Source organism: Marinobacter salsuginis (genome assembly GCF_009617755.1).
GTDB lineage: Bacteria > Pseudomonadota > Gammaproteobacteria > Pseudomonadales > Oleiphilaceae > Marinobacter > Marinobacter salsuginis.
This window is the reverse complement of the sequence record NZ_BGZH01000004.1, coordinates 1-192,073: the sequence shown is the minus strand read 5'-3', so window position 1 is coordinate 192,073 and position 192,073 is coordinate 1. Positions and strand designations below refer to the sequence as shown.

Here is a 192,073-nt window from a genome sequence, read left to right as displayed (position 1 = left end):
TAAAACCCCAGCATCTTCGATGCTGGGGTTTTTTATTGCCTGAAATCTGAGAAATCCCAAAATCATGACGCCGCGCACAGTGACAACGTGTAACCAGCGTTAAACTTCTGTAAAAGAACTGGCGAAAACAACACCAAAAACCGAAGCCAGCCTCAGAGACGCTCATCAGTCATCTTTTAATCAGCCGCCAACAATAAGAAGCGGCAGCGGTGAGATGTGACTATGAGTAAAACAATTTCCTCGCTTCTCCTCCTGCCTTTACTGGCCTCGGGGGTCAATGCCGATTTGCGCCCGATTTCGGACCAACAGATGTCTGAAGTTACAGGGCAGGCTTTTATATCGGTTGATCGCCAGTACCATCCTGATGCCAACGACAATACCGCCTATACCCGGGTCAATCTTGGAATGGATATTGAAATCCAGACCAACGTAGATGTCCTGGAAATGGGTCGTTACGACCGGGAAGGTGAAAAGCCGGGCACCTCGGACGTCTATATTGAAGATTTTGCCCTTGGTTATATCAATAATCAGGCCTATTTTGACGCGAATCCCGAAGCCCCCAGGCAGCGAAAGGCTAACGGCAGTGCTTATGGCGAGGGTGAGATAGTCCCTTTCCACATCCAGAATCCCTTCCTGGAATTCGCCTTTGATGAAGACACCGATGAAGTGGTCGGCTTTCGGCTTGGTTTCGGAGAATCCATGGGCGTTCTCTCAGGGAAGATCGAAACCCTGACCGGCAATGTGAATGTGGATATCATTGATCGAGGTGAGGGGCTCTCAGAGGCAAATTCCTCCGGGAATCTGTTTGATCAACTGATTGTTCTCCTGACGCCACTCCTTGAGGGTGGTAGTCCGCTCTCCACCAAAGCCGAGCTGGTTTATGGTGCGGAGGGTGATCCAAACATTGGCGAGCTGGATCCCATAAGAGCCGAATACATTGGCATTCCGAACGGTGAGCGATTCGTGCTTGAAGGCGCCAGTGGATTTACCCGTTGGTCGGTACAGAACCTGATCGGCTGGGGATCGAGCTCCCGGATTGAAGTTCCTGACTGTTCCTTTTTCAGCTGTTCCGGCGGTGACATTTATGTCTATGCCCAGGATTGCCTTGTCCTGGGGATCGACTCCTGCTTCGACCTGGATATCTATAACAGCTTCCCCGTAGGCGAAGTCGGTGAGGTGAACGGCGAGAGGCGAATCACTGGCCCGGCTGATGGCGCCTTCATTTCCTTCCAGACCAAGGATCTGGACTGGTTGAAAGATGTAAAGAAAACAGACTTCACGCCCGAGGATTTCATCAGGGCAACCTCGGGTGCATTCTTCAATATCCCAAACGGAGCGACTGAGGTGAATCTCAACGAGGCGCTCTATGGCACCCAGCGTTACCGTACCGAGTACATCGACCGCGGCAAAGGCCTGTTCTGAGGAGCGCTTTATGACATGGTTCAGTTCCAGACAGCTTCTTGTTTCCGTATTTCCTCTTCTTACAGTTTGGAGCGTACTGGTCATGCCTGGTTATGCCGAGGCAGAGCTTCAGGGCCTCTCGGAAACGGAAATGGCTGGAATTGACGGTGCTGGTATCGGCCTGGTCTTGGAGAATTTTAAATTTTCCCACGGAACAGACGAGCCGGATGCATCGGGTGAGCAGGCACGCATTTTTCGGATCGGAGGCATCAAGAGCACTGATGGTCGTGATGTCGATATAACGGTGAACCACCTCTATATCTCCGGCGCCAATAGCAACTATGGCCAGGCCTTGGGTCCGGTGAACCTTGGGCGGCTTCTTAATCCCTGGCGAATCGATGTTGTAGATGGCAACGAAATCGGCATCGCCAACAAGGCGGTTCTGGAGTTTGCGGCCAGTTCCAGGGTTTCTGCCGGCCAGGGCTACGATTGCATGGATTCCAGTGCCGGTTTAGGCAGCGGCACCTGTTCCAGTCGCCCGGCCACTGTGGATTACATTGGGGAACGTGCGGATATTGGTATGCAGATGAACGTCGCGGTGGGTGACGACCGGTCTGCCAACATCAATATTCACGCCAAGAGCGCTGTTATCGACGGCAGTTATCTGCGTCTCTGGGGGGACGATGATCGGCGCCAAATGGTTGGACAGTTCAAGCTCAATTTTTATTCTCCGGAATTGTCGATAAACGCCTGCGCACAGGATGGCTCCAGCTGTGGCTCACGAATTCTGATGAGTAATTTTGCGCTTGAGCTTGCGATTGGTAATCAGCTTCAGCCGGTGTTCTTCGATGTTGATGGTAGTGGAAACTTTGTGGTGGAGGTGGCCGCGATTCGGCGTCCTCAACCGGGCGAGATCGGTGCGGACGGCCTGAGAAGTAGCAGCGATGCTGAAGCCTGGGATTTCTACGAGTCCTATTACACCAATCCGGAATTCCGCAGCAATCTGAAGATCGGGAATTTCAGTGTTGGCGACCGTGATTTTGGCTCAGCCCGAGTCCAGGGCATGCTCATACAGCATCTGAATATAAAAACGAGGGATCTGAGCCAATGAAAGCCATCCTGTGCAGAACGTCTCTAGCCCTCGCTATTTTGCTGCTTGCTCCGCCGACCCTCGCGGAGCTCTCCCGACTTGGTGATGAAGCCCTTTCAGACATCTCGGGCCAGGGCGGGATCTATCTGTCCGGCGACATCAGTATCAACGAGATGGGTGGTCCCGTTGAGAACAGCTATTTCGGACGCTGTGACGATGCCGACAAAAAGTGCGGTGCCCGCTTTGCCTACCGCCTTAAAGAAAATGGCGGTTGGATGGTCCTTGATGATATTCGCGGTAATTTCGCGTTTGAGGGGCTGACACTGCGGGTCCGCACCGTTGATTCCGGGTTCGGGGGTGATGGAGAGCAGTTCAACCGGGATGTTCTGGAACTGGGTTTGCCAAACACCGTCCGGTTCAATGACGTCCAATTCAAGATCTCCGCCAGCAGTACAGCGCGGCCAACCGACCCGGGGTTTCAACAGACCGACATATTCTCAGTGGATATGCGAGGAGAAGTTGTCATGGAAGGCAACCTGCTCGTGTTTCCTGCCGGTAATCCGTAATGGGCAAGAGGTTGATGATTATGTGGGCTCCGGACAGTAGCAGGCCATTTACCTCGACGGCTATCGGGCTGGCGTGCCTGATCAACGCCTCCTGGGTGTTTGCCGATATGAAAAGCCTCGACGACACCGCGTTGGCGAATATCAGCGGTCAGAGTGGCTTGACCATGGAGCTGGACCTTGCCTTGACAGCAGATCGTTTGTCCTACTATGACGATGACAAAGGCATCCATCTGGAAGGCTTCCGGGTTGGTTCAGCCATCGATTCGGCAGGTCAGGCGTTTCATCTGGTTCGGATCGACATCGAGGACGACGCGTCCCTGAATCTTGATTACCTGGTCGAGGATCGGAGAGTGGAGTTTGGAGATATCCGCCTCGCCGGGGCGCCGGGAGTCAGTATGGGTGGCGTCTTTTTCGACCATACCCTGGAGGGATATCTGAACATCAGCCAGGGTGGTTCCGTTGGCGGGGCCGGCTACACGTTCGACTCGGCCTACACCATGACCGGCGGCCGCCTGGGTTATCGCACCAACGGTAATGAAGTGTTCCTCGATGATATCACCATGAACGTGGAGGCCCTGGGGGTAACGCTGGACGTCGTCGGCGACACCCTGGCCCTGGATGCGCCGAGGATTGTTGGTAACTGGGAGGTTGGCGCAATCCGTTACAGCAATAACCCCCTGAATCATGGCGTATCCGTGGATTCTGGCTCGGGTCAACTGCTACCCAGTTTCGGTAGCCTGAGCGGTAGCTACGATCTTTCGTCCAGCACCGGCATTACCGCCGGCGGGCGCTCCGGGGAAGGCCTCCGCATCGATAACGAGACGGTTATTCACTTGGCGACCTTCCTCTATATGGATGACGGTAAGGCTCTGGCCCTCAGGGACATCACCGGAAGCTATCGAATCAACGACCTCAGGCTTGATGTGACAACCGACTGGAGGAATCGTCCGGCCCTTGCCCTGACCCTTGGCTCCCTGGACGGGCAGTTTAATATCGGTGCCATTGAGGTTGGCGGCAGTGGGAGAAGCATCGGAGAGGTGAACGTCAGCTTTCTGCTTGAGGACCAGGTGTTCAATGGACGCAACTATTCCAATGCGGTCTATCTCCAGGGCGGTGGTCATCCGGATGCCGGCCCCCAGGGCTTGCGGCTCGCCACGGAATGGAGCTTGCGGCTTGCCGATTTCAGCTACACGGAAGACGGGAACAGGGTGATCTTCAGCGGCCTTCAGTCGTGGGGGCAGGGTGATGTTACGGTTAACGTGACTCGCAATGAGATGATCAATGGCACCCAGTTTTTCGATGGCCTGCGCATTGGGTTTGAGAATGTCCGGGCTGGGTACCGGATCAACGGTCTGCGGGTGGGCAGTGAGGATGCGCCCTTGCAGGGTGGCACGGAGCTGCTGCTGGCGCTGGGCTTTTATCCGGCCTATGAGTTTGAATTGGATGGCCATATGACGCTTGGCGCCGGTGGTGCCTCGGGTGAGGGTATTACCATCAACTCGGATGTCCGGATTCGTGATGGCAAGGCCGCCATTATCGCGGTGCCCTACGATCAGGGTAACGGCGAGGTTCCGCAGAAGGGGCTCTGGATCACCGAGCTGGATTATGACTCCCACGTTCGGGGCATGACAGTAGACGTCACGCAGGAGGGGCTTGCGATTGTCAAAGGCGAAGCCTGGAGCACCATGGACATCGGTAACCTGAGGATTGGTGACAAGGAATCAGGCCGGAGTTTTGGGCGATTCGTGGTCCAGAAACATGAAACCGGGAGCAGTATGACGATCATGCCGGGAGGCGCCGGTGATGTCTGCGCCGGTGGCGTTGGTGACAGTCCATCGTCCTGTGCCAGCTCTGGAGGTGTCTGGGAAGCCCGGGGTGAGGAAGGGCTGACTGTGCGCCTGAAGCAGGTGTTTGCAAAGGCCGCCGGTGAGGACCGAAAAAACGCGCTGACCTGGGAAACCAACCGGGAAACCAATGGCGTTGGCGAAGCGGTGAATGGAACGGGCACGCGTCTGGTTCTGAACGATATCCATACCAGCGATGGCGGTGACTTCGATGGTGACGGCGTGGAAGACAATTCGTTTGGCCTGCGCACCGACCTTTCCGTGGATGTCTACCAGACCCGGGTCGTCAAAAAGACGGACGGTCCTGACGCTCTGGGCGTGGTTGGCAACCGGGCTGACGAGAAAATCATGGATGGCGCATCAGCTTCGGGTTATCGCTATGTGGCCAATCCGACCCTGCAGGAAGCCGAAAATCGCCCGCTGGGTTTTGCCGTGAAAGCGAGAAGTCAGTTCAAGGAGCTCTCCATCAATAATATTGATCTGGTCCACCCCGTTGGCGGCGCACAAACCGCGGTATACGGTGTGAAAATGCAGAACTTCGATATCAAGGCGAACCTCACCGCGACACCGATTCCCTGATCTGTCGGCAGCCAATTCGCAAAGGCAGGCTGCCGACTTTGTCTTTTTCCTTCCCCTGGTGTTTAATCCGGCCTTACCCACTCTCATGGCTGGATGCGTGTAATGAAATCCAAGGCACTTATAGAGCTGCTCAGTGACGGACAGGTCCATTCGGGAGCTGCGTTGGCCGAAAAACTCGGGGTCAGTCGCACGGCAATCTGGAAACAGATCCGTCGCGCAATGGACGAAGGTGCGGATATTGCCACGATCCGTGGGCGCGGCTACCAACTGGTGTCCCGGGTCGACTTGCTCGACCCTGCGGCAGTGCTTGATGGAATTGCCTCGGGCCGGGAAGAGGAACTGGCGCTGACCGTGCTTGATGAAGTGGATTCGACCAATGCCGAAGTGATCCGACAGATCACGGCCGGTACCCGGGGTATTCCGGTGGTCATGGCCGACTGCCAGACCTCCGGGCGCGGGCGACGTGGACGTGTGTGGCAGAGCCCTCGGGGTGAAAACCTGTATCTGAGCATGGGCCTGACGTTTCACGGTGGTTTCGGGGTACTGGACGGATTGAGTCTCGTACTGGGGGTTGCGGTGGCCAATGCCCTGGAGCGACTGGGAGTGCCCGAGGTGGGGCTCAAATGGCCGAACGATATTTTTCTGCCCGACGGAAAGCTTGGCGGCATTCTCGTGGAGCTGCAGGGCGAACTCGAAGAGGGCGTTGTGCAAGTGATTGCCGGCATTGGTCTGAACGTTCACATGTCCCGGGCCGAGGGTGTCGATCAGCCCTGGAGCAGTCTTGCCAGGGTATGCCCGAACGTCGACTGGTCGCGGAATCAGATTGCCGGCGCCATTATCGATGCGGTTCTGGATGCGGTGCCCCTGTTTTCGGATGTCGGTTTCGCGGATTTCCGCGAGCCCTGGCAGCGAAGGGATATCTTTATGGGGAAGCCGCTTCAGGCTCGGGGTGGTGATGTTGAAGGCGTCGGCTGTGGTATCGATGACGCCGGAAACTACCAGATACGGACCCAAACCGGGACTGTTCCGGTACGCGCAGGGGAAATCAGTCTGCGAGTGGTGTCATGAAGCTTTTTATTGATGCAGGCAATACCCGGTTGAAGTGGTGTCTGGATGACCGGGATTGCATTCTGGCAACAGGCACCGGATCACTGGAAGATGAGAACCCTTTGAGCTCAGCAGGAGAGCTCATAAGGCAGGTAAGGGGTGTTGCCATATCCACCGTTGCTTCCGAAGAAAGGCGCACTCATCTGATGGATTCACTTGCAAAGCTCTGTTCGGCGCCGGTGAAGTTCTACTGGTCCGAGCAGTCCCGTAACGGACTTGTAAACGCCTACCAGGATGTATCGAGAATGGGGGCAGATCGTTGGCACGCAATGTATGGCGCCTGGCTCGATCACAAGCAGGGCTTCGTGGTGGTGGATGCCGGCAGTGCGGTTACCATCGACTATGTGGATACGAGTGGCCAGCATCTCGGTGGGTATATCCTTCCGGGGTTGCAAATGATGCTGCGGAGTCTCAGGACGGACGCGGCGCGAATCTGGTTCGACCCTGATCAGGGATTGGCGACAGACCCGGGACGGAATACCGGGGAATGCGTGAACCATGGTCTTGCCTGGCTTTCCGGTGCCATGATCGAGCGTGTTATCACTGACGCCCAAAAGCACGGGCTGTCTGATCTGTTGGTGACTGGCGGTGATGCGAATCGCCTGCTTGGCCTTGGGCTGCCTGGTACCCATCGGCCCGACCTGGTGTTGAGCGGCCTGCGTGCGATTCATGCCGAGGACTCGTCAGAATGAGGTGGTTGGCACTGGTGCTGGTGCTGGTCAGTATTGGCATCTATTACCTGCCAGACTTCGTCGGTCCATCCGGCGGAATGGCCAAAGTTGCCAGTGGTAGCTTGCCGCGGGTGGCCAGCCTGAAGTCTCCGGATCCTCGTAATGATGCGGTGGCGATACCGTCAGGGCGCTATGACTCGTCTTGTGTGCGCCTTGGATGGATCGAAACCGCGGAGCGTGCGCGAAGGCTAGTGGCCAAGCAGCCCCTTGCCGAGGAAGCCGGCTTCAAGGTCGAGGAAGTCGAGCGAGAGTTGCCGCCCTTGCACTGGGTCCTCATCCCGCCCCAACCTGAAGCCGTGGCGTTGCGCCAATTCCGTGACATTCAGCGCCAGGGGATTGATTCCTATCTGGTCACCGAGGGCGAGAACCGCAATGCGATCTCCCTGGGGCTATTCGAGTCCAGGGAATCTGCAATATCCGTGCTGGAAGAAAAAAAACGTCAGAATCTTAATGCGGTACTGGTCAACTTCCCCCGAAATCAGATAAGCTACGCGCTCTCTTTTGAGGCGGAACCGGAACTCGCTGAAGAACTGGTTCAGGCGGTGAAAGCGGATTACGGCAGCAATTTCGATTTCGTTGAAATCAGGCCTTGTGAAGGTGTTGCAACGCCAGAAAAAAATCCGTAGTATACCGCCCTCGCTGACGAGGCGAATGTGAGCTGGCGTAGCTCAGTTGGTAGAGCAGCTGACTTGTAATCAGCAGGTCGGGGGTTCGATTCCGTCCGCCAGCTCCACTTTAAGTTTTGACGGATTTGCGTAAGCAGGTCCGACTCGGAGGGGTTCCCGAGTGGCCAAAGGGATCAGACTGTAAATCTGACGGCATCGCCTTCGCAGGTTCGAATCCTGCCCCCTCCACCACTAAATTGCTCGCGGGCATCGTATAGTGGCTATTACCTCAGCCTTCCAAGCTGATGACGCGGGTTCGATTCCCGCTGCCCGCTCCAATTTGTTTTGTAATGCTCATGTAGCTCAGTTGGTAGAGCACACCCTTGGTAAGGGTGAGGTCGGCGGTTCAAATCCGCCCATGAGCTCCATTATTTATCCGGTCAACGTCACGATCCTGGTTGATTAGGGAGATTGGTCAAATGTCTAAGTCTAAGTTTGAACGTAATAAGCCGCACTTGAACGTGGGCACCATTGGTCACGTTGACCATGGTAAGACCACTCTGACCGCAGCGCTGACTCGTGTATGTCACGAAGTGTTCGGTACCGGTGAGAGTCGTGCCTTTGACCAGATCGATAACGCACCGGAAGAGCGTGCGCGTGGTATCACCATCGCCACCTCCCACGTTGAGTACGATTCACCGACCCGTCACTACGCTCACGTAGACTGCCCGGGCCACGCTGACTATGTTAAGAACATGATCACTGGTGCGGCTCAGATGGACGGCGCGATCCTGGTTTGCTCCGCAGCTGACGGCCCCATGCCGCAGACTCGTGAGCACATCCTGCTGTCTCGTCAGGTTGGCGTACCTTACATCGTTGTGTTCCTGAACAAAGCGGACATGGTAGACGATGAAGAACTGCTCGAGCTGGTCGAAATGGAAGTTCGTGATCTGCTGAGCCAGTACGACTTCCCGGGCGACGACACTCCGATCATCACTGGTTCCGCGCTGATGGCGCTGGAAGGCAAGGATGACAACGAGATGGGTACTACCGCTGTCAAGAAGCTGGTAGAAGCTCTGGATGACTACATCCCTGAGCCGGAGCGTGCGATTGATCAGCCGTTCCTGATGCCAATCGAGGACGTCTTCTCCATCTCCGGTCGTGGTACTGTTGTAACAGGCCGTGTTGAGCGTGGCATCCTGAAGACCGGTGATGAAGTTGAGATCGTTGGTATTCGTGATACCCAGAAGACCACCTGCACCGGTGTTGAGATGTTCCGCAAGCTGCTGGACGAAGGCCGTGCTGGTGAGAACATTGGTGCGCTGCTGCGTGGTACCAAGCGTGACGACGTTGAGCGTGGTCAGGTTCTGGCGGTTCCGGGTTCCATCACTCCGCACACCAAGTTCGAGTGCGAAGTGTATGTACTGTCCAAAGAAGAAGGTGGTCGTCATACCCCGTTCTTCAAGGGCTACCGTCCGCAGTTCTACTTCCGTACTACCGACGTAACCGGTTCTTGCGAACTGCCGGAAGGTGTGGAAATGGTTATGCCGGGTGACAACGTCAAGATGAGTGTTACCCTGATTGCTCCGATCGCCATGGAAGATGGCCTGCGCTTCGCGATTCGTGAAGGCGGCCGTACCGTTGGTGCCGGTGTAGTCTCCAAGATCATCGAGTAATTGACTCGAGAGTAAGTGCGCTGAGTTGTTTCGGTGCAGGCCAGTAGCTCAATTGGCAGAGCAGCGGTCTCCAAAACCGCAGGTTGGGGGTTCGATTCCCTCCTGGCCTGCCATTTTTTAACATCCGGATACATAAGTTGATTCCTATGGAGTCAAAAGCCGTTCAGTCAGCCAGCCGTTTCGATTTCCTGAAGTGGCTGGTTGTTTTCGTTCTGATCGCCATCGGTGTGGTGGGGAATCAGTATTTTAGTGCCGAGTCTCTGCTGTATCGGGTTCTGGCTCTTGTAGGTCTCGCCATTGTGGCGGCGCTTGTTGCCCTCCAGACCGACCGCGGTCGTCGTTTCGCGACGCTGCTGAAGGAAGCGAGAGTAGAGATCCGGAAAGTGGTATGGCCCACCAGGCCCGAGCTCGTGCAGACGACAGCGATTGTTGTGGTGTTTGTGCTGGTTGTGGCGCTTTTGTTGTGGGGTATGGACTCGCTGATCAGCTGGCTGGTCGCCGGGTTTATCGGTTAACAGGAGTGGGCAATGGCTAAGCGCTGGTACGTCGTTCATGCGTATTCTGGCTTCGAAAAGCAGGTAATGCGCACTCTCAAGGAGCGCGTTGCGCTGCACGAGATGGAAGACCGTTTCGGCGAAATCCTGGTTCCGACCGAGGAAGTCGTTGAGATGCGAGAGGGAAAGAAGCGCAAGAGTGAGCGCAAGTTCTATCCCGGGTACGTACTGGTCCAGATGGAAATGGACGACGCGACGTGGCACCTTGTAAAGAATACTCCGCGCGTCCTTGGCTTCATTGGTGGTACCAAGGATAAGCCTGCGCCAATCACCGAAAAGGAAGCGGAAGCAATCCTGCGTCGGGTAGAGAGTGGCGCTGACAAGCCCAAGCCGAAGACTCTATTCGAGCCGGGTGAGATTGTTCGTGTTATTGAAGGGCCGTTTGCGGACTTCAATGGCGTGGTTGAAGAAGTTGACTACGACAAGAGTCGAGTCAAAGTTGCTGTTCTGATTTTCGGGCGTTCAACTCCGGTAGAGTTGGAGTTTGGGCAGGTCGAGAAGGACTGACCGGCAACGAGGAATCTGAAAGCTCGCGCGCTCAAGCGACGCGGGCTTTTTGTGTCTGCTCTTGGCAGTTGTAATAACCGGGGAGCCGAAAGGCGTTTGAACCCATAGGAGATCTATCATGGCAAAGAAAATTGAAGCGTACATCAAGCTTCAGGTTGCTGCCGGTAAGGCCAACCCGAGTCCCCCCGTTGGTCCTGCACTGGGTCAGCGCGGCGTAAACATCATGGAATTCTGTAAGGCGTTCAACGCCCAGACCCAGGACATGGAGCCTGGTCTGCCGATTCCAACTGTGATCACCGTCTACAGTGATCGTAGCTTTACCTTTATTACCAAGACCCCGCCTGCACCGGTTCTTCTTTTGAAGGCTGCTGGTATCAAGAGCGGCTCTGGTCGTCCGAACACCGAGAAAGTCGGTACCGTGACCCGCGAGCAGCTTGAAGAGATCGCCAAGACCAAAGAGCCGGATCTGACTGCTGCCGATATGGACGCAGCGGTGCGTACCATTGCAGGAACCGCCCGCAGCATGGGCCTGAACGTGGAGGGCCTGTAACATGGCAAAGCTGAGCAAGCGTCAGAAGCTTATTCGTGAAAAGGTAGACTCTACTCGCTCTTACTCGGTTGACGAGGCAGTTGCACTGCTGGTCGAACTGGGCCAGAACGTGAAATTCAAAGAGTCTGTCGACGTGGCCGTCAACCTGGGCGTTGACGCGCGTAAATCCGATCAGGTTGTCCGTAGCAGCACCGTGCTGCCGCACGGTACCGGCAAAACCGTTCGTGTTGCTGTGTTCACCCAGGGCGCCAATGCCGAAAAAGCAACCGCTGCTGGTGCAGACGTTGTCGGTATGGACGATCTGGCGGATGAAGTGAAAAAAGGCAACATGGATTTCGACGTGGTTATCGCCACTCCGGATGCCATGCGTGTTGTTGGTCAGCTGGGCCAGATCCTTGGTCCCCGTGGCCTGATGCCGAACCCGAAGGTCGGCACCGTGACCCCTGACGTTGAGACCGCGGTCAAAAACGCCAAGGCTGGTCAGGTTCGTTACCGTACCGACAAAAACGGCATTATCCACGCTCCGCTGGGTAACGTTGAATTCTCTGCCCAGAACATCAAGGAAAACCTTGAGGCTCTGGTGGCAGATCTGAAAAAGGCCAAGCCCTCGTCGGCGAAAGGTGTGTATCTCAAGAAGATCACCATGTCCTCGACTATGGGTCCTGGCCTGACTATCGATCAGAGCGGTCTCGCTATTTGATTCTTTGATCGATGGTTGCTTTGTAGTCTGGGCGGAAGCCAAGGCTGTCAAAGACCGCAGGCCCCCGAGACCCTCTGCATGCAGAGGGTCACAAGGGTTAAAGCAACGCCTGCGCAGACGGTGTGAAGACGTTCTCTCTGAACCCAAACACCGTTAGGAGCCCCGCGAGGGGTATATGTGGGTTTGCCGGGAAGACCCGGCGAAATCGAGGAGAAATCCAGTGGCAATTAGACTCGAAGACAAGAAAGCGATCGTCGCTGAAGTCAACGAGACTGCCGGTGGTGCTCTGTCTGTGGTTATGGCTGACTACCGTGGTGTTACCTCTGGTGACATGACGGCGCTTCGTGCCAAGGCTCGTGCCGAAAACGTGCGTCTGAAGGTTGTTCGTAACAACCTCGCCAAGATCGCGATTCGTGGTACCGAGTTCGAGTGCATCGACGAAGCCCTGGTTGGTCCGACCATTCTGGCATTCTCTATGGAAGATCCGGGCGCGGCAGCGCGTCTGCTGAAGGATTTTGCCAAAGAGAAAGAAGCGTTCGAGATTAAAGGCCTGGCCGTCGGCGGAGAGCTGATGGGTGCAGACCAGATCGACCGTCTTGCCAAGCTGCCAACACGTCACGAAGCGCTGACAATGCTGGCCGCTGTAACACAGGCACCGATCACCAAGCTGGCACGGACACTGAACGAAGTTCCTTCGAAAGTGACTCGTGCTGTAGCGGCAGTTCGCGACCAGAAGCAAGAAGCTGCTTGATTCTGTTGAACACCATTTTTTATATTTTTGGGAGAAAGTCATGGCTCTGTCTAACGAAGACATTTTGAACGCAATTGCTGAAATGAGCGTAATGGACGTTGTTGCGCTGGTTGAAGCAATGGAAGAAAAATTCGGTGTATCCGCCGCTGCAGCCGTTGCCGCTGCTCCGGCCGCTGCTGGTGGTGGCGAAGCCGCTGCTGAAGAGCAGACCGAGTTTGACGTTGTACTTACCGGTCCTGGTGAGAAGAAAGTAAACGTAATCAAGGCCGTTCGTGAACTGACCGGCCTGGGTCTGAAAGAAGCTAAGGAAATGGTCGACAGCGCTCCTTCCGTTATCAAGGAAGGCGCTAGCAAAGACGACGCTGAAGAAGCCAAGAAGAAGCTTGAGGAAGCAGGCGCTTCTGTTGAGCTCAAGTAAGAGTCGGCTGTTGATCGAAACCGTGCAATAAGCATGGACAGGCTGGTGGCTTTGGGCCACCGGCCTTTTTCTGTTGTATATGCTATAGAGTCTGGTGAGCAATTGCAGGTTGATGTCAGATCTATAACCTACAGCCAGAGTCTTGTTCAAGACGGCGCGACAAGCCGAGCAATTCGGCCCCGAAGCAGAACATTGGTTGCTTCTTGATACCAGGTATCAGGTCTAAAGCTGGGGAATGCAGATGACTTACTCCTACACTGAGAAAAAGCGGATTCGCAAAGATTTTAGTAAATTGCCTTCCGTGATGGACGTCCCCTATTTGCTGTCTATTCAGCTGGATTCGTTCCGGGACTTCCTCCAAATGGAAGCCGCTCCTGAAGACCGCCGGGAAACCGGTCTTCACGCAGCATTCAAATCCGTATTCCCGATTGTCAGTTACTCTGGCAATGCCGCGCTCGAATACGTCAGTTATCGTATTGGCGAGCCGGTTTTTGATGTCAAGGAATGCCAGCTTAGGGGCGTAACCTATGCAGCGCCGCTGCGGGTGAAGGTCCGCCTTATCATTTACGATAAGGAATCGTCCAACAAGGCGATCAAGGACATTAAAGAGCAGGAAGTCTACATGGGCGAAATGCCCCTGATGACCGAGAACGGTACCTTCGTTATCAATGGTACCGAGCGTGTTATTGTTTCCCAGCTCCACCGTTCACCGGGTGTGTTCTTCGATCACGACAAGGGCAAGACCCATTCCTCAGGCAAGCTTCTGTACTCGGCTCGGGTGATTCCTTACCGTGGTTCCTGGCTGGACTTCGAGTTCGACCCGAAGGACTCCGTGTTCGTTCGTATCGACCGTCGCCGTAAGCTGCCGGCGTCGATACTGCTTCGTGCCCTGGGCTATACCTCCGAGCAGATGCTCGATATGTTCTTCGAAACCAGTAAGTTCAGCCTGGGCGCGGAAGTGTGCAAGCTGGAGCTGGTGCCGAGCCGTCTGCGTGGTGACATTGCGACCTTCGATATCAAAGACAATGACGGCAACGTGATTGTTGAGGAAGGCCGCCGGATTACTGCTCGCCACATCAAGCAGTTGGAAAAAGCCGGTATCAACGAGCTCGAGGTGCCAACCGAGTACCTGTACGGCCGCGTACTGGCCAAAGACATGATCGATCAGGCTTCTGGGGAAGTGCTGGTTGAGTGTAACTCCGAGCTGACCGAAGAGCTGGTTACCAAGATCCTCGACGCTGGCGTGAAGGAAATCGAAACCCTTTACACCAACGACCTGGACTGCGGACCGTTCATGTCCGATACCCTGCGTATCGATCCGACCCGTACGCCGCTGGAAGCGCTGGTTGAGATCTACCGTATGATGCGCCCCGGTGAGCCGCCCACCAAGGAGTCGGCTGAGAACCTGTTCAACAACCTGTTCTTCTCCGAAGAGCGCTACGATCTGTCTGCGGTTGGCCGGATGAAGCTCAACCGTCGTCTGCGCCGTGAAGAGAGTACAGGTGAAGGTACGCTGACCCACGAAGACATCATCGATGTTCTGAAGACTCTGATCGATATCCGTAACGGCCAAGGCAATGTCGACGACATCGACAACCTGGGTAACCGTCGTGTTCGCTGTGTTGGCGAAATGGCCGAAAACCAGTTCCGTGTCGGGCTGGTGCGCGTTGAGCGCGCGGTTCGTGAGCGCCTGAGCCTTGCTGAAAGTGAAGGCCTGATGCCGCAGGATCTGATTAACGCCAAGCCGGTGGCTGCCGCGGTTAAAGAATTCTTCGGTTCAAGCCAGCTGTCCCAGTTCATGGACCAGAACAACCCGCTCTCCGAGGTCACGCACAAGCGTCGTATCTCTGCGTTGGGCCCTGGCGGTCTGACTCGTGAGCGTGCAGGCTTTGAGGTTCGTGACGTACACCCGACCCACTACGGTCGCGTATGCCCGATCGAGACACCGGAAGGTCCGAACATCGGTCTGATCAACTCGCTGGCGACTTATGCGCGGTCCAACTCCTACGGTTTCCTCGAGAGCCCGTATCGGAAGGTCGAAAACGGCGTGGTCACCGATGAAGTGGTTTACCTGTCCGCTATCGAGGAGAGCAACTACGTCATCGCCCAGGCCAGTGCTGCCATGGACGAGAAGACCAAGCGACTGACCGACGAGCTGGTTACTGTTCGCCATCAGAACGAATTTACCGTTACTCCGCCGGAGAGCGTTAACTTCATGGATGTATCTCCGCGCCAGGTAGTATCCGTCGCGGCATCCCTGATCCCGTTCCTGGAGCATGACGACGCCAACCGGGCACTGATGGGTGCGAACATGCAGCGCCAGGCAGTTCCGACCCTGCGTTCCCAGGTGCCTCTGGTAGGTACCGGTGTAGAGCGTACGGTAGCGCAGGACTCCGGTGTCTGTGTCACGGCCCGTCGTGGCGGTGTGATTGAGAGTGTCGACGCGGCCCGTATCGTGGTTCGTGTCAACAATGAGGAAACCGAAGCGGGTGACGCAGGTGTGGATATCTACAACCTGACCAAGTACACCCGTTCAAACCAGAACACCTGTATCAACCAGCGTTCCATCGTGCGTCAGGGTGACGTGATTGCCCGTGGTGACGTGCTGGCCGACGGTCCATCCGTGGATCTGGGTGAACTGGCCCTGGGGCAGAACATGCGTATCGCGTTCATGCCCTGGAACGGTTACAACTTTGAGGACTCCATCCTCATCTCCGAGAAAGTGGTGCAGGAAGATCGCTTGACCACCATCCACATTCAGGAGCTGACCTGTGTGGCTCGAGACACCAAGCTGGGTAGCGAAGAAATCACCGCGGATATTCCGAACGTCGGTGAAAGTGCGCTGTCCAAGCTCGATGAGTCCGGGATTGTTTACATTGGTGCTGAAGTGGGCCCCGGTGACATTCTGGTAGGTAAGGTAACACCGAAAGGTGAAACCCAGCTGACACCGGAAGAGAAACTGCTGCGTGCCATCTTCGGTGAGAAGGCGTCTGATGTGAAGGACACCTCCTCCCGTGTGCCGACAGGTACCCGCGGCACCGTTATCGACGTGCAGGTCTTTACCCGCGACGGTATCGAGAAGGATCAGCGTGCCCAGTCCATCGAGAAAGAGCAGTTGGACCAGTACCGCAAGGATCTGAAGGACGAGTACCGGATTGTCGAAGGTGCCACATTCGAGCGTCTGATGAGTGCTCTGAAAGGGCAGGAAGTGATCAGTGGGCCGGGCCTGAAAAAGGGCGCCACCCTGGAAGAGAGCTACCTGGCCGAGCTGCCGCGTTCCGACTGGTTCAAGCTCCGGATGAAAGACGAGGGTTTGAACGAACTGCTGGAGAAATCCGAGCAGGGTCTGGAAGACCGCAAGAAGGAGCACGAAGCGCGCTTTGACGACAAGAAAGGCAAGCTTCAGCAGGGCGATGATCTCGCACCGGGCGTACTGAAAATCGTCAAGGTATACCTGGCTATCAAGCGTCGTATCCAGCCGGGTGACAAGATGGCCGGCCGTCACGGTAACAAGGGTGTTATTTCCTCGGTTATGCCGATCGAAGATATGCCTTATGACGAGCACGGCAACACGGTTGACGTGGTTCTGAACCCGCTGGGTGTACCCTCGCGGATGAACGTAGGTCAGGTGCTTGAGACTCACCTGGGCGCGGCAGCGAAGGGTCTGGGTGAGCGAATTAGCCAGATGCTGGACGAGCAGCGCAAGGTAGCTGAATTACGCAAGCTGCTGGATGAGATCTACAATCACTCAGACGAAGTGTTCAAGGTGGATCTGGATTCCCTGTCCGACAAGGAAATCCTGGAGATGTGCCACAACCTTCGGGGCGGCGTGCCCATGGCAACGCCGGTATTTGACGGCGCCAAGGAAGCCGAGGTCAAGCGTATGCTTGAGCTGGCGGGTATGAGCACAACGGGGCAGACCAAGCTTTATGATGGTCGCACCGGTGATGCGTTCGACCGCCCGGTGACGGTTGGCTACATGTACATCCTGAAGCTGAACCACCTGATCGACGACAAGATGCACGCTCGTTCCACCGGTTCTTACAGCCTGGTTACCCAGCAGCCGCTGGGTGGTAAGGCGCAGTTCGGTGGCCAGCGCTTCGGTGAGATGGAAGTGTGGGCCCTTGAGGCCTACGGCGCAGCTTACACGCTGCAGGAAATGCTCACCGTCAAGTCTGATGACGTGAACGGTCGGACCAAGATGTACAAGAACATTGTCGATGGCGATCATCGGATGGAGCCGGGCATGCCCGAATCCTTCAACGTTCTTGTCAAGGAAATCCGCTCGCTGGGTATCGACATCGAGCTGGAATCCGAGTGAGCCGAATTGTTTTTGGCAGCGTGAGCGGGCACGCGAAGTGCCCGCCCGAGATTAACGCCATCCGGAGCTTTTACTGATGAAAGATTTGCTGAATCTTCTCAAGAGCCAGAACCAAAGCAAGGAATTCGACGCCATCCGCATTGGCCTGGCGTCGCCTGACATGATTCGTTCCTGGTCCTTTGGCGAAGTGAAGAAGCCTGAGACCATTAACTACCGTACCTTCAAGCCGGAGCGCGACGGTCTTTTCTGTGCCAAGATCTTCGGCCCGATCAAGGACTACGAGTGCCTGTGCGGTAAGTACAAGCGCCTCAAGCACCGCGGCGTCATCTGCGAGAAGTGTGGTGTTGAGGTTGCACTGGCCAGCGTGCGTCGTGAGCGCATGGGTCATATCGAGTTGGCCAGCCCGGTCGCCCACATCTGGTTCCTGAAGTCACTGCCGTCCCGCATTGGCCTGATGCTGGACATGACCCTGCGTGATATCGAGCGGGTCCTGTACTTCGAATCCTTTATCGTGATCGATCCGGGGATGACCACCCTGGAGAAAGGGCAGTTGCTGAACGACGAGCAGTATTACGAAGCCCTGGAAGAATTCGGTGACGAGTTCGACGCCCGCATGGGTGCCGAAGCGGTCAAGGAACTCCTCGAAGGTATCGACCTGCAGGAAGAGGTTGATGCCCTGCGTGAGGAAATCCCGCAGACCAACTCCGAAACCAAGATCAAGAAGTTCAGCAAGCGTCTGAAGATTCTTGAGGCGTTCCTGTACTCCGGTAACAAGCCCGGCGACATGGTTATGACCGTGCTGCCGGTTCTGCCGCCGGATCTGCGTCCGCTGGTACCGCTGGACGGTGGCCGCTTCGCGACCTCTGATCTGAACGATCTTTACCGTCGGGTGATCAACCGGAACAACCGTCTCAAGCGCCTGCTGGAACTGAACGCGCCGGACATCATCGTGCGCAACGAGAAGCGGATGCTTCAGGAAGCGGTTGATGCGCTGCTGGACAACGGTCGTCGTGGCCGCGCCATCACCGGCACTAACAAGCGCCCGCTGAAGTCCCTGGCCGACATGATCAAGGGTAAGCAGGGTCGTTTCCGTCAGAACCTGCTGGGTAAACGTGTGGACTACTCCGGTCGTTCGGTGATCGTGGTAGGTCCCTACCTGCGCCTGCACCAGTGTGGTCTGCCCAAGAAGATGGCTCTGGAACTGTTCAAGCCGTTTATCTTCTCCAAGCTCGAGCACCGTGGCCTGGCGACCACCATCAAGGCCGCCAAGAAGATGGTTGAGCGTGAGGAAGGCGTGGTCTGGGATATCCTGGACGAAGTCATCCGTGAGCACCCCATCATGCTGAACCGTGCGCCGACCCTGCACCGTCTGGGTATCCAGGCGTTCGAGCCGGTTCTGATCGAAGGTAAGGCCATCCAGTTGCACCCGCTGGTGTGTGCTGCCTACAACGCCGACTTTGACGGTGACCAGATGGCGGTGCACGTACCGCTGACCCTGGAAGCCCAGCTCGAAGCCCGTGCGTTGATGATGTCCACCAACAACGTACTGTCGCCGGCTAACGGCGAGCCGATCATCGTGCCGTCCCAGGACGTGGTACTCGGGCTGTACTACATGACCCGTGAGCGCAAGAGCGCCCTGGGCGAGGGTATGGTGTTTGCCGACGTCAAAGAGGCGCATCGTGCCTACGGCGCTGGCAAGGTCGACCTTCAGGCGATCGTCAAGGTTCGTGTGAAGGAAGTGGCGATTGCTGAAGATGGCTCTCGCACCGAAGAATACAAGATTGTTGATACCACGGTTGGTCGGGCGCTGTTGTTCGATATCGTGCCGGATGGCCTGTCCTACGAGCTGATCAACAAGCCGATGGTCAAGAAGGCGATCTCCAACCTGATCAACACCTGCTATCGCGATGCGGGTCTGAAAGACACCGTCATTTTCGCGGATCAGCTGATGTACATGGGTTATCACTACGCCACCGTTTCCGGCATCTCGATCGGTTTCAACGATTTCGAGATTCCGCCGGAGAAGTACGAGCTGGTAGACGCCGCCTCTGCAGAGGTGAAGGACATCGAGACCCAGTACGCGTCCGGTCTTCTGACCCAGGGCGAGAAGTACAACAAGGTGATCGATATCTGGTCCCGGGCCAACGACAAGGTCTCCAAGGCCATGATGGAGCGTTTGTCCAAGGAGCAGGTGATTGGTCCGGACGGCCAGCCGGTGAAAGGTGAGGACGGCGAGGATCTCATGCAGGAGTCGTTCAACTCCGTGTACATGATGGCGGACTCCGGTGCCCGGGGTTCCGCTGCCCAGATCCGTCAGCTTTCTGGTATGCGTGGCCTGATGGCCAAGCCGGACGGCTCCATCATTGAGACGCCGATTACCGCGAACTTCCGTGAAGGTCTGAACGTACTGCAGTACTTCATTTCCACGCACGGTGCCCGTAAGGGTCTGGCGGATACCGCCCTGAAGACCGCCAACTCCGGTTACCTGACCCGTCGTCTGGTCGACGTGTCCCAGGATCTGGTGGTTACCGAGCCTGACTGTGGCACCGATGAAGGTCTGCTGATGACGCCGCACATCGAGGGTGGCGACGTTGTTGTGCCCCTGGGTGACCGGGTTCTGGGTCGAGTGACCGCGCGTGACGTGTTTACACCGACCGACAAGGACAATGCTGTTGTGCCTGCCGGTACCCTGCTCGACGAGAAAACCGTCGAGATGGTGGAGCGCGCTGGTGTTGACGAAATCTGGGTTCGCTCTGCTATTACCTGTGAGACCCGCCACGGCATCTGTTCCAAGTGCTATGGCCGCGATCTGGCCCGTGGCCATGAGGTCAACGTGGGTGAGGCCGTTGGTGTTATCGCAGCTCAGTCCATCGGTGAGCCGGGTACCCAGCTGACCATGCGGACCTTCCACATCGGTGGTGCCGCGAGCCGGGCTTCCGCTGTAGATAACATCCAGGTCAAGCACGGCGGTACCGTGCGCCTGCACAACCTGAAGTCCATCGAGAAGATCGATGGCTCCCTGGTGGTGGTTTCCCGTTCTTCTGCCCTGGCCATTGCGGACGAGCAGGGTCGTGAGCGCGAGTGGTATAAGCTGCCGTACGGCGCTGTGCTCTCCGTGAAGAATGGCGATCAGGTAGAGGCCGGTGTTGTAGTTGCCAAGTGGGACCCGCATACGCACCCGATCATCGCGGAAGCCAAGGGTACAGCCAAGTTCGTCAACATGGAGGAGGGCATCACTGTCCGTACCCAGGCGGACGAGCTCACCGGTCTGTCCACTATGGAGGTTATTGACTCCAAAGAACGTCCAGCCGCTGGTAAGGACATTCGTCCGGCCATCCAACTGGTGGACGACAAGGGCGAAGAGGTTGAGCTGCCGGGCGGCGGCACGGCGATCTTCTTCCTGCCGGCGAACGCCTTGGTCACCATGGCCAACGGCGCCAATGTCGAGCTGGGTGATGTGGTAGCCCGGATCCCGCAGGAAAGCTCCAAGACCCGGGATATCACCGGTGGTCTTCCGCGGGTTGCCGACCTGTTCGAAGCCCGTCGTCCGAAGGAATCGTCCATTCTTGCTGAAATCAGCGGCGTGGTGTCCTTCGGCAAGGAAACCAAGGGCAAGAAGCGCCTGGTGATCACGCCGAAAGACGGCGACGCTTACGAAGTGCTGATTCCGAAGCACCGTCAGCTCAACGTCTTCGAAGGTGAAACGGTTGAGAAGGGCGAGGTGATTTCTGACGGCCCGTCCAACCCGCACGACATTCTGCGTCTGCTGGGTGTGGTCGAGCTGGCCAAGTACATCACCAACGAGATCCAGGACGTTTACCGTCTGCAGGGCGTTGTCATCAACGATAAACACATCGAGGTTATCGTTCGACAGATGCTGCGCAAGGTCGAAATCACCGATCCGGGTGATACGACCCTGCTTTCCGGTGATCAGGTGGAAATCACCCAGGTGCTGGAAGAGAACGAGAAGGCCGATGCAGCCGACAAAGAACCGGCACGGTTCGAGCGTCTGTTGCTGGGTATCACCAAGGCTTCCCTGGCCACCGAGTCGTTCATTTCTGCGGCTTCGTTCCAGGAAACCACCCGGGTGCTCACCGAAGGTGCGGTTACCGGTAAGCGTGATTACCTGCGCGGCCTGAAGGAAAACGTTGTGGTTGGTCGACTGATTCCGGCCGGTACCGGTCTGGCATACCACAACGAGCGTCGTCGCAAGCGCGATCTGGAAGAGCAGGGCGTGACTGCGGCCGACGTGGAAGAAGCTCTGAGTGCCGAGCTCAACCGCGAAAGCTGAGTTGGGCCGGCGCACTGCCTCCGGGTAGTTACCTACCCGGGAGGTGGTCAAAAAGAGACCAGTCATCTTGACTGTCCGGGGGCGCAGGCTTACACTTGCGTCCCTTAAATTTTACCCCCTGCACAGGGGGTAAGTTTCATTGATATGGTTTTTTGGAGTTTGCTTACATGGCAACGATTAATCAGTTGGTGCGTAAGCCTCGTAAGCGCAAGGTAGCCAAGAGCGACGTTCCTGCTCTCCAGGCCTGCCCTCAGCGCCGTGGTGTGTGCACTCGTGTATACACCACAACGCCGAAGAAGCCGAACTCAGCACTGCGTAAAGTGTGCCGTGTTCGTCTGACCAACGGCTACGAGGTTTCCTCATACATTGGTGGTGAAGGTCACAACCTTCAGGAGCACAGTGTTGTGCTGATCCGTGGTGGTCGAGTAAAAGACCTTCCGGGTGTGCGCTATCACACTGTTCGCGGAACGCTGGACACCCAGGGTGTGCAGAACCGTAAGCAGGGCCGCTCCAAGTACGGTGCAAAACGACCCAAGTCCTGATGTCCCGAGCGGGTGTCTTTTATCGTTGCTTGTCAGAACGGTAAGAGTAAGGCTGAGTAGCATTTGCTATCTCAGGGGTTCCTGAAGACCTTTTAGATATATAAGGGCTTATCGATGCCTAGAAGAAGAGTTGCAGCTAAACGGGAAATTATCCCGGATCCGAAATTCGGCAGTGCACGTCTTGCCAAGTTCATCAACCACGTGATGGAAAGTGGCAAGAAGTCTACCGCAGAGCGCATTGTTTACGGCGCTCTGGATATTGTTGCCGAGAAATCCAAGGAAGAGCCGATCGACATGTTCGAGAAGGCCCTGGAGAACATCCAGCCGATGGTTGAGGTTAAGTCCCGTCGTGTGGGTGGTGCTACTTACCAGGTGCCTGTCGAAGTACGGCCTTCCCGTCAGAACGCGCTGGCCATGCGCTGGCTCGTCGAATATTCACGGAAGCGCGGTGAGAAGTCCATGGCTCAGCGTCTGGCTGGTGAAATCCTGGACGCCGCTGACAGCAAAGGCTCCGCTGTTAAGAAGCGTGAAGATGTTCACCGCATGGCAGAAGCCAACAAGGCGTTCTCTCACTTCCGTTTCTAATCAGCCGAGGTTTATACAGTGGCACGCAAGACTCCTATCAAGCGTTACAGAAACATTGGTATTTGTGCGCACGTTGATGCGGGCAAAACCACAACCACCGAGCGGGTCCTGTTCTATACAGGTATTTCCCACAAGATCGGTGAGGTCCATGATGGTGCAGCTACCATGGACTGGATGGAGCAGGAGCAGGAGCGTGGTATTACCATCACCTCTGCTGCGACTACGACATTCTGGCAGGGTATGGACAAGCAGTACCCTGAGCACCGGATCAACATCATCGACACCCCGGGGCACGTTGACTTCACTATCGAAGTAGAGCGCTCCCTGCGTGTGCTTGATGGTGCGGTTGTTGTGTTCTGTGGTTCCTCCGGTGTTGAGCCTCAGTCCGAGACCGTATGGCGCCAGGCCAACAAATACGAAGTTCCCCGCATGGTGTTCGTCAACAAGATGGACCGTGCCGGTGCCAACTTCCTGCGCGTTGTTGAGCAGATCAAGAAGCGTCTGGGCGCAAACTGTGTTCCCATTCAGCTGCCGATCGGTGCTGAGGACAACTTTGCCGGTATCGTGGACCTGATCCGTAACAAGGCCATCTACTGGAACGAAGCTGACTCCGGTGCGACCTACGAGCAGAAAGATGTTCCCGCGGAAATGGCAGACGAAGTCGCCATGTACCGCGAGCAGATGGTTGAAGCCGCCGCAGAAGCCAACGAAGAGCTGATGGAGAAGTACCTCGAAGAAGGTGAGCTGTCCATCGACGATATCAAGAAGGGTCTGCGCATGCGCACCCTGGCCAACGAAATCGTTGTTGCTACCTGTGGTTCTGCGTTCAAGAACAAGGGTGTTCAGGCGGTTCTGGACTCTGTTATCGAGTTCCTGCCTGCGCCGGACGAAGTCAAGGCCATTCGTGGTGAAGTTGACGACGAAGGCACCGAGGAAACCCGTCCGGTTGACGACGATGCACCGTTCGCCGCTCTGGCGTTCAAGATTGCTACCGACCCGTTCGTAGGTACTCTGACCTTCTTCCGGGTTTACTCCGGTAAGCTTGAGTCCGGTAATGCCGTCTACAACTCGGTGAAGGGCAAGAAAGAGCGCGTCGGCCGTATGGTTCAGATGCACTCGAAGGATCGTCAGGAAATCAAAGAAGTTCTGGCGGGCGACATTGCCGCAGCTATCGGTCTGAAGAGTGTGACCACTGGTGACACCCTGTGCGACGAGAATCACAAGATCATTCTCGAGCGCATGGAGTTCCCGGAGCCGGTAATTTCCGTTGCGGTTGAGCCGAAGTCCAAGGCCGACCAGGAAAAGATGGGCGTTGCTCTCGGTAAGCTGGCTCAGGAAGATCCGTCTTTCCGTGTCCGTACCGACGAGGAGTCCGGTCAGACCATCATCTCCGGTATGGGTGAGCTTCACCTGGACATCATCGTTGACCGTATGCGTCGCGAGTTCAAGGTAGAGGCCAACATCGGTAAGCCGCAGGTTGCCTACCGTGAGTGCATCCGCAAGCCGGTAGACGTCGAAGGCAAATTCGTGCGTCAGTCCGGTGGTCGTGGTCAGTACGGTCACGTCAAGCTGAAGCTTGAGCCGCTGCCGCTGGATGATGAAGATGGCGAAAACTTTATCTTCGTGAATGAGATTGTTGGTGGTGTTGTTCCCAAGGAATACATCCCGGCAGTTCAACAGGGTATTGAAGAGCAGATGCAGAACGGCTGTCTGGCCGGGTATCCGCTGCTGCGTATCAAGGCAACCCTGTATGACGGTTCCTATCACGACGTCGACTCCAACGAGATGGCCTTTAAGGTCGCCGGTTCCATGGCAATGAAGAAGGGTGCCCTTGAGGCGAACCCGGCACTGCTCGAGCCGATCATGCGTGTTGAAGTTGTGACGCCGGAAGACTACATGGGTGATGTTGTTGGCGACCTGAACCGTCGTCGTGGTGTCATCCAGGGCATGGACGAAGGTCCTGCCGGTAAGGTCATCCGTGCAGAGGTTCCGTTGTCGGAAATGTTCGGTTACGCCACCGACCTGCGTTCTGCAACGCAAGGCCGGGCGTCCTACGCGATGGAGTTCTCTGGTTATTCAGAGGCGCCTTCGAACATTGCCGAAGCGATCATTAAAAAGGGTTGATCCCCAGGACTTAAGAAACAGGAAGAGGTGTAACCGTGTCTAAAGAAAAATTTGAGCGTAGTAAACCGCACTTGAACGTAGGCACCATCGGTCACGTTGACCATGGTAAGACCACCCTGACCGCAGCGCTGACCCGCGTATGTCACGAAGTTTGGGGTACAGGTACCGCCAGCGCATTCGATCAGATCGATAATGCGCCGGAAGAGAAGGCGCGTGGTATCACCATCGCCACTTCCCACGTTGAGTACGATTCTCCGACCCGTCACTACGCTCACGTAGACTGCCCGGGCCACGCTGACTATGTTAAGAACATGATCACTGGTGCGGCACAGATGGACGGCGCGATCCTGGTTTGCTCCGCAGCTGACGGCCCCATGCCGCAGACCCGTGAGCACATCCTGCTGTCCCGTCAGGTTGGTGTACCTTACATCGTTGTGTTCCTGAACAAAGCGGACATGGTAGACGATGAAGAGCTGCTCGAGCTTGTCGAGATGGAAGTTCGTGATCTGCTGAGCCAGTACGACTTCCCGGGCGACGACACTCCGATCATCACTGGTTCCGCGCTGATGGCGCTGGAAGGCAAGGATGACAACGAGATGGGTACTACCGCTGTCAAGAAGCTGGTAGAAGCTCTGGATGACTACATCCCTGAGCCGGAGCGTGCGATCGATCAGCCTTTCCTGATGCCGATCGAGGACGTCTTCTCCATCTCTGGTCGTGGTACTGTTGTGACCGGCCGTGTTGAGCGTGGCGTTATCAAGACTGGTGACGAAGTCGAGATTGTTGGTATTCGTGATACCGTCAAGACCACCTGTACCGGTGTTGAAATGTTCCGCAAGCTGCTGGACGAAGGCCGTGCCGGTGAGAACATTGGTGCACTGCTGCGTGGTACCAAGCGTGACGACGTTGAGCGTGGTCAGGTTCTGGCGGTTCCGGGTTCCATCACTCCGCACACCAAGTTCGAGTGCGAAGTGTACGTTCTGTCCAAAGAAGAAGGTGGTCGTCACACTCCGTTCTTCAAGGGCTACCGTCCGCAGTTCTACTTCCGTACTACCGACGTAACCGGTTCTTGCGAACTGCCGGAAGGTGTGGAAATGGTTATGCCGGGTGACAACGTCAAGATGAGTGTTACCCTGATTGCTCCGATCGCCATGGAAGATGGTCTGCGCTTCGCGATTCGTGAAGGCGGCCGTACCGTTGGTGCCGGCGTAGTCTCCAAGATCATCGAGTAATCTCCTCGTTTGATCAGGAAAAAGGGGCTGATTCTTCAGCCCCTTTTTCTGTTTCAGTCGCAAAGCCTGCCTGACCTGGTCAACCAGCATTGTTGTTGACAGGGTTGGGTATTATGCATACAATGCGGCTCCTTTTTTTGAAGGTCGGCTAACAAGTAGCTGCTACGAGTGGAGTTTGGTGCATCATGCAAAGCCAAAAAATTCGAATCCGGTTGAAGGCGTTTGATTATCGCCTGATCGACCAGTCCACGCAGGAGATCGTCGATACCGCCAAGCGGACCGGCGCTCAGGTGCGTGGCCCTATCCCTCTGCCGACGCGGAAGGAAAAGTACACCGTATTGATCTCTCCGCACGTCAACAAGGACGCGCGCGATCAGTATGAAATTCGTACGCATAAGCGTTTGCTCGACATCGTTGAGCCGACGGAAAAGACAGTAGATGCTCTGATGAAACTGGACCTGGCAGCAGGTGTAGACGTTCAGATCAGCCTCGGCTAATACCGCCCGGTATTAGTCTGTGTAACTGTCATAAGGCCATAGAGGGTGAGAGCCCCGTACACTTAAGAGGTGAAACATGGCAATTGGTGTTGTCGGTCGTAAGGCCGGTATGACCCGTATTTTTACGGAAGATGGGCAGGCGCTGCCCGTAACGGTAATCGAGGTTGAGCCCAACCGCATTACCCAACTGAAAACTCTTGAAAGCGATGGCTACCGCGCCGTACAGGTGACAGTCGGTACTCGTCGTTCCTCTCGTGTTACCAAGAGCGAAGCGGGCCATTTTGCCAAGGCTGGCGTTGAAGCCGGTCGTGGTATGTGGGAATTCCGTCTTGCTGATGGCGAAGGTGAAGACCTGGCCGCCGGTGGCGAAATTACAGCTTCTGTATTTGAGGACGGTCAGGTGGTTGATGCCATCGGTCAGTCCAAGGGTAAAGGCTTCCAGGGCGGCGTAAAGCGCTGGAACTTCTCAATGCAGGACGCCACTCACGGTAACTCTCTGTCTCACCGTGCTCCGGGTTCCATTGGTCAGAACCAGACTCCGGGCAAGGTATTCAAGGGCAAAAAGATGGCGGGCCAGATGGGTAACGCTCAGGTAACTGTGCAGAACCTGAAGATCGTCCGTGTCGACGCCGAGCGCAACCTGCTGCTGGTAAGTGGTGCCGTTCCCGGCGCAACTGGCGGCGATGTTGTCATCAAGCCTGCAGTTAAAGCCTGAGGAGCGGTGCGATGGAATTGACTATTACAGGTAGCGGCAAAGGAATTTCTGTTTCCGACGCCGCATTCGCCAAAGATTTTAACGAGTCGCTGGTTCACCAGGTTGTGACTGCCTACATGGCAGGCGCCCGCCAGGGTACCAAGGCTCAGAAGACGCGTTCCGAAGTAAGCGGCGGCGGTAAGAAGCCATGGCGTCAGAAGGGCACCGGTCGTGCCCGAGCTGGTACCATCCGCAGCCCGATCTGGCGCTCCGGTGGCGTTACCTTTGCTGCCAAGCCCCGTGGCTTCGAGCAGAAGGTTAACCGCAAAATGTACCGCGCAGCGATGCGCTCCATTTTTTCCGAGCTGGTTCGCCAGGAGCGTCTGGTTGTTGTTGACGACATGAACGTTGACAGCCCGAAGACCAAGGCATTCAACGCCAAGCTGAAGGACATCGGTGTGACCAATGCGCTGATTCTGTCCGACAACGTCGAGCAGAACCTGCACCTGGCCTCACGCAACATCCCGCACGTTGATGTGCGTGATATTGCTGGTCTGGATCCGGTTAGCCTGGTTGCCTTCGAGAAGGTCGTTGTGACCGTTCCCGCTCTGAAGAAGATCGAGGAGATGCTGGGATGAATCAGGAACGTATTTACAAGGTCCTGCTTGGACCGCACGTATCGGAAAAAGCGTCTCTGGCAGCAGAGCGTGGTCAGGTTGTGTTTCGTGTAGCACCAGATGCCACCAAGCCCGAGATCAAGAAAGCCGTTGAGCAGCTGTTCAACGTCACCGTAGAAGGTGTTCAGGTTCTGAACCGTAAGGGTAAGCTCAAGCGCACTATCCGCGGGTTCGGCAAGCGTAATGACATTCGTAAGGCTTACGTCAAGCTGGCAGAAGGTCAGGACATCGATTTTCTGGATGTGGAATAAGGTAAAGGGGTCGTAATATGCCGATCGTCAAAACCAAACCAACATCTGCCGGACGCCGTCACGTTGTAAAGCTTTACAACCCGGATCTCCATACTGGGCGCCCCTACGAGCCGTTGGTAGAAAGAAAGAACAAGACGGGTGGTCGTAACAATGTAGGCCGCATCACAACCCGTCACACGGGTGGTGGCCACAAGAAGCACTACCGTGTCATCGATTTCAAGCGGACCAAAGATGGTATCCCGGCGGTCATTGAGCGCCTGGAATACGATCCGAACCGCTCTGCGCACATTGCACTGCTGAAGTATGCCGATGGCGAGCGTCGCTACATTATCGCTCCCAAGGGTATGCAGATCGGTGATCCTGTGCGCTCTGGTATCGACGCGCCAATCAAGGTGGGTAGCACTCTGCCGCTCCGGAACATTCCGGTCGGTTCTGTGATCCACTGCGTCGAACTCAAGCCTGGCAAAGGTGCACAGCTGGCTCGCTCTGCGGGCGCATCCGTACAGCTGGTTGCCCGGGAAGGTGCATATGCCACCATCCGCCTGCGCTCAGGTGAAATGCGTAAGGTGCTTGTAGATTGCCGTGCAACGCTGGGTGAAGTATCCAACAGCGAGCACAGCCTCAAGCAGCTTGGTAAAGCGGGTGCATCACGTTGGCGCGGCAAACGGCCAACAGTACGTGGTGTTGCTATGAACCCAGTTGACCACCCGCATGGTGGTGGTGAAGGGCGTACCTCTGGCGGGCGTCACCCGGTTACTCCGTGGGGTGTTCCGACCAAAGGGCATAAGACTCGTAAGAACAAGCGTACTGACAAGATGATAGTACGTCGTCGTTCGGCCAAGTAAACGACTACATAGAGGTAATTGCTGTGCCACGTTCTTTGAAGAAAGGTCCTTTTATAGACCTGCATCTGTTGAAGAAGGTCGAGGCAGCTCTGGAAGCTAACGACAAGCGGCCGATCAAAACCTGGTCCCGCCGGTCAACAGTCTTTCCAGAGATGGTAGGCCTGACCATTGCAGTCCACAACGGCAAGCAGCACGTGCCGGTTTATGTCACCGAAGATATGGTTGGACATAAGCTGGGTGAGTTCGCGGCAACGCGTACTTATCGTGGTCATGCGGCCGACAAGAAAGCTAAACGCTGATTCTGAGGTAATCGAAATGGAAGTAGCAGCCAAGTACAAGGGCGCTCGCCTCTCAGCTCAGAAAGCACGTCTTGTCGCTGACCAAGTACGCGGCAAGGCTGTTGAGGACGCCCTGAACATTCTGACTTTCAGCCCGAAGAAGGCGGCGGTCGTGATCAAGAAAGCTCTTGAGTCCGCCATCGCCAACGCTGAGCACAACGAAGGTCTGGACGTTGACGAACTGCGGGTTTCCACCGTCATGGTGGATGAGGGTCCGACGCTCAAGCGAATCAAAGCTCGAGCCAAGGGGCGCGCTGACCGTATTTTCAAGCGCACCTGCCATATCACCGTCAAGGTCGCCGACAAGTAGGAGATGCTCAGATGGGTCATAAAGTAAATCCAACCGGCATTCGCCTGGGTGTGATCAAAGAGCACAACTCAGTCTGGTATGCCGACAAAAAGGAATACTCCAAGAACCTGCTGAATGACATTCAGGTTCGTGAGTTCCTCGACAAGCGTCTGGTTAAGGCGTCTGTCAGCAAGATTGTGATCGAGCGCCCTGCTCAGAACGCCCGTATCACGATCCATACTGCCCGTCCCGGTATTGTTATCGGTAAGAAGGGTGAAGATGTTGATCGTCTGCGTCGCGAAGTCAGCGACATGATGGGTGTGCCTGTGCACATCAACATCGAAGAAGTCCGCAAGCCGGACCTCGATGCCCGCCTGGTAGCGCAAAACGTTGCCGGCCAGCTGGAGCGTCGTGTGATGTTCCGTCGCGCTATGAAGCGTGCGGTACAGAACGCCATGCGCCAGGGTGCCAAGGGTATCAAGATCCAGGTAGGCGGTCGTCTCGGGGGTGCTGAAATCGCGCGTTCCGAGTGGTATCGCGAAGGTCGTGTTCCTCTGCACACTCTGCGTGCAGATATTGATTACGCAACCTACGAAGCGCATACCACTTACGGCGTAATCGGCGTCAAGGTATGGATCTTCAAAGGTGAGATTCTTGGTGGTATGGAGCAGGTCCGTGCTGACAAGAAAGCCTCTGGGAAGAAAGGTTCTAAGTAAAGGGGCACTCTTATGCTGCAACCAAAACGCACCAAATTCCGCAAGGTAATGAAAGGCCGTAACACCGGTCTTGCTCACCGCGCCAACAAGGTGAGCTTCGGTGAATACGGATTGAAGGCGACCAGTCGTGGGCGTATAACTGCGCGCCAGATTGAGGCGGCACGTCGTACCATGACTCGCCGCATCAAGCGGGGCGGAAAGATCTGGATCCGGATTTTCCCGGACAAGCCGATCTCCAGCAAGCCGCTTGAAGTTCGAATGGGTAAAGGTAAAGGTTCTGTCGAGTATTGGGTGGCTGAAATCCAGCCAGGCCGCATGCTCTACGAGATGGAAGGCGTTGCTGAAGACGTAGCACGCGATGCGTTCACTCTCGCCGCGGCCAAACTGCCGGTACAGACCACCTTTGTAACGAGGACGGTGATGTGATGAAAGCAACAGAGCTGCGTGAAAAGTCAGTCGAGGAGCTGAACAAAGAGCTGATCGACCTCCTGAAGGAGCAGTTCAACCTGCGCATGCGTAAGGCGACAGGTCAGCTGAATCAGTCTCACCTTCTCGGCAAGGTGAAGCGCGACATCGCTCGCGTGAAAACAGTATTGAACGAAAAGGCAGGACAGTGACATGACCGAAGCTACCCAAACTGCCAGAACTCTGAGCGGCAAGGTCGTGAGCAACAAGATGGAGAAATCCATCGTGGTGCTGGTCGAGCGTCAGGTGAAACACCCGCTGTACGGTAAGTACATGAAGCGTTCAACCAAGATCCACGCTCACGATGAGAGCAATCAGTGCAACATCGGTGACACTGTGACCATTCAGGAAACCCGTCCGGTCTCCAAGACCAAGAGCTGGGCCCTGGTGGAAGTCACTGAACGTGCATCCAAGGTGTAATTCGCCCGGAGAACAACCATGATTCAGACTCAAACAATGCTTGAAGTCGCGGATAACAGCGGTGCGCGTCAGGTGATGTGCATCAAGGTCCTGGGCGGTTCACACCGGCGTTATGCCAGCGTTGGGGATATCATCAAGGTGACCGTCAAGGAAGCCATTCCCCGCGGTAAGGTGAAGAAAGGCCAGGTCCTGAAAGCTGTCGTGGTGCGCACTCGTAAGGGTGTTCGCCGTCCCGACGGTTCGCTGATCCGTTTCGACGGAAACGCGGCAGTACTTCTGAACAATCAGGACGCTCCTATCGGTACCCGTATCTTCGGACCGGTTACCCGTGAACTGCGTAATGAGAAGTTCATGAAAATTATCTCACTGGCACCCGAAGTACTTTAAAGGACCAGAGGCCGGTTATGAAAAAGATCAAACGAGATGACGAAGTAATCGTCACCACGGGGAAAGACAAAGGCAAACGTGGTAAAGTCCTGAAGGTTCAGGACGATGGCCGCATGGTTGTTTCAGGGATCAATATGATCAAGAAGCACACCAAGCCGAACCCGATGCTGGGCACCCCAGGTGGCATCGTCGAAAAAGAAGCACCTATCCAGGCTTCCAACGTGGCTATTTTTAATCCGCAGACCGGCAAAGCCGATCGCGTAGGCTTCCAGATCAAGGAAGACGGCGCGAAAGTGCGGATCTTCAAGTCCACGAATGAAGCTGTCGATAACCAGTAAGCGGTGGTGGTTACGATGCTTAACATGAAAGAGCAGTACAGTAAGGAAGTGGTACCCGCCCTGCAGAAAGAGTTCAGCTACAAGAACATCATGCAGGTGCCGCGTATCGAAAAGATCACCCTTAACATGGGTGTCGGCGAAGCGGTTGGTGACAAGAAGCTGATTGAAAATGCCGTGGCGGATCTTGAGCGCCTGGCAGGTCAGAAAGCCGTTGTTACCAAGGCACGTAAATCCGTTGCGGGTTTCAAGATCCGTGAAGGTTGGCCTATCGGCTGTAAGGTTACCCTGCGCGGCGAGCGTATGTGGGACTTCTTTGATCGCCTGGTTCACATTGCGGTTCCCCGCATTCGTGACTTCCGGGGTCTGAATCCCAAGTCGTTCGACGGTCGTGGTAACTACAGCATGGGTGTGCGTGAGCAGATCATTTTCCCAGAGATCGAGTACGACAAAGTCGACAAGATCCGTGGTCTGGACATCACCATTACCACCACTGCCGGTACCGACGATGAAGGTCGCGAACTGTTGAAAGCCTTCGGCTTTCCGTTCAAGAAATAAGGAACGAGTGTAATGGCTAAGGTTTCCATGAAAAACCGTGAGCTCAAGCGCGAAAAGACCGTTGCAAAGTTTGCAGCGAAGCGTGCCGAGCTCAAGGCGATTATCAAGAACCCGAATACCAGCGATGAAGAGCGTTGGGATGCACAGATGAAGCTTCAGCAGCTTCCTCGCGATGCTTCCCCCTCACGTCTTCGTAATCGTTGCCAGGTGACTGGTCGTCCCCACGGCGTTCTGCGCAAGTTCGAGCTGTCACGGATCAAGCTCCGTGAATACGGCATGCGCGGTGACGTTCCGGGCCTGACCAAGGCAAGCTGGTAAGATAGGCATCCTGACTTCGGTCAGGTGCCTGTTGGTAAGCGGTGCGGCAAGCCGCTGCACAACTAAAAAGATCAGGAGCCTCATACCAATGAGTATGCAAGACACGCTTGCGGATATGTTTACCCGTATCCGTAATGCACAGATGGCATCAAAAGCAGACGTTACGATGCCGTCTTCAAAGATGAAGATCTCCGTAGCCCAGGTCCTCAAGGACGAAGGTTACGTTGACGATTTCTCCGTTTCAGCCGACGCGAAGCCCGAGCTGACGATTACTCTGAAATACTTCGGCGGCAAGCCGGTCATTGAAGAGATCAAGCGGGTCAGCCGTCCGAGTCTGCGCCAGTACAAAGGCGCTGGGGAACTGCCGAAAGTATCCGGTGGTCTGGGAGTCGCGATTGTCTCAACGTCCAAGGGCGTTATGACAGACCGCGCCGCACGAGCTGCTGGCGTGGGTGGCGAAGTCATCTGCACCGTATTCTAGGAGATACACATGTCCAGGGTTGCCAATAATCCTGTCGTGCTGCCTTCCGGTGTTGAGGTTAAGCTGAACGGACAGGAAATTAGTGTGAAGGGTTCCAAGGGAGCGCTTCAAATCACCATTCACCAGGCGGTTGAAGTAAAGCAGGAAGAGAATGTTCTGCGCTTTGCGGCCCGCGATGGTGCTACAAAGTCCCGCGCTCTTGCTGGTACTACTCGTGCACTGGTCAACAACATGGTGACCGGTGTTTCAACAGGCTGGGAACGTAAACTCCAGCTGACGGGCGTAGGTTACCGTGCCCAGGCGCAAGGTAAGAAGCTCAATCTGACACTGGGTTTTTCTCACCCGGTCGAGTACGAGCTGCCCGAGGGGATTACCGCAGAAACTCCGTCCAATACGGAAGTTGTGATTCGCGGTATCGACAAGCAACAGGTTGGCCAGGTCGCTGCGGAAGTCCGCGCGTTCCGTCCGCCCGAGCCTTATAAGGGTAAGGGTGTTCGTTATGCGGATGAGCAGGTCAGACGCAAAGAAGCCAAGAAGAAATAAGGCGGGACTATGAGCGCGAATAACGAAAGATTGCGTCGCGCACGCAAAGTGCGCATGAAGATCCGTGAACTGGGTACCAATCGTCTGTGCGTTCACCGCACACCGCGTCACATGTACGCCCAGGTCACGACTGCAGACGGCAGCAAAGTGCTGGCTTCTGCCTCCACGTTGGATAAGGAACTGCGCCAGGGTGCAACCGGTAACGTGGACGCTGCCAAGAAGGTTGGTCAGCTGATTGCTGAGCGTGCCAAGGCAGCAGGTGTTGAGCAGGTTGCTTTTGACCGCTCCGGTTACCGTTATCACGGCCGTATTCAGGCTCTGGCCGACGCAGCCCGTGAAGCTGGCTTGCAATTCTAAGAGGTGGAGAAGATGAGCGTTAACGAACAGAAGGCGCCTGAGCTCCAGGAGAAGCTGGTCCAGGTCAATCGTGTCGCCAAGGTTGTTAAAGGTGGCCGTATTTTCGCCTTCACCGCACTGACAGTAGTGGGTGATGGTAAAGGTCGCGTTGGTTTCGGTCGTGGCAAGGCGCGTGAAGTGCCGGTCGCCATCCAGAAGGCCATGGAAGCTGCACGCAAGAACATGGTAGAAGTTCCGCTTGACGGCACTACCCTGCAATACCCGGTTAAGGCTCAGCATGGCGGCTCTAAGGTCTACATGCAGCCAGCTTCCGAAGGTACTGGTATCATCGCCGGCGGTGCGATGCGTGCGGTACTGGAAGTGGCGGGTGTTCAGAACGTACTGTCCAAGTGTTACGGGTCTACCAACCCGGTGAACGTGGTACGTTCCACCATCAAGGGTCTCCAGGCAACTCAAGCGCCTGAAGATATTGCAGCCAAGCGCGGTAAGACCGTGGAAGAGATTCTGGGTTGAAGTCATGGCGAACGCAAAAACGATCAAAGTAACTCTGACCCGCAGCCCCATCGGCTGCCAGCCCAAGCACAAGCTGTGCGTCAAGGGCCTGGGTCTTCGTAAAATCGGTCACACCGTGGAAGTGGAAGATACTCCGTCTATCCGCGGCATGATCAACCGGGTTGATTACCTGGTTCGGGTTGAGGAGAACTAAGATGCGTCTGAACGAACTTAGTCCGGAACCCGGTTCACGCCAGGCACCCAAGCGTGTCGGTCGTGGTATCGGTAGCGGTCTCGGTAAAACCGGCGGTCGTGGTCACAAAGGTCTGAAATCCCGTTCCGGCGGCAGCGTAGCGCCCGGTTTCGAGGGTGGTCAGCAGCCGTTGGCCCGTCGTCTGCCGAAGTTTGGTTTCACCTCCCGTCAGCAGCGTTACGTTGCAGAAATTCGCCTGAACGAACTGGCGAAGGTTGAAGGCGATGTGGTGGATCTGGAAGCCCTGAAGAAGGCGGACATCATTCGCGGGGAAATTCGCGAAGCCAAGGTTATCTTGTCTGGTGAATTGAGCCGGCCGGTAACCGTGAAGGGACTTCGGGTAACCAAAGGCGCGCGCGAGGCAATTTCTGCCGCGGGTGGTAAAGTCGAAGACTAAGGCGAGTCGAGGACTAAATGGCCAAGAACGCATCATTGCCTGCGGGCGCGGGTAAAGGACTGGCAGAGCTGCGATCGCGGCTCTGGTTTGTCTTCCTGGCATTGCTGGTGTACCGGATTGGTGCCCACATCCCGGTGCCGGGTATCAACCCCGACCGTCTGGCGGCACTGTTTGAACAGAACCAGGGCACAATCCTGAGCATGTTCAACATGTTTTCCGGTGGTGCGCTTGAGCGCATGAGTATCTTCGCTCTCGGTATCATGCCGTATATTTCGGCCTCTATTATCATGCAGCTCATGACTGCGGTCAGCCCGCAGCTTGAGCAGCTGAAAAAAGAAGGCGAAGCTGGTCGTCGAAAGATCAGCCAGTACACGCGGTATGGTACGGTTATCCTTGCCCTGGTTCAGGGTTTTGGTATTTCTGTCGGCCTGGCATCACAAGGTGTCACCTTCAATGACAGCTTCAGCTTCCACTTCGTGGCGGTTGTGTCGTTCGTAAGTGGCGCCGTGTTCATGATGTGGCTTGGCGAGCAGATCACCGAGCGGGGTGTCGGTAACGGCATTTCTCTCTTGATCTTCGCCGGTATTGTTGCCGGGTTGCCCGGCGCTATCGGTCAGACGCTCGAGCAGGCCCGTAATGGTGAGATGAGCCTGCTGGTCGTCCTGGGTATTGGCGTTCTTGCGGTCGCTGTCATTGGCTTCGTGGTGTTCATGGAGCGCGGTCAGCGCCGGTTGACGATCAACTACGCCAAGCGGCAACAGGGGCGCCGGGTGTTTGCTCAGCAGTCCAGCCATTTGCCTTTGAAGGTGAACATGGCGGGTGTCATTCCGCCGATCTTCGCCTCATCCATTCTGCTGTTCCCTGCATCTCTGGGTCAGTGGTTCGGCCAGGGCGAGGGTATGGAATGGTTGAGTGATATCTCCCAGGCCCTGGCGCCAAGCCAGCCGTTGTACATTATCCTGTTTGCGGCAGCAGTGGTTTTCTTCTGCTTCTTCTACACAGCGCTGATGTACAACCCGAAAGAAGTTGCGGATAACCTCAAGCGCTCTGGAGCGTTTATTCCGGGCATTCGTCCTGGTGATCAGACTGCCAAGTATATCGATGGTGTTCTGACCCGTCTGACGCTGTTCGGTGCAATGTACATTGCAGCAGTTTCCCTGTTCCCTCAGTTCCTGATGGTGGCCGGGAATGTTCCGTTCTATCTGGGCGGTACCTCACTGCTGATTGTTGTAGTCGTGGTGATGGATTTCATGGCGCAGGTTCAGTCGCACCTGATGTCCCATCAGTATGAATCACTGATGAAGAAGTCCAATCTCAAGGGCTATGGTCGGAACGGTTAACCCCGTTCCCCTTGAAAACTGGAGTCGACAATGAAAGTACGCGCTTCGGTAAAGAAAATTTGCCGTAACTGCAAAGTAATTCGTCGCAATGGCTCGGTACGAGTCATTTGCTCGGAGCCTCGTCACAAGCAACGCCAGGGCTGATTCCTGAAGGGATCCTTCCTGACATTGTAGGGTTTCGAAATGATGGCGCTTGACTCCATGCGGGGTCAGGCGCTATTATTTCGCGCCCTTTTTGTGGCGGAAAATTCACACAGCAAAGCTTTGAACGCGGAGTAATTTGGATGGCACGTATAGCCGGTGTCAATATACCCGATCACAAACATGCTGTTGTCTCGCTGACCTACATCTTTGGTGTTGGCAAGACCACAGCCCAGAAGCTTTGCGATGCAACCGGCGTCAAGCCGGACGTCAAGGTCAAAGACCTTAGCGATGAGCAGCTTGAAGCACTTCGTACCGAAGTGGGCAAGGTGTCTGTCGAAGGCGATCTGCGTCGTGAAGTACAGATGAACATCAAGCGTTTGAAGGATCTCGGATGCCACCGTGGTCTGCGTCATCGTCATGGCCTTCCGGTCCGTGGCCAGCGCACCAAGACCAACGCACGCACCCGTAAAGGTCCACGCAAACCTATTCGTAAGTAACAGGTAGGCAAACATGGCAAAGCCAGGTACACGTACCCGTAAAAAGGTGAAAAAGACGGTTGTTGATGGCGTCGCGCACATTCACGCGTCCTTCAACAACACTATCGTGACCATTTCTGACCGTCAGGGCAACGTCCTGTCCTGGGCCACCTCCGGTGGTTCCGGTTTCCGTGGGTCACGCAAGAGTACACCTTTTGCTGCGCAGGTAGCAGCTGAAAGAGCCGGTAATGCGGCTGCTGAATACGGCCTTAAAAACCTGGACGTAGAGGTTAAGGGTCCTGGGCCCGGACGTGAATCTGCAGTTCGCGCGCTGAACGCGTGTGGCTACAAGATCACCAACATCACAGATGTGACGCCGATTCCCCACAACGGCTGTCGTCCGCCCAAGAAGCGCCGCGTCTAACACAGGAGACAGTGAATTATGGCTCGTTATATAGGCCCGAAGTGCAAGCTGTCTCGTCGTGAAGGGACAGATCTTTTTCTGAAGAGCGGTGTTCGCGCGCTCGATTCAAAGTGCAACATCGAGACTCCGCCGGGTATGCACGGCGCGCGTCGCGGTCGTCTGTCCGAGTACGGCGTACAGCTTCGTGAAAAACAGAAAGTTCGTCGTATCTACGGCGTTCTCGAGAAGCAGTTCCGCAACTATTACAAAGAGGCCGCCCGAGGCAAGGGTGCAACTGGTGAAAACCTGCTGCAACTTTTGGAAGGCCGTCTTGATAACGTTGTATACCGCATGGGCTTTGGTTCCACCCGTGCAGAAGCCCGTCAGCTCGTCTCTCACAAGGCGATCCTGGTTAACGACAAGTCGGTGAACATCCCGTCTTACCAGGTCCGTCCGGGTGATGTTGTGAGCGTGCGTGAGAAGGCGAAGAACCAGCTGCGTGTTAAAGGCGCACTGGATCTGTCTGCAAGCCGTGCACCGGTGAGCTGGGTAGAGGTCGACGCCAACAAGATGTCCGGCGTTTACAAGTCAGTACCTGAGCGTACTGAACTGCCGGCCGACATCAACGAGAACCTCATCGTCGAGCTTTACTCCAAGTAAAGCCCAGTTAGCAACGATAGCAGATAGGGGCGTCTATGCAGCGTTCAGTACATGAGTTATTGACACCTCGTACCATTGACGTGAAGGAATCAAGCGCCACGCGTGCCAAGGTTACGCTTGAGCCTCTGGAAAGAGGCTTTGGTCATACCCTGGGCAGTGCACTGCGCCGGATTCTCTTGTCTTCGATGCCGGGCTGCGCCGTGACTGAAGCGCAGATCGACGGTGTCCTGCACGAGTACAGCGCCATTGAGGGTGTCCAGGAAGACGTCATCGAGATTCTTCTGAATCTCAAAGGCGTAGCCGTAAAAATGAACGGTCGGGACGATGCCGAGCTTACGCTCAGCAAGAAAGGCCCGGGCGTTGTGACAGCAGGTGATATCAAGCTGGATCATGACGTCGAGATTGCCAACCCGGAGCACGTGATCTGTCACCTTAGCGAGAATGGTGAAGTGAACATGCGTCTCCGTGTGGCTCGCGGTCGCGGCTATGAGCCGGCAGACCAGCGTGGTCTCGACGAGGACGAAACTCGCGCCATCGGACGTCTGCAGCTGGATGCAACATTCAGCCCGGTTCGTCGCGTGGCTTACGCCGTGGAAAGCGCACGGGTAGAGCAGCGGACCGATCTGGACAAGCTGGTTATCGACCTGGAGACCAATGGCACCATCGACCCGGAAGAAGCGATTCGCCGGGCGGCCACCATCCTCCAGCAGCAACTGGCGGTGTTTGTTGATTTCGATCATGAGAAAGAGCCTGAGCGCGTTGAGGAAGAGGAAGAAATCGATCCTATCCTGCTGCGCCCGGTTGATGATCTGGAATTGACAGTGCGTTCAGCTAACTGCTTGAAGGCTGAGAACATTTACTACATCGGCGATCTTATCCAGCGCACAGAAGTTGAGCTGTTGAAGACGCCTAACCTTGGTAAAAAGTCGCTGACCGAGATCAAGGACGTTTTGGCGTCCCGTGGTCTGTCACTGGGTATGCGTCTTGATAACTGGCCGCCGGCTAGCCTTCGTGGCGACGACCGGGTTCTGGGCGGTTAATCGCCGATTAGTTTAAGGTAAGGAATAAGAGCAATGCGTCATCGTAAGAGTGGTCGTAAGTTCAGCAGGACCAGTGCGCATCGCAAGGCCATGTTCCGTAACATGACTGCGTCACTGGTTGAACACGAGCTGATCAAAACAACGCTGCCGAAAGCCAAAGAGCTTCGTCGGGTAGCTGAGCCTTTGATCACGCTTTCCAAGAATGATTCGGTCGCGAATCGTCGTCTGGCGTTCTCACGCCTGCGTGACGATGCAGCGGTTGCCAAGCTGTTTGATGAGCTGGGCCCCCGTTACAGCGAGCGTCCGGGTGGATACCTTCGTATCCTGAAGTGTGGCTTCCGTGCCGGCGACAATGCCCCGATGGCATTTGTTGAGCTGGTTGGTCGTCCGCTGGATATTGAAGCGGAAGAGGTGGACGAAGACGAGGATTAATTTCTTCGGCTTTGGCCAACCACAGAAAAACCGGGTTCCGTGAGGGCCCGGTTTTTTTGTGTCTGGGTTTTAGGAAATTGGTAGCCTTCGCGGTTGGGTGGCTGGCAAGGGGGTGGGGGTTTATTTTCTTTGGAAAAATAACTCGCTTCGCTCAGACATCTTTTTCCGGCATAAAATAAACCCCCACCCCCTTGCCGACAGAGCTATTCATTGCCCGCCAATTACTTTGTCAGCATGGGCTTGAGGTAACGTCCTGTGTGGGAAGCGGCGTTCTCTGCTACTTCCTCCGGGGTTCCCTCTGCAATGATCTGGCCGCCACCAGAGCCGCCTTCTGGGCCCAGATCGACGATCCAGTCTGCGGTCTTGATGACGTCCAGGTTGTGCTCGATCACCACGATGGTGTTGCCGTGGTCGCGGAGCCTCTCCAGGACATTCAGAAGCTGCTGGATGTCGTAGAAGTGCAGGCCGGTGGTGGGCTCGTCAAGAATGTAGAGCGTTTTGCCGGTGTCCCGTTTGGACAGTTCTTTGGCAAGTTTGACCCGCTGTGCTTCGCCACCGGAGAGGGTCACGGCGCTCTGGCCGAGGCGGATGTAGGACAGGCCGACGTCGATCAGGGTTTGGAGTTTGCGGGCGATGAAGGGGACCGCATCGAAGAACTCACGTCCCTCTTCCACGGTCATTTCCAGCACTTCGTTGATGTTCTTGCCCTTGTACCGGACTTCCAGGGTTTCGCGGTTGTAGCGTTTGCCCTTGCAAACATCGCAGGGTACGTAGACGTCTGGCAGGAAGTGCATTTCTACCTTGATCACGCCGTCGCCCTGGCAGGCTTCGCAGCGGCCGCCCTTGACGTTGAAGGAGAATCGGCCGGGCTTGTAACCCCGTGAGCGGGCTTCCTGGGTTCCGGCGAACAGTTCCCTGATCGGCGTGAACAGTCCTGTGTAGGTCGCGGGGTTGGAACGCGGTGTGCGGCCGATGGGGCTCTGGTCGATATCGATGACCTTGTCCAGATGGTCGAGCCCCTTGAGTGACTGGTAGGGCGCGTGGTTCAGACTGGTGGCCTTGTTGAGTTTCGCGGCGGCGACCGGATACAGGGTGCTGTTGATCAGCGTGGACTTGCCGGACCCGGACACGCCGGTGATGCAGGTCATGATGCCCAGAGGCAGGTTCAGGGTTACATCTTTCAGGTTGTTACCGGTAGCACCAGCAAGGGTCACTGATTTTCCGCCGCCTTTGTTCCGCGTACTGGGTACGGCTATCTCCCGGCTGCCTTTGAGGTATTGGCCAGTCAGAGAATCCGGGTTGTCGATAATCTGTTGAGGCGTGCCCTGGCCGATGATGTGGCCGCCGTGGACGCCGGCGCCCGGGCCGATATCAATCACATGGTCGGCGGCTCGAATGGCGTCTTCATCGTGCTCGACGACAATTACCGTATTGCCCAGATCACGCAGGTGGGTGAGGGTGGCCAGCAGGCGGTCATTGTCCCGCTGGTGGAGCCCGATGGAGGGTTCGTCGAGGATGTACATGACGCCTACCAGTCCGGCGCCGATCTGGCTCGCCAGGCGAATACGCTGGGCTTCGCCCCCGGAGAGGGTGTCGGCGCTTCGCTCCAGGGTGAGGTACTCCAACCCCACGTTCACCAGGAACTGGAGCCTTTGACGGACTTCTTTCAGAATTTTCTCGGCAATTTCGCCCTTCCGGCCCGGTAGGGCGAGGGTTTCGAAGTAATCATGGGCCTCGCCAACCGGCAGATGGGTAACGTCCGAAATATTGTGTTCTTCAATAAACACATGGCGGGCGCTACGGCGCAGACGGGAACCCCCGCACTCCTTGCAGGGCTGTGTGCTGAGGTTGCGAGCCAGTTCCTCTCGCATGCTTTGAGAGTCAGTTTCACGGTAGCGCCGCTCAAGGTTGGGAAGAATGCCCTCGAATGGGTGGGCCTTTTCCATGATATGGCCACGGGAGTTCACATAGCGAAAAGGAATGTCTTCTTTCCCCGAGCCGAACAGCAGTACATTTCGGAAATCCTCGGGAAGGTCCGCCCAGGCCGTTTCCAGGTCAATACCGTAGTGATCTGCCACGCTGCCCAGCATCTGGAAGTAGTAGACGGCCCGGCGATCCCAGCCCTTGATGGCGCCCGATGCCAGAGTGGCCTCTGGGTGCTGGACGATTTTCTCCGGATCGAAGAATTGTTTGACGCCAAGCCCGTCGCAGGTAGGGCAGGCGCCTGCGGGATTGTTAAACGAAAACAGTTTTGGCTCGAGTTCGCTCAGGGCGTAGCCGCATTGGGTGCAAGCGTAACGGGCGGAGAATGTGTGTTCTTCGCCTTCACCGGTCATCGGCGCTACCAGGGCGATTCCGTCCGCGAGGTGCAGCGCCGTTTCAAAGCTTTCTGCCAGGCGCTGTTCAAGGCCCGGCTTTACCTTGAATCGATCAACGACCACATCAATCTGGTGCTTGCGTTTCTTGTCCAGGGCCGGCACATCGTCAATATCGTAAACCGTGCCATCCACCCTCAGGCGGATGAAGCCCTGGCTGCGCATGGTTTCGATAACCTGCAGGTGTTCGCCCTTCCGGTCCCGTATCACCGGCGCGAGGATCATCAATTTGCTGTCCTCCGGCATGGCCACCACCTGATCCACCATCTGGCTGATGGTCTGAGCTTCCAGGGGCTGGCCATGGTCTGGGCATCTAGGCTCACCGGCACGGGCAAAGAGCAGGCGCAGGTAATCGTATATTTCGGTGATGGTACCAACGGTCGAGCGCGGGTTGTGGGAGGTGGATTTCTGCTCAATGGAGATGGCGGGCGACAGACCTTCGATGTGGTCTACGTCCGGCTTTTCCATCATCGAAAGAAACTGGCGGGCATAGGTGGAAAGCGATTCTACATAGCGGCGCTGTCCTTCCGCATAAAGCGTATCGAACGCAAGGGACGATTTCCCGGAGCCGGAAAGGCCGGTGATCACTATCAGCTTGTCCCGTGGCATATCCAGGTCGATGTTTTTCAGGTTGTGGGTACGTGCCCCTTTGATCTGGATATGGTCCATAACACCTCGCTCGGATAAAAAACGAAAATTATACCGCGTTGGGTCGGCTGCGGCGAAAATGATCCCCGGATCAGCATCACGCGACCTGTCCCCCGTCAGCGCCCCTTCTGCTACAATGCGCCGCCTGCGAAGGGTATCTGCCCTCAATCTGACCGCTTTCAACCCCGGCTGAGGTACGTAATTGCCATGAACGCGCTGGAAAAACGCTCCGTACTCGCACTGGCGTCCGTCTACGCCATGCGCATGCTCGGACTGTTCATGGTGCTGCCGGTGTTCATGCTGCTTGGTGAAGATCTCAAAGATGCGACGCCGGCCCTGCTCGGTTTTGCCATAGGGGCATACGGCCTCAGCCAGGCCCTGTTGCAGATTCCCTTTGGCATGCTGTCTGATCGGGTCGGTCGTAAGCGCATGATCTACATCGGGCTCGTACTGTTTGCCGCGGGCAGTTTGCTGGCCGGGGCCACGGACTCCATATACGTTGTGATTGCCGGTCGGATTCTTCAGGGTGCCGGCGCTATCGCCAGTGTTCTGATGGCGTTGCTCAGTGACCTGACCCGTGAAGAGGAGCGGACCAAGGCCATGGCGACCGTTGGAGTCACGATTGGTCTGTCGTTCTCGGTCTCCCTGGTGCTCGGCCCCCTTCTTGGGGCCTGGTGGGGGCTGTCCGGAATCTTCTACGCGACCGCAGCGCTGGCAATAGTGGCGCTGGTGATCGTCAACCGCCTGGTCCCGACGCCGCATCAGCACAAGACGAGCCCCGATACCCATCCTGCCAGGGACATGCTGGGCCGTGTGCTTTCAGACGGTCGTCTTCTCCGGTTGGATTTCGGCATCTTTGCCCTGCACCTGGTGCTCACCGCCCTGTTCCTGGTCTTTCCCTCCATGCTGCAGGAGCAGTTTGGTCTTGCCAGCAGGTCACACTGGTGGTTCTACCTGAGCGTGATGATTACGTCTTTCTTTGCCATGGTGCCGTTCATCATCATCGGCGAGAAAAAGCGTCGGATGAAGCCGGTGCTGTGCGGGGCGATTGCGTTACTGACGTTGGCTACTGCCGGGTTTACTGGTGTGTCCGGCAGCCTGGTTGCAGCCTGGGCCGTGCTGTTTTTCTTCTTCATGGCCTTCAATCTGCTTGAAGCCAGCCTGCCATCACTAATCAGCAAAGAGGCACCGGCGGCAAGCAAAGGGACAGCGATGGGGGTCTATTCCACGTCCCAATTCATGGGTGCGTTTCTGGGCGGCGCCCTGGGCGGCTATCTGCTGGAGAGTGGCGGAATCCAGGGTGTACTCTGGTTCATGGTGGTGGTGCTTGGTCTCTGGTTACTGGTGGCGCTTACTATGCCAGCGCCCGGCCACACCACCAGTTTCGTGGTACAGTTGCAGCAGGTAATGAGCAACCAGTACGACGATATTGATGACAATCTCCGTCGCCTTCCCGGCGTTCAGGATGTGGTGATTGTTGAAGAGGCTGCCACTGCCTATCTTAAGGTGGATCGTCAGCAATTTGATGAGGCGTTACTTGCGGACTTTTCCTTTGTCCGGCAGGCTAAACATTCTTGAAATCCGGAGGCCCGCACGGAACGCGGGAGTCCCTGAAAAAAGAGTCAGGAGCAGAGCATGGCACGAGGCGTAAACAAAGTAATTCTGATCGGTAACCTGGGACAGGACCCGGATACCCGCTACACCCCTAACGGTAATGCCGTTGTGAACCTGAATCTGGCAACAGACGAAAGCTACAAGGATCGTCAGACCGGGCAATTGGTGCCGAAAACCGAATGGCACCGGGTTGTCATGTTCGGCAAGATCGCCGAAGTGGCGGGCCAGTATCTGCGCAAGGGCTCGAAGGTCTACATTGAGGGCAAGCTGCAGACGCGCAAATGGCAGAACAAGGAAGGTCAGGATGTCTACACCACCGAGGTTGTGGTGGATATCAACGGCCAGATGCAGATGCTCGACAGCCGTGGCGGCGAAGGCGGTATGAACCAGGGCGCCCCGGCAGGGCGGCCTCAGCAGTCCGGCTATAATGCCCCGGCGGGCCAACAGAACAACCCGCCACCGCAGTCTGGTGGTTACAGCAATCAGCCGTCGCAGGGCAGCATGCCCGAGCCGGTAGACGACTTTGACGATGACATTCCGTTCTAAATTTCCCGTGAACAGAAACGGAATCTGAGCATCCAAAGTGACTTAAGCCCCCGCCTCGCGGGGGCTTTTTGTTACTGGTTTGCAAAAACGGTGTGAAATTGGCCAAAAAAACGTGGAGTTACGTTCGCTTTCTCATCTATCATGTCATTCGATGTAAAAAGCGCCTGTTTTTTAGGCAGCATAATAATAGCTTGATGCTGGCGAGTTGGCTTCGGATCCTTTTTTAACGGACTCCATGACAAAGATACCAATCTTCAAAAGACTGACGGGTCTGTTCGGACGTTCCGGGGCTCGCCTGCGGGTAAGTCTTGAAATTCGTCCCGACGGTATTGCCTGGGCGGAATCGGGGCGGCCGGATGCCGGTAGGTGGGGGTTCATTGATTGCCTCCCTGCGAGGCGTCAGGCGGCACTGGTTGAACTAGTCGACAAGCACGGCTGGTCGGGTGCAGCGACAACGCTCGTGCTGCCTCTGGACCAGTATCAGGTTTTCCAGATGGATCGCCCGGAAGGCGTCGAGGAATCGGAGCTGGGGGATGCCCTCAAGTGGAAACTTAAGGATTTTCTCGATTTCAGCCCGTCCGACGCGGTTTCTGATGTTTTCCCGTTTCCGAAAGACGCATCCCGGGGCCGTGGCGAACTGGTCAACGTGGTCGCCGCCAGAAAAGTTCTGGTCTCTGAACTGGTTCGGCTGGTTCAGGAAGCCGGCCTGGAACTGGAGCGCATTGATATCGCCGAGCTCGCGTTGCGAAATCTGGTATGCAGGCTGGATGAAAACCGGCGTGGTGCAGCGCTGGTCCACCTGAAAGAAAACTACGGCCAAATGGTGATCTGCAAGGACAACACGCTGTACTTGTCCCGCCGGCTTGATGTGACTTCCGAAGATCTTCGAGATGCCGCCCGGCAGGAGTCGGCGGTGCAATCACTGGCGCTGGAGATGCAGCGTTCACTGGACTATTACGAAAGCCAGTTGGGCCAGGTGCCGCCGGCAATGATCCACCTCGTTGCCCGTGACAGCGTGCTTCCTCTTGCCTCGATGCTTTCTTCCTATGTGGCCGCCGGCCTTGAAACCCTCGATTGGCGTGCCCTGGGCTTTGAGTCCGATCTGGACAGTCGTTGCCTGCCGGCCTGGAGTGCGGGCTTGCCGTTGCCGGAGGGCGGGCGTCCATGATCCAGCAGGTCAATCTCTACACTGACGAGCTGCGTCCGAGAAAGGAAAGACTCCAGGCTGGAATGGCGGTTGGTATTCTGGTTGTCGGAGTGGTGCTGGTTGCGTTCGTGGCTGGTTTCCTGACTTACAAGAATTCGGTGATGGCAAACAAGGCCTCACGCCTTGATCAGCAGAACCAGCAGCTTGAACAGGCTGTGGCGCAGCTTTCTGCCGCGGTTCAAGCCCGTCAGCCGGATGCCGAAGTGAAGGAGGCTCTGGAGCGCGTCACCCAGACCCTCGCGCGCCGCCAGCGATTACTGGAACGGGTGGAAAGCCTGGTGCTTTCCGAGGACCGCAATTTCTCGCCACAGCTGGCAGCATTGGCCCGACAGATCCCGGAAGATGTCTGGCTGACAGGCGTTATCCTGGAGTCAGGCCCGGACAGAGTCACTATCGAAGGGCGTAGCCGCGAAGGCGCTCTGGTGCCTCTGTACCTTGAAAATCTGGGCGAGGAACCAGCGTTTACGGGACGAACCTTTGGTGTGTTCCGATTGTCACGCCCGGAGGAAGGCCGCTGGATTGACTTTCATGTTTCAAGCGAGCGTGACGGGGAGGGTAACTGATGGCGGACGCACCCAACACCTCTCTTGCCCGGGCTGCGCAGTGGTATAACCTGCGACCGATTCGTGAGCGGGCCCTGATTCTGCTGACTGCACTCGTGCTGGTTGTGGTGCTGGTCTGGGAGCTTGGGGTTACGCCATTACAGCAACGACACCAGAGTCTGGAGAATCGGATCCAGACGCTTTCCGCTAGCCGGGACGACCTGCTGGCGCAGCAGCAGACGCTCAATCAGCAACTTGCCACCGATCCCTCCAGGGAAATGCGGGATCAGTTAAATGCCCGGCAGCAGAGACTGGAGCGGCTCAATCAGCAGATCGCGGAGACCACCGGGCAACTGATCGCGCCCAGGGCGATGGTGGCGCTGTTGCGGGATATTCTGGCCGCCCAGGATGCACTGGAGCTGAAGGCTCTGGAGCTACAGACTCCGACCCCGGTTTTCGCTCCGGATGACCCCGATCAATCCTCACAGGAGCAGGCAGAGGCGGCGCAACCACTGCTTTATGCCCATGATGTCGAGCTCCGCATCATGGGAAGCTATCTTGATGTGCTGAACTATCTCGAGCGGCTCGAGGCATTGGATGAGCGTCTCGGTTGGATAGAGCTGGAGTACAGTGCGGGCGACTGGCCCTCCGGCGAAGCGATCATCAGGGTGCAAACACTGAGCCTGGATCAGGCGTGGCTGGGGGTGTGAAGTGAGCAGGAACTTGGGTGCCTCAATAAGCCGGTGGTTTTGTGTGGCTATCGGTTCGCTGTTGCTGGTGGTGGGAAAAACCCATGCATTGCAGGACCCGACCCGGCCACCGGGCCCGCAGACAACTGTGGCCAAGCCTGCCCCAGAGCGGGCTCTTGCTCTGGATTCCATACTTTTCAGCAAGGACAGGCGTGTCGCCGTCATCGAAGGTGAGGCCCTCAGGGAAGGCCAGGGTTTTGACAACGTGCGGGTTATCCGGATTTTTGCCAACCGGGTTCTGGTAACGGATAACGGCCGCGAACGGGTGTTGTACCTGGAGAGACTTCCGCAGGTTCGGGGAACTCAATGACAGATAATCGGATACTCATGACAACGATCAAAACAACCAGTGCGCTGATTCTGAGCCTGGTACTGGCGGCCTGCAGCAACAATCCGTTGATGCGCTCGGCAACCGCCACCTCAACCGATGCTGCCGATGCCATTGATCGAAGCCTTGAAGAGGCTTCGCAGGCACAACCGCCAGCGCCGACCCCGAGTCAGGCAGCTGCAACTCTGCCGGCTGACGTGAGCGCAGCACTGCTGCCGCCACTCTCCAGCGAGGCGGATCTGGACGAACGTTTTGACGTCAATGCCCGGGGCGTGCCGGCAGCAAGCTTCTTCGAATCTCTGGTGGAAGGAACCCGCTATAACGTGGTGGTTCATCCTGATGTAAATACCAGTATCGACCTTCGGCTGGGGGACGTCACTGTACCGGAAGTGATGGATATCGCAGGCGACCTGTACGGGCTGGATATTCGACGCAGTGGCCGACTGTTCCGCGTTCAGTCGGACCAGATCCAGACCCGGCTGTTCCCGATTGATTACTTGCACTTCAAGCGTAAGGGCGGCTCGGAGACCAGGGTGAGCTCCGGTCAGGTTACCGGTGCTCGCAGTGGCGGCTCAGGCAGCGCTGACAATAGTGGTGACAGTGCCGGTTCCGGCGAAATCCGCAACCTGGTTGGAACAACCATTTCCACAGAAACAGCCTCGGATTTCTGGCAGGACATCCAGAGCGCACTGAGCATGATTGTCGGTGGCAGTGATGGCCAGCAGGTGATCGTGAATCCGGGCGCAGGGCTGGTAATGGTCCGTGCCGGTTCCGAGGATTTGCGGTTGGTTGAGGAGTATCTTCGCCGCACCGAGCTGATCATGCAGCGTCAGGTCATTCTGGAAGCCAAGATCCTGGAGATCGCGCTCAACGAGGGCTACCAGCAGGGCATCAGCTGGTCGGATATCCAGAGTGCGTCCAGCATCACGGCCTCGGATGGTCTGCCCGAAGATTTCACCGCGCAGGCGTTGGCCGGCCAGGCCATTCAGACCTCCGATATCGGAGGCCTGTTCTCCGCCAGCGTGCGGGCCGGCGACTTTACCGGCCTGATTCAGCTGCTTGGGGAACAGGGCAATGTGCAGATTCTTTCCAGCCCACGTATTTCGACCGTGAATAATCAGAAAGCCGTGATCAAGGTCGGTACCGATGAGTTCTTTGTGACCGACATTGATTTCGACGACAACAACTCGGCCGTGACGGCCACGGACTCAACCTCTACCTCCGTGGAACTGACCCCGTTTTTCTCTGGCATTTCACTGGATGTGACGCCTCAAATTTCCGAAAACGGCGTCATCACCCTGCACGTGCATCCGTCGGTCAGTGAGGTTAACGATCAGGAGAAGGTGATCACCATTGGCGAGCGTGACGTCACGCTGCCTCTGGCCAGCAGCACCGTTCGTGAAACCGACAGCGTTATCCGTGCCGAAAGCGGGCAGATCGTGGTTATCGGTGGTCTGATCCAGAACTCCAGCGAAGACAACAATTCCGCGGTTCCCTTCTTCAGCGAGATTCCGCTGGTGGGTGAACTGTTCAAGCAGCGGCGGTTCCAGTCCCGTAAGAGCGAGCTGGTTATCCTCCTGCGCCCGGTTGTCGCCGGAATGCCGGAGATGAACGCGGATGTTTCTGCCAGCCGTGAACGCATGAATGTGCTGCGTGAGTTACTGCAATCGTCTGAATCCGTCACCCCGGAACCGGAGAAAGCCGTTCGATAGCATGTACGAAGCCCATTTCGGACTGCAGGAAGCACCGTTCGCATTGACGCCCAACACCCGCTATTTCCTGCGGGCGCCCAGCCATGGTGATGCGCTGGAACTGTTGCTGGTGGCGTTGAAAGAGCGGGAGGGCTTTATCAAGATCTCCGGAGAGGTGGGCACGGGCAAAACCCTGCTGTGCCGGCTCCTGCTGAACGAACTTGAGCCGATTGCCCACACTGCCTATATTCCGAACCCGCACCTGACCCCGGATACGCTCTACGAAGCCGTGGCTGAAGAGCTGGGCGTGGAACTGTCCGGATGCACCAACGCGCATCAGGTGCTCAAGGCCATCAACGAAAAATTGATCGCCCATGCCATGGAGCAAAAGCCGGTTGTCCTCGTGATTGATGAGGCCCAGGCGATGCCGGAAGAGACCATTGAGGCGTTGCGACTGCTCACCAATCTGGAAACCGAGAGCGTCCGGCTGCTGCAGGTGGTCCTGTTTGGCCAGCCAGAGCTGGATGTGCTGCTTCAAAAGCAGAGCCTGCGCCAACTCAACCAGCGCATAACGTTCCACTATCGCCTCGCCCCCCTGGACCGCCATTCGGTTGCCCAGTATCTGCGCCATCGCCTGGCCCAGGCCGGCTACAACGGCGCCGATCTTTTTGCACCGGGCGCGCTTCGGCTGATTACCCGGGCCTCCGGTGGCATTCCGAGGCTGGTTAATATTCTGGCTCACAAGTCCATGTTGGCCGCCTGGGGCAGGGGTGACCGTCTTATTGAGCGAGGCCATGCCATGCAGGCCATTCGCGACACCGAGAGCGTTCGCTTGCCGGGACTGATCGGGAGGTGGTTATGAGCCTGCTGAACGATGCCCTGCGTGCTGCAGAGCAGCGACAGAACCGGCCGGAAGTGGCCGCGGCCTATGCGGGACAGTCGCAATCGCGACGCGGTTCGCGTTACGGGTCTTGGGTCGTCATCGTTTTCCTGGTCGCAGGCGCAGTGGGCGCATCTGCCTTCTGGTTGATGACTCGAACCGGTAATGAAGACATACCTGTCCACGTGAGTGCCCCTCCGGCGCAAGAGGCCGGAACAGAACTGCAACTCGAGAGCGTTGCCGAAAACGACAACACCGCAGAGGCCTCGCAGCCCGCCCCTGAACCCCAGGTTGTGGTTCAGTCGGAACCGGAAGCCAGGGAAGTAGCCGAGGCGGTTGAGCCACAGAAACCGGAGCCTGAACCTGAACCGGTGAGAGTCGAAGCCCCGGAGCCTGAACCCGCCGTCACTACACCGGTGGTGGCCGAAGCCGAGACTGCCCAGGAATCCGAAGCGCCAACGCCACCCATAAAACAGGTTCGTGAGACGCCCGAAGCCATCGATCGTCGAGTCAGCCGGGAGTTGGCCTCGCTGCTGAGGAGTGGTGAACCCCGTCAAGCTGAGCAGATGTTGCAGGAACTGGCGAATGTTCAGGTGGCGACTGCCAGCCGCGAAGTTTTCGCGCGTCAGATGCTGGTGCAGGAAATGCCTGACAGGGCTCTGGCCTGGCTTCCGGAATCGGTGACGAGCGGCGATGCCGCTCTGCGACTTCTCAGGGCCCGGGCACTCCACGCCAAGGGCAGTCTGCCCGAAGCACTCGCCACCCTTGAGAGTAGCGTGCCTGCAGTGCGCCAGGCCGTTGAGTATCGGGTAACCCTGGCGACCTTGCTGCAGCAGGCAGGCCGCACCACCGACGCGGCCCGACACTGGTCGGCCCTTATTGCCGAGGACGACAGCCGCGCGGCGTGGTGGGTGGGCCTTGCGATTGCCCTGGAGACAGGCGGCGAGACCAACAGCGCGGTCCGGGCCTACAGCCAGGCCGCACAGTTACCCGGGCTTTCGCCGTCCCTGGCGAATTACGTTCGCGAACGACTGAAAGCTTTGCAGGCGGGATGATGACGACAGAGCCGAAAAAGAAAGTCCGGTTAGGCGACCTGCTGGTCCAGAATGATGTCATCACTGAGCAGCAGCTGATGACGGCCCTGCGCGAGCAGAAAAGCACCGGTCGTAAGCTTGGTAAAACGCTCACAGACCTTGGTTATGTGGACGAGGACAGTCTGCTCAATATCCTGTCCCGCCAGCTGGATGTTCCCTTTGTGCAGCTGCGTCACTACCAGTTCAACAACGAACTGGTGAAAAAGCTACCGGAGGCCATGGCCCGACGGTTCCGCAGTATCGTGCTGGCGGAGCATAGTGGCGAGCTGCTGGTGGGGATGGCCGATCCTCTGGATATCTTTGCCTACGATGAGTTGGTTCGAATTCTGAAGCAGCCCATCAAACAGGCGGTGGTGCGTGAGAGCGAGCTGCTGAGCACCCTGGACCTGGTCTACCGGCGTACCGATGAAATTGCCTCACTGGCGGAAGAGCTGGAGGACGAGCTGGGCGAGGATGCCTTCGACCTCGCGGACCTCTCGGCCGAATCCGAAAGCGCCGAAGCGCCGGTGGTCAAGCTTCTGCAAACGCTGTTCGAGGATGCGGTTCAGGCCCGCAGCTCGGACATCCACATCGAGCCGGACGAGACCGTTGTTCGTATCCGGCAGCGGGTGGATGGGGTGCTTCAGGAGCAGGTGATGAAGGAGAAGCGTGTCAATTCCGCGCTGGTCCTGCGCCTGAAGCTGATGGCCGGCCTGAACATCTCCGAGAAGCGGATGCCCCAGGACGGGCGCTTCAACGTCCGGGTGAAGGGCCGCAGTATCGATGTGCGGGTATCCACCATGCCCGTTCAGTATGGTGAATCCGTTGTGATGCGTCTGCTGGACCAGAGCCAGGGCATGTTGAACCTGGATGGCACCGGGATGCCGGCGCAGCTGTTGGAACGATTCCGCCGGATGATCAAGAAACCCCACGGGATGATTCTGGTGACCGGCCCCACGGGTAGCGGTAAAACCACCACGCTTTATGGCGCCCTCACGGAACTGAACCGCCCTGAGGTGAAGATAATCACCGCGGAGGATCCGGTGGAATACCGCCTGCCCCGGATTACCCAGGTGCAGGTGAACCCTAAAATCGGTCTGGAATTCGCCAATGTACTTCGGGCCGCCCTGCGTCAGGATCCCGACGTGATCCTGGTGGGCGAGATGCGGGATCGCGAGACCGTGGAAATCGGTCTGCGGGCGGCGATGACTGGTCACCTCGTGCTTTCCACCCTGCACACCAACGACTCCATCAGCAGCGCCATGCGACTGATCGATATGGGTGCCGAACCCTTTCTCGTGGCCAGCTCGCTGCTCGGCGTGGTTGCCCAGCGTCTGGTCAGGCGGGTCTGTGATAACTGTGCCGAGGCCTACACACCGACGGAACAGGAAATGGTGTGGCTGCGCAGCTTTGATCTGGATCCGCTGGATATGGAAGCCGGGTTCGTGCATGGCCGAGGTTGCTACCAGTGCAGCAACACGGGCTACAAGGGCCGGGTTGGCGTTTACGAGATGCTTGAAATGAACGAGGCCATGCTGGACGCTTTGCGGCGCCAGGATGTCTCAGAGTTCACCAAAGCGGCTCGCCTGAGCGCCCTGTACCGACCGCTCGGACAGTGCGCCATGGATTTTGCGTTACAGGGCACCACCACGCTGGAGGAAGTGGCCCGGGTGGCGGCGACCTCCGAGGGTGATTTCTCGCCCGATGACGAGATTCCCTTGCCGGATGAGCCTGTTGGTGGAGGTGCCTGATGCAGTTCAGCTACCGGGGCAAGGATAATCGTGGCAGTGTCCAGCAGGGTTTGCTGGGCGCTCCCAATGCCGATGCCGCTGCTACTGAGCTGATGCGCCGGGGGATAACCCCGCTCTCCATCCGGGAGGTGGAGGATACGGATTCGGTTGTTGATCGATTGAACCGGCTGCCGATATTCCGGAAGAAGGTCACCCTCGATGAGCTGATTGTTTTCTGTCGCCAGATGCATGCCCTGACCAAGGCGGGTATCCCCCTGATCCGCACCATGCGCGGCCTGGCGGAAACCACCCGTTCACCGGTGCTGGCGGAAGTACTGGAGGATGTGACCACCCGGCTCGAAGGCGGCACAACCATGGCGACGGCCATGCAGGCGCATCCGAAGGTTTTCTCGGAGTTATTTATTGCCATGATCCATGTGGGCGAGAACACCGGGATGCTGGACGACGCCTTCCGACGCCTGTCAGAAATTCTCGAGCTTGAGCGGGACACCAAGCGTCGCCTCAAACAGGCCATGCGCTATCCGATGTTCGTCATTATCGCCCTGTTATCGGCGCTGATGGTCGTGAACTTTCTGGTTATCCCGAAATTCGCTTCGGTGTTCGACAAGCTGGGGGCGGACCTGCCGTTCCTGACCCAGGTATTGGTCGGAACCTCCAATTTCCTTCTGGCCTACTGGTACGTGATGCTCTTTGCGATCGCTGCAGGCGGCCTCCTGCTGCGGCAATGGAAGCAGACGGAACAGGGCCGGCTGACCTGGGATCGTTACAAACTCAGGTTGCCAATTATCGGACCATTGCTGGAATTGATCACGCTCAGTCGGTTCGCGAGGAATTTTGCTACCATGCTGTCCGCCGGCATGCCGGTAACAACGGCGTTAACCGTGGTGGCGGACACCACAGACAATGCCTGGATCTCGACCCACATCAAGGGTATGCGAGGCGGTATCGAGAGAGGCGAGACTCTGCTCAGAACAGCCAGACAAAGCGAAATGTTCACCCCGTTGATTTTGCAGATGATTGCGGTGGGCGAGGAAACCGGTTCCGTGGACGACATGCTCAACAATGTCGCGGATTTTTACGATGAGGATGTGGACTACGGACTCAAGCGACTGGCGGAGTCGATTGAACCGATACTGATTGTGGCCATGGGCATTCTCGTGTTGATTCTGGCACTGGGCGTGTTCCTCCCGATCTGGGACCTGGGGGCCGCCGCCATGGGGCGGGGCTGAGTGCCAGCGGCACGGGTTTCAGAGGCCAGCGGACTGGCGATGTCGCGCAGGTTCCGCTTCGCGGTGGTGTTGGCCGTACTGGGAGTGCTCTGGTGGTTCCTGCTCGGCGTGTTGGAACGAGAAAGCCGAAATGCCGAAGAACGGGCCGCCAACATGGTGATCGGCCAGCTCAGATCGGCCCTGGTGATCAAGGGTGCAGAGGTAATGCTGAGCCGTGACGGCCGTCTTGCTGAGCACAGGGGCATCAACCCGTTTGAGCTGGTGGAGCACCAGTGGGGTAATTACGCTGGGCGATGCCAGGGCGAGGAACTGGCGCCGGCAACCTGGTGTTTCCGGGTTGGCGAACAAAAAGAAACAGAATACGGGCCTAAAGGCTGGTTAATTTATAAACCGGGGCAGCCGATAACCATAGACAGTCGGCAAGCCAACCAGGAGCAGCCTCTGGCCTGGGCAGTGACAACGGAATTTGCAGACCGCAACGGGAATGGCACGCGGGAGCAGGAAGAACGGCTGACGGGGTTGAAACTGGCCCCGGTGTCGTTGACAGAAGACGCAGCGCAAACGCAGGATGCGCAACGCTGACCAGACGGACGAATGAAACCGTAAAGAGGTCGACGCTATGAAGCGGGATACGAGAACGAAAAAACAGCAGGGTTTCACCCTGATTGAGCTGGTGGTCGTCATTGCCATCCTGGCAATTCTTGCCGCCTTCGCTCTGCCACGATTTGCCCAGCTGTCAGAGCAGGCGCATCAATCGAGTATTCGTGCGACTGCCGGGGCACTGGCCGCGGGTGTGGCGTTGGCTAAAACACAGTGGGTATCCAACGGCTTCACCGCAGCTGAAACGGATGTTGTTGGCTTTGGCAACGACAATGTCGATGTCAGTGATGACGGCTGGCCGACTTCCGTTGCTTCAAACGACACGGGTACTACGATGGATGCCACCAAGTGCGAGGAAGTCTGGCTGGGTGTTCTGCAATCCAACGCACCCACCGTGAACGGCTCCAATCCTGAATACGCGATATCGATCAGCAGCGGAGACTGCGTATTCACCTATCAAGCAGACAGCCAGGGCAGCACCATTGCGTATGATGCTGATACTGGCGAAATAACCACAACCATTAACTGATAAACCTCGAAGCCAACTGGCGATAAAAACGGAGTAATACCATGAAAGCGATGACAGCCATTGCGGCAAGAAAAGAAAAAGGCTTCACCCTGATCGAACTGGTTATGGTGATTGTAATTCTGGGGATTCTGGCGGCGTTTGCTTTGCCGCGGTTTGCGGATTTGAGTGGAGAGGCTGAGAGTGCTTCAGTGCAGGGCGCTCAGGGAGCAGTGAGGTCCGCGTCTTCAATTGTGCGATCAGCCTTTCTCGCGGGACAGGGCGTGGATGACGGAAGTGGAAATATTTCTGTGACTTTGGAAGGCGAGGCAATTGCGATAACTAATGGTTATGCAGATGCTTCAGATATTGCAGATGCTGCGCAGATATCGAATGAGTTTAATCCGACGGAGAGCGGAGGAGTAACAACCTTCACACAAGGTGGTTGCACGTTTACTTATACTGAAGCTGGTGCTGCGACTCCGTCTAACGCTGCGCCTATAATCTCAGATGTAACGTGTTCTTAATCAGTCCAGGGGACACCACAGTCTGAAGGCCTAAATCTTCTGAACAGTTAATAAACGGGGCTGAAGGCCAGATGGTAGTGAAACCTCTCGGATTCACATTGGTGGAGTTGGTAATGGTCCTTGTTCTGATCGGAGTCCTCTCCGCTCTGGGCATTGGCCTGTTCGCCAGCCGCTCGGCCTTCTCCCCCTTGCTGGCTACCCAGCAACTTGCCTCCGCCACGCTGCTTGCTCAACAGGCAGCGTTGGCGGGGAATCCCGCCAACACCCTCACTATAGAGCAGGGTGGAGATAATTTCCGGTTTATCGTGGGTGCCGGTTCCGGCAATCCGCGTACCTTCGAAATAGCCCGGGAAGGCACCAGCCTTTCAGCACCGGGCGGGCTGCCATTGACGCTGACCTTTGACAGCAAAGGAGCGCCTTCAACCGGCACCAATCTGCAGTTCACTTTTTCGGGCGACAGTACCTTCCAGACGTGTCTCAGTTCATTGGGCGCGGTATACGCCGGGAGCTGCCAGTCATGAGGCCTACTCAAACCGGCGCAACCCTGGTGGAGCTGGTGATCACAATCGTGATTATCAGTGTGGCCATTGCCGGTGTGGTTGGTGCGTTCGCGCTTATCACTGGGCGCAGCGCGGATCCGCTGAATCAGACCCGCGCGGTTAAGCTGGCCCAGCTCTACATGGATGAAATTCTGACCCAGAAATACGATGATCAGACGCCCCAGGGCGGATTTCCCAAGTTTTCGGGGGCCTGTTCCATTGGTCCGGAAGGTTCCGAGGGCCGGGCCACTTTTGACGATGTTGACGACTACGACGGTCTTACCGGGGCGCCATCGACAGCCACAGGCTCTGCCCTGAGTGGCTATTCCGGTTTTTCCATCTCGATCACTGTCACCTGCGCAGGAACGGAAGTTGGCTTGCCCGCGGAAGAAGCCAAACGGGTTGATCTCGATATCACGGCCCCCGGCAATCAGACCTTTTCATTCACCGCATACCGGGCCAACTTCTGATGCACCGGTGTCGCGGCTTTACCCTCGTTGAACTGGTCATTGTGATCGTATTGCTGGCGATTGTGGCCACCATCTCGGTGCGCTTTGTCAGTCTGTCCACGCAGGGCGCGTTGGACGTAAGCTCCCGGCAGCAGCGTTCCCTGGCGGGCGTGGTGATCAGTGAACAGATCAGTCGCGAGGTTCGCGAGGCGCTTCCCACATCCATCAGAACCAATGCCAGTGGAACCTGTCTTGAGTGGATGCCAATCCTGGCGGCGTCCAACTATCTCGACCTTCCTCGGGGCGCAACCCCGAATTCATTTCGCGCTGTCCCTCTTCCAGGAGGCGCATCCGCTTCGGGACGGGTGGTGGTCTATGGCTACGGTTCCGACGTCTACAGCCTGGGAAGTCCGGGGCCGATCTCGCCACCGGCGACGATGCCCACCGGTGCTTCGCCAGTAACCGTCACATTTGATTCGGGGGCCACACATCGATTCTCGGCACAGTCGCCGGAGCGCCGGTTCTATATTGTTGGCGAGCCGGTGGCTGTCTGTCAGGTAGGTCGGTACCTGTATCGTTACAGGAACTACGGAATCAACGCCACACCCGCATCGGGCCTGCCATCGAGTTATCCGGATCGGGAAGTCATGGCCGCGACACTGGTGAACAACTCGCTGGATTTCCAGGTGACACCGCCCAGCCTTCAGCGTGGTGCGGTGGTGTCGTTCGGATTTGTACTGGAGGATTTTGATTCCGGTGAGACTACGGATATGAGCCAGGAGGTGCAGATCCGCAATGTACCGTGAACCTCATAATATGGCTAATCAGAGCGGCGCTGGTTTACCTGTCGCCTTGTTCATCATTACTGTTCTGGCTCTTCTGGTCATCGGAATGGCTCAACTGCAGCAGGCCAGTGGTGAATCTGTCAGTCTGCAGATTCAGTCCCAGAGAGCGTTCTATGCAGCCGAGAGCGGCGCGCAGGTGGCCGTGAGGGATGTGCTTGAGTCCAGCGACTGTAGTGCCTTGACAACCCCCCTATCTTTTTCGGCAACAGGGCTCAACGGCTGTAGCGCTGCGCTCAGTTGTGAATCCGTCACGGAGAACATCAGTGGCCCGGGTGGCAACACGGTTTTTTCGATTTCCAGCACGGGACAGTGTGGCAGTGGACCCGATCGGGCTGTGCGGATAATTGAGGTGCGTGTCAGATGAAGTGGATCCGAACCAACCGTCCGATATCCGGTTTTCTCGCTCTTCTGGTTTTAATGGCCTGGACCGCAGTTTCTGAGGCCGCCTGGTTCAATCCTGACTGGAATTACCGAAAGGCGATCCAGATCCAGGCCAGCCAGGTGGTGGGTGACCTGGCAGATTTTGCGGTCATGTTCAGGGCGACAGATGCCGATCTGGCCAATTCCGCCCAAGCGGATGGAGACGATATCGTTTTTGCGCTTGAGGATGGGACCCAACTTGACCATGAGCTGGAACGCTATAACGGTTCTACCGGTGAGCTTGTCGCCTGGATCCGGATACCAAACCTGTCAGCATCCGCCAATACCAACCTGTATCTGTATTACGGCAATCCCTCAGCGGCAAACCAGTCGAATCCAGTTGGTGCCTGGGATAATGACTTTCAGATGGTTCACCACCTGGAAGAGTCAGGAGGTCGGCAGACCACTTTGGAGGATTCGACAGCCAACCTGAACGGTGGCGATCTGCTGGGACAGGGCAACAACTACCCGACGTATCTCAATAACGGGATCGTCGCCGGCGCAAGAGCGCACCCGGGGCAGTTCGCCAATGGGCAATCTGAAGACCCGGCGGTACGTTTTTTCGATTTCGGCGACCCCGGCTTATCGACAAGCTTCACGGCCGAAGCTTGGGCAAGGGTTTCCGGCAATCAGTCCGGAAACGATCATCATCCGATTCTCTGGAAAGGTAATGTCATTGGTTGGGGCGCCAACTACTTGTTCCGCATTGCCGTAAGGCAGAACAACGGTGTTACGTGGGGGGTGACCTGCGGTAACACCGAGGCGTGGTTCGATGGCGGTAGCGCCACTACCGGGTGGGCTCATTACGCCATCAGTTTCGACGGGACCACGACCCGCGCTTACATCAACGGGCAACAGGTTGCAGCCGATAACGACTGTTCCGGCAGAACCCTCAACGTAACCTCTCAGCCTTACAGATCCGGGTATGGCATCGTTCAGGGCAACGGTGAAACCATTCTGAATGGCGACGTTGATGAGATCCGGATCTCAACAGGGGCCCGGTCTGGCGGCTGGCTGAGAACCCACTACAACAACCTCTCTGATCCGGGGGCCTTTTTTGTTGTCGGTAATGAAGAGACGGGCGGCTTCTGCAGCACATTAACGGCCCTGTTTTGTGATGATTTCGAGCGCAGTTCTCTCGGACCGGATTGGTCTGTCGTGACATCGTCCGGCGGTGATGCGGGGATCAGTGCGCAAACCAGCAAGAGCCCCGTGCGTTCCCTGTTTACCTCCAGCGGTTTAGTCGAGGTCACGCTTGACCCTCTCGATCTTTCCGGTCTGACAACGGGCACCGTCGCCTATTGGTGGAGGCGGGGCGATGATAGCTTCAGTGAGGATCCCGATGGCGGCGAAGACCTTCGAGTCGAGTACCTTGATGATGCCGGCAACTGGGATCTGATTGATCGATACCCCGGCAACGGGACCAACGGTGAATCCGGCGACGTCGTCTTCACACTGCCGCCCGATGCTTTTCACAGTGATTTCCAGATACGTTTCGTTCAGGAATCAGGCAATAGTGGAAACTTTGATTTCTGGCACATTGATGATGTCGTTATTGACGGCAGCGCCTCCCCACTGACGTGTGCTGGCGATACCTTCGGTACTGCCAGCCTGTCGCCGGATGACTGGATCACGAATGTATCCAGCGGCAGCTTTACACCCGGTATTGTCAACGGTCGCCTGCGTATGACAGAAGCTTCAGGCAATCAGGCAACAGCGGCAACGTTCCAGAATCTGATTCCCGGAGCGGACAACTATGTGAGACTGGAGTTCGACTATTTTGCTTACGGCGGCAATGGTGCTGATGGTCTGACGATTGTGCTGTCGGATGCCGCGGTTACCCCTCAGCCGGGGAGCTTCGGAGGGTCGCTTGGATACGCTCAGCGCAACAACGGCGATCCCGGATTCGCGGGTGGTTGGCTCGGGATTGGTCTGGACGAATTCGGCAACTTTTCCAACGCCACGGAAGGGCGCGTCGGTGGTATCGGCTTTGTTCGGGACGCAGTGGCAATCCGTGGTGCCGCCCAGAGCAACTACCAATACCTCGGAGGGACCGGCTCGCTGAGCCCGGGGATCGACCAGCCCGGTAATAATCCGACACCCCACCGCTATCGGATTATTGTTGATTCGAGAGGCGGTGTCGGTCCGATTGTCTCCGTCGAGCGGGATGTTTCGGGAACAGGCAATAGCTTTCAACAGCTTGTTCAATTGGACCTGAGCAGTTTTCCGAATCAACCGGCGACCCCTCAGAATTTTTACCTTTCGTTGACTGGCTCAACCGGTGGCTCCACCAATATACATGAGCTCGATAACCTGCAGCTGTGCGCGGAAAAGCTGAATCCGGTCGGTCAGTTGGTTGATCACTTCGAGTTTTTACATGATGGCACAGCGTTAACCTGTCAGCCGGAAACTGTGACTGTCAGAGCCTGCGAAAATTCAGATTGCAGTGTGCTTTTCACGGACCCGGTGAATGTAACACTGAGCCCTTCGGGATGGGTTGGCGGTGACACTTTTTCATTCACTGGCGGCCAGGCTACCCGTCAGCTTCAGATCACAACTGCGGGAACGGCGAGCTTGGCCATTGCATCCTCAAATCCTTCAACGAAGGCCTTTACTCAGACCCTTTGTGACAATGGAAGCGGCAGCGTTTCCGCCGTCGCGTGCGAGCTAACCTTCCTTGATGCTGGTCTGGCCTTCGATATACCAGACCTGACTTCTCATCAACCAGCGACCTCAGTCCAGATAAGCGCGGTGCGTCGAGATAACCAGACTGGCGCGTGCGTTCCGGCTTTTGAAAATGTGCAGCGGGAGGTAAGTTTCTGGTCGACCTATGTTGATCCGGGGCCGACCGGTCGCCCCGAGAGCCGTCAGGTGTTCGTTGACAATACGGCGGTTGGCTCTGGCCAGTCGAATGCCACGCCGATCAGCCTTCAGTTCGGTACGGGCGGTATTGCAGAGGTGGATGTTCTTTACCCTGACGCAGGCCTGATAAACCTCGACGCTATCTACCTCGGCTCGGCAGCAACCGGCGACGACGGTTTACAAATGCCAGGCGCAGACAGTTTTGTCAGTATTCCGGCTGGTTTTTGTGTGACATCCGCGGGTGATTGCCCGGCCGGAAACGCGACCTGTCCTGCATTCCGGAAAGCGGGACAGACGTTTGATCTTTCGATCACCGCTGTGGGTTGGGAGCAGAACGGCGATGGTGATCTGTGTCAGGGCAATCCGATTACGCCCAATTTCCGGTTACTGGATATACCCTTGTCTTCCAGCCTGGTTCAACCTGCTGGTGGGGCACCCGGTTCAGTATCACCCGTCAGCTACTCCCACACCAGATCCTCATCGGCAGAAGAGATTGTGGCAGCCGAGGTCTCAGAGGTCGGTGTTTTTCGCTTTGAAGCTTCGCCCGTGCCAGGAAGCTACCTCGGGCGAGACGTTCCCGGTGGGCAAAGTGTTCCAATCGGACGCTTTTACCCGGACCGTTTTCAGGTATCGGTCGATCCCGGCGAGTTTGAGGCCCAGTGTACGACGGGTTCAGCTTTTGTTTACACCGGACAGGCGTTCGAATGGCTGGTTACACCCTCTCTGACCATAGAGCCTTTGTCGGTGCAGGGAACCCGAACACGGAATTACACATTCACTGGATTCCAAAGGCTCGTCGCCTCCGATGTCAATCGCTCGTATCCAACGTCCGATACTGCCGCTGTAGACACGGCTGGCGCGTTTATGGCGCTTTCGCCAACCGAGGTCGGCGGCAACCTCACGGCTCCGGTGTCTTCGCTGGGTTCAGGGGTGATGCTTTATGATTTCTCGGCTTCGGACCGCTTCGTTTATAACAAGACCTCCGATTCCCGGATAGCGCCGTTTGTGCCACAGCTTGAGTTTTCGGTGACCAGCCTGACTGACTCTGATGGTGTGGCGGCCGCCGCTGCGCCATACCTGTTTACACCCGCGGCCGCTTTTGATGTCCGGTTTGGCCGATTCACTCTGGAGAACGTTTATGGCCCGGAAAATATCGGGTCGCTCGCAATGCCGTTCAGGCTTGAGTACTGGGATGGGTCACGTTTCATGACCCACACAGATGATAGCTGCACAATCTGGAATACAGCTGATTTGACCAATTCGGCAAATCACCATTCGCTCAGTACCAGTGCGCCTTCAAGCGGCAACTTCTCCATGGGCGAGGCCACGCCGCTGGAACTCGTGCCCAACGGAACCCGTGGGACCGATTCTTTGGTCTGGAATGTCGACGCCTGGCTCGAGTTTGACTGGAATGATGATGGCGTTCTTGAGGATCCGCTTGGGCTGGCAACGTTCGGCGTCTATCGCGGCCACGACCGCGTGATCTACTGGCAGGAACGATAAAAAAGGGCAGGACGCGAGTCCTGCCCCAAAACATCAACGAACCCCGGCGGTTCGTCAATCGTCAGTCTTCCTCGTGTTCCGGATGATCCATCCCCAGCTCGTTGATTTTCCGGGTGAGCGTGTTCCGGCCCCATCCCAGCAGGATGGAGGCATCCCGTCGACGGCCACCGGTGTGCTTCAGGGCTGTTTCAATCATGATTTTCTCGAACTCGGGCACGGCTGTATCGAGAATTCCCTTCTTGCCACGCTTCAGTTCCTGTTCGGCCCAGTTTTTCAGGCCTTCCTGCCAGGTTGCTCCGGTGGTTGGTGTCTCGGCCTGGTGTAATAACTCGGGTGGCAAGTCATCAATGTGGATCTCGCGGCCGCTGGCCATCACTGTCAGCCATCGGCAGGTGTTCTCCAGCTGGCGGACGTTGCCGGGCCAGGGCAGGGTGGTCAGGTATTCTTCGGCCTCTTCGCGCAGGATCTTGGGCTCGACGGCCAGCTCTTTGGCCGCCCGTTTCAGGAAGTGCTGCATCAGGCGGGGGATGTCTTCCCGGCGCTCGGCGAGCTTGGGCAAGTGCACGCGAATGACGTTCAGGCGGTGGAACAGGTCTTCTCGGAAGGTGCCTGCCTGCACCAGTTTCTCCAGGTCCTGGTGGGTTGCCGCGATGATGCGCACATCCACCTTGATCGGGGTTGTGCCGCCTACCCGGTAGAATTCGCCATCGGCCAGAACCCGCAGGAGGCGGGTCTGAGTGTCAGCGGGCATATCCCCGATTTCGTCCAGGAACAGGGTGCCACCGTTGGCCTGTTCGAACCGGCCCTGGCGAGCGGCGCCAGCGCCGGTGAAGGCACCCTTTTCGTGGCCGAAGAGTTCGGATTCAATCAGGTCTTTGGGAATTGCAGCCATGTTCAGGGCAATGAAGGGATGGTTCGCCCGGGGGCTGTGGTTGTGCAGCGCCTGGGCCACCAGTTCCTTACCCGTGCCGCTTTCGCCGTTGATGAGAACCGTGATGTTGGAGTGCGAAAGCCGGCCAATAGCCCGGAAGACTTCCTGCATGGCCGGCGCTTCACCGATGATTTCGGCGTTGCGCTGGGACATTTCGGCCTGGGGTTCACCACTGGCACGCTTCTCATGGCTGTGGGCCACGGCGCGCTTGACCAGCGCGACCGCGTCATCCACATCGAACGGCTTGGGAAGGTATTCGAAGGCACCGGTCTGGTAGCTGGTTACGGCGCTCTCCAGATCCGAGTGCGCGGTCATGATGATGACAGGCACGTCCGGGTGAACGTCCACAATCTGGGACAACAGGGTGATGCCGTCGACGCCGGGCATCCGGATATCGCTCACGATGGCGTCCGGCTGTTCGTGTTCCAGCCGCATCATGATGCTTTCACCACTGTCAAAAACTCGGGGCTGCATACCGGCCTGGTTAAGGGCGCGCTCCAGCACCCAGCGAATACTGCGGTCGTCGTCTATGATCCAGACGTTCGCCGGTTGGCTCATGGGGTGTCCTCCAGAGGCAGGAAGATGATGAAGTCGGTTCGGCCTGGTTCGCTTTCGCATTCGACCAGTCCACGGTGTTGGCCGATGATGCTCTGGGTAATGGAAAGGCCCAGGCCGGTGCCACTGGCACGGCCACTGATCATCGGATAGAAAATGTTCTGCACCAGCTCCGGCGGAATGCCGGGGCCGTTGTCGATCACGTCGACCCGGCACACGAGCCTGTGGCGTCGGTTGCCAATGGTGAACTGGCGCAGGGTGCGGGTACGGAACGTAATGGTCGGCGGCTCATCGGAACTGTGGCTCGCTTGGTTTTCGAAGGCTGCTTCCATGGCGTTCCGTGCGATGTTCAGGAACGCCTGAATCAGTTGTTCCTTGTCACCCTTGAACTCGGGAATGCTGGGGTCGTAATCCCGTTCGAAATTCAGTCGTCCCTTGCTTTCGGCCTCAAGCAAGGTGCCTACCCGTTCGAGGATTTCATGAATATTGGTCGGCGCCAGCTTCAATGCCTTGTTCGGGCCCAGCATCCGGTCCACAAGGCTCCGGAGCCGATCCGCCTCGTCGATGATGACCCGGGTGTATTCCCGTTGATCCTCACTGTTGAGTTCCCGATCAAGAAGCTGAGCCGCACCACGGATGCCGCCAAGCGGGTTCTTGATCTCGTGGGCCATGCCCCGGACCAGAATTCGGGTGGTCTCCTGCTGGGAGATGATGTCTTCCTCACGACTGATCCGCATCAGCCTGTCTCTCGGCTGGATCTCGATCAGGAGTTCCGTCGGTTCCAGGCTGATGGGGGTGACGGAATAATCGACCGTAAGCCGGGAACCGCTGGTGAGGAGAAATTCGGCCTCGCGGCGAGTATAGGATTGTCCGTTCCGTACAGCGGCAAAAAGCGTTTTCAGGGCGTCTTCGGATTCCACCAGAATGTCCTGGAAGGGTTGGCCCTGACTGCGGGTCATGCTGGTTTCGAACAGGCTTTCGGCGGCGGGGTTGAGATACCGGATGCTGAGATTGTCCTCGAGCACCAGGACAGCGGTAGTGAGGCTGTCGAGAATGCTCTTGTATCCGGTTTGATGGGCCGAAGGCAGTGCCATGCGTGAATCCCGTTGGTTCGACATAGTGTGACCTCCGGAGTTTTGCAAAAAGCGAACCACTTTGAACCCGGTTCACGAATGAGTGGGCAAAGTGCGGGCAGAGGGGCTTATTGGCGCTGAAAAGTGCCGTAAGCTGGTGCAAATGGGAGAAATCCCTCTGACCAGTCCGGAAAATGCGCCCCGTTGCTGATCAGAGTATGGCTGTTTTCTGGTGCGTCCGCACCAAAATAGTGCGAATTGTTAGGCAGGTTTGGTTAGTTCAATGCGGAAGGGCGGTGAACGGTGAAGGTGATCGGTGAGCCGGTTTTCACCTGAACTCCGTTTTCATCCACGATGTGGACGCGGGCTTCATGGGTTCCACGGAAGACGTTGTTGACGGTGATCGAGCCAGAAGTACTCTGGCCGACTGGCTGCCCGTCCAGCGTGACTTCGTATTTGTGACCAGGCTGGAGCCCGGGTGTGCTACGGACCTCGAACTGTACGTCGCCGCTGCCACTATGGAACGCCTGATTGTTGTCCGGATAGGCGAACGAGACGCTGTCGTAAGCTGCGCCTTCCCGCTGCACCTCTTCGCGCAGCTTTTCGGTTTCCTGAACAACTTCTGGCTTGGGCAATGTGATGGTCGTGACTGGCTTGACCTGGACCGCTTCAGAGCCCTCGCTCGGCTCGTCAGAGTAGGTGACGTTGCCGTAGGCATCGACATTTCGGTAAACCTCGGCAGAGACGGGAACCGCCAGCAAAAAGAAAAGGCCGGCAACCAATCCAGACTTTGGATTCATAAGCTCACCTGTTATTGGGTTTCCTCGATTATCGGCGGCGCCCGGAGTCTTTTCAACGCCTGCAGAGCCTGATGTTGGTTACATATCGTTAAGGGCTCCAGGCACTGTGCGGCTGCTCACAAAAAAGCCCCGCACGAAGGCGGGGCTTGTCTGCTTTCCTCTAAAGCGAGGTGTTAGCAGGAGTAGTACAGGTCGAACTCGATCGGGTGAGTGGTCATGTTCAGTTTCTCGACTTCACCGCGCTTCAGATCAACGTAGCCTGCGATCATGTCTTCGGTGAATACGCCACCACGAGTCAGGAACTCGTGATCTGCTTCCAGGCAGTCCAGGGCTTCGGACAGAGTCTCGGCCACGGTCGGAATGCTCAGGGCTTCTTCTTTCGGCAGGTCGTACAGATCCTTGTCCATGGCATCGCCAGGGTGGATCTTGTTCTGGATACCGTCGAGGCCAGCCATCATCAGCGCCGCAAACGCCAGGTACGGGTTGGCAGACGGATCAGGGAAGCGAACTTCGATACGACGCGCTTTCGGGCTGTTCACATACGGGATACGGATAGAGGCTGAACGGTTACGGGCAGAGTAGGCCAGCATAACCGGAGCTTCAAAGCCCGGAACCAGACGCTTGTACGAGTTGGTGGAGCTGTTGGTGAAGGCGTTGATGGCCTTGGCGTGCTTGATCACACCACCGATGTAGTACAGAGCGGTTTCGCTCAGGCCAGCGTAGCTGTCACCGGCAAACAGGTTCTTGCCGTCTTTGCTCAGGGACATGTGAACGTGCATGCCGGAACCGTTATCGCCGACAACCGGCTTGGGCATAAAAGTGGCGGTCTTGCCGTAGGCGTGGGCCACGTTGTGCACGCAGTACTTCAGGATCTGAACTTCGTCTGCTTTGCGGGTCAGAGTGTTGGCGCCAACGCCGATTTCACACTGGCCAGCGGTGCCCACTTCGTGGTGGTGCACTTCGATTTCCAGTCCCATGGACTCCATGGCCGCACACATGGCGCCACGCAGGTCGTGGAGGCTGTCAACCGGCGGAACCGGGAAGTAACCGCCTTTTACGCCCGGGCGGTGACCGATGTTGTTGCGATCGAAATCTTCGCCGGAAACCCAGGCGGCTTCTTCAGAGTGGATGTGGTACATCGCACCCTGCATGTCGACGTTCCATTTTACGGAGTCAAACACGAAGAACTCGGGCTCGGGGCCGAACAGGGCGCCGTCTGCGATGCCGGTAGACTTGAGGTATTCCTCTGCGCGACGGGCAACGGAGCGTGGGTCACGCTCGTAACCCTGCATAGTAGAAGGCTCTACGATGTTGCAGGTGATGTTTACGGTGGTCTCTTCGGTGAACGGATCGAGTACGGAAGTCTCGTCGTCCGGCATCAGGATCATGTCGGATTCGTTGATGCCTTTCCAGCCCGCGATGGAGGAGCCGTCAAACATCTTGCCGTCTGCGAAAAAGTCTTCATCTACTTCGGTGGCAGGCAGTGTAACGTGCTGCTCTTTACCGCGGCTGTCAGTGAAGCGCAGGTCAACCCATTTGACTTCGTGTTCTTTGATCAAATCAACTGTCTTGGACATTGTGCATGCTCCGTAAGTTATACCGCACAGGCGGCTGTATTCATGTTCGTGGCGCCGGATCGCCCGGGTTATCGGGTTCCGATCTGTTTCTCAGGTTTGCGCAGCTTAGCAAATGCCGTTGCGTCTTACCTGTAAATTTCGGCTGATTTCGATAAAGCAAGGCGCTTGCCAATTTTTAGGGCATGCTCCAGAACGGCGCAACTGCAAGGGTTTGGGGCATATTAGAAGGAAATGATGCGCCCTCCACCGAAAACCTGCACCCAAATGGTGCACCTTGTTGGTGCATTTATGAGGTGGTCGCCCCAATGAGGTGCGCGCCCGCTGTATGAAGAATAGGCGTTTTTCTTCATATTAACGACACAGACTTTTCGCTATACTGCGCGCCGCTTCATTTTTTACCCTGTCATTTTCAGGTCCATGATCGGAAAGCACCGTGCAGGGTGCCGGGCAGCCAGCTCCGGTGAATGAGTTCATTTTACGGATTTGAGACGGCATGTGCTGGGATTCCCCCTGCGAACGACCTTCTCAGGTCATTGAGTGCATGCCGCAGGAATATTTTTGTGATTGAGAAACTTCGTAATATCGCCATTATCGCCCACGTTGACCATGGTAAAACCACGCTCGTAGACCAGCTTTTGCGCCAGTCAGGCACTTTGGAGCGCAAAGAGCTCGATAGCGAGCGGGTCATGGATTCCAATGATCAGGAAAAAGAGCGGGGCATTACCATCCTGGCGAAAAACACCGCTCTGAAATGGAATGGCTACGACATCAATATTGTCGACACACCGGGCCACGCAGATTTCGGCGGTGAAGTTGAGCGGGTCATGAGCATGGTGGATTGCGTGCTGCTGGTTGTTGATTCCATCGACGGCCCCATGCCCCAGACCCGCTTCGTTACCCAGAAGGCGTTTGCCGCGGGGCTGCGTCCGATCGTTGTGGTTAACAAGATCGATCGTCCTGGCGCCCGTCCGGATTGGGTTGTGGATCAGGTATTCGACCTTTTTGACAACCTGGGCGCGACCGATGAGCAGTTGGACTTCCCGATTGTGTACGCCAGCGCCCTGAACGGCATTGCCGGGCTGGATCACGAAAAGCTGGATGACAACATGGATGCCGTGTTCCAGGCGATTGTTGACCATGTCCCGGCACCCAATGTCGACCCGGACGGCCCGTTCCAGATGCAGATTTCCCAGCTGGATTACAACAGCTTCCTCGGCGTGATCGGCATCGGCCGTATCATGCGCGGCAAGATCAAAACCAATTCGCCGGTAACCGCTATTGGCGCCAACGGCAAGAAGCGTAATGGTCGTATCCTGAAGATCATGGGGCATTCCGGCCTCCAACGCGTTGAAGTCGACGAAGCCCAGGCTGGCGACATCGTCTGTGTCAGCGGTATGGATGAGCTGTTCATCTCCGACACCCTTTGTGACCAGGCCAACGTTGAAGCGCTGCCAGCACTGACGGTGGATGAGCCGACCGTATCCATGACCTTCCAGGTCAACGATTCGCCGTTTGCCGGCAAGGAAGGCAAGTACGTTACCAGCCGGAACATCAAGGAGCGTCTGGAAAAAGAACTGCTGCATAACGTTGCGCTGCGTGTTGAGGAAGGCGACTCTGCCGACAAGTTCAAGGTGTCCGGTCGTGGCGAATTGCACCTCTCAGTTCTGATCGAGAACATGCGACGCGAAAACTTTGAGTTGGCCGTTGGCCGCCCCGAAGTGGTTATCAAGGAAGTGGATGGCGAAAAGCAGGAGCCGTACGAGAACGTCATCGTGGATATCGAAGAGCAGCACCAGGGTGCCGTCATGGAGCAAATGGGGCTGCGCAAGGGCGACCTGACCAACATGGTGCCGGATGGCAAGGGCCGCATGCGTCTGGATTACACCATTCCCGCTCGCGGCCTGATTGGTTTCCGGAATACCTTCCTGACCATGACCTCAGGTACCGGCATCCTTACGTCCACGTTCAGCCACTATGGCCCGATCAAGGTTGGGGACGTTACCAGCCGCCAGAACGGCGTCATTGTGTCGATGGCTACGGGTACCGCGCTGACCTACTCCCTGGAAACCCTGCAGAGCCGCGGCAAGCTGTTCCTGGATCCGGGGCAGGAGATCTATGAAGGGCAACTGTGTGGTATTCATAGCCGGGACAATGACCTGGTGGTGAACCCCACCAAAGCCAAAAAGCTCGACAACATGCGTGCCTCCGGCAAGGATGAAGTCATCGGTCTGGTGCCCCCCATCAAGTTCACGCTTGAGCAGGCGTTGGAGTTTATTGACGACGATGAGCTGGTGGAAGTGACGCCGAAGTCCATCCGGCTGCGCAAGAAGCTTCTGACCGAGAACGAGCGTAAGCGCGCCAGCAAGAAGTAATGTCTTTATGGGGTCAGATGAAAGTCTTCATCTGACCCCATTTCCTTTTGTACTCCCCTCTACGGAATGCCTCTTTCTTTTCGCTTAAGCTAAACTCCGGGTAAATCCTTTAAACGGAGCGCTTCATGCTCAGCCTGTACCCGGAAATCAAGCCCAACGCCCAGCACCGTATTGCCGTTGATCCACCTCATGAACTCTACGTTGAAGAAAGTGGAAACCCCGACGGGATGCCGGTTCTCGTTGTTCATGGTGGCCCGGGGGGTGGGTGCGAGGACTATCACCGGCGGTTTTTCGATGCCGAGCGGTTCCGGATTATTCTTATGGATCAGCGCGGTGCCGGCCGTTCCACGCCGCTTGCCGAACTCGAGGGTAACAGCACCGACAAGCTGGTTGAGGATATGGAGGCGGTACGCTCGTTCCTCGGTATCGATAAGTGGCTTCTGTTTGGCGGCAGTTGGGGGTCGACCCTGAGCCTTGTTTACGCCCAGTCACATCCAGAACGAGTGTCCGGGCTGGTTCTGCGTGGCATATTTCTCTGTCGTCCCCGCGATATTCAGTGGTTCTACCAGGAAGGGGCCAGCCGTGTGTTTCCGGACTACTGGTCTGACTTCGAGGCGCAAATTCCGGAAGTCGAGCGCGATAACATGGTGGCAGCCTATTACCGAAAATTGACCAGTACCAACGAGCTGGAGCAGATCCAGGCGGCCAAGGCATGGTCAATCTGGGAGGGTAGGTGTGCAACTCTGCATCCGAACCCCAGGGTAGTTGAGCATTTCGGCCATCCCCATGTAGCCATCGCGCTGGCCCGTATCGAATGCCACTATTTCATGAACGCCGCCTTTCTTGAGCCCGACCAGATCCTTCGCAATGCGCACCGTCTGGCGGACATTCCCGGGATTATCGTACACGGACGCTACGATATGGTTTGTCCTCTGGATAATGCCCAGGCGCTCAGTAAGGCCTGGCCCGAGGCAGAATTCCAGATCATTCGGGATGCGGGCCACTCTGCATCGGAGCCAGCTATTGTCGATGCACTCATTCGCGGTGTTGAGTCCGTTGTCGCGAAAACTGAAAAAAGTGCTGGCTGAATTGCGTTTTGAGGGTTGCGGCCGGTAATTGGCATGGATACACTCTTGCCCGATCTTAATTTTTGCCTGTTCAATCGTCCTCAAGGCAGTTGATGAAAGGATTGATCCAGCGAGTTTCGCAAGCCAGTGTTACCGTGGGCGGTGAGCAGATAGCCTCGATCGACAAAGGCCTTTTGCTGTTGCTGGGCGTCGAGAAAGGAGATAGCGAGCGCGAGGCAAGGGAACTTTGCCGAAAAATCCTCACTTACCGTGTGTTTCCCGATGACGCAGGGCGGATGAATCGCAGCCTGCTGGATGTCGGTGGTTCCCTCCTTGTTGTTCCACAGTTCACTTTGGCGGCCGATACGTCTTCCGGAACCAGGCCCGGTTTTTCCCTGGCTGCGGGGCCGGATGACGCCAACAAGCTTTATGAATCGTTTGTGGCAGACGCAATTTCACGCCTGGGGCCGGATAGAGTAGGGGAAGGAAGGTTTGGCGCGGATATGAAGGTTGGGTTAACGAATGATGGGCCTGTCACCTTCATGCTTGAGAATAGACAAAGGTGTGAATAGGTCGTTGCACTAGTATTGTGCGCAGGCCGCCATGCTGGCCTGCAATGGTGCGAAATTACCATCAGAGACTTTGTGTGTGCGCAGTTTTAAGGGGGCAAGCTGCTGTTAATAAAGAGTTAATGGTAATCTGGCCTCGGATTTGAAATATAACTGCAACGGAGCTCCTGAGCGCCAAATCGCATAAATAATTGCGTTTCTGGTGCCAAAAGAGCTAAAAATGCAGCGCAGTTAATTTGCAAAATGAGAATGATTGTATTAAAACAGTTTCATCATTCAGGACTTTAAGAAGATCCTGTAAGTGGTTGAGCTGTATAGATCTGGAATCTTTCAGATTTATCCGAAGAAGAAGAAAAGTTACTTGTGTGTCATCAAACTGACACAAGGGTAATGCAGAATCGGCCTCATCCAGCCTGACTGGTGAAGCCTTACAAAATCGGGATAAGAACCCGTCGCTAAAACCTGAGTTAACTCAAAAAGGAAGACGCAACATGAAAAAAACGCTCATCGCATCTGCTATTGCAGCCGCTACCTTCTCTGGCAGTGTTTTCGCACAGGCTGAAATGTCAGCTTCCGAACTGGCGGCCAAGATGGACTCCATGCCGTCTGTATACGGCAACATCCAGTACGTGCTGAAGCACACCAACGTTGACGGCGGTGGCTCCGAGGTTGAGCACGCTGACAACGGTTCCACTCTGGGCGTTAAGCACGATCACGAAATCGCTCCGGGCATCACTGGCTTCTTCAAGCTGGAGCTTGAAGGCATCAACGCTGACGACAAGTCCAGCAGCAACGGTATCGACGCTCTTGACGAAGCCTACGTAGGTGTTAAGGGTGATAGCTTCGGTCAGATCTGGGTCGGCTCTGACGATTCTGTCTACGAAAGTGCCATCGTAAAGATTGGTAACTTCCACGAAGTGGGTTCCGACATTTTCGGTAACTACTCCACTGGTGAAGGTGACCTGGTCCAGTACATGTCTCCGTCTTTCGGCGGTCTGACTGTTGCTGCAGCTGTTCAGGTTAACGGCGATAGCGACACCAAGGGCGGCGCGGACAAATCTTACCCGTACCAGCTGGTTGCGACCTACGCTGTAGACGCTCTTGAAGTGTCTGTTGGTATGGACTCCAACGACGGCGGCGCTGCAGCCGACAACAACGAAAACAGCTACGGTCTGACAGCGACCTACAGCGCTGGCGACTTCAGCGTGATTGGTGAATACCAGACCCGCAAAGACGTAAACGACATCGTTGGCGTAATGGGTGTGTACACCATGGGCGCGAACCAGTTCGCTCTGTCTTACCAGATGCTGGACGACGATGCTTCTGGCGACAAGAAAGACACCGTAATCCTGCAGGCTCTGCACAACGTGTCTGATCACATGTACGTTTACTTCGAAGGCTACCTGTCTGGTTCAGACGCAGCTAACGAGTACAGCCTGGAAGGCGCCTCTGGCGACGAGCAGTCCATCGCTTCAGTTGGTGCTGTTTACTACTTCTGATCAGCCAACCGGCTAATCCTGTAGTATGAAAACCGGCGACCCTTGGGTCGCCGGTTTTTGCGTTTATGAACATGAGAAAAGGTCGTGGAAATGGCAACCGAACTGGAAATCAAGCTCAGTGTATCTGAAGCTGCCCAGGCGCAGGCTTTGCAGTGGCTCTCAGCCCGCCCCGAGGTTCTACCTGGAAAAACCAAATCCCTGGTCAATCGCTATTTCGACACGCCAAAAGCTGACTTGAATCGCGCCAAAGCCGCTTTGAGAATCCGCAAAGCCGGTGATGACTACATCCAGACTCTGAAAACCCGGGGTGAATTTGTCGATGGCGCCCACCGGCGCGAAGAGTGGGAGTGGCCGGTATCAGGTCCGGATCTGGATTTGTCGCTTCTGGAAGACACACCGCTGAATACCGATCTGGATCTCGGCAGTCTGCGGGTGGTGTTTGAAACCAACTTCCAGCGTAACGTGCTCTGGTTGGAAGAGGGGCAGAGTGTCATCGAGATCGCCCTCGATTCTGGCAGTGTGGCTGGCAATGAAGCCAGGTGGCCACTGCACGAGGTGGAGTTTGAGCTGAAAAGCGGTGACGGCAGGCACTTGGTCGCTTGGGCACTTGAGCTGGCCCGAGAAGTTCCCGTTTTTCTGAATCTTATCAGCAAGGCCGAGCTGGGGTATTTTCTTGCGGGCCTCTACCGCCCGGAGATTGTTTGCAATACTGAGCCGCTAACCGTAACCGAGTTCCTTCAGGCGTTGGGCAGCTGTTGGCTGCTTGACGAGCCTTTCCCTGCAGACCAATTGGATCTTTCGAAAGTAGCAAATGTAGCTGCTGCCGCGGGGTGCGGGGAGCTTTGGGAGCATGTGGTCGCTGAGCTGGCTCGCGGATCGACGGTTCGTAGTCTTTCCGAAAACGCTACAGAGCCGGGTGTTCTCCAGTTGCAGCTGGCCAGTTCAGGGCAGTAGCTGGCGGATTGTGGAGTCCGGTGGTTTCTAGTCGGGAGACTTGTTTTTTTCTGGCTCTGCTTCGCCCGTTTCCTGCGCGGCGGAGTGGGCTCGCCACTGCTTCAGGAAAACCCGGTATCGCTCCAGGGCTTCCTCCACTACTGACACCTCTGGTGTGTCAGCGGACTTAACAAGCACAATCAATCCCTTGCCTTCAATTTCCTCGTTGGTCGGCGGATGACATATGACTTCATTGTCGTCATCAATGTAAGCGAGCGCAGTCCCTATGCCATGACGGACCAGGGCGCTGACTATGTCCGCCCAGTTCAGGTCGTCCAGCTTCAGCTCGTACCGATGGGGATGATCGTGCTCGTAGTTGAACAGGTCCTCCAGAACCTTTTCCGAGCCGGGGGCAACCACTGAACGCACCATGATTTCCGGATAAGTTCGAACAGGGCGGATGATGGTCCTCACACCTAGCGCCTTGAAGCGTCCCCGGTTCTGGTCGTTGACGCATTCGACGATGGTGTGACTGCCGAGATTCAGCTCTGTCAATCGATGAGCGATGTCGAAAGTCAGGCTATCTGAATAGGGATCGGCTTCGTCTGCCGCGAGCACGATGATATGTCTGGCACTGCCGGCGTGAACTGCTTTTAGCGCCTCGGGGTCGAACCCTGCACCGTGATGGTGCACGACTCCGATGTCGGAAAGTTCTGTGGGCAGTCCCATCGGAAACTGGCGAGTCAGTATCATGATAGGAATGGTTTCATAGCCCGGGATTTCCCGAATCTGGGAAGCAAACCTCATGAAATACTGCTCGCCCCCGTGCTGGGGCGTGTTAACAATAATGATGTGGTCATTCATTTTATAGATCCACCTTCCTGTGAGAATCCGTTCCCGTCGATAGAACCGGTACTCGATATAGTCGCTGACGATCAGTGTCAGCAAGGTAATTGAGGTAATAAACATCAGCACAATGGTGCTGAACCGACCGATCATGGTCTGGGGCGCATAGTCGCCATAGCCAACGGTGACCAGTGTGGTCATTGTCAGCCAGGCAGCTTCGAATAATGAAAGGTCTTCGGCTGCCCAGATGATCAGAACCTGTACCGAAAGCAGCGCGCCCAGTATTGCGAACAGGCGCTTCATCCGGCTTCGAATCAGACCACCCATGGGCAGATGGGTTTCCTGATGCTCCGGATTCAGTGGGCGGCGGTTTCGTTGCATCCGTGTCGGCGGCCTGTTCAGTTGCGGGGAAGTTCGTTATACAGTACCGGAAATATAACAGAGAGACAGGGGTTTGCATTATGTCCGAGCCGTGGCACAGCCTTCCGAAACCGCTGGCGGATGATGTCGCAGGGTGCTGGAAATCGGTGTTTCCGGATGGAATTCCGGCCTGGTTAACCTCATCGGAAGGCATGGATGACGCAGTGGTAGCTACGGCAATTTCCCGCAGCCTGTTCCTGCGCCAGACCCTGGAGCGCCATGCCGGGCAGATTCAGGCCCTGGTGGTTTCCCGTTCGCTGGCGGAGCCGACCACCCCTGAATACCTGCAAGATCGTTGGCAGGATTATCTCTCCGAGGTCGATAGCGAATCGGAGCTGCATTCGGCCCTCAGGCAGTTCCGCATGGAGTCCCAGTTCCGGATTATCTGGCGGGATCTGATGCGCTGGGCGGATCTGGCAGAAACCATGGCAGCGACCAGTGCCTTCGCCGATATTTGTATTGATGGCGCTCTCAGCTGGCTATACAGCGACGCTTGCGAGCAATATGGCACACCTCGCGGGGCTGATCCGGTGACCGGCAAGGAAGCAGACCAGAAAATGGTGGTCCTTGGCATGGGCAAGCTGGGTGGTCGGGAGTTGAACGTCTCCTCGGACATCGACCTCATTTTCGCCTTTCCAAGCAAGGGGGAGACTGTTGGCGGGCGTCGCTCGCTGGATAATCAGCAGTTTTTTGTGCGGTTGGGGCAGCGACTGATCCAGGCACTGGATCAGATAACGGCGGACGGCTTTGTCTTCCGTGTAGACATGCGGCTTCGGCCCTATGGCCAGAGCGGTGCCCTGGCTCTGAGTTTCGCGGCACTGGAGACCTATTACCAGGACCAGGGCCGTGACTGGGAGCGCTATGCCATGGTCAAGGCCCGTGTGGTGGCTGGCGACCAGAGGGCCGGCCAGGTTCTGATGGAGAGCCTGCGTCCTTTTGTCTATCGCAAGTACATCGATTTCAGCGCCTTCGAGTCCCTCCGTAGCATGAAAGCCATGATCGGTCGGGAGGTGCGCCGAAAGGGACTCGAAAATAACATCAAGCTTGGTAGCGGCGGTATCCGCGAAATTGAGTTTGTGGTACAGGCATTCCAGCTCATTCGTGGTGGGCGGGATCGGGAGCTTCAGCAGCGGGAACTGCTGGTCATCCTGAAGGAACTCGAGGAATTGGAGCTCTTGCCTTCATCGGTGGTGCGTGAGCTGCGCGAAGCCTATGTGTTCCTGAGGAACCTGGAGCATGCGCTTCAGGGTATGGAAGACAAGCAGACCCAGCTGCTGCCGGAGGATGAGCTGTCCAGGGCACGGGTTGCCACAATCATGGGGTTCGAGACCTGGCAGGCGTGTGAGCAAAGTCTCACCGAGCACAGGGCACGCGTGGCCACCCATTTTGCCAATATCATCGCCACCGAGGATGAAGAGGATGACGGTGAGAAGTCGCTTGAAGAAGGCTGGTTCGAACTCTGGCTCGCTGAAATGGAAGAGGGCGTAGCCGCCGACTGGCTGAAATCCTGTGGCTATGAAGCCCCCGAGAATACGTTGGCGGAACTGGCGGATCTACGTGACAACCGGACCGTACAGAACCTTCAGACCCAAGGGCGAAGACGGCTCAATCAGTTTATGCCCATGCTGCTTGAGGCGCTTACCCAGGTCGATAACCCCTCTGAAACCCTGTCGAGGGTGTTGCAGCTGGTCGAGGCCATCCTCCGTCGAACCGCCTATATGGTGTTGCTGATTGAGAACCCGGGCGCCTGTACCCAGTTGGTCCGGTTGTGCAGTGAGAGCCCCTGGATCGCCCGGCAACTGGCAGAAACGCCGCTGTTGCTGGATGAACTCCTTAACGCCGAGAGCCTTTACAGTCCACCTGCAAAGGCAGAGTTGCAGGATGATTTGCGCCAGCAGATGTTGCGGATTCCGTTTGAGGATCTGGAAGAGCAGATGGAGTCGCTGCGGCATTTCAAGAAGGCCCACATTCTGCGGGTAGCGGCATCGGAGCTAAAAGGCACGTTGCCGTTGATGAAGGTTAGTGATTATCTGACCTGGATCGCAGAGGTTGTTCTGGACCACGTCGTGGACGTGGCCTTCGCCAATCTGGTCAGCCGCCATGGCTACCCAAGAAGGAAAGATGGTTCTGCCTGTGAGACCGATTTCGCCATCATTGGTTATGGCAAGTTGGGCGGTATCGAGCTTGGCTACACCTCCGATCTTGATCTGGTATTTGTGCATCAAGCCGACCCGGAACTGGCGACCGATGGCGAAAAGCCCATCGATAACGCGGTCTTCTACACCCGGTTGGGGCAACGGATTGTTCACATTCTCAATGCTCAGACGCCGTCAGGCCAACTCTACGAGGTTGATATGCGCTTGCGGCCATCTGGAAACTCGGGGCTTCTGGTAAGCACATTACAGGCGTTTGAAAAATATCAGCGGGAAGATGCCTGGACCTGGGAGCACCAGGCGTTGGCTCGTGCCCGGGGCGTTGCCGGATGCAGTGAAACTCTCGAAGCCTTTGAATCCATCCGCCACGATATTCTTTGCCAATCCCGCGACCGTGAAAAGCTTCGCAAAGAGGTGGTCGACATGCGTGAAAAAATGCGCGCCAGCCTCGCCACACCCGAAAACCGGCAGGCCGAGGTATTCCATATCAAGCATGATACTGGTGGTATCGTCGATATCGAGTTCATGGTCCAGTACCTGATGCTGGCCTGGTGTGCGGAGCATCCGGAGCTGACCCAGTGGTCCGACAATATTCGCCAGATGGAAGAGCTCGGCCGTGCGGGTGTGATGGCTGTGGAAGATGCCGAGAAGCTTCGGGAAACCTTCATCGCGCTTCGCTCGACCATCCATCGACGGGCGCTTCAGAATCTTAATAGCCAGGTGGAAGGCGATGCCTTTACCGAGGAGCGTGACTACATCCGCGCCATGTGGAAAAAAGTGATGATTGATACCTGAGGCAAATTCAATTCCGGCAGATTTTCCTGCTAGAATGCCGGTTCCCCGAAAAAACGCTTTTTAGGAGCAATGAAGAATGTCGATGGCTGATCGCGATGGCGTTATCTGGCTGGATGGTGAAATGGTTCCCTGGCGGGAAGCCAAGACGCACGTCCTGACTCACACCCTGCATTACGGCCTTGGCTGTTTTGAAGGTGTGCGGGCCTACAATACCGCGAACGGCCCGGCCATTTTCCGCCTGAAGGAGCACACCGATCGTCTTTTCCGGTCTGCCCACATCCTGAACATGAAAATGCCGTTCAGCAAGGACGAGATCAACGAGGCGCAACGCGCCGCTGTCCGTGAAAACAACCTCGACGAGGCTTACCTTCGCCCGATGGTGTTTCTCGGCTCTGAAGGCATGGGACTGCGAGCAGATAACCTGAAAGTGCACGTGATGGTTGCAGCCTGGAGCTGGCCCTCCTACATGTCCCCGGAAGCAAAAGAAATGGGCATCAAGGTGCGCACATCGTCTTACACGCGCCACCATGTGAATATCACCATGTGTAAGGCCAAGGCCAACGGCAACTACATCAATTCCATGCTGGCGCTGAATGAGGCCATTTCCGGCGGGGCCGAGGAAGCGCTGCTGCTGGACAACGAAGGCTACGTTGCCGAGGGCTCCGGGGAAAACATCTTTATCATGCGTGATGGTGTGCTGCACACGCCTGAACTCACCTCTTGCCTGGAAGGTATCACCCGCGCCACCATCCTGGACTTCGCCCGCGAGCTGAACATTCCGGTCAAGGAGCGCAGGATCACCCGTGATGAGGTCTATATCGCAGACGAAGCCTTCTTTACGGGCACCGCGGCCGAGGTATTGCCGATCCGCGAGCTGGATGGCCGAGTGATCGGCGCCGGCAAACGTGGCCCGGTGACCGAGAAGCTGCAGGGCATGTACTTTGATGCGGTCAAGGGCAAGCTGGCTGAGCACAGTGGCTGGCTGACTCACGTAAAAGGCTGATTCCAGAAAAAGTCGCAAGCCGCCGTTGACTGTTTCAGCCCGGCGGCTTTGTTATTTAACACACCCTGTTTACTGGCGGGACGAGCACATGGCAGACGTTATCAAGGTACCGGTGTCTTTCGGCGAGGTGCTGGACAAAATCACCATCCTCGAAATCAAATCCGAGCGCATCAAGGATGAAGCGAAGGTCAAGAACGTTCGTCTCGAACTGGACGAACTGAGCGCCACCTGGGACGAGGCGGTAAAGGACAAGGCTGCTGAAATTTCCGATCTTCGCAAGCAGCTGAAGGCGGTGAACGAAGAGCTGTGGGTGATTGAAGACGACATTCGTGATCAGGAGGCCGCCCAGGATTTTGGCCCGAAATTTATTGAACTGGCCCGCGCAGTGTACGTCACCAACGACAAGCGTGCTGCCATAAAGAAAGAGGTCAACCTGGCCCTGGGATCACGTTTCGTGGAAGAGAAGTCCTACCAGGACTACACCGCCCGTAAGTGAAGCCCGGGGCAGATTAGCGCTCAAAAACGGGGCCCGCGTCAGGTAGACTCGGGCCCCGTTTCTGGATCGGGCGTTACCTGTGCTTCAACCCACCGATCCAGCATCTCCGTTGCATCCGCCACCGTAATCAGTTCCATTGCCCCCTCGAACTCTGCTTTGGCCCCCCATCGAGCCTGTTCCACCGTTTTACCAGTGAACTTTTCAAGTGCTTCTGGATACCGGTTCACACACCACTCAAGAGAATTGTAGGGGCCTGACCGGTACGGATTGCTGGCGGCAAACAACCCAAGCACATCGGTACCCACTGCACTGGCGATATGTGCCGGTCCGGTATCGGGGGCCACCACCAGGTCGGCGTGAGTCATCAGCGCTGTGAGCTGTTTGAGGGTGTCCTTGCCGCAGATGTTGTGGGCTTTCTCCTTCATCGCGGCTTCAATAGCAGCGCAATACTCGGCCTCGAACGGGGCAGGGCTTCCGACCAGGATCACCTTCATACCGTGCTTTTGAACTGCGTGATCGGCCAGCTGCGCGTAACGCTCGGCAGGCCAGTTACGAAGGGTGTGGCTGGCGCAGGGGCTGATCACAAGGTTTCTGCGATCAGGCGCCAGTTGATCGCTGGCAAACTGGTGGTCTGATTCACTCAAGGGAATCTGCCAGCGCGGTGGTGCCGGGTCTAGCCCCAAAGGCTCCAGGAAGCTGGCCAGGCAGTCGCGAACATGCTGTTGCGGAGCCGGTTTGATTCGGCGGTTTATAAACAGACTGTGAAGATCCTTGCTGCGGGCCTTGTCATAACCAATTCTGGTGCGGGCGGGAATGCACGCGGCAGCGAGGTTGGCTCTGAATGCTACCTGCATATGCAGCAGTGCATCGAATTTGCGCCCCTGCATCTGTCTGCGAAGCTCCGCGTACCCTTTGCGCCCGGCCTTCTTGTCGAAAACAATGAACTCAACGCCGGGCAGATCGCCAATCAGCTTGGCTTCGATCTTGCCGATAACCCAGGTGATCTTTACCCCGGGAAGCTGCTCCTGAAGGCTCAGCACAACAGGTATCACGTGGGTTACGTCACCGATGGCGGACAGGCGAAGAATGCAGATGGAGTTCATCAGATATTGATCCGGTTCAGGTTGTGGCCTGGGGCTGTGGAGCTTAGTCGGCAATCATTGGTAAACTGGCCGCCATTCTAACGCACTCGCGCGTGTCCGTCCTGGCGTGAGCGCGTAAGGTGTGTTCTTTCTGTTTCGGTGGCCGGGGACCCAGCATGGTGGAGTCTGAAATCTGTATTCGGGAAAGGGCTTCGGCAATGCTGATTCATCCCGATTATGAGGGCAGGGTTACCCAGGACTGGTTCAATGCCGCCACCTGGGGCGATCAGGCGAGGCCGGTGAGTAGCGGCGGTCGCGGCGGCGCCTGGTTCTTGCAGGCCGGAGAAGACAAGCTGGTGCTTCGCGAATATCGCAGGGGTGGTTTGGTGGCGAAATTTGCCCGATATGCCTATGCCTTCACTCGTGAGGCCGATGTGCGATCCTTTGCTGAATTCCGCCTGCTGAATGCAATGCTCAGCAAGGGGCTTCCCGTACCCCGTCCGGTGGCAGCCTGGTATCGGAAACTGTCACCGATTCAATACCGGGCCGCCATCATCATTGAGCGACTGGAGAACACTTCACCATTAGCTGATCTTATTGCCGAACTGGACGGTGATGCCTGGGAGTCCATCGGAGAAACGATTCGTCGATTTCACGACGCGGGTGTCATGCATGCTGACCTTAACTGCTTCAATGTACTGGTTCGGGGCGACGAATACTTTCTGATTGATTTCGACAAGAGCCGACTTACTGCAGACAGTGCGCCAGCCCGCTGGAAAGAGGCGAATCTTGATCGCTTCTCGCGGTCGCTGGTGAAAGTGGCCGGAGAACACACCCGGGCAAAGGTCTGGAGTTATTTCATGAACGGATATAACAGGGGAATGGCCGCTTGACCAATCCACGACAGGGCGGATCGCTTCCGTCAATACTTTGCCTTACGGATGCCTGCGATCGTCCGGAAACTGAACTTTTTATCGGACTCAGAAAAGCCGGATTTGACCTCGACGTCATGTGTAACCCCAAGGGCAGGAATTATCAGCGTCTTGTCGACGAGGGCATGGTTGCCAGTCCCATGGCCCTGAAGAGTCGCTTCGACAAAGAAGGCACCGAGGCCATCCGCCAACAACTGGCCAAGAAAAATTACGAGGTCATTCATGCCTATAATCCCCGGGCCCTGGCCTGCGGATTACGGGCTTCCCGGGGCACCGATATCAAGATCGTCGCCTATCGCGGTGTGATCGGTAATATCAGCTTTCTCAATCCGGAGTCCTGGATTACCTTCTTGCACCCACGCGTCAGCAAGATTGTCTGTGTCGCCGATGCCATCAAGGATTATCTGGCGAGCCTCCGGCTTTTGTGGATGCACATCCCTGAGCGCAAGCTTCAAAGAATCTACAAGGGGCACGATCTGGACTGGTATCAGTCGCCCAAGGCCGATCTCACCCAGTTTGGTGTTCCCGAAGGTGCCTTCGTGGTGTGCTGCACCGGACGGAATACCCCACGAAAAGGCTTCGATGACCTGATAGAAGCAGTCGACAAGCTGCCTGCGGATGTGAACGTACATTTGCTGCTGGTCGGAGACGTCATTGATAACGAAGAGATTCAGGCGCAGGCCGCTGCTACCTCTCACCCCGAGCGGATCCACTTTACAGGCTACCGCACCGATGCCCCGGCCATCGCCGCCGCCAGTGACGTCTTTGTGCTTCCCTCCAAAGAAAGAGAAGGGCTGCCCCGGGCCGTTATTGAGGCCATGGTCTATGGTGTGACGCCGGTGGTGACCAGTGTCGGCGGCATGCCGGAACTGGTGGAAGACGGTGTCAGCGGTATTGTGGTTCCACCGAAAAATGCCACCGAGCTGTCGGAAGCTATCGAGCGGCTTTACCGCGACAGAGAGCTGTCGGCCAAGCTTGGGCAGGCAGCGCGGCAAAGGATCGCCCGGGATTTTCACACCTCACAGACCGTCAGCGAGACGGGTGAGCTATACAAAACACTCACGGGCAGGGCTTGAATGCGGCGGTATCTGTTTTTTGTCAATCAACCCTATTCCTATTCGATTCTGCGACCGCTGCAGGAAGAGATACTGCGCCGGGGTGACGAAGCGGCCTGGTTTGTCGCGGGTTGCTCAACGGCGCCGCTTCGATCCGATGAGCGTCGTCTTGGCAGCGTAAAAGAGGTTATGGAATACAACGCCGATGCTACCTTTGTCCCCGGGGACTGGGTGCCCTATTTCTTCCCGGGGATCAAGGTCGAGGTATTCCATGGCATGGCTCGCAACAAGCGCGGCCATAGCAGCGAGGACGAAAGTGATCATTATCGCATTCGCGGATGGTTTGATCTCTACTGCACCCATGCCATGAAAGATACGGAAAAGTTCCGTGAGCTGGCGGCCCAATACCAGCATTTCGGGGTTGCCCACACTGGCTGGCCAAAGCTGGATCCTCTGCTATCGCAGCCTGGTGAGGGGAAGAGAAAGCGCTCGGAAAATGAGCTGCCTGTCGTATTTTACGCCTCCACGTTCAGCCGCTCCGTTACGTCCGCTCCGGATCTGGTGGAGAAAATTGGTGAGCTTTCCAGGAATGGTCGCTGGAAATTCATTGTTACCCTGCACCCAAAGATGGATCCTGCGGTAGTGGATCAGTATCGCAGGCTGAGCGGCGATAACCTCCGTTTTGTCGAAAGCGATGAGGATCTGTTACCCCTGCTTCCGCAGGCAGATGTGATGCTGTGCGATACCTCGTCCATCATGTTCGAATTCATGTTCCTGGATCGCCCGGTGGTTACCTTCCGGACGAAAATGCCGGGCCCTTATCTGATCGACGTCCACGAAGTTGAGGATGTTGAGTCAGCCCTGGAAGAGGCAGTGCAGTATCCCGACACCCTGATGCAAGAAACACGAGCCCTTTGCGACCAGTTGCACAGCTTCAGGGATGGTCGCTCCAGCGGCCGGGTACTGGATGCGGTTGAGGATTTCCTGATCAACAAGCGAGGCGAACTGAAACGCAAGCCGCTGAATCTGCTGCGCAAACTGAAAGTCAGACGCCGTTTGCGCAAGGAACTTGCACGCATGGCACCGGAAAGCTCAGGATAGATTCTTCGAAGGTCCAAACCGGGAAACGAATGATTTGAGCAGCGCCGCCAGTCCTATTAACGTCTTTGTTGCGAGCACGCCCCTCCAACTGATCAGTTGCTCCGAGGCTCGCTACCATTATGGCTGCAGCGCTGAAACCACGCTTCTTGTCATTGCCAGGCCTGATAACCGGGAGACCGAGGGGCAAATGGCTTTTCTCGCCGAGGCCCTGGGCTGGCAGGGCATCGAAACCATCTATCTTAAGAAAAGTTCGTTTTATCTGCGTCTGGGGGCGGTCGCCAAGAGCCTTTCGCGACGCAAAATCGAAAGGTTGTTCATCGGGAACAAATCCAGCTGGATCCACGAAGTGTTCTATCGGGGATTCGACAGCGAGCAGCTGATTTTTGTGGATGATGGCCTGGCGACAGTAACCTACTACCATGCCATTCATGATGAGGGGATCGCCTCCCGGATCTCACCGGCCAAGAAACGGCTCCTCAGAACCATGGGTATCCGGATTCACCGCGTTGTTCCGGATGTGATCGCCTTCTTTACCTTCTTTCCGTTACCGAGCTCCGGGCTTGTTCAGGTGCAGGTTCACGATTTCCCGGTCTTTCGTAGAACCTTTAAAACATCAGCCCGTGACAGCAGCCAGACGCCCATGGTGGGGTTCCTTGGCCAGCCTTTTGGTGGTGAGGATCGGCTTGCGCAACTGAAACTGCAGATTCAGCATGTGGTGGAACGTCATCCTGATAGCCGCGTCGTGTACTTTATGCACCGAAAGGAAAGCCGGGAAGAGTTGGAGGCCTTGCTGGCGGAATTTCCGCTCGAGATACGGCAGGCCGGTCGTCCGATAGAGGTGGAGGTAGCCCTGTCCGGAGAAACTTATCTGGCGTTCTACAGCTTTGCTTCAACCGCTCTGTTTACCCTGAAAAAGATTTTTCCGGAGATCCGGGTGTTCCAGATTGATGACGCCGCACTGGGCGCACGGCTACCCTATTACGAGGAAATACGGTGTATGTTCAGTAGCATCGGTGTGGAAACGACGCTCCTCCGGGGATCACGAGTCTTCAAAGCGGGCCGGCCGGTCCAGAGTCCATAACCCCGCATACTTATTGAAGGTTACCTGCGCATAGGTCACGGCCGTCAGATAACCCACAGCGCCATCCAGAAAACCGAACCGAATAAAGTACACCTGCACAAACGTCATCAGGCCCCGCAGAGTCGGGTAGATCATGGTTCGGGTTTTCTTGCCTTTACGATGCTTCTCCAGAGAGCCAAGCCAGGCGTATTTCGCGCTTTTCTCCAGCGAATGGCCGAAATCCCGGTGCGTGTAGTGCGTCAGGCGGCCTCTAAGGGTTTTGGTCTTGCGCCCCGATGGAATCAGTATCCGCTCATGTACCAGAGCGTCTGAAAAGCTGACGCCTTCCCTACGGAACAGCCGGAGCGGGGCTCGACCGCTGCGGCCGAAATCCAGACGGCTGCCGTAAATCGTTACCGCCCAGGGAAGCTTGTAGGCGTCCGCGTCAGGATCTGCCAGGTGATCGTTGATCTCCCGTGCCAGCTCCGGTGTGACACGTTCATCGGCATCCAGTGACAGCACCCACTCTCCGGTCGCTTTCTCAAGAGCGCGCTGTTTCTGGATGCCAAACCCCGGCCAGTCAGTCACTTCAACCACATCGGCCAACTCTCTGGCCAGTTCCACCGTCCGGTCAGTACTGCCGCTGTCCAGAACAATAATTTCGTCGGCAACCAGCCTTGCGGATTTCAGACAGTCGGTAATATGGTCTTCTTCGTTTTTCGTGATGATGGTCGCTGAAACCTTGCGGGCCCTGTTTCGAACGTATGAGGCGCTTAATTCTGTGAACATGGCCGAGGCGATGGAAGCGATCGCAAGCAGGTAGAAGGTCAGGAACAGGGTTCGATTGAACGTGGCTTCTGTAAGCCCGAACAGGAAGTAGCCGATGGAGATCATGCAACCAGCCGCCGCAAGGTGGGCTGTGGCTGAGTGTCGGCTAGTCAGGTTACGGGCAAAGATGGCCAAAGGAATGAAAATCAGCAGGGCCCAGCTGAGAATGCCCGGAATACCGCTGGTGGCAGCATTATTGAGCAGGTCGTTGTGAGCGTGCCCGGTGCAACAGTCGAGGAAGTGCGCTGGCAGATTGCCGGCTGCCACTTCTGCCTCAATACGGTGGGTATACCCCCCCAGACCTGCCCCGGACCAGGGGCTTTCTCCAAGCATGCTCAGTGCCTGTTCCCAGACCTCCAGACGGATTTCCATTCCTGAGTCCAGGTGGCCGTCATGGAGCAAGCCATTGAGCGAATTCGACATGCGGTCGCTGGTAATAATGGCGCCGGCGACGAGAACTGGCACAACGATCAGTCCGGCAACGCGAAGCCTTTTTCTGAGTAGTGGTACTAGAGCAACCAGAAGAAATGGTAAGGCAACCAGGTTGCTGCGGGTCTCCGACAGCATCGAAATCAGGACGGCAGCCGTTCCACCGATAAAAAACAGTATCGCCAGGCCCAGCCGTTTTTCGCGGACAAAAAACATGGCGCCAACGATGGTTAACATCCCCCCCAGAAGAGCAAGATTTCCAAAGCTGATGGGGTTAATTCCGCCACCAAAACGGGAGTTCATCACCTGACCAAGGGCACCCTGGCGGGCAGCGATGGTCACGAGAAATATCCCGATGACAGACACGGAAACCAGTCCTATGGCCGCAAACGTCGTGCGTGCGCCGACCCTCGCATAGCTGATGGCAATGATCAGAGGCCAGAACAGGATAAACCGGGCGTGCGTTCCAAACGTTTTTCCGCCCTCGTAGTCAAAGCCTTCCAGGGCCCAGGACAGAAAGCTCACCAGTACGAAGAACCAGAAGGAAAAGTGCAGCAACCTGAGCTCTTTGGGCTTGTCCCAACCGGTTTTGTAAAGAGATTTCCTGGCACTGAGCACCATTCCGGCAATGGCGAGCAACAGAGTGGCGCCGGCCAGGATGCTCGACGACAGGAGCACGCCGCCAAGCCCGATGATCAGCAGTGCATGGAGGGCCAGTGTCGGGTTCAACATACGCGATCCGGGTTATAGGGATTGATTTCGCCGGGTGGTCGATGGCGCATGCGTTTGTATTCCCACTGATATTGCTCCGGGATTTCCCGCACGCATTGCTCGATGGCGTGATTCATGGCTGTGGTTGCGGCAACAGGGTCTTTGTCTCCGAGGCCCGGGCCAGTCTCCCGAACAACAATCCGGAACCCGGAGGCATCGGGCAGGCGCTCGGCGTAGGTGATCAGCACGTTGGCGCCGGTACGCTGGATCAGCTTGGACACCAGCGTCATGGTTTTCACTTCCATGCCGAAGAAAGGCGCGAAGGCATTGCCTTTGCCCCGGGGTGACTGATCCGGCAGGATCCCTGCGACACCGCCTTCCCGCAGAATTGAGGCGAGCCGGGCCAGACCCCGACGGTCGCCCCTGACCAGTTCCGAGCCAAGGCGTCCGCGGACCTTGATCATGTAATCTTCGAACTCGGGCATATTCGGCGGGCTATAAAGGGCTGCCATTTTGTAACGGGATGAGAAAAACAAACCCGCCAGTTCCCAGTTGCCGAGGTGCGGCGCAAGGAGAATCAGGCCCTTGTCTCCAGCCATGGCGTCGTCGATCAGTTCAAGCCCCTCGGTTTCACGGATCAGGCCAAGGCATTTCTCCACTGGCCACTCCCACATCAAAGGGACCTCGAGCATGGTCATGCCGGTCTGGGCCAGCGAATTTTTCGACATAGCCGCCCGCTCGGTGTCTGAAAGCTCTGGGAGGCAGATGGACAGGTTAATATCGGTGACCTGACGCGACTTGGTGGGCAGTCGCCATACCAGATAACCCACGAACCGACCCACCCGCTGGGCGCCGGCAAGAGATAACCAGCCGGCAATCCTGAGCAGCCCGGCAATGACGAAATATTTGAGCTTGCTCATTTGCGGCCGTACCGATCCTCGTAGCGGACGATGTCATCCTCACCAAGGTAGGAACCCGACTGTACTTCGATCAGTTCCAGATCGATGACCCCCGGATTCTCCAGCGAATGCACCTGGCCAACCGGAATGTAGGTGGACTGGTTTTCGGTGACCAGATAGGTTTTCTCACCGTTGGTGACCCGGGCGGTGCCACTGACCACGATCCAGTGCTCGGCGCGATGATGATGCATCTGCACGGAGAGCTTGGCGCCGGGTTTTACCGTGATGCGTTTGACCTGATAGCGGGCGCCGTTGTCGATGGAATCGTAAACACCCCAGGGCCGGTAGACTTCCCGATGGTTCATGTGTTCATGGCGGCCATCGGTTTTGATTCGTTCCACTACGGTTTTGACGTCCTGGACACTGTCTTTGTGGGCAACCAGCAGGGCATCCTTGGTTTCGATAACTACCAGATTGTCCACACCAACCGTTGCCACCAGACGGCTATCGGCACGGACCAGCGTGTTCGCGGTGTTGTGGGTAATTACGTCGCCGTTGAGGCTGTTGCCGTCGGCATCCTTGTCACTGACTTCCCAGAGCGCGGACCAGGAGCCGATATCGCTCCAGCCGGCATCCAGTGATACCACCGCGGCCTTGTTCGTCTTCTCCATGACAGCGTAGTCCACCGAGTCCGACGGGCATTCCGCGAAGCGCTCGGCATTGATCCGGGTGAAGTGAAGGTCATCGGCGGTATCTGCGATGGCAGCACGGCATGCGGCCAGGATATCCGGGCGATGGGTTTCCAGTTCCTCAAGGTACTGGCGGGCACCGAACAGGAACATCCCGCTGTTCCAGAGGTACTCGCCGGAATCGAGGTAGCCATTGGCGGTCGCCTGGTCCGGCTTTTCGACAAATTTGTCCACCAGGTAGCTGTCAGGGCCCAGTTCGGCGCCCCGGTGGATATAGCCGTAGCCGGTTTCCGGATGGTTCGGGACAATGCCGAAGGTGACCAGTTTTCCTTCCCGCGCCAGCGGAATGGCTTTCTTCACCCCTTCCTGAAAGGCGGTCACGTCCTTGATCAGGTGGTCGGCTGCCAGGACCAGCATGAGTGGATCTTCGGCGTTGTTCTCCGCGGCCTCGGTCAGCTGCAGTGCTGCCAATGCAATGGCCGGCGCCGTGTTCCGGCCATAGGGCTCCAGAATGATCCGCGTATCCTCATGGCCAGATTGCCGCATTTGTTCAGCAGCCAGGAACCGGTGTTCCTCGTTGCAAATCAGAAGAGGGTTTGCTGCATCCATGCCCTCAAGCCGCGCAACGGTGGCCTGCAGCATCGACAGGGGGCCGTTGGTCAGTTTCAGGAACTGTTTCGGATTCAGCTGGCGCGACATTGGCCAAAGGCGCGAGCCGGTACCGCCAGCCATAATGACGGGGTGAATCATCTGCACACTCCGGGCTTGAGTTAAAGAATGCCAAGAAAAACATCAAAATCAGGCGCGTCATCTTATCATAAGGCAACCATGATATTGTTCTGACCAGTCCGTAAACCGATTGCCTCGACACCAGGAACTTTGATGAAGCTACCGTTATCCGTTTATTACATCACCCAGGATGAAGAGCTGCGATTGCCGGAATCCCTCGCAAAGGTTTCCGGCTGGGTTGATGAAATTATCGTAGTCGATTCCGGGAGCACTGACCGAACCCGCGAAATCGCAGAAGCGGCCGGTGCAAGGTTCGTGCATAACGACTGGCAGGGGTTTGCTTGCCAGAAGGCGTTTGCTGCCAGTCTTTGCCGGAATGACTGGGTGTTGGATCTGGATGCAGATGAGGTGTTGTCAGACGAACTTGTCGCCAACATCCAGGCCCTTTTTTCAAAGCCGGTTGACCCGGACATTGCGGGATTCCGTATGCGCTGGGTTCTGTCGCAGCCGGACCCACGGCATCCATTCCGCCATGATAAATCGAAGAAGATCCTCAGGCTCTACAATCGCAAAAAGGCGGAGATCGAGCCGGAAAAAGACAGCAACAATGACCGGCCGCAGGTGAAAGCTGGACGGGTTGTTGAGCTCAAGGGCGATGTGTTGCATCGCACGCTGATTTCCCTGGAGCAGATGGAGCGAAAGTACTGCCAGTTGTCGACGGAGCAGGCCCGCTTTCTGGCCGCAAAGGGGCGACGAATTTCCAGTGCCCGCCTGTTCGCCGAGTTTCCCGTGAAGTTCCTGAAATATTATCTGCTTCATCGCCAGATCCTGAACGGCTGGTTCGGGCTTAGCGTTTCCATTACTGCAGCCAACAGGAACTTCATGCGCCTGGCCAAGGCTCGGGAGATGCAGATGCTGTCTGAATTCGAGAAGGAAAATACCCGCTAGGTCGCCACCGGGCATAGCCGCCATCAGTTCGCCCGGCGCTCGCCCATAGCCCTCAGGTAGAGCGCTTCCGTTTGCTCTGCCATGGCAGTGATCGTGAGTTTTTCGCGGGCAAATGCCATGGCCGGTTGCTGGCTCCGCTTCAGTGCCTCCAGATCAGCGAGCGCTTGTGCCATTAAATCGGCGAGGTCCCGATCTCGATAACCTGCGCTGAGAGCCGTTTCCGGAAGAATATCCCGTGGTCCAGATACCGGAGTTGAGACAACAGGGCAACCACCAAGAAGGGACTCCGCCAGCACATAGGGAAAACCTTCCCGCTCGGAACTGATTACCGTCAATTGGGCCTCTTCGTAGATCGGTGCCAGATTTTCCCGGAAACCTGCCAGAGTGATCGAGCGTTCCAGTTTCAACTGGCGAATCAACTGTTCAAGCTGTGACTGCTGGCTGCCCTCGCCAAAAATGGTCAGATGACAGTGATCTGCGGTGCTGCCGAGCATGGCCCAGGCTCTGATCAGCGCATCAAAGCCTTTGACGGTTTCGAGTCGTCCCACGGCGATGATATTGGTGACTCCCGAGGGGAGCTTTGGGCCAGCGACGGTTGCCATTCGTTGGTCCCCGGGCGCCACACCGTTGTAGATCAGGTGTTTTCTGGGGTGTCGCAGGGACGCCAGAATCCGGGGGCTTACGGCAATGACTTCGTCGAGTCGATCAAATGCCTTGTGACTGGACTTGGTGCCGTGCACCGTACCCACCCGTGCGCTGGCAAGTTTTCCGGTTTTGGCTACCAGTTGCGCAGCCTTGTTGCCCTGGGCGTGAACAATATCGGGTGACAGTTCGCGAAGGCGCCTTCGGAGGGCAAGCTGAAGCCAGAGATTCCGTCGCCCGAGTTGAACCGGCAGTGGATGAAACTGGACGCCGGCAGGGAATCTGTCCCGATAGGTTTTATGGCCGATCACATGGACGCTATGCCCACGGTCGGCCAGCGCTTTCGCCAGATCGGCAGTGTGCTTCTCCATACCGCCCCAGGTTGTGCCGGGCGTGGCAATCAGCAGGGCAATCGTTAATCGGCGTGGTAACGTCATGATCGGCTGGCGGCGCTCTTCAAAACCATCTCATAAACTTTCAGGCTCGCTTCGGTCTGTGCTTCCAGACGGAACCGGTAGGGGATCTCGATGGCCGGTGGCTCGGTATCCAGCATACGCAAAACGGCCTGAGCGAATTCTTCGACGTTGTCCGGCGTCACCAGCCCATCCCTGAAGCACGCCTGCAGGGTTTCCGCCGCGCCGCCCCGGTTGTAGGCCACAACTGGTGTTCCTGAGGCCAGGGCTTCGGTCACTGTCCGGCCAAAGGGCTCGGGCTTGGTGCTCATATGGCAGACTACGTCGGAGAGCAGGTACAGGTTGGTCATGTCATTGCGCTGGCCCAGAAAGCTGACATTTTCGGTCAGGCCCAATCGCGACCGTTCCTTCTCCAGTTCATCCAGGAAATGCTCTTTGCCGGGTTCTGCGCCACCCACAATAATGCCGTGGCAATCAGGCCGCGCCTTCACCAGCTTCGCCATCATGGCCAGGAAGTCCAGCTGGCCTTTCCAGCGGGAAATCCGCCCCGGCATCATGATGATTTTTTTGCCGGCAAGCTGCGGATACTGACGGAACCAGCGGTCGAGCCATTGTTGTGGAAGCTCCCGCTGATGAAAGGCATCCACATCCACACCCCTCTGGATGACCGTCAGTTTTTCCTCGGGGACCGGGTAATTGTTCATCACGTAATCCCGCACGCACTGGGAGACTGCGATTATGTGATCGGCGCGGGTCATGATGGCGCTATAGGGTGTTACCGAGTACATGCCGTGGAAGGTTGAGACAACCGCCGGTCGCTCGTGCCTCGGGATGCTTTTCAGGGCCAGGAAGATAATCCAGGCGGGCATGCGCGAACGCACATGAATGATGTCGGGCTTCAGTTCGAGGAGCAGTTTTCGCATCGGCAGGATTTGCCCGAAGGAGGCGGGACTCTTCCTGTGTATCGGCATGAAAATATGCTTCGAACCTTGCCCCCGCAGTTGCTCGGCCATGGGGCCACCCTTGGAGACAACAAAGGATTCGTGGCCACGTTTGACGAGATCGGCGGCAAACTCAACGGTGCCTCGCTCCACCCCGCCACTGTACAGTGCCGGAAGTGCCTGAAGAATTCTCAAGGTTGGTTCCCCTTGTGCAGGCGTTGACTGGTTTTCTGGTTCTTTGCGAGCAATCCGTTTTCGATGACCCAACGCGCCGCGCGGTTGGCTTCCCAGAGCGACCGGTCGTGGTCGGCCCGGCCTGCCATAACGCTGGCGTGGTCGGTCCACTGGGCAACATACCCGCTCCGTACCAACCGTTCCACACCTTCCACAACGCGGCTCCCGGATCTGGCAGGCAACTCGAAAAGGCCCGTTGGCACCCCGGAGGTTGCCGCCTCACAAACCATGGACATGCTGTCCGGGGTGACCCAGACCGCTCGCGAGGCCGACAATTGATGGCTCAGCCAGTCCTCGTGGGTCTCGTCCGGATGAACAACGGTAATCCGCAGCCCGGCCATTTCGTCAAGGCGTTCCTGCATGGGCTCTGGTGTTCTCCGGGAGGTACTGATGGTCCACCGCCAGTCGGGGTAATGACCGATCAGGTGGGATATCTGGCCGAGGACAACATCGTCGTCCCAATCGAAATGGGGGGAAGGCCCGCCAATCAGGAGTAGTGCTTCCCGTTTCTCGGTGATTCTGGCCAGGGGGGTGATGGTATTCAGAACGCCCTCGGTTAGCAGTACCCGCGGGCCTGGATGGACGCGATCATGGGCCGGAATCAGTGCGCCGCTGACCAGAGACAGCGGGAATGCGGGCTTCATGATGACCAGTGACCGGCTTCCACGAAGTTTTCGCAGCGCAAGCAATAGTCGATGCGTGCCGGATCCTGCCGCGACGACAAGATCGGGGCGCGGCAATGACTCCTGCATGTGCGGTGGCGATCCCAGGACGGCCCGCCACAGCGGAATTTTCATGGCGGAGGCGTCGACCCAGTAGGTGCTTGCGCCGGTCAGGACGCGAAGGCGGTTACCGAGCCCCTTTAGTTGGTTCCGGTGGCCAGGTTTGCTGTCTGTCAGAAGCCACACCACCGGTGTGGATGCATCCTGCGTTCTGGACTCTGATTTGGCCATGGTGTTCCGGCATGCACTGCCGGCCTCCGTATTGCCAGGGTTCTGTGTTACCGGCGTTTGTAGAAGCCAGGGTCGTTCTCGTCCGGACGGGTCTTGAATCGTCGATGCATCCAGAGATACTGATCAGGCGCTCGCCGCACCTCTCGCTCGATAGTCTGGTTGATCAGTGTTGCATCCTGAAGATCATCCCCACTGGGGAAGTTCTCAAGGGCCGGGTGGAAATATATGTCGTAACCCGGTCCATCGTCGCGCCGGAAATGACTGAACGGAACCACCTTGCATCCGCTGCGCTCCGCAATTCTGGATGTGGCGGTAATAGTGCCCGCCGGTATGCCGAAGAATGGAGCAAAAACAATATCCTTACGGCCATAATCCTGATCGGTGGCATACCAGACCGCACGGTTCTTCTTGAGGCTGCGGAACAACCCTCGGAGGTCTCTCGCGCCCAGCACAGTTCCGTATCGGCGTTCCCGGGCCCTCGTCATGACCGCGTTCATCAACGGATTGTTGTGATCCCGTTGCATAACGTCTGCTTCAATGAATTCGGTTACCAGGCTGCCGCCGAGATCCAGGGTGCTGTAATGCCCCCCCAGTAACAAAACGCCTTTGCCATGGGCCAGGGCTTCCTCGAAGTGTTCAAGGCCATGGACTCGGGTGATGCCCGTGAGTTTCGCCGGATCACGAAACCAGGCAATGCCAAGTTCCAGCAGGCCGATACCATTGGCGATAAAGGCATTGCGAACCAGCGCTGATTGCTGGGCGGCTGTAAGTTCCGGGAAGCACAGACGGATGTTCACCTGGGCGATGTGCCGACGACTGCCGGCAAGGCGGAGCGCCAACAGCCCAGCCAGTTTGCCCAGCCACCACTGAACGCGGATCGGGAGCCGTGACACACACCACATGAGGGATATGGCTATCCACGTGGGCCACCATCGGGGATGACGGTAGGCGGAGTAATCTGTGTTTCGCGGCAATTTGCGGTATTTCTTTTTCACGTAAAGAGGGTCCTGCCAGGTCTCAGTCGATCAACGGTGACACAATGGCCCAAGCGATCAATCGGAAGCAAATCAATAGGTTTTGCGCTATGATAGCGCACTGTTTTGCCCGGAGTCCTGTGTGCTGCAATTTATCTATTCCCAGCTTATTCGGCTGATTCTGCCGTTCATCCTGCTACGCCTGTGGTGGAACGGACGTCGAGCTCCGGATCTCAGGCGCAACTGGTACCAGCGCCTTGGCATTGTGCCCAGGGCAAGCGGCACGGTGGTGTGGGTTCATGCCGTTTCGGTAGGTGAAACCATCGCGGCTGCGCCAATGGTCCGACGTTTGCTGGTCCGGAACCCGGGGATCACCATCCTGATGACAGCCATGACTGACACAGGCCTGGCGCAGGCGCGCAAGATGTTCGGTGATCAGGTGCAGTACGCCTACGCACCCTATGACACGCCCGGTGCCATCCGACGCTTCCTCGACCGTGCCAATCCCCGAATTCTGGTGATCATGGAGACCGAAATCTGGCCGAACATGATTCGCCAGTGCCGAGCACGTCGGGTTCCCGTGTTTTTGATCAATGCCCGCCTGTCAGAGCGATCCGCGCGGGGGTACGAGCGTATTCGCGGCCTTGCCGCTCCTATCATGCGCAGTATCAGTTGGGTGGCGGCCCAGGCGGAGAAAGACGCTGAGAGGTTCCGGCGAATCGGCGTTGCACCGGCCAAAGTCGCCGTCACCGGTAGCGTGAAATTTGACGTTGATATTCCGGAGGACGTGCGGGCAGCTGCCAGGACGCTCCGGCAGAAGCTGGCGGGTAGACCGGTCTGGATTGCCGGCAGCACCCATGGCAACGAAAATGATCAACTGATTGCCGCCCATGTGAAAGTGTTGGAAAAGCATCCGGACGCGCTGCTTATCCTGGTCCCCAGGCATCCCGATCGTTTTGAGCCGGTGGCGGAAAAGACCTTGAAGGAAGGACTGATGCTGGCCCGACGGTCGATGGGAGAAGACCCGGCCGGGGCTCAGGTCTACCTCGGTGATACCATGGGGGAGTTGATGATGCTTTACGGCGCCAGCGACCTGGCGTTTGTTGGCGGCTCGCTGATCGAGCGCGGTGGCCATAATCCACTGGAACCCGCCGGTTGGGGAATTCCCGTGTTTTCAGGTCCTCACTTCTTCAATTTCGAGACAATCTACCAGCGTCTGCTGGATGACCGGGGCGTAAAACTGGTTTCCGATGCAGACGATCTGGCCGCTCATGTGTCGTCGCTGTTTAGTGATCACCGGGAGCGCGAGGCGATTGGTCTTCGGGCATTGGAGGTTGTGAACAAGAACCGCGGGGCGCTCGACAAAGTGGTGGACGGGATTATTGAGCGGGTTTGACCCATTACCCATTGCTCAGATAGGAAGTTGGCGGGCCGGAGGGCCCGCCCTTAGTGTCACTGGGTCGGGTCGTTCAGGGTTTCTTCCTCATTTGCCAGGGCTTCGATCCCGGGTGCGGCCGCGCTCAGCCAGTTGTTCAGCTCAATCAGGTCTTGAGGGCTAAGGGTTCCTGCAGCCTGCTTCAACTGAAGCGAGTTGATCACATAGTCGTAGCGGGCGTTCGCATAGTCTCGCAGGGCAACGTAATAGGCCCGTTCGGCGTCAAGCACTTCCACGATGTTCCGTGTTCCCACTTCATAGCCTGCGCGGGTGGCATCAAGGGCGCTGCGCCGTGAAACGATGGTCTGCTCAAGTGCAGACGCGGTTTCAACGTTGTTGTTGACTGTCAGGAAAAGGCTTCGGGTGTTCACTCGGACATCGCGGCGAACGGTATTCAGCGACTGTTCCGCAACCGTTACCAATGAACGTTGCTGGCGAACGCCCGCCTGTGTGCCACCGCCACTGTACAGAGGAACGTTCAGGGTCAGCCCGATGGTCGCTTGCGTGCCTTCGAATTGGGTTGGTGAGCCACCGTCGATGTTGGTGTCCCCATAGGAGGCATTCAAATCCACAGTGGGATAATGCCCGGCCTTGGCTTCCCGCAGGCCCGCCTCACTGGCATTGAGCTCGAAGAGTGCAGACTGGATCGACCAGTTCTGCTCAAGGGCAGTTGCTTCCCAGGCTGACGGATCCATGGGATCCGGGCGGCCCAAGGGGAAGTTCTGGCGTAGATTGTCCAGCTCTTCAGCGTACTCGCCAGTCAGCCGGGCCAGTTGTTCCCGGGCAACATTCAGCTGGTTTTCGGCTGCGATGCGCTGGCTTTTGCTGTCGTCGTAGCTGGCGCGGGCCTCATAGACCTCTGTAATTGCAATCAGGCCGACATCAAAGCGTTCCTGTGCTTGCTCGTACTGGCGCTGAATGGCAGCTTCTGTTGCCCGGGCCGTGGTGACGGTGTCCCTGGCCCTCAACACATTGAAGTACGCTGTGGCAACATCCAGGATCAGCTGTTGTTGGGCGAGATTGTATTCGGCCCGCGCCGATTCCGTCTGGAACTTGCTGGCGTCGTAGCGGAACCAGGCATCGGCCCGGAAAAGTGGCTGGGTGAGCTGAACGCCATAATTCAGTTCCCGGTAGCTGTTGTCCTGGTTGGGGCCGTCCACATCGATATAGTTGCCCTCACCGAAGGCGCCGATCTGCGGGAGTAATGCGCTCTGGCTGACATCGCTGGCCGCCTGCTGAGCTTCAAAGCTTGCCCTGGCAGCGGCAATGCCGGAGTCGTATGAAAGTGCTTTCTCATAGGTCTCGACCAGATCCATGGAAAGGACGGGCTGGGCCGCCATGAGGCCAATAAGTCCGGAAAGCAGTCGCTTCTTCATTGTATCTCCTGAATACAGTTACGCATCTTTGCCCGGTAACCGGGGCGCGTGTCGGGCTGGTAGACACGCTGCTTCGCACCGTTTGTTTCGTGGGCCGACGGGTCTGGTCGGCCATTATGGACAATAAATGCCCGCAGCTCTACACTTGCAAATGACACCCATTCTGGGTGTCATGCTTTACAGATTCGCGTCTTGACGGGGTGCTGGTCTGCTTTCCGAAGAATTGGAAGCAACCGGCTGAGATTGCATCGCAGAACCCGCGACCTGATCCGGATAATACCGGCGTAGGGATTTAAGACCACAGTGCTGACCGACCATAATTCCTCTGGTGAGGAAGAGTGTCCACGGCTCCGTCATACGCGACCCGAAATCCAAAAATTGTTCCGGGAGCGAATGATGAACGACTTGCCTGATTACCTCAGCGATTCCGCCCAGGTGGATTCCGCCGCGATCAAACCCCTGCCAAGTTCACGTAAAATTTACGTACAGGGTAGCCGACCCGATCTACGGGTGCCCATGCGGGAAATTACCGTGCAGGACACGCCCACTGAAATGGGCGGTGAAAAGAATCCGCCGGTGGTGGTGTACGACACCTCGGGCCCCTACACCGATCCGGAAGCCACCATTGACCTGCGCAAGGGCCTCAAGCCTCTGAGGGCCGAGTGGATTGCCGAGCGCGGTGATGTGGAGCAACTGCCCGGCTATTCTTCGGAATTCACCCGCCGTCGGATGAAAGATCCGCAGCTCGATCCGCTGCGGTTCATGGATGAGCGCAAACCGCTGCGTGCCAAACCCGGGCAGAACGTTTCCCAGATGCATTATGCCCGTCAAGGTATTATTACCCCGGAGATGGAGTACATCGCCATCCGGGAGAACATGAAACTGCAGGAGGCCCGGGAACAGGGGTTGCTGAAAGACCAGCATCCCGGTCAGTCCTTCGGCGCCAATCTGCCGCCGGAAATTACCCCAGAGTTTGTCCGCGACGAAGTGGCCAGAGGGCGCGCGATTATCCCCGCCAATATCAACCACCCGGAAATCGAACCGATGATCATCGGCCGCAATTTCCTGGTGAAGATCAACGGTAATATCGGCAACTCCGCCGTCAGTTCTTCCATCGAAGAGGAAGTGGAGAAGCTGACCTGGGGCATCCGCTGGGGCGCCGACACCATCATGGATCTGTCCACCGGCAAGAATATCCACGAAACCCGGGAATGGATCATCCGCAACTCCCCGGTGCCCATCGGCACCGTGCCGATTTACCAGGCTCTGGAAAAAGTTGGCGGCGTGGCCGAAGACCTGACCTGGGAAATCTTCCGCGATACGCTGATTGAACAAGCGGAGCAGGGGGTGGATTACTTCACCATCCACGCGGGCGTCCGCCTTCACCATGTGCCCATGACTGCAAAACGCACGACTGGCATCGTCTCCCGGGGCGGCTCTATCATGGCCAAGTGGTGCCTGGCTCACCACAGGGAAAGCTTCCTCTACGAGCACTTCGAAGACATCTGCGAAATTATGAAGGCCTACGATGTGTCATTCAGCCTTGGCGACGGTCTGCGGCCCGGCTCCATTGCCGATGCTAACGATGCGGCCCAGTTCGGCGAACTGGAAACCCTGGGTGAACTCACTAAAATCGCCTGGAAAAACGATGTGCAGTGCATGATTGAAGGGCCGGGGCACGTGCCGATGCATCTGGTGAAGGAGAACATGGACAAGCAGCTCGAATGCTGCGACGAAGCGCCTTTCTACACCCTGGGGCCGCTGATCACTGACATCGCCCCCGGATACGACCACATCACCTCCGGCATCGGCGCCGCCATGATCGGTTGGTACGGCTGTGCCATGCTCTGCTATGTCACACCCAAGGAGCACCTGGGCCTGCCGAACAAGGACGACGTGAAAACCGGCATCATTACCTACAAGATCGCCGCCCACGCAGCCGACCTGGCCAAAGGGCATCCAGGCGCCCAGATTCGCGACAATGCCCTGTCCAAGGCCCGCTTCGAGTTCCGCTGGGAAGACCAGTTCAATCTGGGGCTGGATCCGGACACCGCCCGCGCCTACCACGACGAAACCTTGCCGAAGGAATCCGCGAAGGTGGCGCATTTCTGTTCCATGTGTGGTCCGAAGTTCTGCTCCATGCAGATTTCCCAGGAAGTCCGGGATTATGCGAGGGAACATGGACTGGATGAAGTGTCCGCGGTGGATGCCGGTATGCAGGAGAAATCCCGCGAGTTCGTGGAGTCCGGGAGCAAACTGTACGATAAGGTTTGAACTTGAAGTAATACCCAACTAAAGGCTATCGTTCCAAGTCGATTCAACGACCGGACGAAAAATGACCAAACCGTTCCAGTTCACCGCCAATGACGTCAACGTCGAGAAACGTGAAACTGTCTTCCAGGGCTTCTTCCGCATGGATAAGCTCTGGTTGACCCATCCGCGTTTCGATGGCCGGGACATGCCCGTATTCACGCGCGAGCTCTTTATTCGTGGCGATGCCACCTGCGTGCTTCCCTACGATCCGGAGCGGGATGAAGTGGTTCTGCTGGAACAGTTTCGTCTGGGTGCCCTGGGCCGCGACCAGTCGCCATGGCTTCTGGAGCTCGTAGCCGGGATGAACGAAGATGGTGAGAGTCCGGAAGAAGTGGCGCAGAGGGAAGGTCAGGAAGAGGCCGGGCTTACCTTTGAACCGCTGGAAAAAATCTGCGATTACCTGGTGTCCCCGGGCGGCAGCACCGAGATGATTCACCTTTACTGTGGCCGAGTGAGCACAGAAGACGCTGGCGGGCTCTATGGTATGGAGCATGAGCACGAGGACATACGCGCCCATGTGGTATCTTCGGACGAAGCTATAGCGATGATCCACGATGGCCGTATCAACAACGCGGCCGCCATTATTGCTCTCCAGTGGCTCGAACTGAATCGGGCCCGTTTGAGGAAAGGGTGGCAGTAATGGGTGAATGGACCATGAAGCCCAAGCGGTACGTTCCGGATCTGAGGCAGCTTGGCGCCCTGTGTGACGGGAACTATCAGCGGCTCCAGAAATTGCGGCAGCTGGAGGTAGACGGTAAGCCTGTCTGCGAGTTCGAGCTGCATCGGGAAAACCACTATCTGGGACGAGTCCGGATTCAGGTGCTCCAGACTGCAAGATTTACGGAAACTCTGTTGCTTGAGCAGGTTCACAATTCCGGGCGCTGGCTCAATAATCCTCAAATGACCGTGCGGGTCTACCACGATGCCAACATGGCCGAAGTGATCAGCTGTTACCGTGATCGCCAGATTGCCCCCGTCAATGACTACCCCAACCGCTTCATGCACCATCCCGACGAGAAGGTGCAGGTCAACGGTTTCCTGGCCGATTGGCTGGATTACTGTCTTCGGTTTGGACACCTGCCCATGGAACACGCGGCCTGGTCCGCCGGTGAAGGCGTCGACTGAGACGGTCTAAGTGCCTTATCCCGTACTAAAGTGGTGTGGCTATGGCGCGCCGATGTGCCATAGTTGTCAAAAATTGCAATATTTCGCCAAAGTCTGGCCAGAATGTGACTCCGGTTCGATTCCAATGTGATAAATCCGCCAACCGGCGTCGTACACTTGGGTGAATCCCACGCATTGCCAGTGAGTAGATCCAGAAAGCCATGACCACGAAGGAAGAAGCCCGCCCACTGCGGGTGCTGCAGCTGACTGATCCACACCTTATGGCGCGTGCCGATGGAGATCTGTTGGGCGTCAGAACCCGTGAAAGCCTGCAGGCGGTTATCGCGGAAGTGCTGAAGGTACACGGCCAGCCGGATCTGATTCTGGCTACCGGGGATCTTGCCCAGGATGGGTCCGTGGAGGCGTACCGCGTATTTGGCGAGAGCCTGAAGGTGTTTTCCTGTCCGTCAGTCTGGATCGCCGGTAATCATGATCACGCGGACAACCTGGCTAAAGTCGCCGGAAAATATGATGCCTGCGACCGGCATGTGATACGGGGAGGGTGGCAGTTTGTCATGCTGGATTCCTCAGTGCCCGGCAAGGTTTTCGGGGCCCTGGCCGACTCAGAGCTTGACTTCCTGGCCGGAACCCTGGAACAGCATCCGGATCTTCCGGCAGTCGTTGCCTTGCATCACCACCCGGTAGATATCGGTTCTGACTGGATGGAAAAAATAGGGCTTACCAACCGGGATGCCTTTTGGCAGGTGGTTGATCGTTTTCCTCAGGTTCGGATCGTGCTGTGGGGACATATTCATCAGGAACATGAGCGCGAACGCAATGGCGTGCAACTGATGGCCACGCCGTCTACATGTATTCAGTTTACCTCCGGTTCCAGCAAGTTCTCGGTAGAGGATGTTCCCCCCGGGTACCGTTGGTTTGAATTCCACGAATCAGGGAACTTCTCTTCGGAAGTTCGCCGGGCGAAGGGTTTCCAGTTCGAGCTGGATCAGAACAGTACCGGCTACTGAGTACCTTCATCCAATTCCCAGTCGGCAGCGACCGTGCCTTTCAAGGCAGAAAAGCCTCTTCCTGTTGGCCATATATGGAGTGTCTATGATCGAGCGGAGCCACCTTGAGATTCTCAGGGCGGTCAATCAGCAGGGTTCGCTGACTGCGGCGGCGGAGAGTCTGCATCTTACCCAGTCTGCACTCAGCCATTCCATTCGTAAGCTGGAGCAGCAGCTGGGTACCGATATCTGGGTGCGGGAAGGGCGGCAGTTACGACTGACCCAGTCTGGACAATACTTGCTGTCACTTGCCAACAGGCTGTTGCCGCAGATGGAACATGCGGAGATGCTGATTGGTCAGTTTGCCAAGGGACAAAGGGGTACGCTGCGTATCGGGATGGAATGCCACCCTTGCTACCAATGGCTGCTGAAAGTGGTCGGGCCCTATCTTGAGAGCTGGCCGGGCGTGGATGTGGACGTCAAACAGAAATTCCAGTTCGGTGGCATTGGAGCACTGTTTGGTCACGACATCGATATGCTGGTAACTCCGGACCCCCTGCATCGTCCGGGTCTGGTCTTCGAACCGGTGTTCGACTATGAGCAGGTGCTGGTAGTGGCTGAAGACCATGCTCTGGCGGGCAAGGCATGGGCGGAGCCTGAGGATCTGGAGAAAGAAACCCTGATTACCTACCCGGTTGAGATCGAGCGTCTGGATATCTACACCCGGTTCCTGTTGCCGGCGCATGCCAGTCCGGCGCGGCACAAAACCATTGAGACCACCGACATCATGCTGCAGATGGTCGCCGCAGGCCGCGGTGTAGCGGCGCTTCCGCGGTGGCTGGTTGAAGATTACGGTGCCCGGATCCCGGTTCGAGCGGTACAACTGGGCGAGGCTGGAATTCCCAAGCAGATTTTCCTTGGGCTTCGGGAGCGTGATCGGGAGGTGGATTACCTGAATTCGTTCATGAAGCTGGCACGTGAGGTTCGCTGGAGTTAACGTCTTCAGTTAAACTGCGCAAAAAATTCGTTCAGGAAACCAGATTATGAGTGAGATACCCGCAGACCTGAAATACATTGAGACTCATCAATGGGTTCGCGTGTCTGATGACGGCACGGCGACGGTTGGCATTACCGATTTTGCCCAGGAGCAACTGGGTGATGTGGTCTATATCGGTGTTCCGGATGTGGGCGTCACCGTTAACGGTGGAGAGGAAGCTGGCGTAGCGGAGTCTGTGAAGTCAGCTTCGGACGTGTTCAGCCCGGTGACCGGAGAGGTGATCGAAGTGAATGAGAGCCTGGAAGATGAGCCGGAGAAGGTCAATGAGGATCCTTATGGCGACGGGTGGTTGTACAAGGTGAAGCTGGCGGATGCGGGCGAGCTGGATGGTCTGATGGACTCCGCCGCTTACGCGGAGCATGTGGCTGCCGAGGAATAACCCCTCGTTAATTCTTTCCCAGGTCATCTCTATGAATTTTCCGGTTCTGTATCTTCGAAAAGGCGCGGAGCGCCGTCTGCGTGCTGGCCATCTCTGGGTATACAGTAATGAAGTGGACACCCGTCGCAGCCCGCTGACGGATTTCGAGGCTGGTGTCCAGGCGGAGCTTCGGGCCTCCAATGACAAGCCTTTGGGGACGGTGTTCGTGAATCCCCATGCGCTGATTTGCGGCCGGCTGATCAGTCGGGACCCGGGCCATGGTATGACGCCACAGCGTTTAACCCAGCGGATGGAAGCTGCGCTTGAGCTGCGGGAGCGGCTTTTCGACAAGCCATACTATCGCTGGGTGTTTGGCGACAGTGATGGTCTTTCAGGGCTGGTGGTCGACCGTTTTGATTCCACGGTGGTAGTTCAGATCTCCACGGCTGGTATGGAGGCGATGAAAGACGCGGTTGTTCGGGCTATTCAGCGCCTGGCGCATCCGGAGGCGATCATCCTCAAAAACGACGGCAAGATGCGCAAGGTCGAGGGGCTGGATACCTACGTGGAGCAGGCCCATGGTGCTGAAGTCAGTCTTCTGGAAGTGGAGGAGAACGGTGTCCGGTTCGAGGTTCCTTTGGAAGGTGGCCAGAAAACGGGGTGGTTCTATGACCACCGGATGAATCGCGCCCGTCTGCAGGCCTACGCGCCGGGTAAGCGGGTTCTGGATGTGTTCAGCTATGTCGGTGGCTGGGGCATCCAGGCAGCCTGTGCCGGGGCCGCCCAGGTGACCTGTGTGGACAGCTCCGCCGGTGCCATTGATTCGGTGCACCACAACGCCAGGCTCAATGGCCTGGACAATGTGGAAACCATTGAGGGCGATGCCTTCGAGGCGCTGAAGGCGCTGGCTGATGAGAAGGAAAAGTTTGATGTGGTGGTTCTTGATCCGCCGGCACTGATCCCCCGGCGCAGGGACCAGAAGGCCGGGGAAGAGGCTTATGCCCGCCTGAACCAGTTGGGGCTGCGTTTGCTGGAGCGCGATGGAATTCTGGTAAGTGCCTCCTGCTCGATGCACCTGTCACAGGAAAAACTGATCGATATCATCCGGGGTAGCGGCCGGAAGATCGACCGCTTCGTCCAGTTGCTGGAGCAGGGGCATCAGGCGCCGGATCATCCCATGATTCCGGGCATTCCCGAAACCGATTACATCAAATCCTGCTTTGTACGCTCCCTGACCGGATTTTTCTGATCAGTTGAAGTCGGGCTCAGATGAACGCTTTCATCTGAGCCTCTATGTACGTCTTAGCCCCGCAGAGACATCACTTTCCAGCCGGCATCCCGGGCATATTGCTCCAGGGTCGGGTCCGGATCGACGGCTACCGGGTTGTCCACTTTTTTCAGCAGCGGCAAGTCATTGTGGGAGTCGCTGTAGAACCAGGCCCCCTCAAGTGTCCTGTTATGGGCATTCAGCCAGTCATCCAGTCGCGTGACCTTGCCATCCTGAAAGCTCGGGGTGCCGGCCACTTCGCCTGTATAACGGCCGTTGACAAGCTCGGGCTCGGTGGCGATCAGATGTTCGATGCCGAGGGCCTCGGCAATGGGTTCAGTCACAAAACGGTTGGTGGCAGTAATGATCATCAGGGTGTGACCCTGCTCCCGGTGGCTGTCCAGCAGCGTATCTGCAGTGGCCTGCATCATGGGGCGCACTTTTTTCTCCATAAAGGCTTCCCGCCACGCCAGTAGCTCTTCCATGTTGTGACTGGCCAACGGCTGAAGGGCAAACCCCAGGTAGTGGAGGATGTCCAGCTCGCCGTTCAGGTATTCCTGATAAAACCGGTCGTTCGCCCGGCGGTATTCCTCGGCATCAACAATGCCTTCCTCTACCAGAAATTCGCCCCAGGCGTGGTCGCTGTCGCCGGCCAGAAGGGTGTTGTCCAGATCAAAAATTGCGAGCGTCAAGCGGTTACCTCCGGTGATCACAGGGCTTGCAGTAAAGGGCCAAGTCTATCATGACCTGTCCCCAACGGCTCCGTTTGCCGAACCCTTGGGATTCTGTAAGAATGAGAGCAACTTGGACAATTCCGACCGGTGAATTTTTGACCGGTCCACCGACTTTTGAGAGGACTGTGCCGTGATCGATTCAGACGGTTTCAGACCCAACGTCGGAATCATTCTGGCCAATAACAGAGGAGAAGTTCTCTGGGCAAGGCGAATAGGGCAGGACTCCTGGCAGTTCCCCCAGGGCGGCATCAAACATGATGAATCCCCCGAGGACGCACTGTACCGGGAGCTTGGAGAGGAAATCGGCCTGTGTGCAAACGATGTGGAAATCATCAGTTGCACCCGAGGCTGGCTGAGGTATCGACTCCCGAGGAGGATGGTACGCCAAAACTCCCACCCCGTCTGTGTGGGCCAAAAACAGAAATGGTTCCTGCTGAGGATGTTATCGCCGGACGCGCAGGTTTGCGTGGACGGTACGGATTCACCGGAGTTTGATGGCTGGCAATGGGTAAGTTACTGGTATCCATTGGGCCAGGTGGTCTCATTCAAGCGAGAAGTGTATCGACGCGCGCTGAGAGAGCTTGCCCCACGGCTGTTCTATAACATGGAGCAGTGGCACAGGGCGGAGCAGAGCCAGCGTTTACAGGAACACCAGAAATGACGGACTGACACCGCCATGCTGAGCATTCTGCGAAGTCTAGTACAAGAGGTAAACAGCGCCCGCGATCTGCAGGAGGCGCTGGATATCATTGTATCGAGGGTGCAGAAGGCCATGGGCACCGAGGTGTGTTCCGTTTACCTGTTGGATCCAGCCACCAACCGCTACATTCTGATGGCCACCGAAGGCCTGTACCGCAAGGCGGTTGGCCAGGTGAGCCTGGCCTATTCCGAGGGCCTCGTTGGCCTGGTTGGTTCCCGTGAGGAGCCGATCAATCTGGAAGACGCACCGTCTCATCCACGCTATCGCTATTTCCCGGAGACAGGGGAGGAGCGGTTTCGTTCTTTCCTCGGTGTTCCGATCATTCACCATCGCCGGGTATTGGGCGTTCTCGTTGTTCAGCAGCGGGAGAGTTCCCGGTGTTTTGATGAGGGTGAAGAGGCGTTCCTGGTAACCGTTTCCGCGCAGCTGGCAGGAGTTATCGCCCACAGTGAAGCCACCGGTGCCATCAGCGGTCTCTCCCTGACCGGTGAGGAGGCTCATGATGTCAGCTTCAATGGCGTTCCGGGTGCACCGGGGGTAGCCATCGGCAGTGGTGTTGTCGTTTATCCATCCGCGGACCTTGATGTGGTGCCTGAAAAGCCCACCGACGATATTGATCAGGAGCTGGCGCTTTTTGAAGCTTCGGTCAAAGCGGTCAGGGGGGATATTGAGCGGGTGGCAAAGCGTCTGGCTTCACAGCTACGTCCGGAAGAGCAGGCCCTGTTCGATGTCTACCTGAGAATGCTGGGTGACGATGCAATGCCCGGTGAGGTGGCAAACAAGATTCGGGAAGGTATCTGGGCCCAGGGTGCCCTGAAGCAGGTGGTTCAGCAATATATCCGTCACTTCGAGATGATGGATGATCATTATCTCCAGGAACGTGCTGTTGATATCCGGGATCTCGGCCGTCGCCTTCTGTCTCACCTGCAAGAAGGTGAACAGAAACACCTGAATTATCCTGAGCGCACAGTGCTGGTCAGCGAGGAGCTGACGCCTGCCATGCTTGGCGAGGTTCCGAAAGGGCAACTCGTCGGTCTGGTGTCGGTCAAAGGCTCCAGTAACTCCCATGTGGCTATCCTTGCCAGGGCCATGGGCGTTCCTACGGTTATGGGGCTGGTGGACATTCCGGTAAACCAGCTCGACGGCAAGGAACTGGTTGTCGACGGCTTTGAGGGCCAGATATTTGCCTCACCGTCTGCTGATCTCCGCTCCTATTATCAGGCGATCTGCGATGAAGAAGACGAGCTGATTCGGGGGCTTGAGGTACTCAAGGACAAGCCCTGTGAAACGACCGATCACCATCGGGTTTCACTTCTGGTGAACACCGGGCTGATGACCGACGTTGTCCGCTCACTTTCCCACGGCGCTGAGGGTATCGGTCTGTATCGGACTGAAGTGCCTTTCATGATCAAGGATCGGTTTCCCTCCGAGCAGGAGCAGCGGGAGTATTACCGTGAGCAGCTCGAGGCCTTCGCTCCCAGCCCGGTGACCATGCGCACGCTGGATATTGGCGGCGACAAGGCGCTGACTTATTTCCCCATCCAGGAGGAGAACCCGTTCCTCGGCTGGCGCGGGATACGGGTTACCCTGGACCATCCGGAAATCTTCCTGGTGCAGGTCCGGGCCATGCTCAAGGCCAGCGAGGGGCTGAACAATCTACAGATCATGCTGCCGATGATCTCGAATATCTCGGAAGTGGAGGAGTCCCTGCACCTTATATATCGGGTGTACCACGAGGTTCGCGAAGAAGGCTACGACATTCATATGCCCAAAGTGGGTGTGATGGTTGAGATCCCAGCTGCCGTTTACCAGATTCGGGAGCTGGCGGACCGGGTGGACTTCCTCTCGGTTGGCTCCAACGACCTGACCCAATATTTGCTCGCGGTGGATCGTAACAATCCGCGGGTAGCTCAGCTCTATCACTCGTATCACCCGGCGGTGCTTCAGGCGTTGGTCCGTATTGCCCAGGATGCGCATTCGGTCGGTAAACCAGTTGGCATCTGTGGCGAGTTGGCGGGTGATCCCGGTGGCGCGCTGCTGCTGATGGCCATGGGCTACGATTCCCTGTCCATGAACGCGGCCAGTCTGCCCAAGGTCAAGTCGGTGATTCGCAGTGTCAGTCGGGAGTGGGCCATCCAGTTGTTGGAAGATGTGCTATTGCTGGATTCGCCTCACGTTATCAAGAGCTGCGTTGATCTGGCGTTGAGGAATGCCGGTTTCGGCCGCTATCTGCGACCGGGGAAGTCGACGGCCATGGCGGTGTCGGAGGCCGCCGTCTCCTGATAAAGGGGCAGGCTTCAGCAATATAGGGTGTGTACTCTAAATACCGTTGTTATCTTGAGTACTGAAGTATCCGGCGGTCCACATAACGGGCCCGCATTCTTTATCCGTAAAAGGGAAGTCTATGAGCTCGCCAGCTGATCATAAACCCGCTCCCCGCATAGGGCTTGCCCTTGGTGGCGGTGGTCCTCTGGGCGGCATTTATGAAATCGGAGCGCTCCGGGCGCTGGATGAGGCGCTCGATGGTCTCGATTTCAACAACATCGATGTCTATGTCGGCGTTAACGGCGGCTCTTTTGTGGCGGCGAATCTCGCCAACCAGATGACCACGGCGCAACTTTGCCGGATTTTCGTGCGCAACGAGGCGGAAGTACACCCGTTCCATCCGGAAGTATTCTATCGCCCGGCTTTCCGGGAGATTGGCAGTCGATTGCTGGCAATTCCCGGGCTGGTTTCGACCGCAGTGAGTCGCTTCGTCAACAACCCCTACGATCAGAGTCTGCTGGAAGCCATGACCATCCTGGCCCAGGTAGCGCCGGCTGGATTGTTCGATAACGAAGGCCTGCATGAGTATCTCAAGCGGGCTTTCACCATGCTCGGGCGCACCAATGATTTCCGTCAGCTCAAGCGCAGCCTCTACATCGTGGCTGCCGATGTTGAGAGTACCGAAGCGGTCTGCTTTGGCGCTCCCGGTTTTGATCATGTGCCCATTTCCAAGGCTATTCAGGCCAGCACTGCCTCGCCGGGGTTATATGTGCCAGTGGAAATCGATGGGCGGTATTATGTGGACGGTACACTGCGCAAGGGTTTGCACGCCTCCGTGGCTTTTGAAGACGGTGCCGACCTGGTTTTCGCCGTGAATCCCCAGGTGCCGATCGATGCCAGTGCGGCGGTCCGGGCCGGTTCCATGAAGCCGGGCGAACTGACTCGCTCAGGTATGCCAAACCTCCTGTCTCAGACCTTCAGGACCATGGTGTACTCAAGGATGCAGTCCGGCATTGCCCAGTATGCCCGGGATTATCCCGACAAGGATATTCTGCTGTTTGAACCCACCCGAGACGACGCCAAGCTGTTCTTCTCCAACGTATTCAGCTTCCAGTCCCGCAGGATGGTGTGTGAGCACGCTTATCAGATGACACGAAGGGATCTTTTGAGTCGCGCAGACCAGTTGGAGCCCAAGCTGGCGAAATATGGCATCAAGCTTCGCCGGGATCGCCTTGAAGACGAGCAGAGGACCATCAGTACCAGTCTGTACGGCGAAATGCTGCCGCTGTATGTGGCCAAGGGCAGAAAGAAAAAATCGGAGAAGGGCCGGCTGGCAGCCGGTCTGGACAACGTGTCGCACCTCTTTTCGAAGGCGCAGTAATATTGAGGGGCTGCATAGGGGGCAGATGATCGTTTCATCTGACCCCGTATTCACACTTACAGGATATACCGGCTCAGATCCTCGTCTTCGGACAACTCTCCAAGCTTTTCATCCACGTATTCGGCGGTTACCTCGAAGCCATCGGTCACCTTGTCGCCGGCATCGAAGGACAATGTCTCCAGCAACCGCTCAAGGACGGTATGCAGCCGACGGGCACCGATGTTTTCTGTGCTCTCGTTTACCTTCCAGGCAACCTCGGCAATTCGGGCAATGGCATCTTCCCGGAAGGTCAGTTTCACACCTTCAGTCAGCATCAGCGCTTCGTACTGCTGCACCAGGGAGGCATCCGGTTCGGTCAGGATGCGCTTGAAGTCCTCGGGTGTCAGTGCCTGAAGTTCAACACGGATCGGCAAGCGGCCCTGCAGCTCCGGAATCAGATCCGAGGGCTTGGACAGATGGAACGCGCCGGAGGCGATAAACAGAATATGATCGGTGCGCACAGATCCATATTTCGTGCTCACGGTGCTGCCTTCGATCAGCGGTAGCAGATCGCGCTGAACGCCCTCGCGGGAGACATCTGACGAGGTGTTTTCGGACCGTTTGGCCACCTTGTCGATCTCATCCACGAACACGATGCCATTCTGTTCCACCGCCTGGATCGCTTTCTGTTTGATTTCTTCTTCGTTGACCAGCTTGGCAGCCTCTTCTTCTTTGGCCCGCTTCAGCGCGTCCGCAACCTTCATCTTTCGGGTCTTGCGCTTGTCGGAGGACAGGTTTGAGAACATGCTCTGCAGCTGATTAGTCATCTCCTCCATGCCTGGAGGTGCCATGATTTCCACCCCGGCGCTGGAGTTGCGCAGGTCGATCTCGATTTCCTTGTCATCCAGCTCGCCCTCGCGGAGTTTCTTACGGAATAGCTGGCGAGTGGAGGAATCAGAGGTGCGCTGGCTGTCTTCGCCGAAATCCCGGGGCGGCGGGATCAATGCGTCCAGAATACGCTCTTCCGCGGCATCCAGTGCCCGCTCCTCGTGGCGTTTCATCTCTGCTTCGCGCAGCATTTTGACAGCCATATCCGCTAGATCGCGGATAATGGATTCCACGTCGCGGCCGACGTAGCCGACTTCGGTGAATTTGGTGGCCTCCACTTTCAGAAACGGGGCATCGGCCAGTTTGGCGAGGCGCCGTGCAATCTCGGTTTTACCCACACCCGTGGGACCGATCATCAGGATGTTCTTGGGAGTGATCTCATCGCGCAGGCTGCTGTCCAGCTGCATCCGGCGCCAGCGATTTCTAAGGGCGATGGCCACCGCCCGCTTGGCTTCTTCCTGGCCCACGATGTGTTTGTTGAGCTCGTGGACAATCTCACGGGGAGTCATTGCAGACATGGTCGCTCCGGATCAGTCGTTTTTGGAGAGCACTTCAAGGGTGCGATTGTGGTTGGTGTAGATACAGATGTCGGCGGCGATATCCAGACCTTTTTCAACAATCTCGTGTGCTGACAGGTCGGTGTTTTCCAGCAGGGCCCGGGCTGAGGCCTGGGCAAAGGGACCGCCCGAACCGATGGCAATCAGTCCCTGCTCCGGCTCGATCACATCGCCGTTGCCGGTTATGATCAGTGAGGCGGTTTTGTCCGCAACGGCCAGCAGGGCCTCGAGCCTTCGCAACGCCCGGTCTGTTCGCCAGTCTTTCGCCAACTCCACAGCGGCTCGGGTCAGGTTGCCCTGATGCTTCTCAAGCTGGGCTTCAAAACGCTCAAAAAGGGTAAACGCATCGGCGGTGCCGCCCGCAAAACCGGCGATCACCTTGCCGTTGTATAGACGGCGTACCTTCCGGGCATTGCCTTTCATTACGGTGTTGCCCAGGGAAACCTGGCCGTCGCCACCCATGGCAACTTCGTCATCGCGCCTGACGGAAAGAATGGTAGTCATTTGGGCTCCAATTGCCTGATTGAAATTGGTATCCCGTTGTTATGGTGGCTTCTGGTGCGAATTCAAGGTGTTCGCACCAGGCCCGGACAGATCAGCCTTCCTTGGGAATCTTCCGGACCAGTGGCTGGATATTCAGAGAAACCAGTTTGTCGATAGCAGAATTCATCTGGCTTCGGGAGGTGAAGGGGCCAACATTGACGCGGTACCAGACGGAGCCATTGTCCAGGTCAATCCTCTGGGTGCTTGCCCGCAAACCCTGGAAAGCGATCTGCGCCCGCTGTCGTTCCGCGTCTTCCTTGCTGCGGAAGGAGCCGGATTGAAGCAGATAATTGAAATCTGTTTGCGTTGGTCCGGGCGTGTATTCTTCGACTTTGGGCGGCACAACCTCGGATTCCGGCAGCATTTCGTAGAAGCGGAACCCGGGTTTATCTTCTGCTTTCGCGGTCTCTGCAGGCGTTTTCGCCGGTTTCTGGGCCGGCTTTTCGATGACTGCCGGCTGCTGGGAATGCGGGCTCGTTGGCAAAGAGTTCAGGTAGACGATAAACCCGATAAAGCCGCCCACGGCTGCGAGGGAGAGTATCCACTTGAGTGACAGACCGCCGTGCTGGGAGCGGGCACTGGCCGCTGGCTTTGGCCGGGCGGCCTTCGGCTTTGCCTGTCTCGCGGGCTTTTTGCGCGAAGTGGCCGAGGCCTTGGAAGGTCTGTCCTTGCGGGCGTAATCTCGGGACATTCGTTTTACATCTCTTCCGGTGCGCTGACGCCCAGCAGGTCCAGACCGTTGGCGATGACCTGCCGGATGGCAAGGTAGAGGCTGACCCTGGCATCACGAACGGCGGTATCTTCAATCAATACCTTATGGGCGTTGTAATACGTGTGGAACTGGCCTGCCAGATCCCGCAGGTAGTGCGTCAGGTGGTGCGGCTCACGCTGCGCGGCGGAGTTGGCAATGAGTTCCGGATACTTGGCCAACTGGTTGGCCAGGTCCTTTTCCTCATCAAGGGTTAACAGTGAAAGGTCACCGATGCATTCGTTGCGGTCACGCTCCACGCCCTCCTCAGCCAGTTTTCGAAGCACGCTACAGATGCGCGCGTGGGCATACTGCACGTAATAAACCGGGTTCTCATTGGTCTGGGAGCGAGCCAGATCGATATCGAAGGTCAACTGGGAATCCACCCGACGCGCGGCCAGGAAGAACCGGGTTGCATCGCGGCCAACTTCATCAATCAGGTCCCGGACGGTCACGTAACTGCCAGCGCGTTTGGAGATTTTTACCTCCTGGCCTGAGCGGGTCACCATGACCATCTGGTGCAGTACGTAGTCCGGCCAGCCTTCCGGAATGCCGGCATTCAGCGCCTGCAAGCCGGCGCGAACGCGGGTAACGGTAGAGTGGTGGTCGGCACCTTGTTCGTTGATAACGGTGGTAAAACCCCGTTGCCACTTGTCCAGGTGATAGGCAACATCCGGCAGGAAGTAGGTGTAGCCACCGTCCTTCTTGCGCATGACCCGGTCTTTGTCATCGCCAAACTCGGTGGTTTTCAGCCACATGGCACCATCCTGCTCATAGGTGTAGCCGTTTTCCTGCAGCCGCTTGACCGTGGCTTCAACCTTGCCGTCCTCATACAGGGAGGACTCCAGGAAATAGACATCAAACTGAACGCCAAAGGCTTTCAGATCCAAATCCTGCTCCCGGCGCAGGTAGGCGACGGCGAATTCGCGGATGGCATCGCGGTCTTCCGGGTCTGCCTTGGCGGTTACTTCCCGGTCGTCCGCGGTAACGGTGTCGCCCGCAAGGTAGGCCTTGGCAACATCAACGATATAATCGCCCCGGTAGCCATCCGCCGGCCAGCTCTCGTCGTCCGGCGTCAGACCTTTTGCCCGCGACTGAACAGAGAGCGCCAGGTTATCAATCTGGGCGCCAGCGTCGTTGTAATAGAACTCCCGGGTTACATCGTACCCGTTGGCTTCCAGCAGCCGGCAGAGGCAGTCGCCAATCGCCGCGCCACGGCCGTGACCAACGTGGAGGGGGCCGGTGGGATTGGCGGAAACAAACTCCACCTGAACTTTTTCGCCCTGGCCCTGATTGTTGCGGCCGAAGCGTTCGCCCTCATCCAGTATGGTGTTGACCACTTCAAAAGCACTGGCAGTGCTCATAAAGAAGTTGATGAAACCGGGCCCGGCAATTTCCACTTTCTCCACCGCTTTGCTCTGCGGCAGTTTCCCGACAAGCGCCTCCGCAAGTTTGCGAGGCGGGCAACCGGCGGCTTTTGAAGCAACCAGGGCAATGTTACAGGCATAGTCGCCATGGGACTTGTCCTTGGTATTGCCAACCTGTGGAGTGAAGGAGTGGTCCGCAGGCAGGGTGCCATCGGCTTGGAGTGCTGCCAGCGCGGACTGGAGCAGATTGGAAACGGTCTCTTTCATGCTGTCAGATGACTCGGTCTACAGAAGAATTGGGTTCGGGGCAGGAGGCCCTTTGAAAACAGAAGGCGGCTATTATCGCGGAAAGGTAGCCTATTCTCAAACCAAAGAGCCCGGGGTTTTTGGTCCCCGGGCTCTTTTCTCTAGGTCTTGGCTTTTAATTCGGATCTGAGCAAATGGCTGCAGAGCCGTATTTGCTTTCGATTCCTCCGGGAGGCGAAGCTTCAATGTTATTCAGGTCAGAAGCAGAGCACGACAGCGTGAATTCTGCGGTTCCCTGGCTCTCGGATCCTTCGACCTCTACTGTAGCCGTCAAGCGGAAGTCAGCCCAAGAACAGTTACTTTGTGGGTATAGCAGGGAGAACATTGCCGAGCCATCATCGCCTGTCGTCAGCGTTGCGGGAGCAAAGGTCGCATCGTTGGACGGCTCGAGCTTCTGGTTGTTGTTCTGGTCTTCGTTCTGGTCAAGAATCCCGTTCAGGTTGACGTCCTCTGCATCGCAGGTTGCTGAGCGATTGGGAACCCACTGGTCTGGCTCCCCATCTCCATCGATATCTGTGGCAACGTAAACCCCTTTACCATAAGAGATCGGTAGTAGCTTCAGCTCGACATTAACACCACTAACGGGTGCGCCGTTCACGTCGGTTACGAAAGCAACCCATTCCCGATCATAACGAACACTGTCCGGCTCAATGATTTCATTCCCGGTGCCTAGAGTGATGCGCAAGGCTTGCCCGCCAACGGTCAGTGAGATGGTTGAAGATGGCTGAGTTCCAGCGCTCGTCTGAGCTTGGATAACTACGCCGTCGCTGGCTGTTCCGCTGTTCCCAGCCTGGTAAGTAACGGTCGCTCGGCCGAGGGAGTCCGTGGTCGCCTGGGACTCTAAAAGCTGCCCATTACTTTCATCTGTCACGATGCTGAACGTAACAGGCTGGCCTTTCACAAGGTTATTTTGTGCGTCTCGTAGAACCGCTGTGACCTCAGTTTCCTGTTGTGGGTTCAGTTGAGTGTCGTTTGCCTGAATGATAAGGCTGGTCGGGTTGGTTGCAACGAACTCGATCTGTCGGGTCGCCGTCAATCCGTCAGCGGTGGTGGCGGAGATGATGGACGGTCCGGCGGTGGAAGAGCTGATGTCAACAGAAGCTTCGCCGTTGGCAGTTGAAACCTGTGTGGCGCTCAGCGTGCCACGGGTCGCGGAGAAGGTAATGGTCTCGCCGTTTACTGGGGCGCCGCCGGAGGTCAGAACAACTGTTACTGTCTCAGGAGTGTTCAGGTTAACCGTTTCAATCTGAGTAGGGTCTGGGTCGTTAAACAGGAAGCTGTCCTGGTCGACCTGTACGTCAATAGAGGCTTGTACCGTGCTGCTTCCGCTGTACGCGGACACCGTAATCGTGTCGGTACCGCCGGTGTTGGCTGTAAAGCCCAGCGATACAGTGCCGGTTGCACTGGTAGTCTGAGAGGCGCTGGTCAGCGTATTTGAACCGCTGCTTGAAACACTGACAGTTTCCCCGCTTATGCCGTTGCCATTCGAATCGGTCAGTCGAACGGTGTAACTTGCAGTGGCTCCAATTGAGACTGCGGTGGGCCCGGAAATGGAAATGCCCGTACCGGTCGCCTGAACAGATACAGTATCGGACTGACCTCCTGCCGTGGCGGTTACTGAAATGGTACGGTTCTGGGGATTGCTTGAGTTGGTCAATATTGCCTGGGCGTTGCCGTTAGGGTCAGTTACCGCATTTACAACCTGAAGTGCCGCGCCGCTGGTGCTGAATGTAACTGGAACTTCTGGCAACAGGATGCCGTTGCTATCCTGGACAGTTGCCGTCAGTGTGACCTGAGAGTTGGCAGCAGTGCCAATCTGAGGCGAATCGGAAAGTAGATTGATCGAGCCGGCAGTAACCTGTCCTCCGTCATCATCCCCGCCACCGTTGTTGTTACCAGGTCCCGCAAGAGGTGAGGAACCGCTGTCGCCGCCACAGGCAACGAGCAAAAGAGACAGAAGGCTGGCTGCCATGGTTAAGCCAAATTTCCCCGACATTGTTATCTCCACTTTCCGTAAGTGTCGTTTATCTTGGTCTCGCCCGAGTCCCTTTAGAGTTCAGGGAGCCTGATAAGACAAAATGCTAGTTCGCTGAAATCATAGCACATCGAAATTTATCGTCGCTCAAGGTTACGCCATTTTGTGAAAAACTTTGTAACGATTTTATGTTCGTGGCAGTAGCTCACATTTCTGAGGGCGAGATGAGCTTCTTTACCCGGTTTCCTGCGGATCAACATCAATCATCCATTTTGTGCCGGCAGGTAGCTTTCTCTGGTCAAGCTCCTGGCAGATTCCGGTTAACAATTGATTCAGTTTTTTCCTGTTTCGGGCGTTGAGGACAAGCTGAGCCCGGTGCTTGTCGGCACGCCGGGCAATCATGGCGGGCAGTGGTCCCCAGGTTTCGATGCCTGCAGCGTTGGTGAGGGGCTTTATTGTGTCCAGTACCTGAAGGCTCTTCTCCATGGTATCGGCTTCTGCTCTGAAGATAGCCATAGCCCGGAACGGCGGAAACTGACCTTCTTCGCGCTCTTTCAGGAGTTGGTCGGCGATATCGAGATATCGGCCTTCGCAAAGCGTCCGCAGTAAGGGGTGGTCGCTGTGGCAGGTTTGTACCAGGACTTTGCCGGGTTTTGTGCCGCGGCCGGCGCGGCCGCTGACTTGCAAAAGGGTCTGGATAAGCTGTTCGGGTGCGCGAAAATCCACGCTGAAAAGTCCGCCGTCGGCGTTGACCACGACCACGAGTGTGACGTTCGGGAAGTCGTGTCCTTTGGCCAGCATCTGGGTACCGACGAGCACGCAGGGTTTACCGCTGTTCACCTGCTTCAGAATGCCCTGAATGCTGCCTTTGCGCTGAGTGCTGTCGCGATCCACCCGTACCACAGGAGTGTCCGGGAAAGCGCTGGCGAGTATGTCTTCGGTCCTTTCTGTGCCCTGGCCGACAGGTTTGAAGGCATCGCTGTGGCATTTCGGGCAGTGTTCTGTGGCAGCCATTTGGTAGTCGCAGTGGTGGCACCGCATGGCCCGGTCCCGGCGGTGGTAGGTCAGGCGGGTATCGCACCGGGGGCACTCGACCATGTGGCCGCAGTCGAAGCACATCATCACCGGGGCAAAGCCCCGTCGATTGACAAAGACCAGCGCCTGCTCGCCTTTTGTAAGGGTCTGCTCTATGGCGGTCAGGGCGGGCCGGGACAGGCCGCCCTCCAGGGGGCGGCTGCGAATGTCCAGCAGACTGATGTCGGGTGGAGCTGCATTGCCGGCCCGTTCCTCAAGCCTCACCAGATGATATTTGGCCTGCTCCGCGTTATGCACGGATTCCAGTGACGGAGTCGCCGATCCGAGGATGATGGGGCAGTTGTTCTGGTGGGCTCGATAGACTGCCAGGTCGCGACCGGAATAACGGAAACCTTCACCCTGTTTGTACGAACTGTCATGCTCCTCATCGACAATGATTGTGCGCAGATTAGTGAAGGGCAGCAAAACCGCCGATCGGGTGCCTACCAGGATAACCGGCTCACCGTTGCGGACTTTCAGCCAGGTTGTCAGGCGCTCACCGTCGTTGAGGGCCGAGTGCCATACGACAATTCGGCTGCCGAAGTAGTGTTGGAATCGAGCAACCGTTTGCGGGGTAAGATTGATCTCCGGAACCAGCACCAGGGCCTGGTCCCGGGCGTTGAGGTGTTCCTTTAAATAGTGCAGGTAGATCTCGGTTTTTCCGCTGCCGGTGATGCCGTATAAGAGTGAGACGCCAAACCCTTCATCGGGAACAGCCAGCTCTTCTGCGGCTAAAGCCTGGGCCGCGGATAGTTCGGGTCTTCGAGCATCAAGCTCAGAATCTTGTTCAAGTGAATTCGGCCGGGGCGGCAAAATCGGCTCAATCAGCTGCTTCTCGCGTAGTGCATTGAGTTGCGCCCGGGAGAAACCGGCCTGCAGGATATCCTTTGTCGGGGCACCCCTCGGGTGTTGGCGTAGCCAATCGAAAAGCGCCTTCTGTTTATGGGCTTTTGCGGGCAAGGTCGCAGTATGGTCACGTGTATGCCACCACTGCTCCGTTTTCTCTTCGGCGATTCGCCCCCGCCTGAGGGCGGGGGGCAGGGCGGTGAACAGGCATTCGCCCAAGGGGTGCTGATAATAGTCGCTCGCCCAGCTGAGAAGTTTGAACGTTTCTTGCGGTAATGCCGGCCACTCCTCGATTGCCGAGGACAGCGGCTTGAGCTTTATGCCAGGGGGCGGTTCAACCCCCACCTCTACAACCAGGCCCGTTGCCTGCTGTCGGCCAAAGGGGATTCGCACTCTCTGGCCCGGCGTCAACTCAAGGTCTTCTGGAATAATGTAATCAAAGAGTCGACGCAGAGGACGATTCAGGGCGATGCGTGCAATCAATGGCACTGAGTGCTCCACTGGATGAGAGGTGTCACGGTTTTTCCTTATCCTGTTTCAGTCGGCGCTCAGCCGCGAAATCCGGAATGGGCGGGTCCGGAAGTCAGGGTGGTGCTTGCCTGCGACACTAATTGCAAGTAAGATTCGCGGTCTGTTTCCGGCTGGGCATGATTGTGCCCCGTCTTCTCAATTGATTCAAACGTGCGGTGCCTGGCGCCTGGGTAATCAAGATGCCCCGCGATCAGGTAGCGGCATGACCTAACGAGGTTCACCATGAAAGAAGGTATCCACCCCAAGTACGAAGAGATTACCGCCACCTGTTCCTGCGGTAACACGTTCAAGACTCGCTCTACCTACACCCATGATCTGCAGCTGGACGTATGTTCCCAGTGCCACCCGTTCTACACTGGCAAGCAGAAAGTTATGGATACCGGTGGTCGTATCGACCGTTTCCAGAAGCGTTTCGGTGGCCGCATCGGCGGCAAAAAAGACTGATCGCACTGGATGTAAGAGAAAGCGCCTTCGGGCGCTTTTTTGTGCCCGAAGATCATACTGTATCGATTGTATACATACGCAATTAGCACTATTGACTGTTCACAAAATGTTCATGGGCCACTTGTCGTTTCGGGTCTGGCGGGCCATAATGGCGCGCTCCGCTGGATGGGGAGGTTCCCTGGCTCCGGCGGTTCATTACCTTTAAACGTGACAAACGGAACAGTGGCAATGTCTCAAGATCTGAAAGAAGCAGCCCTTGAATATCACGCCAAGCCGCGGCCTGGTAAGCTGAGTGTTGAAATCACCAAGCCAACCAAAACTTCCCGCGACCTTTCCCTGGCGTATAGCCCCGGGGTTGCCGAACCGGTCCGCGAGATCGCAAAGGACCCGGAGAACGCATACAAGTACACCGCCAAGGGCAACCTGGTGGCTGTTATCTCCGACGGTTCTGCGATTCTTGGTCTGGGTAACCTGGGTCCGCTGGCAAGCAAGCCGGTTATGGAAGGCAAGGGCGTACTGTTCAAGCGCTTTGCCGGAATTGATGTTTTCGATATTGAGGTCAATTCCGAAAGCCCGCAGGCGTTTATTGAAACAGTTGAGCGGATTGCAGACACCTTTGGTGGCATCAATCTGGAAGACATCAAGGCGCCTGAGTGTTTCGAGGTCGAGCGCGCGCTCATCGAGAAGTGCAACGTGCCGATCTTCCACGATGATCAACATGGTACTGCTATCGTAACTGCAGCCGGCATGATCAATGCCCTGGAGCTGCAGGGTAAAAAAATTGAAGAGGCGAAAGTGGTGTGCCTGGGTGCTGGTGCCGCCGCTATTGCCTGCATGAAGCTGCTGATCAGCTGCGGTATTCGCTCTGAGAACATCTTCATGCTCGACCGCAAGGGTGTGATCCACTCTGGTCGTGATGATCTGAATCAGTACAAGGCGATGTTCGCCAACGACACTGACAGGCGTACTCTTGATGATGCTATTGATGGTGCTGATGTATTCCTTGGCCTGTCTGGCCCGGATCTGCTGACTGCCGACCAGCTCAAGAAAATGGCTCCGAAGCCTATCGTGTTTGCCTGCTCCAACCCTGATCCGGAAATCAGTCCGGAAGTTGCCCTGGCGACCCGCGATGATCTGATCATGGCTACAGGCCGGTCCGATTATCCGAACCAGGTTAACAACGTATTGGGCTTCCCGTTCATTTTCCGTGGCGCGTTGGACGTTCGTGCAACTGCCATTAATGAGGAGATGAAGGTGGCGGCTGTCAATGCGATTCGTGAGCTGGCAAAAGAGCCGGTGCCTCAGGAAATCTGTGAGGCCTATGGTGTGGATAGCTTTGAGTTCGGAAAAGAGTACATCATTCCCAAGCCGATGGATGTACGCTTGCTTGAAGTGGTGCCCGCAGCCGTTGCTCGCGCTGCTGTAGATTCCGGGGTTGCCCGCAATGCCTACCCTGCGCACTACCCGCTCAAATCCATGGACGACATCATCTGATCTGTTCCTATGGATAATAGAAAAACCGGCGGTGATCCCGCCGGTTTTTTTCTGCCCGCTTCGCGTATCAGAAGATTCTGCGTGACAGATCGTCTTCCTCAGAACCTCCGTTCCGATCACCGTCGGTGTCTGACGTCAGTGGAGGTGGTGCGTCCTCTTCCCGGAAGACCTCAAAGACACCGTCCTCGCCAGGTCTGGCGCGCTGCCCAGTCTCGGGATTGATGCGGATATTTACGATCCCGTTCGGGCGGGGCATAAAGGAAGAGGGCGCCCCTTCGAGTGCAACTTCCATGTAGTCCAGCCAGATCGGTAGCGCGGTGCTGGCGCCGAATTCACGTCTGCCAAGCGGTGCCGGTTGGTCGAATCCAACCCAGGTTGTCGTCGCGATATCGTGATTGAAGCCGGCGAACCAGGTGTCCTTCTGCTCGTTGGTGGTGCCGGTCTTGCCGGCGATGTCGTCCCGGCCCAGGGCCAGCGCACGCCGGCCAGTACCGCGGCGAATTACATCCTGCATCATCGAGTGCAGAATGAAGACGGCGCGCTCGTCCGCCAGTCTGGGCATCACGCGAATCTCCGGCGGCTCTTCGTTGCCTTGCGATGCATTTGCCGGCGTAGCGGCGTCGCTTTCGTCCGTTTCCGGGATCGCTTGTTCTGCAACCTCATTGCAGTTTTCATCGCACAGGATGGTTTTCGGGGCCTGGTAGATGATCTCGCCGCTGAAGTCGCTGATCGTCTCGATCAGGTAGGGTTCGACGTCATAACCGCCGTTGGCAATTACAGCCATGCCTCTGGCCAGTTCCATTGGCGTCAACTGGCCGCTGCCGAGCGACAATGACAGGTTGTCGGGCATGTTTTCGGTAGAGATTTCCAGTTGTGCGAGGTAATTGAGCGTTTTTTCAATGCCCAAGTCTCGCAGGAGTCTGATAGAAACCAGGTTTCGTGAGCGATAGAGCGCTTCGCGAAGCCGGGTCGGGCCATAAAACTGTCCAGAGGAGTTCTGCGGCCGCCATGCGGTCTCCAGTTCGGAGTCGTCGAACACGATCGGCGCATCGTTATAAATAGTGGCCGGCGTCATGCCGCTTTCAAGAGCGCTCAGGTAGAGGAACGGCTTGAAAGTCGAGCCCGGTTGCCTGCGCGCCTGAATGGCCCGGTTGTATTTGCTTTGACCGAAGCTGTAGCCCCCTGCCAGTGCCTGTATGGCACCGGTTTTGGCTTCCAGTGAAATCAGTGCGCCTTCTACCCTCGGGATCTGGGCAAGTGCCACGGTCGCAGCAGTCGGCTGCTCCGGATCGTCAGCCTGCGGACTGCTCTCGTCGGCATCAGCTTCTGAGGAAGCCTGGACTGGCTCCTGAGCGCGCACATAGACCACGTCGCCAGGCGAAACAACATCTGAAGGTTTCTCGGGTTCTGGTCCGGTCAGATTTTCGGTTTTGTAGCGCCTCGCCCAGGTCATGGTTTCGAACGGCATAACGGCGGGGCCGACGACACGTGCGTAAACACGTACTTCGCCCGATTCGTCGTCAACCTCCTCGACGATTGCCGGCAGCAAGGACTCGACTCTGGGGTAATTCAGGATGATGTCGGATAATTCGCTCGTGGCGAGAATGTCCTCGTCGATCTGCCCGATGGGACCGCGAAAACCGTGGCGTCGATCATAGGCTTCCAGGCCGTTCCTGAGCGCTTCGGTGGCAACCTGTTGATTTTCGCCGTCAACCGTCAGAGTGACGGTATAGCCATCGGTGTAGGCGTCTTCGCCAAACCGCCGAACCATTTCAGATCGTGCCATTTCAGCAACATAGTCGGCGTCGACTTCCGTTTCCGTGCTGTTATAGCTGGCGGTGATGGGGGCCGAAACGGCAAGTTCATGGGCATCCGGAGTGATGTATCCCAGATCTCTCATGCGCCCGAGGATCCAGTTGCGGCGAATCATCGCACGGTCCGGGTTGGCCAGCGGGTTGAAAGCCGAGGGCGCCTTGGGTAGGCCGGCCAGCATAGCCATCTGGGCCAGCGACAGTTCGGATACCGGCTTGTTGTAATAAACCTGTGCAGCGGCAGCTATGCCATAGGCCCGATTGCCCAGATAGATCTTGTTCAGGTAGAGCTCGAGAATGCGGTTTTTGTCCAGTTCACGTTCAATCTGAAGAGCCAGAAGTATCTCGTTGAACTTCCGGATAAAGGTTCTGTCCCGTGACAAAAAGTAATTTTTTGCAACCTGCATTGTGATGGTGCTGCCCCCGGACTGGATCTCGCCGGTTGAGACCAGTTCGATGGCAGCCCGCGCCAGGCCTTTGATGTCGACCCCAAAGTGCTCATAAAAACGCGCGTCTTCAGCGGCCATAAAGGCTTGTAACTGAATTGTTGGGATCTGTTCGATTGTGATGGGTGCCCTTCTCTTTTCACCGAATTCTGCTATTAATCTGTTGTCTTTGCTATAGACCCGTAATGGCGTCTGCAGCTTGATGTCCAGAAGCTGGTGTACCGGCGGAAGGCCGGGGCGAAGGTAAAGATAAAAGCCTGAGGTTACGATAACGGCGACACTCAGTCCGGTAAGAAACAACCAGGCAAAAAGGCGAGATGTGCGCAACAAATGAGACATTTTTTTCTGACAACTGTTGGATATAGGTCTATCATTTGAGAAATTGCTTTAGGAAGGAAGAGTCGCTTCACCGTCGCAATGGTTCTCAATTAAAGAAGAACAGGCATTGTAGACGGAATGGTGAAGAAATTCTCTTAAATAAAAAACACATAAGTTACGTAACCGGGTGCATCTAACCAGGTATAGGGTGAGCGCGTGTTTGGATTAGGAAAGAAATCCAGTGCAGTGCTGGGCGTGGATATAAGCTCCAGCTCGGTCAAACTTCTGGAGCTGTCGAAGCAGGGCGACCGGTATAAGGTCGAGAGCTACGCGGTTGAGCCATTGCCGGCCAATGCCGTGGTGGAAAAGAACATTACCGACGTGGAAGCCGTGGGCGAAGTGATGAAGCGCGTGGCTTCCAAGTCCCGTTCCGGCGTCAAGCAGGTTGCCGTGGCGGTATCAGGTTCGGCGGTAATCACCAAGGTCATCCAGATGGATGGTGGCCTCAACGAATTCGAGATGGAAGATCAGATTGCCCTCGAGGCCGATCAGTATATTCCATACCCGCTGGATGAAGTGGCCATCGATTTTGAGGTTCAGGGACCTTCCGAAAGTAACCCCGACCAGGTAGATGTGCTTCTGGCGGCATGCCGAAAGGAAAATGTCGACATTCGGGAAGATGCACTCGAGATTGCTTCACTCACCACCAAGGTGGTTGATGTTGAGGCCTATGCCCTTGAGCGCGCCTACGCTTTGATCGAGCCGCAGCTGGACTCTCAGGGCGAAGAATTGGTGGTGGCGATTGTTGATATCGGCGCCACGATGACCACGCTGAGCGTTTTGGCCAGCGGCAAAACCGTTTACACCCGCGAACAGATTTTTGGTGGCAAGCAACTGACCGAGGAAATTCAGCGTCGCTATGGTCTGTCTCTGGAGGAAGCTGGCCTTGCCAAGAAACAGGGCGGACTGCCCGATGACTACGAATCCGAAGTTCTGACCCCGTTTCGCGAAGCCGTGGTGCAGCAAGTGGCCCGAGCGCTTCAGTTCTTCTTTGGTGCCAGTCAGTACAATGCTGTCGACTATGTGGTTTTGGCAGGTGGTACTGCCTCGATTCAGGGCCTGACGGAAATGGTCGAAGAAAAAACGGGTACGCCGACTTTGGTCGCGAATCCTTTTGCAGACATGGCGGTTGGGTCTCGGGTCAACGCATCGGCACTGAGTAACGATGCGCCGTCTCTGATGATTGCCTGCGGCCTGGCAATGAGGAGCTTCGACTGATGGCAAAGATTAACCTTCGACCGTGGCGCGAGGAACTTCGTGCGGAGAAACAGAAACAGTTTGTGGTCATGATTCTTGGCGCCGCAATCATTGCGGGCGGGCTGGTGTTCCTCTGGAAGACCGATATGGATAGCCGTATTGCTTATCAGCAATCACGGAATGCTTATCTGGAAACGGCGACGAAAAATCTGGATCAGCAGATCAAGGAAATTGAGGATCTCAAACGTAAGAGGGATGAGTTGCTTGCGCGCATGCAGGTTATTCAGGATCTTCAGGGTAAGAGGCCCGTCATTGTCCGCGTGTTTGATGAGTTGGTCAGAACTTTGCCTGATGGCCTTTTCTACACTGATCTCAAGCGCACTGGAGACCAGATTGACATCGTAGGGATGTCTGAGTCCAACAGCCGGGTATCTACACTGATGCGTCAGTTCGAAGAGTCGGACTGGTTCACGGATCCTGATTTGTCCAACGTGTCGGCTGCCGAGAGTCGTCGGGCGGGTTACAGTCAATTCAATCTTTCAGTTCAACAAAAAACTCCTGAGCCCGAGGGGGAGGATAGCCAATGAGCCTCGCCGACTCACTTAAAAGCCTGAATGAATTCGATATAAACGATCTTGACGTCAATAATGCCGGTATCTGGCCAGCTCCAATTAAGGCCATTGTGGTTTTGATCGTCTTTGCTCTTATTGGCGGCGGGGGCTATTGGTTTTTCGTTAAAGATCAGTATGTTCAGCTCGAACGCGTAGAGAAAACCGAGCAGGATCTCAGAAAAAAATATGAAGAGAAGGCCTATCAGGTGGCAAACCTGGAGGTGTTCAAAGCACAGATGGCGGAAATGGAAGAAACTTTCGGTGCTTTGGTGCGGCAGTTACCGAGCGAAACAGAAGTGCCTGGGCTGTTGGAAGACATAACCAACACCGCTCTGGGGAATGGCCTTGCTCTGCAGGAAGTGGCTCTTCAGCCAGAGCAGCGCAGGGACTTCTATTCCGAGTTGCCAATCAACATCCGGGTTTCCGGCTCTTATCATGAGCTGGCATCTTTCGTCAGCAGTGTTGCGAGCCTGCCTCGGATTGTGACGCTGCACGACTTGACCATAAAACCAACTGGCGGAGACGGAGAACGACTTGATATGCAGGTTGTGGCTCGTACATACCGCTACCGGGCTGGAGAATGAGCATGACAGGAAAGCATGCGGTGCAGGCCTGGCTGGGAGTTTGTCTGGTGTCTCTCCTGACAGCCTGTTCCCAGGGCAGCGGATACTCAGATCTTGATCAATTCATGGCCGAGACTCGGGCAAAACCGAGAGGGTATGTGGAGCCTTTGCCAGAGTTTAAAGCCTACGAGGCCTTTAGTTATTCCGCGGCTGATCGTCGGGCCCCTTTTGAGCCACCTATCGACGTGCAGCTGACTATGGTGGACGAGCAACCGATAAGTGATGTCGAACCTGATTTGGATCGGCCAAGGGAAGTTCTTGAGAATTTCGATCTTAAGGCGCTTCAAATGGTCGGTACCCTTCAGGGCGCATCAGGTAACCTGTTCGCCCTGATTGAAGACGATACTGGGGGCATTCATAGAGTCCGTACCGGAAATTACATGGGTCAAAACTACGGCCGCATTGTGGGCGTCAGTGAAACCCGAATTGAGCTAATTGAAATCGTTCCCAATGGCCGGGGTGGCTGGGTTGAGCGTCCTCGCTCCCTGACCCTGGATGAGGGCGCAGGCTAAGGAGCGGCTGGATGAAAGTTGAAAGAAACATGCACGTACAAAAAAGTTTAGGGTCGAGGCTAGCGATGTTCAGAAAACTCAATGTATACGTCAGCGTGATTGCTTTTGGGTTGTTATCCGGCCTGGCCAACGCGGTCACGCTGGAAGACGTGTCGTTTTCGTCGCTACCGGGGGAGCGGCTTGAAGTCACACTGAAGTTTGATGGGGCGCCGCCGGAACCATCCGGGTATACCATAGAGCGTCCCGCTCGAATTGCCGTTGACCTGCGGGACACAACCAGCGGCCTTGATAGCCGAAGCGTGCCTCTTGGTTCGGGCAACGCCCAGAGCATGACAGTTGTGGAAACCAAGGATCGGACGCGGTTGATTTTTAACCTGGTAGAGCTTGTGCCCTATGAGACGGTTCGTGCGGGGAATTCTCTGGTCATGACGATCGGCGGACAGGCTGATGGCGTGGTCGCAAGCTCTCCTGCTCCCGCTTCTCAAAGCAGTTCAACGTCTGGCTCCACGTCTGCCAACGCTCTGGCTGGCGTGGATTTCCGCAGGGGCAAGGATGGTGAAGGCCGTGTTTTGGTTGACCTGGGCAGTTCCAGCACGCCTGTGGACCTGACTGAGCGTGCCGGCAAGATCCGTCTGACGATGGATGGTATTAACGTTCCTGCGGACCTTCGGCGCCGACTCGACGTCACAGACTTCGCAACACCCGTTACCCGTATTGATACCTTTGTAGAAGGTGGCAATGCTGTGGTCGAGATTACCCCAGAGGGAAATTACGACTACATTGCATACCAGTCTGGCAGCCAGTTCACCGTGAGTGTTGAGGAGCTTAGCCAGGAAGAGGCGGAATCTCGTCGGGAAGAGAAGTTCCCGTATACCGGTGACAAGCTGTCCCTTAACTTTCAGGATATTGAGGTTCGCTCGGTCCTTCAGTTGATTGCCGATTTCACCGGATTGAACCTGGTGGCAAGTGATACTGTAGGCGGTAGCATTACCCTGCGCCTTCAGAACGTACCCTGGGACCAAGCGCTGGATCTGATCCTCAAAACCAAAGGGCTTGATAAGCGTCAGATTGGTAATGTGTTGCTGGTAGCTCCTGCGGACGAGATTGCTGCACGGGAGAAGTTGGAGCTCGAAACCAGCAAGCAAATTGCAGAACTTGCGCCTGTTCGTTTGGACATCGTTCAAGTGAACTATGCCAAGGCCGCGGACATTGTCGCCTTGATCAAGGAAGACGAAGAGCTGATTTCAGATCGCGGCTTTGTCTCCTCAGACGTACGGACAAATACGATTAGTGTTCGGGAGACCGCGGAAAAGCTGGAAGAAATTCGCAGGCTGGTGTCGACTTGGGATGTGCCTGTACGCCAAGTTTCAATTGAAGCGCGTATTGTCCGGGCACAGACCAATGTGGCCGAGAACCTGGGCGTTCGCTGGGGTGGTGCCGCTTACGATGTGAGCGGGGACAATGTTTTCACCGTCGGCGGTTCGCAGGGGTCCCTGCAAGAGGCCCGTGATGCAGCGGCAGGGAACAGTAACACTATTTCTTTCCCGGGAGCGCTTGCGGTTGATCTCGGTGTGAGTGGCGAAGGTACTTCTTCCTTTGCGATAGGATGGGGCAGCGATAACTTCCTGGTTGATCTGGAGTTGTCCGCTTTGGAAAGTGATGGCCAGGCTGAAGTAGTATCTCAGCCAAGAGTGGTTACGGCTGACCGTCAAACAGCTTCTATAAAATCGGGTGAAGAAATTCCTTATCAGGAGGCTACCTCAAGTGGGGCGACCAACATCGAGTTCAAGGAAGCCGTTCTTTCACTGGAGGTAACGCCCCAGATCACGCCAGACGACAAGATCATTATGGATCTCGTGGTAAACCAGGATTCAAGAGGCGAAGTGACGGCTGGTATTCCGTCCATCAATACTAACTCCGTTACAACACAAGTCTTGGTGGGCAATGGTGAAACAGTAGTTCTGGGAGGTATTTTCCAGTCGGAGGTCGCGACGCAGACTACCAAGACGCCCTTCCTAGGAGATATTCCTTATCTTGGTCGTATCTTTAAAAGGACAGAGCACCTTGATGAGCGCAGCGAGTTGTTGATCTTCATTACGCCGAAGATCATCAAGAACGACCTGCTTCGTTAATCGGTGCAGTTCAAAAGCCGCCGCTTAAAACCGGCGGCTTTTTTGTGCCTGAAACAGACTCGGGGCGGTCCTGAACTTATGCAATCCCGGGGCCTGTGATATTCTCACCCGCCTGAACAAAACTGAGCGGAAGTTATGTCTTTGCCGAAACGCGTTGTCCTGGTTGGCCCAATGGGAGCAGGGAAAAGCACGATTGGCCGGATGCTCGCTAAAGAGCTCGGCTATCGTTTTCTTGATTCTGATCGCATCATCGAAGAGCGATGCGGGGCCAATATCCCGTGGATTTTCGACGTTGAGGGGGAAGATGGCTTCCGTTTGCGGGAGACGGCCATGCTGGACGAGTTATCCCACGAGGATCATACCGTGCTGGCCACGGGCGGCGGCGCGGTCATGCGAGAGGAAAACCATCCTATCCTTAAAAGGGATGCGACGGTGATCTATCTGAAGACCTCGATAGAGCAGCAGGTGGAGCGAACACGCAAGGACCGAAATCGCCCTTTGCTCCAGAACGATAACCCGGAGGCGGTTCTGCGGAACCTGTTCTCGATCCGGGATCCCCTGTATTCCAGTCTGGCAGACATCATCATGTTCACCGACAAGAAGAGCCCTAGGCTGGTCGTTCGCCAGCTGGTTAACCGGCTGAACCCGAAAACACCCCGTCATAAAAGGCAGGTCAGGAAGGAAGGTCGCAATCATGTCTAATCGGTATCGCGAACTCTCGGTGGAGCTCGGCGAGCGCAGCTATCCCATTTTTATCGGCCAGGACCTTCTCGGTACTCAGGATCTGTCATCCCACGTCTCCGGTGCACAGGTCATGATTGTCACCAACGAGACGGTTGCACCGCTCTATCTTGATCGGGCGAAAGCCTGTTTTCCCGGGAAGCGGGTCGATACCGTCGTGCTTTCCGATGGCGAGAAGTTCAAGGACTGGCAGACCCTCAATATGATCTTCGATGGTCTCCTTGAGCAACGGCACACCCGGAAAACCACTCTGGTTGCGCTTGGTGGAGGAGTTGTTGGTGATATGGCCGGTTTCGCCGCAGCCTGCTATCAGCGTGGTGTTCCATTCATCCAGATTCCAACTACCCTGCTTTCCCAGGTAGATTCTTCTGTTGGTGGTAAAACCGGTATCAACCATCCCCTTGGCAAGAACATGATTGGTGCTTTTCATCAGCCGCAGGCCGTATTGATAGACACCGCAAGCCTTCAGACTTTGCCTCCCCGGGAAGTGTCAGCGGGCCTCGCAGAAGTAATCAAATATGGGCTGATTCGTGACGAGGGCTTTCTTGCCTGGCTTGAAGATCACATGGATTCTCTTGTCAGCCTTGATCCGGAGGCACTGGCAGAAGCTATCTTCCGCTCCTGTGCTTGCAAGGCTGAGGTTGTAGCTCTGGACGAGCGCGAGGGAGGTTTGAGGGCGATACTGAACCTCGGTCACACCTTCGGACATGCGATCGAAACCTTTGCCGGTTACGGCAACTGGCTCCACGGAGAGGCGGTAGGCACTGGCATGCTCATGGCCGCCGAACTGTCTGCGCTTGAAGGTATGATCAGCCGTGAGGATTGCGTCCGGATTAACCGACTGATCCTGCGGGCCGGATTGCCGGATAAACCTCCGGTCGGAATGACCGCAGACGACTTTATGAGCTTGATGGCTGTCGATAAGAAAAACGTGGATGGCCTGCTCAGGCTCGTCTTGCTTCGTTCGATTGGCGATGCAGTCGTCACATCCCAGGCAAAGCCTGAAAACCTGGCACTCACGTTTGCCCGTTTTTGCCGCTCAACATGATGTCGGCCCGAAGGCTTCAATAATTTGGTAACGGACCAGCGACCAAGGAAGACCCGTGACTGAAGAAAGCTTGAACAGTCTTGATGGCGGCGGCCTGTTTCCCAGGCTGCAACAACGCTACAGCCTCCGTGCCAACCCCCTGGAGATGGAAACACCGTTTTTCCCCGACGCCATGCGTCATCACGCCCTGGAGGCATTGCGCCATCTTTGCGGCTTTGGTGATATGGCTCTGCTGTTGACCGGTGCTGCGGGTGCGGGCAAAACCCGGATACTGGCGGAGCTGGTCCGCAGCGAGTCGTCCAGGCTTGATTTTCACCGGATACCGGCTGCAGCGTTGACCAGCGCCCAGGCGCTTGCCCGGGACCTGAAAGCCGTCGCCCGCTCCAGTCTCGGCCAGGAAGACAGCCCGCGAGACCTGGTTTATCAGTTCTTCAGATGGTCGGAGTCCAGGGTTCGCAAGGGGCAGCGCATGGTCCTTTTGATTGACGATGCGGATAGAGCGCCGACGGAGTTGCTCAGACTGATTTTGTCTGCTTATCTGGCTTCAGAACGCGGGTCTTCTGCGGTTCCGGTGTTTGCGGGTACCGATAACCTGGTGCAGATGCTGGGCCTGGATAATTCAAGCACCAGCGTGCACCAGATTCATCTCCGCCCGCTGACAAAAGACGAAATTGTGGCTTACCTTGAGCCAAGAGTTCATGCAGCTGGTGGTAAGACAGCCGAGCTTCTCAGTCCGGCGCGGGTTTCGAAAATTCATGCCTTGAGCCAGGGTAGTTTTTCGAGGCTTAAGCGGGTAACGCCAGGCGTCTGGTTGGATATGGTATCCGCGCCAAGCAGTGCCCGCTCTCGGGCATTGCCCTGGAAAAAGCTTCTTTGGCCGGGGTTCGCTCTGGTTCTGCTCACGGGCTCGTGGTGGTTCGTGTCGCGCCAGTACGATGAGTCGGTTGCCGAGGAGGTCATGAAAGCGCCGGAGCCGGTGCGAAAGAGCATTACCATTGGCCCTGAAACGGAGGAATCCGAGCCCGTCTCCGATGAGCCGCTGTTGACAGGGCCGGTAACCGAGCCCGACCCTGTACAGCCAGAGCCAGAGCCAGAGCCAGAGCCAGAGCCAGAGCCAGAGCCAGAGCCAGAGCCAGAGCCAGAGCCAGAGCCAGAGCCAGAGCCAGAGCCAGAGCCAGAGCCAGAGCCAGAGCCAGAGCCAGAGCCAGAGCCAGAGCCAGAGCCAGAGCCAGAAGCCGCGCCGGAGTTCGTTCCTGCCGATCCGCAGTATTTTGCAGCCATCGACGAAATTCGGGCGCGAGGAGGCTGGACCATACAGCTGGTTGCCGGCAACCTGGAGCAGACCGCATTAAATGTCATATCCAGCTATTCAGACCTTGATGATCTGGTGTATACCCGAGGGGAAAGGCAGGGCCAGCCATGGTTTATGGTATTCTATGGTGAGTTCCCTACCCGGGAGGCGGCGAACGCCGCAGCGTCTGGTTTGCCGGAAGAGCTGGCTTCCCGGTCGCCTTGGGTGCGTCCAGTCGACAATTTATAGCGCCGCTCTTTTCGGCGCTAACTTGTTGTTCCGTAACCTTGTCGATTGGTAATTCCGGTTTCGGCTTCCCACAATAACTTCACGCCGATTTGAGTACGTATTTCTACGTGTGTAAAATAGCCAGCCCCCATTTTCAGTGTCAAAGGGTGGTTGTATGGCTGTGCGCCAATTAACTCTTTGATTGAAAAGCATTTCTACGTGAGAGAACGCTTATGATGACAGGTTTGTATCATCCCGATGAATTCAGGGACAACTGTGGATTCGGTCTGATTGCCCACATGAAGGGCGAGGCCAGTCATAAGTTGTTGCAAACTGCCATCGAGTCTCTGACCTGCATGACCCACCGAGGTGGTATCGCTGCAGACGGAAAGACCGGCGATGGTTGTGGCCTGCTGATCCAGAGCCCGGATGGCTTTCTGAAGAAAGCTGCCAAGGCGGCGTTTGGCAAGGAGCCAGGCGACCTCTTTGCCGTGGGCCAGGTGTTCCTTAACCCCGACGAGAACAAGGCTGCCGCCGGTCGTACAGCAATTGAAAATCGGCTGACCGAACAGGGTCTGGAAATCCTTGGCTGGCGTGAAGTGCCGGTGGATGACAGCTGCCTGGGCCCGATGGCGCTGGATTGCCTGCCCCGTATTGAGCAGGTTTTCGTGGTGCCAGCCGGCAAGGAAGAGCGTGACTTTGCGATCAGTCTGTTCGTGGGTCGCCGGCATGCTGAAAGCGACATGGCCGAAGATCCGGAATTCTATATCTGTAGCCTGTCTCACCGCACTCTGGCCTATAAGGGCCTCATGATGCCGGCGGACCTGGCCAACTTCTACAAGGATCTCGGTGATCCGGATCTTGAGACTGCTATCTGTGTATTCCACCAGCGGTTCTCCACTAACACCATGCCCCGGTGGCCGCTGGCACAGCCGTTCCGGTATCTGGCTCATAATGGTGAGATCAACACCATCGACGGCAACCGCAACTGGGCCATCGCCCGGGCCGCCAAATTCAGCTCCCCGGAACTGCCCGATCTGCAGACCCTTCAGCCACTGGTCAATCTCACTGGTTCCGACTCCTCAAGCATGGACAACATGCTGGAAGTCCTGCTTGCCGGTGGTGTAGACCTTTTCCGTGCCGTTCGCATGATGATTCCGCCGGCCTGGCAGAATGTCGACAGCATGGACTCCGAGTTGCGGGCGTTCTATGAGTACAACTCCATGCACATGGAGCCCTGGGATGGTCCCGCAGGTCTGGTGATGTCGGACGGTCGTTATGCGGTCTGTATGCTCGACCGAAACGGGCTGCGTCCCGCCCGGTGGGTTATTACCAAAGATGACTTCATCACGCTGGCTTCAGAGATCGGTACCTACGGGTACCAGCCCGACGACGTGGTTGCCAAAGGCCGTGTCGGGCCGGGGCAGATGCTGGCTATCGACACCGAATCCGGTGAAGTCCTGCATACCAAAGACATTGACCAGCGCCTGAAGACCGCGCAGCCCTACAAGCGCTGGCTGCGCGAGAACGCATTGCGCGTGGAAACCACCCTGAATCAGGACACACCTGACTTCAGGCTGATGGACTCCGACGAGCTTCTGGTGCATCAAAAAATGTTCATGGTCTCCTTCGAAGAGCGTGACCAGGTGTTGCGTCCGCTGGCAGAGAACGGCCAGGAAGCGGTTGGGTCCATGGGTGACGATACCCCGATGGCCGTGCTCTCCAGCAAAGTGCGCCACGTAGCGGATTATTTCCGACAGAAGTTCGCCCAGGTGACCAACCCGGCGATAGACCCCCTGCGTGAGGCGATCGTTATGTCTCTGGAGACCTGTCTGGGTGCCGAGCGTAACGTGTTCGAGGAAACCGCCGATCACGCGGATCGAATCATCCTGACCACGCCGGTACTCTCTCCGGCCAAGTTCCTGAAGATCGCCAACAACGAGCGTCCCGGGTTCGAGGTGGCGCGGATCTCCATGAGCTACCGCCCGGAGCAGGGTCTGGAGCAGGCGATTCACCAGGTTTGCGAGGAAGCGGAGCAGGCTGTCCGGAACGGTAAGGTGCTTCTGATCCTCACAGACAAGGATTTGAAGGAAGGAGAGCTGCCGGTCAACGCCCTGATGGCAACCGGTGCCGTTCACCATCACTTGGTCCAGAAAGGGCTGCGCTGCGATTCCAACATCATTGTTGAAACCGGTTGGGCTCGTGATCCCCACCATTTTGCGGTGCTTTTCGGTTTTGGTGCGACAGCGGTGTACCCGTACCTCGCTTACCAGGTCCTGAACGATCTGATCCGCACCGGCGAATTGCTGATGGATCCGATTGACGCCAAGAACAACTACCGGAAGGGCATCAACAAGGGGCTGCTGAAGATCCTCTCCAAAATGGGGATCTCGACCATCACCTCCTACCGGGGCGCCCAGCTGTTCGAGGCGATCGGGCTGGCTGACGACGTCGTTGACCTGTGTTTCAAAGGTGTGCCCAGCCGTATCCAGGGGGCTGGCTTCTACGACTTCCAGCAGGATCAGGAGCAACTTGCTTCTGTGGCCTGGAAGCCGCGCAAGCCGATTGTCCAGGGTGGCTTGCTGAAGTATGTCCACGGCCAGGAGTACCACGCTTTCAACCCGGATGTCGTCGGAAAGCTGCAAGAAGCAGTAACCAGTGGCGACTACGGCCACTACAAGGAATACGCCGGTCTGGTCAATGAACGGCCGGTGGCAACCCTGCGTGATCTCCTTGGCTTCCGCAAGGACCTCAAACCGATTGATCTCTCGGAAGTTGAGCCGGTCGAGAATATTTTCCCGCGCTTCGATTCCGCGGCCATGTCCCTGGGTGCGCTGTCACCAGAGGCCCACGAGGCCCTGGCGGTCGCCATGAATACACTGGGTGGTCGCTCAAACTCTGGCGAGGGCGGTGAAGATCCTGCCCGCTATGGCACCGAGAAGCGGTCAAAGATCAAGCAGGTGGCTTCCGGACGTTTTGGCGTGACGGCTGAGTATCTGCGTAGCGCTGATGTCATGCAGATCAAGGTGGCTCAGGGCGCGAAGCCTGGTGAGGGTGGCCAGCTGCCCGGTGGCAAGGTCAATGATCTGATTGCACGTTTGCGTTATTCCGTGCCCGGCGTGACCTTGATTTCGCCGCCGCCGCATCACGATATCTACTCTATCGAGGATCTGGCCCAGCTGATTTTTGATCTCAAACAGGTCAATCCCCAGGCCCTGGTGTCAGTGAAGCTGGTTTCCGAGCCGGGTGTGGGTACTATCGCAGCTGGTGTTGCCAAGGCCTACGCCGACCTGATCACCGTCTCCGGTTACGATGGCGGCACGGCGGCAAGCCCGCTGACGTCCATCCGCTACGCGGGCTCTCCCTGGGAGCTCGGTTTGACTGAAACCCAACAGGCCCTGCGGGCCAACGATCTGCGTGGCAAGATTCGCCTGCAGACCGATGGCGGTATCAAGACCGGTCTGGATGTGGTGAAAGGTGCGATCCTGGGTGCGGAGAGTTTCGGTTTCGGTACCACGCCGATGGTGGCTCTGGGCTGTAAATACCTCCGAATCTGCCACCTGAATAACTGCGCGACCGGTGTGGCTACCCAGAATGATCACCTCCGTGAAGAGCACTTCAAAGGCACGGTGGAAATGGCCATGAACTTCTTCCGTTTCGTGGCTGAAGAAACCCGTGAGTGGATGGCGAAGCTGGGCGTGCGCAGCCTGGAAGAACTGGTTGGTCGCGTTGACCTTCTGGAGCGCCTGCCGGGCGATACCGAGCGCCAGAAGAAGCTGGATCTCAGTCGCCTGTTGTCTAATGACCATATTCCGGCGGACAAGCCTCAGACCTGCCAGGTGGAGCGGAACCATCCGTTCGACGAGGGCAAGCTGGCGGAACAGATGGTTCAGGATACCGCTGCAGCCATCAAGGAAAAGAGTGGTGGCGCCTGGTCCTACCGGGTCACCAACTGTGACCGCTCCATCGGTGCCCGTTTGTCTGGCGAAATCGCTCAGCTGCATGGCAATCAGGGCATGGTCGATGCGCCCATTACCCTGGATTTAACCGGTACCGCGGGCCAGAGTTTTGGTGTCTGGAACGTGGGCGGTCTCAACCTGATCCTTGAAGGGGATGCCAACGACTACGTGGGTAAAGGTATGACCGGTGGCAAGTTGGTCGTGAAGCCGCCCCGCGGTAGCGCCTTCAAGACCCAGGAGACGTCCATCGTCGGTAACACCTGCCTCTACGGCGCGACGGGCGGCAAACTCTTCGCTGCTGGTACTGCAGGTGAGCGTTTCGCGGTTCGTAATTCTGGCGCCCACGCGGTTGTGGAAGGCGCTGGCGATCACTGCTGTGAATACATGACCGGCGGCCTGGTGACGGTACTCGGATCAACCGGGCACAACTTCGGTGCGGGTATGACCGGTGGCTTTGCCTACGTCATGGACCTCAACAATACCTTCGTGGACAAGTACAACCACGAGTTGGTCGAGATCCAACGCATTTCCAGCGAAGACATGGAGTCCTACCGCAATCATCTGCGTGGTGTGATTCGGGAGCACATTTCCGAGACCGGCAGTGAGTGGGCTGAGCACATTCTTGAGAATTTCGACGACTACATCGGCCGCTTCTGGCTGGTGAAACCCAAGGCTGCCAACCTGCGCAGTCTACTGGCCAGCACCCGGGCGCGCCCGGAATAAGAAGCTGAGAGGGTTCGGGGCGAGTGGCCTGGCTGCCGCCCTTGTCGAAATTGAGTTGATGAGAGCATCCAGATGAAAGAACGACTGAGTAACGACTTCCAGTTTGTTGAAGTAGGGCGGGTCGACCCCAAGAAGGTCCCGGCCAAGAAGCGGAAGAAAGAATTTGGCGAGATCTACCACCCCTTCACGGCAGACAGTGCGGCGTCCCAGTCTCACCGTTGTCTTGAGTGTGGCAACCCCTATTGCGAGTGGAAGTGCCCGGTACACAATTACATCCCGAACTGGCTCAAGCTGGTTTCCGAAGGCAATATCATGCGGGCCGTCGAGTTGTGTCATCAGACCAACTCCCTTCCAGAGGTCTGCGGTCGAGTGTGTCCGCAGGATCGTCTCTGTGAGGGTGCCTGTACGCTGAACGACGGCTATGGTGCGGTTACCATCGGCTCTGTCGAGAAATACATCACCGACACCGCGTTTGCCCTGGGCTGGAAACCGGATATGTCCGCAGTTAAGTGGACAGACAAGAAGGTTGCCGTCATTGGTGCAGGCCCTGCCGGTCTGGGATGCGCCGACGTACTGGTTCGCAATGGCGTCAAGCCGGTTGTCTTCGATATCTATCCGGAGATCGGCGGTCTGCTGACCTTCGGTATTCCAGAGTTCAAGCTGGAAAAATCCGTCATGACCCGCCGCCGCAAGGTGTTCGAGGAGATGGGCGTGGAATTCCGCCTGTCCACCGAGGTTGGCAAGGACGTTCAACTGCAGGACATCATCGACGAATACGACGCCGTCTTCATGGGCATGGGCACCTACACCTATATGAAGGGCGGCTTCCCAGGTGAGAACCTGCCGGGCGTGTACGATGCACTGCCGTTCCTCGTTTCCAACGTCAATCGTCGTCTCGGCTTTGAGAAAGACGAAGCCGATTTCATCGACATGAAAGGTAAGCGGGTTGTTGTTCTCGGCGGTGGTGACACGGCTATGGACTGTAACCGCACCTCAATCCGTCAACAGGCCGAGAGCGTCACCTGTGCCTACCGCCGGGACGAAGCCAATATGCCGGGTTCCCGCCGTGAAGTGGCCAACGCTAAGGAAGAGGGCGTTAAGTTTCTTTTCAATCGTCAGCCCATCGCCATTATTGGTGAAGACCGGGTTGAGGGTGTGAAGGTGGTTCAGACTCGCCTGGGCGATCCTGATGAAAATGGTCGTCGCCGTCCGGAAGTAGTCCCGGGTAGTGAGGAGGTTATTCCTGCTGACGCGGTTCTGGTCGCCTTCGGTTTCCGCCCGAGCCCGGCCGACTGGTTCGATGAGCTGAAGGTTAATACCGACGATTCGGGCCGGGTAACCGCGCCGGAAGAGTCCGAGTTCATGTTCCAGACCAGCAACGAGAAAATCTTTGCCGGCGGGGACATGGTCCGCGGTTCGGATCTGGTCGTAACCGCTATCTGGGAAGGCCGTCAGGCCGCCGAAGGTATCATGGATTACCTGGATATCTGATTGCAGGATTGATCCTGATCAGAAGGGCGGTTTCCTAAGGGAAAGCCGCCCTTTTTTATTCCCGCAAACCGGGTATTATGGCCTCCATCCAATTTTCCCCTTTGTACAGAACACGCTGGATTGTCTATGACCGAGCTGAAGAATGATCGTTTCCTGCGCGCCCTGATGCGCCAGCCCGTGGACCGCACACCGGTCTGGATGATGCGTCAGGCCGGGCGATACCTGCCGGAGTACCGTGCGACCAGGGCCAAGGCGGGGGATTTTCTGAGCTTGTGCAAGAACACGCCGCTGGCCTGTGAAGTCACACTCCAGCCCCTGGAGCGCTTCCCACTGGATGCGGCCATCCTGTTTTCAGATATTCTGACCATTCCCGATGCATTGGGCCTCGGCTTGTACTTCGAAACCGGCGAAGGTCCGAAATTCCGGAACACGATCCGCTCCGAGGCGGATGTCGCAGCGCTGCCCAAAATTAACGCTGAGGTGGATCTGGATTACGTGATGAACGCGGTTTCCACCATTCGCGGAGCCCTGAACGGCAGCGTTCCCCTGATCGGTTTCTCCGGCAGCCCGTGGACCCTGGCGACTTACATGATTGAGGGTGGCTCCTCCAAGGATTTTCGGGAGGCCAAGAAGCTCATGTACGGCCAGCCGGAGGTTATGCACCGCTTGCTGGACCATCTGGCGGATTCGGTTATTGATTACCTCAACGGCCAGATCAAGGCTGGAGCCCAGGCTGTCCAGATTTTCGATACCTGGGGTGGCGTTTTGAGCAGCTGGGCCTATGAGGAGTTCTCCCTTCGCTACATGAAGAAGATCGTCGACGGCCTGATTCGCGAGAACGATGGTCGCAGGGTGCCGGTGATTCTGTTCACCAAGAACGGCGGTCAGTGGTTGGAATCCATTGCCGATTCCGGTGCCGATGCCGTCGGCCTCGACTGGACCACCGATATCGGCAATGCCCGGGCCCGCATTGGTGACCGGGTGGCCCTTCAGGGCAATATGGATCCGGCAATGCTGTATGCGCCACCTGAGCGGATTCGCCAGGAAGTGGCCGATATCCTCCGGCGCTTTGGTTCCGGTACTGGCCATATCTTCAATCTTGGCCACGGGATTACGCCGGATGTCGATCCGGAGCATGCCAAGGCGTTCATCGAGGCCGTGGTGGAACTTAGCCCCGAGTATCATCGCTGAGCATTAGAGTTCGTTTTTTCCAGCCTGCTGATCATGTTGGCTGGGCCGTGATGGGGCCCTTTCCAAAAACCGCTACGAGCACATCCATGTGCGCTTGTCCTCGGCCATCCTTGGCCTCCGACATTTTTGGAAAGGGCCCCTCCACGGCCCGAGTCTTACCTCAGGGATATATCCTTTCGAGAGTCCCGTAGGTCGGATTAGGCGCGCAATGCGCACCGTAATCCGACAACCGAAGCTCCCTCAAAAACTCCTCTGGATGCAATCTCCTGTCCGGTCTATAGTCAGGTAAAACAAGACCGGTTAACAGGAGTAACCCGTTGCCCGCTAAACCCCCCGAAAAACGCAGGTTCCACCGAATCGAATTCGATGCGCCCTGTGAACTCCACTGCCAGGAATCCGTCTGGACGACGGAGGTGCTGGATATTTCGCTAAAAGGTGTTCTGGTCAAGCGGCCGGAGGGTTGGCAGGTCCCGTTAAAGCAGCCCTGTGAGGTGATTGTACATTTGGACGACCATGAGGCTGGTATTGTCATGGCCGTTGAGTTGAGGCACGTGGAACCGCACCGGCTGGGCTTCAAATGTCAGTACATTGATCTTGATAGCGCCACCCACCTTAAACGCTTAGTGGAACTGAACCTGGGCGACCAGGCGCTGTTGGAAAGAGAGTTTGCACATCTGATTGATTAAAGCCGTTTGACGTCCGAGTATTGCAACTTCGTTTGCAGGACAGTCTGTTATCGGTGTTTCCAAAAATGTCGGAGGCCAAGGATGGCCGAGGACAAGCGCACATGGATGTGCTCGTAGCGGTTTTTGGAAATACCGATAACAGACTGGCCGTCGACTCCAGAAAACTCAGGCTTAGAGTTCTTCGAGGGCAGTAAGCGCATCACTCAGTTTGGTAACGGGAATCACCTTCATGCCATCGATGGCCTTCCTTGGTGCATTGGGTTTCGGCACTAGTGCCCGGGTAAAGCCGTGCTTCGCAGCTTCGTAGATTCGTTCCTGGCCGCTAGGTACCGGGCGGATCTCGCCGGACAGGCCGACTTCGCCGAAGATGACCAGGTCCTGGGGCAGGGCGCGGTCTCGGAAGGAGGAGACGATGGCGGCCAGCAGTGCCAGGTCGGCACTGGTTTCGTTGACCTTTACGCCGCCAACCACGTTTACGAACACGTCCTGATCGGACACGTGCATGCCTCCATGGCGGTGCAGTACGGCCAAAAGCATGGCTAGCCGGTTCTGGTCCAGGCCAACGGCAACACGCCTTGGGTAGCCGCCCTGGGCCATATCCACCAGTGCCTGGATTTCCACCAGCATGGGGCGGGTGCCTTCCCAGACCACCATCACCACGCTTCCCGGGGCGGCGTCTTCGCCGCGGTTCAGGAAGATCGCGCTGGGGTTCTTCACTTCCTTCAGGCCCTGTTCCAGCATCGCGAACACGCCCAGCTCATTGACTGCGCCAAACCGGTTCTTGATCCCGCGTAGTGTGCGATAGCGACTGTCGCTGGAGCCTTCCAGGAGGATAGAGCAGTCAATCATGTGTTCCAGGACTTTAGGGCCTGCCAGGCTGCCGTCTTTGGTCACATGGCCGACCAGGAACAGGATGGTGCCAGTCTGCTTGGCGAAGCGGGTCAGGTAGGCAGCGCTTTCCCGCACTTGGGAGACGCTACCAGGGGCGGACTCGATATCCGCCATGTGCATCACCTGAATACTGTCTACCACAAGAATCCGGGGCTTTTCTGCCTCGGCCACCTGCATGACGCGCTCGACGCTGGTTTCGGACAGCATCTTCAGGTCTTTGGTGGGCAACCCCAGGCGTTTGGCGCGCATGGCGACCTGTTGCAGGGATTCCTCACCAGTCACATACAAGGCGGGGACCGTTGCGGCCAGATGGCAGACCGCCTGGAGTAGAAGGGTGCTCTTGCCTGCACCTGGATGGCCGCCCATCAGAACAGCCGAGCCCTCCACGAGCCCGCCGCCCAGGACCCGATCGAACTCCTGCATGCCGGAGCTGATCCGGGGCTGCTCGGCCAGGCTGACGTCGTCCAGGCTCTGGACCTCCGAAAGGCTGCCGGCGAAGCCCTCAAAGCGGGCACCGCGGGCGCCTTTGGCATTGCTGCTGACGCCTCGGACTTCGCTGATGGTGTTCCAGGCCTGGCAGGCGGTGCACTGACCCTGCCATTTGGAATAGTCTGCTCCGCACTCGGTGCAGACGTAGGCGGACTTGGTTTTTGCCATCAGGCCAGCTTCTTGTACTTCATGCGCTGGGGCTGCATGGCAGAATCGCCTTTGCGCTTCTTGAAGTCCTCATCGTACTCCGTGAAGTTACCTTCGAAGTAAACGACCTCGCCATCATCCTCGAACGCCAGGATATGGCTGGCCACACGGTCGAGGAACCAACGGTCGTGCGAGATAACCAGGGCAGAACCCGGGAAGTTCAGAAGGGCTTCTTCCAGGGCGCGGAGGGTTTCCACGTCCAGATCGTTGGTCGGCTCGTCCAGCAGCAACACGTTGCCGCCCTGTTTCAGCAGCTTGGCCAGGTGCAGACGGTTGCGCTCACCGCCGGACAGATCGCCAACCCGCTTCTGCTGGTCGCTGCCCTTGAAGTTGAAGCGGCCAACGTAAGCTCGCGAAGGCGTCTCGTAGTTGCCCACCTTGATGATATCGTTGCCGTCGGAGAGTTCCTCCCAGACGGTTTTGCTGCCATCCAGATCGCGCATCTGGTCCACGTAAGCCAGTTCCACGGTTTCGCCGACGGTGATGTCGCCAGAATCCGGTTTGTCGAAACCGGCGATCATCTTGAACAGGGTGGATTTACCTGCACCGTTGCCGCCGATGATGCCTACGATGGCACCGGGCGGTACGCTGAAGGACACGTTTTCATACAGCAATCGGTCACCGAAGGACTTGCTGATGCCGTCCACCTCTATCACCTTGTTGCCCAGCCGTGGACCAGGCGGAATGTAGAGTTCGTTGGTTTCGTTGCGCTTCTGGAACTCCTGGGAGCTCATCTCCTCAAAGCGGGCCAGACGGGCCTTGCTCTTCGACTGGCGCCCCTTGGCGTTGCTGCGCACCCACTCCAGTTCCTGCTTTATGGCTTTCTGGTGAGAGGCTTCCTGCTTGGATTCCATCTCCAGACGCTTTTCCTTGTTCTCCAGCCACTGGCTGTAGTTACCTTCAAACGGAATGCCATGGCCACGGTCCAGTTCCAGGATCCAGCCAGCGACGTTGTCCAGGAAGTAACGGTCGTGGGTGATGGCGACCACGGTTCCTTCGTAATCGTGCAAAAAGCGCTCAAGCCAGGCCACGGATTCGGCATCCAGGTGGTTGGTGGGCTCGTCCAAAAGCAGCATGTCCGGCCCCGACAAGAGCAGGCGGCAAAGGGCTACCCGGCGGCGCTCACCACCGGAAAGGACGCTGACTTTCTGGTCCCATGGTGGAAGGCGGAGTGCATCGGCCGCAACTTCCATCTTGCGTTCAATGTCGTGGCCATCCGTGGCCTGGATGTAGGCTTCCAGTTCGCCCTGCTTCTTGGCCAATGCGTCGAAATCGGCGTCCGGTTCAGCATAGGCTGCATAAACCTGGTCCAGTTCGGCCAGTGCGTCATGAACGCCGGAAACCGCCTCGTCGACGATCTCTTTGACCGTTTTGTCCTCGTCCAGCTCCGGCTCCTGGGGCAGATAGCCCACGTTGATGCCGGGCTGCGGGCGGGCTTCACCGATGTAATCCTGATCCACGCCCGCCATAATGCGGAGCAGGGTGGATTTACCGGCACCGTTGAGGCCCAGTACGCCGATCTTGGCGCCGGGGAAGAAGCTTAACGAGATGTCTTTCAGAATCTCGCGCTTAGGCGGGACTACTTTGCCCACCCGGTTCATGGTGTATACGTATTGGGCCATACTGGCGTAAACCTCTTGATATAACAGGTTCGTGAATTCGAATACTGGTGACTCGGGCGGCGGGGCTGGCCTTCCGGGATACGCTGTAAATACGTCCATGTACGCTCGGCAAAATCATCCCTGATTTTGACGATCCCGGAAGGCCAGCCCCGCCCCCCTTGATCGGAGCTCGTGTTATTGATCCGGTAAGGTAACGAAACGCACCAGTGATAGCAATTGAGCAGAAACCGGAGGTGGCCGTATGCCGGTATCTGCGGACAGTATAGAGGGTGATTTTTCACCCCTTTGTAAGATAGAATAGCGGCCCAATTTTTCAGGGGGCTACGGAGTGCCAAAGCTCTCCGGGCCAGCCAAGCACACAGAGGCAGCGCATCCATGTTTAATCGTGAAATGAAAATCGCCGGCTTTGACGACGAACTCTGGAACGCCATGCAGGCGGAAGAGAAGCGCCAGGAAGCTCACATCGAGCTGATCGCATCCGAGAACTATACCAGCCCTCGGGTGATGGAAGCCCAGGGCAGCGTGCTGACCAACAAGTACGCGGAAGGCTATCCGGGCAAGCGCTATTACGGCGGCTGCGAGTTCGTGGATATTGCCGAAGATCTGGCGATTGAGCGTGCCAAGGAGCTGTTTGGTGCTGCCTACGCTAACGTGCAGCCGCATTCCGGTTCCCAAGCCAACTCTGCTGTCTTCATGGCCCTGCTCAAGCCCGGTGACACTGTTCTTGGTATGAGCCTTGCCCACGGTGGTCACCTCACCCACGGGGCTAGCGTGAACTTTTCCGGCAAGATCTACCACGCCGTGCAGTACGGCCTGAACCCGGAAACCGGCCTGATCGATTACGACGAAGTGGAAGCGCTGGCTGTTGAGCACAAGCCGAAAATGATCATTGCCGGCTTCTCCGCGTATTCACAGGAGCTGGATTTTGCCCGTTTTCGCGAGATTGCGGACAAGGTTGGTGCCTACCTGTTTGTGGACATGGCCCACGTAGCTGGTCTTGTTGCCGCTGGCGTTTATCCGGATCCCGTTCCCCACGCTCACGTGGTTGCAACCACGACGCACAAGACTCTGCGCGGTCCCCGTGGTGGTCTGATCCTGGCCTGCGACGACGCCGATCTGCAGAAAAAACTGAACTCTGCTGTCTTCCCGGGTGGCCAGGGCGGGCCGTTGATGCACGTGATTGCCGCCAAGGCCGTGTGCTTCAAGGAAGCCATGAGCGATGAGTTCAAGGCTTACCAGCAGCAGGTTGTGAAGAACGCTTCTGCCATGGCCCAGGTTTTTGTTGATCGCGGGTACGACGTGGTTTCCGGTGGTACGAAGAATCACCTGTTCCTGGTCAGCCTGATCAAGCAGGACATCACCGGTAAAGATGCTGATGCGGCGCTGGGTCGTGCTCACATTACCGTGAACAAGAACGCTGTTCCCAATGATCCCCGGTCACCGTTCGTCACTTCCGGTCTGCGTATTGGCACCCCGGCGATCACAACCCGCGGATTCGGTGAGTCCGAGTGTCGTGATCTGGCCGGCTGGATCTGCGATATCCTCGATAACCTGGACGACGAGGCGGTCAACAGCCGTGTTCGCGAGCAGGTCGGTGCGCTTTGCGCCCGTTTCCCCGTCTACGGCTGATCGTTTTATAGCTAGACTACAGGCATGACCCGCCGGGCCGACATGTTGGCCCGGCTTCCTCTTCGGAGTTCCTGATTATGCATTGTCCCTTCTGTGGTGAAGCAGATACCAAGGTGATCGACTCCCGGCTGGTGGCTGAGGGTGATCAGGTGCGTCGCCGCAGGGAATGCCTGTCTTGTCGGGAACGGTTTACGACCTTTGAGTCCGCCGAACTGGTGATGCCACGGGTGGTCAAGCAGGATGGCACCCGGCAGCCGTTTGATGAAGAAAAGCTGCGCGCGGGGCTGATGAAAGCGCTCGAAAAGCGGCCTGTAAGCATTGAACAGATTGATGCGGCCCTGAACCGGATCAAATACCGGTTGCGGGCGACCGGCGAGAGGGAAGTGAAATCCATGCAGCTGGGCGAGGAGGTCATGACCGAATTGCGCCAGTTGGACAAAGTTGCCTATGTCCGCTTCGCTTCGGTGTATCGCAGCTTCCAGGATATCAACGAGTTCAAGGAAGAAATCGAGAGGTTATCGGCAAGCAATGGCGAGGCTGCTGTTGATGTCGCCAAAGCACTGGCGGATAACCACGCCCCCAAAGGCAAGGCATGATCGAGAACCGCGACAGGGCCATGATGGCACGGGCTGTCCAGCTTGCCTGGCGCGGTCGGTACTCCACCCATCCTAATCCCAGAGTTGGCTGTGTCATTGCCCGGGGAGATCTGGTGCTTGGTGAGGGCTGGCATGAGCGCGCCGGAGAGGCCCATGCCGAGACTCGTGCTCTGAGTCAGGCGGGCACTGACGCCCGAGGCGCGACGGCGTACGTAACACTGGAGCCCTGCAGCCATTTCGGTCGCACGCCGCCCTGTGCCAGAGCGCTGATCGATGCCGGGATTGCTCATGTGTACGCCGCAACCAAGGATCCGAATCCGTCGGTGTCAGGTCGTGGGCTGGACATGCTCAGGGAAGCGGGTGTCCGGGTTACCGAAGGCTTGCTGGCGGAAGAAGCTGCGCGCCTGAATCCGGGGTTCATGAAGCGGATGAACACCGGGCGGCCCTGGGTGCGCCTGAAAATGGCCGCGAGCCTTGATGGCCGTACTGCGATGGCTTCCGGTGAGAGCCAGTGGATAACCGGTACAGAGGCCCGTCGCGACGTTCAGCGCTTGAGAGCGATCAGTGATGCGATTCTGACAGGTGTGGGTACGGTGCTGGCCGATGACCCGTCCCTGACCGTCCGGCGCGAAGATCTGGGGGATATTGGCGACGCGACGGAACCGTCCAGGCAGCCACTTCGGGTGATTGCAGACCGGGATGCGCGCACGCCGTGTTCGGCGAAGATCCTTCATGGCGGTAACGTGCAGGTGTTCTGTGCGTCATCAACACTGGCGACCGCGCCGGCACAGGATCTGGCGGCGCTGGGCATCAGTCTTACCGGCGTTGCCTGGAAGGACAACGGCATCGACCTGGCTGAGCTGCTGGATTCGCTAGGCGAGCTTGGTATCAACGAACTGCTGGTTGAAGCGGGGCCCACTCTGGCTGGCACATTTATCAGCGAAAACCTGGTCGATGAACTCTGGCTCTATCAGGCGCCGGTTTTCCTCGGCAGCACGGGGCGTCCGACCGCACACCTGCCGCTGGAGACCATGGCAGATAAAGTACAATGGAAAGTTCTGGACCGACGTCAGGTAGGTGAGGATCAGCGTTTGATCCTGGCCCGCCAGTAATCCATAAACTCAGGACGTTCTGCAAGCCAACACTTGCCGGAACGCCGCAAGGGTGCAAAACCATATGGCACTGAACAGCATTGAAGACATCATTGAAGATATCCGTCAGGGCAAAATGGTCATACTGATGGATGACGAGGATCGCGAGAATGAGGGCGATCTCGTGATGGCTGCTGAGCATTGCACGGCCGAGGCCATCAATTTTATGGCCCGTTTTGGGCGCGGCCTGATCTGTATGCCCATGACCCGGAACCGCTGCGAACAATTGGGTTTGCCGCTGATGGTCCAGCAGAACGCCTCCGGTTTCGGGACCAAGTTTACCCTTTCCATCGAAGCCGCAGAGGGCGTGACGACTGGTATCTCAGCGGCAGATCGGGCTCGCACGGTTCAGGCAGCGGTGGCCCGAAATGCCAAGGCCAGTGATCTGGTCCAGCCTGGCCATATTTTCCCGTTGATGTCTGATCCCGGCGGCGTGCTTAGCCGTGCGGGGCACACGGAAGCATCCTGTGACCTTGCGGCACTGGCCGGTTGCGAGCCGGCGGGTGTGATCTGCGAGATTATGAATGACGACGGCTCCATGGCCCGCCGGGAAGATCTGGAGCGGTTTGCCGAAGAGCACGATCTGAAGATCGGCACGATTGCCGACCTGATTCATTACCGCACCATGAACGAGCGCACTGTAGAGTGTGTGGAAGAGAACGACCTGGATACCGAGTACGGCGTCTTCAAGCTTCGAACCTATAGAGACAACATCCAGGGAGCCACTCATCTGGCCATGTTGATGGGGGATATTTCTCCTGACGAGCCAGCGTTTGTTCGTGTTCACATCACCGATACCCTGCGGGATCTTCTGGGCGCCCGCCGCAAGGACTCCCGTAGCTGGCCTCTGCACCACGCCCTGGAGAAAGTAGCGGAGGAAGGCAAGGGTGTGGTTGTTCTCCTGAACAGCGCCGAGGACAGCTACAACCTGGAAGACCGGATACAGGAATTCTTTGATGAGGGTAAGGGTTCCTCCGGCAAGGGCAGCTCGGGCGTCTACTTCACAGTAGGCACCGGTTCCCAGATTCTCCGGGATATCGGTGTTGGAAAGATGCGTCTTTTGAGTCCGCCGATCAAATTCTCGGCGATCTCCGGTTTTGATCTGGAGGTTGTTGAATACGTTCCCTATACCCCTGAATGATTAACCCGGTCGTGGCCTCGAAGCCGCGACACGTGAAGGAGCCATCAATGGCAGATATCAGAGTAATTGAAGGTGATTTTACCGAGTGCAGCGGACGTTATGCGCTGGTCGTGGGCCGTTTTAACGGCTTTGTTGTGGAAAGCCTGGTTGAAGGTGCACTGGACACCCTGCGTCGTCACGGCATTTCCGATGCGGATGTCACCATTGTGCGTGTTCCGGGGGCTTATGAAATGCCGCTGGCCGTCAAGCGCGTTGCAGAAACCAATGATTATGATGCGATTATCGCCCTGGGTGCGGTCATCCGTGGTGGCACGCCCCATTTCGAGTACGTTGCTGGCGAGGCCTCCAGTGGGCTCGGCGCAGTCAGTCTTGATACCGATGTGCCGGTAACTTTCGGGGTGCTGACGGTGGATTCCATCGAACAGGCCATCGAGCGTTCCGGAACCAAGGCTGGTAACAAGGGTGCGGAAGCAGCGATCACTGCCCTTGAAATGGTCAGTCTGTTCAAGAAGCTGGGTGAGTAATGAGCGAAACTGAAGGTACATCACCGCAGCCGGCTGCGTCCGGCCAACCAAAAGCCGGTGATCGACGCCGTGCCAGGGCCCTTGCTATGCAGGGGCTCTATCAGCGTCATTTCAGCAAAACGGCGATTTCTGACATTGAAGCCGAGTTCATGGTCGACAATGACATGAGCAAGGTCGATCTGCTGTATTTCCGTGATCTGCTTCGCGGTGTGCATCGCGAACAGGGCGAACTGGACAAGCTGATCGAGCCTTTCCTTGATCGTCCTATCAACGAGGTTGACCCGGTGGAACTGGCGATTGTTCGTCTGGGAGCCTATGAGCTCAAGCATCGGCTTGATGTGCCCTACAAGGTGGTGATCAACGAAGGCATTGAAATGGCCAAGCGCTTCGGTGGCACCGAGGGCCATAAATTCGTCAACAGCATCCTCGACAAGCTCAGCGGCCGACTCCGCCTTGCCGAGACTCGCGCCCGCTAGGCGATGGGCGAGTTCGAGCTGATCCGGCGCTTCTTTTTGCCGCTCGGCGAGCGGCAGGAATCCGGGTCTCTGATGCTGGGGCCTGGGGATGATTGCGCGATTCAGCGGATTCCCGCTGGCCGGGATCTTGTCTTTTCCGTGGATGCTCTCGTGGAGGGTGTCCATTTTCCCCGAAATTATCGCCCGGATTACCTGGGTTGGCGTGCTCTCGCTGTCGCAGCCAGTGATCTTGCTGCCATGGGCGCCGACCCGGAGTGCTTCACGCTTGCGCTGACGCTGCCAGCCGTGGATGAGCAGTGGCTTGAAGATTTCTCTGCCGGGTTGAGACGAGCCAGCGAGGCGTTCGGTCTCCAATTGGCTGGCGGGGATACAACCTCCGGGCCGCTCACTCTGAGCCTGCAGGTGCATGGCACTGTAGAGCAGGGGGGCGGGGTCCGACGCTCAGGCGCCCGTGCGGGGGATCTGATTGCCGTGTCGGGCACCCTGGGTAACGCGGGGGCTGCCCTCGACTATCTCTCTGAACCTGCCCCTTCTGCTGACATCCTCGCAGTGCTTGAGCATTACCATAGGCCCTGGCCAAGGCTAGATCTGGCAGGGGAGGTGCGCCGGTATGCCAGCGCCGCGATTGATATCTCCGACGGTTTGTTGGCTGATCTCGGCCATATTCTTGCCGCATCGAGGGTCGGTGCCCGGATCGCGAGTGATCGAGTACCTCTTTCGGCCGCGCTCTCGCGACTCAAAGGTAGCAAGGCCCTAAACTACGCGTTGCGTTCGGGGGACGATTACGAACTCTGCGTCTGTTTTGCCCCGGAAAGCTGGGAGTCTGCACCGGAATCACTGAAGAGCCAGCTTACCGTGATTGGGGCCGTTACTGCCGAGCCGGGCCTGTACCTCGATGGCGTTGATTGCGGTCTGGAAGCGGTGCCAGCGGGGTATGACCATTTCAGGGGTAAATCATGAGTCAGGAAGGTCAAGCTCCGGAGCCCGAGGCGCCGGCAGTGATATTGCCACCCGGTTTTTTGCGAAACCCCGTGCACCTTTTGGCCTTTGGGTTTGGCAGCGGCGCAACCGCGAGGGCACCCGGTACATGGGGGAGTCTGGCAGCCATACCACTCTGGTACGGTTTCGCCTGGTTACCGCCGGTGGGTTATTGGCTGGTGATCCTGGTTGCGTTTATCGTAGGTATCTGGCTTTGCGGAAAGACGGCCCAAGACCTGAAGGTTCATGACCATGGCGGTATTGTCTGGGATGAATTCGTCGGGATGTGGATTGCTCTGGGACTGTTTCCCGACAATATTTACGGGGTTCTGGGCGCCTTCGCTCTGTTCCGGCTCTTCGACATCGCCAAACCCTGGCCCATAAACTGGCTGGACCAGCACCTGCCGGGCGGGCTGGGAATTATGGTCGACGACGTGATCGCCGGTTTAATGGCCCTGGCCTGCCTGTGGGCAGTGGACGTGTGGCTCGTTCCCGTAATGGTCTAGCGAGCCAGCACTGACCCCGTCAGTGAAGCTGCTGCTCTTCCGGCAACAGCCGGACAACGTGCAGAAACCGCTTCAGGCCTGTCTCCGCTCGCTCCCGGGAAGCAAACGGGCCACTATCAAACCCCTCCCGGGTAGTGAAGTACCATTTGCTCCCTACGCAGAAGAATCGATTGCTGCGAAAGGGAACCGGCCCCTCTTCTCCGGTCCTGCGTTGGGTGTCCATGGCATCTCCTGTACTGCCCGCTTTTCGCTCTTGCTTTTCGGGCGCCGCGTTAATATCTGCCGATCTGTTTAAAATTAACCCAATTCAGGGCGAATTCAACATTTTTTTACAATTTTACGGGTTGCGTCTCACTCGGGATCATCAGTGAAAAATCCAGAATGCGGTGGTAAAGCCCGCCGTTGTCTTGCCCTTGTCAGATGCACTCGTCAGAATGCTAAAAAACTGGCGCCAGCCTGATGTGATATCCATCCTCATGCCAAGGAGACTTAATGAACATTTCTTATCTGATCCGTGTTTTCCAATCCACAGGACAGCGCTGTCGTCGAGGCGTAACTTGTTTGCGTGCCGGGCTGGCTGCCGTGCTCGTAGTGTCTCTGGTGGGATGTGCTTCCAGTGTCAGCGTCGTTGAAACCTGGGAAGGCAATCCTGCGGCCGCGTCTAACGCCGCTACTTTGCAAACACCCGGTGAAATCCGCGTGACCCGGGTGAACGGCCGCGTCATGACCAACTTCCTGATGGATGACCTGGCCCTAGACTACGCCTTGCTTCCAGGCGAAAACGAGGTTGTGTTTGTCTACAAGACTATCTGGGCGAAAAGCACTGTGGTCAGAAACGGGGAATCGAAAGTTCACGTGATTGAGAGCGAGCCCCAGGTTGCTCGCTTCGAGGCCGCAGCCGGTGAGACTTATCGGTTCAAGTTCGATCAGCCGGAGTCACGCCAGGAAGCTGAAGAAGAAATGCCGGAATTTTCCGCCCAGATTGTCTCTTCGGCGGGAGCAGCCGTGGCGACTTCCACCGTTTGGGATCCGAAAGAGCTGATGACAACCTCCCGTACGCCGATCCCGGCGTCTACTTCCGAGATCGCTCCTGCAAACGGCGACAATGCACTTGAACAGCTCAAATCCATTTGGGAAACAGCGAGTGACGAGGAAAAGAAGGCGTTTCTTCGTTGGGCCTTCGAATAATCGAATCCTTGCCTGAACGTTTCCGGGCCTGCCTGTTCAGGCCCGGAAGCGTTTAAAGGCCTTCTTCAGAAGTCCCTCCATCGCGTTCATCGCATCATCCGCCAGGGTCTGTGTTGGCGAGGCGGCAATGGGCTCTTTGGCATCCTCGGCCCCGAGCTGTTGCATGGCCGATTCGATGGCGCTGAGGCTTTCAGCCACGTGAGCTTGCAGGGACTCCCCATGTGCCACCACGTCTGGACAGCTGGTGAAATTGAGGGTCAGTCTTCCTTCATAGCTTACCGCAACAATAACCAGTCCCATGCTGTCGAACAGCGGCGCCGTGTTGTACTGCTGAACCAGTCGTGCGCCCTGTAGGTAAAGTGGCACCTGCGGCCCCGGAACGTTGGTGATGGGGAGGTTGAATACTGGCTGGTAGCGCTGGGCAATCTGCAATTCCGAGTAAAGTCTCGCTGATAGTGCCAGCATGGTGGATGGCAGGAGCTCCGTAAGCCGATCCGCGGCAATGGCCTCCCGGTAAGGTTCGGAGGCAACCGCATTCCAGTGAATCCGTCGAATCCGGTGGGCAGGATTGGTTTCATTGGTTGCCAGATCCAGCAGCATGGCGGACATCTGGTTCCCGGTTGCCCGGCGCAAACTGTTGGAACGCACCGAAATCGGTGTCATTGCCACCAGTGACTTTTCGGCGTTGGCGCCTTCGCTGATCAGATAGCGTTTCAGGGCTTCGGCACACAAACCCAGAACAACATCGTTCAGGGTTACATCACCGAGGAATGCTTTGATCGCTTTCAATCTGGAAAGCTCCACGCTGGCCGAAACGATCTGTCGGTTTGCTGTAATCTGGCGGTTGAAGGGGCTGTGTGGGGCCGAGAACAGCGGCAAAGGTAGCGGTAGTTTGCGCAGTTGTTTCTGGATCAGACCGCGGGCTGTGGCCTCGGCGGCGTTGAAGGCCAGAGAGGTGAATTGCAGAGGCGTTCGTATGATGTTCGCGCCGGCCTGCAGTACTACACGCTCTTCGGACGGTTCAGGTCTCGGCTGCCAGGGCCGCGGCGGAGCGATCGGGCTGGGCTGGGGGGTGTACTCAAGAAGCTTGCCGATTATTTCTTCGCCGCTGAAGGCGTCAATGGCGGCGTGATGCAGTTTGACGATCAGTGCAAAGCCTTCGCTGCCGGTGTTTTCATCGTCCAGTTTGAAGCCGTCTACGAAGGTGATGTGCCAGAGGGGGCGATCCCTCTTTAAGGGCTCTTCCAGAATCCGGGAGGCCAGGGTCATCAAGCTTGCCTTACGGCCATGTTCGCCCAGATTGACGTAGGCAAGGTGGCGTTCAATGCTGAAATCCGGGTCGTCAATCCAGTAAGGCCGGCCCAGGCGAAAGGGAATCTCTTTCAGGCGCTGACGAAATACCGGCACGACATGCAGGCGGCTTCTAAGGTAAGCGACAAAGGTACTGAAGGCCAGTGGCTTTTCCCGCTCGCTGGCATCGAAGAGATAGATGCCGCCGATGTGCATCGGTGTTGTTTCCGATTCCAGGTACAGGAAAGAGGCATCCAGTTCCGACAGTTGCCGCATCAGAGAGCTCCCTTCGGCGTTGGTTTCAGCTGCAGTATAAACGAAGTGTGCTGGCAAGCGGTTGACTCATTTGCCTGACTTTATTCCAAGTTTAAGTCATATCATTTTCTTTATTTTCAGCCTGTTAGCCAGTTTCCGATGGCGCCATTCGCGCTGAGCCGCTCCCAGAACCACATCAAAGCCTTGCCCTGATCCTCGGCATGCCTGGCTATATGGAGCGTTATCGGTTGGCGTGATTCCTGGACCTCTTTGATGATCAGTTTCCCTTCTTCCAGCTCTTTACTGATTCTTGCCCTCGGTAACCAACCCACGCCAAGACCGGCCACCTGAATGGCGATCTTCTGATCAATGTTGGCGACGGTCAGGGTCCGTTGCCTGTGAAATATGCCGGCATGTCCCGGTGGTAATGAACGTGAAGTGTCTGCCGCCACGGCTGCGGGAAAACGGGAGATGTCTTCCTCGGAAAGCGGCGTGTCGGCATCAGCCAGGGGATGATCCGTGGCAACCGCAAAGACAAAGGGCATGTCTCCCAGCGGCTTTGTAGTGTAGTTTCCGGCAGGCTTGCTGAAATTATCGGCACCAATGATCAGGTCCACTCTTCGGCTTTGTAGCGCATCCCAGGTGCCGGCGAAAACCTCCTCCACGATTTGCACATCCACCGGCACGCCCAGCTCATAGAATTCCTGGATTGTCGGAAACAGGCATTCTGCTGGCAGCAGCGAGTTGAACCCGATTCGTAGACGCGTTTCCCAGCCTTGGGCGACCTGGCGGGTGGTGTGAGCCAGGTTTTCTGCCGCTTCCAGCAGGGTGCGGCCCTCCTCCAGAAGGTATCGGCCGGCCGGCGTCAGTCGAGCGCGATGTCCGGTGCGGTCGTAGATGGCCACGTTCAGGTCTTCTTCCAGTTTCTGCACGGTGTAGCTGATGGCGGAGGGAACCCGGAACAGTTCGTTAGCGGCCCCGGCGAAACTGCCTTTGCGGTCAATGGCGTCAAGGACTTTGAGGGCGTCTATGGTGATGGCTGTATGCATGTTCGAATTATCTGAGGTTGTTGGCCAGAAATGCTTGTTTGAGAGCGTAGCAGGGTCCCCGGTATTCTGCCCGTATTGATTTCATCATGTTCAGGAATTTTAACGGGAGGGCTATATGGGCCTGCTGATTGATGGCAAATGGCACGACAAGTGGTATGACACCGACAAGACCGGTGGCAAATTTGAACGGGAGGCGGCCCGCTTCCGTAATTGGGTGACCGCCGACGGCTCGCCGGGGCCGGAAGGCGAGGGTGGCTTCAAGGCCGAGTCCGGTCGTTATCACCTGTATGTATCGATGGCCTGTCCCTGGGCACATCGCACATTGATCTTCCGAAAGCTCAAGGGGCTGGAAAAGCACATTTCAGTTTCCGTGGTGCACCCGGACATGGTGGAAAACGGCTGGGAGTTTCGGCCGGACAGCGAGCAGCATCGGGACCATCTGCATGACTTCCGCTTCATGCACCAGGTTTATACCAAGGCGGCCCCAGAGTATACCGGGCGGGTGACGGTGCCAACGCTGTGGGACAAAAAGAAGCAGACAATTGCGAGCAATGAATCCGCCGAGATTATCCGCATGTTTAATTCGGCGTTTGATGGTCTCGAAGATGTTCGCGCTGACTTGGATTTCTACCCCAGGGAGTTACAAGGGGAGATTGATGAGGTAAATACCCGGGTGTATGACACGGTTAACAATGGCGTTTACAAGGCGGGCTTTGCTACAGCGCAGGATAAATACGAGGAAGCCTACAACGCGTTGTTCGATTCCCTCGACTGGCTTGAAGAGCGATTGTCTGGAAAACGGTATCTCGTGGGTGGCCGTTTAACGGAGGCAGACTGGCGTCTGTTCACTACGTTGATCCGGTTCGATGCGGTGTATTACAGCCACTTCAAGTGTAACCGACAGCGTATCAGTGATTTCCCGGCGCTTTCTGCCTACGTTCGGGATCTCTACCAGGTGCCGGGTGTGGCGGAGACTGTCGATATCGATCAGATCAAACGCCATTACTATGTGAGCCAGAGAACCATCAACCCGACTCAGATCGTGCCGGTCGGGCCGAAACTGGACTTCGATTCACCTCACGGTCGTGAGTCGCTCAGCTAACCCTGGCAAGGGCGACTTCGGTCAGCAGTTCCATGGCCATTTTATGGCCGGAGTCGGGTAGGGATTGAAGGCAGGTCTTCGCCAGGTCTGCCTGCTCCCGGGCCTTGCTCATGGTGTATTCGATGGCGCCTGAGCGCTCAACGATCTCGAGGATGCGTGGCAGATTGTCCAGGCCGCCCTTGCGAATCGCCTGGCGGATCAACTGCCGCTCATCCTCTGTTCCATGGGCCATGGCGTGGATCAGCGGCAAGGTCGTTTTGCCTTCCGCCAGATCGTCGCCAACGTTTTTGCCCATGGCTTCGGCGTCGCCCCGGTAATCCAGGACATCGTCTACTAGCTGGAACGCCAGGCCCAGGTACTTGCCGTAGTTTTTCAGGCTTAGTTCCTGCTCGTCACTGGCCTCGGCAAGCAACGCGCCGGTGTGAGAGGCGGCTTCGAACAGCATGGCGGTCTTGTTGTGGATGACCTTCATGTACTGCTCTTCGGTCAGATCCGGGTTTTTCACGTTCATTAGCTGCATGACCTCGCCTTCGGCGATTACCGCCGTGGCGTGGGACAATACGTCCATAATTCGCAGGCTTTTTAGCTCCACCATCATCTCGAACGCCCGGGCATAGAGGAAATCACCTACCAGTACACTTGGCGCGTTGCCCCAGCGGGCGTTGGCGGTGCTCCGGCCCCGGCGCATGTCCGAGGTGTCCACCACATCGTCGTGCAGCAGGGTGGCGGTGTGCAGGAATTCAATCACGGCGGCAAGTTTCAGATGATCGTCTTTATTGTAGCCGGCGGCCTGGCTGGAAAGCAGAACCAGTAATGGTCTCAGGCGCTTACCGCCGCTTTCGATGATGTACTGGGCTATTTTCTCTACCAGGGGAACATCGGAGGAAAGCCGCTGGATGATCAGGTCATTAACGCGGCTGAAGTCGTCGGCCACGGTGTCGTAAATGCGCTGGGCTGTCATGCGGCTTTTGGATCCCTTGCTGGTGTTATCGCCGTTGCGATCATTGATATTAAAGGCAGGTCGCGGCAATGCTAGGTATTGCCGAAGGTAGTGTCAACTTGGCTTGTGTTGCGGTGCGTCTTTTCGTACAATCACGCGCCCAACTCATCCCAACCTGCGCTCCCTGCTATAGGGTCGCCAGAGCGCCTCCCTTAGAACCAGGTGGATAAGAGCAGGGATGGGTCAATCGTGGAGAGCGAGTGAATGTACGCAGTTATTGTTAGCGGTGGTAAGCAGCACCGTGTAAAAGAAGGCGAAACCCTGAAGCTGGAAAAGCTGGAAGTTGAAACCGGTGGCAACGTTGAGTTTGATCGCGTTCTGCTGATCGCCGACGGCGACAAGGTTCAGGTAGGCGCGCCGGTAGTTGATGGTGCCAAAGTGACTGCAGAAGTGGTTAGCCACGGCCGTCACGACAAGGTTCAGATCATCAAGTTCCGTCGTCGTAAGCATCACATGAAGCGTCAGGGCCACCGTCAGTGGTTTACTGAAGTCAAGATCACGGGTATCAAGGGCTGAGGCTCTCGAATTACCCCTTAAATAAGGAGGCTGGTAATGGCTCATAAAAAGGCAGCAGGTAGTACCCGTAACGGTCGCGATTCCGAGTCGAAACGACTTGGTGTGAAGCGCTTTGGCGGCGAGACTGTATCTGCAGGCAGCATCATCATCCGTCAGCGTGGCACCCGTTTCCACGCTGGTAGCAATGTTGGCATTGGTAAGGATCACACCCTGTTTGCGAAAGCAGACGGCCAGGTAAAGTTCGAAACCAAAGGCCCGCAGAGCCGCAAGTTCGTGAGCATCGTTCCGGCTGCGTAAGCAGCGGCGATCCGGTTCTGTCGAACCTTGGGTGGCGCTGATATCCTGATATCATCAGGGAATCATAGCCATCCGGAGCCCCGCAAAGCTTCCTAGAGGCTGCGGGGCTTTTTAGTTTATGCGCATGGCGCAAAGGGTTGATTCATGAAATTCGTAGACGAAGCCACCATCATTGTGGAAGCCGGCAAGGGCGGTCACGGCTGTCTGAGCTTTCGACGTGAAAAATACGTTCCCAAGGGTGGCCCCGACGGTGGCGACGGGGGCGATGGTGGTTCCGTATATCTGGAAGCCGAGGAGTCGCTGAACACGCTGATCGACTATCGGTTCCAGCGCAAGCACAAGGCCCAGAATGGTGAGCCGGGCGCCGGTCGTAACTGCACTGGCAACAAGGGTCAGGATCTGGTTTTGCCGGTTCCCGTTGGTACCACGGTTGTTGATATGGATACCCATGAGGTCCTGGGGGATCTGACTCACGCCGGCCAGCGCCTTAAGGTGGCTCAGGGCGGGTTTCATGGTCTTGGCAACACCCGCTTCAAATCCTCAGTGAATCGCGCCCCCCGCCAGACTACCAAAGGCTCTGAGGGCGAGCTGCGTAACCTGAGGCTGGAGCTGAAAGTGCTGGCAGACGTGGGTTTGCTGGGCATGCCCAATGCCGGCAAGTCCACCTTTATCCGTTCGGTGTCGGCAGCCCGCCCGAAGGTTGCGGATTACCCGTTTACCACGCTGGTACCCAATCTTGGTGTGGTTAGCGTGCAGGCGCACCAGAGTTTCGTGATTGCCGATATTCCGGGTCTGATTGAAGGTGCCGCCGAAGGTGCCGGCCTGGGTATCCGCTTCCTGAAGCATCTCGTGCGCACCCGGCTACTGCTGCACCTTGTGGATGTGGCACCGTACGATGGCTCGTCGCCCGCCGATGCGGTTAGAGCAATCGAGCATGAGCTTGAGAAGTTCAGCGAAACCCTGGCCAACCGTCCGAGATGGCTTGTGCTGAACAAAGTCGACATGGTGGCCGAAGAAGATCGCGATGCTCATTGTCAGGCCATTGTCGATGAGCTCGGATGGGAAGGGCCGGTTTTCTGGATCTCTGCGCTCAGTGGCGAGGGCACCAAGTCCCTGGCTCAGGCCGTTATGCGCTGGATCGAAGAGCAGGCTGAGGAAGAGGCCCAGAATCCGGAATTTGCCGAGCGGGAAGCCGAGCGGCGCCGGCAGATGGACGACGAAGCTCGCGCCCGTATTGAAGCCGAGCGCAAGGCACGCCGCGCGGCCCGCGAAGAGGACGATGACGACGACTTTGACGACGATGATTATGACGTCGAAGTGGTCTACGCCCCGGAGTAAACGAAGGACTGATACCAGAGAGATCGCTCAAGCATCATGACTGAACGCCTACAGCTGCGCCAGGCCCGACGCCTGGTTATCAAGATCGGAAGCGCCCTGCTGACCAACGATGGCCGTGGCCTGGACGTGGCTGCGCTGGGTTTGTGGGTGGATCAGATCGCCGAGCTGATTGAAGACGGCGTGGAGGTGGTGATTGTTTCCTCTGGTTCCGTCGCGGAAGGGATGAGTCGTCTGGGCTGGACGGTTCGGCCCGAGCAGCTTCATGAGCTTCAAGCCGCTGCAGCTGTTGGTCAGATGGGGCTGGTGCAGACGTGGGAAGCCCAGTTCAAGCGGCACGACATCCATACTGCGCAGATTTTGCTGACCCATGATGATCTATCGGACCGTAAGCGATATCTGAACGGCCGAGGCACACTGCGCGCCTTGCTGAACTTTGGTGTAGTGCCAATCGTCAATGAAAACGATACCGTTGTTACCGATGAGATTCGGTTTGGCGACAACGACACCCTTGGGGCGCTGGTTGCCAATCTGATTGAGGCGGACGGTCTGATTATCCTGACCGACCAACTGGGTCTGTTTGACAAGGATCCGAGGAAGCATTCGGGCGCTCGCCTGGTGACGGAGCGGCGGGCTGAAGACCGCGAACTGGACGCCATGGCCGGTGGTGGCGCTGGAGTTCTTGGTCGTGGTGGCATGCAGACCAAGTTGCGGGCGGCACGGCTTGCGGCAAGGTCCGGGGCTTTTACTGTGATCGTCGGTGGCCGAATCGAGGGTGTGATTGGCCGGTTGAGGCAAGGCGATGTAATCGGCACCTTGTTGTTGCCGGAGCAGGGCCGGATTGCTGCCCGAAAGCAATGGCTCGCCAGTCATTTGCAGACCCGTGGCAGGCTGACACTGGATGATGGTGCTGTGAAAGTGCTCTGTCTGGGAGGCCGCAGTCTTCTGCCGGTTGGGGTCAAGGGCGTGGCAGGGCAGTTCCGGCGTGGGGAGATGGTGTCTTGCTTCGATCAGAGTGGCCGTGAAGTTGCCCGGGGTCTGGTGAATTACGATGCCGATGAGGCCAGGGCCATTGCCGGCCGGTCCAGTGATCGGATTACCGAAATCCTTGGCTATATGTCAGGCGAGGAGATGATCCACCGGGACAATCTGGTGATTGTTTGATAATTGTTCGGCCATAAAAAAACCGGCCAACTGGCCGGTTTTTTTATGCCTGAATTGAGCTGATTAGGCGCTCTTCAGGGCCTTGATCTTGGCGCTCAGACGGCTCTTGCTACGAGCGACCTTGTTCTTCGCGAAGATGCCTTTGTTTACCATGCTGTCCAGAATCGGCTGAGCCTGCTGGAAAGCGGCCTGGGCTTCTTCGTAGTTGCCGGCTTCGATCTTGGATTGGATCTTTTTCACATATGTACGAGCCATGGAACGCAGGCTTGCATTGTGCTTGCGGTTCTTCTCGTTCTGACGTGCGCGCTTCTTGGCTTGCGGGGAATTTGCCACCGTAAAACTCCTGAAAATCTCAAATTCGTTGCTGAATGATTCGTTACATCGCGGGCGCGCCAAAACCAGCGCGTCGAAATAAATGACGCGGAACTATGCCGCTCAAACCTTCAAATGTCAAGGCTAAAACCCATTTCATGCCCCGACACAGAAGGCCTGTGGTAAACTCGCGGCTCACTGAACGCGGGCTTGACCGGGAAGCAGGTAATTCCCGAAATGCCCGCGCCAAAAGGATGTCCAGAATGACAGACAAGGGCCTGCATGTCGTCGGAACCTGAATCAACACCTGAACAGAAACAATTGCCCAGGGCGCCGGGCCTGCTGAGGTCGTCGGGGCTAGTGGGTATTATGACGATGCTTTCCCGGGTGTTGGGTCTGGTTCGGGATATGGTCATCGCCCGTTATTTCGGCGCCGGTGCTGGGGCCGATGCCTTTTTTGTGGCTTTCAAGATCCCGAATTTCCTGCGACGGCTGTTTGCCGAGGGTGCCTTCTCCCAGGCCTTTGTGCCTGTGTTGTCATCCTACCGGGAGAATCAGTCACTATCGGACGTTCAGCGGTTGGTCAATGCGGTGGCGGGCTCCCTCGGGTTGGTGCTGTTGGGCGTGACCCTGGTGGCCATCCTCGGAGCGCCAGTGCTGACGGCGGTTTTTGCCCCCGGCTTTCTGGATGATGAGGTAAAGTTCGCGCTTACGAGCGACATGTTGCGAATCACTTTCCCTTACTTGCTGCTGATATCCCTGACCGCCTTCGCCGGTGGCATTCTCAATAGCTACGATCGTTTTGCTGTACCCGCGTTTACCCCGGTCCTTCTGAATCTGTCGATGATTGCAGCGGCCATCTGGTTGACGCCGTTGATGGATGAGCCGGTGATGGCCCTGGCCTGGGGCGTGTTCATCGCCGGGGCCCTGCAGTTGTTTTTCCAGTTGCCATTTCTGATGCGGTTGGGCCTGCTGCCACGGCCTCGCGTGGATTATCGCCACGAAGGCGTCAGCCGGATTCTCAAGCTTATGGCACCCGCGCTGTTCGGGGTGTCGGTGAGCCAGATCAACTTGCTCCTTGATACGGTTCTGGCGTCCTTTCTCCAGACCGGCAGCGTATCCTGGCTGTACTATTCTGATCGTCTTTCAGAGCTGCCCCTCGGTGTGTTCGGCATAGCCATTGCCACGGTGATCCTGCCGAGCCTCTCCCGTAAACACGCAGCGGCGTCCGCGGACCAGTTCGCGGCCACCCTGGACTGGGCAGTCAGGGCGGTTCTGCTGATCGGTTTGCCGGCCGCCCTTGCGCTGGCGTTGCTGGCCGAGCCGCTGATTGCGACCCTGTTTCATTATGGCGCGGTAACAGACCGGGATGTTGCCATGTCGGCCCAGAGCTTGAGGGCTTATTCCGGCGGGTTGCTGGCGTTCATGTTGATCAAGGTTCTGGCGCCGGGATTTTTTGCCAGGGAGGACACCAAGACACCTGTCAAAATCGGCATCATCGCCATGGTGGCAAACATGGTGTTCAACCTGATTCTGATATTTCCGCTGGCCCATGCCGGTCTTGCGCTCGCTACCTCTATTTCGGCCTGGTTGAATGGCTATTTTCTGTGGCGGGGGCTTCGCAAGGAAGGGGCCTGGCAGAGCCAGCCCGGCTGGCCCCGTTTTCTGCTGCAGCTGATGTTTGCCAACGCTGCGTTGGCGGCCATCATTGTCTGGCTCAGCGACCCGGTGTCGGTGTGGCTGGCAAACGGCGGTTACCAGCGGGCAGCGGATATGGCGTTGCTGGTGGGGGCAGGCGTGGTCGTCTACTTCGTCGCACTGGCGCTGGCCGGGGTTCGGGTAAGACATTTCCGCCACAGGTAAGGTATAATCGCGCGTTTTCTCACCAGCGTTGCGGTAAAAGCAGGCGCTGAAAGCTAGCTGGCAATTGAAGGTTCGCATTACATGCGTCTGATCCGGGGCCTGACCAACCTTAAAATGCTTTCCCGTCGGGACGAATCTCCGCTCGCTAAAGGGTGTGTGGCCACCATTGGCAACTTCGATGGTGTGCATCTCGGGCATAAGACCATTATTGATCAGGTGAAAAGCAAGGCTGAAGCCCTGGGTGTTCCATCCGTGGTGATGATTTTCGAGCCTCAGCCCCGGGAGTTTTTTCAGGGTAGCGAAGCGCCACCAAGGCTCATGGGGTTTCGGCAGAAGTTCGAGGCCCTGCTGGCGGAAGGCATCGATATCGTGCTGTGCCTGCGCTTCAATCAGGCGTTTCGCAGTTATTCCGCCATGGGCTTTATAGACGATGTTCTGATTGGGGGGCTGGCTGTCCGCCACCTGGTGGTGGGCGATGATTTCCGGTTTGGCTGCGATCGGGCCGGAGACTTCGAGCTCCTTGAAAAAGTCGGCAGGGACACCGGATTTACCGTTGAGAATACTCTTACGGTGACGGTAGACGGCGAACGTGTGAGCAGTACCCGAGTCCGGAATTCGCTCACAGTGAACGGGCTGCAGAAGGCTGAAACACTTCTGGGTCACCCCTACCGGATTCGTGGCAGGGTCGTTTACGGTCGTCAATTGGGGCGCCAGATTGGCGCGCCAACCGCGAACATTCTGTTGCACAGAACACCGGCCCTGCGCGGAGTCTATGTGGTTGCGGCCACACTTGATGACGGCGCCCGGTTTGATGGCGTTGCCAATATCGGTGTACGCCCCACCGTTGACGGAAAGCGTCCCTCGCTGGAAGTGCACCTGTTTGACTTTGCTGGCACACTTTATGGCCAGCATCTGGAAGTGGTATTCCGCCACGGGCTGCGGGACGAGGAAAAGTTCGATTCCGTGGATGAGCTGAAAGAACAGATTGCCCGGGATTTTGATCATGCCCGAGCGTGGATTGACGAAAACGGTTCTGTGAAAAGCGCGGATTGAAACGCCCGGCTGCGCCCCAACGAATTAATGATCGACCAAAACTGACCAAGACCAAAAGAGTACGCACACAAACCATGAGCGACTACAAGCACACTCTGAACCTGCCGGAAACCGCCTTCCCCATGCGCGGGAACCTGGCCAAGCGCGAGCCGGAAATGCTCAAGCGCTGGCAGGATCTCGACGTCTACGGCAACCTGCGCAAGCAGCGTGAGGGGCGGGAGAAGTTCATCCTTCATGATGGCCCTCCCTACGCCAACGGCAGCATTCACATTGGTCACGCGGTCAACAAGATTCTCAAGGACATGATCGTCAAGTCCCGCAGCTTCATGGGCTATGACGCACCCTACGTGCCGGGCTGGGACTGTCATGGTCTGCCCATTGAACACAAGGTGGAGCAGGAGATTGGCAAAGCCGGCGTGAAGGTGGACTACAAAACCTTCCGCCAGGCCTGTCGCGACTATGCCACCAAGCAGATTGCCGGCCAGAAAACCGATTTCATCCGCCTGGGCGTGATGGGGGAGTGGGACAAGCCCTACCTGACCATGGATCCGAAGGTCGAAGCGGGCATTGTTCGCGCCCTCGGCAAGATTGTCGCCAAGGGCCACCTCGTGCGTGGTTACAAGCCGGTTTACTGGAGTGTGGTGGGTCAGTCCGCACTGGCAGAAGCAGAGGTGGAATACCAGGACAAGACCTCTACCCAGATCGATGTGCGTTTTACCGCAGTTGATCAGGCAAAAGCCCTGTCGCTGTTCGGCGCCGACAATGGCAGCGGTGATGTGTCCGTGGTTATCTGGACCACCACGCCCTGGACCATTCCGGCCAACCAGGCGGTTTCGCTCAATGCCGACCTTGACTACGCATTGGTGCAGACCGATGTCGGCCAAGGGCCCGAGCGCCTGATTCTCGCCGCCGACATGGTGGAAGGTATCATGGCGCGCTGGCAAGTTGAGAGCTACGAAGTGCTGGCAACCTGCTCCGGCGCGGCTCTGGAGAGCCTGGTTCTTCAACACCCGATCTACGACAAGCAGGTACCGGTGATCCTGGGCGATCATGTTTCCACTGACGCTGGTACCGGTGCTGTTCATACTGCGCCGGATCACGGTATGGAAGACTTTGAGGTCGGCAAGGCCTACAACATCGGCACCATCAACCTGGTTCAGGCGGATGGTACCTACACGTCGGCCGCCGGTGAGCTGGCTGGCGTGCATGTTTACAAGGCGGACGAGCCTGTTTGCAGCGCGCTTGAACGTGAGGGCAAGCTGGTTCGCTCCGAAAAGTTCCGCCACAGCTACCCTCACTGCTGGCGTACCAAGACCCCGTTGATCTACCGGGCAACCCCCCAGTGGTTTATCAGCATGGACAAGGAAAACCTGCGCGCTGACGCTTTGGAAGCCATCCAGGGTGTGCGCTGGGTGCCTGCTTGGGGTAAGAACCGTATCGAAGCCATGTTCAACCAGTCGCCGGACTGGTGCATCTCCCGTCAGCGAACCTGGGGCGTGCCCATCACCTTGTTTATCCATAAGGAAACTCAGGAGCTGCACCCGGACACCCAGAGCCTGATCGAGAAAGTGGCCCAGCAGATCGAGGAGGGCGGAATCGACGCCTGGTACGAGCTGGATGCTGCTTCCCTGTTGGGCAGTGATGCCGAGCAGTACGAGAAGGTAACCGATACTCTGGACGTCTGGTTTGACTCTGGCGTGACACACGAGTCGGTCCTGCGGGTTCGCGAGGAGCTGGGCCAGTTCCCGGCGGATATGTATCTGGAAGGCTCGGATCAGCACCGGGGCTGGTTCCAGTCGTCCCTGAAAACGTCCATCGCCATGAACGGCGTGGCGCCGTACAAGCAGGTTCTGACCCACGGCTTTACCGTCGATGGCAAGGGCCACAAGATGTCCAAATCCCTGGGCAACGTGATCGCCCCTCAGGAAGTCATGAACGAGCTGGGCGCCGACATCCTGCGGCTATGGGTGGCCGCCACCGACTACAGCGGCGAAATGACAGTGTCCAAGGACATCCTGCGCCAGACCGCCGACGGTTACCGTCGGATCCGGAACACCTCCCGCTTCCTGCTGAGCAACCTCACCGGATTCGATCCGGAGCAGCACATGGTCGCGCCCGAAGACATGATCGCGCTGGATCGCTGGATGGTGGACCGAGCTCTGCAATTGCAGGAAGAGCTGCATGAGGATTATGGCAACTACGCCTTCCTGCGGATCTACCAGAAGGTATACAACTTTTGTGAAGCCACCCTGGGCGGCTTCTATCTGGATATCATCAAGGACCGCCAGTACACCACCCAGGCTGACAGCCTCGCACGTCGCTCCTGCCAGACGGCCCTGTACCATGTGGCCGAGGCGCTGGTTCGCTGGATTGCGCCGATCCTCAGCTTTACCGCTGACGAGATCTGGCAGCACCTTCCGGGCAAGCGCAGCGATACCGTGTTCTATGAAACCTGGTACGAAGGCCTCACGGCACTGCCCGAAAGCGCAGAGCTTGGCCGCGACTACTGGCGCGAGATGTACAGCGTGAAAGAGGCCGTCAACAAGTGCCTGGAGGAAGCCAGGGCTCGGGGTGAAATCAAAGGCTCGCTCAGTGCCGAGGTGACCCTGTTCTGCGAAGGCGACCTGGCGGCCGACCTGAAGCACCTGGGCGAGGAGCTGCGGTTTGTTCTGATTACTTCCGAGGCCAGTGTCAAACCGGTTTCAGAAGCGGGCGATGCGGAAATGACCTCCCATGAAGGTCTCCGCGTGAAGGTGACACCCGCCACTCACGCCAAGTGTGAGCGCTGCTGGCACCACCGTGAAGACGTCGGCCGCAACGCCAAGTACGACGATCTCTGTGGTCGCTGTGTGACCAATGTTGAAGGGCCCGGTGAAGCCCGCGCATACGCCTGATGGACGCGACCATGACGGAGCAGGTCACCGGGACCAAATTGAAGTGGCTGTGGCTGGCTGTTCTGGTGATCGCTTTGGATCTGGGCACCAAGGCGATGGCCACCGCCATGCTGACCTACGGTGATCCGGTTCCGGTGATGCCGATGTTCAATCTGACGCTGCTTCACAACACTGGAGCCGCGTTCAGTTTTCTGGCTGGCGCGGCCGGCTGGCAGCGCTGGTTCTTCGTAATTTTGGCGCTCGTGGTCAGCGTGGTGCTGATTTACTGGCTGAAAAACCTCCAGCGCCATGAAACCTGGACCGCCATTGCCATCGTACTCATACTCGGCGGGGCCCTAGGCAACGTCTACGATCGGGTGGTGCATGGCTACGTGGTGGATTTCCTGCATTTCTACTGGCAGGACTGGCACTTTCCCGCCTTTAACCTGGCCGACACTGCGATCACCATCGGTGCCGCCATGATGATTCTTGATATGTTCCGCAAACCCGCCGATTCGGACGGGGATGCGCAGAGAAGTGAGTAGCTCTTATGAATGAACTGCCTGTCGACAAGGGTACCCGGGTAAAACTGCACTTTGCCCTGAAATTCCCGGATGGCGAAGTGATTGACTCGACCTTTGAGAAAGAGCCGGCTTCCCTGGAAATCGGCGATGACAACCTGCCGGAAAACTTCGAAGCTTACCTGATGGGCATGAAGGCCGGTGACAGGGACAGCTTTGAGGTTCCGCCGGAGAAAGCCTTTGGCCAGCACAACCCGAATAATGTCCAGACCTTCAAGCGCCATGAATTCAGCCCCGATATGGTTCTGGAGCCGGGCGTGATGATCTCCTTCGCCGATGCGCGCCAGAGTGAGTTGCCCGGTGTGGTCAGCCGAGTGGAAGGTGACGAAGTCGAGGTGGATTTCAATCATCCCCTGGCAGGGCGTACACTGACGTTTGAAGTAGAAATCATTGACGTGGAGCCGGCTGGCCCGGCCCACTAAGCAGAGTAGCAGGTTACTATGCAGATCCGACTCGCCAATCCCCGAGGTTTTTGTGCCGGCGTGGACCGCGCCATTGAAATTGTAAACCGGGCGCTGGACGTGTTCGGAGCGCCTATCTATGTAAGGCACGAAGTGGTCCACAATAAATTTGTGGTGGATAATCTGCGCAACCGTGGCGCCATTTTCGTGGACGAGCTGGACGAGGTGCCAGACGACAAGCTTGTTATCTTCAGCGCCCACGGCGTCTCCCAGGCAGTGCAGAATGAAGCGGCGCGCCGTGGCCTGAAGGTCTTTGACGCGACTTGCCCGCTGGTCACCAAGGTCCACCTGGAAGTCATGCGCTACAGCCGCGATGGCCGGGAATGCGTGCTGATCGGCCACCATGGCCACCCGGAAGTGGAAGGCACCATGGGGCAGTACGACCACAGCAATGGTGGTGAGATTTACCTCGTGGAAAACGAGGAGGATGTTGCCAACCTCGAAGTTAAAGACGCCGGCAAGCTCTCCTACGTGACCCAGACCACCCTGTCCATGGACGATACTGCCAGGGTCATCGACGCTCTTCGTGCAAAGTTCCCGGACATTCAGGGCCCGCGCAAGGACGATATCTGCTACGCCACCCAGAACCGTCAGGACGCGGTAAAGCAATTGGCTGGTGACTGTGATCTGATGCTGGTGGTGGGCTCGCCGAATAGCTCTAACTCCAATCGTTTGCGGGAGCTGGCGGAGCGGATGGGCACGCCTGCTTATCTGATTGATGAGGCTTCCCAGATTGACGCCGCCTGGTTGGAAGGCAAGACCTCTGTTGGTGTTACCGCGGGTGCCTCAGCTCCGGAGGTTCTGGTGAACGATGTGATTACTCGCCTGCGGGAGCTTGGCGGCAGCGTTCCGGAGGAGATTGCCGGGCGTGAGGAGAATATTGTGTTTTCTATGCCGCGAGAGTTGCGGATAGAGGCCACTGAAATAGAATAAAACAGCTCGCTATCCTTCCGAACCTTGTATCGAGTAGACCCCCTCTCCCGGTTATGAGGTTCGCGCCATATCCCGGCGCGCCTCCAAACACACCAGCCAAGCAGTTGTGTGATACTCGTCACATGGCTGTCTTGCCGATACCGTTTATCGTTGGAAAGAAACCATTTGTCAGATGCTTGTAGAGGCACGATGGCGCCCTGGATATTCTTTGCATAGGTCAAAGTGGAAGGAAACTATGACAACAAACCGAAAAAATGCCGGGTTTACGCTGGTTGAGCTGATGGTAGTCATCGCTTTGATTGTGATTACAGCGGCTGTCGCCGTCCCTGGGTTTCGCGGGTTGATTGAAGCAAATCGTCAGACATCTGCGACAAACAGCGTGATTGGTCTTCTCAATTTCGCACGCTCAGAGGCTGTGCGTAGAGGCGAACCGGTTCAGGTCTTACCCGTAGGAGGGGCCTACAATAATGGCCTTCGAGTTGTGTTGGCTTCGGATGTAAATACGGTTATCCGCAGGATTGAACCAATGCCGGGAAGCGTGACCTTGTCGCGAACTGGTGGGGTCGATCCCACATTTAGCGGTAACGGGATGAAGCAGAACGGAGCTTCAACGGTCTATCAGGTGTGCCCAGGAAATGGCGAGGCCGGTGTGTCAGTGGTTGTGAATGCTGGCGGACAGACTTCCCGAGATCAGGTTGCCCCGGCATGTTCTTAAGTCAGTTTCGAGAGGGAAGGTCGATGAGTGATTTTAATCGGCACAGAAGAGCTTCTTCCGGCTTTACGATGATCGAAGTGCTGATTGCACTGATCATCATGGCGATCGGTTTGCTTGGTGTGGCCGGATTGCAGACGGTGTCAATGCAGCAGACTGCAGCGGCCGATAGCCGCTCCGTTGCCATCATGCACACCCAGACGATGGCAGAATACATCCGGTCCATTCGCGGAATGCCTGCTGCTGGCGAGGTTGAGGACTGGGAGTCTCAATTGCAGAACGACTTGGGACCAGGAAGTACTGGCACGGTGGAAGCCAATGGCGGAAGCGCTGCCGTAATTTCAGTGCAATGGGTAGAGAGAATGAATCGACTGGATCCCGGCGCAGGATCTGCGGAAGGTGGTGAGTCAGGCGAGAAAGAAGAAGTCACCGGGTCCTTCAGCCTAAACGTGAGGTACAGAGAATGACGTTTCAGCGACAGGCAGGTTTGTCGATCGTCGAGCTGATGGTCGCGCTTGTGTTGGCAACCCTGTTGACGGTTGGTCTGTTCCAGATTTTTAACTCCAATAATCTGTCGTTTCGGATTACGGAGGCGACTGCACGGACACAGGAATATGGGCGAATCGCCTCAGAAATTCTGGGCCGTGAAATTCGAGGCGCCGGATATTTCGGCTGTAACATCGAAAACGTCGTTAACAATCTCGACGACACTGACGAAGCATTTGATGCTGATGCTCATGAGTTCGACATCGACGCCCCGATCTCATCCAGGAATGCCGACCGACCAGCTGGAGCTGTTGCAGGTACCCATTTCATCCGTTTCTCAGGTATGGAGAACAACGGGAATGAAATTTCGACCGTCGGGCCCGAGACCTCTGCTTCTATCGAAGTAGATGAGCGTGGTGGTCTGCAAGTGGACGATATCATTGCAATTTCCGATTGCACCGGCACGGACATTTTCCAGATTTCGAATATCCAGCAGGGCGGCGGCGGTGGTGCCGAGATTACGCTGGTCGCTAATAGTGGCGAAGACGATCCGGGAAACGATTTTACCGATAATGGATGCACTAACTGCTTTTCGAACAACTACGGAACAGGTGCCCAGATTCTGCGCCCATACAACCGGACGCTGTACATTGGGACCAGTAATGTAACCGGTGAAAGAGCACTCATGAGGCTTGTGCCGAATCAGGCGCCTGTGGAGCTTGTAGAGGGAGTGTTTGATATGCGGGTCAGAATGGGCACCTCTAACACTGCGAACAACCCGGTGAATAACTGGACCGAGTCAACAGGTGCCGTTAACTGGAACAATGTACGGGCTGTCGAGGTAAGTCTGCTTGTTCGGGGCGGGGACAATAACCTTTTCGATGGAGCGCAATCGCTATGTTTCCCGCGCTGGGCAGATTGTGATGGTGGCCCCAACTTCGAGGCACCCGATAACCGGCTGTACCGGGTTTATAACTTCACCATGAACGTCCGAAACGCGTCACGCTAGAGAGGTGGTGATGAACATTTCAATCAAAACCCAAAGCGGCGTCGCACTGATGATGTCGCTGGTTATTCTTCTGATCATGTCGATTTTGGGCGCCTCATCTATGCAGGGCTCAATCATGCAGGAGCGAATGTCCACAGCGTCGAGAGAAAGCGCTCTCGCATTGGAGGCCGCCGAGGCCGGTTTGCGGGAGGCGGAGGCCATTCTGGGTAATCTGACCAATATGAATAACTTTGGCAATTCAGATGGCACCGGTAACGCAAATGGTTGGTACCACATAGGGTACGCGCCACCAGTTTTCGATGACGGAACCTGGGATGACGAGGGCAACGAAGTGCTCAGCGGGAATGCGGTTGATGGCATCACGCCCAGGTATTTCATCGAATACCGGGGATTGGTCAGCTTGAATGTCGGTGGAGCGGAAGGGTCTGTTCGCAACCTTAATTACCAGGGGCGGGGTGACGCCGCGGGTGGGTCCAGCTCCCTGTCTGCAGACGCAGAAACGGTACGGGTTGTTGTCATGGCCAACGGCCCTTCAGGACAGAGTCGAAAAATGATCGAGAGCTTCTATTTCTTCGATCCGGATCAGGTTGCCGCGGGAGGTAACGAAGGATGAGCGTAATAACTAAATCGAAACTGCTTCATTTGGCGGCGGGTATGCTGCTGAGTGTACCCGTATCGGGCTATGCCGAGGTCAACTTTGCTCAGAAACCGTTGTTTGCGGGCGGCTCGGTTGAAGCAAATATGTTGTTTATTCTGGATGATTCGGGGTCCATGCGGTGGGGATATATGCCGGATGATCTTATCGGTCGCGGATCACTCGATGTTGAGGAAACTGAAAGTCAGAATGGTTGCGATAGATTGGTCGACTTCGCAGGCGAGAGAATCGCCCGCTGTGCTATCGAAGACAATCGATTTTTGGCATCAAGTCATTTGAATAGAATTTATTACAATCCAGACGAGACATATTTGCCACCACTCACCTCAGATGGTTCGAGGTTCGCTAATGCGGACTTTTTCAGTGCTCCAGTGAATGGCTACAACACAGGCTCCGCCACAGTCGATCTCTCCGATGATTACCGAGCTCTCATGGACCCCTACAGTCGGTTTGGCTGGGGGTTTGCCATCAGCGAAGACCGGCAGGAGGAGCCTGCCTTCTACTACGAATTTTCTGGGAGCGCTTGGTGTCAGAATAACCCCTACAATGATTCTTGTTACTCGAAGGTTGTCGTCGGGTCAGACGAACAGCAGAACTTTGCAAACTGGTTTTCCTACTACAGAACTAGACTAATGCTTTCCAAAGCAGGCGTCGGCGGAGCGTTCGCTGGAGACTTGTCGCAGGAATTTCGTCTCGGCTGGGGGGAAATCAACCGTGGACGAAATACTGTTGATGGAGCTTCGGTACGTGCTGTGCGTCAGGGAGTTCGTCGTTATGGCGATGTAAAAGGAGATTTTTACGATTGGTTGTATGGCCAGGATGCGGGTGGTTCTACGCCTCTTCGCAGGGCTCTTGAAGGGGCCGGGCAGTACTACGAGGGAAGCAAGCGGGCGTGGACTGATGACCCTTCCCGTGCTGCTGATCCTATCACTAACCCTGCCCGCGAGTGTCGCCAGAGTTTCTCAATCCTGATGACTGACGGCTATTACAACGCCAACACCAGCTCTGATCCTGACCTCACTGATTATGCTGATGATACTAGCGGTCCGAACATTACTACCGGGCTTGATGCGCCGTACCAGTACCAACCATCAGCGCCGTATTCGGATTCCTATTCCAGTCGCGTCACGTTAGCCGACATTGCCATGCACTACTGGAAGCGGGACTTGCGGACAGACATAGACAATTATGTTCCAGTGTCGGATGACATTGATACTGAAAACTTGCGCCGCCCGGGCAACCCTGCTTTCTGGCAGCATATGGTGACATACGGGGTTGGCCTCGGCGTGACAGGTTCGGTAGACCCTACAACAGCCTTCGAAAATGCGCTTGATGGTAACGCTGTTGACTGGTGGGGAGGTAACTCTAACGAAGACAAGATCAACGACCTGTTGCACGCCTCCGTCAACAGTCGAGGCGGTTTCTACAGTGCCTCAAATTCCTCGGAATTCGAAGGTGCTCTAACGGCCATTCTCAAGGATGCCAGCGCTAGGGCAGGTTCATCCACTGGTCTGGACTTCAGCATTACTTCCTTCAAGGAGGGTTCACTGCTTTTCTCAGCGGCGTTCGATCCGAACGGCTGGAGCGGTGACGTAAAGGCGGTAGAGCTTCAGGCTTCTGAGGAAGGCGAGCCGGAGATTCCCGGCGAAGGTGCCGCAGGTTGGTCTGCGCGCGAGGTTCTCGATGAGCGTGACATCGTTGCGAACGAACGCAACATTATTACTTACGACGGGGACCGCGGACGTCCATTCCGGTGGGCTGATTTGACGCTCGATCAGAAAGCCGACCTGGCGACCGGAGACGCCAGTCTCGCTGAAGATCGCCTTGCGTACCTCCGTGGCGACCGTTCGTTCGAAACCGATCTGACGAACTTCCGCAAGCGCAGCAGCCGCCTAGGCTCGATCGTAAACTCGACTCCGCGCTTCGTTGCTGCCCCGGATTCTGAATGGCCCAACAGTTCGGCGTTCGGTGATGGCAAATACTCGGTGTTCCGAAAGTCCAACGAAGACCGCACCCCTGTTGTATATGCGGGCTCAAATGATGGCATGTTACATGCGTTCAAGGGTACCAGCGGAGAAGATGGTGGTGAGGAATTGCTTGCTTACATCCCGGACTTCATCTATTCCACGAATACCGGCGAGGGGCTGCACTACCTGACCCAGCCGAGTTATGAGCATCGCTACTATGTCGATCTCGAGACCAGAGTTACCGATATGTACATCCAGGGAAGAAATGCCGCTGGTGGTCTTTCGGAAGCTGGCTGGAAGACGGTGCTGATTGGTGGTGGACGAGCTGGTGCTCCGGGCATTTTCGCACTGGACATTACAGATCCGGACTCATTCTCTGAATCCAACGCCCAGTCTACGGTCCTGTGGGAATTTACCCATGAGAAACTCGGAAACCTGGTGCAGCCCCCGGTTGTATCCATGGCCGACTGGGGCGGCGGAGACTACCGTTGGACAGCGTTTGTCCCGAGTGGTTATAACACAGGCTCAACCGGTTTCTTTATGCTGGACATGGAAGGCGGTCTCGATGGCAGCTGGGATAACGGTGACTTCGAGTACATTGAGTTTGAAAGTGGTGACGGTCTCTCAGCGCTCACGGTTATCGACAATACCAGTGACTACATTGCGGACCGGGTTTACGCAGGTGACCTCGACGGAAACATGTGGGTGGCCGTTGGCGACAATGGCGGCTGGGATTCTGCGTACAAGTCGGGGAGCTCTGCCCGTCCTTATGTCACCGTCAACAAACCGATCACCGGTGCCCCGACAGTTGGCCCGTCTGCCTCTTCAGGTAAGGATCCGAACCTGATGATCCTGTTTGGTACAGGTAAGTACCTGGAGCGAAGTGACACCGGTTCCACCGAAGAGCAATCTTTCTACGGTGTTCTTGAGACTGGCGATAACAAGCAGACTGTGACTCAGGCTGACCTGGTCGAGCGTGATTTGCGGGTTGGTACCGGGCAGGTAGATGGCGTCAGCCAGATAATCAGGTTTGCCGAAGGTACTGCTGTCGACTACGAGACAAAGTCTGGCTGGTACGCTGATCTGCCTGTCAGTGGTGAGCGCATCGTCACCAATGGTGTCATTCGTGGTGATTATGTCTACGTCAGTACGTTGATCCCCAGTGAAGATCCATGCTTGGGCGGTGGCGATGGCTGGATCATGGCATTCGACATTCAGGAAGGCCTTGTGGGGCTGGATGATGGCGAAAGCATCGGTGCGTTCGAAGATTCAACCTACAACGCAATGGGCTACAAAGTCGAAGGGGTTCCCTCGCAATTGAAGGTTTGGGATGAATACCTTGCCTACGATTGCGCTGGATGCGGCGCGCAGTTGGACGCACTACCCCCATTCGGTCTGGCCCTTGGTCGGAAAGGTTGGCGAGAGCTTACTCAGTAAAAACCAGTTCAGGATAATAATATGATGATAAGGAACCGGGCAGCAGGGTTTACGCTAATTGAGCTGATGATCGTTGTGGCGATCATCGGCATCATCGCAGCGATTGCCTATCCTTCGTACCAAGAGAATGTCCGTCAGACCCGACGGACCAATGCTCAAGCAGACCTTCTGGAGCTGGCGCAATGGATGGAACGCCAGTACTCCCAGGATTACTCTTATCTTGAGGGAGGTAATCAGCCTGTGCTTCCCTTCACGGTCTCCCCAAGGACGGGGACTACCTTTTACAACATCAGCTTCAACGGTAACGTAACGCAGAACGCCTTTGCTTTGCAGGCGCAACCGACCGGCCCCCAAACAGGGGACCGTTGCGGAACGCTGACCCTGGACAACAGCGGGGCTCGTGGTGCTGCGGAAGCAGACTGTTGGTGACCTTGGCTAACAGTCAACATTTTTGCCATTGGCACGGTTCGGAATCTGGTCGCCATCCTGGTCGGTTGCCAGCCGAACCCTGCCTCCTCTGCTGACGATGATATGCCCGGCCGCTTTGGGGTCCTTATTCTCTGGGCACCATGTGATGTTTCCCAAGTCACTCAATATCATGCCATTGGGCCGGTATTGGAAATAGCTCCTCGAGAGCGACCGCACGACTCGCTCCCCCGTTGAGGTGGCCGGCAGGGTGCGGATAACCTGCCGATCATTGCTCAAAGCCCGGTTATTTTCGGGGTCCTTGAACAGGTGCAACTCCTGGTTCCAGTCCCGTCCACATTCCTTTTTCGTATTCAGTGGGCATAAAGTGACGATTTCACCGCTCATGATGGACTCGTGACGGGCCATTACCATAAAAGCGAGCAGATCATTTACCTCCGCATCGCGCTTACTGGAGTTAACAAGATTGGTGTAGGAGGGAATAGAAAGAGTAATGAGTAGTGAAAAAATAACTACCGCGATCAATAGCTCGACGAGCGTGAAGCCCGTCTGAAGTCTGACATTCATCCTTGAATCTCCGAGAGAAAGATTTCATCCTGAAATCTCGTTTACATTATTGGAACTGGTAGGCTTCCAAGAACCCAGAGTGTAACCTTTTACTATTCCATTCCCAACTTCTTCAATCGATATCTTAGTGCTCGAAAGCTAATTCCCAGACGTTTCGCCGCGGCAGTCTTGTTCCACCGCGTGGCCTCAAGAGCCTTTTCTATGGCTTGTCGTTCAATCGTCTCCAGGTATCCCTCCAGGTCGATTTCGCCATCCGGCACGGCAACTCCTTCGCCCTCGCCAGCCTGGCCCTCGGCAATGATCTGGGTTGCAGAGGCCGCATGCTGTACGCCATTCCCAAGGTGAAGGTCATCGGCGCCAATTTGGTCAGCGTCGCACAGGGTGAAAGCCCGCTCCAATACATTTTCCAGCTCCCGAACGTTGCCGGGGAAGTCATAGCCTCTGAGCCGCTCGATTGCCTCCGGCGTAAGCGCTGCAGGGTCGCACTCATACTCTTTTGCGATCCGCCCTAGAATGTGACTTGAGAGTAGCGGAATATCATCCGGTCGCTCTCTTAAAGGAGGTACCGCCAGTTCGATTACGTTAATCCGGTAGAAAAGATCCTGGCGGAAGCTGCCTTCCTGAACGAGTTCCGGCAGGTTCTTATGGGTGGCGCTCAGTACCCGGATGTCCACGGGCACCTCTTTGGTATCGCCAACCGGACGAACTGCCTTTTCCTGGATAGCCCGGAGCAGTTTCACCTGCATGGCGAGGGGCAGGTCTGCTACTTCATCAAGGAATAGGGTGCCGCCGTTGGCGGAACGGAACAAGCCGTCTTTGTTCTCCACGGCCCCGGTAAAACTGCCTTTTTTGTGGCCAAAAAATTCGCTTTCCATCAGCTCTGAGGGAATTGCGCCGCAGTTAACAGCGATGAATGGTCCCTCGCGGCGGGGGCCCTGCAGATGGATCATTCTGGCAACCAGTTCCTTACCGCTGCCGGACTCACCGCTGATAAAAACGGGCGCCTGGCTTCTGGCCAGTTTTCGGGTCTGGTTACGGAGTTTGCGTATCTCTGGGGATTTACCCAGTAACAGGCCTGGCTCGTCGGCTGTATCTTCTGTGTCTGCCTTTGGCTCGGCTAATTTGAGGGCGCTATTGACCAACTCTCTTAAACGGGGCAGTTCCACCGGCTTGGATACGAAATCAAAAGCCCCGGCTTTGAGAGACTCGATCGCGGTATCCATGTTGCCGTAGGCTGTAATCACAGCAACAGGCGTGGCGGGAGAATGCTTCTGAATCCACTGTACGAGTTCGATGCCGTTACCGTCTGGCAGGTTCATGTCGGTCAGGCAAAGATGGGTGGTGTTTTGTTCCAGCAATTTTCGGGCGCTGGTGAGGTCAGGTGCCGTGAGCGTGGTTATCCCCATCCGTGTAAGGGTGATCTCAAGTAAATCCCGAATGTCCGGTTCATCATCAACGATCAGCGCTGTGTATGTGGTCATCTTTTTATCGTCGGTTCCATGTCGTTGTTCAAGCGCTCAATACCCACTTGCGCCTGTTCAGATCATTCGCCCCGGGTGAGCAAATGTAATGCGAAAGCAGCAGCCGGGCTTGTTATCTTCTACCAGAGAAAGGTGCGCCTGATTAGCCTCGCACAGTTCCCTAGCCAGATAAAGCCCGAGCCCGGTGCCCGCCTTATCTGTGGTAAAAAATGGTTCGAAGACCGAGCTTCTGTGTTCTGGCGCGATGCCCGGGCCCTGGTCGCGCACGTCGATATATGCGCGCTCGCCGTCCTCGGTTGCCCCGGCATGGATGCCGATCTTTCGCTGTCCCGAATACTGTTCACTGTAGCGTAAACCGTTATCGCAAAGGTTCACCATTACCTGTTCAATCTGGCTCTTGTCGAACCGGGCTGGCGGTAGTTGCGGATCGATTTTCAGAACGATGTTGGCCGCGGTGCAGTCATCGTCCTGCGTTTGCAGGAAATCTTCCCGAAATTCCTGGAGCCAGGGAGCCACTTCGATCAGATCGGCATTGGCTGCCCGGCGCCTGGAAAGATCCAGTACATTCTCGATGATGCCATTCACCCGCCGGGAATGGCGTCGGATAATTTCCAGCATCTGACGGTCACCGGGTTCGAGGTTGGGGGATTCCTCCATGAGTTGAGCCGCGTGGCTAATTGCCCCCAACGGATTACGGATTTCATGGGCGATGCCGGCTGTGAGTCGGCCCAGCGATGCCAGTTTCATCTGCTGGGCCTGTTGGGTAACTTTGCTCATGTCCTCGATAAATACGAGAATCTGGTCGCCTCGCTCTTGGTCCAGTTGGGTAAAGTTGACCTGCAAAAGCGGCGAGGTTGGTGAGGGCTGGAACGGCTCAATCCGCTGTGTAGGGTCCTTGAGCCATGCATCCAGACCCTGCTTGAGGGGTTTGGGTAACACGTTTGCGCGCTGGTTACTCGGTACCGAGGTTTTGGGTGCCCCGTATAGAAGTTCTTCGGCAGCAGCGTTGGCAACGCGGATCTGGCCGAAACGGTCCAGTACGAGTATGCCGGTACGCATGCGCTGGATAATCTGCTGGTTGATTTGCTCCAATTCGGCAATGCTGCGGGCACGGCTGCTGGCCAGAGCTTCGCTGCGCATCATGCGGAGGGAGATACTTTGCAGGACGAAAGCCGCCGCAAAATAAAGGATGCCGAGGGAGCCAGCCCTGACAATATCGTCGGCGGACTCTCCCAGTGCCAGCACGGACCAACCTGAGATTCCCAGGGAGCAGATTGCGGCCAGAGCCGCGTAGAAGGTGCCCATGCGGCTTGGAGTCAGGATGTTGCCCGCTGCCACGGATACTATCACCAGATTGGCCAAGCCGTTGGTAATGCCTGTGCTGGCGAGCAGCAGGCCATGCATGATGAGAATATCCAGCAGGATCGAAAGCGTTATATGACGTTGACTGGGGTGAAAGCCGGCCACCAGAAGCAGGGCAATAAAGGCATTCAGGCCCAGGTAAGCGGAGACCCCTGCCTGATAGTAATCCAGAAACCGGAAGCGCATGTCGAAGTTGACAGGATCCACGAACAACAGAGCCACCAGCATCAGGCTCACCACCAGGCGGTAGTGGTTGTAGATTCTGAACAGCTTTGCCTGCTGTACGCCGGATGGTGTTGAAGGGGGCTTGCCGAGCGTTTCGGCCGACTGTGCTGGTGTATCTGCTGCCATGAGTTACAGGGATCCGCTGTTGATCGGAAGAAATCCACGCCTATGCGGGGTTATAATAGCCTTTTCATGGCAATGAGTTACAGGAGCCGATTTATGTCCGTGTCCGGAAATCAGGCAGCGACCGGGGCGTCAGCCAGAAAACTGCGGGTGGTGATGGCCCAACTGGATTTTCTGGTGGGCGATATACCTGGCAACACCGAGCTTATCCTAGAGGCTGCCCGCCGGGCATCGTCCGAGCATCAGGCGGACATTGTGGTTTTTCCCGAGCTTTGCCTGACCGGCTATCCGCCGGAGGATCTGCTATTGCGCCCGAGCCTGGAAGTCCGGGTCAACGAAGCGTTGGAAAGGCTTCAGGCGGAAAAGCTGGATCCGGTGATTGTTATCGGTGCTCCTCTTCGCCATGGCGCACTGCTGTACAACGCGGCGGTGGTCATTGATGGAGGCGAAATCACCGGTCGGTACTTCAAGCGTTTCCCACCCAACTATCAGGTGTTCGATGAGAAGCGTTACTTCGCCGAGGGCCGGGATGTCCTGACTCTGGATGTCCGGGGCGTTCCGGTGGGAATTACTGTGTGTGAAGATCTCTGGAAAGAAGGGCCGGTGGAGGACTGCGCCGCTGCAGGCGCCCGCCTTATCCTGAACCTGAATGCCTCGCCCTATGATATCGACAAACAGGCACGCAGGAAGGCGTTGCTGGAGCGGAAGTCCCGGGAGAATCTGGTCAGTATCGTGTACGTGAACCTGGTGGGTGGCCAGGACGAACTGGTTTTTGACGGTGGCTCCATGGTGTTCGACCATTCCGGTGTGCTTACTGCAGAAGCTCCGCAGTTTGGCGAAGGCCTTTATCCGGTCGACTTTCTGTGCGAGCACCATTGTCAGCCAGTATCCCAGCCCTTGCCGGAAGAGCCTTCGCTTGAGGCCAATGTCTACAGCGCTTTGGTGACCGGTGTTCGGGATTACGTCAACAAGAACGGATTCAAATCCGTGGTTCTGGGGCTATCAGGAGGCATCGACTCGGCCGTGACTCTGGCGGTTGCCGTTGATGCCTTGGGAAAGGATCGGGTCCGCGCGGTGATGATGCCGTTCCGCTACACTTCCAGTATGAGCCTTGAGGATGCTGAGGCCGAGGCGGTTACGCTGGGTGTGCAGTACGATGTGTTCTCGATTGAGCCGATGTACGACGCCTTCATGGAATCTTTGGCAGCGCCTTTCGAGGGCACCAAGCCCGACACAACTGAGGAAAACCTGCAGGCGCGTCTGCGCGGTGTTTTGCTGATGTCCCTGTCCAACAAGTTCGGGTCCCTGGTGCTGACCACCGGGAACAAGAGCGAGATGGCGGTGGGTTACTCAACCCTGTACGGGGATATGGCTGGCGGCTTTGACGTCCTCAAAGACGTGCCCAAAACCCTGGTATTCCGCTTGGCCAAGTACCGCAATACGCTTTCGGAGGGAGAAGTGATCCCTGAGCGTGTAATCACCCGCCCGCCGTCGGCAGAGCTCGCGCCAGATCAGAAAGATGAGGACAGCCTGCCCGGTTACGACGTGCTTGATCAGATTCTGAATCTGTATGTCGAGAGGGATTTCAGCGCTGATGCGATCGTTGCTGAAGGCTTCGATAGGGTTGACGTTGAACGGGTGATACGTCTGGTGGATGTCAACGAATACAAACGTCGGCAGGCGCCAATTGGTGTTCGGATTACCGAGCGAGGGTTTGGTAAGGACCGGCGGTATCCGATCACTAACGGCTGGAAGAGCGGAAAGTAGCCAATAGGGATCGGGGTCAGTTGAACATTTCAATTGACCCCGATTTCAGCTCTTATTCGTCGCCCATCAAACCAAAGGTGACAACGTTAGTCAGTGAGCGGTTTTCCCCTTCCAGCAGGTCTACCTCAAACTCACCGGCGTCATTGAACGCTTCACTTTCCGGGAAATTGGTGCGGAGCATGGCGATCGCGTCCTGTGACCCTTTTTTCAGTTCCAGGAAGCGAAAGGTTTCTGCAAGGATAATCAGTGCCTCTTCGGTTACAGTGGCCGTCGGGTAATTCTCGATGATGTACCGCGCCCGGTTGTTGGCAGCTACGTAGGCCTGACGTTTGACGTAGTAACGCGCTGCGTAGAGCTCCAGCTCGGCCATGCGATTGCGTACCGCGATCATTCGCTGGCGGGCATCCGCGACGTACTGACTGTCCGGATAGCGGTTCAGCAGCTCGGAAAAGTCCCGGAATGACTGTAACTGCTCGCCCGGATCCCGGGCCGCTACGTCGATCGGGAAGTAGCGCGCCGCGAGCCCGATGTCCAGATTATAGGAAGCCAGGCCGCGCATGTAGAGCGCGTAGTCTGCGTGGTCGCTTTGAGGGTTGAGACGCAGAAACCGATCGGCGGCCGCGCGGGAGCCTTCAAGGTCCAGGTTCTGGTAACGAGCATAGATCAGATCAAGCTGGGCCTGTTCTGCATACCGGCCAAAGGGATAGTAGGTTTCCAGAGAATCCAGGTTTTGCTCGGCCTCATTGAAATTGCCAGAGCTCATGGCCTGTCGGGCGTTTTCATAGTAGGTCTTCTCCGGAAGCACTTCTTCCTGCTTGTTGGAGGCGCAGGCACTGACCAGAACAACCAGCGTGGAAAGTAGCAGTAAACGAAGACCTGATCTCATTCCGGAATCCCGTATAATGTCGATTAATTCAAGGGCAGTCATTGTAGCGGGGAAGTGACTCCATGTGCAGAGCAATCCCCGTTGTTTCAAAAAACCTGACCGAAACGTAACACACACAGGCCCTGGGGGCTTAATGTCATCTGAAAAACGAATCCTTGCCAGCTTTGTTGTGCCGCCGGAATTGAGTGACCGGCGCCTGGATCAGGCGGCGGCAGAACTGATGCCCGAACACTCCCGTTCCCGCCTGCAGTCCTGGATCAAAAGTGGTGCTTTGACGGTGAATGGTAAGGCTCGAAAGCCTCGCGACAAAGTGATGCTGGACGATCGCCTGGCGCTGGATGCCGAGCCGGAAGCTCAGGTGAGCTGGCAGGCCGAGGAAATATCCCTCGATATCGTCTATGAGGACGAGCACTTGTTGGTCATCAACAAGCCGGCGGGTCTTGTTGTGCACCCGGCTGCCGGGCACGCCGATGGGACCCTCGTTAACGCGCTGTTGAATTACGCACCGGAAGTCGAGAATCTGCCCAGAGCGGGCATCGTTCACCGACTCGACAAAGACACCTCCGGCATCATGGTTGTCGCTCGAAGCCTGATTGCGCACACATCCTTGGTTGATCAGTTACAAACCCGGACCATGGGCCGCGAGTATGAAGCCGTCGTCGTTGGTACCCTCACCGGAGGTGCAACGGTTGACGCACCCATCGGCCGACACCCGCGGGAACGCAAGAAAATGGCGGTCGTCGCCTCCGGAAAGCCGGCGGTCACCCACTATCGCCTGGTGGAGCGCTTTGCCGCCCACACCCACGTCCGCTGCAAACTCGAAAGCGGCCGAACCCACCAGATCCGCGTTCATATGGCCCATGTAAAACACCCGCTGGTCGGAGACCCCCTTTACGGCGGCCGCCTCAGGCTGCCCAAGGGGACCACCGAAGAACTTCGAGAGGCTCTCTCGGCTTTCCATCGCCAGGCTCTCCACGCCCGGCAACTGACCCTCGAGCACCCGGAAACCGGTGAAATCCTGACCTGGGAGGTGCCCCTGCCTGAAGACATGGTTGCCCTGATCGAGGCCCTGCGCAAACACGCCCGGGAGCTGGAAGCGCGTGACTATTGAAGGTGACGCCCTGAAGCCTGACTGGTCCGCGCCTGACAGAGTGCGGGCCCTCAGCACAACCCGCGCCGGCGGCGTTAGCGGGCGACCCTGGGACAGTCTTAACCTTGGTAGCCACGTTGAAGACAACCCGGACAATGTGGAACAGAATCGACTAAGACTCGCCGAATCCGCAGGCCTGACAAGCGAGCGGATCGGCTGGCTCAATCAGGTGCACGGTACCGATGTTGTCGAACTGACCCCGGATAACGTCGGACAAATCGCCAAGGCCGACGCCAGCTACACCCGTCATCCAGGCATCGCCTGCGCCATCCTCACCGCCGACTGCCTGCCCGTTGTTCTTGCCGACAGCGAAGGAACCGTCGTCGGCGCCGCCCACTGCGGATGGCGAAGTCTGTGTGGTGGCGTTATCGAGAATCTGGTGAGCGTCATGGCCGTTGCACCCCAAACCCTGCAAGCCTGGCTCGGCCCGGCCATCGGTCCGGACAGCTTTGAAGTCGGCCCGGAAGTGCGTGACGCCTTCCTTGAATATGAGCCGAAAGCGGCCCGCGCTTTCAAGGACAAAGGCGCTCGTGCTGGGCATTTCATGGCAGATATCTATGCACTTGCCACCCTGAGGTTAAATCATCTCGGCGTATCCAGCGTGACTGGTGGTGGCCTGTGTACCGTTAAGGATTCGGATCGGTTTTTTTCTTACCGCAGGGATGGCCAGACAGGCCGGATGGCCACGTTGATTTGGTTGAATTAACCATTAATAGTTAATTGATCGGTCATCTTTGCGTTATTACCAAAGCTTGGGCCTGGGGCGGGAATGACTCTCCAGAACTGTTTGCAGCATGGATGCTGCAGCCAAGCCTACACGGACGTATTCACGGCGCGTTCTGGAGAGTCATTCCCGCCTCAGGCTTGCACCGCAGTGAAACCTGACAGCCGTCAATTTTCTGACGAATACACCGAGCCCCCGCTTGAAGTCCCCCTACTTGCCCCTACATTAACTGTCAAAGCAATCGAATATCCGCCACCGATGGCACCTTGGTATTCGCAGAAATTTGGGGAAAGTACACATGAGAATCGACAAGCTGACCAGCAAGCTGCAGACCGCCCTTGCGGACGCACAATCTATAGCGGTCGGGAAAGATCACAACTTCATTGAGCCGGTTCACCTGCTGCAGGCACTGCTTGACCAGGAAGGCAGCGCCATCAAACCACTGCTCAAACAGGCCGGCGCAGAGCCCGGACGCATTCGCCAGGCGATTGCCCGTGAAATCGAGAACCTGCCGGAAGTACAGGGATCAGCCGGCGACGTCTCCATGTCCAATGACATGGGCCGCCTGTTCAACATTGCCGACAAACTCGCACAGAAGCGCAAAGACCAGTACATCTCCAGCGAGCTGATGCTGCTGGCTGCCCTGGAAGACCGGGGCACACTTGGCCGGGTACTCCGGGAGCAGGGCGTAGATAAAGCTGCCCTGGAAAAAGCCATCGACGAGGTTCGCGGTGGTGAAGCCGTCAACGACGCCAGCGCCGAGGAAAACCGTCAGGCGCTGTCCAAATACACCATTGATCTGACCGAACGGGCCGAAGCTGGCAAGCTGGACCCGGTTATCGGTCGCGACGATGAAATTCGCCGCACCATTCAGGTATTGCAGCGCCGTCGGAAAAACAACCCGGTTCTGATCGGTGAGCCTGGCGTCGGTAAAACCGCCATCGTCGAAGGGTTGGCTCAGCGCATCGTCAACGGCGAGGTGCCTGATGGCCTGAAAGACAAAAAAGTCCTGTCACTCGACATGGGCGCTCTGATTGCCGGCGCCAAGTTCCGCGGTGAGTTTGAAGAGCGCCTGAAAGCGGTTCTGAATGAGCTTTCCAAGCAGGAAGGCCAGATCATCCTGTTCATCGACGAGATTCACACCATGGTCGGTGCCGGGAAGGCCGAAGGCTCTATGGACGCCGGGAACATGCTCAAGCCGGCCCTGGCCCGCGGCGAGCTGCACTGCGTAGGCGCGACCACCCTCGATGAATACCGTGAAAACATCGAAAAAGACGCCGCCCTCGAGCGTCGCTTTCAGAAAGTATTAGTAAGCGAACCCAACGAGGAAGATACCATCGCCATCCTGCGGGGCCTGAAAGAACGCTATGAGGTGCACCACGGGGTGGAAGTAACGGACGGCGCCATCATTGCCGCCGCCAAGTTGTCACATCGCTACATCACCGACCGGCAACTGCCGGACAAGGCCATTGACCTGGTGGACGAGGCGGCCTCCCAGATTCGGATGGAAATGGATTCGAAGCCCGAGGCCCTGGATCGTCTCGAACGTCGTCTGATTCAGTTGAAAATCGAGCGTGAGGCGCTCAAGAAAGAGACCGATGCTGCCTCGAAAAAACGCCTGTCGGAGTTGTCCGATGTGATCACCGGTGTCGAGCGTGAGTACGCCGATCTGGAAGAGGTCTGGAATACCGAAAAGGCCGCGTTGCATGGGTCCCAGAAGATCAAGAGCCGGCTGGAACAGGCCCGGATTGATCTGGAGAACGCCCGTCGCGCTGGTGATCTTGGCAAAATGTCCGAGCTCCAGTACGGCCAGATTCCCGAGCTCGAGCGCCAGCTGGATATGGCCAGCCAGGCCGAGATGATGGAAATGAAGCTGCTCCGGAACCGGGTAACCGACGAAGAGATTGCCGAGATCGTTTCCAAGTGGACCGGTATTCCTGTGTCCAAGATGCTCGAAGGCGAGCGCGATAAGCTAATGCGCATGGAGGAAGCTCTGCATGACCGGGTAATCGGCCAGGATGAAGCGGTCGAGGCCGTATCCAACGCGGTGCGTCGTTCCCGTGCGGGCTTGTCAGACCCCAATCGCCCCAATGGTTCCTTTCTGTTCCTTGGCCCGACGGGTGTGGGCAAGACCGAGCTGTGTAAGGCCCTGGCGTCCTTTCTGTTCGATACCGAGGAAGCCATGGTGCGTATCGACATGTCAGAATTCATGGAGAAGCATTCAGTCGCTCGCCTGATTGGTGCGCCTCCGGGCTATGTCGGCTATGAGGAGGGTGGCTACCTGACCGAAGCGGTTCGTCGCCGGCCGTACTCTGTGTTGCTGCTGGATGAGGTGGAGAAGGCCCATCCGGATGTGTTCAACATCCTTCTGCAGGTACTCGAGGATGGCCGCCTGACGGACGGGCAGGGCAGAACCGTCGACTTCCGGAACACGGTCATTGTAATGACCTCAAACCTCGGCTCGGACATCATCCAGCAGAAGGCGGGTGAAGAAAACTACGAGGTGATGAAGAATGCGGTGATGGAAGTCGTCGGTACCCATTTCCGCCCCGAGTTTATCAACCGCGTGGATGAAGTAGTGGTGTTCCATCCGCTGGCGGAGAGCCAGATCCAGGGTATTGCTCGCATTCAGATCGAATCGCTGAGCAAGCGCCTGAAAGAGCAGGATATGAGGCTCGAGTTGGATGACGCCGCGATGGAGCTACTGGCAGAAGTCGGTTATGACCCGGTCTACGGTGCGCGGCCTTTGAAGCGGGCGATTCAGCGAATGATCGAAAACCCGCTGGCCCAGCGACTGCTACAGGGAGAGTTTGTTCCGGGGGATATTATTCGGGGAACGGTGAAGGATCATCATCTGAGCTTCCAAAAAGCTTGAGCACGAGAAAGGGCCAGCAAAAAGTCTGCTGGCCCTTTCTTAATAGAGCTATTGTTGGTCGCTATTCTCAACTGGCCCGCAATTTTCTTCAGCGATTCTCAAAGCTTCAGCTTTTTTCTCAGCAATCTCTTCTTGGCTCAGGTAGCGCTGCTCACCATTCTCTTCAATCCGAATGCGGGCGTTGCGTTCTATAAGCTCAAGATTGGAGCGCGCGGTTGCGCAGTTTGCCTCCCGCTGTTTTCTGCGCGCTTGCTCAACTGCGGACTCCTGGCGCTGCTCCGCTTCCTCCGATTGGCGTTCCTCCAGATTTTGAAGGCGCTCCTGAGCGCTTTGTGGATTGCCGGATGCGTTTGAAGAAGTGCCTGAGCGCACATTGACCCGTTCGGCCTTTGAGCCAGTCGGCTGCCGGTCCCCAAAGTGGGTAACTCCGTTTTCATCGGTCCATTTATAGACAGAGGCGCTCAGGGCTACCCCGGGTACAACAGCCAGTAATAAGGTCAGCGTCAGGATTTTTCTGTTCATGGCTCTACTCGCGTATGTTCACTGCTCCCGGGCAGGCAGACAACCTGGATAGACCGGGCCCGTTTTTTCAATTCATTATTCCATATCATGCCACTGGTACTGCGGATTTTCTTCTGTCTGGTTCAAATCTTTGTATGGATTTGTAGCAAGATTGGCAGACCTTCGGCCAGTATAGGCACAGAAACGTGCGACGGCTATTGACAGGGAGTTTCGCGCTGTCAGAATTACCGATTGCCTGAAGACTGGGGTCAATACGGCAGGCAATCCCGAGCGAGTATCCCCCATCAATTACCACACTGAACGCGCCGCGCATCCGACGCGGGATGGTTGTTGCTTACGTGCAACCCGTTGATTGGCCGTTCTCCGCAACCCTCAGGAGGGCGGCTGGCCAGGAGACAACCTCTTAACAAGGTGTGGAGGAGCAGCCGGTTCCGCTTTCATAAGAAGCATGGACACCGTGAATCCAGGCAACCGGGATCTGTCCCGGCTCATTCACTCGTAGAAGAGGGTAGTAAATCGTGGAGTTATTGTCTGGCGCCGATATGCTGATCCGGTCCCTTCAAGATGAAGGTATCGAATACATATACGGCTATCCGGGTGGTGCAGCCCTTCATATTTATGACGCGCTGTTCAGGCAGGACAAAGTCAAGCACATTCTGGTCAGGCACGAGCAGGCGGCGGTCCATATGGCCGACGGTTATGCCCGCGCAACCGGAAAACCAGGTACCGTACTGGTGACCTCGGGTCCTGGAGCCACCAACACTATTACCGGCATTGCCACTGCATTCATGGATTCCATCCCCATGGTGGTTCTGTGCGGCCAGGTTGCATCCACTCTCATCGGTGAGGACGCGTTCCAGGAAACCGATATGATGGGTGTCTCCCGACCCGTGGTGAAGCACAACCTCAGCGTCCGGCACCCCGAGGAAATCCCGGAAATCATCCGCAAGGCCTATTACATTGCTGCCACCGGCCGTCCCGGCCCTGTGGTCGTGGATATCCCCAAGGATATGACCACGCCGAACGAGCGGTACGAATACGCATACCCCAAGAAGGTCAAACTGCGATCCTACAACCCCGCTATTCGCGGCCATGCCGGTCAGATCAAGAAAGCCGTCGACATGATGCTGGCGGCCAAGCGCCCGGTTATCTACGCAGGTGGTGGGGTGATTCTGGGCAAGGCATCGGATCAGCTGACCGAGCTTGTCCGGATGCTGGGATATCCGATCACCAATACCCTGATGGGGATTGGCTGTTACCCGGCCAGCGACAAGCAGCATCTTGGTTGGCTCGGCATGCACGGCACCTATGAAGCGAATATGGCTATGCACCACTCGGATCTGATTCTCTGCGTGGGAGCCCGTTTTGATGACCGGGTGACCAATGCCACCGAGAAGTTCTGTCCGGGCGCGCGCATCATCCATATCGACATCGACCCGGCGTCGATTTCCAAGACTGTGGATGCGGATGTGCCCATTGTTGGTCCGGTAGACGCCGTGCTGAAGGAAATGCTGTCGCTGGTCAAGGAAGCCAAAGAAAAGCCCGATGCGGATGCCATCGCTTCCTGGTGGAAGCAGATCGATGAATGGCGAGCATTCCACGGTATGCGTTATGAGACCAGTCCGGATGTGATCAAACCCCAGGAAGTGATCGAGATGCTGTGTCGCCTGACTAACGGCGAAGCCTTCGTGACTTCCGATGTGGGTCAGCACCAGATGTTTGCGGCCCAGTATTACAAGTTCGACAAGCCCAACCGCTGGATCAATTCCGGTGGTCTCGGCACCATGGGCTTTGGTTTGCCAGCGGCCATGGGGGTCAAGCTGACCCATCCGGACGATGAAGTGCTGTGCATTACCGGTGAGGGTAGTATCCAGATGAACATTCAGGAGCTGTCCACCTGCAAGCAGTACAATCTGCCGGTGAAGATCATCAACCTGAACAACCAGGCACTGGGTATGGTCAAGCAGTGGCAGGACATGAACTACGAGTCCCGTCATGCCGAGTCCTACATGGAATCACTCCCAGATTTCATCAAGCTGGCGGAAGCCTATGGGCACAAGGGTGTCCGGATTGAGAAGAAAGAAGATCTGGAAACCAAGCTGAAAGAAGTGCTGGCAATGAAGGACGATCTGGTGTTCGTGGATATTTACGTGGACCGCTTTGAGCACGTGTATCCGATGCAGGTTGCCCGGGGCTCCATGAAGGATATGTGGCTCAGCAAGACGGAGAGGGTCTGATCATGCGTCGAATCATTTCTGTTTTGCTTGAAAACGAGCCCGGCGCCCTGTCACGGGTTGTTGGTCTGTTTTCCCAGCGCAACTACAACATCGAAACGCTCACCGTGGCGCCAACCGAAGACGAGACTTTGTCCCGTCTTACCGTGACCACGACGGGTTCTGACAAGGTGATCGAACAGATCACCAAGCAACTGAACAAGCTGATCGAAGTCGTCAAGCTGGTGGATCTGACCGAAGGTGCCCACATCGAGCGTGAGCTGATGCTGGTCAAACTGAAGGCCACTGGTTCCCAGCGTGCCGAGATCAAGCGTACGGTAGACATTTTCCGCGGCCAGATTGTAGATGTGACCAGTTCGGTCTACACGGTCCAGCTGGCAGGTGACAGCGAAAAGCTGGACGGCTTTATTCAGGCCGTTGGCACGTCGGGCGTTCTGGAAGTAGTCCGCAGCGGTGTATCCGGTATCGCCCGAGGCGAGAAGGTGCTCAGCCTTTAAGAATTTCAAACACGTTTTGAACATTATGGCCCCTCGGGGTCATCACAAATAACAGAGGTTTCTCATGCAGGTTTATTACGATAAGGATTGTGATCTTTCCATCATCCAGGGCAAGAAAGTTGCCATCATCGGCTTCGGTTCCCAGGGCCACGCGCACGCGTGCAACCTGAAAGAGTCTGGCGTTGACGTAACCGTGGGTCTGCGCCCGGGTTCCTCCTCCATCGCCAAAGCCGAAGCCTATGGCCTGAAGACCAGCGACGTGCCGTCTGCGGTTGCCGCGGCTGACGTTGTAATGGTTCTGACCCCGGACGAGTATCAGGCTCAGCTGTACAAGGCTGAAATCGAGCCGAATCTGCAGCAAGGCGCCACTCTGGCATTCGCCCACGGCTTTGCGATCCACTACAACCAGATCGTTCCGCGCAAGGATCTGGACGTAATCATGGTTGCTCCAAAGGCGCCGGGTCACACGGTTCGCACTGAATTCGCCAACGGCGGCGGTATTCCCGATTTGATCGCCATCTTCCAGGATGCCTCCGGCAATGCCAAGAATCTGGCCCTCTCCTATGCCAGCGGTATCGGTGGTGGTCGTACTGGCATCATCGAAACCAGCTTTAAAGACGAGACTGAAACCGATCTGTTCGGTGAGCAAGCCGTTCTGTGTGGCGGCACGGTGGAGCTGGTCAAGGCCGGTTTTGAAACTCTGGTTGAAGCCGGGTACGCACCGGAAATGGCCTATTTCGAATGTCTGCACGAGCTGAAGCTGATCGTAGACCTGATGTACGAGGGCGGCATTGCCAACATGAACTACTCCATCTCCAACAATGCGGAGTATGGTGAGTACGTGACTGGTCCGGAAATCATCAACGAGCAGTCTCGCGAAGCCATGCGCAACGCCCTGAAGCGTATCCAGAGCGGCGAGTATGCCAAGATGTTCATCTCTGAAGGCGCTCTGAACTACCCGTCCATGACTGCACGTCGCCGTCAGAACGCTGCCCACGATATCGAAGTGGTTGGTGAGAAGCTGCGCGGTATGATGCCGTGGATCTCCGCGAACAAGATCGTGGATAAGGACAAAAACTAAGCGGAATTCCGCCTGGTTTTGAAAAACGCGGCCCGTGAGGCCGCGTTTTTCGTATATACTCCGCCCAAACGCTTTCCGGAGTAATGGAAATGACTGAAGAAAGAAAAACCGCCGACGGCAAGCAGAACCCGGACTACGAAGTCGAGGCCGGGGAAGTGGTTGAAGAAGAGCTGGTTGGAGGAGCACCGGTTCGCCGAAAAGGTATCTACCTGCTCCCCAATGCGCTTACAACGGCTTCGCTGTTTTCAGGTTTCTACGCCATAGTCTCTGCCGCGAACGGCGTGTTTGATAACGCCGCGATTGCCATTTTTGTCTCCATGATTCTGGATGGACTGGATGGCCGTGTCGCCCGGATGACCAACACCCAGAGCAAATTCGGAGAAGAGTACGACAGCCTGGCCGACATGGTGGCCTTTGGTGTTGCCCCTGGCCTTGTTGCCTTCTTCTGGTCGCTGAACGCCTTTGATAAGGTAGGTTGGGCCGTTACTTTTATCTACGTGGCTGGCGCTGCACTTCGTCTGGCCCGCTTCAACACCCAGATTGGTTCAGTTGACAAGAAGTTCTTTGTTGGGTTGCCCAGCCCTGCAGCCGCTGCGTGTGTTGCTGGCCTGGTCTGGTGCTTCCATCTCTTTGAGCCCGCTGCCTGGCTCACGTTGCTTACCATGGTGGTGGTTGCAGGTACGGGCGTGCTGATGGTCAGCAACATTCTCTATCGCAGTTTCAAGGATCTCGATCTGCGTGGTCGGGTGCCTTTTGCTGCTATTCTGCTTGTGGTGCTGGTGTTTGTAGTGATCGCGCTGGATCCGGCTACCGTACTCTTTACTGGATTTCTGATATACGCGTTGTCCGGTCCTGTTCGTGCGCTGTTCCGTGGCAAGCCCCGGAAAGCTTCAGGCGCCGCTGACTGAGTTCTTGCTGCCCGGGCCTTCTCATCGAGGCCCGGGAATTTTCATCACAGTCTCCGGTCAACGCCTTAGCTGGCTGACGCCCTGACGGAGACTTTCCATGTTTATCAAGAATCGCCCATCCTGGGTGTTGCCCCACTCAGAAGTTACCCCTGAAGCTGTTTATCTCAATCGAAGGAAATTCATGTCTGGAGCTGCGGCCGTCGCCGCGGGCCTTTCAGTGCCGGGTCTTTTATCCGCTGCGAAGCTGCCGGTGCCTGGGGAGGCGCTGGATTACGTTGCAATGCCCGGCTTTTCTACCGATGAAGAGAAAACACCGTTCGAGGATGTGACCCGCTATAACAACTTCTACGAATTTGGCACCGGAAAAGGCGATCCGGCCAAGTACGCCGACGAAATGAGCGTTGATCCCTGGTCCATAGTGGTTGAAGGTGAATGTGGGCGGCCCGGTAAATATGCCTTGGAAGACCTGCTAAAACCTCATGAATACCAGGAGCGGGTGTATCGCCTGCGTTGTGTCGAGGCCTGGTCCATGGTTATTCCCTGGATTGGCATCCCACTTGCCGACGTTATCAAACGGCTTGAACCCAATTCCCGAGCCAAATACGTCTATTTCGAGACCCTGTATGATCCGGATCAGATGCCGGGTCAGCGCTCATTGTTCAGCACCATCGACTGGCCCTACCAGGAGGGCTTGAGGATGGATGAGGCCATGAACGAGTTAAGCTTCCTGGCGGTCGGGCTGTATGGCAAAACCATGCCCAATCAGAACGGCGCCCCTATCCGGCTGGTTGTTCCCTGGAAATACGGATTCAAGAGCATCAAATCGATCGTCAAGGTACGTTTTCAGGAGGAGCGCCCGAAAACCACCTGGGAAATGCTCGCGCCCCAGGAGTACGGATTCTATGCCAACGTTAACCCGGAGGTGGATCATCCAAGGTGGAGTCAGAGGCGTGAACGTAGATTGCCTTCTGGTTTGCTTTCGCCTAACTGGATGGAGACGGCCAAGTTCAATGGTTATGGGGAGCAGGTGGCTGACCTGTACAAGGGTATGGACCTGAGCAAGTTCTATTGATGAATCGTCCGCGAATAGTGGATCGACCGGCCTTTGTCTTGGCTTTTCGCCTTCTTGCGGCCTTTCTTGCCTGCGTTCCACTACTGATATTGGCCATCAACATCGCAACGCAATCTCTGGGGCCTGACCCGGGCCAGGAGGTGACGGAGTCACTCGGCCTTGCGGCGTTTCAGTTGTTAATCGTCACTTTGGCGATGACTCCGCTTAAGCGCTGGTCTGGTTGGGCAGGCTGGATCCGGGTTCGCCGAATGCTCGGCCTGTTTGCATTCTTTTATGCTGTACTGCATGTGTTGGCGTTTCTGCAATTCATACTCGGGTGGAGTGATCTTTGGGCGACGTTTACCAAGCGGCCCTACATTGTCGCGGGTGCACTTTCCTTCCTTATGCTTGTGCCTCTGGCTGTGACCTCAACCAGGAGGATGGTGAAGCGCCTGGGAAAAAACTGGAAACCGCTGCACAAGCTGATCTACCTGATCGCCATCGCTGCCTGGGTCCATTTTATCTGGCAGGCAAGAAGCGATATTGGCGAAATGGTCGCTTACGGCCTGGTCATCCTGGGTTTGCTGGCATTGCGCTGGAAATGGAACGGCGTTCGAGGGTTGATTCCCTTTGCCAGGGCCTGATTTTGGTCTAAGGATTGATCAAAGTGATCGATTGCTGATCAGCTCACTACGTGGAAACCGAAACCGCTAGAAATTAATTCAAAAACCTCGTTGACAGTTTTCCTGACGCCTGTAGAATGCGCACCACTTCTGAGGGACGAGCCACTCACGGCGGTCTCCCGAAGCGATGCAACTGTTTGAAAGTATTGAAGAAAACGAGTTTTGAAATTCTTCAAATAAACGGTTGACAAGGCAGCGGAATGATGTATAATACGCGGCCTTGATTGAGCAACAGCTCAAACGCTCTTTAAAAAGTTAACCAAGTAATTCGTGTGGGCGCTGGCCGAGGTATTTCGGATATGAAATATCAGGACAGTGACTCGTCGAAATTGAGTTTTGTCTTGAGCAAGAATTGCGATCTTCGGATTGCTA

General features: G+C 56.7%; 175 protein-coding genes, 5 tRNA genes and 1 riboswitch. Of the genes, 145 read left to right on the top strand and 35 right to left on the bottom strand.

The genetic code is table 11. The features are described 5' to 3' along the window. Positions 1–309 precede the first annotated feature (309 nt). The 53 genes from GJU83_RS17505 (at position 310) to rplQ (ending at position 39,982) form a co-directional block, all read left to right on the top strand. Positions 310–1,422: a hypothetical protein gene (locus tag GJU83_RS17505; protein WP_227514547.1), complete on the top strand. Its 1,113-nt coding sequence runs from the start codon at positions 310–312 to the stop codon at positions 1,420–1,422. Between the two features lie 10 nt (positions 1,423–1,432). After that, positions 1,433–2,512, top strand: a complete 1,080-nt coding sequence (locus GJU83_RS17500; protein ID WP_153634817.1) for a hypothetical protein — start codon at positions 1,433–1,435, stop codon at positions 2,510–2,512. Next, positions 2,509–3,057: a hypothetical protein gene (locus GJU83_RS17495; RefSeq protein WP_069184027.1), complete on the top strand. Its 549-nt coding sequence runs from the start codon at positions 2,509–2,511 to the stop codon at positions 3,055–3,057. The genes GJU83_RS17500 and GJU83_RS17495 overlap by 4 nt, the downstream gene beginning before the upstream one ends. Positions 3,058–3,077: 20 nt before the next feature. Beyond that, the gene (locus GJU83_RS17490; RefSeq protein ID WP_153634820.1) at positions 3,078–5,480 is read left to right on the top strand and encodes a DUF6160 family protein; all 2,403 of its coding nucleotides are present in this window, start codon (positions 3,078–3,080) and stop codon (positions 5,478–5,480) included. Between the two features lie 102 nt (positions 5,481–5,582). Beyond that, positions 5,583–6,548: a biotin--[acetyl-CoA-carboxylase] ligase gene (locus GJU83_RS17485; protein WP_069184026.1), complete on the top strand. Its 966-nt coding sequence runs from the start codon at positions 5,583–5,585 to the stop codon at positions 6,546–6,548. Further along, positions 6,545–7,279: a type III pantothenate kinase gene (locus GJU83_RS17480; protein WP_153634816.1), complete on the top strand. Its 735-nt coding sequence runs from the start codon at positions 6,545–6,547 to the stop codon at positions 7,277–7,279. Before GJU83_RS17485 ends, GJU83_RS17480 begins: the two co-directional genes overlap by 4 nt. Further along, on the top strand, positions 7,276–7,944 hold the full coding sequence (locus GJU83_RS17475; protein ID WP_069184024.1) for a hypothetical protein: 669 nt from the start codon (positions 7,276–7,278) through the stop codon (positions 7,942–7,944). Before GJU83_RS17480 ends, GJU83_RS17475 begins: the two co-directional genes overlap by 4 nt. Before the next feature lie 31 nt (positions 7,945–7,975). After that, positions 7,976–8,051: transfer RNA gene (locus GJU83_RS17470), tRNA-Thr, on the top strand. A 39-nt stretch (positions 8,052–8,090) separates the two neighbouring features. Continuing rightward, positions 8,091–8,175: transfer RNA gene (locus GJU83_RS17465), tRNA-Tyr, on the top strand. Positions 8,176–8,186: 11 nt separating this feature from the next. Next, positions 8,187–8,261 (top strand) — tRNA-Gly (locus GJU83_RS17460). Between the two features lie 14 nt (positions 8,262–8,275). Beyond that, a tRNA-Thr gene (locus tag GJU83_RS17455) sits at positions 8,276–8,351 on the top strand. Positions 8,352–8,402: 51 nt separating this feature from the next. Beyond that, positions 8,403–9,599: an elongation factor Tu gene (tuf, locus tag GJU83_RS17450; protein WP_136629937.1), complete on the top strand. Its 1,197-nt coding sequence runs from the start codon at positions 8,403–8,405 to the stop codon at positions 9,597–9,599. Positions 9,600–9,636: 37 nt separating this feature from the next. Continuing rightward, positions 9,637–9,712 (top strand) — tRNA-Trp (locus tag GJU83_RS17445). Positions 9,713–9,745: 33 nt separating this feature from the next. After that, the gene (secE, locus tag GJU83_RS17440; RefSeq protein ID WP_064228582.1) at positions 9,746–10,114 is read left to right on the top strand and encodes a preprotein translocase subunit SecE; all 369 of its coding nucleotides are present in this window, start codon (positions 9,746–9,748) and stop codon (positions 10,112–10,114) included. Between the two features lie 12 nt (positions 10,115–10,126). Beyond that, positions 10,127–10,660, top strand: a complete 534-nt coding sequence (gene nusG, locus GJU83_RS17435) for a transcription termination/antitermination protein NusG (RefSeq protein ID WP_069184020.1) — start codon at positions 10,127–10,129, stop codon at positions 10,658–10,660. Positions 10,661–10,778: 118 nt separating this feature from the next. Beyond that, a complete protein-coding gene (rplK, locus tag GJU83_RS17430) occupies positions 10,779–11,210 on the top strand; it encodes a 50S ribosomal protein L11 (protein WP_008174831.1) in 432 nt (143 codons plus the stop codon). Between the two features lies 1 nt (position 11,211). Further along, positions 11,212–11,910 carry a 50S ribosomal protein L1 gene (rplA, locus tag GJU83_RS17425; RefSeq protein WP_153634815.1) on the top strand — a complete coding sequence of 233 codons (699 nt, stop codon included), beginning with the start codon at positions 11,212–11,214 and terminating at the stop codon, positions 11,908–11,910. A 220-nt stretch (positions 11,911–12,130) separates the two neighbouring features. Beyond that, on the top strand, positions 12,131–12,661 hold the full coding sequence (gene rplJ, locus GJU83_RS17420) for a 50S ribosomal protein L10 (RefSeq protein WP_064228578.1): 531 nt from the start codon (positions 12,131–12,133) through the stop codon (positions 12,659–12,661). Positions 12,662–12,701: 40 nt separating this feature from the next. Next, positions 12,702–13,079 carry a 50S ribosomal protein L7/L12 gene (gene rplL / locus GJU83_RS17415; RefSeq protein ID WP_069184021.1) on the top strand — a complete coding sequence of 126 codons (378 nt, stop codon included), beginning with the start codon at positions 12,702–12,704 and terminating at the stop codon, positions 13,077–13,079. A 241-nt stretch (positions 13,080–13,320) separates the two neighbouring features. Next, positions 13,321–17,400, top strand: coding sequence for a DNA-directed RNA polymerase subunit beta (rpoB, locus tag GJU83_RS17410; RefSeq protein ID WP_069184023.1), 4,080 nt, complete (start codon positions 13,321–13,323; stop codon positions 17,398–17,400). A gap of 76 nt (positions 17,401–17,476) precedes the next feature. Then, positions 17,477–21,691: a DNA-directed RNA polymerase subunit beta' gene (gene rpoC, locus GJU83_RS17405; protein WP_069184022.1), complete on the top strand. Its 4,215-nt coding sequence runs from the start codon at positions 17,477–17,479 to the stop codon at positions 21,689–21,691. 167 nt (positions 21,692–21,858) lie between these two features. Further along, on the top strand, positions 21,859–22,233 hold the full coding sequence (gene rpsL / locus GJU83_RS17400) for a 30S ribosomal protein S12 (RefSeq protein WP_008174844.1): 375 nt from the start codon (positions 21,859–21,861) through the stop codon (positions 22,231–22,233). Positions 22,234–22,347: 114 nt separating this feature from the next. After that, complete coding sequence (gene rpsG, locus GJU83_RS17395) at positions 22,348–22,818, top strand: 30S ribosomal protein S7 (RefSeq protein ID WP_008174847.1); 471 nt, start codon at positions 22,348–22,350, stop codon at positions 22,816–22,818. An 18-nt stretch (positions 22,819–22,836) separates the two neighbouring features. Then, complete coding sequence (gene fusA / locus GJU83_RS17390; RefSeq protein ID WP_153634814.1) at positions 22,837–24,942, top strand: elongation factor G; 2,106 nt, start codon at positions 22,837–22,839, stop codon at positions 24,940–24,942. A 35-nt stretch (positions 24,943–24,977) separates the two neighbouring features. Next, positions 24,978–26,174 carry an elongation factor Tu gene (gene tuf, locus GJU83_RS17385; RefSeq protein ID WP_153634813.1) on the top strand — a complete coding sequence of 399 codons (1,197 nt, stop codon included), beginning with the start codon at positions 24,978–24,980 and terminating at the stop codon, positions 26,172–26,174. A 185-nt stretch (positions 26,175–26,359) separates the two neighbouring features. Further along, positions 26,360–26,671, top strand: a complete 312-nt coding sequence (rpsJ, locus tag GJU83_RS17380; RefSeq protein WP_004580743.1) for a 30S ribosomal protein S10 — start codon at positions 26,360–26,362, stop codon at positions 26,669–26,671. A gap of 76 nt (positions 26,672–26,747) precedes the next feature. After that, positions 26,748–27,386: a 50S ribosomal protein L3 gene (gene rplC / locus GJU83_RS17375; protein WP_008174858.1), complete on the top strand. Its 639-nt coding sequence runs from the start codon at positions 26,748–26,750 to the stop codon at positions 27,384–27,386. An 11-nt stretch (positions 27,387–27,397) separates the two neighbouring features. After that, complete coding sequence (gene rplD / locus GJU83_RS17370) at positions 27,398–28,003, top strand: 50S ribosomal protein L4 (RefSeq protein ID WP_008174860.1); 606 nt, start codon at positions 27,398–27,400, stop codon at positions 28,001–28,003. Then, on the top strand, positions 28,000–28,293 hold the full coding sequence (gene rplW, locus GJU83_RS17365) for a 50S ribosomal protein L23 (protein WP_008174862.1): 294 nt from the start codon (positions 28,000–28,002) through the stop codon (positions 28,291–28,293). The genes rplD and rplW overlap by 4 nt, the downstream gene beginning before the upstream one ends. A gap of 17 nt (positions 28,294–28,310) precedes the next feature. After that, positions 28,311–29,138: a 50S ribosomal protein L2 gene (gene rplB, locus GJU83_RS17360; RefSeq protein ID WP_069185080.1), complete on the top strand. Its 828-nt coding sequence runs from the start codon at positions 28,311–28,313 to the stop codon at positions 29,136–29,138. Positions 29,139–29,161: 23 nt separating this feature from the next. Then, on the top strand, positions 29,162–29,437 hold the full coding sequence (rpsS, locus tag GJU83_RS17355; RefSeq protein ID WP_007154011.1) for a 30S ribosomal protein S19: 276 nt from the start codon (positions 29,162–29,164) through the stop codon (positions 29,435–29,437). 16 nt (positions 29,438–29,453) lie between these two features. Beyond that, complete coding sequence (gene rplV / locus GJU83_RS17350; protein WP_069185081.1) at positions 29,454–29,786, top strand: 50S ribosomal protein L22; 333 nt, start codon at positions 29,454–29,456, stop codon at positions 29,784–29,786. Between the two features lie 11 nt (positions 29,787–29,797). Then, positions 29,798–30,481 (top strand): 30S ribosomal protein S3, encoded by a 684-nt coding sequence (rpsC, locus tag GJU83_RS17345; RefSeq protein ID WP_008174872.1) that lies wholly within the window; start codon positions 29,798–29,800, stop codon positions 30,479–30,481. Between the two features lie 12 nt (positions 30,482–30,493). Next, positions 30,494–30,907 (top strand): 50S ribosomal protein L16, encoded by a 414-nt coding sequence (gene rplP / locus GJU83_RS17340; protein ID WP_069185082.1) that lies wholly within the window; start codon positions 30,494–30,496, stop codon positions 30,905–30,907. After that, a complete protein-coding gene (gene rpmC, locus GJU83_RS17335; protein ID WP_008174877.1) occupies positions 30,907–31,098 on the top strand; it encodes a 50S ribosomal protein L29 in 192 nt (63 codons plus the stop codon). The genes rplP and rpmC overlap by 1 nt, the downstream gene beginning before the upstream one ends. 1 nt (position 31,099) lies before the next feature. After that, positions 31,100–31,366, top strand: a complete 267-nt coding sequence (gene rpsQ / locus GJU83_RS17330) for a 30S ribosomal protein S17 (RefSeq protein WP_008174879.1) — start codon at positions 31,100–31,102, stop codon at positions 31,364–31,366. Positions 31,367–31,384: 18 nt separating this feature from the next. Beyond that, positions 31,385–31,753, top strand: coding sequence for a 50S ribosomal protein L14 (gene rplN / locus GJU83_RS17325; protein ID WP_007154005.1), 369 nt, complete (start codon positions 31,385–31,387; stop codon positions 31,751–31,753). A gap of 17 nt (positions 31,754–31,770) precedes the next feature. Further along, positions 31,771–32,091, top strand: a complete 321-nt coding sequence (rplX, locus tag GJU83_RS17320) for a 50S ribosomal protein L24 (RefSeq protein WP_069185083.1) — start codon at positions 31,771–31,773, stop codon at positions 32,089–32,091. Between the two features lie 15 nt (positions 32,092–32,106). Next, positions 32,107–32,646 (top strand): 50S ribosomal protein L5, encoded by a 540-nt coding sequence (gene rplE / locus GJU83_RS17315; RefSeq protein WP_008174883.1) that lies wholly within the window; start codon positions 32,107–32,109, stop codon positions 32,644–32,646. A gap of 12 nt (positions 32,647–32,658) precedes the next feature. Beyond that, entirely contained in the window at positions 32,659–32,964 is a 306-nt protein-coding gene (gene rpsN, locus GJU83_RS17310) for a 30S ribosomal protein S14 (RefSeq protein ID WP_012139779.1), read from the top strand. A gap of 88 nt (positions 32,965–33,052) precedes the next feature. After that, positions 33,053–33,445 (top strand): 30S ribosomal protein S8, encoded by a 393-nt coding sequence (rpsH, locus tag GJU83_RS17305; RefSeq protein ID WP_069185084.1) that lies wholly within the window; start codon positions 33,053–33,055, stop codon positions 33,443–33,445. A gap of 9 nt (positions 33,446–33,454) precedes the next feature. Then, the gene (gene rplF / locus GJU83_RS17300) at positions 33,455–33,988 is read left to right on the top strand and encodes a 50S ribosomal protein L6 (protein ID WP_008174888.1); all 534 of its coding nucleotides are present in this window, start codon (positions 33,455–33,457) and stop codon (positions 33,986–33,988) included. Positions 33,989–33,997: 9 nt separating this feature from the next. Beyond that, positions 33,998–34,345, top strand: a complete 348-nt coding sequence (gene rplR / locus GJU83_RS17295; RefSeq protein ID WP_041341459.1) for a 50S ribosomal protein L18 — start codon at positions 33,998–34,000, stop codon at positions 34,343–34,345. A gap of 12 nt (positions 34,346–34,357) precedes the next feature. After that, positions 34,358–34,858 (top strand): 30S ribosomal protein S5, encoded by a 501-nt coding sequence (gene rpsE, locus GJU83_RS17290; RefSeq protein ID WP_008174892.1) that lies wholly within the window; start codon positions 34,358–34,360, stop codon positions 34,856–34,858. 4 nt (positions 34,859–34,862) lie between these two features. Then, positions 34,863–35,051 carry a 50S ribosomal protein L30 gene (gene rpmD / locus GJU83_RS17285; protein WP_012139786.1) on the top strand — a complete coding sequence of 63 codons (189 nt, stop codon included), beginning with the start codon at positions 34,863–34,865 and terminating at the stop codon, positions 35,049–35,051. A gap of 1 nt (position 35,052) precedes the next feature. Continuing rightward, positions 35,053–35,487: a 50S ribosomal protein L15 gene (gene rplO, locus GJU83_RS17280; RefSeq protein ID WP_069185085.1), complete on the top strand. Its 435-nt coding sequence runs from the start codon at positions 35,053–35,055 to the stop codon at positions 35,485–35,487. A 17-nt stretch (positions 35,488–35,504) separates the two neighbouring features. Continuing rightward, positions 35,505–36,827 carry a preprotein translocase subunit SecY gene (gene secY / locus GJU83_RS17275; protein WP_064230335.1) on the top strand — a complete coding sequence of 441 codons (1,323 nt, stop codon included), beginning with the start codon at positions 35,505–35,507 and terminating at the stop codon, positions 36,825–36,827. A 30-nt stretch (positions 36,828–36,857) separates the two neighbouring features. Next, positions 36,858–36,971: a 50S ribosomal protein L36 gene (gene rpmJ / locus GJU83_RS17270; protein WP_008174902.1), complete on the top strand. Its 114-nt coding sequence runs from the start codon at positions 36,858–36,860 to the stop codon at positions 36,969–36,971. Positions 36,972–37,111: 140 nt separating this feature from the next. After that, on the top strand, positions 37,112–37,468 hold the full coding sequence (rpsM, locus tag GJU83_RS17265) for a 30S ribosomal protein S13 (RefSeq protein WP_014575963.1): 357 nt from the start codon (positions 37,112–37,114) through the stop codon (positions 37,466–37,468). 13 nt (positions 37,469–37,481) lie between these two features. After that, positions 37,482–37,871 carry a 30S ribosomal protein S11 gene (rpsK, locus tag GJU83_RS17260; protein ID WP_007153992.1) on the top strand — a complete coding sequence of 130 codons (390 nt, stop codon included), beginning with the start codon at positions 37,482–37,484 and terminating at the stop codon, positions 37,869–37,871. 18 nt (positions 37,872–37,889) lie between these two features. Beyond that, entirely contained in the window at positions 37,890–38,510 is a 621-nt protein-coding gene (rpsD, locus tag GJU83_RS17255) for a 30S ribosomal protein S4 (RefSeq protein ID WP_069185086.1), read from the top strand. A gap of 35 nt (positions 38,511–38,545) precedes the next feature. After that, positions 38,546–39,550, top strand: a complete 1,005-nt coding sequence (locus GJU83_RS17250; RefSeq protein ID WP_008174911.1) for a DNA-directed RNA polymerase subunit alpha — start codon at positions 38,546–38,548, stop codon at positions 39,548–39,550. A gap of 33 nt (positions 39,551–39,583) precedes the next feature. Next, positions 39,584–39,982, top strand: coding sequence for a 50S ribosomal protein L17 (gene rplQ, locus GJU83_RS17245; protein WP_064230334.1), 399 nt, complete (start codon positions 39,584–39,586; stop codon positions 39,980–39,982). A 221-nt stretch (positions 39,983–40,203) separates the two neighbouring features. Here rplQ and uvrA read toward each other — a convergent pair whose 3' ends face one another. Then, a complete protein-coding gene (gene uvrA, locus GJU83_RS17240) occupies positions 40,204–43,026 on the bottom strand; it encodes an excinuclease ABC subunit UvrA (protein WP_153634812.1) in 2,823 nt (940 codons plus the stop codon). A gap of 186 nt (positions 43,027–43,212) precedes the next feature. On the opposite strand from uvrA, the gene GJU83_RS17235 reads away from it, so the two are divergent. The 18 genes from GJU83_RS17235 to GJU83_RS17150 all read left to right on the top strand — a co-directional run bounded on the left by GJU83_RS17235 (position 43,213) and on the right by GJU83_RS17150 (position 62,865). Next, the gene (locus GJU83_RS17235; protein ID WP_153634811.1) at positions 43,213–44,583 is read left to right on the top strand and encodes an MFS transporter; all 1,371 of its coding nucleotides are present in this window, start codon (positions 43,213–43,215) and stop codon (positions 44,581–44,583) included. A 57-nt stretch (positions 44,584–44,640) separates the two neighbouring features. Beyond that, on the top strand, positions 44,641–45,165 hold the full coding sequence (gene ssb, locus GJU83_RS17230) for a single-stranded DNA-binding protein (protein ID WP_069185089.1): 525 nt from the start codon (positions 44,641–44,643) through the stop codon (positions 45,163–45,165). A 235-nt stretch (positions 45,166–45,400) separates the two neighbouring features. Beyond that, complete coding sequence (locus GJU83_RS17225; protein WP_069185090.1) at positions 45,401–46,333, top strand: type IV pilus biogenesis protein PilM; 933 nt, start codon at positions 45,401–45,403, stop codon at positions 46,331–46,333. Next, complete coding sequence (locus tag GJU83_RS17220) at positions 46,330–46,935, top strand: PilN domain-containing protein (protein WP_069185091.1); 606 nt, start codon at positions 46,330–46,332, stop codon at positions 46,933–46,935. The genes GJU83_RS17225 and GJU83_RS17220 overlap by 4 nt, the downstream gene beginning before the upstream one ends. Continuing rightward, positions 46,935–47,624, top strand: coding sequence for a type II secretion system protein GspM (gene gspM / locus GJU83_RS17215; protein WP_153634810.1), 690 nt, complete (start codon positions 46,935–46,937; stop codon positions 47,622–47,624). Before GJU83_RS17220 ends, gspM begins: the two co-directional genes overlap by 1 nt. 43 nt (positions 47,625–47,667) lie before the next feature. Then, entirely contained in the window at positions 47,668–47,973 is a 306-nt protein-coding gene (locus tag GJU83_RS17210) for a hypothetical protein (RefSeq protein WP_227514620.1), read from the top strand. A 17-nt stretch (positions 47,974–47,990) separates the two neighbouring features. After that, on the top strand, positions 47,991–49,703 hold the full coding sequence (gene mshL / locus GJU83_RS17205; protein ID WP_153634808.1) for a pilus (MSHA type) biogenesis protein MshL: 1,713 nt from the start codon (positions 47,991–47,993) through the stop codon (positions 49,701–49,703). A 1-nt stretch (position 49,704) separates the two neighbouring features. After that, the gene (locus tag GJU83_RS17200) at positions 49,705–50,544 is read left to right on the top strand and encodes an ExeA family protein (protein WP_153634807.1); all 840 of its coding nucleotides are present in this window, start codon (positions 49,705–49,707) and stop codon (positions 50,542–50,544) included. Further along, positions 50,541–51,617 carry a tetratricopeptide repeat protein gene (locus GJU83_RS17195; RefSeq protein WP_153634806.1) on the top strand — a complete coding sequence of 359 codons (1,077 nt, stop codon included), beginning with the start codon at positions 50,541–50,543 and terminating at the stop codon, positions 51,615–51,617. Before GJU83_RS17200 ends, GJU83_RS17195 begins: the two co-directional genes overlap by 4 nt. Beyond that, on the top strand, positions 51,617–53,386 hold the full coding sequence (locus GJU83_RS17190; protein ID WP_069185095.1) for a GspE/PulE family protein: 1,770 nt from the start codon (positions 51,617–51,619) through the stop codon (positions 53,384–53,386). The genes GJU83_RS17195 and GJU83_RS17190 overlap by 1 nt, the downstream gene beginning before the upstream one ends. Further along, complete coding sequence (locus GJU83_RS17185) at positions 53,386–54,615, top strand: type II secretion system F family protein (protein ID WP_153634805.1); 1,230 nt, start codon at positions 53,386–53,388, stop codon at positions 54,613–54,615. The genes GJU83_RS17190 and GJU83_RS17185 overlap by 1 nt, the downstream gene beginning before the upstream one ends. A gap of 39 nt (positions 54,616–54,654) precedes the next feature. Beyond that, a complete protein-coding gene (locus GJU83_RS17180; protein WP_228715204.1) occupies positions 54,655–55,197 on the top strand; it encodes a hypothetical protein in 543 nt (180 codons plus the stop codon). 37 nt (positions 55,198–55,234) lie between these two features. After that, positions 55,235–55,744: a type II secretion system protein gene (locus tag GJU83_RS17175; RefSeq protein WP_153634803.1), complete on the top strand. Its 510-nt coding sequence runs from the start codon at positions 55,235–55,237 to the stop codon at positions 55,742–55,744. Between the two features lie 41 nt (positions 55,745–55,785). Beyond that, on the top strand, positions 55,786–56,247 hold the full coding sequence (locus GJU83_RS17170) for a type II secretion system protein (RefSeq protein ID WP_153634802.1): 462 nt from the start codon (positions 55,786–55,788) through the stop codon (positions 56,245–56,247). A 71-nt stretch (positions 56,248–56,318) separates the two neighbouring features. Further along, positions 56,319–56,768 (top strand): prepilin-type N-terminal cleavage/methylation domain-containing protein, encoded by a 450-nt coding sequence (locus tag GJU83_RS17165; protein WP_153634801.1) that lies wholly within the window; start codon positions 56,319–56,321, stop codon positions 56,766–56,768. Continuing rightward, a complete protein-coding gene (locus GJU83_RS17160) occupies positions 56,765–57,256 on the top strand; it encodes a type IV pilus modification PilV family protein (protein WP_153634800.1) in 492 nt (163 codons plus the stop codon). The genes GJU83_RS17165 and GJU83_RS17160 overlap by 4 nt, the downstream gene beginning before the upstream one ends. After that, complete coding sequence (locus tag GJU83_RS17155) at positions 57,256–58,041, top strand: PulJ/GspJ family protein (protein WP_153634799.1); 786 nt, start codon at positions 57,256–57,258, stop codon at positions 58,039–58,041. Before GJU83_RS17160 ends, GJU83_RS17155 begins: the two co-directional genes overlap by 1 nt. A 399-nt stretch (positions 58,042–58,440) precedes the next feature. Beyond that, positions 58,441–62,865: a DUF2341 domain-containing protein gene (locus tag GJU83_RS17150; RefSeq protein ID WP_153634798.1), complete on the top strand. Its 4,425-nt coding sequence runs from the start codon at positions 58,441–58,443 to the stop codon at positions 62,863–62,865. A gap of 61 nt (positions 62,866–62,926) precedes the next feature. Here GJU83_RS17150 and ntrC read toward each other — a convergent pair whose 3' ends face one another. The 4 genes from ntrC to glnA all read right to left on the bottom strand — a co-directional run bounded on the left by ntrC (position 62,927) and on the right by glnA (position 67,801). Next, the gene (gene ntrC / locus GJU83_RS17145; protein WP_153634797.1) at positions 62,927–64,354 is read right to left on the bottom strand and encodes a nitrogen regulation protein NR(I); all 1,428 of its coding nucleotides are present in this window, start codon (positions 64,352–64,354) and stop codon (positions 62,927–62,929) included. Continuing rightward, on the bottom strand, positions 64,351–65,445 hold the full coding sequence (gene glnL, locus GJU83_RS17140) for a nitrogen regulation protein NR(II) (RefSeq protein ID WP_069185105.1): 1,095 nt from the start codon (positions 65,443–65,445) through the stop codon (positions 64,351–64,353). The genes ntrC and glnL overlap by 4 nt, the downstream gene beginning before the upstream one ends. Before the next feature lie 254 nt (positions 65,446–65,699). Further along, on the bottom strand, positions 65,700–66,224 hold the full coding sequence (locus tag GJU83_RS17135; protein ID WP_136630003.1) for a DUF4124 domain-containing protein: 525 nt from the start codon (positions 66,222–66,224) through the stop codon (positions 65,700–65,702). A 173-nt stretch (positions 66,225–66,397) separates the two neighbouring features. After that, the gene (gene glnA / locus GJU83_RS17130; protein ID WP_069185107.1) at positions 66,398–67,801 is read right to left on the bottom strand and encodes a glutamate--ammonia ligase; all 1,404 of its coding nucleotides are present in this window, start codon (positions 67,799–67,801) and stop codon (positions 66,398–66,400) included. 560 nt (positions 67,802–68,361) lie between these two features. Here glnA and typA point away from each other — a divergent pair. The 5 genes from typA to GJU83_RS17105 all read left to right on the top strand — a co-directional run bounded on the left by typA (position 68,362) and on the right by GJU83_RS17105 (position 74,262). Further along, a complete protein-coding gene (typA, locus tag GJU83_RS17125) occupies positions 68,362–70,173 on the top strand; it encodes a translational GTPase TypA (RefSeq protein ID WP_069185108.1) in 1,812 nt (603 codons plus the stop codon). Positions 70,174–70,298: 125 nt separating this feature from the next. Then, entirely contained in the window at positions 70,299–71,261 is a 963-nt protein-coding gene (gene pip / locus GJU83_RS17120; protein ID WP_069185109.1) for a prolyl aminopeptidase, read from the top strand. Between the two features lie 92 nt (positions 71,262–71,353). Beyond that, positions 71,354–71,812, top strand: coding sequence for a D-aminoacyl-tRNA deacylase (gene dtd, locus GJU83_RS17115; RefSeq protein ID WP_153634796.1), 459 nt, complete (start codon positions 71,354–71,356; stop codon positions 71,810–71,812). A 488-nt stretch (positions 71,813–72,300) separates the two neighbouring features. Further along, positions 72,301–73,308: a porin gene (locus tag GJU83_RS17110; RefSeq protein WP_153634795.1), complete on the top strand. Its 1,008-nt coding sequence runs from the start codon at positions 72,301–72,303 to the stop codon at positions 73,306–73,308. Positions 73,309–73,398: 90 nt separating this feature from the next. Further along, positions 73,399–74,262 (top strand): CYTH domain-containing protein, encoded by an 864-nt coding sequence (locus GJU83_RS17105; protein ID WP_153634794.1) that lies wholly within the window; start codon positions 73,399–73,401, stop codon positions 74,260–74,262. A gap of 27 nt (positions 74,263–74,289) precedes the next feature. Here the strand turns inward: GJU83_RS17105 and GJU83_RS17100 are convergent, their stop codons facing one another. Continuing rightward, positions 74,290–75,468, bottom strand: a complete 1,179-nt coding sequence (locus tag GJU83_RS17100; protein WP_153634793.1) for an ion channel — start codon at positions 75,466–75,468, stop codon at positions 74,290–74,292. Between the two features lie 80 nt (positions 75,469–75,548). On the opposite strand from GJU83_RS17100, the gene glnE reads away from it, so the two are divergent. The 3 genes from glnE to GJU83_RS17085 all read left to right on the top strand — a co-directional run bounded on the left by glnE (position 75,549) and on the right by GJU83_RS17085 (position 79,954). Further along, positions 75,549–78,455: a bifunctional [glutamate--ammonia ligase]-adenylyl-L-tyrosine phosphorylase/[glutamate--ammonia-ligase] adenylyltransferase gene (gene glnE / locus GJU83_RS17095; protein WP_153634792.1), complete on the top strand. Its 2,907-nt coding sequence runs from the start codon at positions 75,549–75,551 to the stop codon at positions 78,453–78,455. 76 nt (positions 78,456–78,531) lie between these two features. Continuing rightward, positions 78,532–79,458: a branched-chain amino acid transaminase gene (locus GJU83_RS17090; RefSeq protein WP_069185114.1), complete on the top strand. Its 927-nt coding sequence runs from the start codon at positions 78,532–78,534 to the stop codon at positions 79,456–79,458. Positions 79,459–79,546: 88 nt separating this feature from the next. Next, entirely contained in the window at positions 79,547–79,954 is a 408-nt protein-coding gene (locus tag GJU83_RS17085) for a DUF6165 family protein (RefSeq protein ID WP_069185115.1), read from the top strand. A 38-nt stretch (positions 79,955–79,992) separates the two neighbouring features. Here the strand turns inward: GJU83_RS17085 and GJU83_RS17080 are convergent, their stop codons facing one another. Beyond that, entirely contained in the window at positions 79,993–81,057 is a 1,065-nt protein-coding gene (locus GJU83_RS17080; protein ID WP_153634791.1) for a glycosyltransferase family 9 protein, read from the bottom strand. Between the two features lie 155 nt (positions 81,058–81,212). Here GJU83_RS17080 and GJU83_RS17075 point away from each other — a divergent pair, with 155 nt between their 5' ends. From GJU83_RS17075 to GJU83_RS17060, 4 genes are read left to right on the top strand one after another with little or no spacing between them, the layout of a single operon-like run. After that, positions 81,213–81,929 (top strand): 3-deoxy-D-manno-octulosonic acid kinase, encoded by a 717-nt coding sequence (locus tag GJU83_RS17075; protein WP_153634790.1) that lies wholly within the window; start codon positions 81,213–81,215, stop codon positions 81,927–81,929. Next, positions 81,926–83,044 (top strand): glycosyltransferase family 4 protein, encoded by a 1,119-nt coding sequence (locus tag GJU83_RS17070; RefSeq protein WP_153634789.1) that lies wholly within the window; start codon positions 81,926–81,928, stop codon positions 83,042–83,044. The genes GJU83_RS17075 and GJU83_RS17070 overlap by 4 nt, the downstream gene beginning before the upstream one ends. Continuing rightward, positions 83,045–84,124 (top strand): CDP-glycerol glycerophosphotransferase family protein, encoded by a 1,080-nt coding sequence (locus GJU83_RS17065; protein WP_153634788.1) that lies wholly within the window; start codon positions 83,045–83,047, stop codon positions 84,122–84,124. It begins immediately after the preceding gene. A 34-nt stretch (positions 84,125–84,158) separates the two neighbouring features. After that, positions 84,159–85,205: a polysialyltransferase family glycosyltransferase gene (locus GJU83_RS17060; RefSeq protein WP_153634787.1), complete on the top strand. Its 1,047-nt coding sequence runs from the start codon at positions 84,159–84,161 to the stop codon at positions 85,203–85,205. On the opposite strand, the gene GJU83_RS17055 is transcribed toward GJU83_RS17060, so the two are convergent. From GJU83_RS17055 to GJU83_RS17045, 3 genes are read right to left on the bottom strand one after another with little or no spacing between them, the layout of a single operon-like run. Further along, entirely contained in the window at positions 85,164–87,173 is a 2,010-nt protein-coding gene (locus GJU83_RS17055; RefSeq protein WP_153634786.1) for a glycosyltransferase, read from the bottom strand. The two genes, GJU83_RS17060 and GJU83_RS17055, sit on opposite strands and share 42 nt — an antisense overlap. Beyond that, positions 87,167–88,072 (bottom strand): lysophospholipid acyltransferase family protein, encoded by a 906-nt coding sequence (locus tag GJU83_RS17050; RefSeq protein WP_069185122.1) that lies wholly within the window; start codon positions 88,070–88,072, stop codon positions 87,167–87,169. Before GJU83_RS17050 ends, GJU83_RS17055 begins: the two co-directional genes overlap by 7 nt. Beyond that, the gene (locus GJU83_RS17045) at positions 88,069–89,490 is read right to left on the bottom strand and encodes a mannose-1-phosphate guanylyltransferase/mannose-6-phosphate isomerase (RefSeq protein WP_153634785.1); all 1,422 of its coding nucleotides are present in this window, start codon (positions 89,488–89,490) and stop codon (positions 88,069–88,071) included. Before GJU83_RS17045 ends, GJU83_RS17050 begins: the two co-directional genes overlap by 4 nt. A 132-nt stretch (positions 89,491–89,622) precedes the next feature. Here GJU83_RS17045 and GJU83_RS17040 point away from each other — a divergent pair, with 132 nt between their 5' ends. Then, the gene (locus GJU83_RS17040; RefSeq protein WP_153634784.1) at positions 89,623–90,417 is read left to right on the top strand and encodes a glycosyltransferase family 2 protein; all 795 of its coding nucleotides are present in this window, start codon (positions 89,623–89,625) and stop codon (positions 90,415–90,417) included. 23 nt (positions 90,418–90,440) lie between these two features. Here GJU83_RS17040 and GJU83_RS17035 read toward each other — a convergent pair whose 3' ends face one another. The 4 genes from GJU83_RS17035 to lpxL are packed head-to-tail and all read right to left on the bottom strand — an operon-like array spanning position 90,441 to position 94,595. After that, complete coding sequence (locus tag GJU83_RS17035; RefSeq protein WP_153634783.1) at positions 90,441–91,496, bottom strand: glycosyltransferase; 1,056 nt, start codon at positions 91,494–91,496, stop codon at positions 90,441–90,443. Then, positions 91,493–92,608: a glycosyltransferase family 4 protein gene (locus tag GJU83_RS17030; protein ID WP_113880415.1), complete on the bottom strand. Its 1,116-nt coding sequence runs from the start codon at positions 92,606–92,608 to the stop codon at positions 91,493–91,495. Before GJU83_RS17030 ends, GJU83_RS17035 begins: the two co-directional genes overlap by 4 nt. After that, on the bottom strand, positions 92,605–93,600 hold the full coding sequence (locus GJU83_RS17025; protein ID WP_153634782.1) for a mitochondrial fission ELM1 family protein: 996 nt from the start codon (positions 93,598–93,600) through the stop codon (positions 92,605–92,607). Before GJU83_RS17025 ends, GJU83_RS17030 begins: the two co-directional genes overlap by 4 nt. A gap of 47 nt (positions 93,601–93,647) precedes the next feature. After that, positions 93,648–94,595, bottom strand: a complete 948-nt coding sequence (lpxL, locus tag GJU83_RS17020) for an LpxL/LpxP family Kdo(2)-lipid IV(A) lauroyl/palmitoleoyl acyltransferase (RefSeq protein ID WP_083231882.1) — start codon at positions 94,593–94,595, stop codon at positions 93,648–93,650. A 121-nt stretch (positions 94,596–94,716) separates the two neighbouring features. Here lpxL and waaA point away from each other — a divergent pair, with 121 nt between their 5' ends. Continuing rightward, on the top strand, positions 94,717–95,970 hold the full coding sequence (gene waaA, locus GJU83_RS17015) for a lipid IV(A) 3-deoxy-D-manno-octulosonic acid transferase (protein WP_153634781.1): 1,254 nt from the start codon (positions 94,717–94,719) through the stop codon (positions 95,968–95,970). A 56-nt stretch (positions 95,971–96,026) separates the two neighbouring features. On the opposite strand, the gene GJU83_RS17010 is transcribed toward waaA, so the two are convergent. Then, positions 96,027–97,385 (bottom strand): TolC family outer membrane protein, encoded by a 1,359-nt coding sequence (locus GJU83_RS17010; RefSeq protein WP_069185130.1) that lies wholly within the window; start codon positions 97,383–97,385, stop codon positions 96,027–96,029. A gap of 186 nt (positions 97,386–97,571) precedes the next feature. Beyond that, a riboswitch (TPP riboswitch) is annotated at positions 97,572–97,694 on the top strand. 87 nt (positions 97,695–97,781) lie between these two features. Here GJU83_RS17010 and thiC point away from each other — a divergent pair. From thiC to GJU83_RS16975, 7 genes are all read left to right on the top strand, one after another. Further along, positions 97,782–99,659, top strand: coding sequence for a phosphomethylpyrimidine synthase ThiC (gene thiC / locus GJU83_RS17005; protein WP_153634780.1), 1,878 nt, complete (start codon positions 97,782–97,784; stop codon positions 99,657–99,659). Between the two features lie 61 nt (positions 99,660–99,720). Next, on the top strand, positions 99,721–100,338 hold the full coding sequence (locus GJU83_RS17000; RefSeq protein ID WP_153634779.1) for an NUDIX domain-containing protein: 618 nt from the start codon (positions 99,721–99,723) through the stop codon (positions 100,336–100,338). Beyond that, positions 100,338–100,823 carry a DUF1249 domain-containing protein gene (locus tag GJU83_RS16995; protein WP_069185133.1) on the top strand — a complete coding sequence of 162 codons (486 nt, stop codon included), beginning with the start codon at positions 100,338–100,340 and terminating at the stop codon, positions 100,821–100,823. The genes GJU83_RS17000 and GJU83_RS16995 overlap by 1 nt, the downstream gene beginning before the upstream one ends. A 200-nt stretch (positions 100,824–101,023) precedes the next feature. Next, positions 101,024–101,830, top strand: coding sequence for a 3',5'-cyclic-AMP phosphodiesterase (gene cpdA, locus GJU83_RS16990; protein ID WP_153634778.1), 807 nt, complete (start codon positions 101,024–101,026; stop codon positions 101,828–101,830). An 85-nt stretch (positions 101,831–101,915) separates the two neighbouring features. Next, a complete protein-coding gene (locus tag GJU83_RS16985) occupies positions 101,916–102,806 on the top strand; it encodes a LysR family transcriptional regulator (RefSeq protein WP_069185135.1) in 891 nt (296 codons plus the stop codon). Positions 102,807–102,852: 46 nt separating this feature from the next. Beyond that, positions 102,853–103,245 carry a glycine cleavage system protein GcvH gene (gene gcvH, locus GJU83_RS16980; protein ID WP_069185136.1) on the top strand — a complete coding sequence of 131 codons (393 nt, stop codon included), beginning with the start codon at positions 102,853–102,855 and terminating at the stop codon, positions 103,243–103,245. 31 nt (positions 103,246–103,276) lie between these two features. Continuing rightward, positions 103,277–104,473, top strand: a complete 1,197-nt coding sequence (locus GJU83_RS16975; protein WP_069185137.1) for a class I SAM-dependent rRNA methyltransferase — start codon at positions 103,277–103,279, stop codon at positions 104,471–104,473. A gap of 53 nt (positions 104,474–104,526) precedes the next feature. On the opposite strand, the gene GJU83_RS16970 is transcribed toward GJU83_RS16975, so the two are convergent. Beyond that, positions 104,527–105,183, bottom strand: coding sequence for a histidinol-phosphatase (locus tag GJU83_RS16970; protein ID WP_069185138.1), 657 nt, complete (start codon positions 105,181–105,183; stop codon positions 104,527–104,529). A gap of 172 nt (positions 105,184–105,355) precedes the next feature. Here GJU83_RS16970 and GJU83_RS16965 point away from each other — a divergent pair, with 172 nt between their 5' ends. From GJU83_RS16965 to GJU83_RS16955, 3 genes are all read left to right on the top strand, one after another. Continuing rightward, positions 105,356–105,886 carry an RNA pyrophosphohydrolase gene (locus GJU83_RS16965; RefSeq protein ID WP_153634777.1) on the top strand — a complete coding sequence of 177 codons (531 nt, stop codon included), beginning with the start codon at positions 105,356–105,358 and terminating at the stop codon, positions 105,884–105,886. Between the two features lie 15 nt (positions 105,887–105,901). Further along, the gene (gene ptsP / locus GJU83_RS16960; protein WP_153634776.1) at positions 105,902–108,208 is read left to right on the top strand and encodes a phosphoenolpyruvate--protein phosphotransferase; all 2,307 of its coding nucleotides are present in this window, start codon (positions 105,902–105,904) and stop codon (positions 108,206–108,208) included. A 121-nt stretch (positions 108,209–108,329) separates the two neighbouring features. Continuing rightward, a complete protein-coding gene (locus tag GJU83_RS16955) occupies positions 108,330–109,571 on the top strand; it encodes a patatin-like phospholipase family protein (protein WP_153634775.1) in 1,242 nt (413 codons plus the stop codon). A 56-nt stretch (positions 109,572–109,627) separates the two neighbouring features. Here the strand turns inward: GJU83_RS16955 and hslU are convergent, their stop codons facing one another. The 6 genes from hslU to GJU83_RS16925 form a co-directional block, all read right to left on the bottom strand. Beyond that, positions 109,628–110,956 carry an ATP-dependent protease ATPase subunit HslU gene (hslU, locus tag GJU83_RS16950; protein ID WP_153634774.1) on the bottom strand — a complete coding sequence of 443 codons (1,329 nt, stop codon included), beginning with the start codon at positions 110,954–110,956 and terminating at the stop codon, positions 109,628–109,630. A 12-nt stretch (positions 110,957–110,968) separates the two neighbouring features. Further along, positions 110,969–111,499, bottom strand: a complete 531-nt coding sequence (gene hslV, locus GJU83_RS16945) for an ATP-dependent protease subunit HslV (protein ID WP_048497819.1) — start codon at positions 111,497–111,499, stop codon at positions 110,969–110,971. Between the two features lie 91 nt (positions 111,500–111,590). Next, positions 111,591–112,229 carry an SPOR domain-containing protein gene (locus GJU83_RS16940; protein ID WP_153634773.1) on the bottom strand — a complete coding sequence of 213 codons (639 nt, stop codon included), beginning with the start codon at positions 112,227–112,229 and terminating at the stop codon, positions 111,591–111,593. Between the two features lie 5 nt (positions 112,230–112,234). Beyond that, complete coding sequence (gene argS, locus GJU83_RS16935; protein ID WP_153634772.1) at positions 112,235–113,920, bottom strand: arginine--tRNA ligase; 1,686 nt, start codon at positions 113,918–113,920, stop codon at positions 112,235–112,237. 154 nt (positions 113,921–114,074) lie between these two features. After that, positions 114,075–115,931 carry an Ig-like domain-containing protein gene (locus tag GJU83_RS16930; protein ID WP_167516409.1) on the bottom strand — a complete coding sequence of 619 codons (1,857 nt, stop codon included), beginning with the start codon at positions 115,929–115,931 and terminating at the stop codon, positions 114,075–114,077. A gap of 237 nt (positions 115,932–116,168) precedes the next feature. Continuing rightward, a complete protein-coding gene (locus GJU83_RS16925; protein ID WP_153634770.1) occupies positions 116,169–118,343 on the bottom strand; it encodes a primosomal protein N' in 2,175 nt (724 codons plus the stop codon). 264 nt (positions 118,344–118,607) lie between these two features. Between GJU83_RS16925 and rpmE the strand changes: the two genes are divergently transcribed. Then, the gene (rpmE, locus tag GJU83_RS16920; protein ID WP_064230272.1) at positions 118,608–118,829 is read left to right on the top strand and encodes a 50S ribosomal protein L31; all 222 of its coding nucleotides are present in this window, start codon (positions 118,608–118,610) and stop codon (positions 118,827–118,829) included. Between the two features lie 228 nt (positions 118,830–119,057). Next, positions 119,058–120,323, top strand: a complete 1,266-nt coding sequence (locus GJU83_RS16915) for a malic enzyme-like NAD(P)-binding protein (protein ID WP_069185147.1) — start codon at positions 119,058–119,060, stop codon at positions 120,321–120,323. A gap of 67 nt (positions 120,324–120,390) precedes the next feature. Here GJU83_RS16915 and GJU83_RS16910 read toward each other — a convergent pair whose 3' ends face one another. Continuing rightward, positions 120,391–122,919, bottom strand: coding sequence for a penicillin-binding protein 1A (locus GJU83_RS16910; RefSeq protein ID WP_153634769.1), 2,529 nt, complete (start codon positions 122,917–122,919; stop codon positions 120,391–120,393). Positions 122,920–123,114: 195 nt separating this feature from the next. Between GJU83_RS16910 and GJU83_RS16905 the strand changes: the two genes are divergently transcribed. From GJU83_RS16905 to GJU83_RS16850, 12 genes are all read left to right on the top strand, one after another. Next, on the top strand, positions 123,115–124,176 hold the full coding sequence (locus tag GJU83_RS16905) for a pilus assembly protein PilM (protein ID WP_153634768.1): 1,062 nt from the start codon (positions 123,115–123,117) through the stop codon (positions 124,174–124,176). Further along, a complete protein-coding gene (locus GJU83_RS16900) occupies positions 124,176–124,742 on the top strand; it encodes a PilN domain-containing protein (protein ID WP_069185150.1) in 567 nt (188 codons plus the stop codon). Before GJU83_RS16905 ends, GJU83_RS16900 begins: the two co-directional genes overlap by 1 nt. Continuing rightward, on the top strand, positions 124,739–125,350 hold the full coding sequence (locus tag GJU83_RS16895; protein WP_069185151.1) for a type IV pilus inner membrane component PilO: 612 nt from the start codon (positions 124,739–124,741) through the stop codon (positions 125,348–125,350). Before GJU83_RS16900 ends, GJU83_RS16895 begins: the two co-directional genes overlap by 4 nt. 2 nt (positions 125,351–125,352) lie before the next feature. Next, positions 125,353–125,901, top strand: coding sequence for a pilus assembly protein PilP (locus tag GJU83_RS16890; RefSeq protein ID WP_069185152.1), 549 nt, complete (start codon positions 125,353–125,355; stop codon positions 125,899–125,901). A 65-nt stretch (positions 125,902–125,966) separates the two neighbouring features. Continuing rightward, positions 125,967–128,033, top strand: a complete 2,067-nt coding sequence (locus GJU83_RS16885; protein WP_174805060.1) for a type IV pilus secretin PilQ — start codon at positions 125,967–125,969, stop codon at positions 128,031–128,033. A gap of 135 nt (positions 128,034–128,168) precedes the next feature. Then, complete coding sequence (aroK, locus tag GJU83_RS16880) at positions 128,169–128,735, top strand: shikimate kinase AroK (protein ID WP_069185154.1); 567 nt, start codon at positions 128,169–128,171, stop codon at positions 128,733–128,735. Further along, entirely contained in the window at positions 128,728–129,822 is a 1,095-nt protein-coding gene (gene aroB, locus GJU83_RS16875; RefSeq protein ID WP_153634766.1) for a 3-dehydroquinate synthase, read from the top strand. Before aroK ends, aroB begins: the two co-directional genes overlap by 8 nt. Before the next feature lie 55 nt (positions 129,823–129,877). After that, positions 129,878–131,362: an AAA family ATPase gene (locus GJU83_RS16870; protein ID WP_153634765.1), complete on the top strand. Its 1,485-nt coding sequence runs from the start codon at positions 129,878–129,880 to the stop codon at positions 131,360–131,362. A gap of 212 nt (positions 131,363–131,574) precedes the next feature. After that, on the top strand, positions 131,575–136,023 hold the full coding sequence (gene gltB, locus GJU83_RS16865) for a glutamate synthase large subunit (RefSeq protein WP_153634764.1): 4,449 nt from the start codon (positions 131,575–131,577) through the stop codon (positions 136,021–136,023). A gap of 72 nt (positions 136,024–136,095) precedes the next feature. After that, positions 136,096–137,514, top strand: coding sequence for a glutamate synthase small subunit GltD family protein (locus GJU83_RS16860; protein WP_069185158.1), 1,419 nt, complete (start codon positions 136,096–136,098; stop codon positions 137,512–137,514). Between the two features lie 126 nt (positions 137,515–137,640). Further along, the gene (gene hemE, locus GJU83_RS16855) at positions 137,641–138,705 is read left to right on the top strand and encodes a uroporphyrinogen decarboxylase (protein ID WP_153634763.1); all 1,065 of its coding nucleotides are present in this window, start codon (positions 137,641–137,643) and stop codon (positions 138,703–138,705) included. Between the two features lie 317 nt (positions 138,706–139,022). After that, positions 139,023–139,391 carry a PilZ domain-containing protein gene (locus tag GJU83_RS16850; RefSeq protein WP_153634762.1) on the top strand — a complete coding sequence of 123 codons (369 nt, stop codon included), beginning with the start codon at positions 139,023–139,025 and terminating at the stop codon, positions 139,389–139,391. A gap of 171 nt (positions 139,392–139,562) precedes the next feature. On the opposite strand, the gene radA is transcribed toward GJU83_RS16850, so the two are convergent. Then, positions 139,563–140,939 carry a DNA repair protein RadA gene (radA, locus tag GJU83_RS16845; RefSeq protein WP_153634761.1) on the bottom strand — a complete coding sequence of 459 codons (1,377 nt, stop codon included), beginning with the start codon at positions 140,937–140,939 and terminating at the stop codon, positions 139,563–139,565. Further along, positions 140,939–142,600: an energy-dependent translational throttle protein EttA gene (ettA, locus tag GJU83_RS16840; protein WP_153634760.1), complete on the bottom strand. Its 1,662-nt coding sequence runs from the start codon at positions 142,598–142,600 to the stop codon at positions 140,939–140,941. Before ettA ends, radA begins: the two co-directional genes overlap by 1 nt. 375 nt (positions 142,601–142,975) lie before the next feature. On the opposite strand from ettA, the gene glyA reads away from it, so the two are divergent. From glyA to GJU83_RS16800, 8 genes are all read left to right on the top strand, one after another. Then, on the top strand, positions 142,976–144,229 hold the full coding sequence (glyA, locus tag GJU83_RS16835) for a serine hydroxymethyltransferase (protein ID WP_069185163.1): 1,254 nt from the start codon (positions 142,976–142,978) through the stop codon (positions 144,227–144,229). A gap of 77 nt (positions 144,230–144,306) precedes the next feature. Beyond that, on the top strand, positions 144,307–144,825 hold the full coding sequence (nrdR, locus tag GJU83_RS16830; protein WP_008170769.1) for a transcriptional regulator NrdR: 519 nt from the start codon (positions 144,307–144,309) through the stop codon (positions 144,823–144,825). Continuing rightward, a complete protein-coding gene (gene ribD, locus GJU83_RS16825) occupies positions 144,822–145,937 on the top strand; it encodes a bifunctional diaminohydroxyphosphoribosylaminopyrimidine deaminase/5-amino-6-(5-phosphoribosylamino)uracil reductase RibD (protein WP_153634759.1) in 1,116 nt (371 codons plus the stop codon). The genes nrdR and ribD overlap by 4 nt, the downstream gene beginning before the upstream one ends. Positions 145,938–146,001: 64 nt before the next feature. Further along, positions 146,002–147,117 (top strand): bifunctional 3,4-dihydroxy-2-butanone-4-phosphate synthase/GTP cyclohydrolase II, encoded by a 1,116-nt coding sequence (gene ribBA / locus GJU83_RS16820; RefSeq protein ID WP_069185165.1) that lies wholly within the window; start codon positions 146,002–146,004, stop codon positions 147,115–147,117. 47 nt (positions 147,118–147,164) lie between these two features. Next, positions 147,165–147,641 carry a 6,7-dimethyl-8-ribityllumazine synthase gene (ribH, locus tag GJU83_RS16815; RefSeq protein WP_069185166.1) on the top strand — a complete coding sequence of 159 codons (477 nt, stop codon included), beginning with the start codon at positions 147,165–147,167 and terminating at the stop codon, positions 147,639–147,641. Further along, the gene (gene nusB / locus GJU83_RS16810) at positions 147,641–148,117 is read left to right on the top strand and encodes a transcription antitermination factor NusB (protein ID WP_069185167.1); all 477 of its coding nucleotides are present in this window, start codon (positions 147,641–147,643) and stop codon (positions 148,115–148,117) included. The genes ribH and nusB overlap by 1 nt, the downstream gene beginning before the upstream one ends. Positions 148,118–148,120: 3 nt before the next feature. Further along, positions 148,121–149,077: a thiamine-phosphate kinase gene (gene thiL, locus GJU83_RS16805; RefSeq protein WP_153634758.1), complete on the top strand. Its 957-nt coding sequence runs from the start codon at positions 148,121–148,123 to the stop codon at positions 149,075–149,077. Further along, positions 149,074–149,601, top strand: coding sequence for a phosphatidylglycerophosphatase A family protein (locus GJU83_RS16800; protein WP_153634757.1), 528 nt, complete (start codon positions 149,074–149,076; stop codon positions 149,599–149,601). The genes thiL and GJU83_RS16800 overlap by 4 nt, the downstream gene beginning before the upstream one ends. 19 nt (positions 149,602–149,620) lie before the next feature. Here GJU83_RS16800 and GJU83_RS16795 read toward each other — a convergent pair whose 3' ends face one another. After that, a complete protein-coding gene (locus tag GJU83_RS16795) occupies positions 149,621–149,824 on the bottom strand; it encodes a DUF6316 family protein (RefSeq protein ID WP_153634756.1) in 204 nt (67 codons plus the stop codon). A 269-nt stretch (positions 149,825–150,093) separates the two neighbouring features. On the opposite strand from GJU83_RS16795, the gene GJU83_RS16790 reads away from it, so the two are divergent. After that, positions 150,094–150,789, top strand: coding sequence for a DUF2057 family protein (locus GJU83_RS16790; RefSeq protein WP_153634755.1), 696 nt, complete (start codon positions 150,094–150,096; stop codon positions 150,787–150,789). Between the two features lie 36 nt (positions 150,790–150,825). Here GJU83_RS16790 and GJU83_RS16785 read toward each other — a convergent pair whose 3' ends face one another. Further along, positions 150,826–152,355: a WS/DGAT/MGAT family O-acyltransferase gene (locus GJU83_RS16785; protein WP_069185171.1), complete on the bottom strand. Its 1,530-nt coding sequence runs from the start codon at positions 152,353–152,355 to the stop codon at positions 150,826–150,828. A 116-nt stretch (positions 152,356–152,471) separates the two neighbouring features. Beyond that, entirely contained in the window at positions 152,472–153,383 is a 912-nt protein-coding gene (locus tag GJU83_RS16780) for a LysR family transcriptional regulator (protein WP_153634754.1), read from the bottom strand. Between the two features lie 115 nt (positions 153,384–153,498). Between GJU83_RS16780 and GJU83_RS16775 the strand changes: the two genes are divergently transcribed. Next, on the top strand, positions 153,499–154,485 hold the full coding sequence (locus tag GJU83_RS16775) for a glutathione S-transferase family protein (RefSeq protein WP_153634753.1): 987 nt from the start codon (positions 153,499–153,501) through the stop codon (positions 154,483–154,485). On the opposite strand, the gene ispB is transcribed toward GJU83_RS16775, so the two are convergent. Further along, complete coding sequence (gene ispB / locus GJU83_RS16770) at positions 154,478–155,446, bottom strand: octaprenyl diphosphate synthase (protein WP_153634752.1); 969 nt, start codon at positions 155,444–155,446, stop codon at positions 154,478–154,480. The two genes, GJU83_RS16775 and ispB, sit on opposite strands and share 8 nt — an antisense overlap. Positions 155,447–155,689: 243 nt before the next feature. Between ispB and rplU the strand changes: the two genes are divergently transcribed. From rplU to proB, 4 genes are all read left to right on the top strand, one after another. Beyond that, positions 155,690–156,001, top strand: a complete 312-nt coding sequence (gene rplU, locus GJU83_RS16765; protein ID WP_008170744.1) for a 50S ribosomal protein L21 — start codon at positions 155,690–155,692, stop codon at positions 155,999–156,001. A 36-nt stretch (positions 156,002–156,037) separates the two neighbouring features. After that, entirely contained in the window at positions 156,038–156,298 is a 261-nt protein-coding gene (rpmA, locus tag GJU83_RS16760; RefSeq protein ID WP_008170742.1) for a 50S ribosomal protein L27, read from the top strand. A 144-nt stretch (positions 156,299–156,442) separates the two neighbouring features. Beyond that, positions 156,443–157,636, top strand: a complete 1,194-nt coding sequence (gene cgtA, locus GJU83_RS16755) for an Obg family GTPase CgtA (RefSeq protein ID WP_153634751.1) — start codon at positions 156,443–156,445, stop codon at positions 157,634–157,636. 36 nt (positions 157,637–157,672) lie between these two features. Continuing rightward, positions 157,673–158,797 carry a glutamate 5-kinase gene (proB, locus tag GJU83_RS16750; RefSeq protein WP_153634750.1) on the top strand — a complete coding sequence of 375 codons (1,125 nt, stop codon included), beginning with the start codon at positions 157,673–157,675 and terminating at the stop codon, positions 158,795–158,797. Between the two features lie 63 nt (positions 158,798–158,860). On the opposite strand, the gene rpsT is transcribed toward proB, so the two are convergent. Continuing rightward, positions 158,861–159,130: a 30S ribosomal protein S20 gene (gene rpsT, locus GJU83_RS16745; RefSeq protein ID WP_008170735.1), complete on the bottom strand. Its 270-nt coding sequence runs from the start codon at positions 159,128–159,130 to the stop codon at positions 158,861–158,863. Positions 159,131–159,391: 261 nt separating this feature from the next. On the opposite strand from rpsT, the gene murJ reads away from it, so the two are divergent. The 12 genes from murJ to GJU83_RS16685 all read left to right on the top strand — a co-directional run bounded on the left by murJ (position 159,392) and on the right by GJU83_RS16685 (position 173,568). Further along, positions 159,392–160,972, top strand: a complete 1,581-nt coding sequence (gene murJ / locus GJU83_RS16740; RefSeq protein WP_153634749.1) for a murein biosynthesis integral membrane protein MurJ — start codon at positions 159,392–159,394, stop codon at positions 160,970–160,972. A gap of 81 nt (positions 160,973–161,053) precedes the next feature. Then, positions 161,054–162,025: a bifunctional riboflavin kinase/FAD synthetase gene (gene ribF, locus GJU83_RS16735; RefSeq protein WP_153634748.1), complete on the top strand. Its 972-nt coding sequence runs from the start codon at positions 161,054–161,056 to the stop codon at positions 162,023–162,025. A 74-nt stretch (positions 162,026–162,099) separates the two neighbouring features. Next, on the top strand, positions 162,100–164,919 hold the full coding sequence (gene ileS / locus GJU83_RS16730) for an isoleucine--tRNA ligase (RefSeq protein ID WP_153634747.1): 2,820 nt from the start codon (positions 162,100–162,102) through the stop codon (positions 164,917–164,919). Next, on the top strand, positions 164,919–165,443 hold the full coding sequence (lspA, locus tag GJU83_RS16725) for a signal peptidase II (protein ID WP_153634746.1): 525 nt from the start codon (positions 164,919–164,921) through the stop codon (positions 165,441–165,443). Before ileS ends, lspA begins: the two co-directional genes overlap by 1 nt. A 5-nt stretch (positions 165,444–165,448) precedes the next feature. Then, positions 165,449–165,901, top strand: coding sequence for an FKBP-type peptidyl-prolyl cis-trans isomerase (fkpB, locus tag GJU83_RS16720; protein WP_153634745.1), 453 nt, complete (start codon positions 165,449–165,451; stop codon positions 165,899–165,901). Positions 165,902–165,919: 18 nt separating this feature from the next. Further along, complete coding sequence (gene ispH, locus GJU83_RS16715) at positions 165,920–166,873, top strand: 4-hydroxy-3-methylbut-2-enyl diphosphate reductase (RefSeq protein ID WP_153634744.1); 954 nt, start codon at positions 165,920–165,922, stop codon at positions 166,871–166,873. Positions 166,874–167,108: 235 nt separating this feature from the next. Continuing rightward, the gene (locus GJU83_RS16710; protein WP_167516410.1) at positions 167,109–167,588 is read left to right on the top strand and encodes a GspH/FimT family pseudopilin; all 480 of its coding nucleotides are present in this window, start codon (positions 167,109–167,111) and stop codon (positions 167,586–167,588) included. Between the two features lie 23 nt (positions 167,589–167,611). Beyond that, entirely contained in the window at positions 167,612–168,052 is a 441-nt protein-coding gene (gene pilV / locus GJU83_RS16705) for a type IV pilus modification protein PilV (RefSeq protein WP_083231886.1), read from the top strand. A 20-nt stretch (positions 168,053–168,072) separates the two neighbouring features. Next, on the top strand, positions 168,073–169,080 hold the full coding sequence (locus tag GJU83_RS16700; protein WP_167516408.1) for a PilW family protein: 1,008 nt from the start codon (positions 168,073–168,075) through the stop codon (positions 169,078–169,080). A gap of 10 nt (positions 169,081–169,090) precedes the next feature. After that, entirely contained in the window at positions 169,091–169,693 is a 603-nt protein-coding gene (locus GJU83_RS16695; protein WP_153634741.1) for a pilus assembly PilX family protein, read from the top strand. Continuing rightward, complete coding sequence (locus tag GJU83_RS16690; protein ID WP_153634740.1) at positions 169,690–173,139, top strand: pilus assembly protein; 3,450 nt, start codon at positions 169,690–169,692, stop codon at positions 173,137–173,139. Before GJU83_RS16695 ends, GJU83_RS16690 begins: the two co-directional genes overlap by 4 nt. Positions 173,140–173,160: 21 nt before the next feature. Next, positions 173,161–173,568 (top strand): type IV pilin protein, encoded by a 408-nt coding sequence (locus tag GJU83_RS16685; protein WP_069185188.1) that lies wholly within the window; start codon positions 173,161–173,163, stop codon positions 173,566–173,568. A gap of 6 nt (positions 173,569–173,574) precedes the next feature. Here GJU83_RS16685 and GJU83_RS16680 read toward each other — a convergent pair whose 3' ends face one another. From GJU83_RS16680 to GJU83_RS16670, 3 genes are all read right to left on the bottom strand, one after another. Further along, the gene (locus GJU83_RS16680) at positions 173,575–174,132 is read right to left on the bottom strand and encodes a GspH/FimT family pseudopilin (RefSeq protein WP_153634818.1); all 558 of its coding nucleotides are present in this window, start codon (positions 174,130–174,132) and stop codon (positions 173,575–173,577) included. 92 nt (positions 174,133–174,224) lie between these two features. Then, positions 174,225–175,613 carry a sigma-54-dependent transcriptional regulator gene (locus GJU83_RS16675; protein ID WP_069185190.1) on the bottom strand — a complete coding sequence of 463 codons (1,389 nt, stop codon included), beginning with the start codon at positions 175,611–175,613 and terminating at the stop codon, positions 174,225–174,227. Between the two features lie 57 nt (positions 175,614–175,670). After that, on the bottom strand, positions 175,671–177,326 hold the full coding sequence (locus GJU83_RS16670; RefSeq protein WP_153634739.1) for a sensor histidine kinase: 1,656 nt from the start codon (positions 177,324–177,326) through the stop codon (positions 175,671–175,673). Between the two features lie 93 nt (positions 177,327–177,419). On the opposite strand from GJU83_RS16670, the gene GJU83_RS16665 reads away from it, so the two are divergent. Beyond that, on the top strand, positions 177,420–179,090 hold the full coding sequence (locus GJU83_RS16665) for an NAD+ synthase (protein ID WP_153634738.1): 1,671 nt from the start codon (positions 177,420–177,422) through the stop codon (positions 179,088–179,090). Between the two features lie 52 nt (positions 179,091–179,142). Here GJU83_RS16665 and GJU83_RS16660 read toward each other — a convergent pair whose 3' ends face one another. Continuing rightward, complete coding sequence (locus GJU83_RS16660) at positions 179,143–179,976, bottom strand: outer membrane protein assembly factor BamD (protein WP_153634737.1); 834 nt, start codon at positions 179,974–179,976, stop codon at positions 179,143–179,145. Positions 179,977–180,109: 133 nt separating this feature from the next. Here GJU83_RS16660 and rluD point away from each other — a divergent pair, with 133 nt between their 5' ends. The 3 genes from rluD to clpB all read left to right on the top strand — a co-directional run bounded on the left by rluD (position 180,110) and on the right by clpB (position 184,725). After that, positions 180,110–181,087 carry a 23S rRNA pseudouridine(1911/1915/1917) synthase RluD gene (gene rluD / locus GJU83_RS16655; RefSeq protein WP_153634736.1) on the top strand — a complete coding sequence of 326 codons (978 nt, stop codon included), beginning with the start codon at positions 180,110–180,112 and terminating at the stop codon, positions 181,085–181,087. Then, the gene (pgeF, locus tag GJU83_RS16650) at positions 181,077–181,832 is read left to right on the top strand and encodes a peptidoglycan editing factor PgeF (RefSeq protein WP_153634735.1); all 756 of its coding nucleotides are present in this window, start codon (positions 181,077–181,079) and stop codon (positions 181,830–181,832) included. The genes rluD and pgeF overlap by 11 nt, the downstream gene beginning before the upstream one ends. A 316-nt stretch (positions 181,833–182,148) precedes the next feature. Continuing rightward, positions 182,149–184,725: an ATP-dependent chaperone ClpB gene (gene clpB / locus GJU83_RS16645; RefSeq protein ID WP_069185196.1), complete on the top strand. Its 2,577-nt coding sequence runs from the start codon at positions 182,149–182,151 to the stop codon at positions 184,723–184,725. Between the two features lie 48 nt (positions 184,726–184,773). Here the strand turns inward: clpB and GJU83_RS16640 are convergent, their stop codons facing one another. Continuing rightward, positions 184,774–185,247: a DUF4124 domain-containing protein gene (locus tag GJU83_RS16640; protein ID WP_153634734.1), complete on the bottom strand. Its 474-nt coding sequence runs from the start codon at positions 185,245–185,247 to the stop codon at positions 184,774–184,776. A gap of 518 nt (positions 185,248–185,765) precedes the next feature. Here GJU83_RS16640 and GJU83_RS16635 point away from each other — a divergent pair. From GJU83_RS16635 to GJU83_RS16610, 6 genes are all read left to right on the top strand, one after another. Continuing rightward, positions 185,766–187,484: an acetolactate synthase 3 large subunit gene (locus GJU83_RS16635; RefSeq protein WP_153634733.1), complete on the top strand. Its 1,719-nt coding sequence runs from the start codon at positions 185,766–185,768 to the stop codon at positions 187,482–187,484. A gap of 2 nt (positions 187,485–187,486) precedes the next feature. After that, positions 187,487–187,978: an acetolactate synthase small subunit gene (gene ilvN, locus GJU83_RS16630; protein ID WP_008170692.1), complete on the top strand. Its 492-nt coding sequence runs from the start codon at positions 187,487–187,489 to the stop codon at positions 187,976–187,978. Positions 187,979–188,042: 64 nt separating this feature from the next. Continuing rightward, complete coding sequence (ilvC, locus tag GJU83_RS16625) at positions 188,043–189,059, top strand: ketol-acid reductoisomerase (protein WP_069185199.1); 1,017 nt, start codon at positions 188,043–188,045, stop codon at positions 189,057–189,059. A gap of 89 nt (positions 189,060–189,148) precedes the next feature. Next, complete coding sequence (gene pssA / locus GJU83_RS16620; RefSeq protein WP_069185200.1) at positions 189,149–189,967, top strand: CDP-diacylglycerol--serine O-phosphatidyltransferase; 819 nt, start codon at positions 189,149–189,151, stop codon at positions 189,965–189,967. A 97-nt stretch (positions 189,968–190,064) separates the two neighbouring features. Continuing rightward, a complete protein-coding gene (gene msrP / locus GJU83_RS16615; protein WP_153634732.1) occupies positions 190,065–191,039 on the top strand; it encodes a protein-methionine-sulfoxide reductase catalytic subunit MsrP in 975 nt (324 codons plus the stop codon). 38 nt (positions 191,040–191,077) lie between these two features. Further along, a complete protein-coding gene (locus GJU83_RS16610) occupies positions 191,078–191,662 on the top strand; it encodes a protein-methionine-sulfoxide reductase heme-binding subunit MsrQ (protein ID WP_228715203.1) in 585 nt (194 codons plus the stop codon). The last annotated feature ends 411 nt before the right edge of the window (positions 191,663–192,073 follow it).

What these genes read in the sequence shown, in the direction of transcription:
- rpsM (WP_014575963.1), top strand. Translation starts at nt 37,112, where the DNA reads ATGGCACGTATAGCCGGTGTCAATATACCCGATCACAAACATGCTGTT.
- gcvH (WP_069185136.1), top strand. Translation starts at nt 102,853, where the DNA reads ATGAGTGAGATACCCGCAGACCTGAAATACATTGAGACTCATCAATGG.
- GJU83_RS17025 (WP_153634782.1), bottom strand. Translation starts at nt 93,600, where the DNA reads ATGGCCAAATCAGAGTCCAGAACGCAGGATGCATCCACACCGGTGGTG.
- rpmJ (WP_008174902.1), top strand. Translation starts at nt 36,858, where the DNA reads ATGAAAGTACGCGCTTCGGTAAAGAAAATTTGCCGTAACTGCAAAGTA.
- GJU83_RS17495 (WP_069184027.1), top strand. Translation starts at nt 2,509, where the DNA reads ATGAAAGCCATCCTGTGCAGAACGTCTCTAGCCCTCGCTATTTTGCTG.
- GJU83_RS16995 (WP_069185133.1), top strand. Translation starts at nt 100,338, where the DNA reads ATGGGTGAATGGACCATGAAGCCCAAGCGGTACGTTCCGGATCTGAGG.
- uvrA (WP_153634812.1), bottom strand. Translation starts at nt 43,026, where the DNA reads ATGGACCATATCCAGATCAAAGGGGCACGTACCCACAACCTGAAAAAC.
- rpsH (WP_069185084.1), top strand. Translation starts at nt 33,053, where the DNA reads ATGAGTATGCAAGACACGCTTGCGGATATGTTTACCCGTATCCGTAAT.
- ptsP (WP_153634776.1), top strand. Translation starts at nt 105,902, where the DNA reads ATGCTGAGCATTCTGCGAAGTCTAGTACAAGAGGTAAACAGCGCCCGC.
- GJU83_RS17505 (WP_227514547.1), top strand. Translation starts at nt 310, where the DNA reads ATGTCTGAAGTTACAGGGCAGGCTTTTATATCGGTTGATCGCCAGTAC.
- GJU83_RS16885 (WP_174805060.1), top strand. Translation starts at nt 125,967, where the DNA reads ATGTTCAGAAAACTCAATGTATACGTCAGCGTGATTGCTTTTGGGTTG.
- GJU83_RS16800 (WP_153634757.1), top strand. Translation starts at nt 149,074, where the DNA reads ATGAGTCAGGAAGGTCAAGCTCCGGAGCCCGAGGCGCCGGCAGTGATA.
- GJU83_RS17040 (WP_153634784.1), top strand. Translation starts at nt 89,623, where the DNA reads ATGAAGCTACCGTTATCCGTTTATTACATCACCCAGGATGAAGAGCTG.
- rpsG (WP_008174847.1), top strand. Translation starts at nt 22,348, where the DNA reads ATGCCTAGAAGAAGAGTTGCAGCTAAACGGGAAATTATCCCGGATCCG.
- argS (WP_153634772.1), bottom strand. Translation starts at nt 113,920, where the DNA reads ATGAAAGAGACCGTTTCCAATCTGCTCCAGTCCGCGCTGGCAGCACTC.
- ilvN (WP_008170692.1), top strand. Translation starts at nt 187,487, where the DNA reads ATGCGTCGAATCATTTCTGTTTTGCTTGAAAACGAGCCCGGCGCCCTG.
- cgtA (WP_153634751.1), top strand. Translation starts at nt 156,443, where the DNA reads ATGAAATTCGTAGACGAAGCCACCATCATTGTGGAAGCCGGCAAGGGC.
- GJU83_RS16690 (WP_153634740.1), top strand. Translation starts at nt 169,690, where the DNA reads ATGAGCGTAATAACTAAATCGAAACTGCTTCATTTGGCGGCGGGTATG.
- pssA (WP_069185200.1), top strand. Translation starts at nt 189,149, where the DNA reads ATGACTGAAGAAAGAAAAACCGCCGACGGCAAGCAGAACCCGGACTAC.
- GJU83_RS16895 (WP_069185151.1), top strand. Translation starts at nt 124,739, where the DNA reads ATGAGCCTCGCCGACTCACTTAAAAGCCTGAATGAATTCGATATAAAC.
- mshL (WP_153634808.1), top strand. Translation starts at nt 47,991, where the DNA reads ATGACAACGATCAAAACAACCAGTGCGCTGATTCTGAGCCTGGTACTG.
- GJU83_RS17235 (WP_153634811.1), top strand. Translation starts at nt 43,213, where the DNA reads ATGAACGCGCTGGAAAAACGCTCCGTACTCGCACTGGCGTCCGTCTAC.
- nusB (WP_069185167.1), top strand. Translation starts at nt 147,641, where the DNA reads ATGAGCGAAACTGAAGGTACATCACCGCAGCCGGCTGCGTCCGGCCAA.
- ssb (WP_069185089.1), top strand. Translation starts at nt 44,641, where the DNA reads ATGGCACGAGGCGTAAACAAAGTAATTCTGATCGGTAACCTGGGACAG.
- GJU83_RS16985 (WP_069185135.1), top strand. Translation starts at nt 101,916, where the DNA reads ATGATCGAGCGGAGCCACCTTGAGATTCTCAGGGCGGTCAATCAGCAG.
- rplO (WP_069185085.1), top strand. Translation starts at nt 35,053, where the DNA reads ATGCGTCTGAACGAACTTAGTCCGGAACCCGGTTCACGCCAGGCACCC.
- GJU83_RS17250 (WP_008174911.1), top strand. Translation starts at nt 38,546, where the DNA reads ATGCAGCGTTCAGTACATGAGTTATTGACACCTCGTACCATTGACGTG.
- GJU83_RS17110 (WP_153634795.1), top strand. Translation starts at nt 72,301, where the DNA reads ATGAAAAAAACGCTCATCGCATCTGCTATTGCAGCCGCTACCTTCTCT.
- GJU83_RS16900 (WP_069185150.1), top strand. Translation starts at nt 124,176, where the DNA reads ATGGCAAAGATTAACCTTCGACCGTGGCGCGAGGAACTTCGTGCGGAG.
- thiL (WP_153634758.1), top strand. Translation starts at nt 148,121, where the DNA reads ATGGGCGAGTTCGAGCTGATCCGGCGCTTCTTTTTGCCGCTCGGCGAG.
- rplF (WP_008174888.1), top strand. Translation starts at nt 33,455, where the DNA reads ATGTCCAGGGTTGCCAATAATCCTGTCGTGCTGCCTTCCGGTGTTGAG.
- ettA (WP_153634760.1), bottom strand. Translation starts at nt 142,600, where the DNA reads ATGGCCCAATACGTATACACCATGAACCGGGTGGGCAAAGTAGTCCCG.
- GJU83_RS17220 (WP_069185091.1), top strand. Translation starts at nt 46,330, where the DNA reads ATGATCCAGCAGGTCAATCTCTACACTGACGAGCTGCGTCCGAGAAAG.
- ispH (WP_153634744.1), top strand. Translation starts at nt 165,920, where the DNA reads ATGCAGATCCGACTCGCCAATCCCCGAGGTTTTTGTGCCGGCGTGGAC.
- GJU83_RS17200 (WP_153634807.1), top strand. Translation starts at nt 49,705, where the DNA reads ATGTACGAAGCCCATTTCGGACTGCAGGAAGCACCGTTCGCATTGACG.
- ribBA (WP_069185165.1), top strand. Translation starts at nt 146,002, where the DNA reads ATGGCACTGAACAGCATTGAAGACATCATTGAAGATATCCGTCAGGGC.
- GJU83_RS16785 (WP_069185171.1), bottom strand. Translation starts at nt 152,355, where the DNA reads ATGCGGCAACTGTCGGAACTGGATGCCTCTTTCCTGTACCTGGAATCG.
- rplA (WP_153634815.1), top strand. Translation starts at nt 11,212, where the DNA reads ATGGCAAAGCTGAGCAAGCGTCAGAAGCTTATTCGTGAAAAGGTAGAC.
- GJU83_RS16680 (WP_153634818.1), bottom strand. Translation starts at nt 174,132, where the DNA reads ATGAATGTCAGACTTCAGACGGGCTTCACGCTCGTCGAGCTATTGATC.
- GJU83_RS17105 (WP_153634794.1), top strand. Translation starts at nt 73,399, where the DNA reads ATGGCAACCGAACTGGAAATCAAGCTCAGTGTATCTGAAGCTGCCCAG.
- rluD (WP_153634736.1), top strand. Translation starts at nt 180,110, where the DNA reads ATGTCATCTGAAAAACGAATCCTTGCCAGCTTTGTTGTGCCGCCGGAA.
- rpmA (WP_008170742.1), top strand. Translation starts at nt 156,038, where the DNA reads ATGGCTCATAAAAAGGCAGCAGGTAGTACCCGTAACGGTCGCGATTCC.
- GJU83_RS17190 (WP_069185095.1), top strand. Translation starts at nt 51,617, where the DNA reads ATGACGACAGAGCCGAAAAAGAAAGTCCGGTTAGGCGACCTGCTGGTC.
- GJU83_RS16670 (WP_153634739.1), bottom strand. Translation starts at nt 177,326, where the DNA reads ATGGCAGCAGATACACCAGCACAGTCGGCCGAAACGCTCGGCAAGCCC.
- rpsK (WP_007153992.1), top strand. Translation starts at nt 37,482, where the DNA reads ATGGCAAAGCCAGGTACACGTACCCGTAAAAAGGTGAAAAAGACGGTT.
- GJU83_RS16795 (WP_153634756.1), bottom strand. Translation starts at nt 149,824, where the DNA reads ATGGACACCCAACGCAGGACCGGAGAAGAGGGGCCGGTTCCCTTTCGC.
- GJU83_RS17160 (WP_153634800.1), top strand. Translation starts at nt 56,765, where the DNA reads ATGAGGCCTACTCAAACCGGCGCAACCCTGGTGGAGCTGGTGATCACA.
- lspA (WP_153634746.1), top strand. Translation starts at nt 164,919, where the DNA reads ATGGACGCGACCATGACGGAGCAGGTCACCGGGACCAAATTGAAGTGG.
- fkpB (WP_153634745.1), top strand. Translation starts at nt 165,449, where the DNA reads ATGAATGAACTGCCTGTCGACAAGGGTACCCGGGTAAAACTGCACTTT.
- GJU83_RS17075 (WP_153634790.1), top strand. Translation starts at nt 81,213, where the DNA reads ATGGTGGAGTCTGAAATCTGTATTCGGGAAAGGGCTTCGGCAATGCTG.
- rpmC (WP_008174877.1), top strand. Translation starts at nt 30,907, where the DNA reads ATGAAAGCAACAGAGCTGCGTGAAAAGTCAGTCGAGGAGCTGAACAAA.
- rplV (WP_069185081.1), top strand. Translation starts at nt 29,454, where the DNA reads ATGGAAGTAGCAGCCAAGTACAAGGGCGCTCGCCTCTCAGCTCAGAAA.
- GJU83_RS16910 (WP_153634769.1), bottom strand. Translation starts at nt 122,919, where the DNA reads ATGTCTCATTTGTTGCGCACATCTCGCCTTTTTGCCTGGTTGTTTCTT.
- GJU83_RS16685 (WP_069185188.1), top strand. Translation starts at nt 173,161, where the DNA reads ATGATGATAAGGAACCGGGCAGCAGGGTTTACGCTAATTGAGCTGATG.
- ribD (WP_153634759.1), top strand. Translation starts at nt 144,822, where the DNA reads ATGATCGAGAACCGCGACAGGGCCATGATGGCACGGGCTGTCCAGCTT.
- GJU83_RS16665 (WP_153634738.1), top strand. Translation starts at nt 177,420, where the DNA reads ATGTCCGTGTCCGGAAATCAGGCAGCGACCGGGGCGTCAGCCAGAAAA.
- GJU83_RS16975 (WP_069185137.1), top strand. Translation starts at nt 103,277, where the DNA reads ATGAATTTTCCGGTTCTGTATCTTCGAAAAGGCGCGGAGCGCCGTCTG.
- nrdR (WP_008170769.1), top strand. Translation starts at nt 144,307, where the DNA reads ATGCATTGTCCCTTCTGTGGTGAAGCAGATACCAAGGTGATCGACTCC.
- gspM (WP_153634810.1), top strand. Translation starts at nt 46,935, where the DNA reads ATGGCGGACGCACCCAACACCTCTCTTGCCCGGGCTGCGCAGTGGTAT.
- ntrC (WP_153634797.1), bottom strand. Translation starts at nt 64,354, where the DNA reads ATGAGCCAACCGGCGAACGTCTGGATCATAGACGACGACCGCAGTATT.
- GJU83_RS16780 (WP_153634754.1), bottom strand. Translation starts at nt 153,383, where the DNA reads ATGCATACAGCCATCACCATAGACGCCCTCAAAGTCCTTGACGCCATT.
- GJU83_RS16660 (WP_153634737.1), bottom strand. Translation starts at nt 179,976, where the DNA reads ATGAGATCAGGTCTTCGTTTACTGCTACTTTCCACGCTGGTTGTTCTG.
- pilV (WP_083231886.1), top strand. Translation starts at nt 167,612, where the DNA reads ATGAGTGATTTTAATCGGCACAGAAGAGCTTCTTCCGGCTTTACGATG.
- rpsD (WP_069185086.1), top strand. Translation starts at nt 37,890, where the DNA reads ATGGCTCGTTATATAGGCCCGAAGTGCAAGCTGTCTCGTCGTGAAGGG.
- GJU83_RS17090 (WP_069185114.1), top strand. Translation starts at nt 78,532, where the DNA reads ATGTCGATGGCTGATCGCGATGGCGTTATCTGGCTGGATGGTGAAATG.
- ribH (WP_069185166.1), top strand. Translation starts at nt 147,165, where the DNA reads ATGGCAGATATCAGAGTAATTGAAGGTGATTTTACCGAGTGCAGCGGA.
- rplR (WP_041341459.1), top strand. Translation starts at nt 33,998, where the DNA reads ATGAGCGCGAATAACGAAAGATTGCGTCGCGCACGCAAAGTGCGCATG.
- GJU83_RS16940 (WP_153634773.1), bottom strand. Translation starts at nt 112,229, where the DNA reads ATGTCCCGAGATTACGCCCGCAAGGACAGACCTTCCAAGGCCTCGGCC.
- rplX (WP_069185083.1), top strand. Translation starts at nt 31,771, where the DNA reads ATGAAAAAGATCAAACGAGATGACGAAGTAATCGTCACCACGGGGAAA.
- rplB (WP_069185080.1), top strand. Translation starts at nt 28,311, where the DNA reads ATGCCGATCGTCAAAACCAAACCAACATCTGCCGGACGCCGTCACGTT.
- GJU83_RS17080 (WP_153634791.1), bottom strand. Translation starts at nt 81,057, where the DNA reads ATGAACTCCATCTGCATTCTTCGCCTGTCCGCCATCGGTGACGTAACC.
- dtd (WP_153634796.1), top strand. Translation starts at nt 71,354, where the DNA reads ATGAAAGGATTGATCCAGCGAGTTTCGCAAGCCAGTGTTACCGTGGGC.
- rplE (WP_008174883.1), top strand. Translation starts at nt 32,107, where the DNA reads ATGCTTAACATGAAAGAGCAGTACAGTAAGGAAGTGGTACCCGCCCTG.
- ribF (WP_153634748.1), top strand. Translation starts at nt 161,054, where the DNA reads ATGCGTCTGATCCGGGGCCTGACCAACCTTAAAATGCTTTCCCGTCGG.
- GJU83_RS17065 (WP_153634788.1), top strand. Translation starts at nt 83,045, where the DNA reads ATGCGGCGGTATCTGTTTTTTGTCAATCAACCCTATTCCTATTCGATT.
- msrP (WP_153634732.1), top strand. Translation starts at nt 190,065, where the DNA reads ATGTTTATCAAGAATCGCCCATCCTGGGTGTTGCCCCACTCAGAAGTT.
- GJU83_RS17180 (WP_228715204.1), top strand. Translation starts at nt 54,655, where the DNA reads ATGTCGCGCAGGTTCCGCTTCGCGGTGGTGTTGGCCGTACTGGGAGTG.
- GJU83_RS16930 (WP_167516409.1), bottom strand. Translation starts at nt 115,931, where the DNA reads ATGGCAGCCAGCCTTCTGTCTCTTTTGCTCGTTGCCTGTGGCGGCGAC.
- secE (WP_064228582.1), top strand. Translation starts at nt 9,746, where the DNA reads ATGGAGTCAAAAGCCGTTCAGTCAGCCAGCCGTTTCGATTTCCTGAAG.
- nusG (WP_069184020.1), top strand. Translation starts at nt 10,127, where the DNA reads ATGGCTAAGCGCTGGTACGTCGTTCATGCGTATTCTGGCTTCGAAAAG.
- GJU83_RS16640 (WP_153634734.1), bottom strand. Translation starts at nt 185,247, where the DNA reads ATGAACAGAAAAATCCTGACGCTGACCTTATTACTGGCTGTTGTACCC.
- GJU83_RS17500 (WP_153634817.1), top strand. Translation starts at nt 1,433, where the DNA reads ATGACATGGTTCAGTTCCAGACAGCTTCTTGTTTCCGTATTTCCTCTT.
- tuf (WP_136629937.1), top strand. Translation starts at nt 8,403, where the DNA reads ATGTCTAAGTCTAAGTTTGAACGTAATAAGCCGCACTTGAACGTGGGC.
- rplQ (WP_064230334.1), top strand. Translation starts at nt 39,584, where the DNA reads ATGCGTCATCGTAAGAGTGGTCGTAAGTTCAGCAGGACCAGTGCGCAT.
- rpmE (WP_064230272.1), top strand. Translation starts at nt 118,608, where the DNA reads ATGAAAGAAGGTATCCACCCCAAGTACGAAGAGATTACCGCCACCTGT.
- GJU83_RS17475 (WP_069184024.1), top strand. Translation starts at nt 7,276, where the DNA reads ATGAGGTGGTTGGCACTGGTGCTGGTGCTGGTCAGTATTGGCATCTAT.
- rpoC (WP_069184022.1), top strand. Translation starts at nt 17,477, where the DNA reads ATGAAAGATTTGCTGAATCTTCTCAAGAGCCAGAACCAAAGCAAGGAA.
- GJU83_RS17195 (WP_153634806.1), top strand. Translation starts at nt 50,541, where the DNA reads ATGAGCCTGCTGAACGATGCCCTGCGTGCTGCAGAGCAGCGACAGAAC.
- GJU83_RS16790 (WP_153634755.1), top strand. Translation starts at nt 150,094, where the DNA reads ATGAACATTTCTTATCTGATCCGTGTTTTCCAATCCACAGGACAGCGC.
- GJU83_RS17165 (WP_153634801.1), top strand. Translation starts at nt 56,319, where the DNA reads ATGGTAGTGAAACCTCTCGGATTCACATTGGTGGAGTTGGTAATGGTC.
- rplK (WP_008174831.1), top strand. Translation starts at nt 10,779, where the DNA reads ATGGCAAAGAAAATTGAAGCGTACATCAAGCTTCAGGTTGCTGCCGGT.
- glnA (WP_069185107.1), bottom strand. Translation starts at nt 67,801, where the DNA reads ATGTCCAAGACAGTTGATTTGATCAAAGAACACGAAGTCAAATGGGTT.
- rplW (WP_008174862.1), top strand. Translation starts at nt 28,000, where the DNA reads ATGAATCAGGAACGTATTTACAAGGTCCTGCTTGGACCGCACGTATCG.
- GJU83_RS16695 (WP_153634741.1), top strand. Translation starts at nt 169,091, where the DNA reads ATGAACATTTCAATCAAAACCCAAAGCGGCGTCGCACTGATGATGTCG.
- GJU83_RS17085 (WP_069185115.1), top strand. Translation starts at nt 79,547, where the DNA reads ATGGCAGACGTTATCAAGGTACCGGTGTCTTTCGGCGAGGTGCTGGAC.
- GJU83_RS17100 (WP_153634793.1), bottom strand. Translation starts at nt 75,468, where the DNA reads ATGCAACGAAACCGCCGCCCACTGAATCCGGAGCATCAGGAAACCCAT.
- GJU83_RS17185 (WP_153634805.1), top strand. Translation starts at nt 53,386, where the DNA reads ATGCAGTTCAGCTACCGGGGCAAGGATAATCGTGGCAGTGTCCAGCAG.
- GJU83_RS16890 (WP_069185152.1), top strand. Translation starts at nt 125,353, where the DNA reads ATGACAGGAAAGCATGCGGTGCAGGCCTGGCTGGGAGTTTGTCTGGTG.
- rpoB (WP_069184023.1), top strand. Translation starts at nt 13,321, where the DNA reads ATGACTTACTCCTACACTGAGAAAAAGCGGATTCGCAAAGATTTTAGT.
- GJU83_RS17035 (WP_153634783.1), bottom strand. Translation starts at nt 91,496, where the DNA reads ATGACGTTACCACGCCGATTAACGATTGCCCTGCTGATTGCCACGCCC.
- aroK (WP_069185154.1), top strand. Translation starts at nt 128,169, where the DNA reads ATGTCTTTGCCGAAACGCGTTGTCCTGGTTGGCCCAATGGGAGCAGGG.
- aroB (WP_153634766.1), top strand. Translation starts at nt 128,728, where the DNA reads ATGTCTAATCGGTATCGCGAACTCTCGGTGGAGCTCGGCGAGCGCAGC.
- radA (WP_153634761.1), bottom strand. Translation starts at nt 140,939, where the DNA reads ATGGCAAAAACCAAGTCCGCCTACGTCTGCACCGAGTGCGGAGCAGAC.
- rplC (WP_008174858.1), top strand. Translation starts at nt 26,748, where the DNA reads ATGGCAATTGGTGTTGTCGGTCGTAAGGCCGGTATGACCCGTATTTTT.
- rpsL (WP_008174844.1), top strand. Translation starts at nt 21,859, where the DNA reads ATGGCAACGATTAATCAGTTGGTGCGTAAGCCTCGTAAGCGCAAGGTA.
- secY (WP_064230335.1), top strand. Translation starts at nt 35,505, where the DNA reads ATGGCCAAGAACGCATCATTGCCTGCGGGCGCGGGTAAAGGACTGGCA.
- hemE (WP_153634763.1), top strand. Translation starts at nt 137,641, where the DNA reads ATGACCGAGCTGAAGAATGATCGTTTCCTGCGCGCCCTGATGCGCCAG.
- thiC (WP_153634780.1), top strand. Translation starts at nt 97,782, where the DNA reads ATGAACGACTTGCCTGATTACCTCAGCGATTCCGCCCAGGTGGATTCC.
- murJ (WP_153634749.1), top strand. Translation starts at nt 159,392, where the DNA reads ATGTCGTCGGAACCTGAATCAACACCTGAACAGAAACAATTGCCCAGG.
- GJU83_RS17225 (WP_069185090.1), top strand. Translation starts at nt 45,401, where the DNA reads ATGACAAAGATACCAATCTTCAAAAGACTGACGGGTCTGTTCGGACGT.
- GJU83_RS16775 (WP_153634753.1), top strand. Translation starts at nt 153,499, where the DNA reads ATGGGCCTGCTGATTGATGGCAAATGGCACGACAAGTGGTATGACACC.
- GJU83_RS16955 (WP_153634775.1), top strand. Translation starts at nt 108,330, where the DNA reads ATGAGCTCGCCAGCTGATCATAAACCCGCTCCCCGCATAGGGCTTGCC.
- ileS (WP_153634747.1), top strand. Translation starts at nt 162,100, where the DNA reads ATGAGCGACTACAAGCACACTCTGAACCTGCCGGAAACCGCCTTCCCC.
- rpsJ (WP_004580743.1), top strand. Translation starts at nt 26,360, where the DNA reads ATGCAAAGCCAAAAAATTCGAATCCGGTTGAAGGCGTTTGATTATCGC.
- rplL (WP_069184021.1), top strand. Translation starts at nt 12,702, where the DNA reads ATGGCTCTGTCTAACGAAGACATTTTGAACGCAATTGCTGAAATGAGC.
- rpsQ (WP_008174879.1), top strand. Translation starts at nt 31,100, where the DNA reads ATGACCGAAGCTACCCAAACTGCCAGAACTCTGAGCGGCAAGGTCGTG.
- glnE (WP_153634792.1), top strand. Translation starts at nt 75,549, where the DNA reads ATGTCCGAGCCGTGGCACAGCCTTCCGAAACCGCTGGCGGATGATGTC.
- rplN (WP_007154005.1), top strand. Translation starts at nt 31,385, where the DNA reads ATGATTCAGACTCAAACAATGCTTGAAGTCGCGGATAACAGCGGTGCG.
- GJU83_RS17045 (WP_153634785.1), bottom strand. Translation starts at nt 89,490, where the DNA reads ATGATTCACCCCGTCATTATGGCTGGCGGTACCGGCTCGCGCCTTTGG.
- GJU83_RS17050 (WP_069185122.1), bottom strand. Translation starts at nt 88,072, where the DNA reads ATGAGCAAGCTCAAATATTTCGTCATTGCCGGGCTGCTCAGGATTGCC.
- GJU83_RS17010 (WP_069185130.1), bottom strand. Translation starts at nt 97,385, where the DNA reads ATGAAGAAGCGACTGCTTTCCGGACTTATTGGCCTCATGGCGGCCCAG.
- rpmD (WP_012139786.1), top strand. Translation starts at nt 34,863, where the DNA reads ATGGCGAACGCAAAAACGATCAAAGTAACTCTGACCCGCAGCCCCATC.
- GJU83_RS17055 (WP_153634786.1), bottom strand. Translation starts at nt 87,173, where the DNA reads ATGTTGAACCCGACACTGGCCCTCCATGCACTGCTGATCATCGGGCTT.
- GJU83_RS17155 (WP_153634799.1), top strand. Translation starts at nt 57,256, where the DNA reads ATGCACCGGTGTCGCGGCTTTACCCTCGTTGAACTGGTCATTGTGATC.
- glnL (WP_069185105.1), bottom strand. Translation starts at nt 65,445, where the DNA reads ATGGCACTGCCTTCGGCCCATCAAACCGGATACAAGAGCATTCTCGAC.
- GJU83_RS17480 (WP_153634816.1), top strand. Translation starts at nt 6,545, where the DNA reads ATGAAGCTTTTTATTGATGCAGGCAATACCCGGTTGAAGTGGTGTCTG.
- GJU83_RS17175 (WP_153634803.1), top strand. Translation starts at nt 55,235, where the DNA reads ATGAAGCGGGATACGAGAACGAAAAAACAGCAGGGTTTCACCCTGATT.
- GJU83_RS17000 (WP_153634779.1), top strand. Translation starts at nt 99,721, where the DNA reads ATGACCAAACCGTTCCAGTTCACCGCCAATGACGTCAACGTCGAGAAA.
- hslV (WP_048497819.1), bottom strand. Translation starts at nt 111,499, where the DNA reads ATGACTACCATTCTTTCCGTCAGGCGCGATGACGAAGTTGCCATGGGT.
- GJU83_RS16860 (WP_069185158.1), top strand. Translation starts at nt 136,096, where the DNA reads ATGAAAGAACGACTGAGTAACGACTTCCAGTTTGTTGAAGTAGGGCGG.
- rplD (WP_008174860.1), top strand. Translation starts at nt 27,398, where the DNA reads ATGGAATTGACTATTACAGGTAGCGGCAAAGGAATTTCTGTTTCCGAC.
- GJU83_RS17135 (WP_136630003.1), bottom strand. Translation starts at nt 66,224, where the DNA reads ATGAATCCAAAGTCTGGATTGGTTGCCGGCCTTTTCTTTTTGCTGGCG.
- hslU (WP_153634774.1), bottom strand. Translation starts at nt 110,956, where the DNA reads ATGTCTGCAATGACTCCCCGTGAGATTGTCCACGAGCTCAACAAACAC.
- rpsN (WP_012139779.1), top strand. Translation starts at nt 32,659, where the DNA reads ATGGCTAAGGTTTCCATGAAAAACCGTGAGCTCAAGCGCGAAAAGACC.
- proB (WP_153634750.1), top strand. Translation starts at nt 157,673, where the DNA reads ATGACTGAACGCCTACAGCTGCGCCAGGCCCGACGCCTGGTTATCAAG.
- GJU83_RS17150 (WP_153634798.1), top strand. Translation starts at nt 58,441, where the DNA reads ATGAAGTGGATCCGAACCAACCGTCCGATATCCGGTTTTCTCGCTCTT.
- GJU83_RS17170 (WP_153634802.1), top strand. Translation starts at nt 55,786, where the DNA reads ATGAAAGCGATGACAGCCATTGCGGCAAGAAAAGAAAAAGGCTTCACC.
- GJU83_RS17490 (WP_153634820.1), top strand. Translation starts at nt 3,078, where the DNA reads ATGTGGGCTCCGGACAGTAGCAGGCCATTTACCTCGACGGCTATCGGG.
- GJU83_RS16915 (WP_069185147.1), top strand. Translation starts at nt 119,058, where the DNA reads ATGTCTCAAGATCTGAAAGAAGCAGCCCTTGAATATCACGCCAAGCCG.
- rplU (WP_008170744.1), top strand. Translation starts at nt 155,690, where the DNA reads ATGTACGCAGTTATTGTTAGCGGTGGTAAGCAGCACCGTGTAAAAGAA.
- ispB (WP_153634752.1), bottom strand. Translation starts at nt 155,446, where the DNA reads ATGACAGCCCAGCGCATTTACGACACCGTGGCCGACGACTTCAGCCGC.
- ilvC (WP_069185199.1), top strand. Translation starts at nt 188,043, where the DNA reads ATGCAGGTTTATTACGATAAGGATTGTGATCTTTCCATCATCCAGGGC.
- GJU83_RS16675 (WP_069185190.1), bottom strand. Translation starts at nt 175,613, where the DNA reads ATGACCACATACACAGCGCTGATCGTTGATGATGAACCGGACATTCGG.
- rplP (WP_069185082.1), top strand. Translation starts at nt 30,494, where the DNA reads ATGCTGCAACCAAAACGCACCAAATTCCGCAAGGTAATGAAAGGCCGT.
- rpsE (WP_008174892.1), top strand. Translation starts at nt 34,358, where the DNA reads ATGAGCGTTAACGAACAGAAGGCGCCTGAGCTCCAGGAGAAGCTGGTC.
- glyA (WP_069185163.1), top strand. Translation starts at nt 142,976, where the DNA reads ATGTTTAATCGTGAAATGAAAATCGCCGGCTTTGACGACGAACTCTGG.
- cpdA (WP_153634778.1), top strand. Translation starts at nt 101,024, where the DNA reads ATGACCACGAAGGAAGAAGCCCGCCCACTGCGGGTGCTGCAGCTGACT.
- GJU83_RS17485 (WP_069184026.1), top strand. Translation starts at nt 5,583, where the DNA reads ATGAAATCCAAGGCACTTATAGAGCTGCTCAGTGACGGACAGGTCCAT.
- clpB (WP_069185196.1), top strand. Translation starts at nt 182,149, where the DNA reads ATGAGAATCGACAAGCTGACCAGCAAGCTGCAGACCGCCCTTGCGGAC.
- GJU83_RS16710 (WP_167516410.1), top strand. Translation starts at nt 167,109, where the DNA reads ATGACAACAAACCGAAAAAATGCCGGGTTTACGCTGGTTGAGCTGATG.
- gltB (WP_153634764.1), top strand. Translation starts at nt 131,575, where the DNA reads ATGATGACAGGTTTGTATCATCCCGATGAATTCAGGGACAACTGTGGA.
- pip (WP_069185109.1), top strand. Translation starts at nt 70,299, where the DNA reads ATGCTCAGCCTGTACCCGGAAATCAAGCCCAACGCCCAGCACCGTATT.
- rpsC (WP_008174872.1), top strand. Translation starts at nt 29,798, where the DNA reads ATGGGTCATAAAGTAAATCCAACCGGCATTCGCCTGGGTGTGATCAAA.